Origin of the sequence: Bifidobacterium sp. 7101 (assembly GCF_000499285.1) — a bacterium.
Taxonomy (GTDB): Bacteria; Actinomycetota; Actinomycetes; order Actinomycetales; family Bifidobacteriaceae; genus Bombiscardovia; species Bombiscardovia apis_A.
Window position 1 is genome coordinate 230687 of the sequence record NZ_AWUN01000002.1, and the last position, 230686, is coordinate 461372.

Genomic DNA, 230686 nt, shown 5'->3' on the forward strand with positions numbered 1-230686 from the left:
ACCCACAAGGAGGGTATCGCTGGGAAGGCTTCACCTTGCAGGTCGTCAACGGCACCCTCTATGTCGTCGGAACCGACCGGCGCGGAACCATCTACGGAATCTACGCTCTCAGCCGGGCCATCGGCATCTCACCCCTGCACTGGTGGGGAAACGTGCCAGCACGTCACCATGAACGGATATGCCTGCCCGACGACCTGCGCGTCTTCGACTGGCCCTCAGTCAAATACCGGGGCTTCTTCATCAACGACGAGGAGGAGCTGGACGACTGGGCCCGCCTGCACACTCCGGACGGAACCATCGGACCGGCGACCTACGAAAAAGTCTTCGATCTGATCCTGCGACTGGGTGGTAACTATCTGTGGCCGGCCATGCACGTCAACGCCTTCAACTCCGATCCGCGCAACGGGAGGCTTGCCCAGAGCATGGGGGTGGTCATCGGGAGCAGCCACTGCGACATGCTCCTGCGGAGCAACCAGCATGAGTGGGACCCCTGGGTAGCCTCACAGGGCAGGCATGTGGACTATGACTATTCGCTGCCCGGACGCAACCGGAATATGATTCGGCGCTACTGGTCACAAAGCGTGGACATGAACCGGAACTACGAGGTCACCTGGACCCTGGGCATGCGAGGCATTCACGACACGGGCCTGACAACGCGTGCCATCGACGAGGATCCGAACCTGGACCAGAAGGGCCGCCTGCAAGCTCGGGTCGATCTGCTCGGTCGGATCATTCATGACCAGAGGGACATCCTGCGTCAGCACCTGGGCCGACCTCCACAGGAGGTCCCCCAGCTCTTCATTCCTTACAAGGAAGTACTGCCCCTCTACGACGCAGGCCTGGACCTGCCCGAAGACGTGACCATCATGTGGGTCAACGACAACTATGGGTATATGCGCCGCTTCCCCAATCAGGACGAACGGGCACGCAGCGGGGGCAATGGGGTCTACTACCACAGCTCCTACTGGGCGCCGCCGAGGACCAGCTACCGGTGTACTTCATCCACTCCCCTGGCTCTGATGAACGACCAGCTGGGCAAGTGCTGGGATCGGGGCATCCGCCGGGTATGGGTGGATAATCTGGGAGCCATCAAGCGCCTGGAGCTGGAGGGGTCCTACTTCCTCCACCTGGCCTGGAATGCGGACGAGGATCACCACAGTCTGTCGGCCCGGGACTTCGTGGCCGCCTGGTTCAATCAGACCTTCGACGACAATCGCGGATCTGAGGCTGCCGACCTGTGCATGAGCTACTACCGGATCAACAATCAGACCAAAATCGAACACCTGCACGAGGACTCCTTCACCCAGACAGGCTACGACGACGAGGCCGGCGGCCGCCTGGCAGCCTTACGAGAACTGGCTGAGCGCTCGCACAATCTTGGCAGGAGCATGAAACCAGAGTTTCGCGAATCCTACCGATCGTTGGTGAATCTGAAGATTGCCATGGCCTACTACGTGAACGCCCAGTTCTACCATGCGGACCGCAGCCGTCTCGAGGCCGCCCGAGGCGCCATGCCGGCCGCCGACAGGCAAATGAGAATCTCCCATCTCTTCCAGGGGATGATCCGGGCCCTGCTCCATTGGTACAACAAGGAGCTTGCCCAAGGCTGCTGGGACGGCATCCTTACTCCAAACAGGTTCCCTCCCCCTACGCTGCCTCAGTACCCGGCTTGCAGACCAGTCAAGGTACAACCGGACCAGGGGCTGATCCTAACACCACAGGGAGCAGAGGAGAGCGTTAAGATTCCCGGCAATAACGATCACGCCAGGCTGGTCTTCGACCCCTATGGCATCGACGACAAGTGGTTTGATCTGGACCTTATGGGCAGCCCTGTGCAGGAAGTGTGCGTCAGTGCCGATCAGGACTGGATCCGCCTACCAGAGAGGCGGCGGATCGTCAGGGACGAGTGGCGAATCCATGTACAGGTCGAGAACGCTTCAACCCATGCGGGTCGTCAAGGCACGCTGACCATCATCACTCGTCCCTGCAACCCGGAGGCAACAGAAAAAGCCTGGTCTACCCCGATCAGGGTCGATGTTCTGGTAGGCGAAGACCCTCGTCTCGAACGAGGATTCACCGGCTACGTTGAGGCGGATGGCCACATTAGTATGGACCCCTCACGCGGACGCGTCAGCCCCGACCTCACTGAGGCCACTACTTGGCTGGCGACCCAAGACCTGGGCCGTTTCGGTCCGGACCTGATGCAGACCAAGGGCTGGAGCGACCCGGAATCGGAAAGCGGGGCCTGTCTGAGCCTGGACTTCTGGCTGAAGACCCCCGGCCGTCATCGTCTGGAGATTCACCGGCTGCCCACCCTGAACTCACGTGGCCGAATTCGCCTGCATGTCAGCTTTGATGGCAACCGGGGCGAAATCCTGGAATCGCCCACCACTGACGAATTCCGTGGCAACTGGCAGGAAACCATCGTATACAACGCGGAACAACTGACCATGATCCTGCCCTATTTGGAGGCAGGAGCCCACCGGTTGCAGCTGATCGCCGTGGACGACTCCTTCGGCATCGATAAAGTCGTAATCAACACCGGTCTGGAACGACCCAGCCGGCTAGGACCGGCTTTCAGTACCTGGATGGCAAATGGCCGGCCCTCCGAACAGACTGATAACAGTAGTTCTCACGCAACTCTCATAGACAGGGCTCAGACCAGCAATCAGATTGCAGACCTTCAGCCAACGCCCACGGCCGAGACTTTGGACCGCCCTCTGCGGAACCTGGCCATCAAGGATTACAAAATCGATCCGGACTGCACTCCGGACGAACCTGTACCCTACTTCGATCAGGACTACTGGCTGCACGGAGGTTTGTATACTCGGCCGAAGCTGGTCTGGCCAGACGAACGCAAGAACAGTGACATCAACAAGACGCCAGAACGCATCTACCTTGAGGCCGCCGACTGCCTGAGACAGGATGAAAACGCCTGGCTGTCACAGAATGGGCCACACAATGGCAAACCTCGAAGGGGCTGTTGGGTCCCCACCGATGCCCCCACTCACAGGGGCCGGGGCCTGGCCATGCGGGCCGAGCCAAGGCAACGGCTCTGGCCCGATCCCGGTCAGGCTCCCGGCATGAACATGGCTTTCCAAATTAGCAAGCCAGGCAATTACCGGATCTGGCTCCTCGCCCAGTTCGCCTCCGACCTGGAGGACTCCTGCCATCTGATTCTGGACGGCGACCCGCTGGCCCGGACCGACCTCTTCCCCCGAGGGGGAAGACTGATGACCTTTGCCACCGAGCATGTCTGGGGATGGTCAGAGATGACCGCCGTCCAGCTGACCGACGGTCGGCACGTTCTGACCTTGGAGCCGGAACGGGCCGGCATGCGCATCGCCCGTGTCTACCTGGCCTGCGATGGATCACGGCCACCTTTGGATGAGCAGTGGCCTCGTTAGAAAGACCACAGACCGGGGGACACGCATGGGCTGGATGCCTGAGATCGACGGTCACTGCCACCTCCCATGACCCTTAGACACCCGCCTGACCAAGCCGGAGAGAAGCGAGCCGGTCCCGACCGCCACTGCAACGATGGCCAGCGGAAGAGCCACTGCTGCCCCGGTTTTGGGCAGTGTTTCCCCAAGGGCGTTCCAATCGTCACTATTGGAACGGACGGCCCGATCCGAGCACAACAGATGGCCTTCGACCATCACGCCCCGAGAATCAGGCTGCAGAGAAGACTTGCCGGTATCTTCCCGTTCAGGAAGGGACGCCTCATCTTCTACCGGACAGGGCACCAGAGGACTGCCGATCACCCTGGCCCTGTCGGTGTGCCGACCTGATATGCCCGTCACCGTAGCATGCACGTCCACTGACTGGCCAGGACGGAGCATAAGGGTTGACCAATTATCCGGATAGCGGATCCCGGTCACCCGTCCCTGACCCACGATTGTCTGATCTTCCAAATGCAGTTGCCGTGCGGGGAAGATTGCTCCAGTCCCATCGCTGGGATCACGAGGAGAATCATTGGTGATCCGGAAGACAATGGGAACATCGTCATGAGTCTGGAGGGCCTGTTCCGGCTGGTCCCGATCACCCTTGGGCATACCGCCAGCCTGATCAAACTTCTCTATGTGCAGAGCCGGTGTCATATCGGGCGTTCTGGTCCAGACCGTGTTGGAGACCAGCGTCTTGTCCTGATAGAACTCAGTGAATCGGTTCTCATGATGTTCCACGTTCTTCAGACGCCTGCACTGCAGATAGGCCCTCCAACCGACCGGGCGGTCGCCTGAAGCGCTGACCAAGGCCAGATACCGCGGTGTAGCCTCCACTTTGACAAGACCTGCAGGGTCTGCGGTCATCGTAAACAAAGGACCGCCATGGACATCTGCGGGCATGTCTGAACCAGCCATGATCTGTCCATGATGAATCAGGATGCGTCCATTCTCGTAGAGATCCTGGGTTGCGTAGACGGCCCAATGGCCAGTGAACCGATCCACCGCTGGGTCCAACCGATCCTCAATCCGCCAGGTTTTCACCTGCGGATAGGCACGTCCGGCCGGCAGCAGACTGGAGTCCAGACGGTAGAGGAAGAGTCGGTCACGGTAGATACTGCCAGCATGAGCGCTTCCTCCACCCACGGCGACCACCACATCCTTGGCGGGATTGAGCGGCTTGACCGGATTGGTGACCACGTTGGTCGCTTTGTGCAGGTCGTTGATGATCTGGGTCGCCTGGTTGCGAACCACGTGATCGGTTTTCGCACGGATGACCGTGTAGGGCAAAACCAAATCGTAGGTGCGCCCCAGCAACCCTTGGTCAATAGACGGTTCCAGGAGGGGATTATGGCCTCGGGCAGCGGCATAGGCAGCCAGATCGGCAGGCTGGGGATCCCCTTTGAGGGTCACGCCTGTAGCCGGAACATAGGTATCCACGGTTTTGGCGAAGACCAGGACTGTACCGTTTTTTACCTGAATGTTGAAAGCCTTGGTGTAATCGCGGCCATCGGAACCCAGAACCTCGATGCCCTTGGGATCGATATCCAGGTGACGAGCGTCGTAGCCATCCGTCATGCCCAACCGCCAGACCGGATAGGCGGTGTCTTTTCGGCGGGCGTCCAGACTGATCCGATAGACACCACGGTCGCCCACAAAAAGCACCTTGCCATCGATGCTGATGCCTGGATCATGCGTGCTGACATCGCTCTTTGAAGGATGGAAGTCAGCCGGCGGATTGCTCACCTGGTTGGAGGGAGTCAGCGAGTTGTTCAGCGTCAGCACCCATTGATTGTCCACACGATGATCCGTTGGGGCCTTGGGATCAACCCTGCCCTCGAAGCGCAGGCGGATTCTGGGGTTGCCCCCGGCCCGCCACTGTCTGATACGGGCGGGATCGGTAATGGTCACTCGCAGGACATGATCCTTGTCCTTCCACTGTGTGGCATATCCGGTCTTGGCGATGACATCGCCGCTCTGCAGGTCAGTCACCTCAAGAGTCTGTTTGTCGGGCAAAAACCAGCGGTCATAGACATCCGTCAGGATGATTGATTCGACTGGGTAGGCCAGATTGTCAGGCAGGCTGGGCTGGGTATCCAACTGATACTCCAGCCGCTGACCAGGAAAGACCACCTTGCCGTCAACACTGGCCTGCTCCCCGCCCTGACCGGCCTCCGAAATGACATCCTTGCGCACCGGAGGCAGATACCCGCAGATGCCTGGCTTGTTGGTCTGTACACTCTGCCTGTTGACAGTTTGGGAGCCTGAGTTGGTCAGGGCCTCGCCCTGGTTTCCATGGCCGTCTGGCGCTTTGCAGAAGGTCAGCTCCTGGTCGGGTGTTCTGCCCAGATCCTTGCGAACCTGGGCCGCGCCACCGCCGTTGGCGAATCGGACCGTGAAGGGAACCAGCATGGTGACCTGCATAGGGTCCTCCATCCCCTTGAGACCGCTCAACCATCCGCTCTTGGCCTGGGCCCGCGCGCGAGTGCCTGTCACGCTGATCTCAAAACGGTCGGTCACATCCCTGCCTTTGGTCACGATGTCTCCGACGCTGCTGCGGTGGTAGTGCCCGTCTGCATCCGCCTTGGCCTTGGACACAAAAATGCGGATAGCCCCAGCCCCATCCTGATCAACCAGATAGTCGGCAGCGCTCCAGTCGTCAGTCAAGGCGAAAACCTTAGGGGCTTCAATCAAATGGGCTTCGACAGTAGCGTTGACCACCGATCCCACCCGGTCGCCGTCCAAAAAGGCATGTCCATCAGCACCAGTCCCGTTACTCCATTGGGGGTCTATTACGCTCTTCCACGCCCCCGTGGCAGTGTCTCGTAGAATCCAGGATTTGTCCGGCCTGGGCTTCCAGGTGGGCGTACGACGCTCGGGAGTCGACTGGTCAACCTGCCGGGCAGCGCCCTTCCAGCGGATTCCTCCCTGGTCCAGGATCACCCCGGTCTCCGGCCGGTCGACAGTCACATCCAGCTGCCATGCCCAGCGGTGTTCCTCCGGCAGGGTCCCGCCCTTCCAGGTGGCTGTGGCCCGGTCACCAGGCGGCCTGGCCCCTTCGGCGGTGTTGAAAACGAATTGGTCGGTCAGGTCTTCGCCGCTGGTCTGGTCTCTGACATGCTGACCACTGACACGGTACTGCTTGCCCTGAGGGTTGAAGACATCGGTAAATGTCAGTTCGCGACCGCCACGACCGGTTCCAGTAACGATATGGGTGCGATTGGTCATTCCATCCGCGCTGGTGCCCCAATCCACTTGCTTATCGGGCGGACCCGGCGGCAGATCGGCCGGCTTGGGCTCGTAGTCGTTGAGCATGATCACCACCAGGGAGATGCCTTTTTCGTCACCTGCATACTCTTCAGCGAATTTGTCTAGATTGTCGTTGGACTGATCCCAGAAGGAGTCGCTGGTCCGATAGGTCACCCCACGGTTGCTGAAGGTGCTGTTGGCCACCTGGCTACGCCAGTTATCCATCCAAAGCTTGTGAATAGCCACGGAGATCCCGTCAAAGATACGTTGGGATCCACGGTAGCCGGCAACCACGCCCACGCCGGTCACCCGGCAGTGGCCCTGTCCGGACTGGTCGGCATGGGCCTCGTTAAAGCGCGCCTGGCAATTGCCGTTGGCCTCATCCAGAGCCTGTCGCTTGACCCGGGCCGTAGTGGCATTGCCTCCATCCACCACGCCCATCTGGGAGAACGCCCTGTCTACGCTGCCTATCTCATAGCCACCAAAAGCCCCCTGGTCATCATCCTTGTAGGCCCAACCCTGCCAGAGCCGGACCTTTTGGCCGCCGGGGGGCACTGGTCTGCCACCGGCATGACCTGATCCTCCGCCAGCCATGGCCGGGGCCGCCGGACCGGCAAGGGTCGCCAGGGCAGCCAGAGCCGCCAAGAGGCCGATCCATCTATGCTTGTTCATACTCGTCCTCACTCTTCGCCCGCCCCATGCCTTGAGTATGAGCGGCCGCTGGGCATATAGGTGCGTGAGCGGGAGACTGTGGTCGAATGTGCCGCGGGACGGTTATGCTGTGTATGAGACATACCTATGCCGTCCAGACCGAAAAGGAGACAGGACAATGGCAGAGACATTCGACGTATTGGTCGAGATCCCCCGGGGCTCCCGCAACAAGTACGAGATGGACCACGACAGCGGCCATATCAGGCTGGACCGCACCCTCTTCACCTCCATGGGCTACCCCGATGACTACGGCTACATCGACGGCACCCTGGGCGAGGACGGGGATCCCTTGGATGCCCTGGTCATGATTCCCGACTCGGTCTTCCCGGGCTGCATCGTTGAATGCCGCGCCGTAGGCCTCTACCACATGGTCGACGAGGCCGGCGGGGATGACAAGGTCCTCTGCGTGCCCGCCGACGTCCGCTTCGATGGCATCAAGGACATCGACGATGTCTCCGATTTCCACAAGCAGGAGATCAAGCACTTCTTCGAGCAGTACAAGGCTCTGGAACCGGGCAAGGAGGTCATGCCCGGCGATTACTGGACCAACGCCGAGGCCGCCGAGACCCAGATCAAGGCTGCACGCGAGCGCCTGGCCGCCCAGCACTGACCACTCAAGGCTGGTCAGCAGTCATAACCACCCCGGCAAGGGCCCAACAGACAGCCCGAACCGGGGTTTTGCATGCCTAAATCCTCCCAAATTGCGTCTGCCCGTCTACGATTACGAATTGCGGGTGCGCGCGCAAGGGCAGGAGCGGCTATGACTTTCTATACGTACCAATACCTCAAGGGCGGGCAGACCAATTGGACCATGATCAGGATCATCGTGGTCGTCGTTCTGGCCCTGGCCTTCCTCTTCTTCCTGTTTATGTACTCCCGCCATCGCTGGAACCATAAGTACAAGGATCTGTCCATCATCCTGGCCACCCTGCTCCTCTTGGCTGCAGCCATCCAGTACAGCGACTACACCAATCTGCGCACGGCCAGTCTGCAGAGCGGCCAGCTGACCACGGTCATCGACAAGTCGGCAGCCAAGCTCAAGGTCAATCCTGAGCAGATCAGCATCAACGACACCTCGCGCAACAACGACATGATCATCAAGACCCCCAAAGGCTACTACACCCTGGTATTCAACAGCTCCGGCTCAGAGTTCCTGCTGCAGCGCGCAGACCTGTACCACCCAGACATCACCGTGATCGGAGAGTGACCCATGGATATCAATTTCTACGTCAACGTGGCCCTGAAGCTGATCGTCGGGCTTCTCTTCATCACCCTGCTCATCAATGTGACCGGCAAGGGGAACCTGGCGCCCACCTCGCCCATGGACCAGCTGCAGAACTACGTCCTGGGCGGCATCATCGGCGGGGTCATCTACAGCGACAGCATCTCCATGGCCCAGTACATTGTCATCCTGCTGATATGGGCGGCGCTGATTCTCATCACCCGGTACGCCAAGACCCACATCCACGCGGTGGGCAAGTACATCGACGGCGAACCGGTCACCATCATCAAGAACGGCAAGCTGCTGGTCCAGAACTGCCTCAAGGTCAACCTGACGGCCAAGGAGGTGGACTTCAAGCTGCGCACCAAGGGCATCAATGACATCCGCGACGTCAAGCGGGGCATCGTTGAGCAGAACGGCGGCCTGACCATCATCTCCGAGGGCGACAAGGACGTGCGCTACCCGGTGGTCATGGACGGGCGGGTCAATCCCGACGTTCTTGACACCATGGGACGGGACGAGGACTGGCTCGACGAGCAGCTGGCCAAGCAGGGCATACACAAGGTCAGCGATGTGTACATGGCCCGATACCAGAATGGCGAGTTCTACGCCGTCACCTACCAGGACCAGTAGCGCGCTATAGACGCGATCTGAAGCATCCTGTCGGTAACCAAGGCTCATTGAGCAGGGTCATCCGGCTTCATGTCATGCTTGATTGTTCCAGCGCTGACAGGTAAAATCTATGTCCATATTGTTTTGGCGTAGCATGTGAACGGCATTCAACGAATTCAAAGCCGACTCCAATCGGCAGTTCCGCGCTCGACGCTCCCGAGGCGTAGGCGGGTTTGAGGAGACCTGGTCGAGGCCCATCCCAGCGGGGATGAACCCTTTCGAGGAATGCCGTGTTCTTGAGATTGTTGTTTATCGCTTTAGGTGTATCTTCTGACGCTTTTGCCGTCTCCATCAGCAAAGGACTGTCCGTGGACCGGCTGCGGGCCCGCCATCATTGGCTGGTCGGACTTTGGTTCGGCGGATTCCAGACTCTGCTGCCCCTGCTGGGCTACTTCACCGCCTCCATGCTGCAGGACTCCCTGGCCGCCGTGGATCACTGGATTATCTTCGGCATCCTTTCAGTCATCGGGGTCAACATGATCCGCGAGGGCGTCTATGGCGAGGAAGAAGGAGCGAGGGGCGAGGAGGGCTTCTCCTGGCGTCAGATGCTCCCTGCAGCCATCGCCACCAGCATCGACTCATTCGGCGTGGGCGCAGGCCTGGCCCTGCTGGGCATCAACATCTGGCTGTCCGCACTGGTCATCGGGCTGGTGACGGCGGCAGCCTCCATTCTGGGACTGCGCATCGGATACGCGGTCGGGTCCCGCTGGCGCAAGCCTGCCAGAATCGCCGGCGGCATCATTCTGATCGTCATGGGCATCCAGATCCTTTTGGATCACCTGATGAATGCCTGACTCAGAACGTCGTCTGCAAGACCATAGCGGCCAGAACCACGATGGATCCGGCCAGAAGAACCGACATCAGCGCCAGACCAACGGCTCCACGCCGATCAGCTGCCTCCTGGGCCCAACGGTAACCCGAGGTCATGAGCCCGACCAGCAGCAGCAAGGCCACAAGCACCACCAGAATCGGCATCAGGTCAGGATGCAAGCCTCTGACCAGCTCCGGCAGAAAGACCCACCCTGAGGCGGCCACAGCGGTCACCCCGCCCATGGCGGTTGCAGAAATGCCACGGATAACCATCCGCCGATCCCGACGCAGCATCTGACGAACAAACATAAATACAGCCAGAAGTGCCAGCAGGAATGCCGCAGCCGACAGCCAGGCCCAGAGGGCACCAGGCCCTTGCACGACCAGGGACGGCACCAGAGCGACCAAGGCCAGCAGACCAGACACGGCTCGGTCAGGACCGGGTCGGATGCCTCGGCCCACCAGGGGCCAAGAGACCAGCATGGCTGAGGCCAGCACCAGAACCAGAACGGCCTGCACCCATCGAGCGACCCGGGGCTCGGCCAGCAAGCCCGCCGCCACGCCCGGCAGAATCAGGGCCGCCAGGGCCAGCAACTGAGTCAGGGCGGGCGCGCGCCCATCCCGGGTTTCTTTTACGGTCTGCGCCATGGGTCCTCCTGCCTGTCCCCGTCGGGGAGCCATACGTCACATCCTAGGGCAAGGCCATCCTGTGAACTCGGAGCCCCTGTGACGGGCCGATTGTACAATGATGACGACTGTTCAACGAATCCACCCCCGCTATGGACGAACGGACAGGGAAGAAGGTACCCCCGTGACGGATCTGACCTTGATGACCTGCGCCGAGGACCCGGCATCGGTTCTGCCAGCCTTGGCCCTGCTCTCCCATCGAGTGCGCGTCCTGCCCCTGGATGCCGCCTCCCTGGTAAGAATGCCCGAGGACACCGTGCTGCTGATCGATGCCAGCGACGACCTGGCCGAAGCCAAGACCCTCTGCAGCCTGACCCGGGCCTCGGGCCTGTCCACGCCTATCATCCTGATTCTGAGCGAGGGCGGCTTCACCGTGGTCAATGCCGGCTGGGGCGTGGCCGATGTCATCATTCAGTCCGCATCACCTGCCGAGGTCGAAGCCCGGCTGCGTCTGGTCTGCCAGCGTGTGACACCGACACGCAAGCCTGATGTCCAGCCGGAAGAGGTGGAAGACCAAGTCCCCACCGGTCAGGTCCGCTCGGGCGATCTGGTTGTGGACACCGAGAGCTACACGGCCCGAATCCACGGCCGTCCCATAAACCTGGCCTACAAGGAGTTCGAGCTGCTCAAATACCTGGTCCAGCATCCCGGCAGGGTCTTCACCAGAGCCCAGCTCCTCCAGGAGGTCTGGGGTTATGACTACTACGGCGGCACCAGAACGGTGGATGTGCACGTGCGGCGTCTCAGGGCCAAGCTGGGCAGCGAGTACGAGCACCTAATCGGCACGGTCCGCAATGTTGGCTACAGGTTCGACCCACCCTCCTCGGCAAGGACGACCTCAGTGCCCAAACCGGAGCCGGAGGCCGGGACCAACCCAGACCCAGCCGAGCAACACGAGCAACAGGACAGCCAGTCAGAACAACCCCAGGATTCCAAAAAGAAGAAAACCGATCATAGTGACTGATGCATCATCAAACCGAAAGCACCCCCAGGGTAGGGAGAGCAAGGCCCGACGCCTGGCCCGCATGCACGAGGAGTACCGCATCCTCTGCCAGGTCTTTCCCGAGGCGGTCTGCGCCCTGCACTTCCGCAACCCCTTCGAACTGCTGGTGGCCACGGTCCTGAGCGCCCAGACCACCGACAAGCGGGTCAATTCGGTGACCCCCGAACTCTTCGAGCGCTACCCCGACCCCGAATCAATGGCCCAGGCGCAGCCTGCCGAACTGGAGTCCATCATCCACCCGGTGGGCTTCTACCATGCCAAGGCCCGACACCTCCTGGGGCTGTCCCTGATGCTGACCGAGGACTACGGGGGCAAGGTCCCCCAGACCATGGAGGAACTGACCAGCCTGCCCGGCGTGGGGCGCAAGACCGCCAACGTGGTCCTGGGCAATGCCTTCAACATCCCCGGATTCCCGGTGGACACCCACGTCACCCGGGTCACCGGCCGTCTGCGCTGGCGGACCGACTGGCGCAGCACCCACCCCGATCCGGTGAAGATCGAGCATGAGATCTGTGACTGCTTCCCGCCCGAGGACTGGACCAATCTGTCGCACAGGCTGATTCTGCACGGCCGGGCCACCTGCCACGCCCGCAAGCCCGACTGCCTCCACTGCCCCTTGGCTGAAACATGTCCCAGCGCCGAACTCCTGGCAGGACCAGCCTCTCGGTAGAATCAAAACCATGGCACGCGGCAGACACAAACAAATCAGATCCGGAATCATCTTTTTCCTGGTACTGGCGGTCCTGACCGCGGGCACCTACATGGCCTGGCCCCTGGTGACAGGCCAAGGAGGCTGGCGGCTGCCCTGGGCCCAGGAGGGTTCAGGCCGAATCGTGCGCATCCGGGCACGCCAGGCCCCCGTCTCCCTGGACATCCGCACCGAACCAGGACGCGCCACCGACCAGGCCCTGATGGGCAACGTCTACCAGACCCTGACCAGGCCCGACGCCAAAGGTCGGCCGACGCCCGGCCTGGCCCAGAACTGGGAGGTCTCCGCAAACGGCCTGCTCTATACCTTTCATCTGCGCAATGACGCCCGCTTCGCCGACGGACGCCGCCTGACCTCGGAGGATGCCCTCTGGTCCCTGCACCAGATCATCGACCATCAGTACCAGGGCCATCGGGACTTGGACGGACTGGCCAGGGTCACCAACCCCGATGATGCCACACTGGTGATTGGCCTGAAGAGCCCGAACGCCAGATTGCTGACCGCCCTGAGCGGTCGGGCGGGCATAGTCTACGACCGCCAGGCCCGGGTCAACTATTCCACTCGATCAGCCGGCTCAGGCCCCTACCAGGTGGATGACTGGCAGCCCGGCACCAGCCTGACCCTGACTGCCAACAAATCCTACCGAGGCCCGGACAAGGCCGCCATCAGCAAGGTGATATTCACCTATACCGGCAGTCCGCAAGAGACCGTCAAGGATCTGGACCAGGGACGCCTGGACGCCGTAGTGGACTTGGACCCTGCCACCGCCGCACAGGCCCACAAGAAGCCGACCGCCACGCCCAGTACAGACAATGTGGTCCTGGCCTTCAACAACATAGCAACCAGCCCGCTGTCAGACCAGCATATGCGTGAGGCCGTCCGCTACGCCCTGGATCGAGAAGCCATTGCCAAACTGGAGGGAGGCGGAGCCAAGGCGCTGGGCGGACCGCTCAACCAGCTGAGCCCTGGCTACGATTCTGACCTACAGGCCTTCCCCTTCGACCGTGCTCAGGCGATTCATCGGTCCTCCTACTACCGCCCTTCCTTCTTCAAGAACGGTCTGCGTCTGGTCTATCCCCGCGAATTCGGCAGCCAGGTGGGCGAGCTGATGCGCACACAGCTCAAGGCAGCAGGCATCCCCACTCAGGTCTCCATGGTGGATCAGCCCACCTTCCGTGACCAGGTGCTCAACCGCCGCGACTACGACATGGCCCTGATGGTCATGGACAACGATGAAATCGACCGCTTCGCCGACCCCGACTCCACCATGCTCTTCGACAACGTCGATGTCCAGAACTCCTGGAAGCAGGTGACGGACTGCACCGACCAAAACACCTATGCCGAGCGACTGAAGGCCTTTGCCCGACAGGTCAGCGACCTCTCCCCCAGCGACTGGCTGTATCAGCGCACGCCCCTGGTCCTCACCGCCCCCCGCCTCCAGGGCATGCCCAGCTCTCTGTTGGACCGCTACCTGCCCCTGTGGAACCTGCGCATCCAGGGGTGAAAAGGCCGGCGCCCCTTGTCACTGTTCGTCCATAAAATGCTGGTATGTCTGCTGAACACCAAGGAATCGTCAATGCCCATCTGACCCCCCTGCCCGACAGGGTGGGCGTGGATGGCCTGGAGGAAAAGTGGTGCCGCGACTGGGATGAGTCCGGCGTCTACCGCTTCCGCAACACCCGCGAGCGCTCCGGCGTCTACTCCATCGACACCCCGCCGCCCACGGTCTCCGGGCATTTGCATGTGGGGCACGTCTTCTCATACACCCATACCGACGTGATCGCCCGGTTCAAGCGGATGCAGGGCTACGACGTCTTCTACCCCATGGGCTGGGACGACAACGGCCTGCCCACTGAGCGGCGGGTCCAGAACTACTACGGGGTCCGTGTGGACACCTCGCTCAAGTACGATCCGGACTTCAAACCCCCCTTCCATGGGACCAAGGGCAAGAAGATCAGCGCCAAGGATCAGGTGCCCGTCTCCCGTCAGAACTTCATCGAACTGTGCGAGGAACTGACCGCCGAGGACGAGAAGCTCTTCGAGCAGCTCTGGCGGTCGCTGGGCCTGTCGGTGGATTGGTCGCAGACCTACCACACCATCGGCGAGCATCCCCGACGGGTGGCGCAGAAGGCTTTCCTTCGGAATCTGGCCCGGGGCGAGGCATACCAGAAGGAGGCCCCGGGACTCTGGGACGTGACCTTCCAGACCGCCGTGGCCCAGGCCGAGCTGGAGTCGCGCGAGTACGACGGCTTCTACCACAGGGTGGCCTTCCGGTTCGCGGACGGCACCCCAATATACATCGAGACCACCAGGCCTGAGCTGCTGGCGGCCTGCGGCGCCCTGATCGCCCACCCGGATGACAAGCGCTACCAGAAGTACTTCGGGCAGAAGGTCTACTCCCCCCTGTTCAAGGTCGAGGTGCCCATTCTGGCCCACCCTGCCGCAGAGATGGACAAGGGCGCCGGCATCGCCATGTGCTGCACCTTTGGCGACGTGACCGACGTGCAGTGGTGGCGGGACCTGAACCTGCCCACCAGGTCCATCATCCAGCGCAACGGACGAATCGTCATGGACGTGCCGGATTGGATCACCGATGAAGGCGGACGGCGCATCTTTGAGCAGACCGAAGGCAAGACCACCTTCTCAGCCCGCAAGATCATCGTGGACGCCCTGCGCGAGTCCGGCGACCTGGACGGCGAGCCCAAGCCCACCAAGCGCATGACCAATTTCTACGAGAAGGGCGACAAGCCCCTGGAGATCGTCACCTCCCGTCAGTGGTACCTGCGCAATGGCGGCACCGACCAGAAGCTCAACAAGGAGCTGCTGGAGCGCGGCAAGGAACTCAACTTCCACCCGGACTTCATGCGGGTGCGCTACAACAACTGGGTCGAGGGCCTGAACGGCGACTGGCTGATTTCCCGCCAGCGCTTCTTCGGTGTCCCCTTCCCTCTCTGGTACCCGGTCAAGGAGAACGGCGAGACCGACTACGCCCATCCCATCACCCCGGCCGAGGACAGGCTCCCCATCGACCCCAGCAGCGATGTGCCCGAGGGCTTCGAGGAATCCCAGCGCGACCAGCCCGGCGGCTTCACGGCCGAGAAGGACATCATGGACACCTGGGCCACCAGCTCCCTGACCCCCCAGATCGTGACCCACTGGGCCGAACCGGGCGAACAGGACCAGGCCCTCTTCAAGGCCACCTTCCCCATGGATCTGCGCCCCCAGGGCCAGGACATCATCCGCACCTGGCTCTTCAGCTCCATGGACCGCGCTCATCTGGAGAACGGTTGCCTGCCCTGGAGTGACACCACCCTGTCGGGGTGGATCCTGGATCCGGACCACAAGAAGATGAGCAAGTCCAAGGGCAATGTGGTAGTGCCGGACGAACCCATCAAGAAGTATGGCGCCGACGCTGTGCGTTATTGGGCATCCTGCGCCCGGTTGGGCCTGGATGCCACCTACGATGAGGGGCAGATGAAAATCGGCCGCCGCCTGGCCGTCAAACTCCTCAACGCCGTCAAGTTCGCTCTGGCCATCGGGCGGGAGGACGAAAACCATAAGGTCACCCAGGCAGCGGACGTCACCTGGAACCCCGCTGACGTCACCGTCACGCTGGACCGGGCGGTCCTGGCCGGCCTTGCCCAGGTGATCGACCAGGCCACCAAGGCCCTGGAATCATACGAGCACTCCAAGGCCCTGGAGGTGACCGAATCCTTCTTCTGGGACTTCTGCGACAACTACATCGAACTGGCCAAGAACCGGGCCTACGGAACTGCGGATGCCACCGGCAGAACCCCTGACGAGGCCCAGGTGCTGAGCGCCCGCACGACCCTAGGACTGGTCCTGGATGCTCTGGATCGTCTCCTGGCGCCCTTCCTGCCCTTCGCCACCGAGGAGGCTTGGCAGTGGATGCACCAGGGGGATGGATCGGTTCACCGGGCATCCTGGCCACGCCCAGAATCCTACCGGGCAGCTGCCCAGGGCCAGGATCCGGCTCTTCTGGCATGGGCAGGCACTGCTTTGGCTTCACTGCGGCGAATCAAGTCCGAGGCCAAGGTCTCCATGAAGACCCCTATCCTCTCCGCTTCCTTGAGCGTGGCGCCGGAGGGCCTGGGAGCCGTCAAGGCCGCCCTGGACGACATAGCCGAAGCGGGCAGGGTCACAGGAGATCTGAATCTGGTCGAGGAGACCACCCAGCCCGAAGCCAAGGGAGCCGGCGAGGATGAAGCGGGCATCCGAGTGACCGCCAGCCAGCTGGGCGAGCCCCCGGCCAAGAAGCCTCGTAAGTAGGCTCTACAATTCCCAATACAACCGGGACGGTTCGGCCATAGGCACCGCCCCGGTTTTCTATCCGTGTCACTGGTGACAACGGCAATCCTACAATGTCAGTCGAGCCATCGTCGCTCATGCAAAAGTGCGGCTTCCATACTTCTCCGTAACTGAAGCATGCCTCCTGCAGTGAATTTGCCCAGCAAGAGCCTGATCAGGTCACTATGAACTGTCCGAAGAGTGTAATGCTATAGTAAAAGTCATAGAGGGACTTTATTTTAGTGTGCATCGACGCAGATTTAGGGGCCACGACCTGGGGAATCGGCACGCTTGGGGAGGAAGAATCGAATGGGGAATGCTCATGGCATCCGCAGACTGGTGACGCTGACAGCCATGGTTGGATTGGCACTGATCGGAGCATCAACAGGCGCATACGCAACCACCGGCGACATGGCACCTGCATCTGCCACAGAATCGCCCTCGCCCAGTCCGGACAGCAGCGCAAGTCCATTGCTCCGGACAGGCAGCGAGGCACGGGCTGGAGCTGTTGCTCCGACTGCCTCACCATCACCGCTGGCCAGCAACAATCCTTCACCATTCAAGTCCATCCAACTGTTCAACAGCAAAAGGGCGGACAGATCGTTCAGGGACAGCTCACCGAGAGACAAGTCACCGCAGACCAGGGATTCATCCTCATATACCCTCACCTTCGAGCCCGACGGGGGCTCGCTGGTATCCGGCTCGCCTGCCCTGAGCCAGACAGTAGCCTCAGGTCATCTGGCATCCCCACCTGCTGTCAACAAATCAGGCTACCTGTTTGACGGATGGTTCCTCAAAGGCTCCAACGTCGCTTATGATTTCGGCAAGCCGGTCACCAGCACGCAGTCGCTGACGGCCCATTGGTCATCGGTCAACGATGGTCAGTGGACGACAACCGACGTCAACGGCGACGACACCGGCGGCTCTGCTATCACCCTTACGCCCCCCAAGCCAAGAGGGGTCAGATTCGCGCAGGTTAGCGCCGGCCACGACCATACACTGGCCGTAGGCTCGGACGGCCACGTCTACGCCTGGGGAGACAACAGCAAGGGCGAGCTTGGCGACGGCACCACAATCAACAAAAACACGCCGGTGCGGATCACCGAAAACGACGCCATCAAAGGCAAGACCTTCATATCCGTCAGCGCAGGGACCACTTTCTCCATGGCCTTGGCCTCCGACGGCACCGTCTACACCTGGGGCGACAACAGTCGCGGCGAACTCGGCAACGGGTCCACCACGAATTCTTCAGTACCGGTAAAGGCAAATCTTAATGCCACCATCACCGCCATCAGCGCCGGATACTGGCATGCCATGGCCCTGTCCTCGAGCGGGACGATCTACACATGGGGAGACAACCAATACGGCCAGCTCGGCAACGGGCACACGGGCGTCAACGTCAACTCTTCACCTGCAGCGGTCTCTTCATCCGGCGTCACCTTCACCACCATCAGTGCCGGATACGATTTTCAAACGGCGCTGGACAGCCAAGGACATGCCTACGCCTGGGGACGCAACCAGGGCGGCCAGCTCAGCATCGGCACCATGGACGGCACCAGCAGTGGTTCCAATGTCTACACTCCATCGCGCATTTACGGCGACTCGACCGGCAACCCAGACAGCACTGTCTACACCGACATCGATGCAGGGTACCTGCACGTCCTGGCACTGAGCAATACAGGCAAGGTGTACTACTGGGGTTATCCCCTGACCAAGGGCAATGACGCCAATGCCGACAGCGTCCACTCCTTCTATCCCAGCCTGGTAAGTTTGCCCACGGAAGCGGCGACGCCTGTTTCAGCCAGCGCCGGGGACTACTCCTCTGCGGTGGTCGACTCTGCGGGCAGCCTGTATATGTTCGGCAGCAATTCCAGCGGCCAGCTGGGCGACGGCACCACAAAGCCCAAATCAACTATGACCAAGGTGAGCCTGACAGGCGTCACGGTCACTGCATTCGATGTCTGTCGGCACAGCCTGGCCATTGGTTCGGACGGGCTCCCCTACAGCTGGGGGGAAGCGAAAAACGGCAAGCTGGGACAAGGCAGCAAGGGACCTCAAAGCGGTTCGCAGACCACGCCTGCAGCGGTCGGCCCGCCCCAGATAGACCTGGCCAAGGTGACCTTCGGCAGGACGGATGTAGCCAAGACCGACACCAACAGCCCGATTAGCCGAACTTCAGCAGGCGACGATACCTGGAGTTCAAATACCCCATGGACGGTCACTACCCCGCACCACACTTACGGAACCACCAAGATCAGGATCAACGACGGTCAATGGTCCATTGGCGGCGCCGCACAGCAGGGGCAAAGCATCGGCAACTATACATTCACACCCACTGCCCAGAAGATCACCTTTGATTCGGACGGAGGCTCATCAGCCTCGGACCAGTTCGTCACCGCAGGCAAGCAGGCTTCACCTCCCACCGTGACCAAGGCAGGTTCCCTCTTCGACGGCTGGTTCATCAAGGAGGCAGACGGCAGCTCCAATGTGGCCTACGACTTCAGCAGTCCTGTCACCGAGCCACTGAATCTGAAAGCGCATTGGTCTTCGTCAGATATGAAATGGAAGACCTCGGATGCCCTCCATGGCGACGACACCGGGGGCTCCAAAATCACCCTGACTCCTCCCAAGCCCAGAGCAGTGAGGTTTGCCCAGGCCAGCGCCGGGCGCTACCACACCCTGGCTGTGGGTTCTGACGGACACGTCTACGCCTGGGGAAATCAGGCCAGCGGCGGACTGGGGAACAGCAAAGACTCAGGCACGGCGGCCACACCAGTACGGATCACCGAAAATGATGCCATAAAAGGAAAAATCTTCATAGCCGTCAGCGCCGGCGACGCTTATTCCATGGCCCTGGCCTCGGACGGCACCGTCTATACCTGGGGCAGCAACGGCAAGGGACAACTCGGCAACGGCACTACCGATAATTCCAACGAACCAGTAAAGGCACAGACAGGCGATGCCAAAATCACCGCAATCAGCGCGGGACGGGCATACGCCATGGCCCTGGCCTCGGACGGCACGGTCTACACCTGGGGCGACAACACTCAAGGCCAGCTCGGCAACGGCAGCTCAGACAAAGACAGCCCTACCCCTACCAAGGTCACGGCGTTGTCCAACATAACAGCCATCAGCGCAGGATTTACCTCGGGTACGGCCCTGGACAGTCAAGGCCATGTCTGGACTTGGGGCGAAAACACCAAGGGGCAGCTCGGCAACGGCGCCTCTAATGGCAGTCCGACTCCGACACGTGTCCAAGACCTAGGCACCGGACAGCCTGATACCCGGTTCTATATCGCCATCAGCGCGGGCTACCAGCACGTGTTGGCACTGGATACGGATCATGACCTCTACGGATGGGGTTCCGGCACCGCCATCGGCTCCACTACAGATACCAACGTCAGCACGAGAGGATCCACCGCGATCAGTTTCGGAAACGAGCCCGTCAACATCACCGCCATCAGCGCAGGCGATGATGGATCGGAAGCCATAGACGACAGCGGAAGGATCTATACCTGGGGCAAGGAGGGTTACGGCCAGCTGGGCAACGGCGTGAACGACAATACGGCATGGCAGACCAATCCGAAAGCCATCACCCTGGCCCAATCGGTAAAGGCTTCCGCAGTGTCCACCTCCAGCCATCACCAGACGGCCATCGGGTCTGACGGATTGCTCTACACCTGGGGATACAGCTACTACAACCAACTCGGACGAACCGGAGCGACCTCAGTGCCCGGCACCACACAGTCGCCGCAGATCACCCTGATTAAGGTCATCTTCGGCACCATGGCCAGCAGCACCAAGCCGGCCACAAACCTGACCCAGACAGGCAAAGACACCTGGGATGCAAACCAGGATTGGACCTTCGTCACGCCCGCGTACCCGTACGGCCCCTCCAGTTTCACCATCACATGGACTATTGCCGACGATACCGGAGACTCGAGGCAGACACAGCAATTCGACTACACCTTCGATCGGACCAAGAAACGCATAACGCTTGACCCTGAGGGAGGTACTGGAGCCGCATGGACAAGCAAGGACATCGAGGAAGGCGAATTGGTACCCCGACAGACCGTGGCCAAGACGGGCTTCCTGTTCGACGGGTGGTTCGTCAAAGCGGCTGACGGCAGTTCAAATGTTGCCTACGACTTCGGCAAGCCGGTAACGGACCCGTTGACCCTGGTCGCGCACTGGACGCTTTCGTCGACTCAAATGACCGTCGACCCAACCGTCAGTCCGTCCACTGGCGGATACCAGGTCACCATCACTCCGCCCTCGCAGCGCGGCATCCGCTTCGCCCAGGTCAGCACAGGCAAAAACCATACCCTGGCTGTCGGCAGTGACGGCAATGCCTACGCCTGGGGAAACAACAGCACGGGACAGCTCGGTAACGGCAGCAAGGACAGCAGCAAGACGCCCATCCAAGTGAAGAAGCCATCCGGCGCAGGTACAGACTTCGCCTACATCCAGGTAAGCGCAGGATATGGATTCTCGTTGGCCCTCGGCAGTGACGGCAATGCCTACGCCTGGGGAGACAACGGCAGGGGGCAGCTCGGCAAGGGCACCGCAGGCGGCACCAACACGACGCCCGTCCAAGTGAAGAAGCCATCCGACGCAGGTACTGACTTTGCCTACACCCAGGTAAGTGCAGGAGGCTATCATTCCCTGGCCATCGGCAAGGATCATCAGGTCTACGCCTGGGGAGACAGGAGCAACGGCGGACAGGTGGGCGACGGCAACACGAGCGGGAACGCCCCTGCTCCTGTAGCTGTCAACGCAAGCGCCACCAGTCCTGGGTTCCAGGCAAGACAGGTCAGTGCGGGATATCAGCACTCTCTGATCATCGGCATAAGCGGGCAAACCTACGCCTGGGGATACGGCGACAGCGGTAGACTGGGCAACAATGCCAAATCCTCACAGGCCACTCCTGTGTCGGTATCGTCACCCGTGCAATACGAGGACGGATCGATAGGATTCTTCGCCACTCAGGTCAGCGCAGGAGGCTCGCACTCCCTGGCCATTGGCAGAGACGGCAAAGCCTACGCCTGGGGTGCGAATACCGATGGGCGACTGGGCACCGGAGACACCAATGATGCAGCAATACCAACCCTGGTGGCTGATCCTGACGGAGGCAGCGATGGATTCAAACCCACCGAGATCAGCGCCGGTGGATGGTTCTGCGCGGGAATCAACGACAAAGGGAAGATATACACCTGGGGAAACAATGGTCAAAACGCCCTGGGCAATGTCTCCATCTCAGGATCCATCAGCGCATCCCCCGTTTTGGTGAGCAAGGACGGCAGCAGCATACAGATCAGTGCAGGCGAGCGCCAAGTCCTGGCCATCGACTCCGACGGCATGGCCTACGGTTGGGGCGACAACAGCGGCAGACAGCTAGGCACCAATTTGGACAGCACTTCCGTCAAAGCAGCAACTTTGGTCTGCCCGCCGCAATTGACCATCAGCTCAGTCACCGTCGGCACGGATCCGCATACTGCATCAGTTCTTGAACTGACCCGGAGCGGCACAGCCGACGCATGGGGATCATGGAATACCTGGACCTTCTATACCCCAGCCTTCAAGGCAGGACGGACAACAGTCAATATCACCTGGAATGTGGGCCAAGGCAACTCTCAGACTGAGAGCCTTCCCTTTACCTACAGGGATATTCTGCCCCTGACCGGCAGCCAGGGTCTGCTCGTCATACTGCTTGTAGGACTTTTCGTGACGGTGACGGTCCTGGCGGCGAGGCAACATTACCTGGAAACAGCCCATCAGACTCTAGCCAGCACTCACTGATACCTCATGGCCGATGGCATAGGAGTTAACCCGTGCCGTCGGCCACAAGAGCAGGTTTTCTTGTAGCTTCGTACTTAAAAAGCTCTTTACAATGATGACCGCCAAACAGTATCCTTCCTGATCGCCATTTACCCCTTTGAGGTGACAGACGGCCAGCTAGAGCCTAATTGATATAAGCGCAGGTGCTCTGCTAAACTATTTAATGTAATGCCTGTTTTGCAGGCGGCACATTTTCAGCTCCGATCGGGGATTTCGGGCTGGTCTGTGCTTTGGAGGAGGAACTCATGGGGAAGCAACAGCTTATTCGCGGCGTTTTCACGGTATTGACCACGCTCGGCCTGTGCGCTGTTACTGGTTTGACCTGCGCTAACGCGGCTCAGGATTTTGCTCCCGCTTCCCAAGAACAAAGTTCATATGAGAATCGAGGGGGGGGGGGGGTCGGAAGTTAAATATACCTTATTATCCTAATAATATTGAAGCAGGAACTAACGATAAAACCCCCCATTCATCCTCGGCATCATCCCCTATCCCCTCACCATCTTCCTCGCCGCTGAACTCGTATTCGCCGTTTCCATCATCCCCGACTCTATCGTCTCCCTCGCCTCTGAGTATCCAATCTGCTCCAGTTCCGCAAATCGAATCCAGCTACCAAGTATCGTTCAATCCGGCAGGCGGATTGCCTACTCCGGAAACGCAAAATCTACAAAGCGGGCAAAATGCCCAACGACCTGCTGACCCCACCCGTCAGGGCTTCTCCTTCGATGGCTGGTTCAATGGCGATGTTGCCTATGACTTCAGCCAGCCTGTGACATCAAATCTAGCTCTAACAGCTCATTGGACGCCAGTCAAGGGCATCTGGAGCATGAATCCAGACCACGGGAGCACCCAGGGAGGCACCGAGGTGACCCTGACGCCTCCTCAGCCTCGAGGCATACGCTTCACCCAGATCAGCGCAGGAGCTTACCACAACCTGGCCTTGGCATCCGACGGAAGCACCTGGTCCTGGGGACTCAACGGCTCCGGACAACTGGGCAACGGCCAACACGCTACTGGAAATAAGAACATAAGCTATACGGACAATAGCGCCAGTAAGGCAACGCCTGTCAAGATCCAGTCACCAGCCAATATACGTTTTACGAAAGTCTCCGCCGGCTTCTACCACTCCCTGGCCTTGGACAACGACGGTAACGCCTGGGCCTGGGGACTGAACGGAACAGGACAGCTGGGTATCGGCGTTGATCCCGGAACAAGCACCACTAGCAATTTCAACAATACCGCAGACAAGGATCAGCCCACCAAGGTAGTCATGCCAACTGGAGTTCACTTCACCAAGATCAGCGCCGGAGGGGTAGAATCGCTGGCCCTGGACGATCATGGCAGAGTCTGGGCCTGGGGACTCAACAATGCCGGGCAACTGGGAACAGGGACGGGAGATAAGAGCAATCCGGTACAAAACAAACCTGTTCAGATACGGATTCCCGACGACTCCCGAATAACTGCCATCAGCACCGGTTGGTTCCATTCCCTGGCCTTGGACGAACAGGGCAGGGTCTGGGCCTGGGGACTGAATGGATCAGGCCAAATCGGCAACGGAAAGAATGGCACCAGCTATATGGATGGGAGCGTCAACGCCCCCACTCCCACCCTTTCGCAGTTACCGAATACAGTCGTCATAAAACAGATTAGTGCCGGAGCCTACCATTCCCTAGCAATCGACAACACAGGACAGGCTTGGGCCTGGGGATTGAATAGTTCAGGCGCACTAGGCAACGGCGCTAAGGGCAGCAAAGGAATCTGGGATGCGGAAAGCACAAGTGCGGATACAAACAAACCAGTTCAAGTTCAGGTACCAGGCGGCACCAAGTTCATGCAAATCAACGCCACCGCTTACCACACCACAGCCATTGACGAGGCAGGTCAAGCCTGGGCCTGGGGACTCAATGGCTCTGGCCAACTAGGCAACGGACAAAGCGGGAGCAACTATATCGACAATTCAGTCAGCGTCGCCAAGCCGAACAAGGTGGAGATGCCCAATAACATCCATGCCGTCCAGATATGTGCTGGATACTCACACTCTATTGCTCTTGGCAGCGATGGGCAGACATACTCATGGGGGTACAATGCCTCTGGCCAATTAGGCAATGGAAATACGATTCAAGGCGGGATCTGGGATGATACCAGCGAGGAAGAGGACACTTCCCATCCAAATCCAGTGCTCTTCCCGGAACCAGCACGTATCACCGGCGCCAAATTTGACGGGATACCCAGTACGACCATCCCATCCAGGCAAGCCAATGGGACGTGGAAGATAACATCACCTGCCCACCCCGAGGGACTGGTGAAGCTGGATGTTGACTGGAGTATGGAGGGAACCCGCCCAACCGAGCAATTCGATTATCGCTACCTCTCTGCCACCAAGCACAAGGTCACCTTCATGACCAGCGAAGATTCATCCGCACCTCCATCCCAGTGGGTTGACGATGGCGGGCAGGCTGTTCGCCCTGTTTCCGATCCCGTCCGAGCAGGCTGGTTGTTTGACGGATGGTTTTTAAATGAGGTCGCATACAATTTCGCTGATCCTGTGGTCAGAGATATGACCTTGGCCGCGCATTGGACTAAGGGGGATGGATCGTGGAGCACAGATCGCAAGCAAGGGGCAACAACTGGCGGTGACAATGTGATCTTGACACCTCCGGCTGCCCGAGGTATCAAGTTCAGCCAGGTCAGTGGTGGTGATGCCTTCTCCTTGGCCCTCGGCAGCGATGGAGCCTTGTATTCGTGGGGATCGAATGCTAAGGGCCAACTTGGGATCGGCAGTGCTGGTTCAAAAGACAATTCCGCATTAAGAGACACGCCTACCAGAGTCGCAGCACCCCAGGGGGCACGTTTCATCGCCGTCAGCGCGGGAGGTTTGCATGCTCTGGCCTTGGACAGTTCTGGACAAGCCTGGGCTTGGGGCATGGACGGTTCGGGGCAGCTAGGGGATGGCCGAAACGGCTCGGGTACCACAGATGATTCCGTCAACAGTACCGCTCCTGTAAAAGTCCAGATGCCAACGGGTGTCCGATTCACACGAATTGCCGCTGGCTACTATCACTCCCTGGCCTTGGATGAACAGGGCGGGGTCTGGGCCTGGGGACTGGATGGTGCAGGTCAGCTAGGCGATGGACATCTGGGATCGGACCGAGATGACAATACGGTCATTGCCAAGGCCCCAACTAAGGTGAAGTCACCCACCGGAGTCAAATTCACGCAAATCGCTTCTGGAGCATACCACTCACTGGCATTGGATGACACTGGCAAGGTCTGGGCCTGGGGACTCAACGGAACGGGACAGTTGGGCAATGGCGAGAATGCCGGTGCTGTTGGTCTTAACTCAAAAAGCAAGAGCCTGCCGACACGCGTTTCAATGGATGGGAACACCCGAATCACCCAGCTTGCCGCAGGAGCCTACCACTCACTGGCCTTGGACAACACAGGACAGGTCTGGGCCTGGGGACTCAATAGCTCAGGCCAGCTGGGTATGGGCACGAGCGCTTCCTCCATATGGGACTATACCAAGGCAAGCTTGAGCAAACCCACAGCGGTCAAGCTGCCTTCCGATGTCACCGCAACCCGCATTGCATCTGGCTACTATCATTCCACGCTCGAAGGCACCGACGGGAAGTGGTACACCTGGGGACTGGACGCGTCAGGCCAATTAGGCGATGGGAGAAACAGCACCTCGTGGCGGGCTAACGATGTCATTACTACCAGCCCGTCATCTCCTCAGACTCTCGCCGGACACGCATTTAACAGACTGGAAGCAGGCGGATACCACACCGTGGGGATCGGCGAAGATGGCGAGCTGTACGCTTGGGGACAGAACAGCTCCGGTCAACTCGGCAACAAAAAGCATGGCGACCCATCTGTATGGGACGACCCTTCCACCTATATGAATACCCCCGTAAAGGCTATCTTCCCTGGCGAGCCCAAAGCTGAAAGCGTCACTTTCGGACAGACCCCCAGCCCAGGCACTCCGACTGATCTTCACAATGGCACCTGGCTGGTCACCACTCCCTGGCACGCACCTGAGGAAGTCACCGTCACCATTGCGTGGAGCCTGAACGGTTCCGCGGAACCGGACGACACCACTAACACTTACAAATACATACAGTTAGGGGTTCTTCCCCTGACCGGGCAGCAAGGCATCATGACCGCCCTTCTAGTCGGACTCATACTTGCTAGCAGCGGACTGGCCGCCAGACGACATCGCATGAGCCAAAAAGTCCACGGTATCATGTGAACCTGAAGCCGTCCCACTACCATTCTTGACACGAGTAAGGAAAGTCGGGAGCACACTCAACAATCCCGACACGGGGTGGTCCCGCCAACCCCCAAGTACAACGGGACCACCCCATTACTCCACTATGAGTAATGCCAAATCCCTCCTAAGCTTCATAATTCCACAGACAGCAAGGGCAAGCTTGCCACCTTTATCCCTATCGGCCAAGAAGCTCGGGCGCTGACCATTTCGCAGAGCCGGAGGTTGTGCATTTAAATCGCCTCAGCGTGAGTTGGCCTGGCTGGCCAGCCGTTCGTGCTCCCGCTTGGCGGCATCGGCCACCAGATGCAGATAGGCCTCAGCTAGCTCAGGATCCAGCCCATAATCATCAGCCTTGTCTCGCAAGACAGCTATTTGTGCACTCTCCCGGTGCATATCCGCCGAGGCGAATCCTGCCTGGGCCTTAAGCAGACCGATGCGGTGGGTCACCCGGAACCGTTCAGCCATCATGGCGACTATGGCGGCATCAATGGTGTCCACATCTGCACGCAGCTCCTCCACCTGGCGGGCGGCCTGGGATTGTGGACCCCCGCTCTGCGCCTGGTCATCGATCACTGTTTCCATCTTTGCATCGCTCATAAAATACCAGTCTAATCAAGCGCCCTAAGCGACTATGCCGGGCTCCTCTCCATCTTGACATTGGTGTTATTGTATTGGATGGGATTATTGACTCTTGGGGAGAGTTTCGTTCGTCTACACCTGCCTATACAAGTGCCGGACGCATGGGGGAGGATGCCTTCACATGAAGATGGTACGTAGTCGTCGCGTCACACTGCTCGTCAGCCTATGCTGCGTCTTAGTCGCCTGCAGCATGCTCGGCCTGCAATTCGGTCAAGCAGCGCCGGAAGCCAATGAGACCGCAGTCGCAACTCAGGGAAATGGAGCAATTGGTACTGGAACCAATACTCCCGGACAGATTCCCTCGGTTTCCCCCGGTCCGTCATCATCACCGTCGGGCATGCCCACCCTGTCCAATGGCTCTGGTGCCGTGGCAACAGGAAAATCAGCGCCTGCCGCCAGCACATCGCCCACCTCGCCGTCCTCGCCGTCGCCCGGCGCCACTGGTTCTTCGGATCCGACCCCGACTGCCGCATCCCCGTCGAATACCACCAGCCACACAGTCACTTTCGACTACAACATGCAGTCTGCAACTCCGACAACTTCGACTGTGGCTGATGGCGCCCAGGTTGCGCGCCCTAGTCCTGACCCCACCCGCCGAGGATTCGTTCTCGAAGGATGGTTCGCAGGAAAGGTAGCCTACGACTTCTCCGCTCCTGTACACGCGGACCTGACCCTGAAAGCCAAGTGGGCCCGCGCCGACCAGACCTGGACCATGCAGCCACAGGAGGGCCCCGAATCAGGAGGTACCGGGGTGACCCTTACCCCACCCCCGCCCTCCGGTGTCCGTTTCAGCCAGGTCAGTGCAGGCATCCGGTTCTCCCTGGCTTTGGGATCGGATGGCAATGTCTACGCCTGGGGCTTTAACCGTGCTGGTCAGCTGGGCGATGGCACTATTGTCGACCGGTCAACGCCCATAAGGGTGCCCCGGCCCGAAGAAGTCCGCAATGACAAGGATTTTCGGTTTGTCAGCGTCAACGCTGGGCAATTCTTCAGCATGGCCCTGGACAACCATGGCACCCTCTGGTCCTGGGGTTACAACTATCTGAAGACCTTGGGCAACCCCAATGTGGCCGACAGTGGCATGCATAACTACTCGGAATACCCGGTCAAGGTGATGCTGCCTGAAGGGGCACCAGCTGGATTCACCTACAAGGCCGTCAACGGCAATTACACCCACATCTTGGCCATAGGATCGGATGGCAACGTCTACGCCTGGGGCACCTGCGGCGACGGAGAGAGCGGCAGAGATGACTGCACCGGCATATGCGACTACAGACCCAACCTCATCAAGGGATTCGACCAAAACCATAAAATCATAGCTGTGCAGACCGGATTGGACTACTCAACCGCTCTGGACGACGCTGGCACGGTATGGTCATGGGGAAGCAATCTTTTCCACCAGTTGGACCCATCCGCCGGTGCGGCCGTTGGCAACTATAAGCCAATCAAGATCCACGGCCTTGACAAGGTCCATGTGGTGGCCATCGCAGACGGCTTCGAGAACACCCTGGCCCTGGATGACCAGGGAAGGGTCTGGACCTGGGGAATGAACGAAACCGGCCAGATCGGCAACGGGTCAAGCGCCAGCAAGACCGACGTGTTCAAAGACCCGGTTCAGGTCAGCTTCCCGCAGGGGACCAGAATCACCGCCATCACTGGCGGCGGCAATTACCATCTCAGCCATGCCATGGCTCTGGATTCCAATGGCGATATCTGGACCTGGGGCGACAACAGCTACGGACAAATGGGCGACGGTAAGACCCCTGCAGCAGACAGCCCCCAGACCACTCCGGAACGTTTGGAGGATCCGAAGCTTGCCGGTCGACACTGGATCAGCATCGACGCTGGCGAGGAGTATAACCTGGCTATCTGCGACGACGGCCAGACCTACAGCTGGGGGAGAGACACCCAGGGTCAGCTGGGTCAGGGCACCAGCGGCGATACCGGCCATAATCGGCCCTCCGCGGTCGCCTTCCCCTGGCCGGCAAAATTGACAGGACTCCAATTCGACACCACGGATATCACCACCGGAATGAAGGCACAAAAGAACGGGACCTGGACGGCCACCACCCCACCACACGCCCCAGGGCTGGTGGATGTGACCCTGACATGGACCTTGAACGACCAAGAACAGACCCAGGTCCACCTGCCTTTCCGTTACCTGTCGGGCGGGGTGACTGTAACCTTCCAATCGGAGAGCGATTCACCAGCGCCACCCAGCCAGAGTCTGGAAGCGGGAGAGCGGGCAGTCCGCCCCAGTGCTGACCCGACCAAGGTCGGCTATCGCTTCGATGGCTGGTTCCTAGGCAAGACCGCCTACGACTTCTCCAAGCCAGTCACCAGTTCCATGACGCTCAAGGCCCACTGGAGCCCTGAGAGTCAGAACTGGACCATGACACCAGACCATGGAACCGAGATGGGCGGAACAAAGATCACCCTGACACCGCCAGCCCTGCGAGGCATTCGCTTCAGTCAGGTCAGTGCCGGTTCCCACTGGTCCCTGGCCCTGGGATCCGATGGGATGGCTTACGCCTGGGGCAAGAACAACAACGGCCAGCTGGGCAACGCGAACATTCCCAAGGGCAACGCCAGCACCATGCCGGTCCGAGTGGATATGCCCGAGAATGCGGAAACCGACTTCGTCTTCACCCAGGTCAGCGCAGGCGGTGACTATGGCCTGGCCCTAGGCTCCGATGGGAAGGTCTACGCCTGGGGCAACAACGATGTCGGCCAGCTGGGTGACTCCACCTTGGACGCCCAAAGCAGGCCCCACCTGGTACCCGGCCTGCCGGCCAAGATCCAGTCCATCAGCGCCGGCGGCGGGCATGCCCTGGCCTTGGATTCCCAGGGACGAGTCTGGTCCTGGGGCGCCAACCAATACGGTCAGCTGGGCTTGGATAACGCCGGCGGCGATGCCGTCTCACCAGACGGGCGAACCAGCCCTGCCATGGTGACCGGAATTCCGACGACCACAACGGCAATCAGCGCCGGAAGCCGGTATTCACTAGCCATGACCGTGGATGGACAAGTCTACGCCTGGGGCAGCAATGATTCCGGCCAGCTGGGCGATCCCACCCTGCCGGTCAAGGCTGACGGCGCCAACCCCACGCCGTCTGCGGTTCAAGGACTGACGGGCGAGATGAGCGCCATCAGCGCCGGAGACCATCAGGCTCTGGCCCTGGATTCCCAGGGACGCATCTGGACCTGGGGACAGGTCAAAGGTGAGAGCAAGAAAGTCCCCGCCCTATTGGCCCTTCCCGACGGACTGCCGACGGGGTTTGCCATCACGCAGATCAGCGCCGGCACCGGAGCATCCTCTGCTCTGGGTTCCGACGGGCGGATTCTGACCTGGAGCAATGCCGCAGAGAGCGCAGATCCCACATTCTTGGCCGAACCCAAGGACGTGCCTGGAGATTTCAGGTTCACTGCCGTCAGCACGGGTGACTCGAGCTCATTGGCCCTGGGCTCTGACGGTCTGGCCTACGGATGGGGCGCCGACGATGCCGGCCAGCTGGGCGATGACCAGTCCGGACCGGACCTGAACAGCAAGACACCACAGGCTGTCGTGATCAGAAGTCTGGTTAAGGCGGTCATCTTCGCCGGATTGTCTGCGGAGGGAACTCCGCAGTACCAGAATGGCACATGGTTGGCACTCACTCCACGCTACAGGCCCGGACAGGTGGACACCGTCATTCAATGGAGCCTGGTAGGCGTAGATCAAAAGGATCAAACCCTGCCTTACACCTATGACCAGTTGGCCGTACTGCCCCTGACCGGCAGCACCGGCATGGTCCTGCTGGTCTTAGCCGGCTTGCTGGCCATGGGTGCGGCCATGGCTGCCAGATTCCAGCGGCGGGAGAAGAGGATGGCAGTATGACAGAATGGCGACGATACTATGAAAAACCAGGGCCGACAGGTTTCGAATGGATCATCGTCCTAAACGGCTGTCTTGTTTCGTAGCTGCCTATGCATTGGGCCCCATCCGTTAACTGAATCGCGGATGGGGCCCAATAAACGTGTCAGGCGTCAGACCCGAGTCACTTCTGAGCCAGCATGGACTGGTTGATGGCCGCCAGGAAGTCCCGGTTGGTGGCGGTCTTCTTCAGCCTGGGCACCAGGGTCTGGTAGGCCTGCTCGGTCTCCATGCCGCCCAGGAGGCGACGCAACCGGTAAACCACGGCCAGCTCCTCGGGAGCAGTGATCAGCTCCTCGCGCCGGGTGCCGGAGGCATTGATGTCGATGGCGGGGAACATGCGCTTGTCGGCCAGATCCCTGGTCAGCCTCAGCTCCATGTTGCCGGTGCCCTTGAACTCCTCGAAGATGACCTCATCCATCTTGGACCCGGTCTCCACCAGAGCCGAAGAGATGATGGTCAGGGAGCCACCGTTCTCGATGTTGCGGGCGGCGCCGAAGAAACGCTTGGGCGGATAGAGGGCCTGTGCGTCCACACCGCCGGAGAGGATACGGCCGGAGGCGGGAGCCGAAATGTTGTAGGCACGTGCCAGGCGGGTCATGGAATCCAGAAGGACCACCACATCCTGCCCCAGCTCCACCAGGCGCTTGGCCCGTTCGATGGCCAGCTCGGCCACGGTGGTGTGATCGCTGGCGGGACGGTCGAAGGTGGAGGAAATGACCTCGCCCTGGACCGTGCGCTCCATGTCGGTGACCTCCTCGGGCCGCTCATCCACCAGGACCACCATCAGGTGCACCTCAGGATTATTGGCGGTGATGGAGTTGGCGATGGACTGCAGGGTCAGGGTCTTGCCGGCCTTGGGCGGCGAAACAATCAGACCGCGCTGACCCTTGCCGATGGGAGCGACGATGTCGATCAGACGACCGGTGATGTTCTTGGGCTGGGTCTCCATCCGCATGCGCTCCTGCGGGTAGAGAGGGGTCAGCTTGTTGAAGTGGGGCCGCCCTGCGGCATCCTCCACGCTCATGCCGTTGATGGTGTCGATGGCCTGCAGGGGGACGAACTTCTGTCGCTGGTTGCGGTGTTCGCCCTCGCGAGGGGGACGGATGGAACCGTGTACAGCATCGCCCTTGCGCAGACCGTACTTCTTGACCTGGCCCATGGAGATGTAGACGTCGTTGGGACCAGGCAGGTAGCCGGAAGTGCGCACAAAGGCGTAGGAGTCCAGCACATCCACAATGCCTGCCACGGGGACCAGATCCTCGGGCTTGAAGTTCTCCCTGGGCTCATAGTCACGATCCCGGCCGTTGCTGCGATGGTTGTTGCGGTTGCGTCGGTCATTGCGGTCGTTGCGATCACCACGGTTCCGGCGATCATAGCCGTTATGGCGGTAGTCACGCCCTTCATCGCCGCGATCCTCGTAGCTGCGCCGACGGGGCCGATCATTGCGTGAGGGCAGGGCTGCCAGAATATCGTCCAAATTGCGCACTGAACCGGAGCTGGAGCCTTCGCGCTCCTCGCCATGCTCGCGCTCGTTCCGGCCACGGTTGGTGTGGGAGCCTCGGGCTGAATCCGTGTTGCGGTGACGGCGACGGGATATGACCACATTCTCCTCGTCGGCCACGGTATGGGGGAAGCGGTTCCGGTGCTCGCTATGGCCGCTCTTATGATCGTCAATACCCAAAACATCGAAGAGGTCGCCGACAGGACGATCGTCCTTGGATTCCTCGGATTCCTTGGTATCCGTGGTCTCCTGTCCGCCTTCCGAAGAGGACTTCTCCTCCTGCTTTGTCGGCTGCTGATTGGCGGCCTGGCCCTCCTTGGCCACGGCGGCCGCAGCCTTGGGCTTACCAACGGTTACTCCCTCAGGGGCCTTGCCGCCCGAGCGTGCCGCCTCGATCGTCTCGATCAGGACAGGCTTGCGCATGCCGGAAATACCGCGCAACCCCAGCTGCCTGGCCAATTCCTTGAGTTCGGGCAGCTTCATGGAATGAATATCTTGGCTTGTTGCCACTGTTGTAATGCCTTTCCTTCGCTATACCTAATTAGGCTAGGCAAATAGCTTGAGAATAGTGCGGGGGTACCGCTCATGAAAATTCGATGCCGACTCGGCTTATCGAACTTCCATAAGCCTACAACGTGCGGCCGACCGGTGCAAGAATCGGCCTGCGTGTCCAAAAATTCATGGGTAAACCTCTAGACTGGGCATATGAATGACCGATCATCTCTGCGTGAGCAACGGCGGAGCGAATTCGTAACCACCGCCATGCGGGTCTTCGACCGGAAAGGCGCTGCAAACACCTCCCTGCGTGACGTAATCCACGCCATGAACCACGGCAAGGGCGTGGGCATGAGCGTTTTCTATTACTACTTCAAATCCAAGGACGACCTGATAGATGCCTGCGTGCGCACCTATCTGGCCTCCTACGTGGACAATGTGGTCGACATTCTGAAGGATCCCGATCTGAGCGTTCAAGAGGCGCTGGACGACATATGCCCGCATCTGATAAGGGCCATCTGGAAGATGGATGTCATCTTCGCTGATAAGGCCAACTGGTACAACTATCTGAGCACCAACAGCAATGTGATGGAGGGCTTCGTCAGACAGATCATCGACCCTTTGACCAAGGCCCTGGACCGCTGGCTGGATCGGGACGACCTGCCTCAGACCCAGCTGATCCAAACAGCCGGCACCCGCACTGTGGCCTGGCTGATGGCCGACGGGCTCTCGTCCATCGTCAGCAATGGCAGAGGGGCGGCAGGCCACCCACAGATCAGAGAGGTGGTCCGCCAACGGGTCCGCGAGAGCGTGGCCTTCTTCTCGCAGCTATTGGGCCTGCCTCTGAAGGCACCGGCCATCGCCCTGTCATAAATGACAAAGCCCCCGACCCTGCAGTCGGAGGCTTGGAAGAAAACGAAGGCCGAGGTTTGCTTACTTCTCCTCGTGGTAGGACTTCTCGGTATTGACGTTCCAAACGTTGGTCTTGTCGTTACGCCCCGATTTGATGTTGGCCACGGCCTCCATGGATGTGGCCATGGAGTGGTCCTGGTTGTTGTAGTGGTGCTGCCCGTTGCGGCCCACGCAGTAGAGGTTGCCGAAGGAGTCCAGCCATTTGACCAGCTCAGGCATCTGGGCGTAAGTGTCGAAGTAGGCCGGGTAGGCCTTGACCACACGCTCCCGATGCGAGTCCAGCACGTCGGCAGGCCCGTTGATGATGCCCATCCGGGTCAGCTCCTTGATGGCGAAGTCGGTGGTCTCCTGATCGCTCATGCTCCAGAAGTCATCGCCCTCCTTGCAGAAGTACTCCAGGCCGATCCAGACAGTGCCGTCCACATTCTTGACCATGTAGGGGCTCCAGTTGTTGAAGATCTGGATTCGGCCCATCTTGTAGCCGGGGTCCTGCACATAAATCCAGCAATCGGGAACGATGGGCGGATCGCCCAAGGTCTTGATGGAGGTGGTGTTGCGGATGCGCAGGTGGCGGACCAGCAGGCCAACGGTTACGAAGTCGCGGTAGGGCAGGCCCTGAGCCACCCTGACCATTTCCTTGTCAGTGGAGGGCTCCTCGTGGGCAATGGCCTCCACCAGGTCCTTGATGGGCATGGAGGAGATGATCTGGTCAGCCTGCAAGGTCACATCCTTGCCATCAGCGTTGCGATAGACCACACCGGTCATGTGGCCGTCTTGCTGGGTCAATCCAATCACACGGGCATCGGTGATCACATGGACCCCATGCTCCACATTGCGACGCTCCACGGTTTCCCAGAGCTGTCCTGGACCCAGCTTGGGGTACCAGAACTCCTCGATCAGGCTGGTTTCGACCTGATGGGCATCGCGCTTCTTGGGCAGCAGCTTCTGGAAGGCGTTCTTGAGCACGCCCATGATGCTGAGCCCCTTGACCCGCTGGGCGCCCCAGTCAGCGCTGATCTCGCGGGGGTGACGGCCCCAGAGCTTTTCGGTATAGCCCTCGAAGAACATGGAGTAGAGCTTGCGGCCGAACCGGTTGATGTAGAAGTTCTCCAGGTTGTCCTCAGGCAGCTTGTGGACGACGGACTTGAGATAGCTGAACCCGGCCTGCATGGTCAGCTTGAAGCCCATGGCCCTGAGAGTGTTGAGCGTCAAAGAGATGGGATAGTCGAAGAAATGGTGGTTCCAGTAAATCCTGGAGACGCGGTGACGCTTGAGCATGACCCGGTCAGTCTTCTCCGGGTCGGGACCGCCAGGCTCCAGGTCGTGGTGGCGGCCAAGTTTTTTATCGTCATAGGAGGGTGCGCCCTGCAGAGGCAGGACCTCCTTCCACCAGTCCATAATCCGGTCATCCTTGGAGAAGAACCGATGGCCGCCGATGTCCATGCGGTTGCCGTTGTGCCGGACCGTGCGGGAGATGCCGCCAAAAGCGTTGGTGGCCTCCAACACAGTGACGTCATAGCGCTCGTCGCCGCCGTCCTTGACCAGTTCCCATGCCGCTGTCAAGCCGGCGGGCCCTCCGCCGATGACAACCACGGACTGTTTGCGCTCCATGCCAACCTCCTGAAAACCGTATGAAATCATCACCACTGTACCCGGCTCGTCCCCAGTCAGATGCTGCCGAGCGACTTCCCACACGAATTCCCGCCATTGCGTGGAACAAACGTGATGATGCTCGCCCCTGGGCGATGTTTAGCCCAACGCATCGGGGATGTCGATGTCTGTCTTCTGTACTTCTTCTACATTGACATCCTTGAAAGTGACGATGCGGACGTTCTTGACGAACCGGCTGGATCGGTAGACGTCCCAGACCCAGGCATCGGTCAGCCGAACGTCAAAGTAGACATCCTGCCCGGCGGATCGGACGTTGAAATCCACCTTGTTGGCCAGGTAGAACCGCCGCTCGGTCTCGACCACATAGGTGAACAGCTTGATCACGTCCCGGTATTCGCGATACAGGGCCAGTTCGGCGTTGGTCTCGTAGTTGTCGAGATCCTCAGCACTCATCGACTACCTCCATTCGCGCGATCACGGCCATGGCCAAGCGTACGCCACCAGGCACGCTTGGATCGCTTGGTCTCGGTCGACCCATAGGCCCAATCCGACGCCGTATGCTCCTCATCAGACTGCTCGGCAGCGGATTCTGCGGAAGCAGACTCCTCCCCCGCATCCTCGGCGTTCGTCTGACCAAGGCCCACCTTCTCATCATGTCTGCTCTTGGGTCTTGCATGGCCATCGGCAGATTTCTCTGAATGTGAACCACTCTTCGGGGTCAGATTAGCCTGGTCGTCTGATGGCTGCGAATCCTGAACCACTGGAGTGGACTCCTCAGACTTGGCTTCGCTGATACCGCCATCCTCATCCGCGGCGTATCCATGTGCAACAAGGGCTTCAGCCACACCGGGATTTTCACGGATGACATGCATGCCGAAAGCATTCAAAGAACGGATGGGATCATACTCGTCGACCAGAGCATCCATGACGATCTGATCCTGATACTTGCCGTTCTCGGCATCCCAGAGGGCATCACGGGAGGTGCCTGAGATCATGAATCCAAGGGACTGATAGACGGAGATTGAGCGTGTGTTTTTCTCTGGTACAGCCACCCAGATCCGGTGCAGGCCCAGACCCGTAGGAGCAGCCGCGTACCCGTAGGTCATGATTCTAGGCATGGCATCCCGGGAGTAGCCGCGCCCGCGGAAATGTCTGCCCAGAACCACCTGGATCCTGGCCGAGCGGGACCAGCCGTCCACATCAATCAGGAAGATCATGCCAATGACCCCTTTGGTGGCATCGGCATCGGGCGAGCCGTCCTGGTCAGTGTCCGCATCAGTGACCATGGCCCAGGCCAGGGTGCGGCGGGACTCGGGATCGCCCACGCCCGAATCACGGGCAGCCAGACCCTTGGACCAGGCCACCGACCGACGCACCCAGGCGTTGACCACTGCTCGTTCGGCGTTAGGTCCCTTGCCGGTGATGCCAGTGGAATTGTAGAAGGCCTCCAGCTGGTCCATTGCCGTCAGATCGGCGATGACAGCCGGCCGCAGGTGCAACATTTCGCCCCTGATATAGGGGATCTCAATCCGATCGGGCAGCTGTCTGTTCGCCGCATCTTCGGATCCCTCGGATTGCGTTTGCGGTCGGTCATTGCCCCTGCCGCTCATAGACATCACGTCACCTCCATGATCGCCACCTTGCGATGGCAATCAATTGTAATCCCTCGCCCCTGGGAAAACCATGAGAAGCCGGGCAGGTCCGCCGGTCCGAACCCGCTGGAACCAGGCCGGCGGACCAGGTGCGGTCAGGACTTGGCGATGCGCTCCATGACGATCTTGCTGACCGCCTTGGCATCGGCCTGACCCTTGGTGGCCCGCATGACCGCTCCGATAATAGCGCCCATGGGCTTCATATTGCCGCCCTTGAGTTTGGCCACGATGTCCGGGTTATCCTTGAGGGCCTGATCGACGGCTGCGTCCAGAGCCCCGTCATCCGAAACCACCTGATAGCCGTGTTTCTTGACGACCTCGGCTGGCTTGCCCTCGCCTGCCAACACGCCGGAGACGGTCTGCTTGGCCAGCTTGTCATTGAGCTTGCCGTCAGCAATCAGCTGCTCAACATCAGCGACATCCTGAGCCGAAATGGGCAGCTCCTGCAGGCTGACCCCGCGGGCGTTGGCTTCGCGCGAGATCTCGCCCAACCACCACTTGCGGGCTCCGGCAGCCGTGGCGCCGGCCTTGACCGTATCCTCGATCAGATCCACGGCATCGGCGTTGACCGCGTCCTGCATCTGCCGGTCGGTGAAGTCCCACTCCTTCTTGAGGCGGGCGCGGCGTTCGCGCGGCATCTCAGGCATCTGGGCCTTGAGCTCCTCGATATGGTCCTTGGTCACATGGACCATGACCAGGTCAGGATCGGGGAAGTAACGGTAATCATTGGCATCGGTCTTGACTCGGCCGCCGGCAGTGGTCTGCGTGGACTCATCCCAGTGACGGGTCTCCTGCAGCACCTCCCCACCGGACTCCAGCAGGGCGGCCTGACGACGGATCTCGTAGGTCAGGGTCTTCTCGATGCCCTTGAAGGTGTTGACGTTCTTGGTCTCCGACCGGGTTCCCAGAGGGGCATCCGGCCCGGTGTGCAGGGAGACGTTGACGTCGGCACGCATGTTGCCCTGCTCCATCCGGGCGTGGGAGATGCCCAGGGCGCGGACGATGTCGCGGATGGCCCGGACATAAGCCCCGGCCACCTCGGGGGTGCGTGCCCCAGCACCCTCGATGGGCTTGGTCACGATCTCAACCAGAGGAACACCGGCACGGTTGTAGTCCACCAAGGAGTGGTCGGCGCCTTCGATACGGCCATCGGCCCCACCCACGTGGGTGTTCTTGCCGGCATCGTCCTCCACATGGGCCCGCTCGATGGGCACACGGAAAATGCTGCCGTCGTCCAGCTCCACGTCCAGATAGCCCTCGCCATTCAGAGGCTTGTCATACTGGGAGATCTGATAGTCGCGGGGCATGTCCGGGTAGAAGTAGTTCTTCCTGGCGAACTGGCTCCACTCGTTGACCTTGCAGTGCAGGGCCAGGCCAAGCTTGACCGCATAATCGATGGCGGTCTTGTTGACTACGGGCAGGCTGCCGGGCAGACCCAGTGAGACCGGGGTCAGCTGGGTGTTGGGCTCGCCGCCGAACTCGATATGGGCCGGGCAGAAGAGCTTGGTATTGGTGCACAGCTCGACGTGGACCTCCAGGCCGAACACCGGGTCGTACTTGGCCACGGCATCGGCATACTTCATTAGTTTTTCAGCCATTGTGATTCCGTTTCCTTCCGATGCCTACTTGGTCGAATCCTGAGCCAGACCATCCAGCCAGGGGGTGGACAGCTTCTTGGAGATGGGCCCGCCCCACTGCTCCTCCAGGGCCGCCTCAAGAGCTGCCGCAGGCCGGTACATGACCTCGTCGCGCATCTGAGGGGCGAAGAACTGGAAGCCGACAGGCAGCCCGTCGTCGCTGAGCCCGGCGGGAATCGACATGGCCGGAGTGCCGGCCAGGTTGGCCGGAATGGTAGCCACATCGTTCAGATACATGGCCAGCGGGTCGTCCATCTTTTCGCCAAAGCGGAAGGCCGTGGTCGGCGAAGTCGGCGATACCAGGACATCGGCCTGCTCGAAGGCCTTCTCAAAGTCGCGGATGACCAGGGTGCGGACCTTCTGAGCGGAGCCGTACCAGGCGTCATAGTAGCCGGCGGACAGGGCGTAGATGCCCAGGATGATCCTGCGCTTGACCTCGTCGCCGAACCCGGCTTCACGGGTGGCAGCCATCATGTTGGCAGCCGTCTGGGGGACGCCCTCGGGGGGCATGACCCGCAAGCCATAGCGCATGCCGTCGTAACGGGCCAGGTTTGAAGAGACCTCGGAGGGCATGATGATGTAGTAGGCGGCCAGCGCGTAGGGGAAGTGCGGGCAGGAGACCTGGACCACCTCGGCACCCATGGATTCCAGCAGCGAGACGGCCTCGTTGAAGCGGGCCTCGACGCCGGGCTGGTAGCCCTCGCCACCCAGCTCCTTGACCAGACCCACCTTGAGGCCCTTCAAATCGCGATTCTGGCCCTGACGAGCGGCCTGAGCCAGAGGGGGAACCGGCTTGGGAATGGAGGTGGAGTCTCGACGGTCATAGCCGCCGATGACCTCTTGCAATAGGGCCGCATCCAGCACAGACCGGGAAACCGGACCGATCTGATCCAGAGAGGAGGCCATGGCGATGGCCCCGAACCGGGAGACGCCGCCATAGGTGGGTTTGACGCCCACGGTGCCGGTCAGGGATCCGGGCTGACGAATGGACCCGCCGGTGTCGGTGCCCAGGGCCAGCGGGGCCTCAAAGGCGCCGACAGCCGAGGCCGAGCCGCCCCCCGAGCCACCTGGAACCCGCTCGGTGTCCCAGGGGTTGTGTGTAGTCTTGAAGGCCGAGTGCTCAGTGGAAGATCCCTGGGCGAACTCGTCCAGGTTGGTCTTTCCTAGAATGGGCATCCCTGCGGCCTTGAGCTTCTTGATGACGGTAGCGTCGTAAGGCGGCACCCATCCCTCGAGAATCTTGGAGGCGGCTGTAGTGGGAATGCCCTTGGTGACGATCATGTCCTTGATGGCAATGGGAACGCCGGCCAGTTCCGGCAACCCCTCGGCGCCTTCATGGGCCAGGTGCTGGTCGAAGGCATCGGCCTGCTCCAGGGCCTGATCGGCGCTGACCTGCAGAAACGCATCAATGCTGGGCTCGGCGGCTTCGATCACATCCAGATGAGCCTGAACCAGCTCGCGGCTGGAGACCTGCCCCGACCGCAGCTGTGCGGCCATGTCGGAGGCGGATTGCTTGACCAATTCTTCCTGTGCGCTCATCTTTTCACTCCTCACCCAGAATGCGCGGGGCCACAAACATGCCCGACTCGGTGACCGGCGCCCCCGAGAGGGCAGCCTCCTGGGTCAGCGGTTCCTCAGCCTCGTCGGGGCGCAGGTAGGCCTCCAGGGGAATGGGATTGGCAGTGGGGGGCACGTCGCCGCCGGCCACCTCCTGGACCTTGGTAATGGAATCGGCGATCACGTTGAGTTCGCCCTTGAGGCGGTCAGCCTCCTGATCGGTCAAGGCAATTCGGGCCAAATCGCCCAAGTGCTTGATCTCTTCACGTGTAAAAGTTGGCATACCACTTATCATATGGGTGCTCTATGACACGCAGAAGGCAGGGTCAACCGATGTCTGCGCGCCTAAAGACCAGGGTTCCCAGAGCACAGCTTAGGGCCGTCCAAACCATCAGGATCAGGCCCGCCTGCCACCAGGTCGGGCACCATCTGATACCTGTCTCTGCCGCCCGGTTCAGGCCAGAGAGGAAGGTGACCAGCAGGCTGGTTGGCGTCAGTCTGAAGGGGGCCTGCAGCCAGCCGACATGAGGGACCAAACCCCCCAAGAGGCCCAGAATCAGTGGCAAGATCAACGTCAGTCCCAGAAACAGGCCGACCCCGCCTGCCCTGGATCGACTCAAAGCCCCCAGACCCAGGCCCATCAAAGCGAAGAGGACCAGGATGAGCGGACCGCCCAGCAGATCAAGCAGAGCAAGCCCAGGCTTGTAAGCGGGCAGGGTCCCCAATCTGCCCGGCAGAAGCAGGGCCGCCAGGATCCAGCTGAGCAGCAGGCCTACCTGCGCCGCCAGCCAGGTCGACAAGGCCAAGGCAAGGCCCTTGGCCATCAGGACCATGCCCCGACGAGGATTGGCAGTCAGCGTGCTCTCAATGGTGGCGCCGGAAAACTCTCGAGTAAGGACCAGAACACCCAGAATGCCCGCCACAATCATGCCCGGAAACAGACCGGAAACGACGGCCGACCAGAAAACGTCACTGGATGCAGGCAACAGGTGGGCCAGAAGGTGATTGGTCTGCCAGCCCAGGCCAGCCAGGACCCGGGTCGCACAGGCCATCAGGCCGGTGCTCAACGGCTGCAGCAGCATGACGATCAGGAGCAGGACCCAAGTCGATCGCAGGGAGAGCATCTTGCGCAGCTCTCCTCGAACCGCCCCGAAAAGGGTCAACTGACCGGATGGACGACGCGAATCCAGGAAGGACAGCCCCGGGGTTCGACGTAGCCGAGTGAAAGCGGAACCATGCCGCGGAGTTGCCTTATCAGGTCCTGCGGGTATCTCTCGCCGACTCCGGCGAACTCGACGGCCGCTGTCCGCACTCATGACCGTGCATCCCTTCTACCGCGGATGATGTCCTTGTAGGCCTGTTCCAGGGAAACTTCCTCAGGCTGAAAATCATAGAGCACCACACCCTCCTGGGCCAGAATCGAGGCTGTGGAAGCCAGGGGCGCACCCTGGATGCGGAAGCGGGCAGCATCGGGCGGACAGCTCTCGTCTGGCGGCAGGCGGGTGATGCTGATTCCGGCAGCCGTGGCCAGGGCGGCTTTTAATTGGTCGGGTTGCGGCGTCACCGCATAGATGGAGTCATGGGAGTGCTCGCCAATAAACCGGGCCACTGTCGTTCTCTCCAGGATCCGCCCCTTGGCGATGATGACCAGATCGTCGGCGATTTGAGCCACCTCGTTGATCTTACGGGAGCTCAGGAGGACTGCCCTGCCCTGTGAAGCAAGACCGCGCCAAATGTCCCTCACCCGCTCGGCTCCCCCGGGATCCAGACCGTGAAGGGGATCATCCAGAACCAGGTTGTGCGGGTCGCCCAGAAGGGCTGCAGCCAAGGCCAGTCGCTGACTCATCCCCAGAGAAAGGGAACCTGTCGGCCTGTCGGCGACCGATTGCAAGCCGACCATCTCAAGCACCTGGTCCACCCGACCGTGATCAATACCACTGATCGCAGCTAGGGCCAGCAGGTGATCCCTGGCCTTGCAGGCAGGATGGGCGTTGGGTGGATTCAGTACAGCCCCCGCTGTCCGCATGGGCGATGAGAGCCGAACAAAGGGCTGGCCATCGAACAGGGCCTTGCCTGCGTCAGGGCGAACCAGGCCCAGAGCAATGCGCAGTGTGGTCGACTTGCCAGCGCCTTTAGGCCCCACAAACCCGGTCACCCGACCGTCCCTGGCCGTGAAAGAGACACGGTTCAGTACCTTGCGGGAGCCAAAGCGCTTGGTCAGCGAGTCGATGCCAATCATGGACCCGCCACCTCCGCGTGCTGGCAGATCCAGGAGTGCATGGCCACGGCAGCCGCAGCGCCGGCGTTGATGGAGCGCACCGAGCCGAACTGGGAGATGTAGACCACATCGTCGGCCAGCTCCAAGGCCTTCTCGGACAGCCCCGGCCCCTCGGCGCCGAACATAAGCAGACAGCGGCGAGGAAAGCGATAGGTTTCCATAGGGACTGCCCCGGGGACGTTATCGATAGCAATCATGCGGGGGGCGGACTGCCCCTGCCCGGCCGCCTCTTCTTGCAGGGTGGACGCCATGGTTGCTATATCGGGATCGTGGACCACGTGCTGGTAGAGCTCGGTCATCAGCGAGCCCTTGCGGTTCCATTTATGAGGACCGACTATATGGACGCGGCGGGCGGCGAAGGCGTTGGCGGTTCTGACCATGGAGCCGATATTGAAGTCGTGGGTCCAGTTCTCCACAGCCACCTCGAAATCATGACGACCCCGACGGTCCAGGTCGTCCCGAATGGCCTCGACCTTCCAATAGCGGTACCGGTCCAGAACGTTGCGCCGATCCCCCTGCTCCAGCAGTTCGCGGTCATAGCGCGGATCCGTCGGCATGGGCTGTTCAGGATGCTCTTCCTGCCAGGGGCCGACCCCTACCTGCCGGAAAACGGGCTCATCTGAGGCCATGGCCGCTCGGGTCACTGGGTCAGGCTCCCTCATGACCGCTCCGGGGAGTCGTCGGCCGCACCGACGAATTGATCCTCCTGGTAGGCGCAGATGAAAGGTAGCCTTTGCCGGGATCCGTCCACCGGATCGACCACCTGAATGCTGCCATCGGTCCGGCCACCCACCAGCGAGGCGATGGCCAGCGTCTTGGCGCCCTGACGCTGGATGATCCCACAGTCAAGATTGAGTTCGTTATTCCTGCCCAAGGTAACCAGGGACGAGGTCTGCACATAGGATTTCCGGCCCAGCCAAGCATCCAGAAGGATAACCCGTCTGCCTTCGATGGACGGGCCCTTGATGGAGGGGTAAACGAAGTCCATGACAAAGGCGTCCAGATCCTGCCCACGCGAGGCTGCGGCATGAAGCATGGCATCAGCCAGTGGCACGGCAGCGGCGGTCAGGGCCCCAACCGCATCGAAGTCGTCGACTGAATAGCCCGCATCCTCCAGGGTGTCCAGAAGAACATGCCCGGCAAGTTCGGCCCCGCGATGATGGAAGGTGACCCCGCTCAGCTCGGTGAAGGGACGCCCGCCGATCTCCTGGGTCAGGAGTTCACGCAGCTGATCGACCGGCTCAGGCAGGTCCACGTCAGATTCGCGTCCGACCAGATCAGGCGACCCAGTGGGCCTGAAGGATGAACCCTCTTGTCTCTTCGTTGCCTCGTTCATGCTTATCAGACTAGCGCCGGAGGCCCCTAAGCGGCACTCACTGCCCTTGGTCAGGCAAAACTTCCGGAGCGGTCAGCTCCCTGATATTGCCCTTGTCTGAATCGATCATGTCAACCGAATCGATGACCTTGGAGGGATCCATCTGCTGCAGCTTGCGGGCGGTGACCAGAACGCGCGACTCCAAAGAGGAGGCGAACTTGTTGTAGGCGGTCACTGTGGCAGTGATGGAACGGCCCAGTTTGTTGGCCCGATCACCCAAGACCACAAAGCGGTCATAGAGCTCGTGGGTCAATGTAAAGAGAGTGCGGGCGTCCTCGGACAGGTTCTGCTGCTGCCAGGCGTAGGCCACCGACTTGAGCACAGCCCAGAGAGTCACCGGCGAGGTCAGGGCCACCTTTTGGGCAAAGGCATCATCCATCAGGGTGGGGTCTACCTCCAGGGCAGCCTGCAGAAGGGAGTCGTTGGGGATGAAGGCCACCACGAAGTCCGGAGCCGTTTCGAAGGCGTTCCAGTACTCCTTGTCGGCCAGGGCCTTGACGTGCTCGCGCAGGGCCCGGGCATGTGCCTTGAGCAGCTCGTCCCGGCGGTGCAGTTCGTCGTCCGAAGCAGTATCGGGAATCTCGCAGGCCCGCTGGTAGTCGGAATAAGGAGCCTTGGCATCAATGGGAATGGTCTTGCCGCCGGGCAGGTGGACCACCATGTCGGGACGCAGGACGCGGCCATCCGAGGCGGTTACCACAACCTGAGTGTCGAAGTCCACATGCTCCAGGAGCCCCGCAGACTCGACAATATTCCTGAGCTGGGCCTCTCCCCAGGCGCCGCGCACCTTGTTGTTGCGCAGGGCCGAAGCCAGTGAACTGGTCTCCTTGTCAAGTCGCCCTTGCTGCTCACCCAGACTCTTCAGCTGCTGTCCCAGGGAGCCCATCTCCTGCTTGCGGCCCTCCTCGATCTGGGCCACCTTGTGCTGGAGGGCATCCAGATTCTTCTGCACGGGGGCCAGGGCCGAGAGCACCTTGCTCTCCTCCTCCATGCTCTCAGCCTGCTTGCGCCGCTTCTCCTCCTCCTGAGCCTGGGCGCGGCGGCGCTCCTGCTCGATTCTGATCTGTTCGGCCTGCTGGGCCTGGGCCAGCTGGGACTTGACAAAGGAGAGCTCGCGGTTCAGGCCGTCCACCTTGGTCCGTGCCTCGACCAGAGCCGCATCGGATCCATGGAGCCGTTCCTGGGCCTGATCCAGCTGCGCACGCAGTTCATCCACCTGGCCGTCGGACCCCATGCCGACGGCCTTCCGACCCTGGGCGCGACCCAGCACATACCCGGCCAGTCCTCCCAGGACTATACCGATCAGCAGGAGAAGCACCACCATGACCACTGATGACGTAGAATCGAACATATGTTCTAGTAAACCTCCAGCACTGGACCCGAAAAACAAGGTCGGCACGGCAGGTTGCCGGCGATAATTTGAGAATTCGTTTTTTCCGCAAGGAATCGGCCTTATGACCGGCACCGGGCCGCAATAAAGGGCAGAATAGGAAATATTAAGGGGTTGGAGCAAGACCGAAGGAGATCCGTGGGTATCGATATCTTCCTGGCGATAGCCGATCTGGTCGTGGCCTGTGCGGTCACTTGGCTGATCATCTGGTACTTCCTTATGCCGTCGGCTCATGTTAGCGACCAGGATGCAGGCACGGACTCCCCGGCCAACCACCCCTGGCGCGATCCCGAGGATTGGGGCAAATGGGGGGCCGATCTGGACTCCCGCAGCCATCGTCTGCTCAGGCCTACCATCATCAGCGCCCTGCTGACCGCGCCCGTTCTGGTTCTGGACCTGTTCGATCGCTTCGGCCCCGATCTGATTCCTTCCTGGCTGACCAGCCCCTGGGTCCAGGCTATTCTGATAACTCCAGTCATCTTCTACTGCGGCCGCGGGATACTCATGGACGGGTGGAAGGCCATGACCGAACACCGCTGCAGCCCAGATCTCCTGGCCATGCTGGCCACAAGTCTGGCCTACCTATACAGCCTGGCTACCTGCCTGGCCGGATCCCTGCTGCCTGAGGGCTCCCGATCCCCCTACTTCGATCTGGTCGGCGTGGTCATTACCCTCTTACTGCTGGCCCGGGTCATCGGCACCAAAATGGAAGCCTCCCTGGTGGCCTCTTTGAACCACCTGACAGAGATCCGGCCAGCCTCAGGCCTGGTGGCCGATTCCGAGCATCCGCAGACAGTTCCCGCCCAAATCCTTGCACGTGACCGGATCCACCCAGGCGATCTGCTCCTGGTACGCACAGGAGAACGCCCGGCCGCCGATGGGGTTGTGGAGTCAGGGTCGGCCCTGGTGGACGACAGCGAGCTGACAGGCGGTGACAGGCCCCGGCCATGCGGACCCGGTGACCGAATCCTGGCCTCCAGCAAGATCCTGGAAGGCCGATTGTCCATCCGCGTGGATGCCGCCGGTGACAACACCTATGCAGCCAGGCTCGTGAAAATCATTCCTCAGGCTCTGGTCGAGCGCTCCCCCGCCATGCGCAGGATGGACCGTATCGTCCACACAGCCATAGCCCTGATCATGATTCTGGCTGTCTGGACCTTCATGCTCTGGCTCATGCTGGGACCACAGCCTCACCTGGCCCATGCCGTAGGCAATGCCGTCTGTGTGCTTACCATCGCCTGCCCTGCCGTCGCAGCCATGACCATCCCCCTGGCCTTCCGAACCAGCCTGGAGACGGGCCTGGCCCACGGTTTGCTCTTCACCTCACCACGGGCCATGAACCACCTGGGCCGGGTACGCACCCTGATTCTGGACGACTCCTCTCTGCTGGATCCCGACGACTCGGAGGGACAGGGTGTCCACACGGAATCCCTGACCCGGGCCGCTACCCATCTACGCGCCCTTCGGGTAAGCAGCCTGATCCTGGATGGGAGCCGCCAGCCGGACGACAGGGTTGAGCGGGCGGCGCGTCAGGCGGGCGTGGATATGCTGATTACCCGGCTGACCCCCGAGCGCAAGCGCGAGTGCATGGATCGGCTCAATCACGACCTGACACGGACCAGCAAGGGCGTTCCAGCGGATCGGACCGATCAAGAAACCGCCTCCGCCGCAAAGCAGGGCCGAACCAGCCTGGTGGCTCTGGCGGCCGGGACCACAGCGGATCCCAAACTGACGGCCAAGGCTCGAGTAGACATCACTCTAGGTCCAAAACTCCAGACCCACACGGACGATGCCGCAGAGGACATCGACCTGCCGCAGGCGGACCTGATCCTGCACCAGGGCGACCTGGACGGGACCAGTAGGGCCATAGAACTGAGCCGAGCCACCACCCAGGTCATTAGGCAGAACCTGACCTGGTCCACTGTCTACAACATCATCGCCCTGGTCATTGCCACCGGAATCTGCCAACCCTTCCTGGGCTGGATGCTCAACCCCATGATCGCAGCAGTAACAGGTGCCCTGTCAACCATCCTGGCCATGCTCAACGTTCGTCGTCTGCACCGGCTGCGGCACCTGCGCCGTCGCTGGCTGCACCTTGCCCTGATCGACACGGACCAGCTTCCAACAATCGCGGCACGACGCCCCCAGATCATCGTCGACAGCCAGTGGGAGTCCATGCAAGAGGGCAAGGACCCGGCTGCTGCTATGGATTGAATCCACAAAGACAGTCTGTGGAGCGAAAAGGTTCGGCACCCGGGAATGATCCCGGGTGCCGAACCCAATTGACCTCAGTGAGACTGGATCTGACCTTGATCGTCGCCACGTGCGGCATGACGGCCACGACCTCCATCGCGTCCGGCATCACCGGCATCAGCATCAGCGTCGCCATCAGCCGTCACATCGTCGACCGTGACCGAGTCATCGACCAGGTTTTCAGTGGGCCAGGCGGTCAGCTCCAGGTGGTCGCCGCCGGTCTGATCCACCAGGACCGTGTCGCCGTCGTGGACCTTGCCAGCCAGCAACATCCTGGCAAGCTGATCGCCCACCTCGGTCTGGACCAGTCGACGCAGCGGACGAGCGCCGAAAGCCGGATCATAACCTATGTTGGCCAGCCACTCCCGAGCGGAGTCGGTGACATCCAGAGTGATGCGCCGATCGGTCAGCCGCTGGGCCACCTGCTTGACCTGGATGTCCACAATGGAACCCAGCTCGTCGCGGGTTAACGGATGGAAGATGACCAGATCGTCCAAGCGGTTGATGAACTCGGGCTTGAAGTTGGCGTGCACAGCATCCATGACGGCCTTGCGCTTGCCTTCCTCGTCAAGGTCGTCCCGGACCAGGAACTGCGAGCCCAGGTTGGAGGTCATAATCAGGATGGTGTTCTTGAAGTCCACCGTTCTGCCCTGGCCATCGGTCAACCTGCCGTCATCCAGGACCTGCAGGAGCAGGTCGAAGACCTCAGGGTTGGCCTTCTCCACCTCATCGAAGAGGACCACCGAGTAGGGCCGCCTACGCACGGCCTCGGTCAGCTGGCCGCCCTCCTCATAGCCCACATAGCCGGGGGCAGCGCCAATCAGCCGGGAGACCGAGGCCTTCTCCATGTACTCTGACATGTCGATGCGAACCATGGCTTTCTCGTCGTCGAAGAGGAAGTCTGCCAAAGCCTTGGCCAGCTCCGTCTTACCTACGCCCGTGGGGCCCAGGAACATGAAGGATCCTGTGGGCCTATCGGGGTCGGCGATGCCGGCACGCGAGCGCCGGACTGCGTCGGAGACTGCATGGATGGCCTCCTGCTGGCCAACCACCCGCTTGCCCAGGTAGTCCTCCATATGCAGGAGCTTCTCGTTCTCTCCCTCCATGAGCCGTCCCACAGGGATACCGGTCCAGTCAGAGACGATTTCGGCCACGGAATCCGCATCCACGTGGTCAGGAACCATGGGCTCCTGGGCCGGGCCCCCGGCGATGTCAGCCCCATCGGGACCAGCGTCATTGGAGGCGTTCTTGGCCTGCTCGGCCGCGTTCTCCGCCTGGGCCAGCTGCTTGCGAATGCCAGGGATTTCCCCGTAGAGAATGCGGGAGGCCTTCTCCAGGTCCCCTTCGCGGGTGGCCTTGTCGGCTTCGACCCGCTTGGCATCCAACTGGGCACGCAGGTCTCCGACCTTGTTGTGGCCAGCCTTCTCGTTCTCCCAACGGGCCTTGAGACCACCCAGCTTCTCGCTGGAGTCCGCCAGCTCGGCCTGCAGCTTGCTCAGACGATCCTTGGAGGCGGGGTCGTCAGCCTTCTTCAGCTGCATCTCCTCCATCTCCAGACGGGTGACGCGACGCTGAAGCTCGTCGATCTCCTCAGGCTGGGAGTCCAGCTCCATCCGCAGGTGGGCAGCAGCCTCGTCAACCAGGTCGATGGCCTTGTCAGGGAGCTGACGACCAGAGATGTACCGGTTGGATAGCGTTGCCGCAGCCACCAGGGCGTCATCACCGATGGTCACCTTGTGGTGGGCCTCGTAACGCTGCTTGAGACCACGCAGGATGGCCACGGTGTCCTCCACGGAGGGCTCACCCACGAAGACCTGCTGGAAGCGGCGCTCCAGAGCCGGATCCTTCTCGATGTTCTCCCGATATTCGTCCAAGGTGGTGGCGCCGATCAGGCGCAGTTCACCCCTGGCCAACATGGGCTTGAGCATGTTGCCCGCGTCCATGGATCCCTCGGCGGCACCAGCACCGACGATGGTGTGAATCTCGTCGATGAAGGTGATGACCTGACCGTTGGCGCTCTTGATCTCGTTGAGGACGGCCTTGAGTCGTTCCTCGAATTCGCCGCGGTACTTGCTGCCAGCCACCATGGAGCTCAGATCCAGGGAGATCAGCCTCTTGCCTTGCAGGGTGGTAGGTACGTCACCGGCCACGATACGCTCGGCCAGACCCTCGACCACGGCTGTCTTGCCCACGCCGGGCTCGCCGATGAGAACAGGGTTGTTCTTGGTGCGCCGCGACAGGATCTGCATGACACGACGAATCTCCTGATCCCTGCCGATGACCGGGTCCAGCTTGCCCTCCTTGGCCTGGGCGGTCAGATCGGTGGAGTACTTCTCCAGGGCCTTGTAGGTACCTTCGGCATCCGGGCTGGTCACCTTGGCGCCGCCGCGCACCTGGGGCACAGCCTTGCGCAGGGTATCGGCCTGCAGACCGTTCCGATTCAGAATATCGGCGGCCTGCGAGGGACCCTGGGCGATGGCGATGAGCAGGTGCTCGGTGGAGACGTACTCGTCCCCCATGGCCTGCATTTCCTTCTCAGCCTGGGCCAGGGCCATGCTGAGCTGACGGCTGGCATCGGGCTGTGAGGCCGTGGATCCGCTGGCCGACGGCAGAGCCACCAGGGCCTGACGGACCTCGGCGCCGACTCTTTGGCTGTCACCACCTGCGGCCTGGATCAGTCCAGGAACCACGCCGGACTGCTGACGCAGCAAGGAGTCCAACAGATGGAGCACATCCACCTGGGGGTTGCCGGCCGCCGAGGCCGACTGGATAGCATCGCCTATGGCCTGCTGAGCCATGGTGGTGAAGTTTTCGTTCATAGAGCATCCTCCAACATTCTTCAGCGGGGCCAGCCGAATCACTCAACCAGACCCCGTCACGGGTTCATCTGTCTTCTACAACAGCGAAAGGAGGACACCTATTCCCAAACTTGAGCCTAAACGACTCAAGTTTTTATATCGTTTGTTTTCCTGCTATTTGCTACTCGTCAATGATCACATTGCGCAGGTAGCCGATTCCCTCCACCTGGACAGTGGCCTCGTCACGGTTTTTCAAGGAACCCGTGGCGTTAGGGGTACCGGTCATGATGACATCGCCGGGCAGCAGTGTGGCGAAACTGGAGATGAAGGCGATCTGCTCAGGAATGGAGTGAATCAGGTTGGCGGTGGTGCCGCTTGCCTCAGGCACCTCTTCCCCGTTGAGCCTGAAGGAGATCTTCGCATCCCGATAGTCCAGGTCGGTCTCGATCCAAGGCCCGAGGGGGCAGGCAGTGTCAAAGCCCTTGCAGCGGGTCCACATTGGGTCGTTCTTCTGCAGGTCGCGCAGGGTCACATCGTTGACGCAGGTGTAGCCCAGCACATAGTCCATGGCCTCGTTGACGCTCACCTTCCGCGCCATCCTGCCCATGACAACGGCAACCTCGGGCTCGTAGTTCATGTCCTTGCTGTAAGAAGGCTTGACGATGGGGTCGTCAGGGCCGATGACCGAGGTGGAGGGCTTCATGAAGAGCATGAGCTTCTCCGGAGGCTCCGGGTCCGAGGACTGGCCCTGCTCGGCCATGTAGGCGGCGTGAGCTCGGTAGTTCTTGGCCGCCCCGTAGATCTTGGAGGGGATGACCGGAGCCAGCAGCCGCACATCCTCGTCGTCCAGGGGGTAACGCTTGCCGGTGGGCTCGACCTGCTGACCGGTCAGGGGGTAGCCGCTCAGCTCGACCAGGTAATCCTTGCCGTCCTGCTTATCAGTTTGGACGAAGGCATATCGTGGGGTGTCCTTGTAGGAAAAACGCGCGATTCTCATAGGGCACAGTCTAGCCCCAGGCCGGGCCGCTTGATAGGTTCGGGTTCCGAAACAGACAGTGGCTGGTCAGATAAAAGCCCGCGGGCCGAAGATGGCTGTGCCTACACGAACCTCGGTCGACCCCTCAGCCACTGCATACTCCATGTCTCCGGTCATTCCCATGGACAGCATGGTGCAGGTGTCGGTGCCCGGCTCCCCCGAATCCCTGATGCGGTCGCGCAGACCGCGCAAATGGGCGAATCCGCTCCTGATGATGGCCTCATCGTCCACATGTGCGCCGACGGTCATCAGACCCTTAAGCTGAATCCCCTCCATAGCTGCCAGCTCATAGGCCAGATCCAGGGCCTGGTCGGGGGCACATCCCGACTTGGCCTGCTCGCCGGACTCGTTGACCTCCAGGAGTATGCCCACAGTCCTGCCTGCAGCCAGTGCCCGCATGGCCAGCTTCCGAGCCAGCGAGGGCCCGTCGACCGACTCGACCGTGTCGACATATGGCAGGATCTTATTGATCTTGTTGGATTGGAGCTGCCCGATAAGGTGGAAGCCCAGACTGGCGCTTGATGAATCACTGTCTACAACGTCGGTGCCAAGAGCCAGTCCCCTGTCCCGACAGAGCTCCAGCAATCCCTGGGCCTTGGCGGTGACCTCCTGGGGACGGTTCTCGCCGATCCGACGCACCCCGGCATCGATGGCTGCCATAATCTCGCCCACATCGCGGGTCTTGGTGGCCGCCAGCAGGGTTACCGAGCCTTCTTTTCGACCAGCGGAGACCTCCGCTTTGGCAATCCTGTCGGCCACACGCTTGACCCCATCCGCAATCTGTCTGGCTCGTTCCTGGCTGATCTGCCGATTGCCCAGATCCTTGTGGTCCATATAGGCGACCATGACCCGCTACCTCCTTAAATTCCGGAAGCCTTGACTGAGGCCATGGTAGCCAGTGGCTCATACCTGCAAACCTACGAGCCCGGGAGAAAGCCGATGTCGGAAACGAGCTGCGAAATTCAGGATCGAAGAACCTACAGACTCGGCTTTGCTTCAGAAACGTTCAGCTCGCTCAGGTTTAGCTGCCGGTCCTTGCGGTCAGCGGCCAGAGTGTTCCATGTGAAACCATCCAGCAGTTCCCGAGCACTGGCAGGTCTGGGACGGTCCAAGATTCCCAGAAGCCAGCCACAGACCCCCAACACCTGCCTGGACGACCAGCCGTCTCTTCTCAGTAATCCCAGGTCCGGCGATCCGAAACGCTTGGACATCCTCCTGCCGTCCACACCATCAATCAGAGGCAGATGCGCATATTGAACGCGAGAAGCCTGTGGCTGAAGATGATTCCGGATCCACATCTGAATGGCCGTTGACCTCAGCAGGTCCCTTCCCCGCACGATCTGGTTGACACCCATGGCCAGGTCATCCACCGTCACCGCCAGCTGGTAGGAAACCAAACCATCCGAACGTTTGACGACCACATCGCCGACCTGCCTGGCCAAGTTGAAGGACTGCGGGCCAAAAATCAGATCGTCGAAGCGACAGATGGCATCCGGTTCGTCGGGCTGATCAGGGACTGCGATTCTCAGACTGTGCCGCTGCCCTCGAGCCATCCTTTCACTGACCACCTCAGGGGAAAGTCCTCGGCAGGTGCCGGGATAGACGATGAACCCGTCGCCTTCATTCGGCGCCGATGCCGCGCGGATGTCGGCACGGGAGCAGAAGCAGGGATAAATCAGCGGCTGCTCGCCTACCAATTGCTGCGATTCCAGCAGCTTCAATGCCTGCCTGTAGGCATCGGCGCGCTGGGACTGGTAGACCACCTCGCCATCCCAATCCAATCCCAGCCAGGCCAGGTCATCCATGATCCAATGATCAGCGTCCTTGACCACCCGTGGCGTATCTATGTCTTCGATGCGAAGCCGCAGAACCCCGCCAGGCCCTTGCGACCTGACACCCAGCCAGGCCGCCAGACATGCATAGATATTGCCCAGATGCATTCGCCCGGTTGGCGAAGGCGCCAACCTTCCTACGACCTTGGCCTGGCCGACCTGGTCCACTATCGGTTCTCCCTTGTGCATACCGACATGCTTGCATGCCACCCGGTCATCGAGGAACCATCAGGCAGTCAAACTACTACATGCCCTTGAATGGTCACGCAAGGTAAATGGTCAGAAGCTGTCGAGCAAGCGATCGATCTCCTCGAAGTGCTTGACCTCAGGGCGCCAGACCGGCTTGCCACGAACAATGACCAACTTGGGGTCAGCCAGGGTCCGCACATTCTTGGCAGGGTCCTCGTCAAGGACGATCAGATCCGCATCCTTGCCCGTGTCGACCGAGCCAGTGACATTGTCGAAGCCCAGGTTTCGGGCATTGACCTGGGTGGCGGCGTGGAAGGCCTGAGCCGGGGTGAAGTCAGCGTACCGCACCAGATAGTCGAGTTCTCGCCAAGTGCCGTACTGGGGCACAAAGGTCATGCCGGTGTCGGTCCCAACGCCGACGGCAATGCCGTTCTCATGAGCCTGCTTGGCGCTCTTGACCATGCCATCGACGACCAGCTCGGAGTTGCCACGAACTATATCGCTGATCCCCAGCTCCTGCTGGCTGATCTTGACCAGCGGCAGCCCGGCGGACAGGGTGGGATCCAGGGCAGAGAAACCACGAAGCGAGCGCGGATTGTCAAGGAAGAGTCCGATCATCTCGTCGTCAAGGGCGCTGCCATGCTCGATGGTGTCCACGCCTGCCTTGAGAGCGGCCTTGACGCCCTCGGGACTCTGAGCGTGTGCTGCGACGAGCACACCAAACTCATGGGCCTCATCACAGACGGCGGCCATTTCCTCCTCGGTCATCTGCGGGCTGCCGGCCTCGCCAAGCTTGGTGGCATCGGTGACGCCGCCGGTCGCAGCCACCTTGATGGCATTGACACCATGATCCAGGTTCTCCCTGGTTCGACGCCTGGCTTCTTCTGGAGAGGAGCAGGAGAGGGCGATGAAAGGATCGCCATGCCCTCCTGGAATCGCCAGGAGTGGGCCGGCAGCCAGCATGCGCGGACCGGTCAGTTCATCGGCATCAATCTTGTCGCGCAGACGAACCGCCTCATAACCCACATCGCCCAGGGTACGAATGGTCGTGACGCCCGAGTTCAACAGTGTAGAAACGTTACCTTTGATCCTGGCGTCCATGAGGACTCTGCCGGCAGGGCTGTGCACCACCTTCAAGCCGGCATTGACCACACGTGGCGAGAGTTCCGTACCACCAGACAATGGCTTGCCATCGGCAAAGAGATGGGTATGGGCATTGATGAGTCCAGGTGCCACGAACTTGCCCGTAGCGTTGATCCGGTGATATCCGGAAGGCACGTAGGCCAGCGGCGTCGGGCAGACCTGTTCTATCCGGCCGTCCGCGGACACCAGAACAGACATATCCTTCTGGACCGTGCCTTGTTCATCACCGGTCGCGATACTGGCATGCTCGAGCACAAACGGCTCGCGCTCTTTCCTGCCTTGAAGACGCCCCATGGTCGTACCTGCCTTCCCATCTCCGATGCACTCATTGCGAGGAATCGGGCATATATGATTAATAATATCCATGGCAGGACGAACCATTCAAGCTTGACTACCCACAAGCTCGACAACGCAATAAATAAGGTCTTGAGCCTCCAAGATGAAGCCTGGGGCCTTGTCACCAAGCTGCTGGTCAGGCAGCGAAAAGAACTTTGAAAATCGCGGCTCCGACGATGGCACCGGCGATGGGTGCCACCACCGGAATCCAAGCCTCGCCCCAGCGTGAGTCCCCCTTATTGGGCACGGGCAGAATCCAGTGCAGGAAGCGTGGCACCAGGTCTCGTGCAGGGTTCAGACCAGGGCCAGTGGGACCGCCCAGAGAGGTGACCAACCCCCAGACGATCAAGCCGACAACGATGGAGGCGGCGGCCAACCCCTTAGACCCCCATGGGCCCTGCAAACAGCAGAGGGCTCCCAGGACCAGCACCAGCGTGCCAAAGAGCTCATTGATAAAATAGTTGACCGGCGATCCCGAGGCATCAGTGGTGCAGAAGGTGCCCAAAATCGGCGCAGGCTCCTTGGTCATGCGGTAGTGCGGGAAGTAGCAGACATAGACAACCAGCTGACCCAGGGCTGCTCCAATCAACTGCGCGAGAATATAAGGCAGAACCTGACTCCAGGGGAAGATGCCGATGACGGCCTGTCCCAGAGTCATGGCCGGGTTGATGTGGGCTCCGGATACCCCGCCGAACATGAGCACTGGAAACATGACTCCGAACCCGTATCCCATGGCGATGGTGAGCCAGCCGGAATGGTGGCCCTTGGTGCCCTCCAGATCCACGTCGGCGACCGCGCCGTTGCCGAAGATCATCAATATGGCAGTGCCGACACATTCAGCGGCCAGCTTGGTCATGAGCGAATATTCCATTCGACCCTTCACCCCTCTCTCGATGCCGCCTTGTGACCAAGGCACGGGCATCATTCAATAGAAACAGGTGATGACACTAGACCGAGAAGCGCTCATGATCTCCATTGATTCAAGTAATTCTTTGAAATCCGATACGCACCAGCCCCAACCGCGTGTCACCATCAACACGACTGCACTTCAACCGGCATAAATATTCTATGCCAACTACCACTGATTATGACGCATTGAGAATCGCATGGAGTGCACTACCTCTAGGGAAAACGAGCAGAGCCCCCCAACTCAATCAGGCACACAGACTTCATAAACCGCTGGAGCCTTATCCAGGGGGGGGGGGCAGTGTCACTGATTTGTCAGTAATGATGTCTGGGGCAGGGCCGCCATGAAATCCTCAGAGGTGAGCACGTCGTGGAAGCCCCAGGCCTGGGCCAACTGCGCCAGATAGGGACGGGCCAGATGAGCCTGTTCAAGCAGATCATCATCCCTGAAGATCCGAGCGATGGGCCCATCCATGAGGATCTGTCTGTCGGCCATGACAATGCCCCGCTGGAAATGACGAGTGACGAACTCCATGTCATGACTGATGGTGATGACCGTCTTACCCATTGCCGTCACCTGCTGGATTATCCCTGCCAGCAGGTCCGTAGCGGCCCTGTCCTGACCGGCGGTAGGCTCGTCCAGAATCAGCACCTGAGGGTCCATGACCAAAGCCGAGGCTATGGTGACGAACTTGCGCTGCGAGAAGGGAAGGTCATAGGGATGGGAATCCAGGCTGTCACCCAAACCGCAGACTTCAGCAGCCCAGGCGACCCGCCCCCCGATACGGTCCCGGGCAACATGCTTTTTCACAAGCCCATAGGCTATTTCCCGGCGAATGCTGTCCTGGAAGATCTGATCATCCGGATTCTGGAAGACATAGCCGACCTTGGCTGCCACATGGGCGGCATCCTCTTGATCAGTTGCAGTCCCGTCCACCGTGACACGACCATGAGTGGGCTTGAGCAGTCCGTTCATGAGCTTGACCATAGTGGTCTTTCCGGCCCCGTTGCGGCCGATAATGGCAACAGCTTCCCCAAGCTCGCATGACAGGCTGACCTCCCGCAGAGCCTGATATCCGTTTGGATAGGTATATCCGACCCTGTCCAACTCAAGATAGGCCATCTTCAGGCCCCTTTCCGTCCGTAACGTTTTATGGCATCCTCGACCGAGAGCGGCACGGGATCATTCAACCCCAGCTTCTGGTTGCGTTCCAGGAAGAAGCGGGTGACCTCGGGCAACTGACCGCCGTGATCCAAGACCTGCGGATCGGTGAGCACACGACGCGCCGGCCCACTCATGGCAACCCGGCCATCTTCCATGAGGATGACCAGGTCACTGTAACGGGCCACCAGATCGATCTTGTGCTCAACCAGGATGACGGTCTTGCCCTGGCGCTTGAGCAGAGCGATGATGTTGAATACATCCTCGGTGCTCTGCGGATCCAGCTGAGAGGTGGGTTCATCCAAAACGACAATGGGTGGGTCCGTCACCAGCACCGCGGCAATGGCCACTCGCTGCCGTTGCCCCCCGGAAAGCTCCAGAGGATTGGCATCGGCGATGTCGTCCAGGTGAAGCAGATCAATCATGGCATCCACGCGCGCGGCCATCGCCTCCCTCTCTATGCCGAGGTTCTCCAGCGCATAGGCGATCTCCTCCCGCACATTGTCTTTGACACCGGACATCTGCGTAAAAGGGTTCTGAAAGGAGTAGCCGATGGTTTCAGTCAGTTCCGCGTCGTCATATTGCTCCACAGGCCTTCCGGCCAGCTGAACCTGACCCGTCGGCTCTCCCCGGTAAAAGCGCGGTATGAAGCCGCGGATCAGATTACAGATAGTGGTCTTCCCCGACCCATTGGCACCCAGAAGCGCACAGACCTGCCCCTGCTCCACCTGGAAGGAGACATCATGCACGGCATCCTCATGGCCCAGAGGATAACGGTATCCCACATGTTCCAGACTGATGACACTCATTTCCAGACCCTCCAGACGATGAACAGAATCAACAGCAGCAAGCAGATCACCTGAATCACCCGATCGATCGTGTGCTTGTCAAGGCGATAAAGGGAGGTCTTGGGTACAGGCGCCAGAAAGGCCCGTGACTGCAATGCCAGAGCGTGTTCCTCGGTCTGCTGAATTAGGGAGAAAATCAATGGTCCCAACATGGGCACGAAGGACTTCACCCGTGCCCAGGCGTTGCCCTCGGTCTCGATGCCGCGGGATTTCTGTGCATCCATAATGGTCCTGGAACGATTAATCACCTGAGGAACCATGCCAATGGTCGACATGATCACAAAGGTAACCTTCTTGGGCAAATGCGCTTGTTCCATGGCATAGACCATGTCCTTGGGCGTGGTCACCTGGAAGTACCACATGATGGCCGAAGCGCTGGATACGATTCTGGAAGTGATTCCCAGGCTCTTGTCCAAACCGGTAGGAGACAAGGCAATGAACGCCCAGATATGCGCGCTGTCTGGATAGCGGACAATGAAGACCTGCACCAGGAAGATCACCAGGACGACCGTGCCGACGGACGAGAGAAAGGCCTTGAAGAACCTCATGCCGTTACCGGCCATGATTGCCAGCAGCAGGAAGACCGGGAACATGGCATATTGCAGAATGTACCCAGGGGTGAAGATACCGACAATGATGGCAAGCAGCACCATGGCTGCCTTGGAGGACGGATATAGTCGGTCTATGAAACCAGTCATGATGCCGTGGCGACCTTCCTGACATAAGGGGATCCGTAATTGAACTTGATCAGGAACCTGTCGGGCAACTTGCGCAGGATCACCCAGCTGACCGAAACATCGATGGCTGTAGAGGCCACTGCGGTGAAGATGCTGGTCGAAAAAACCGACTTGATCAGGCTGGTCCCCGTCACCAGCAAGGCTGCTGTCAGCAGATCGCTACCGGCGCCAGTAACTCCGCCAAAAACAGCTATGGTGACCGGCGCCTTGACCACGGCCGCCGCAATGCTGATCACGAAGCAGGCGGCCACTGCGCCGATGATGTTCGTATACCACCGCCAGCGGGAGAGCAGCCCGGCCACAAACCCTGTAGTCATGGCGACCAAAGCATAGGGGAAGGCCACAGGATTGAGCATGCCGTTGATTACATTGCCCATGAGTCCCGTCACCAAGCCCACCCAGGGCCCGCCGAGCATTGACACAAAGAGGGTGCCTATCTGATCGATGAAGATAGGGAATTTCAGAATCGAGGACAGCTGATAACCCACCACGTTGACCGAAACGCCTACTGGTATGAGCAGGAGGGCCAGCAGCGAGAAGTCATATCGCAAACCACGTTTCATCATGGTTCCTTCCCGCGCCAAGAGATACACTCCCAGCGCTACGGGTCCATGCCAGGTTCCCCACCAGTCCAAAGGACAGCAGGGAACCAGTCATGAAATGCCGATGAATTCGCAATATTCTCGTCAGGCCTGCTGCTTGTCCTCTTTCACGTTCTTGAAGACGAAGTAGTAGGACACCATGCCTATGACAATGACCACCGCAAAGATGAAGCAGACATTGGAATAGATGAATGACTGATCTGTGTGGCCCATGGCAGGAATGATCTTCTTGGCCAGACCAGAGCCGGACATGAGCACGCCTGCAACGGCTATCATGGCCGTGTTGATCAATCGGTTGAGCAGATTGTTGACAGCCATGCACCGACCTACAACATCATTGGGCAGAGAATTCGGCAGAATCGAATTATATGCCGGGTAGATAACCGTATAGCCAACCCCGAACAGGGCAAGGGCTATCCACATGAAGATGATGTTTCCGCCCAGGCAGAATCCGAACATCAACTGCGAGAGCAGGATGATCAGGCATCCCAACTGGAAGCCTTTCTTCGAGCCAATCTTATTGGTGATGAATCCTGATGACATGCCGGAGAGAAATGCACAGATATTAGCAGGCAAGTACATCATGCCGACGGTCGCGCTGCTCACATCGTAATTGGCCTTGATGAGGAAGGGGAAGACGAAGAAGAACGACATCTGTACCCCGTAGACAATGGCACCGACCAGCGAACCCGACACCAACTTGGGTACCTTGAACAGGGTGATATCGATGATGGGGTTCTTGACCATCTTGGAGCAGATCACATAGATCACGACGGATACAAGCGCCAAGCCCCACCACATAATCGTGTTCTTGTTGATGGCCATAAGAATCAGCGCGAAAGCAATCGAAAAGATCACGATGGAAACCACATTCATACGCTCGGCAGGCTGCTTGCCGGTCTCCTTGGCCTTGTCGGGAAGATATTTGCGAACGGCAGGCAGGGCGATGAGCACTATAACAGGCACGATCATGGTCATCTGCCATGACAGGTACTTGCTGACGAATCCGCCGAACACGGCACCCAAGGCAGCTGACAGCTGATACATGGCTGTATTGAAACCAAGGTACTTGGCCTGTTTATCGGCAGACAGATACTTGCGCACGAAGACCACGAAACATCCTGGAATAACAGCAGCGCCGGCTACCTGCACCGATCTGGCGGCGATAATCAGCCAGAAAGAGAACTGGAAGGCAACCATCAGGATGGAGCCAATTCCGAACATAGCCGTTCCGACAGTGAATAGCTTTCGCGGCGATACATCGTCTGACAGCGTGGAATAGATGGCGCCACCCACACCGAATACCAGGGATGCAATGGTCGTCAGCCAGCCCACCTGAGCCGGAGAAAGGGCGAAAGTCCCGGCAATGTCGGGCGAAACGATGCCGAACATCTTATCGCTGAAAACCTGCATGAAGCAGATGAAGATCATGAAAGGCATAGCCTTGAGGATCAACGACTCCTCAAGCTCGTCGGTAGATTTCTCGTTCATTGCTCTCGATTGCCTTTCCTAGCGAAGTACCGCGTCCATATGGGCGTAGAAGTCTTTCATGAACCGCTCGCCATCTACGCTCAGCGCCACTTTGGTGGTAGGCTCTTCGGCCACCTTGTCGAGGTTCTCCACGGTATCGCCATCGGCTTCCCCAGAAGTGACGACAGTGATGTTCATCGGGATGGTAGTGACCAGATCAGGATGCATGGCTACACCAACAGCCAGAGGATCATGCAAAGCGCAGCCGGCCAGATAGGGGTGGTGAACTCGGTAGGCCTCAAGATAGAACCCCACAGCCTTACTGAGAATCTTGGCGCTTTCACTGTCATAGCCCTGCCAGACCTTCAACTCCTTTTCAGTCAGCAGAGTCTTCCTGGTGACATCCAAGCCAACCATGGTGATGGGCACTCCAGATTCGAAGCAGATCTTGGCCGCTTCTGGATCTACCATCACATTCGCCTCGGAATAAAGATTGCAGTTCCCTGGGGTTATAGCCGCACCAGCCATACTAACCATGCTGAAGCCAGGAAGTGGACCGTCAGGGAATCGCAGCAACACCTTGGCCATGTCGGTCATAGGCCCAGTGGTGATAATCTGCAGATCTTCCCCGTAACGTTTGATGCTGTCAACGATAAAGTCGACCGACTCCTCTGGAGTGGCATCGCCACTGATATCAGGAAGATCTTGATTGCCCAGTCCATCCATGCCATGAAAAGTGCCCGAATATTCGCGATCACGCTGCAACGGCTTTTCAGATCCCATGTAAACCGGAATCTGGTCGCCCTTGCCAAGACTATTCACAATGTGCTTGGTGTTGGAGTAGGTCTTGGGGACGGTAGCCATGCCATAGGAGGCACAGATGCCGATCAGGTCAAGATCCTCGTGAGACAGGGCATAGCAAAGTGCGAGGGCATCGTCCACACCCGTGTCAACGCATAGAATTGATTTCTTCCGGCTCTCCATTGATTTCCTCGTTTCCGTTCCTCTCGGAACTCCCGTCAACCGGAATCAGACAAGCTGTCACGCGACATTCTCGTCAGCATCGATTCCCGCATCAGCGGTCATCCGCCGCCCGGTCGCCGTGACCGTGAGGTTGATGGCCGGCATTACTCTCCCCCGCAATTCCACGGAAAGTCGACGCTTCATCATCATCCGGTGTACAGCGCTCACGCCATTGGTTTAACGTTTTATCGCTGTCGTATGATTACGATAAAACGTTAAATCATCGCTGTCAACAGAGGCGTGTCAATACCAGATTTGCAATATCAGGTATGGTATGTGATCTTGCTGTCAGTCACGATGCAGCGGGCCGACCGAATCCCTGGCAATGAAGATGGTAGGAATAGCTACCATGTGCCGCTCCCTGCTGTCATTGGCCTCTTGCGGCGAAGGAGTCTTCCCGTCATCGTCAGCGGCATTCTCACGGGCCCCGATCAGCTCCAGCACTTCCCGCACACCTCGGCGACCCATCTCCTGGGCCTGTTGGGATATGACCGACACCTGCGGGGTCATGAGCCGAAAGACCTCGATGTCATCAAAGGAAACCACCGAGATGTCCACGCCAATGACGAGCCGACGCTTCTGCATCAGCCCGATCATGGTGATGGCATCCGGCGAGTAGCCGAAGATGACAGCCGTGACCTGGTGGGCCATCAGCACATCCAGATCCGCCACACGCGAGTCATACTCCCCCTGGCAATCCACGACCGGGCAGTCACAATCCGGCATCATCTCGGCAGTCAGCTCACGGAAGGCGCTCTCCCGCTCATAGAGGGTGGTCGAAGCCAGCGAGGAATGCGAGACGAATCCGACGCGTCGATGACCTTTCTGAAAGAGGGCCTGCAGGGCCTGACGTATACCCTGGCTGGGGTCCGAAACGATGTAAGGCACCGAAGTCAGACCTGGCACCCGTCGATCCACGAAGACCAGGGGCAGCCCCCACCTGACTACATCCTCAATACCATGGGTGGGCACCCCCTTGGGCACAACGATGGCCCCATCGATCCGCTGGCCCATGATGTTGCGCAAAAAAGAGTCCTGTCGAGCCGAATCCTCGCCGAAAGAACCAATCAGCGTCGAAATGCCGCGGGCATAGAGCTCCTCCTCCATGGAGGCAACCATGTCGGCGAAATAGGCGTTACGCAAGTCAGGCACCAACAGCCCCACCGTCTTGACCGGATCAGAGCGCATGGCTCGGGCACGGGAGTCGGGCACGTAACCCATGGACTTGACCATACTCAGCACAAACTTTCTGGTCTTGCTTGAAAAGCGGCCTTTGCCGTGCAGGATCTGCGAAACGGTGGTGGGTGATACCCCCGCCCGCTCAGCCACATCGCGAATGGTCACATACGTCAACGCCAGCCCCCTTATGCCTGCCCAAGAGAGCAGGCTCCCTGCTCTTCTGCCATCATCAAGATACCTCACGACCATCGCCGCGTAGGTGAAGGGCGGCAGACAGGCAACGTGAGGAACACGCCAGCCGATTAATCAACAGACCTCAAAGCGTCCCGCTTCGGCAAGGCCTCATCTCAGGTCGAGAGTGCCAGAATTCCCCTGATGCAATTTAGTATACATTTTGGGGCTTGCAGGCCTTAGCGTAGATAAAGGAAAAGCCCAGCAACCATTACGATTGCTGGGCTTTGACTCTGTGCCCCCACGGGGGCTCGAACCCCGGACACGCTGATTAAGAGTCAGCTGCTCTAGCCAACTGAGCTATAGGGGCAGGGCACTTTCAAGAGCCAAGTAGATACTATACACGGTTTCGGCAGGCCCGCAACACGGCGCGTCACAGACCTGTCGAATCCATGCACAGCCCGCTCAGACGATCTTGGGCATGGGCGTGGTCAAGGATGTGGTCAGGTTCACCTGCAGGAGGCCGGCACCCGTATGGGCCTCGACCTTCTTCAAGGTGACTGTGCGCTTGTCCTGGTCGGCCCGGTCATCGTCGGTCATGGTAGCCGGCGATTTGACCGCCACCACCACCAGATCTTCGAGGGAAATGCCTGCCTTGCTGCACAGGTCGGAGGCCGCCTGGAGGCTGTCCTGGAAGCCCTCACGCTCGACGACCCGATCAGCCGGCACGCCGTAAGCGCTCTGGGCGATCCAGCGGATCCGATCCGGCACGGACATATCATGCAGGCTGGCTGTATCCGCCTGGGCGTTCGTGGGCTCCTGCAAGGCCTTGATCAGATCGTCCACCTGAGGCTTAAGGGCCTTGCCCCCGTCACGGAAGAGGTTGCCCGCGATCGGCTTGCGGAAGCCCAGGCCATCGGCGGTCTCCCGCAAGGAATCCACTTGGTCGTCCTCGCCCTCCCAGAGGTTGATCAGCGGGAAGGTGGGGATGCCCAGTCCCTCCAGACGATGCACGTGGAAGGGATAGCGCCAGCTCAGCTTGGGATCATCCCGCCAGGTGGTGGCACGTGTGACGACCACGGCGGCGGCCGGCCACTGGGCCCCATACTCGCGGGCGGCGATGTCCAGCCATTTCTGGGCGCCGGCATCGGCTCCGTAGCCCGCCTCGACGACGACCACGTCATGCCGGGCGCAGGCCATCTCCACGGACACCAGGCTGGGAATGCCGATGGAGACGTTGGCGAATGGCCCGCCATGCACGTAGACCGGGGAGCCCTCCAGGGTCTGAGTGAAAGCGGGCTTGACGGCATCGGTCAGAATGCCGGTGATCCGCCAGAGATCCACAAACTCTCCGAAGGTGACCGGGCGGCCATCCAGGGTTCCCGCGACCATGGCGGCCACGCGCCGTTCGATCTCCTCCATGCTCCGGGAGAGCACCACAATCTGCATGAGCTCACAGGTGGGCGTCAGCACGGTCCGCTCAGGCAGATCACCCTTGCCGCGGTCCACGGTGATCTGCCGCAGGGATCGCGATGGCACCTCACTGACCCGGGGAACCAGGACGGTGTCCAACCGACCCTCGTCCACAGCTTTCTCCGCAAAGGAGACCAAGAGGTTCTGGGCGGATTCGATGGCCGCCATCTCCCCGCACAGACCCCAGTCCACCAGCTCAGGATGCGTCAGGGAGGACTTGCCGCCACCAGAGGCGCCACCCTTGGATCCTGCGGCGGTAATGCCCATGCTGGGCTGACGCAGGACAGCTGCGGCATCCACTCCCCGGGCGCGCAGGGCATCGATCAGGGCGATGGTGGTGGTGGTCTTGCCCTCCCCACGCGATGCCTTCAGCGGGGTGTCTGCGGTAACCAGCAGCACCTGGCCATGCTTGCGCGGCATATCCGGATGATCCTGCAGATCCTTCAGGTAGCCGAAAGCATCGATCTTCTCAAACAGGCCATATGGCCTGACGTAATCGTCGAAGCCCGTCATGAGGCTCTCCTCCTTTATGATCCTTGTCGATCGAATGGCTCAGTTGTCGGACAGATGGTATCCGTTGCGCATGCCCATGCTGACTGTATAAAGCACCTGGCCCAGCAGGTCATCGGTCTCCTTGCGCAGGCGGTCGGCCATGTCCTGGTTTGCAGCCTCCAGGACCTGGCGGACCTCGGGGTTGTCCGTGCCCTTATCGGCGCCCTCCAGCCTGGCCACCTGTTCGTCCGCAGCGGCGATTAGACGATGGCCCTCTCCCCCAACGCTCTGCTGGTAGCGTTCGACTGCAGCTGAAGTGCCGGCGAAGGCCGAGTCGCACAGTGCAGCGATCAGCCGATCGGACCAGTAGAGGCTGTCGGTGGAGACACGATCCGTAGCGTTGGCAAGATAATCAGGCGTTCTTTCCACATTGGCATAGAAGGGAACCAGTGCATTGAAAGCGTTGGATCCATAGGACATCCACTGGATGGCCCGGCAGGATTCAGGCCGGTATGGGCGCAGCTGGATCAGGGCCAGCTGGTCGTTGCGGTTGATGCCGATGGGCCGGTAGAGCCCCTTGGTGTGCTCGTCGCCGGTCCGCCCATAAGGATCGTAGGGCGTGCCCTGATAGTGGGAACTGAGCAAGTATTTGACATCCTCCACGGTAATCAGACGCTCGGGCTGGCGGCACCAGGGGATGTTGTCGCTGGTGGGGGCATGGTCAGCGTCCGGCCCATCCCAGATCTCGTCATAGGGATTGAGGAAACGCTGCATGTACCAGGCGCGAGGCGTGTTGTATACATGGTCTGAATCGCTATGGGAGCCAAAGGCATCACGGGGGTTGAAGGGCGAGGCGGACTCCACAGCCAGGTTCAGGTGGTTGTCGACAATGAACTCCCGCAGGTCGGCCGAGCAGAGGTGGTCAGTTTGATCCCCGAAAGCGTCGTCCAGATCGAACTCATCGATGCCCAGCTGGTTGGGCATGGTCACATAGGAGTCATCGGGCACCCGCTTGGCTATCCAATGGTGGCCGCCCACGGTCTCCATCCACCAGATCTCGTCCACGTCGCTGAAAGCGATGCCGTTCATCTCATAGGTGCCGTAGCGCTCCAACAGGGAGCCCAACCGCTTGACACCCTCCCGTGCCGAGTGGATATAGGGCAGGACGATGGTGACCAGATCCTCCTCGCCGATACCTCCGGGCACCTCGGCCAGATAGCCCTCATCGCCGGGGCGGCCCTGTGCAGGGGTGAGCTCCACCAGCGGGTCTGCACCCAGAACACGCTCGTTGGTAGTGATGGTCTCGGTGGCTGACATGGCCACATTGTCGCTGTTAACGCCTGCTTCGGCCCAGAGCCCCTGATCGAGCACGGCGTTGGGCACCGAAGTGTAACGCATAGGATCCTTGGGCAGATCCATCTCCAGGTGGCTGATCACGCTGCGGTAGTGTTGGGGTTGCTGGTCGGGAGTGACCAGAACGAAACGCTTGGGACGGAACTCTCCGTTGGCTGAATCCTCATTCCGAGCGATGATGGTGGACCCGTCGTAACTGGCATTCTTGCCTATCAGAAGCGTGGTGCAGGGCATGTAAGCGTCTTCCTTTTATCTGGTCGCGGTCAACTGTCATCACCAACCCGGAGGTCGAAGGATACTTGTCCAACCGACTGCGTGTGTAGACAGGGATGACGTCCGTCTGCGCACTTGGGGCATGGCCTCACTCTAGTGCCAGACAACCCCAATATCAGTCCCAATATCAGGAGATGTGCGCTAAATCAAATCCTCATGCATCGGCGGGCAGCCAGGCCCGAGCTGCTGCGGCTACCGGCTGGGCGGAGTGGATGGCATGGGCCAGGGCATTGAGCCAGAACCCCTCTTCCAGGCCGGGCAACGCCTCTTGTGTGGCCCAGACCGACAGCACATAGTCATGAACCCGGTCTGGAGGCGTGGGGCCGTTATAACGCATAAGCACGGCGGGATCGTCGGCGATCTCCTCCTCCATGACCAGGGGCGAGGCCGCCGAGGTACGTCCTTGGGGCACGCCGGGAATCAGATTAGACAGATTTCTGGAGAAGTCCTCGGGAATGGCCAAAGCGGAGCTTCCGCCCGCATCAGGCTGCAAGGCAGTCAGAGCGTCTACGGGTAGGTTGGCCAGGGACCAGTGAATCCAGGGGAAGCCACACACAGGCACAGAGTCAGGATCCACCAACATCCAGTGCAGGTAGCGGGCCTCCTGGGGCACATCCTCGAGCCGGAAGGGGAAGGAGACCACGGGACGTCCCTTGCGGGTAAGGGACTGAGGGGCGCGCTTTGCGTACCGATCGGGAATAGTGCCGAAATCAGTGATAATCCTCATGATTCGATTCTCGCCCGCCCAGCCGACGAGGTCAAGTTCATCCTTGGCCGACAATTACGGCAATTGTGTCATACTCAGACCAGCAGAGTGCAGAAAAGGGCCTCGAAGACCAAGAGCGGGGAACCGTTGGCAGCCAGCCTCCTGCGAGCCCGGGCAATCAGCTGAATGCGATCGATGGCCCCCTGCCTGGAGAGCCTGACGGACAGATCGGCAATTGCCGCCCGATTTTCCAAATTGACCAGGCCGGCCTTTTCCTCGGCGCCGTTCTGCAGGACGCCCACATCTCGATAGACGCTGGCCAGGGTGCTTAGGTTACGGTCCAGCACATCCCGGGTCAGTCTGGTGACCCGACGGCGAACCTGATCCTTGCCGCCCAGGGCATGATAGGCCCCACGCAGCTGCCGGGGAATACGTTCTTTGTCCCTAAGCCCGTTGACCTGCCGAAACTCCCGCTCGTCCCTGGCCACCTCATCGTCCACGGTGGCGGTGGCCTGATCCCGGGCCGCATCCACCACCCGGCCAGCCAGGATCACGGCATCAGAAGCACGCCTAAGGCCCAGCAGACCCACCACAAGCTCGTCACGGTCGGCCAGGACCTGATCCCTGGTAGCGTAGAGACAGGCGATGCCTATATGCCCTTGGGCCAGGCGGGCGGCCTTGGCGGCCAGGGGCCGGTCCACCCCCACCTGATCAGTCAGGAAATCGGCCACTGCAGTGTTGGACGGCACAGCCAGGTTGAGCACTCTGGTCCGCGAACGGATGGTGGGCAGCACATCCTGGGCGCTGGGTGCGCACAGAAGCCAGATAGTATGTTCGGCCGGCTCCTCGATCTCCTTGAGCAGTACATTGGTGGTCCGCTCCAGCATCCGATCCACGTCTTCGATGATGATGACCCGCCAGCGCGAGGTTGAGGGCATCTGCTCTGAGGTCATGATCAACTCCCTGACCTCGTTGATGCCGATGGTGACCTTGTTGGTGGACAGTATGGTCACATCCGGATGGGTACCAGCCAGAACCTGCTGAGTGACGCGGGTAGGCTGGTCGCTCAATCCCTGATCCGGACTGATCAGGGCTGCCGCGAAAGCTCGGGCCAGGTTGGAGCGACCTGAACCAGGAGGGCCACAGATCAGCCAGGACTGTGCCACCTCGTCATGGCCCTGCGCCTGAGCGGCCACCGTCCGCTTGAGTAGCTCAACCGTGGGCTGCTGGCCCACAATGGCATCCCAGACACTCATCGGGTCTTCCGCAGGAGCCGGGACCGGAGCAGCCAGCGAGCGCGGGAATCCACAGGAACCGAATTGTCGTCAGCATCCCCGCCGACTGTTCCTGCCTCCATGGGCTGGTCATCCTGGTCAGCGTCAGCTTCCGGTGCCTGATCGGACGTATCCGCAACCTCGGTCCAGTCCGACTCGGCACCCTGCTCATCATCCTCATATCCTGCCGTCGATTCATCCTCGTCGGCATCGTCCTGGGGATCAGTGTCATCAGTGTCATCATCGACATCCGGGAGTTCATCGTCTACCTGAGGCAGATCCGGCTCACGCCCTTCGACCAACTTGTCCAAATCGTCCTGGATGATCTGCCAAATCTGGTCGATGGATTGGGTGGCATCGATAACCAGGAACCGGTCGGGCTCCTTCTGTGCCAGCTGCAGGAATGCCTGGCGCACATGCTGCTGAAAGTCATCGCCAGCCGACTCCAGCCGGTCGGGTTCATGATCCAGACGCGACTTGGACTGAGACGGATCCGCGTCCAGCAGGTAGGTGCGTTTGGGCAGCAAACCCTGACTGGCCCAGAGGCTCAGCCGACGAATCACATCCGCCGACAGATCACGGCCTCCGGCCTGATAGGCCACTGAGGAGTCCAGATAGCGGTCGCAGAGCACAATGTCTCCTCGCTCCAGAGCCGGACGCACCACCTGGGCCACATGCTCAGCCCGATCCGCCGCATAGAGCAAGGCCTCGGTCCTGGGGGCCAGATCGTCGGAGGCATCAACCACGTCGGTACCTCCGGTCACGGCGACCGAGGGAAAAGCGGCCAACCCGTGAAGGACGAGTTCCCGAATAGTCAACCCGACAGGGGTACCGCCTGGCTCGCGGGTAACCAGGGACCGCAGGCCACGCTCCTGCAGATAGTTGTGTGCTTGTTGGACCTGGGTGGTTTTGCCTGCACCATCCACGCCCTCGAAGGAAATGAACAAACCATCGCTCATGCCTGATGCTCCCTAGTCTTGGAAGTCTTGGTAGTTTTAGTCTTCTTCGTGGTTTTGCGTGCGCGAGTGGTCGACTTGCCAGCTGTGGATTTGCTGGACCCCGACTTGCGGGCAGTCGACTTTCGCGCGGTCGACTTGCTGGTGGTCCGGCCGCGCCGCTTAGCAGGTCCGGCCGCGCGCTTCTCCGCCAGCAGGCGGAAGGCCACCTCCGGCTCGATGGACTGGGCCGTGTACTGCTTGGGCAGGGTCCTGTTGGTCTGTCCGTCGGTGATATAGACGCCGTAGAACCCGTCTTTGATGGTGACTGGTTTGCCACTGTCAGGGTCCGTACCCAACTCACGAAGAGGGGGTTTGGCCGCGCTCCGGGAACGCCGTCCGTACTTGGGCTGGTCGAAAAGGGCCTTGGCCCCGGCCTGGTCGATAGAGAAAATCTGCCCCTCGTCGGTCAACGAACGCGTCTCGGTGCCGCCGTCGGCCTTGGTGGCCGTCAGATAGGGGCCATAACGGCCGTTGCTGGCCGTGACAGTGGCCTGGCTGGTTTCTCCCGTCTTGGCATCAGTCAGTTCGATGCTCCCAACCGTCCTAGGTAGGCTGAGCAGTTTCAGAGCATCCTCCAGGGTGACCGTATCCGGATCCATGGTCTTGAAGAGCGATGCCATCTTGGGCTTAGGAGCAGTCTGTTTGGCCGTGCGTACAGTTTTGCCGGACGGCTTTTTCTGCTCGGCCGTTTCCTCCTCAGGGCTGATCAGAGCCACATAGGGCCCGAATCTGCCCTTGCGCACCTCGACGCGACCGCCGGTCTGTGGATCCTTGCCCAGCTGACGGGGACCGCCGGCGTTGGCTGCAATCAGCTCATGGCCCGCCGCCACAGTCAGCTCGTCCGGAGCCATGGTGGGCGGCAACGAAGCACGCTTAGGGTTTCCGTCGGCATCCAGGTTAGCCGTATCTTCAAGATAGGGACCATAGCGGCCGACCCTCACCTGCAGACCATCCCCTATCTCGATGGTGTTGATCTTGCGGGCGTCGATGTCTCCCAGCTGGGCCACCTGCTCCTGCAAGCCCTGATGAGCCTGGTCAGCGTTCTGAGCGGCACCAGGGCCCGAGCCGAAGTAGAACCTAGTCAGCCAGTCCTTGCCTCGCTCCTTACCATGGGCGATCATATCCAGGCCGTTCTCCATCTGCGCCGTGAATTGGTAGTCCACGTATTTGGGGAAGTTGGTCTCCAACAATCTGACCACCGAAAAGGCCAGCCAGGATGGGATCAGGGCACGACCGCGCTCGTAAACGTATCCACGATCGATGATGGTCGAAATAATGCTGGCATAAGTGGAAGGTCTGCCGATCTCCTTGGCCTCCAGGGTCTTGACCAGGGAGGCCTCGGTGTAGCGTGCAGGCGGCTGGGTTTCATGTCCCTCAGGCTCTACGGAGGCGGCGCGAAGCACATCCCCCTTCTGGACTGGAGGCAGGGATGAATCCTCATCGCTCTGCTCAGAGCCAGAACCCACAGCCTTGAGGAAACCGGGGAACTTGATGACAGTGCCTGAAGCCTGGAAGAGGGCCGTACCCTCCCTGCCCACCTGCGCCGACAGGCGGATAGTGGCTGTGGACCCGGTGGCGTCGGCCATCTGCGAAGCCAGGGTTCGCCGCCAAATCAGGGTGTAGAGCTTGAGCTGATCAGGGGCCAGGCGGTCGGCCAGCTCCTGGGGCCTGTGGAAGGTGGAACCGGCGGGCCGGATGCACTCGTGGGCCTCCTGGGCGCCGGCGGTCTTGGTCACATACTGCTTGGACTTGGCCGAAAGATATTCGGCACCGTACTCACGCTCGACCCCCTTGCGGGCAGCTGCGATGGCTTCCTGGGAGAGGGTGACCGAATCGGTACGCATGTAGGTGATGAACCCGTTCTCATAGAGCCCCTGGGCAGCGCGCATGGTAGCCCTGGAACTCATGCCCAGCCGGTTGCCAGCCGTCTGCTGCAGGGTAGACGTGGTGAATGGGGGCTGGGGACGCCGCCGATAGGGCTTGGTCTCCATACCCGTCACCGTGAAGTCCTGATCCTTCAAAGCCTCTGCCAGGCTCCGGGCATGCTGTTCATCCAGCTGCAGGACCTGCTCCTTGGCAGCAGCCTGCGTCAGCTGACCCTTGGATGTGAAGTCCTTGGAGACCGCCAGCCGCTGCTCCCCCAGGCTGATCATGCGCGCCTGAAAACCACTCGACGACGCCGATTCCTTGGCATCCTTCTGCACCAGATGCGCGAGCAGATCCCAGTAGGAGGCCTTGACAAAGGCCATGCGCTCACGCTCGCGCTCCACAATCAGCCGAGTCGCCACAGACTGGACACGCCCGGCACTCAGCCCCGGACCCACCTTGCGCCAGAGCACCGGCGAAAGCTCGTAGCCATAGAGCCGATCCAGCACCCTGCGGGTCTCCTGGGCGTCGACCATGTGGGCATCCACGTCCCTGGTGTGCTTGAGCGAATTCTTGATGGCCTCTGGAGTGATCTCATGAAAGACCATGCGCTTTACCGGCACCTTGGGTTTAAGGGTCTGGACCAGATGCCAGGCGATGGCCTCCCCCTCACGATCCTCATCAGTGGCCAGGTAGAGCTCGTCGGCATTCTTCAGCGCCTTCTTGAGTTCGGATACCGTGTGCTTCTTTTTATCGTCCACAATGTAGTAGGGCTTGAAGCCATCGTTCACGTCTACGCCGAACTTGCCGTAGGCCTTCTTCTGGGAGGCCGGAATCTGCGACGGCTGAGCCAGGTCGCGGATATGGCCCACCGAAGCCATGACCGTGTAGCCCTTGCCCAGGTACCCGCCGATCTTCTTTGCCTTGGTTGGCGACTCAACAATGACGAGCTTATTGCCGGATGCCATGGCCTCTCCTTATATTGTGTTCTTTCGCACGCCATCTTACTCACGAGGTTCCGTCACCATGCAAATCAAGGGGCTATGTGCGCGGGTGTGGATCCCCGAGTTTGATGGTGAATAAATCAAATGCGTTCAGTACGCCAAAAATCAACCTCAGTCATTTTGGGGCGGAGCCGGAGGCCGACCGACAAGGCCCATCCTGGTCAAAGGCGAGGCCGTAATCTGCCTCATCGCCAGAACCAGTCCCAAGGTCAGTGACAGAACCGAGGCCATCATTATGACAGCCGAGCAGTGCACCCCATAGGCCGTCCACCGGGCTCCGATCTCCAGACCAGGACTGACCTGCCAGATGACATAGCAGGCGTAGAGAACCCCCAGGAACCCCGCAACCAACATCAGTGTGGAGACAATCTGGATCGAAGCCGAGGACATTCTGGTCCCAGGAACATCCATCCCGGTGCCTCGAGTGGCGGCCAGAGCAATAAGACAGAGACCAACCGGAATAAGAATGCCCATGATTACGTCTGAGGGGCGATGCCAGCCGCCCTGGACCAGGGAGCAGCCCACGGACAGGTCAAAGGCGAACCCCACCAAGGCGACCGGAGCCCTCCAAACACGCGGCACCACACAGAGCAGGGCCAGGACCACCGCCAGAGCCAGGATGGTGTGTCCGGATGGAGCCGAGTTGGCTGCGGAGGCCTGGGCATGGATCAGCACAGGGCGAGGCAGGAAGCGTTTGAGAATGCGCGCGGCCCCGTAAACCACCAGAGCATAAACCGCAACCTGGCCAAGCAGCCACCACCGGCGGCGGGCCAAAACTACCGCCAGGGCTGCAAGACCCAGCACCACGCAGATCACCACAGTCACATAAGGAATGGTGAACAGTCCCAGGTAGGCCTTGACCAGGGGCGCCTGGTCAAGGAAACCTCGGAAGTTGGTCAGGGCCATGTCGTCATAGGTCTGCCCGGGCACAGTCCAGACCGCTGCCCACCAAACCAAAGCCGACAGACCCAGGCAGACCAGGCCGGCGACCAGGCACAGGACCAGGGCTGAAATCCGGGGGCGAGACGTCAAGGGATCCCGGTCAACATGACTGCCGTCCGCTTCGGTCTGCTCATTCGGGCTCCGGTACCAGGTCTGCTGTGCTTCGCCCTGCTTGTGCTTGTTGGTCATACCTCAAGACTCTATCCAACCCCTGGGTCGACAGCCGACACCCCGTCCGACTAACGCGTTGTTTTCACGACTCCAGCCAGCTCGGGCAGAACACACATGGAAAACTCCCACGCACCCGCCAGAGGCCACTTACCCTTGCTGCATTCCTGCCCTGGGGGGATTGGGTGACATAACGCCACGTGAGAGCAAGTCACCATAATAGCAGACAGGCTCCACTTGTCCACTGAAAAGCGCCGACCCGTCCATGCCAGGTGCGTATTCGGTCGATATTACCGTCCGCTGCTTCCATGACCAGACCTGTCCGCTAGCATGTAGGCAACAGGATCGCCGTACTCCAGCGGTTGATCAGGGATCATGCCGGAACCTGGCAATAGATAATAGTCAGCCCGGCATCACAGCGACAAGGGATGGATGGCTTAAGACGAATGGCTGACATGGATGCTGATTTGGTGATTGTGGGCGCTGGCCTGTTCGGTCTGACCGTGGCCCAGCAGGCGGTCGAGCACAGCGGGGCCCGGGTACGGATCATCGACGTGCGCGACCACATCGGCGGCAATGCCTACTCCTACATGGACGAGGAGACTGGGGCCGAAATCCATAAGTATGGAGCCCACCTCTTCCACACCTCCAACCGCAAGGTCTGGGAGTACGTCAATCGCTTCACCGAATTCACCGACTACACCCACCGGGTTTACACCACCCACAAGGGCGAGGTCTACCCCCTGCCCATCAACCTGGGCACCATCAATCAGTTCTTCCACGCCCACTACACCCCCCAGCAGGCCCGGGAACTGATCCGGGAGCAAGCCGGCGAGCTGGCCGGGACCGACCCGAGCAACCTGAACGACCAGGGGATCAGCCTGATTGGCCGCCCCCTGTACGAGGCCTTCATCAAGAACTACACGGCCAAGCAGTGGCAGACCGACCCCTCCCAGCTACCCGCCTCAATCATCAAGCGGCTCCCGGTGCGGTTCAACTATGACAACCACTACTTCAAGGACACCTGGGAGGGCCTGCCCAAGGACGGCTACACCGCCTGGTTCGAGCGGATGATTGACGACCCGCGCATCCAGGTGAGCCTGAAGACCGACTTCTTCGACAACTCCCAGCCCTGGAACCGGGATGCTCTGGTGGGACAGGTCCCCGTGGTCTACACCGGCCCGGTCGACCGCTACTTCGACTACCGTCTGGGCGAGCTCAAGTGGCGGACCGTGGACTTCAAGGAGCGCCGCTACGACGAGGACGACCACTTCGGCTGCCCGGTCATGAACTTCTCCGATCCTGACGTGCCCTACACCCGCGCCATCGAGTTCAAGAACTTCAACCCCGAACGCTACGACCGGCAGAACCATGAGCGCACCGTGGTCTGGGAGGAGTACAGCCGCTTCGCCGGCAAGGGCGATGAGCCCTACTACCCCATCAACACCAGCGACGACCGGGCCCTCTACACCCAGTACAAGCAACTGGCAGCCCAGCAGCCAAAGGTAATCTTCGGCGGCCGCCTGGGCACCTACGCTTACTACGACATGCACCAGGTCATCAACTCGGCCCTGGATGCCTGGGACAAGAGGATCGCTCCCCTGGTAGGCCCCGCCAAGGACTGAAACAGAACCCGATTCCTGTCGACCCTCTAGCGGCAATCATCCCACTGGGGTGACGGGAAGAGAATGGGTTCCGCCTTTGTCCACAGGGCGATCATGTCGTCGTCGGGATTGGTCAGCGCCTGGATCTGCACCCCATCCATGGTGCAATAAACGGTTCTAATCAACCGATGGAAGGCCGACCGATCCCGATAGGGCTCAGGCAGCTTCCAACGGATTCCGTCCATAAAGTCGATCATCCGGGCATGACGATCACGGTAGTATTCGTGTGCGGGATGAGCCGGATCATGAGCCTCCACAGCCAAATGCATGAAGAGCATGACCAGGACCATACGCTCGGCGTTCTCCTTGATCAGACGACGCAGATAACCCGGCAGCGAATAGAGGGGATGCCCCTCCCGATCTCGACCAATGGCAAGCTCATCGCGCTCACCAGGCTTGGATCCAAAGGTGAAGGAACCCTGGTCGTAGTAGACCTGGATGACCAGGGAGAGCAGCTCCTCGCGCGTGCGGACGTAATGACGCAGTCCCGGCAAGGTCAGACCGACGGCATCCGCAATGGCCTGCATGGAGACACCATAGGTGCCGTAGTAGGCGATCATCTGGGCGGCGACCTGGGCTATCTGTCTGCGGCGTTCATCGGGGGCCATCCGCTGGCGGGCGCCAATCGGGCGGCCCGGAAGGCGTCCAACCTGATCTCCGCCCACCTTGCTACCGGTCTTCCTGTTCGCATCACTCATCAGAATCATCATACCGTTGGCCGACAGACCGTCCTAGGCCGTGCATAGCCCCTTTCTCTGCCCCGTTCCCATGATGGGAACCGCCCGCAAAGACCTGCCCTCTTGCTTATTTTATATTTATAAGATATAAAACAATATGGGAAGCACGGCGCTTCCCCACTGTGCACAGACGCACCGAAAGAGAGGGAGTCGGATAATGACACAAGCCGATTCAGCAGGCGGGCAGGAGCTCGGCACCGCAGCTAAAAGCCGATACTGCATAGCCTTCTTCATTTTCAATCTGTTCTGGATGATGGCCCTGTCCATCGTCGCCTCGGTCCTGCTGCCCCAACGCCTGACCGACATCGCTCCGGGGTCCAAGGTGGCCATATCCGGGGTCTTCAACGCCACCACGGCTCTGACATCCCTGGTATCCAACCTAATCGTGGGCAACCTGTCCGACAGGACCCGTTCCATCTTCGGCCGCAGAACCCCCTGGGTCGTTTCCGGCGGTGTACTGGCCGGTATCTCGCTCTTCCTCATGGGAGTCATCGCCAATGTCTGGGCCATCGGCATCTTCTACTGCCTGGCCATGGTCGGCCTGAACATGATGATCTCGCCAGTAGTCGCCTCCCTGTCCGACCGCGTTCCCGAATCACAGCGGGCCACCATGTCGGCATTCATATCGGCAGGCAACCTGGTGGGCAACTCCCTGGGCACCCTGGTCGGCGCCCGGTTTATCACCATGCAAATCCCAGGCTGGATCATGTCCGGCATAGTCATGGGCGTGGCCGGACTGGTCACAGTGGTCATCTGGCCCAAGGAGCCCTCCTCAAAGGACATGCCCGCCTTGAGCAGCAGCCTGCGCTCCATCCTGGAATCCTTCCGCCCGCCCCGCCACGCACCCGACTTCTGGATGGCCTTCGTGGGACGTTCACTGCTCCTGTTCAGTTACTACATGATCCTCAACTACCAGCTCTTCATTCTTCAGGACTACATGGGCCAGTCCGTCAAAGACTCGGCGGCCACCATGTCGACCATGTCCCTGGTGTTGATCGTGGTCTCCATGATCGCCGCCCTGGGAGCAGGCCCGATCTCCGACAGGATCGGCCGCAGGAAGATGCCCGTGGTCATCGCCAGCCTGCTTCTGGCCCTGGGCTATGCCATGCCCTGGATCATCCACAGCCCCCTGGGCATGATTCTGTTCACCGCCATCGGCGGCTTCGGCTACGGCATGTACGGGTCGGTCGACCAGGCGCTCAACGTTGACGTTCTGCCCAATGCCGAGGAGGCCGGCAAGGATCTGGGCATCCTCAACATCGCCACCACCCTGGGCCAGATGGTGGGGCCCATGGTGACCTCGCTGATCGTCTCGGTGACTAAGTCCTACCAGCTGGTCTTTCCCACCGCCATCGTCCTGGTGCTGCTGGCCTGCATCTTCATCAGCCGCATCCGCACCATCAAGTAAGGAGTCCAAACAGTGAGCATCCATATCGACCCGCGCCTGACCACCGGCACTATCAGCCCCTACTTGCACGGCCAGTTCATCGAATTCCTCGGCGAGTGCATCGATCAGGGACTATGGGTGGGCACGGATTCCTCCATTCCCAACACCGACGGCATCCGCACGGACGCCCTCAAGGCCCTGAAAGCACTGAAGCCCCCCCTGCTGCGCTGGCCCGGCGGCTGCTATGCCGACACCTACCACTGGCGTCAGGGGGTCGGGCCCCGCAACCAGCGTCCGGTGGGATACAACGAGAACTTCGGTACCTACCAACCTGACGGGCATGGTTTCGGCACCGACGAGTTCCTCCGCCTGTGCCAGGCCATTGGCACCGAACCCTGGATCAACGTGAACATGCTGAGCGGATCCGTGGCCGAGATGCGCGACTGGATGGAGTACTGCAACCGTCCATCGGGCACGGCCATGTCAGCCATGCGGGCCGCCAACGGCCACCCCTCCCCCTATGGCGTGAAGTTCTGGGGTCTGGGGAACGAGCCCTGGGCCGGCGGGGGGACGATGACCCCGTCCATGTACGCGGACCGCTATCGGATGTTCGCCTCGGCCATGCCCACCTTCGCCGAGAACGGGGATCAGCCCCCGATGATCCGGCCCATCGCCTGCGGCCCAGACGGAAACAAGCCTATGGAACGGGTGCGCTGGACCAAGGACTTCTTCCAGGCTTTGGCCCAGTACCGCCAGCCGCCCATCGCCGCCTACGACCTGCACTTCTACAACTGGAACATCGATCACCCCAACGACACTTCCACTCAGTTTGATCAGGACGGCTGGGATCGGGTGATTCAAGGCGCCCTTGAACTCGGTGAGGTCATCGACCAGCAGTGGGATCTGATGCAGGCCTGCCTGGCCACCATGCCCCACCCTGAGAGCACCATGGATTCCAGGCTGACAAGGGTCGACCTGGTCATGGGCGAATGGGGCAACTGGCATGGCGATGCCTTCACGGCTCGTCCGGCGCTCCGGCAGCAGGTGACCATGCGCGACGCGGTCACCTCGGCTCTGACGCTGGATATCCTTCAGTCCAGATGCGACAAGGTGTCCATGGCCTGCAATGCCCAGACCCTGAACGTCCTCAACTCGTTGATCCTGACCGAGGACGACGCCACAATCCTGACCCCCAACTACGACGTCTTCATGATGTACCGGTGCCACCAGGGAGCCCGGGCGGTCCAGAGCCTGCCGGAGGCCGACAACCCGTCCCTGCACGTCTTTGCCTCGGTCAAGGACGGACACATCATGGTGGATCTGGTAAACGCCGACATGGCCTCAGCCGCCGAAGCGACGCTGACCCTGCCCGAGCCTGTGCGTCCTGCGGGCATGCAAAGCCTTTCCGCACAGGATCCACATGTCTGCAATACCCGATCCGACCCGGACCAGGTCAGGGCTCGCCAGGTCGATGTCTCGGACATCCCCGAAGGACGTGAAATTACAGTCCGTCTGGACCCGGCCTCAGTGAATGTGCTTGACCTGGCCATGGTCTGAGAATCAGCAGCAGCGATCGGCGGGCTGGGCACTATGCCTGAAGTCCGCCGACTCAAATCTACGATCCAGCTATATAAACAAACCAAACATATAAACAGCATGTGGCCGATCCCCCGAAAGAGGTCGGCCACATGCTTATATCAGGCGCACGACAGCACCCGACTGGGGTGTTCTACTCAGGCGTGCCAGACGTCCTTGCCGTTCTCCTTTGCGGCCTTGACATCGGCATCCAGGGCGCTCTCGTCACCCTCCACCTTGCCGGCGATGTAATCCTCGACCAGCTGACGGGCCTCGTTGTCCTCATGCTGGACAGCGGGCGACTTCATGAAGTAGGAGCTGGGTGCCAGCACCGGGCCGGCCAGGTGGCGGTCCAGGGCGATCTTGGCGGCGCGCAGGGCATCGATGACGATGCCAGCCGAGTTGGGCGAATCCCAGACCTCCAGCTTGTACTCCAGATTCAGCGGGACGTCACCAAAGGTGGTGCCCTCCAGACGCACAAAGGCGAACTTGCGGTCATCCAGCCAGGCCACATAGTCGGAAGGGCCGATGTGGACGTTGTGGGGATCCATGTCGTGGGGAACGATGGAGGTGACTGCACGGGTCTTGGAAACCTTCTTGGACTCCAGACGAGTACGCTGCAGCATGTTCATGAAGTCCATGTTGCCGCCGACGTTCAGCTGGTAGGTGCGGTCCAGACGCACGCCGCGATCCTCGAAGAGGCGGGCCATGACCCTGTGGGTAATGGTGGCGCCCACCTGGCTCTTGATGTCATCACCCACGATGGGCAGGCCGGCATCGCGGAACTTCTGGGCCCACTCGGGGTCTGAGGCGATGAAGACAGGCAGGCAGTTGACGAAGGCGCACCCGGCCTCGATGGCGGCGGTGGCATAGGCCTTGTCGGCCTGCTCAGAGCCGACGGGCAGGTAGGAGACCAGCACATCGACCTTCTTGTCGCGCAGGACCTGGGCCACATCCACGGGCTCGGCATCCGACTCGGTGATCATCTTCTTGTAGTACTCGCCCAGTCCGTCGCCGGTCGGCCCGCGCAGGACCTCCACGCCCTTGTTGGGGACGTCGCAGAACTTGTAGGTGTTGTTTTGCGAGGCGAAGATAGCCTCGCTCAGGTCCTTGCCGACCTTGAGTGAATCCACATCGAAGGCGGTCACGAACTCCACGTCACGAATGCGGTAGCCACCGAAATTGGCGTGCATGATGCCGGGGATTTTGTCATCATCCTTGGCGTCCTTGTAATACTCGACTCCCTGTACCAGCGAGGAAGCGCAGTTGCCCACGCCCGCTATAGCTACACGGATGCTCATACAAACTCCTCTGATTTACTGAGTTATTCCAACCTAAGCATACCTTCTCCCGATGAATAGCATGGAGGAATGAGCAGTACAGAACTCCAAGGATGGCGCAAACGTACGAAAATGATGAACGTTCAGCCTTAGGTCGAACAGTTTTCAGCCCCGCCGGATAGCGTGGTTGGCATGGCCAATCAGACTCGTTCAGTCAGTTCGACCTCTCCCACACGCAGGACCCAGTCCGGAACGCGCGGCAGCAGGAATCGCGCCGACAGGCTCACCTCGCGGCATGCCGACCGGAAACCCCGGGGCGGCGGACCCCGTCGCGGACGGCCCCACAAATCGCATCGCGTACTTAAGTGGACCCTGGCCCTGCTGGGACTGGTGCTGGTCGCCGGGGCGGCGGCCTTCGCATACCTGTATCTGACCACTGAAATCATCCCGCCTGAGAAACAGGCCCTGGCACAAAAGACCACGGTCTACTATGCGGACGGCACCACCCCCATCGGAACCTACGCCAATCAGAACCGGGAGATCATCAACTGCTCGATCCTGCCCAAGTATGTGGGCAATGCGGTCGTTGCCTCGGAAAACCGCACCTTCTACAAGGACAACGGCATCGACCTCAAAGGCATCAGCCGAGCGCTCTTCAACAACGTGACCAAGGGCACCCGACAGGGCGGATCCACCATCACCCAGCAGTATGCCGAGCGCTACTATCTGGGCGAGACCACCACCTACAAGGGCAAGCTACGCGAGGCCATTCTCTCCTTGAAGATTTCCAGGACTGAGGATAAGGACACCGTCCTTTGCAACTATCTGAACACCATCTACTTCGGACGTGGCGCTTACGGGATCCAGGCCGCCGCGCAAAACTACTTCGGTAAGGACGCCAAGGACCTGACCATGCCTGAGTCGGCCATGCTGGCTGGCATTATCCCCGCCCCTGCCTCCTGGGACCCGGCGGTCAACCCCAAGCAGGCCGAGTCCCGCTTCCGCCGCGTGCTGGCCATCATGGAGGAGGACCACTACATCAGCCATCAGGACCGGGCCAGCGCCCAAATGCCGCAGACCATCAAATACATGCCGCAGAACGTCTACCAGGGACCCAACGGCTACCTGCTGCGCATGGTCCGCAACGAGCTGTCCTCCGGCAAAAAGGCCCCATTCACCGCAGACGACCTGGACACAGGAGGCTACCGGATTATCACCACCATCCAAAAGGACAAGCAGGATCTGATGTTCCAGGTGGCCAGTCCGTCCACAGGCAACAAGCATCTGCCAGCCACTCTGCAGATCGGGGGACTTTCGGTCGACCCCAAGACCGGGGCCATCATCTCCCTGTACGCCGGTGACGACTACCTGACCCACCAGCTCAACAACGTGGATCAGGCGACCTTCCAGGTCGGTTCGACCATGAAGGCTTACACGCTCCTGGGCGCCATCCAGGATGGGGTCAGCCTGAACACGGTCTTCAACGGCAATTCACCGCGTACCTTCTCCAGCGTGGGCAAGTCCGTAGCCAACGCCGGAAATGTCAGCTACGGGTACATCAACCTCTACTCGGCATTCGCCAACTCGGTCAACACGGTCTTCATGGACCTGGGCGAACACGTGACCTCACAAAAGATTGCCCAAGTAGCCCACACAGCCGGCATCACCGGGAAAATCGATGATACGACCACCTTCGACACCCTGGGTGTGGACGCTCTCTCGGTCTATGACGTGACCCAGGGTTACGCCACCCTGGCCAATGGAGGGCAACGGCCCAAGTTGCACCTGGTCGCCCAGGTCAAAGACACCAAGGATCAGGAGCTTTACACGGCTGCAATCCAGTCGGATCAGGTCTTCAACGCCGATCAGGTGGCTCTGCTGCAGAAGGCCATGACCACCACGGTCCAGCGCGGCACTGCATCCTATGCCCGTTCTCTGGGGCGACCCATCGCGGGCAAGACCGGCACGGCCAATGACCAGACCGCCATCTCCTTCATCGGATTCACCCCCTCGCTCCTGACCACCTTCGCCGTCTGGAATCAGGGGCAGGACGGCGGCGCCCTGAAGGTGCCGGATCACTATCACGACAACTTCTATGCGGTCCAGCTTTTCACCCAATATATGAAGTCGGCTCTGGGCAACAGTCCAGTGGAACGTTTCCCGGATGCCGAAGACCACGGCAAGGTCGGTGGCCCGGAAGGCAACTGGGGCACCGGATCCAGGCAGAGCAGCTCGTCCACGCGCAACCGTGAATACTCATACGCACCCAGGCAACGCTCCCAGCGCCAGAACTCCGAGCAGGAGCAGTCCGGGTCCGGCAGTGGTTCGGGCGCTGGTGCTGGAGGCGGAACGGAGAGCGAAGACAACAGCGGCAGCAGTGAGGGCGGCAACGAAGGCAGCACTCAGGGTCAGGGCAACTCCGGGGGCGAGTCATCCCAGTAGTAAACCAGCCAGCGGGTATACCTGTTCAGACAATTTGGTCCGATCCGGGCGTAACTGTGCGTCCGGATCGGGCCTAAAGGACCGGTATTGGATTTTCTGGCCTTCAGCCGCGCTGGAAACGGTTGAGCGCCGAGATGATGGCCTTGAGGGAGCTGGTGGAGATGGACGAGTCGATGCCCACACCCCAGATCACCCGGGACCTGGCCGGTTCACCCACCTGGCATTCCACGTAGGAAGCCGCCAGAGCATCCGTACCGGCGGTCATGGCGTGCTCGGCGTAATCCAGGACCGAGACGGTCTGATCCAGGGACTTGAGTGCATCCAGGAAGGCCGCAATAGGACCATTCCCATGTCCCTGAACACGACGACGCACCTCAGGATCGCCTGGAGCGAGCCCCCTATCCAGCAGGGTGGCATCGAGAACCGTGTCGGAGCCGTCCTCGCCGGAGGTGACTGCCACATTCAGCAGCTTGAAGCGTCCCCACTGATGCAGGGTCTCGTCGCGTTGATCGGCCATGGACTCGCCGCCGACAACGCTTCCGCCGGCCTCCACGGGCAGGTACTCGTCCTTGAAGAGCCGCCAGATGTCGGCATCCTTGACCTCGCGCTTGGTGCTGTCGGCATAGCTCTGGACCAGACGTTCGAACTCCACCTGGAGACGCTTGGGTAGATCCAGATGGTGGTTGGCCTTGAGCAGGTAGGCCATGCCGCCCTTGCCCGACTGGGAGTTGACCCGGATGATGGCCTCGTAGTTGCCGCCCACATCCTTGGGATCGATGGGCAGGTAGGGCACCAGCCAGAGGAAGTCATCGGGGTTGGCGTTGGCGCGTAGAGCCGCCTGCTGCCGGGCATCCAGCCCCTTCTTGATCGCATCCTGGTGGGAGCCGGAGAAGGCTGTGAAGACGAAATTGCCCACATAGGGGTGCCGCTCGGAGACGGCGATCTGATTGCAGTACTCCACCGTCCGACGAATGCCGGGCATATCGGAGAAGTCCAGCTGAGGGTCGATCCCCTGGACCAGCAGGTTCAGCCCCACCGTGCAAATGTCGACATTGCCGGTGCGCTCGCCATTGCCCAGCAGACAGCCCTCCACCCGGTCGGCCCCGGCCAGCAGACTGAGTTCGGTGGCGGCCACAGCCATACCCTCGTCGTTGTGGGGATGCAGGGAGAGCACCACCGCATCCCGGTCCTTGAGATTGGTTGATATGTACTCCACCTCGTCGGCGAAGACGTTTGGGGTGGTCATCTCCACGGTGTTGGGCAGGTTGATGATCATGGGGTGTTCCGGCGTGGGCCTGATCACGTCGATGACCGCGTTGCAGACCTCCAGGGAATACTCAGGCTCTGCCCCGGAGAAGGACTCGGGCGAATACTCATAGGAAAGATCAGTGCCCCCGGCATCGGCCTCCAGGGAGCGGCAGAGCTCGGCAGCGTCGGTGGCCAGCTTCTTGATCCCGGCCTTGTCCTTGTGGAAGACAACCTCCCGCTGCAGGACCGAAACCGAGTTGTAGAAGTGGACCACGGCCCGCTTGGCCCCACGCAGGGCCTCATAGGTTCGGCGAATCAGGTGCTCGCGGGCCTGGGTCAGGACCACGATGGTCACATCGTCAGGAATCAGCTCGCGCTCTATCAGTAGGCGAATGAAGTCATAATCGGTCTCGGAGGCCGAGGGGAAGCCCACTTCGATCTCCTTGAAGCCCATGGAGATCAGCAGATTCCAGAATCTCAGCTTGCGCTCGGAATCCATGGGGTCGACCAGGGCCTGGTTGCCGTCGCGAAGATCGACCGAGCACCAACGGGGCGCCCGCTTCAGGGTCTTGCCCGGCCAGGTGCGCTGCGGGTAGTCGAAGGGAACCTGCTTGTTGTAGGCCACATATTTGTTGTAGGGCATGGCACTGGGCTTCTGCGGCGAACCCACGAACCTGGGGGGAGGCAGCAGCAGGTCGTTGTTCCCTCCATTGGACGCCGCGGCCTGGGCCGCAAGATCAAACACGGATGCACGATCCTGATCCATCTCTCCTCCTTCTTTCGTTCGTCGGAAACCACAATGTCACCCGGCTATAGGTGTTCGGGCAGGCCGAAATCGTACCGGGGGTGCCATTATCTTACCGGAGGAGAGCCGGGACATGCGGTCCGGGTCCGCATTCCGACGCAGGGAAAAGCCGGCACATGGGGTCTGGCATAATTCGCATGGGTGTCAAGGACGCAAACACCACACTATGCAAGCACTGACAGAGTGCTCACTGCATAAGATTCAGAAGATTCAGTAGAAGGGATTCACTGGAAGAGGGAGACGCCGCGACGGCCCTCGCAGTAGGCGTTGCCCAGCCAGGTGTGACGCGAGTTGGGCCAGACCGAACCCAGACGGGGAGCGTTCTGGCTCATCCAGATGCTGGGCACGCGCCCATCAGCGCTGTGGGAACCCAGCAGGTTGAAGCCGTTCTTGACCGCAAGCCAGTCGGGATGCTGGGTGGCGATGGCCAGCCCCTCCTCCAAGGTCAGAGGGAGCCGATCGTCGGAGTCGATCAGCTTGCGGGCTACGTCCGGTTCTCGGTTGGTGTAGCAGGTGCCGGTATGTGGCTCCAGGACGATGTAGAAGGGTCCCTCGGGCGGCTCGAACCCGTTCTGCGGCAGGAAGCTGGCGATGTCGCGCGGCGGCATAGTGGTAAAGCCGGCCATGCGATTGATGCTGGTCCGGGCGATCAACGACTCAGGTGAGACCAGCTCCCTGGTGGGAATGAGCAGGATCTGCTCGCCCAACTCAGTGGACTCCAGCGCGGAAATCAGAGGCTGGGCCAAGGCTCTGAAAGCGGCGGCGCTGATGTCCGCCACATCCGGATAGCCCAGGGCCACGATCCGATCCAGTTGCCGCTGCACTTCTTGGGAAGATCTGGTCATGATCTCCAGTCTAATCGGTGCCCACAAGCGAACCGGGCATCTCAGATTCTGTCAGCGAAGTGCTTGCGGGCGATCAGCTCGGCAATCTGCACGGCGTTGAGGGCGGCTCCCTTGCGCAGGTTGTCATTGGCCACGAACATGGACAATCCCCTCTTGCCTTCCACGGCCTGGTCCTGGCGGATGCGACCCACGAAGCTGGGGTCCTTGCCGGCTGCATCCAGAGGAGTGGGTATTTCCGCCAGACTTACTCCGGGGGCCTTGGACAGCAGGTCGCGGGCCTGGTCAGGGGTGACGTCATGCTCGAACTCGGCGTTGATGCTCATGCCGTGGGCTGTGAAGACCCCTACCCGCACGCAGGTGCAGGATGCGGCGAGATCGGGCAGGTGCAGGATCTTGCGGCTCTCATTGCGCAACTTCTGCTCCTCGTCGGTCTCCCCGCTGCCGTCATCGACCAAGTCACCAATAAAGGGAACGGCGTTGAAGGCAATGGTGCGCACCACCTTGGTGGGCGGGGGGAACTCGATGGCCGATCCGTCGAAGACCAGTCGGTCAGCGCCCTGCTCCACAGCGGTTTTGGCCTCGTCGCGCAGCTGGAGGACGCCGGCGCGCCCAGCCCCCGACACGGCCTGGTAGGAGGAGACGATCAGGCGGCGCAGACCATATGTCTTGGCCAAGGGGCTCAGCACCGGCATGCAGGCCATGGTGGTGCAGTTGGGATTGGCCACGATCCGCCGGGGGATAAGATCCAGGTCCTCGGGGTTGACCTCAGACACCACCAGGGGAACTTCGGGATCCATCCGCCAATGGGAGGAGTTGTCAACCACGTAGGCTCCGGCCTCGGCGAAACGAGGAGCCCAGGTTCCTGAAGTCGAACCGCCGGCGGAGAAGATGGCCAGATCAATTCCGCTCAGGTCGGCCTGCTCTACATCCTCGACCGTGATGGTCCTGTCACGCCAGCGCAGCTGCTCTCCGGCAGACCGGGAGGAGGCCATGAATCGCAGGTCGGCCACGGGGAAGTCCCGTTCGTCCAGCATGCGGCGCATGACCATGCCTACCTGGCCGGTGGCACCCAGAACAGCTACATTGATGCCGCGGCGACCATTGTTCGCCAAAACAGCCTTATCCGTCATTGCTCTCTCCTCTCTGCTCAGCGACCCGTGCCGCCATAAACGACCGCCTCGACCTGATCGGCATCCAAGTGGAAGGCCGTATGGATGGCCCGTACCGCTTCGTCCAAGTCCTGAATGGGCACCAGGGCGGAGATGCGGATCTCGGAAGTCGAGATCATGAGCACGTTGATATGCCTGTCACTCAAGGCCCGGAAGAAGGTGGCGGTGATACCTGAGTGAGTCTTCATGCCCACCCCTACCAGAGTCACCTTGCCCACCTCGGGATTGATGTCGACCGAGCGGAACCCCAGTTGCTCGCGGGAATCATCCAGCATGGGAACCACCTGATCAGCCTGGGCGGACGGCAGGGTGAAGGAGATGTCTACGGTTCCGGTGGCCGCCCCAGCCTGGACGATCATGTCGATGTTGATGCCGCCCTCGGCAAGGATGGTGAAGAGCCGCGCGGCCACGCCAGGTCGATCGGGCACGGCCCGCAGGCTGACCTGGGTCTCGCTGCGGTCGTGGGCAACCCCTGAAATTATGGGTGACTCGGGGCCGTTCAGGTCCGGGAACAAGTCGCCCATGGATTCGCCGTTGGTCATGACCTTCCTTCCGTCATATCCCGTTGCCTGTCGGTGTGTGCAGCGGGGGGATCCGGCAACTGGCCGGTCTCCAGATTGGGAATCTTGTCGACATCGACATCATCGGGCATAATCAGCGTGCCAGGACGATGGGAAAAGGAGCTGCGCACATGGATGGGCATGCGGAAGCGCTGGGCATACTCCACGCAGCGCAGGGCCAGCACCTTGGATCCGCCGGCTGCCATCTCCAGCATTTCCTCGTATGAGATGCGAGCGATTCTTCGGGCGGTGGGCACAATGCGCGGATCGGCGGTAAAGACGCCGTCCACATCGGTATAGATCTCGCAGACATCCGCCTTGAGTGCCACAGCCAAGGCCACAGCCGAGGTGTCCGAACCGCCGCGGCCCAGGGTGGTGGCATCGCCGTCGGCGTTGACCCCCTGGAAACCTGCTACGATTCCCACTTCGCCTCGGTCCAGGGCCTTCATGACTCGCTGGGGTCGGACATGGCGGATGTGGGCTGCACCGTAGCGTGCATCAGTCATGAATCCCGCCTGCGAACCGGTGAAGGAATGGGCATGCTCACCTTGTGCATGGATGCTCATAGCCAGCAGGCTCATGGAGATGCGTTCCCCCGCCGTCATAAGCATGTCCATCTCACGGGCCGGAGGATTGGAGTCCACATCCATGGCCTGATCGATCAGATCGTCAGTGGTGTCCCCCATGGCGGAAACCACCACGGCGATGTCATTGCCTGCGCGCTTGGTATCGATGATGCGCTTGGCCACACGCTTGATGGAGTCCGAGTCCGCCACTGAAGACCCGCCATATTTCTGAACGATAAGTGCCACTGCTGTTCCATCCCGCGACGGTTAAGCCACTAGACCATCATCTGCAACATATTGATTATATGGATTATACGAACGACACCGTTTTATCAGACCCTCTCCACCAACATGCGAAACTATGACTGCGGGCCTTACAGATCGCGGCGGCCGGAAATCGCCCGACCAAGGGTGATCTCGTCAGCATATTCCAGATCACTGCCGACAGGCAGACCGCTGGCCAGCCTGGTGACCCGAAGATCCAGAGGACCCAGCAGCCGTCCCAAGTAGGTGGTGGTGGCCTCGCCTTCGATGTTGGGATCCAGGGCCAGCATGACCTCTTTGACCTGATCTGTGCCCAACCGTTTCAAGAGCTCGGGAATGCGCAGATCACCGGGCCCAACGTTGGACATAGGATCGATGGCCCCGCCCAGCACATGATATAGGCCCCGGTATTCTCCAGTACGTTCGATACTCATGACGTCCTTGGGCTCCTCGACTACACAGATGATGCTGCGGTCACGCCTCGGATCCTGACAAATGGGGCATGGACTGGTCTCGCAGACATTACCGCAGATCTCGCAAAACCGGACCTTCTCCTTGGCGGCGACGATGGCGTCGGCCAGATCCTGAGCACTGCGCCGATCGGCTCCCAGAATGTAGAAGGCGATGCGCTGCGCCCCCTTGGGACCAATGCCTGGCAGTTGAGCAAAAGCATCAATCAGCTCTTGAATGGCTCCATCATAGGTAGCAGCCATCATTCACCTCCCTGTCGCTGCGCCTGTTCCTGCCGGCGCTTTTGGACGTTGATCGGATTCTGAGGGTCGTCAGCAGCAAAATCCTCCACCTTGGTCACATCGAACATTTTGGTCAGTTCATCCTGGTTCATGGCGTTGTCCGCCCCGAGCCTGGCATCGTCCATGGAATAGACATCGTCCTCAGGATCCACAGAAGGCCCCGAGGCCTGGGAGGAGCTAGAGGCTGAACTAGCGAAGCCTGCTGGCATTCTCCTGTCATCAGATCCGGATGCATCGGCCACTGCCTGGGGGCCATCCGAACCACCGGCAGCATTGGAACCGCGTCCGTCGCTCTGCACGTCCGACGAGATTGATATGCCAGTCGCCAGGGCTCCGGCATCGGAAACCGATTCGGTCCCCGATGCCGGAGCCGAGGTTGCACCCGTAGCGCTTCCTTGACCGGGCGAATCAGCCGATTTCGAAACTGCAAGGCCTTGGTCCGAATCTTCATGGCCCTGACTGCTGGAGGACTCTGCAGAGGTTGTGGCGCTGTTCCCGGGATCGGGCACGGCCCAAGGATCCGTGTCATCACTCATGTCCGGCAGAGCTACCTTTTTGGACTCATGGTCTTTCCGGCCATTGGATACGTCGCTGCTCTCACCAGGCTGCCAGGTCTTCTGCGGTGCATGCGTTGCGGGCATAGGGTGGGCCCAGGGATCATCGTCCGGCAATACCGTAGAGGCAGTTGAGCCAAAGCCCGCAGCCGGCAGCGATTCCGGCGACGATTGGACCGGACCGCCGACCGGGTGGTGGGCGTCGTCGGAGTTCCCGTCGCCTGCAGCTTTCCCAGGGGTGGACCTTCCCTCCGATGCCGATGCTCCGGTCTCACCTTGATGACCAGTCGAAGTCGTCATCTCCCTAGGGGCATGCCCCTGCTCCGTGGCCGCATGAGGCATGACCGCCGCCCCAAGGTTCATGGTGGCCAAGCCAGCACGTGCCAAAGCCACTTCCTTCTTGACCTCTGCCCGGCGCTGAGGAGACATCCTGTTGACGGACTCTACCGTCTCGCCATTGGCAGCCGTCCCGGATGGGGCGATCATCGTGGCCTGTCCAAACTCCTGGCGAGCGCGGACCATGACGATACGCGGCACCTTGGTCTCCCCGTCAACCGACTGCGCAGCCACGGCCATGGCGAAGGCATGCTGGCTGAGTGGACGGTCGAAGGTCATAGACAGTCGCTTGCGACCAGAGGAATCTGCTTTCATGGCCACGGTAGGCACCCGGTCCCGCACCACATACTGGCGTACCTCATCAGGCAGGGCGGCCACCAGGGCATCCCAGCGCTTATCCAGCTCCGTACCGGTCGGCACCTCGTTTGTCTGCCCCTGCGTGGCCTCCTGTTGCACTGACCGAGGCGGTTCAGCAGATTGGGCGGGCCTGTCAGAATTGGGTAATCCGGCCTGTCCCGCCGGCTGTCGAGTCGATGAGGAGGGGGCTTCCTTGCGCTCAGGTCGGGTAGAGCCTGAACGGGGATGGGTGGGCCGTCGTCCTTCGCCCTCTTGCTGTCCATCAGCAGAGGATTCGGGATGGGGACCTGCCATGTTCTGCGGCCGAGCAAAGGTGGCGGGGGCCGCAGCAGACAACGAACCTGCCCTGCCTGGCTGTTCGGGGCGATCAGCCCCGCCAGCAGGACCAAGTTGGGCTGCACTGGACGACCGACTGTTCTGCTGAGACCTGTTAGCGCCAATGAACCCACTGCGGGCGGGCGCCGGGGCCGCACCAGCTGTGGAAGCTGCTGCTTCAGCCGATGCCTGCTCCATAGGCTCGCAGCCAATTGCCAGCAGCCTGGCGGCCAGCAGCTCCAAGCGCATCCTGGGTGAGGTGGCCCCGTTCATTCCCGCCAGTGCATCATTGATGATGTCAGCCATTCTGGTCAAGACCTGCAAATCCAAAGCATTCGCCTGGCGATGCAGATCGGCCACCTGGTCGTCGTCCGCATCCTCGCTAAGCACGCTTTCGGCCCGCTCTCCCGCCAATTTGAGAACCAGCAGATCGCGGACATGGGCCAGCAGATCCTCGACGAAGCGCTGGGGCTCGAACCCGCCGACGACCACTTTTTGAATGACCCCGTAGAGGCCAGCCCCGTCGTGGGCGATTAGTGCGTCCACAGCTTCGCCGATCAGTGCGGCAGGAGTGAACCCCAGCAGAGCTACAGCCGCATCATAGGTAATGGTTTGCTCGTCAGCGCCTACCATGAGCTGGTCCAGCACGGAAAGGGTGTCACGCACCGATCCGCCTCCAGCCCGCATGGCCAGCTTGAGCACACCGGGCTCGGCCTTAATGTCCTCCTTTTCGCAAATCTGCTCCAGGTATGGTCCCATGACTTCCTGGGGCACCAGACGGAAGGGGTAATGGTGGGTGCGGGAGCGGATGGTGCCGATCACCTTCTCCGGCTCTGTGGTGGCGAAGATGAACATGACGTGTTCCGGCGGCTCCTCGACGATCTTCAGCAGGGCATTGAATCCTTGCTGGGTGACCATATGAGCCTCGTCCAGAATGAAAATCTTGTAGCGGTCACGCACGGGGGCGAAGCCTGCTCGCTCCCTAAGTTCCCTAGCATCGTCAACTCCATTGTGGCTGGCAGCGTCAATCTCCACCACATCGATGGAACCAGGGCCTCCTGTGGCCAGATCCTTGCAGCTGTCGCATTCGCCGCAGGGATGGCTGGTCGGTCCTTTAGCGCAGTTGACGCAGCGGGCGAAAATCCTGGCACTGCTGGTCTTTCCGCATCCCCTGGGACCGGAGAAGAGGTAGGCATGGGTCAGCCGGTTCTCATCCAGAGCTCGGGTAAGGGGCACCGTGACCTGCTTCTGACCGATGATGCCGTCAAAAGTGTCAGGCCGATACCGCCGATAGAGTGCTAGTGCCATGGTTCAAGGCTATCCATTTCTTTAGACACGTTCGCTTTCCTTCCTAAGGCTTTCGCCCCGCTTTCTCCTCTCATCCACAGGGTTCGGGGCCTGCCCGTGCAGACTGGACCAGGCGGGGCATCATCGGAACTCCGGTGTCCACCCCCACCGAGACCCTCACATCGCCTCCATCCACCTGACAATCGGTGAGGACACCACGGTTGAGACGGGCAACCCGGGAGGCCAGAGTACAGGGCTTCGTCTGTCCTTCGTCCAGGGCAGATGCTGCGGCAAGAGCCGAAACATCGGCGCCGGTGCGTGCATGTGTCCGACAAATCATGAGATTGCCCAGCAGCGCTGCCAGAATCAAACCCAGGCTAATTAGAGCCATCAGCATGATGCCCAAAACCGTGCCGGAGCCCGGATCCGAACCCTTTATCCATGAACCGGCACGCTCGACGCGCGTCTTTCTGACGTGTCCGGGCATGACTCATTCCTCCAATATGGCCACGGCATCGCCATGGACCTGTGCAGGCAGCACGCCCATAGGGCCGGAAACCACTGGGCATGACACCCTGACTGCCGTCTGCCCCGCCGATGGACTCAACCTCACCTGGGCATGCGGCCCGGCCATCCGGTGCACCAGCTCTTGGGAATTGCCCTTGCCTTGGGTGACAATCAGGTCTCTGGCAGCAGCGTTGGCCGCATCCTGACAGACCATGCCGATCCTGATCGTCTGAGTCAACGTCAGCAGTATGAGAGCCAGAACCATGACAGCGGGAAGAACGATGGCGAACTCGGCCGTTACTGCACCGTTATCGGATCGCCACCGTCGTCTCCGATCGGACCGTCTCTCAGCCGACGGCACTGAGCGCCTTCTTCACCAGACCCATCAGCAAAGTGCGCGTGGAAGAGGATTTGACAATGGCCAGGAGCACACCAGCCAGCGTGGCGGCCACCACCATGATCACGGCGTATTCAGCAGTGATGGCACCCGATTCAGGCCTGGCCAGCACCACGCTCAGCCGCCCATGCAGGGCACGCACTCCAGAATCCATAGCCTGGCTAATACGAATATACAAATCCGTCATGAACCGGTTGGAACGCTGCCTTAGTCTTTGCAACCACCCGGATCCGGTACCTACAGCAGGCCATGTCGCAGCCGGCACCAACTGGCCTCCTGCCTGACTGTTCTGCAAATGGAAGACCGTCGCAACCTCTTGTGAATATGTCATCATTCTCATCTTTGCCTTTCCTTGTCTTCCCCGCCCCGGCGAATGGCCATTCCTCGGGGGAATCGGCATCCGGTACCTTTCACTGTGCCCGTTCCAGTCCGTTTCGGTCGACTTGTCCGATACATGTGGATAAGCGAACCTGCATCGGCGGCCTGTGGACAACCGCGCCAGCATGGACTTCATGCCTCAGGACATCCCACCCGCAAAAGCCGCAATGCACGGTATGACTCCGATCAGCACGAAAGCCGGCAGAATGCACAGCCCTGTCGGCACCAGCAGCCTGACGGTGATCGTCGCCGTGACCCGGGCCAGCACACTGCGGGCATGGCGATCCAGCTGGCGCATGGTTGTCTCGATACGTGCCAGGGGCGATGATCCCAAACGCCAAGACGGCTCCAGACAGTCAGCCAGGACCTGCATGGACTGCCCGTAATCAGGATCGCCAATCGCTCCCGACCAGGACAGATCCCATCCGTTGCCACGTCCGAGCAGGTGAGCCACACGAACCATTCGACGCCCATAAGGACCTGGCAACAGCCCGCCAACCACGCCCAGGGCCCTGGGCAGGGAGGCCCCCTGACGAACAGCGACTCCCAGCAAGGCCAGCACCAGGCTCAAGGGTGGCGTGGAGTCCTGCTTATCGGCTAATCGCTCACCTGAACTGTCGAATTCCATAAGCAGAAGGGCCATTATGGTCGACAGAGCGGCAATCAGCGGTTTCAGACCCATAGATCCTCCCGGCCCAGATCGTTCATCAGCAGATGCATCCAAACCAGACCAAGAACATAGAAGGCCGCTCCAAGGATCAGGCAGACAGTTCCCGGGCCTGGGCGACATAGGAAGGCCAGTGGTCGCGCACCCATAAACTCTCCCATGATGATTGTCAACGCTGGAAGAGTCGACAGGAGACGAATTGTGGCCTTGGGCAAGGCAAAGGCTTTTCCCCGGGCCTCATCCAGTGCCGCCCGCCGCCTCTGCATAGCTGCCACAGTCCGCAGACCATCCGAAGCCCGGCAACCCAGGATGGCGCTGAGCCCATAGCAGGCCATCAGAGCCTGGGCCATAATCGTCAGAGTCGGCCCCCGTTCCTGGGGCAGGCATCGGTGCTCCAACATGGCCATGACACGTTCCGGTGTGACCTCCCGGGTGGCGAACCGCCGCCCGGATGCCTCTTCGAAAGCCTCTACCAGACCGCCTCCATTGTCAACATAGGCAAGCAGTGAAGTGATCAGCACCGCCAAACCGGAACGGTCCGACTGTGCGGAGGGCCTGACAGACATGGCTTTCAGTCTTGCAGCTGCACCTCCCCTATGCGGAAGCAGGACCAGACAGGCAACAGTCGTCATCATCGCAGCCAGCCAGGCTGCAGTCTCGTCATTCATCATCCACCTCGACTACGGAGTGCTCGCAGAGGCACTTGTCACAATGCCCCACCGCCTGGCAAACTTCGACCAAGCCGTTCCATAAGTAGCGGCCCCTCGACCAGCCCAGGTGCAGACAGTCTCCCCAAGAAGCCGACCGTCGGCGGCCGTTGTCAGTCGGCCAATCTGTGCGATATGTCTATGGCCGCCGGAACGTTCCAGATGGATAACAACGTCAAACGCCCCTTGGGCCAGAGCCGCCAGCGCCCTCGGCTGCAACCCCGCCAGTAACCCCAGAGTCGCCAGCCTGGATGGAACGCGTTCCACATTGTCGGCATGCAGAGTCGCCATGCCACCCCGATGACCAGAATTGAAAGCCCTCAGCAAATCAGCTATCTCCTCTCCCCGGCACTCGCCCAGGATGATCCGATCAGGCCGCATGCGCAGTGTGGCCTTGACCAAATCGATCAACCCCACGCCCCCTGCCCCTTCAACGTTGGACTCTCTTACAGCCAGTGAAACCATATTTTTATGTCCGGCAATACGACCAAGCTCTCGGACTTCCTCCACGACGACCAGCCGTTGCTCCTGTGGACACATGCCAAGCAATGCCCGCAGGAGTGTGGTCTTGCCGGCACCTGTGCCACCAGTCACCAGGATGCTGGCCCGATTGACCACCAGCGCCCGAAGAATGAAGAGCCAGCTGGTGGGACACAGCCCGGCAGCAGCCAACTCCTCCAGATCGGGCGGGTGCCTGTTGGGAAGCCTGATGGAAATGGCAGCACCCTCGGGAACAAGCGGGGCAAGCACGGCGTGGACCCTGATTCCCTCCCTGCTGGAAGCGTCGGCCATGGGACGAGCATCATCCAGACGACGCCCCAGCTGCGCGCATAACTGCACAGCAAAGTCCCTCACTGCCCGCGGGCCTGTGAATCCAGGCCGAAGCAGAACCTCCTCCATGCCCGAGCCCCGGTCGATCCAAACATCACCCTGCCCGGTCACCGCGATGTCAGTCACCGCAGGATTGCTCACCAGCCCATCCAAATAGCCGAAAGTGGGAGGCTGAGCCGAATCATCATCTGGGAATGAACCTTCGAGGCTTTCCCCACCCCCCCGGCTCATCTGACAGCCTCAGACCGAGTCAATCCGCGAGAAGATATCAGCTCTTCCTTTCCTTCGCCGACGACGACCATTCCCGCGACCCGCTCCACCAGGGGTCGAAGGGCCCGGCAGTAAGCACGAGGGACTCGTTCCAGGCCACGACCATCCAAAACGGATGCCGACAGTTTCGGCTGTGGCTTGAGGACCACATCCACCGATCGACCTAGAAACTCCTCTGCCTGCTCCGGGTCGACACCATGGCCGACCCGGTGCTGGTTGGGCATCATCCCAATCAGAGCCATGGGGGGCCTGCATGAAATCAATGGACTGTCTTGGGCTTGAGCACCGGCATCCCTGCGGTCGTTCAAGGTATGGATAAGTGCCTTCGCCCGCGCAAGGCCCAGTACGGTCATGTCCACCATCAAGAGCGAAGGCAGTCCCTTCAGCGAGCGCAGATTACCCAGACCCTGACCCCGACCGGCATCGATCAGCAAGAGATCAGCAAATCCAGCCACCGCGTTGACGGCCGCATCCACATCCCACCAGTCCTGTGGCGGAGCACTCCAGGGATCGTTGCTGAGCAGCGGGATGCCATCCCAGACCGGCAGCTCTTCACGGAGAGCCTGGGGATCCACCCGGCCCAAGGGAGTGCGGATCCGTCCCAGCCGCATGCCAGGCGCCCCCTCGATACCGACCAGGACATCCATCCCTCCGCCGGCCAGGTCCAAATCCACTAGAGCACATGACAGGGCCATCTTTCGAAGCTGTTTGGCCATCAAGGCCGCCATGGTCGTCAGTCCAATGCCTCCAGAAGCCGAGAGAAAGACCAGTCCGGTCACAGCGGACCCATACTCGGCTTCTGAGCCACTCCGCCAGATGCTGGCATCTTCGCCCGCTATCCTCCCTGGTCGGTGTTCCGGGAACAATCCGGCTGAGCTAAAGGCGTGAGGAGTCCATTCGTGCTCCCGCCCTCTCATGCTGTCTTTTATCATCTTCCGGGGTTCGCCTACGCTCATTCCAGTCATGGTTACCAGTACATCCGCCCCCTGGCATCAGCACCAGTCCCCGGAGCTAATGTGGTCGAATGACCCTATGCCTCCACATCGCTTCGCTCCCTCTGTGCACAAATGCATCAATATCACGACACGCCTGAAATTGCAGCATTTTTAAGCCTATGCCCATGAAAGGCCACAGATAATCACATGGAAGCAACAGATTCCTCCAAACCTAGAGTATTCGACCTGCCGCAATGCACGCAATCGCACAAAAAGCCAAGCCGGTAACCTTCTCCGCTCAAACACGATCGGCATGCTTGCCGTCGGCCTCAAAACTGGCATAATAGCTTATACAAGGACGGTTCAAGAGCACGGAAGCCCACAAAGTGTATGGCCACTAGGACCGATACGTTGGACGGGTATATAAGACTTGACCGTTGCAACGATGATGTTGTGCAGAGATTCCATCTGGATCGACCTTGTGGGAACGGCCCCCTGCGGGGGGCCGTTCCCATTTATCCACAAGCTTTATCAACGATTGCAGAGGACGGCACCTGGGAATAAAGTGCTATGGTATGGTTCAGAAATTTGACGCACCCTCCAAGGCCTTGCTACGCAGCCAGATTGCGGAGCATATTGCCGAGACCGACGGCCAGGCACGGCATGTATCCAGGCACTCGGATCACCCGGTCTCGCCCTTGCCTGAGGACCGCTATTTCGACCGGGAGCTGAGCTGGCTCAAATTCAACAAGCGCGTGCTTGAGCTGGCCGAAGACGAGAGCGTGCCCTTGCTGGAGCGCGCCAACTTCGCCGCAATTTTCGCCAGCAACCTTGATGAGTTCTTCATGGTTCGCGTGGCGGGTCTGAAGCGTCGCGTGGACACCGGTATTGCCGTGACGGCAGCAAGCGGAATGAGCCCTCGTCAGCAGCTGAGAGCCATCTCCGAGCAGGCGCACAAGCTTCAGGACGAGCATGCCCACTATGTCATCGACCACATCCTGCCGGACCTGGCCGCCGAAAGCATCATCCTGCTGAGCTGGACACAACTGAGCAGCCAGGAGCAGGAACGGCTCACCAACTTCTTCCGCAACCAGGTCTTCCCGGTCTTGACCCCGCTGGCCGTCGACCCGGCCCACCCCTTCCCCTACATCTCAGGCAACTCCCTGAATCTGGCGGTCCTGGTGGAGAACCCGACGTCGGGCAAGACCCACTTCGCCCGCGTCAAGATTCCCGACAATCTCTCCCGTCTGGTTCCTGTTGACGATCTGACCGATGAGGAGGGCCGGGAGGAGCGCTACGGGTTCATCACCATGGAGAACCTGATCATCGCCCACCTGGAATACCTCTTCCCAGGCATGATCATCAAGGAGGCCCGCTCCTTCCGCGTCACCCGCAACGAGGATATTGACGTCGAGGAGGACGACGCCGAAAACCTGCTCAACGCCATGGAAAAGGAGCTGCTGCAGCGGCGGTTCGGACCGCCCATCCGCTTGGAGATTTCCGACTCCGCTTCTCCCTTCCTCTCTCAACTGCTGGCTAGCAAGCTCCGGGTCAACCAGGAGGAGGTCTATCGGCTGCCTGCCCCCTTGGACTGCACGGTCCTGTTCGAGCTGCAGTCCATAGACCGGGCCGACCTCAAGTTTCGCCCCTTCATACCCACCACCAACCGACAGATAGCCGAGGTGGAATCCAGCCAGGCCCAGGACATCTTTGCCGCCATCCGCGAGCACGACATCCTCCTCCACCATCCCTATGACTCCTTCTCCACCTCGGTCCAGGCCTTCCTGGAACAGGCGGCGGCCGATCCACGAGTGCTGGCCATCAAACAGACCCTCTACCGGACCTCGGGCAACTCGCCCATCATCAATGCCCTGGTGGATGCCGCACACGCCGGCAAGCAGGTTCTGGCTCTGGTCGAGATCAAGGCCCGGTTTGATGAGGAGGCCAACATCGCCTGGGCTCGTCAGCTGGAACGGGCCGGCGTCCATGTAGTCTACGGGATCGTGGGGCTCAAGACCCACTGCAAGCTCTCCCTGGTGGTCCGTCAGGAGCAGGACGGCCTGCGTCGTTACTGCCACGTGGGCACCGGCAACTACAACCCCAAGACCGCCCGCCAGTATACCGACCTGGGTCTGCTGACCTGCGACCCGGTGGTGGGACAGGACCTGACCCGACTCTTCAACCAATTGTCAGGTTATGCGCCGAAGTCCTCCTTCCACCGCCTGCTGGTAGCTCCGCGCACTGTCCGCTCCGGGCTGCTACAGCGGATTGCCCGCGAGGAAGAGACTGCTCTGAACGGCAAGCCTGCGTGGATACGAATCAAGGTCAACTCCCTGGTGGACGAAAAGATCATCGACGCCCTCTATCGGGCCAGCCAGGCCGGGGTCCGCATTGACATTGTGGAGCGCGGCATCTGCGCCCTGAAGCCAGGCGTGCCCGGTCTGAGCGAAAATATCCGAGTCCATTCCATCCTGGGGCGGTTCCTGGAGCATAGCCGCATTTTCGCCTTCGCCAACTCACAGGGCCCCCAGATCGGCGAGGGCCCCCTGGCCGGGCCGGAGGTCTGGATAGGTTCTGCTGACCTGATGCACCGCAACCTGGACCGCCGCGTGGAGGCGCTGGTCCGGATTACTGCGCCCGAGCAGGTGCAGGGACTGATCGACTATGTGGATTTGCAGATGGCTGACACCACAAGCTCCTGGCACATGCAGCCCGACGGCACCTATGTGCGTCACAGTCGAGATGATCAGGGCAGGCCTCTGGTCGACTCGCAGGAGTACCTGATCGACCGTCACTCCCGAACCCCCAGGGCCAGGCGATGATGATGCCCCTCCAGGCCGTCAGGTCCGCCGTCGAGGCGGACGATCGGGATGGTACCCGACCATGAGCAGGACGGTCGAGGCAGCTGGAGCCATCATCTACCGGTGGCGCACAAGCTTCCAGGGATGGATGAAATTCAGCGATGACGGCCGAGCAGCCCCAGGAGCCAGCCCCCGATCCGACCTTGATGACCTGGAGCTCTGCCTGGTCCATCGTCCCAAGTACGACGACTGGAGTTGGCCCAAGGGCAAGCTGGAGAACCGTGAGACCCACATGCGGGCGGCCGTGCGCGAGGTCGGCGAGGAGACAGGTTGTCTCGTCCGGCTTGGCCCATACCTGGGGGATGCCGAATATCCCCTGAACAACGAGGGTCGACGCCGGGGCGGTAAGGGCGGCAGACTCAAACATATCTGCTACTGGATGGCCACACAGACCGACCCGGACCACGCCGCCGGTCAGAGCGCACTGCTGGGCCCCATCCACCGGCCTGATTCCAGAGAAGTCGACCAGATACGCTGGGTCGGAGCCTCCGAAGCCCGAAAACTATTGACCCACCCCAGCGACAGAACCATACTGGACGCCTTCGTGGACCGGGTGGAGCAGGGCGGCATCCGGGCTCGTCAGCTGATCATCGTCCGTCACGGCAAGGCAGTGGCCCGTAAGGAGTGGACAGGCAAGGATGCGAATCGTCCTCTGACCCCCAAAGGCGCCGGCACCTCCTACGCCCTGGCTCGGGAACTGGCCTGCTTCGCGCCCGACCGCCTCCTGTCCTCCCCCTGGATCCGCTGTGTGCAGACATTGCGACCCTACGCTGACGAGGTAGGCCTGTCCATGGAGATGGTGGCCTGCCTGACGGAGTCCTCCTACCACCGCCGCCCCGAACAGGCCCACAACTGGCTGGACAGGCAGATGGCCGACCTGCTGACAGGCAACCAAACGACCATGATCTGCATGCATCGCCCGGTCCTGGGAGGTATCTTTGAAAAGCTGCGCGGGTTGTGCTCCAGCGGATCGCTGTCCAAACGGCTGCCTGACGACTCCCCCTTCATGCCCACCGGCAACGCCGTCGTCCTCAGTCTGACCGGCGACCCCAATCATCCGACCATCATCGACATACAGAAGGTGACTCCCATTGTCTACTGACAGCAACTCCAGAATCGGCTCATCCTCAATCCGCTCCTCCCGCACGGGATTCGTGGCTTCCGGCACCGGTGCATCCCGACCCTCACGCCCTGGCCAGCTGGACCCGGCCATCGCCGACCAGCTCTCCGGAGGAATGGATCCGCAGCAGATCAGCGAGATGAGCCATGTATCAGCAGCCTCCCTGCTGGACCGGGTCCACCACAGCACCGACCCCGCCATCGTCAAACGGGTGCTGACCCTGGTAGACCGTGAGGGCGTGGATATAGTGGCCGAGCTCTGGAGCGACAGTGATCCCGACTCTCTGCCAGGCATCCTTTGGCGGCTCTACATGCTTCGCAGCTGGATGCGTAAGGACGCTGATGGAATCAGTCGTCTATGGCGGCTGGGCGAGCCCACCGACACTGCTGCATCAGCCATCGCCGGCGTCGATCAGGCCCCGGAGGCCGACGACATCATCCGAACCGCCGACTCCATCCTCTCCGGAGCTTTCACCGGAGACTTCGCCATAGCTCTGGAACGGGCCGGAGCATTCTGCGATGTTATCGCCCGCGGCATCAAGACCACCATCCGGGACGCCCAGAGCCGTCAGCTGGACGGCCAGGAGGCCAAGGAGGTCGACGCGGCACAGCGCACCGTCAACTCCCTCAACCAGACGGCCCGTGACTTCATGCGGGGCGCATCGCTCTGGCGGCGGGGACGGCTGGAGTAGAATCCGCCACCCTTTCATGCCGGAAGCGTAAGCGCGCCGTGAGCACAGATCAGACCCCGACATGCCCTACAATGGGGACTGCGTCGGACCATGGCTAAGCCCCGGGCTCCGTTTGTTGCCGCTGCGAGCGGCGTTTGCGCCGACAGGCGCTTGCATGGTTCGGCGTTTTCATTTTCATTCCCAAATCAAAGGCAGCATGGCTTGCCGGTCGCTACCAGAAGCCGACCCGCTGAGCTACGCTGAGAGGTATGGAACTTCACGTACTGGAACACCCGCTGATCGAGCACAAGCTGACCGTATTGCGGGACAAAAACACCCCTTCCAACACCTTCCGCGAGCTGATCAGCGAACTGGTCATGCTTGAGGCCTACGAGGCCACACGCAATCTGGACATCGAGGACCACCCCATCGAGACCCCGGTCGCTCCCATGGTGGGCAAGAAGCTCTGCTCCCCGCGCCCCATGGTGGTTCCCATCCTGCGCGCCGGACTGGGCATGCTTGACGGCATGACCCGGCTGCTGCCCACCGCTGAGGTCGGATTCCTCGGTCTCAAGCGCGACGAGAACACCCTGGACATCATCACCTACGCCAACCGCCTGCCGGAGGACCTCTCCGGCCGTCAGTGCTTCCTGCTGGATCCCATGCTGGCCACCGGCGGCACCCTGATCGCCGCCACCAAATATCTGGCCGAGCGCGGCGCCAAGGACGTGACCTCCATCAACATTCTGGCCGCTCCCGAGGGCCTGAACCGCCTCAAGGAAGAAATGGACCCCTCCATCAACCTCAAGGTCGTGGTCTGCGCAGTCGATCAGAAACTGAACGAGCACGCCTACATCGTTCCCGGCCTGGGCGATGCCGGCGACCGTCTTTACGGCGTCATCGACTGAACCAATAAATTGACTGGGGCGCAAACCCCAAATCTGCCGAGGATCCGAACCATGCACAGTTCGGGTCCTTTTTTCAATCGCCTTCTATGGAAACCCCTGCTGATGGCGCTTGGCAGGGTGGCCATTCCCCCCCCCCCTCCGCCAAGCGCACAATCGCTGATAGCCACCCTGGTTCTCCCCTGGTCTGACCCTGAAAACACCCTGAGTGGGCCTTCGCCCGGTGTTGCAATAGGAACAGCAGCATTCAAGGGTGAGAAAGGAGCACACCATGGAGGGCAAGTCCCTTTCCCTAGGTAGATCAATCACAGGAACCGGTGCCTCAGGACCGATGGGTGGGGGCGGCTCGCAAACCGCAGGTCGGACCAGGGTACGCACTCCTGGCCTGGCCTCCCTGGTGCGATCCTTTCTGCATGAGCATCGGTCCTCCTACACGGTCATGGTCCTGGCGGTCATGGCCGCTTCGGTCCTTACCAGCGCCTGGGTCCAGGTAGCCATTGCCGCTCGGAAGGGCGACGGAATGCCGGATACACGCGCAATGAATTCCTACGATCGCGCTATGACCCTGTCCTTACAAGACGGCGCTTCACAAATATCCATAGGGTACGCCTGCATATGCGGGTTCGTCTCCATCTTCCTCGTCATCACTTCCGTGGGGTTCCTGATCGAGCGCCGCCGTCGCGAGTACGCCATGATGCGGCTCTCAGGCGCCTCTCCCAGGACCGTGAGATTCATCTCCCTACTGGAGTTCATGATTCCGGTAGGCTTGGCCGCCCTCCTGGGCAGTTTGGCGGGATGCCTGTTGGTGCCAGCATTCGCCAAGTCCCTGATCAACTCAGGCCTCGAAGCGCTGGAAATGAGCGCGCATCCACACCCCATGGGAATTATCTTCGCTTTCGCAGGGATACTCCTGGCAGGTCTTTTAGGAACCTGGTTCGCCGCCAGGAGGATTACCTCAATCTCTCCCATCGAGGCCCTGCAGGACTCGGGAAATCGGTCAGGGACCAAGTCAATCGGCCCTCTTCGCCTGATAATCGCGCTGGCTGGCCTGGCTGGAGGACTGGCCATGGTCTATCACCGCTTCAATGGCATGGATATTGAAATCCAGATTCTGGCCTCGACCGGCTGTCTGCTCGTCATCATCGGCGCCCTGGCCCCTGTCCTGGTTCCGGCCTGCGCCAACCTGATCGGCATCCCCTTCCAACTGGCCTTCCGAGGCGCCGGTCTCCTGGCGCGGCAAAGGGCGCGGAAGGAGAACCGGAGCTCCACCGCCGTAGCAGTGCCAATCATACTGATGCTGGTCATCGTAACCGGATTTATAGCCCTGGGACGGTCCAGCTGGGCGCAAGAAGCCATAAGCCGGTATAAGCCGGTCGCTGCCGAAACCATAATCAACGCAGAGAGCAACGATCCAAGAGACCTGGATCGCCAGCTTCGGTCCATTGCTGACATTGAATCCGCAGTCACCTATAGCGAGGGATCCTGGAAAACTGCCGACAAGGAAGATAATGGCGGCAATGACGAACCTTCCGTAATGGCTATGCACGTCAACAAAACAGGCAAGAACGTCAATACAATTAGCCCAATCTTCATCAAGGGCTCCGCTGCTGACCTGGGGCCGGGCAAGATCGCCGTTATTGCAAGTGGCCGCACCCAGGAGAAAAACCCTATTGGTCGCAAGCTGACCCTGATCGACAGGTACGACAAAGACCATACGCTGACCATCACCGCCGTAGTCGATATGACCCCGACAGGGCAGACGGGCGAATACCTGATGACGGATGCAGACCTGTCGCAACTGGCGCCCGACAACAGTGGATCGACCACCCTGGCCAGGACCGCCCCAGGAGTTCGGACAGGCAATCTGATCAGTCAACTCAATGCTTCATGGGACAGGAAGGGCATCAAGGCCTGCACCAAGAAGGAGTACATTCGTTCCAACATCCAAAGGTCACAGAAAGTGCAACGGGCCATACCCGAGATAGCGAACGGGGCCATCGTCCTGACGGCCATATTCCTGATCCAGGCATGTGCTATCGCAGTCAATGAGCGTCGCCAGGAGAATCGGAGAATGCGGGCTGCCGGTGTTTCACGTGGAACATTAGTCTGCTCCTCGATTTGGGAGTCAGTAATCGATGCCCTTTCGGCCATCCTTCTTTCAGCCCTGGCCATGGCGGGGGTGCTTGCCGTCATCTTCCACCAGCTGTCCGGCCAGATAGACATGAGCGTTGTGCCTCTCCCCTACGGCTACTTCCTGACCATGGCACTCTGGGCGATAGGCCTGGCCGCTGCAGCCTCCGGGCTGTATGGCTGGTTCAGCTCTCGGGCAGATACGACTCGAAGATGATCCCGTCGAAGTCCGGGCTGGCCGCCTTTTCCGCATGCTCGGAACGAACCGTCCAGGCGATGGGCGTTCCACCTAGGAACCGATAGAGACGCATGGGCAACGAATGCCCGCTGTGCCACTCGCAGGCCACGAAGTCCGGCCGCCCCAGCCAATTGAAGAGAAGGGACCCGGCCATCCAGCGCACAGCCGCGGAGCAGGTGTCCACCCGGCCATGGTAAGGGGCGACCAGTTGCCCCCTGGTGACGCCTGGGTGATGAACCCGATACCAGGCAAGGGCCAGGACATTGAATGATTCAATCACATAGGGGCCCTGGTACCTGGACAGGAGGGCATCGGTCCGACGCATAAGCTCCCGATCCAAGCCTCGATCCATCTTGATCTCGACGACCAGGGGCACCCGGCCATCCACCAGAGCGAGCACCTCGGACAGAAGAGGCACATGCTGCAATTCAGGATCGTCGAGACTCTCGTCCTCTCCCTCCGTTTCGGGACCGCCATCGTGGTCGGCAGAACCCGGAATCTCTTCCACGGACTCAAAAGCCTGGGCTGGGCTTGGGCACAGGGGAATCCTCCGCAGCTGATCGTAGGTCAGGTCCGCAACTGCTCGATTGACACCAGCCACCCGCCGCAGATCTCCATCGTGGATGACCACCACCTGGCCATCACGGCTGAGATGGACATCCAACTCAATCCCGTAGCCGGCCCTGCAGGCCGCTTCGAAGGCAGCCAGCGAATTTTCGGGCGCCACCACCCGATGGGGGTTGGCCGGAGCCGAGGCGTGCCTACCTAGGGGTTTAACAGACGCAACCTTCAGGCAATCATGAATACGGTGCAAGTAGGCGGTCTGTTCAGCGTCGGGATTGGTCGTCTCCATCCCCGAGCCAGCATCGTGCAGACCCCTATGAGCATATGGATGCAGCGACAGTCCAGCAGGCTTTCTTCGGCCCGCAACCACCGAAAGGCCAGGAGCCAGGGCCCAGCACCAGGCTCCAAAAACCCCGAATCCCAGACCCAGTGCGACCTTGCCGGCCAATCGTGCTTTGGACCCCATCATCGCCTCCAGCCATCAGCTACTTCACTACCCACGCTAGCATCGCAGGAGGCCGGACGCGCTTTGCCGGCTTGACTTCAAGCTGCTTCAAGGCCTTATCCTTGAACAAGCAGATTAGAGAGGCATGCCCCGCCTTTAACCAACTCCGTCAAGCAATCTGCCAAGAAAGAAGCACAATACCATGCAGAACGATTCATCCACTGCCGTCCCGTCCGTCAAGCTCAACAACGGCGTCCTCATGCCCATGGAGGGCTTCGGCGTCTACCAGATCGCCGACCTGGACGAGTGCCGCCGCTCGGTTCTGGATGCTCTGGAAACCGGGTACCGGGCCATCGACACGGCCCAGGCCTATGGAAACGAGCAGGCCGTCGGAGATGCCCTGGCCCAGAGCGGCCTCGACCGCGACCAGGTCTTCCTGACCACCAAGGTCTGGATCACCAACTACGGGTACGACAAGACCAAGGCCTCGATCGAGGAGTCCTTGAAGAAGCTGGGGACTGACCACCTGGACCTGGTCCTCCTTCACCAGCCCTTCAACGACTACTACGCAGCCTGGCACGCCCTTGAGGATCTCTATGACCAGGGTGTTCTGCGGGCCATCGGAGTCTCGAACTTCTACGCCGACCGCTATGTGGACCTGGTCAAGTTCAACAGAATCGTCCCGGCCGTCAACCAGCTGGAGACCCACGTCTTCCACCAACGCCCCCAGGAACGCACCTACATGGACAAGTACGGCACCCGGATCGAGTCCTGGGGACCCTTCGCCGAGGGACGCCAGGGTATGTTCACCAATCCGACCCTGACCGAAATCGGGCAAGCGCACGGCCGGACCGCAGCCCAGGTGGCCCTGCGCTTCCTGGTTCAGGACGGGGTCATCATCATCCCCAAGACCACCCACCGCGAGCGCATGCGCGAGAACCTCGACATCTGGGACTTCCAGCTAACCGACCAGGAGATGGACCGGCTGCGTGCCATGGACACCGGCAAATCCGCCTTCATGAACCACGAATCCCCTGAAACCGTGGAGGACTTCGCCGGCTGATTCAGCATCAGACAGTATCTATATCCATATAGGATGAACGGGCTCTCAGCCTAGGCTTCGCCGTTGCGTCGCCGACGCTTGAGGGCCCGGTGCTTAATCAGGATGTCCAGGACTATCCAGACCGAAAGAATGAAGGCCACTACGTATCCCAGCATGCTGACCACCGGGATACCGAAGACCACCGGCTTGATGCGGGCGAAGTAGACGATTGAAGAGCCCACATAGAGGCCGACGACAATGAGGGCCATGGTCAGCCTGTTGACCATGTCAGACAGCTGCTGCAGGGGTTCCTCGGAGCCTACAAGCTGCACATTGGCGCGCAGCTGGCCACGGGTCAGCATCTTGGTTGCGGTCTGGGACTCAGCCAGGGCACCCAAAAGCCCATGCAAAGCCAGGTCGCCCTGGATTCCAAGCTTCCGGGTCTCCTCCTTGAGGATGGATCCTGTGCCCTGGCTGTAGGCGACATGATCGGTGATGATCTGCACGATGTTGGCCTCGGGCAGGAACTCATCCAGGAGTCCTTCAAGGGTGACCAGGCAGCGCGCCACCATGGTGACCGACCCCGGCACCTTGATGCCATGCCGGGCGGCCAGCTTCATAACGGCATTGACGTATTCGGCGATGTCCAGATCGGCCAGATCCAGCTTGCCGAAACGCTGGACGACCGCATCCAGGTCGGCCAAAAGATAGGGGTAGTCCTCGGCCCTGGCCTCGCCCGTGCCGGCGAAGCGGAGCAATCCCTGGGCAAGGGCCGGTGAATCCTCGCGGCCTACTGCAAAAATCATGTCCTTCAAGGCCGATTTGGTCACCTTGTCCAGGCGGCCGACCATTCCAAGGTCTATCAGCACTATGCAGCCATCGCGGATGATGATGTTGCCGGGGTGCGGATCGGCGTGGAAGAAGCCCCGGTCCATAATCTGAGTGGCATAGTTGTCGACCAGCTTGGTGCCTATTTCCTTCAGGTCATAGCCCTGAGCCACCAGTTGGGCAGGCCGTGAGAGGGATATCCCGTCGATGTATTCCATCACCACCACATGCTTGGTGCACAGTTCGGGATAGGGCTTCGGGCAGTCGATGTAGGCGTAAGCGTCGCAGAAATCCTTGAACTCCGCCAGATTCGCGGCCTCCTGCTGGAAGTCGACCTCGGACTGGAAGGTCTCCCAGAGCTCCTCGACCACCCCGCGGATGTCAATCACCTGGGTACTGCGAACGAACCGGGAGGCCCACTTGACCATGCTGCGCAGAATGTCGATGTCCTGGGCCATGGTCTCTTGTATCCCTGGGCGCTGGACCTTGACGGCCACATCCTCACCGCTGACCAGGCGGGCACGATGCACCTGCGCCAGGGAGGCCGACCCCAGCGGAACAGGGTCTATGGAGGAGAAGATCTGGTCGAGCGGACGGCCATACTCGGTGGCCAGGGTGCTGGTCACCACGGAATACGGGATGGGATCCGCGTCGGCGCGTAGCTTGGAGAGCTCGCGGCAGAAAGCCTCCGGCAGGATCTCCGAACGCATGGAAAGAATCTGGCCCACCTTGACGAAAGTGGGCCCGAGCGCCTCGAACAATCGGCGCATGGTGACCGGGGTCAGACCATGGATGATGTCGAACCGGTTGGCAATGCGGACCATCTCGGCCAGTCGACGGACCCTGCCACGCCTGTGCCGGATCCTTACTGCCGCCCCCTGCCGCTCTCCCGTACCGACCCCGAAGAGGCCGATGGTCTGCACAGGGGCATCATGCCCGTTCATGGCACCCATACTCACCACTCACCTGCGTCCTTTATCCGCATGGCCGACCAGCGGCAGACATTCCGGCGCAGACGACCGACGCTGACAGTAATCGACCGCCTTCAGCCCTGCTGACCCGCAATGGGATCATTGGATGTGATGGGGATGGACCCGGACCGACGATTCGGCATTGGCGCCAGGGGCTCGTGGTCGGGACGGCGGGAATCAGGAGCAACATGGGTCGCAGGCCTGGGCGCGCCAGCAGCCGGGGCCGGAGCGGCTGGTGCAGGCGCGCTGTCAGCAGGAGCAGGTGCAGGAGCGGGAGGGTTCTGTCTGTTCCGCTTGAGCTCAGTGTTGAGAATCTTGCCCTGCTCGACCGTCAGTTCGCCCTTCTTGACCAGGTTGTCAATGACCTCCTGACCCTTCTCCACGCCTGTGGCCAAGGCTCCGATGCCAGCCAGAAGCACCTTGTGCAATCCGTCACCGATATGCAAATCCGACATGATATGCCTCCCAGCATTCATACGCCCTTGAAGTACCGGGCTCTTTTGACCGCCAAGAGACGAGCGGCCGTCTCTCTTTACAGTCTAGCCGGTTATCATTGACCGATCCGATTCGACACCATGGCAAGAGGGACCGCAACGCCCTGTCTCCTTGACACTGCCCCCTGACCGCTGATCAGAATCTGCGCAGGACCCGCAGGCGGAACCGCCGGCTCCCCTTCACCTGGGCCTGGAGGCTGCGATACGGCTGGCCTGATCTGCCAGGGAGTCCAGCCGCTCCAGCTCGCTCCGGCTCCTCTGATCCATGGCAGTCTTCATCTGGGCAAAGGTGCCCTGGCCGTACCGCCTTTCGGCTGCCCCCTCGATGAGGAAATCCGTAATGGCCGGGTTCTTCGGCAGCAGCGACCCATGCATGTAGGTGCCGATGACCTTCTTCCAGCGGGCCCCCTCGGTGTGGTCCTTGCCGTTGTTGCCGCGGCCATCCTCGGTCACCATGCCCAGGGGTTGGGCCCCCTCCCCCAGGTAGGTCAGGCCCGAGTGGTTCTCGTAGCCGACCACCCTGCCGAAGTCCTCTGCCTGCTCCACCAGGTTGCCGATCATCCGCTCGGGCTTGGCAATGGTATGCACGTCAAGGATGCCGACCCCCTCCAGGCGCTCATGGTCGGAGGTCTCGAAATAATGGCCGAAGAGCTGATAGAGCCCGCAGATCATCAGCATGGGCACATCCTGGTCGGCCAGATCGTGCAGAAGCCCGCCCCGCTCCCGCAGGTCGTCGATAATGCGCTCCTGGCCATGGTCCTGGCCGCCACCGCCCAGAACTATGTCGATTTGCTCCGGCCAGGCATCGCCTGGATCGTAATAGCGGACCATGGGGCGGAACCCGTACAGCTCGGCCCTGCGGGTCACGCTGAGAATGTTGCCCGAATCCCCATAGATGTTCATGTCACGGTGGTAGAGGGAGAGGACCTGCAGCGGCGGATGGTCTCCCATGGCCTTGGCCTTATCCCGTGTCTGCGGCATTCCTGCGCTCCTTTTGGTTCGCTCGCTCATGCGCCCACCCCGGCATCGTCCACGCTCGTGATCCTGCCGAGGGCGGACCGGAGCCGGAGCATCGACGTGTAAGTGCAGTAGATTCGCTTGGGTCGGCCTGGGTGCACCTCAAGAAAGGCTGTCAGCGCCCGATCCAGGTCGGTCTCGATCGCATCCGTGGGCACCTGGTCATAGGCCAGGCGCAGGGCCATGTCATAGGCCCGGATGCCGGAGACCATGGCCACGCCGGTATCCCTGAGCGAGGTGAAGTCCACATCCCAGAGCCAGCTCATGTCACGCCCGTCCGCATACTCGTCGCGGATGGCGATCATGGTGTCCTGGCCAGCAGGGTTGAAGGAGGACAGGGCCAGACGGAAGCCCATGGGGTTCTTGACCAGGACCAGCTCAACCGGCGCGCCCTGGTAGGTGATGACCTCCCCGCGGCCGAAGGCGGGCGTGACCTTGGACAGGGCATCCATGAGTGCTGCATCATCAGGCTCCCTGTCCTCCAGAACGACCCTCACCAACGCCAAGGCAGCGGCCGCATTGTAGAGGTTGTAGACGCCCTCCAGACGCAGGTCGGTCTCCAGAAGCCGCCCGTCCAGGCGGAAGGCGGCCCGGTGGTCCATGACCCTTTCCAGGGTCACCTCGGCCGGCAGCCGGTGACCGGGGCGAATCGGGCGGGAGGTGCTGGCCGCACCGGCACCATCGGCACCCCGATCCGAGGCATGCATGTCGTCATCAGTGGGGAAATAGCTCAGCAGATCGTCTGACAGACCGAAGTAGGCCACGCCGGTCTGGGCCGGCGTCTGGGCGGCCAACCTGGCGATGCGCGGATCCTCACGGTTGAGGACCACCGTGCCCGTGGTGGCCTGGGCCACCTGACCCAGCAGCCGGGCAGTAGTATCGATTTCCCCAAACCGGTCCAGCTGGTCACGCATGACATTGAGCAGGAGGGCATAGCGGGGCTTGACCTGCCGCACAAAGTGGACCGCATAGGCCTCGTCCAACTCCAGGACGGCAATATCGGCATGCAGCCGACCGGAGAGCCCCAGAGTGGAAACCAAGGCCGAGACCACGCCACGGGTGAAGTTGGACCCGGTCGGATTGGTGAAGACCTTGAGGCCCAGGGATTCCAGCATGGAGGCGACCATTCGGGTGGTGGTGGTCTTGCCGTTGGTCCCCGAGACCAGGACCACACCACGGGGCAGCCCCGACAGGGTCCTGGCCAGGAAGCCCGGGTCGATCCGCTCCACCACCTTGCCAGGCAGGGCCGAACCGCCGTGATGGGACAGACGCGAAACGAGGCGCACCGCCTTGCCGACCAGAAGGGCCAGGAGCGAGCGCCAAGACCGACGGGGACGACCGGGCTGATCGGCAGGCTGCGCCTTGGAAGTCTTGGACCGCATGATCAGACCCCTCCCTGCTGGTAGTCCTGGGGCATGTCCTTGAACTTGGACTTCTCGCCCAGGAAGGCCAGCTTGAAGGTGTCGGTGGGGCCGTTGCGGTGCTTGGCCAGAATGATGTCGGCCTCGCCCGGGCGGTCCTCCTTGTCGTAGAAGTCCGGTCGGTGGACCAGGAAGACCACGTCGGCGTCCTGCTCGATGGATCCCGACTCGCGCAGGTCGGAGAGCATGGGCTTTTTGTCATTGCGCATCTCGGGACCGCGGTTGAGCTGGCTCAGCGCCACCACCGGAACCTCCAGCTCCTTGGCCAGCAGCTTCAGGGCGCGCGAGAAGTCGGAGACCTCCTGCTGGCGGGATTCGACCCGCTTGCCCGAGGTCATCAGCTGCAGGTAGTCGATGACCACCAGTTTCAGGTCGTTGGTCTGCTTGAGCCGACGGCACTTGGCACGGATCTCCATCAGGCTCATGTTGGGCGAATCGTCCAGGAAGAGCGGGGCATCCTGGAGTCTGCTCCAGAAGGTGTTCAGGGTGTTCCAGCGCTCGGGGGTGATGTCGTCCGCCCGGCGCAGGGCCACCAGGGGGATGTCGGTCTCGGCCGAGATGATGCGCTGGGCCAGCTCGGTCTTGCTCATCTCCAGGGAGAAGACCACCGTGGTCATGTTGTTGTGGAGGGCCGCGGCACGGGCGAAGTCGATGCCCAGGGTGGACTTGCCCATGGCGGGGCGGCCTGCCACCACGATCATCTGCCCGGGCTGCAGGCCCTGGGTCACGTCGTCGATGCTCTTGAAGCCGGTGGGCACGCCCCGCTCCATGTCGCCGTTCTGCAGCTTGTCCAACTGGTCCAGGGTGTCATGGACGACCGGCCCGATGGCCTCGTAATCCTGGCGGACCCTGCCCACGCTCATCTCGTAGACCTCGGCCTGGGCCAGGTTGACGATGTCCTCGGCCTGGGAGCCCTCGGCCGAGTAGCCCAGCTGGGCGATCTTGGTGCCGGCCGCGATCACATTGCGCAGGATGGCCCGCTGGTGGACGATTTCCGCATAATAGGTGGCGTTGGCGGCTGTCGGGACCGAGGCCACCAGGGAGTGCAGATAGTCGGTGCCTCCCACCTTCTCCAGGTCGCCGGACTTGAGCAGCTCGTTGGCCACCAGAACCGCATCCACCGGCTGGGAGGCCGAGAAGAGGGTGACGATGGCCTCGTAGATGGTCTGGTGCTTGGGCTGGTAGAAGTCGGATATCTCAATCATCTGGCTGACTTCGCCGATGGCATCCTTGCTCATGAGCATGCCGCCCAGCACGGCCATCTCCGCATCGTCGTCATGCGGGGGCACCCGGTCGAAGAGCATGTCACGGCCGGTCTGGGCACGATCGGTGGGACGCTGTTCGGGATGGGTGTAGTCGGTGTAGTCGTCGGAAGCCATAGCCACGATTCTACGAAGAGGACCGTCCCTGACAGCCCTAAGATGAGGATTTCACCCAAGGCATTCACCAGGGCGCGCCGATGGAACTGGACGGGCACGGGGCCGCTCCTGCATGTGTACAGAAAAATAAGTTATCCACATTCAAGGCGTGTCCTAGAGGACATGTGCGCAACTTATCCACCTCATGGGTACAACTCTGTGCAAAACTTGGGGACAGTCTTCCACATCACCAATCCAGCTTGCGCTCAGGGCTGTTTGGTGATACTGCACCTACCGGCAGGGCGTCCACGGACTGGCTTTCAGGGGTTGTGTCTTCAGTCCAGAGCATTAGCATGGCGTCCATGCGCAGCCACAGGGACATCCCCGAAACCAAGACCGGATCAATCACGCCGGAAGAGCGGCGGGCGACCTACAGGACCATTGCTGGACTGGCCATACCCACCTTCGGCCAGCTGATCGCCTCCCCGCTCTTCGTCATGATCGACACCGCCATCGTGGGCCACATCAGCGACTCGGCCCTGGCCGGGCTCTCCATCGGATCCACCGTGGTGTTGACCACCGTGGGCCTGTGCATCTTTCTGGCCTACGGGACCACCTCCCAGGTGGCCCGGCTCATGGGTGCCGGCCGCCGCCGGGAGGGCATGCAAGCCGGCGTGGACGGCATGTGGCTGGCCTTCGTCATAGGCCTGGTCGTCTGCGCCCTGCTTCTGGCTCTGAGTCGGCCCATCTGCAGCCTGATGGGAGCTCAGGGGCCGGTCCTGCAGGCGGCACAGACCTATCTGAATGCCTTGGTCTTCGGCCTTCCGGCCATGCTTATGGTCTACGCGGCCAACGGCATCTTCCGCGGACTACAGAAGGTAAAGATCACCCTGGTGGCCGCCGTGTCGGGCGCCATCCTCAACACCGCCCTGGAGGTCCTTCTGGTCTTCGGCCTGCACATGGACATTCTGGGCTCGGGCCTGGCCACCCTGATTGCCGAGTGGGCCATGGGGCTCTTCCTGACCATCCCCGCCCTGGTATGGGCCAGTCGGGAAGGCGCCCAGCTGCGGCCCCGGCTCTCAGGCATAGCGGCCAGCATGGGCGACGGTTTCCCGCTTTTCCTACGGACACTGGCCCTACGGGTCTGCCTCTTTATGACCGTGGTGGCTGCGGCCCATCTGGGCGAGCAGGTGCTTGCGGCCTACCAAGGAGTCAACTCGGCCTGGAACTTCGGACTGAACATGCTGGATGCCGTGGGCATCGCCGGCCAGTCACTGGTAGCCACCGAGCTGGGCGCCGGACGGCGGTCACGGGCACGGGTCATGACCGACCTGTCGGCCAGGGCCGGCATGGCCATGGGAGTGCTGGTCGGACTGGTCATGATCGCCCTGGGCCTCTTCGCCGCTCCCCTGTTCAGCCCCACGCCGGCCATCAGGGCGCTGATCACCGTGGGCATGATCGTCCAGGGAGTCTTCATGCCCGTCGCCGGATGGATGTGGGCCCTGGACGGAATCCTGATCGGGGCCGGGGACTATCGCTACCTGACGGCCACCTGCTCCCTGACGGCTGTGATCTACCTGATCGGCCTGCTGGGCATGACGGCCCTGGCCATGAACTGGACACCCACCTGGCGGATAGCCATGCTCTGGGCCGTCCTCAATGTCCTCTTCATCGGCGTCAGGGCCATCTGCAACGGCTTGAGAACGCGCACCGATGTCTGGATGGGGACAATAAGCCAGGTCAAGGAAGCCTGAAAAGACATAGAAAACATAGAAAAGCAGGACCCCGACCGCTAGACCATGAAATCGGCCACAGCGGCGGGATCCTGCGAAACTGGTCAGCAGGAAGACGACCATACAGACGGCAGCAGGCGGCTGCCTCAGATGGCGTCTACGCCGGTCTCCCCGGTACGAACCCTGACCACCGAGTCCAGGGTCTGCACCCAGACCTTGCCGTCGCCCACGGTGTTGGTGGCGGCAGCCTGAACGATGGTGTCGACCAGCTCGTCAACCCGGCGATCCTCGGTCAGCACCTCCAGACGCACCTTGGGAACCAGGTCCACCTTGACAGTGCTGCCCCGGTAGACCTCCTTATGGCCGCCCTGCCGACCATAGCCCTGGGCTGACGAGACGGTCATACCGTGCACGCCGACCTCGGTCAGGGCCTGTTTAATCTGATCCAGCCGCCCGGGCTGAATGATGGCGGTAATGAGTTTCATGCTGCCTTCCTTTCTGATCAGTTCAGAATGGATCCGAAGTCGTAGGCGCTCTCACCCTGATCGCTCTGATCGACGCCGATGACCTCCTGATCCTTGCTGACCCGCCAACCAATGGTCTTCTCCAGCGCAAAGGCGATCACACCGGTTACTGCAGCTGCGTAGATGATCGCAATCAGCGCCACCAGGAACTGAACCAGCAGCTGCCGGAAATCGCCGCCGGCCAGGAAGCCCGTACCCGTACCGAAGAAGCCTATCAACAGTGTGCCCAATAAACCACCCACGCCGTGGATGCCCACCACATCAAGGGAGTCGTCGTAGGCGAAACGGAACTTGAGCCCGCAGGCCAGGCAGCAGACGAAACCAGCCAAGAGGCCGATGACCATGGCCCAGAGCGGCGAAACCACGTCGGCCGCTGGAGTGATGGCCACCAGGCCGGCGACCATGCCGGATGCTGCACCCATGGCGGTGTAATGCCCGGTGCGGACCCGCTCAGTAAAAAGCCAGCCCAGGGTGGCGCCGCTGGCGGCTATGGTCGTGGAAACCCAGGCATATCCAGCCGTGCCGTTGGCGGCGAAGGCGGAACCGGCATTGAAACCGAACCAGCCGAACCAGAGCAGGAAGGCGCCCAGCATGACCATGGGCACATTGTGGGGGCGTATGGACTCCTTGGGGAAGCCGATGCGCCTGCCGATGATGAGCACAATGACCAGGGCTGCCACTGCCGCGTTGATGTGGATGACCGTACCGCCTGCGAAATCGTGCGCCTGAGCCCCGATGGCGTTGGAGATGGGTCCATCGGCAGCCAGCAGTCCGTGATTCCAGACCATGTGGGCCATGGGCGCGTAATCCAAGGTGACCCAGAGGGCCACGAAGATCATCCAGGTGCTGATTCTGACTCGCTCTGCCAGGGCTCCCGAAATCAGCGCCACGCAGATCATGGCGAAGGCGGCCTGGAAGGCGATGTCCACCGTGTGCGGGTAGGCGGCGTTCGCGGAATCAAGCGAGGTGAAGACCCCGTCCTTGGCTGTGACCGTGTCCTTGAGCAGGAAGCCGGTGATGGGGTCGCCGAAGACGCCTCCGATGTCCTTGCCTGCAAAGGAAATCGACCATCCCCAGAAGGCCCAGATAACCCCAGTCACGGCAATGGCCAGCGTGGACATCATCATCATGTTGAGCACGGCCTTGGCTCGGACCATACCCCCATAGAAGAAAGCCACCGCCGGAGTCATCAGGAAAACCATGGATGCCGCTACCAGCATCCAGGCAGCATTTCCAGAATCCATGCCTACACCTCTCTTTTCCCCATCCGGGCGGGCAGTTCCCAATAACGAGGACTTCCCTCCGGACAGCCTACGTCAGATTCTCTTCCACTTCCCGATTCATCAAACAGGAAGAGGATGACGGTCAGGTCACCGCCGCATTACCTGCGGGTGACTATTGGATGACCACCTTATGACCAACCGACCGGCAGGACTACTCGTCTCCCAGGATGCCGTCGACAAAGGACTCGGGATCGAAAACGGCCAGATCGTCGGGCCCCTCGCCCAGTCCGACCAGCTTGACGGGCACGCCCAGCTCCCGCTGGACAGAGACGACGATACCGCCCTTGGCCGAGCCGTCCAGCTTGGTCAGGACGATGCCCGTGACCCCGATGGCCTGGGCGAAGACCTGGGCCTGGATCATCCCGTTCTGCCCGGTGGTGGCATCCAGGACCAACAGAACCTCGTCCACAGGCAGGTTCTTCTCGATCACCCGCCGGATCTTGCCCAACTGATCCATGAGGTTGGCCTTGTTCTGCAGGCGGCCGGCGGTGTCCACAATGAGGACATCTGCCTGATCGTTTTTGGCCCGTTCCGCGGCTTCGAAGGCCACCGAGGCCGGATCGGCACCGTCGCGGTCGCTGCGGACCACGGGCACGCCCACCTTGCCACCCCAGGTCTCCAGCTGGTCAGCGGCGGCGGCACGGAAGGTGTCGGCAGCACCCATGACCACCGACTTGCCATCGGCCACGAAGAGCCTGGCCAGCTTGCCCGCCGTGGTGGTCTTGCCTGTGCCGTTGACGCCCACCATGATGATGACCGACGGCCTGTTGGCCTGAGGTCGGGCAGCCGCCAGAGTCCGGTCCATATCGGGGTCGACCAGATCGATCAGGCGCTGACGAAGGCCACGACGCACTGCTGCGGGGTCCTTCTGCCCTGTGATCCGGGCATCGTCGCGCAGCTGCTTCACCAGCTGTTCACTGGCATCGGCACCCACATCCGCCATGAGCAGGGTGTCTTCCACATCCTCCCAGTCGGACTCGCTCAGATGGTCCTTGGTCAGAATGGCAAAGAGGGCCTTGCCGAAGGGGTTGGGGCTCTTGGCCAGCCTGGCCTTGAGCCTGGTCATACGGGATGCAGAGGTCTCCGGATGAGCCAGCTCCTCCTGCGCCGACGATGCCACTTGCCCGACTGAGGACGACTGACTGGACTCCCTTGAATCGACTGAGCCCGCTGAACCCGCTGAACCCGTAGAAGCGTCCGGATTGGGGGATGCGCCCGATGCAGGAGAGGCAGATTGGACACCTTGGTCAGCCGATGAAGCTGCTGGGGAGGCACCAGGTTGGCCTTCAGCTCGACCCTTTGCTGCGGCCGTCGCCGACTCCGGGGACAGAGAAGAGCGGCCATCATCAGACTCTTGCACCCTGCCTGGGCGCGTGGAATCCCCCTGGGACCGGCGCTTACGGACCGCCACCAGAATGCCGGCCACTGCCAGCACCAGGACGATCAACACCGCGATAAGAATAAGAAGCTGCTGTGTTGTCATAGGTACCAGCCTAAAGGCGAAAAGGGACACGGATGGTCATCATGAGCGGTCACTTTCCGCTCGGGTGACCCTTGTCCGTCTGCGAACCGCTCTTGACCGAAGGCATGACGTCGGAGGTGATGGGTTGAGGCTCCCGCCGCTGCCGATGCGAATGCTCAGGGCTGGATGATCGCAAGGTGACGTTCCTGGGGGCTGGAGGTCCAGAGGCCGCAGAAACCGATGGCACGGCATTCCTCCGTTGCCTCAGGCTAGCCGACGATGCAGAATCAGCGCTTGGCGGCCTGGGCAGATTTATCTCGTCCGTGGAATCGGAGGCCAGCATGCCTCGAACCTCCACCACGGAGGAGGAGTTGACATAGACCGGATAGGGATGTGCAAGGTCTTCAGCGGTTGGCGCATCCTCGCCCGAGCCAGGGGCGAACGACAGATGCCCTCCTGCAATCCGCGGCAGCTTATTCTCCCGCTCCTGCTGACGGCGGGCGGCCTTACGCACACGCTCATCCAGAGACTGGGAAAAAGCACGGTCCTGGGACTCGCCAAGCGCCAAGCGCATGACAAATACGATGAATGCCACCACCACCAGCACCCATACCAGGACAATCATCCAGACCATACCTGCCATTCTCTCAGAAGAACCCCACAGACGCGCTAAGACACGAGGAATCTATCGGTCTCTTTCACACTGGTTCATGCTGACGCGTTCTTTGGCCTTTTTACTCGGTAGACAAATCAATCCAATATCGTTCTACTGGCTGACCAGAACTGCTAGAAAGCACATTCTCCAGTTGCCCGCCTCGAGAGAGGATGGTCCGGCGGCTGGCCAGATTCGACGGGGAACAGGTGATCAGGACCCGACCCATGCCCAGAGCGGCCGCCCGTCGCAAACATTCATCCAGCATCAGCCCGGCATAGCCCCGCCGACGACAATCCGGACGAACTGAATAGCCGATGTTACCACCCGTGCGCAGAAGCGCCTGCGTAAGCTGCAACCTCAGCTGGATCATCCCCACCAGTTTGCCGCTCGGCACAAGGGCGGCGAACTGCAGGGCGGGCACAAATCCCGGCGGCAGATCATCGCCGCGCGCCTGATGAGCCACCTCAAGCAGGCCTGACCGACGAACCTCATCCAGGCTGTGGCAGTTCTCCAAAGGGCCGAGCCCAGCCGCTTCATCCTCAGTTCGAGCACGACAGGCCTGCAGATACTCCCAAATCGCTTCGGCACCCACTGCTCCCGGCCGGTCCAGCCTCACCAGACGGATTCCCATGGTCCACCTCTTCTGCCGAGTACTTGGCCACCCCTTTGTGCTTCAGCTTACCTGAGCAGCATTCAACGGAACTCGAGTTTCCAAAGAAGACAAGCGCCACAGGAACATCGCGCACATGGGTGAGTAGTCGGAACTCAATACAGCAAGAATCACAATGTTCAATAAAGGTTCTCCCAAACTTACGTTCGAAGCTCTAGCCCCAGCTTCAGCTTCATCAGGTCAACGAAAGCGTAGCTCTGGAATCTATTGTTCTTTCTGCTTTTCTCCTCGCGATGCCCGGAACAACCGGTCAAGGATCGTCAGTCAGACATTCCCGCCTGAAACCATGTAATGACAATTTGCGTGCGGTCCCGCAGGCCGGTCTTGTCAAGTATGCGACTTACGTAGCGTCTGACGGAGGTGATTTCGAGAGTGAGGCACTGGGCTATTTCCTGATTAGAGAATCCTCGAGCGATGAGCCCGGCTATCTCGTACTCCCTGGAGGTCAGTTTGTCCAGCTGCTGCCTGGCCGGCGGATTACTGAGCTTATGCCGGGCATAAGCTCTGTCGCGGTTGATGAGCTCTGCTGTGATACGGGGAGGGGGGTGAGCACTGCATTCCCATCGGCCACTGCGTGAATGGCGCGGTGCAGGTCTCTGGTAGGACATATCCTTAACTCGAGAGCTTAGACTCGTGTCCTGGCAACTGCTCTACCAACAATTCGGTTCATCGAACGTTACGAGAAGTTTTAAACAAAGTTTCAAGAAGGCTGTTGATCGTGTCTATGAAGCTTATCGGGGTGTGAACATCATCGACGCATGGAAAGCCGGCGAATGGTTCTAGAGCCGCCTTAGCAGGTCTTATCGGGTTCGGATATCCCACAGTCCGGCATAACAGGAATGAGCCTTGCCCCCAAAGCTACGCTTGCTATCCACAAAACAAACGTTCGGTGTGGAACAAAAAATAGGTAGCAAACATAGTAAATGTGCGTACGAGTCCGTCCAATTACTCACTCATGCCGGACAACCGAACCCAATAATTGCGTAGACTTGTCAGATGAATACCTGTGCTCTTGTCGTCGCTGTGAATGTGTCAACCGCTAGACAACGTTGGATGTTCTAGACAACATTCCGGTTCTTCGCATGATGAGATAGAGCTTTAAATAATATTGGAGGGAGCGCATTTTGACAGGGAACAGTATCGAGCGGAACGGCATTGAAGACTTCTCGGTTACTTTGCAGTATGGCGTAACGGCCCGCTTTTCTAGACAGGAAAATACGAGTGACTACGAAGTCAAATACGAGAACGTTCCCGTATTCCTCAGAGATTACTTGCATGACGCAACCATAGGAAGAACGCAGCTTGCAGTTCCCAAGCACAAGATGGAACAATTCAATGCACGTCTGATTGAACTGATCAATGAGATTTTCGCTCCGGAAACCACAAGAGAAGATTTAATCGAATCCGCCATTCAGGATATTAACAATGCTGTGAAAGAAGCCGGATAGCGGATTCGATAACATACGACTAGCGTTTGCAGATTACGGAGATTTCTTTCGACCAGCCTAATGCAGCCGGATCTGCGTAGTGCAATAAATCAACATCTACCCATGCTTTATACTTGTACGTTTTACCGACGGGGCAGTTGTAGTGAGCGGTTGCTCTTCGACCTTTCCCGCTACCAGGTAACGTAACAATGTTGCCCTGAGACCCACCATCAGCCCGGCATAGCCCCGCCCGCGACAATCCGGACGAACTGAATAGCCGATGTTGCCGCCCGTGCGCAGAAGCCCCGGCAGATTGTTCAATATCCCGTCTATCCAGTCACAGCGGCCAGCCACACGATGGCGGCAGCCTGCCTTAGCCCCGTGTTTGTCTTACTCGGTCCTCGTGCCCCCCTCACGGATCAGGCAGGTGTCCAAGGCCACGGGGCCACGTGACCTGGTCACACTGACCTCCAAGTGGCTTGTGGTCAGTGGACCGACCTGTGCGAAGTGCTGATACCCAATGGCCCCCACCTCTGCCACCTGGCGGAGTTCACCGTCAAGCTCGGCACTGATGACGACCTGTTCCACCCGCTGGCCGACCTCGATGTGCTCACGAAGGATGAGCCCATCCACCTGTCGGGGACGGTCGAAATCAATGGTAACGGTGGGATGCTCATCATCCGCAGCGGCCAGCCACCAGCCGGAGTCCACACCGGTGGAGAGGAGGGCCTGAGGGTCACTCCCGCAGGCGTTGGAGGAGACGGACACCTTGGCACCCTCGGTGACGGCCCCCTGCCAGAATTCACGGATCCTGCGACCCAGACCGGTCAGGGAATCCACATCGGGCTGGCTGATCTTCCCCTGGGCGTTCGACGGCACATTGAGCACAAGATTGGCGTTCCCGCCGACAGTGGTGGACCAGATGTCGAAAAGCTCGTCAGCCGTGCGCACCTTGTCGTCCTCGCTGGCATGGTGGAACCAGCCAGGCCGGATGGAGGTGTCGACCTCGGCCGGGTACCAGACCAGGGGGCCACCGTACTGTTCAAGGGCCTTGCGGCTGCCCAGGTCCTCATCTTCAGAACGCATGACCCGATCGGGGTTGGCGAGTTGGTCCAGTTCCCCCTTGCCCATCTTCCACTCTGCATGGCGGAGGAAGGCTGGAACCACGCTCCACTCGTTTTCGCGTGCCTTGCCGGCCTCGTTGCCACACCAACGGACATCAGGTCCGCAGATACTGATGACCGCTTCCGGCTGAAGGGCCCTAATCACGTTGAAATAGCGTTGCCAGTCATAGGCCTGGATCTTACCGTTGGGTCCCTCACCATTGGCCCCGTCCATCCAAACACTGAAGACGGGTCCGTAGTGGGTAAGAAGCTCTATCAGCTGGTTGACATAGTAGTCGTCATAGGCCTTGCCCTGCCCGTAAGTGGCCTCGGTCCTGTCCCAGGGAGACAGGTAGACACCGAACTTGAGGCCGTGACGGTGGGCAGCCTGGGAGACCTCGCGGACCACATCGCCCTTTCCTCCCTTCCAGGGAGAGCTGGCCACGCTGTGCTCGGTGTAGGCACTGGGCCAGAGGCAGAATCCGTCGTGATGCTTGCAGGTGAGGATCACCCCCGTCATACCAGCGGCTTTAAAGGTCTCCATCCACTGGTCGCAGTCCAGGTCCGCCGGGTTGAAGAGGGCAGGATCCTCGTGGCCCAGGCCCCATTCGCGGTCGGTCATCGTGTTCATGCCAAAGTGCATGAAGGCATACATCTCCATGCGCTGCCAATCGAGTTGACGGCGGGACGGCTTGATATTGGCGAGATAATCCAGATTCATCGGAATCCTTCCTTGGAATTCGTCTTGTCGATGGGTTGCCTGGGTCTGCGGTCTCCTGGCGGATCTTTGCACTTCTTTGTCCGAATCTGCTCATACACCAGCGGGCAACCGAGACCCAATTAATTAACTTACCTCACAATTACCGCGAAGGGAATTGACACGCATGAGACATGAGTGAGGACTGCCAGTTCGGCAGCCAGAGGGGAGGTGGAAAGTGCCATGCAGACAGACACCGACCACCCGGCCCGGGCAGGATGGTGGCCATGCCGCCGTCGGTTGAGGCGGCAGGGTCCGCCTTGCTCACCATGCAGAAGACGTCGGGGGCATACGCCCGAGCAGTCAGGGTCAATCGGTAGCCGCACTCCTCGGCCTCAATAGAGGCTTCGAGAGAGTCTTGCTGGAGGACCCGGCGACGACCCTGGCCTGATTGTAAATGACCCTAGCAAAACCTGGCCGGTCGGGGCTGAACACCAGAATCTCCTGGGCGGGGCCACAGAAGGTGACCACGGCGGCCTCCAGAACCACCTGGGCCTGCTCCCCTGCCGATCAGTGACCCGGGTGATTTGAGTGGCCAGAACGGTTCCATCCAAGCGGCGGCGCTCCACCCCCCACTGACCCTCCCAGGCCCGACGGGTATCGTTGACCATGACCAAGGCCAGCTGGTCGGTGATGACAGGCATACCAGCCCAACTGCACTCAGCCCGGTAGGCCTCTGAGACCTCGGGCTGAATGGAGGCTAGACGAGGAGCGAAGAAATCGCGCAAGGGCGAAGCAGAGGGGCTTGCGATGCCCGTCATAGTCCACCGCCGCCCAGGAGATCACCGGCCAGTCGTCATTGAGCTGCCAGACCAGGGTGCCGGCATTCACTGGCTCCAGCGAGCGCAGGTACTCCACCCCGAATCGGATAACCTATGCCTGCTGCATCTGACAGGCCCAGTGCCAGTCCACAATGTCCTCCCAGCGGTCGCTGGGAATCAGCCAGGAATGCGGCCCATCCGAACGATGGCCGTTGACCACACCGCCGTAGCTGATGTCATAGAAGTCACCCGGAGTCAGGTGGGAACGCATGCCCCGGGAGATCTTGATGTTGCCAGCGATGGCCTTCTGATGGACCAGTATTTGGGTGCCGGAGGGGTCCAAGGGGCTGTCATGGTCCAAGTCCCGTAAAGAGGAGTGAATATGGATTGGTGACGCGTAAGTATGGTGCCTGTCTTTCCTTCTCGCGCTCCGTCGGCAGAGGCTTCACTCTTTCCCCAAAGTCCGGTGATGGTCATTCAACGCGGTGTACTCCTGCACGGCACTAGCAAAGGGACGGGCCGAACATCAGGCAACGACGAGTCTGACAATCGGAAGGGTCGGCCGTCGGGGAGCCAGCCCGATGTGGTCATCCGGTGGACAGGCCGCCGCGATGCGCCGTCGGCCAAGTATGAGGTATACTGTGCCATGTTGCCCCTCTGGCTCAATGGTTAGAGCAGCGTCCTTTTAAGTCGTGGGTTGTGGGTTCGAGTCCCACGGGGGGCACTTTTTCTCCTGGTTTGCTTTTAGCGGCTCAGCGGTGGGCAGGAACTATCAGCACAAGCACGGTTCAGAGCTCTTCTCGAGGGCTGATCCCAACGAGAATGGCTCTTGGTGGGTTCATCGCCAAGAGCTATTCCACCTCAGATACTGCTGGGCAATTAGACAACAGGCAGCATGATATTGGCGAAAAGAGATGCTACAATCTTGCCACTGGCAACAGAGTTGTTGTGGCAGTATATGCCAGTATCGGCAATATAAACGATGTTCTTTGTATGGAAGAGGACCTTTTAGGGAGGTGCTCATGATGCGTATGCAAAAACTCATGAAAAATGCTGTACTTCTCGCAGTCATGCTTTCTATGACCATACTCTGCGGTTGTGGCGGCCAGAAGTCTTCTCAGAATCAAGCCCACGAAAAGAGCAGCGCAGAGAACAGTGGGGCTCTGGCCCAAGAGAAGAGCAGCGCTGAGCACGTTGAGTCTCTTGAGAGTATTTTCAAATCATATGCTTCCCGTGAGGATTTGGACGACTTCGAGCGAGAGGTGTTGAATCGTGCAGTAAAAACAGGTCATATTGATCCTGCCGACTATGAAGCTGCCCACGACAAATATCTAGAGTGCATGGCTAATGCAGGATATGATGAGCACGACACCAAAATGCCCGATGGACTTTATCAGAGTTCAGAGAACATGGACCCAAACACTGATAGTAAGCAATGGTTTAAGCAGTCCGTTACATGTTCTGACCATACGACTAAAATAATAGAAGGTCTGTTCCGCGACCAGCAAGATAATCCCGAGCGTTATAAAGATCCTGGAATTTTGGCAGCACAATGTCTGATGGATGCGGGGATTGTAGATAAAACATATACAGCGGCAAAATTCAATGAATCAGCCCAAATTCTGCAGACTCAAAGTGAAAATGATGATAATGACCATCGCACTCTTCAAGAAATTTTTGGTTTCCCTGTAGCAGGTAAGCAAGGATCCCAGGCGCGGTATTGTCTTTCTTTGGGGAATGTGGGCATTACCGTAAGTAATGGGGTCGATAATCCATGAAGAATCCTCCACATTTAAAAAAATCACGAGGCAGGCTCACTTCAGCGCTCGTATTGTTATCTGCTGTCATAGCTCTAATAGGAGCAGGTTGTGCTGCTGGAATGGTTATGGCATCACGTTTTACTCCTCGGACTTTAGCCCCGGCAGAATCGACTCATAAGGCTCCTGTCACTACGGAGAATTTTTTGGATTCTCATCCTGTGAAAGTTGGTTTTGATGTTGCGGCTGATACTCCTCTGACATGGAGTGGTTCAGGCATGGTTACCGCGACGGCCATTCATGGAAGCGGTGAAATTACCTCCGGCAGTTCCCCGTTTTCGGTCAATGATGTACCAGTTCTGGCAATCCATTCCTCTTTGCCCTTCTATCGTGATTTAGGCCCTCAAGACCAAGGAGACGATGTGGCAGCGTTGCGCGAGGAGTTGTCTCGCATGGGGTATGCAGTTCAATCGTCGAAGCCTAAGATCTTTGATAGGTTTATGCGTGCGGCTCTATTAGATGTGCAGACCAAGATGGGACTGGCGGACGAGGGATCACTAAAACTTGAGCACGTAGTGTGGTTGCCTGCGAAAAAGATTCAAGTTGGAGAGTGGAAGTTAACACCCGGAGCGCAGGCAGAACAAGAATTAGGCCTCGTAAAAGGTCATTTGAGTGCTGTACGCGTGCAAAAAATGCCCGAATCATTGACTCCAGGCAATCACGTGATAAACCTTCTTGGTAAGCGCGGTGCCATATCGCAAGAAGGATTGTGCTCGGATAAAGCGTTTCTGGATACTATTGCTGCCAGTCCAGAGTTTGCTTCAATCTCCGGCAATCATGATGCCCTTGCAGCTGGAGTTGATGGCAGCATACAACTAGAGAATCCAATAAAAGCCTTTAAAATTCCGGTAGGAGCTGTCTTCGCATACAAAGATGACCATGCATGTGTACAAACGGGTTCTGAGGCCAGAAGGATTACAATTGTGGGTTCGAACGGTGGGTTCGTTATGGTATCTTCTTCTAAGCCTTTACAATCTGTCAATCTTGGCTCAGCCATCGATACAACTTCCTGCAAGGTCGCTCAATGAGTAGCAATTCGCGGGGGGTTTTAATAGTACAGGTGAAGGATGTATCTCACCGATTCCCTGAGACTGATCTACTGTATGAACACGTAAATTTTGAGCTGGAAACGGGTCAGACTTTGGCTGTAACCGGACCTTCCGGCTCAGGCAAATCGACCTTGTTATCTCTTATAGCGTGCTGGGAAAAGCCATACAGCGGGCGAGTAGATATCCGCAAAGGTTCACGAGTTTGCTGGGTTTTCCAAAACCCTTACGGTCCTAAATACAGAACAGTTCGAGATATAGCTAGTTTCCCTTTCATTGCTCACGGCATGCCAAGGCCACAAGCAAATGAAAAGGCGGAAGAGACTCTTGCTGAGTTCGGTTTGAAAACAAGGATTGAATCTCTCTTCTGCGATCTTTCTGGTGGGGAGGCTCAACGGCTTATGCTAGTTAGGGCAATCTGTTGTGAGCCTGATTTGCTTTTGGTAGACGAACCTACTGCTCAGTTGGATATGAGGTCTGCCCACCAAGTGGCGGACAGTCTCAGACTCCTGGCTGACAGGGGTATGGCCGTTGTGATTGCAACACATGATCCGTTCGTATGGCAATCGTGTGACCGGGTACTCAACCTTGAGGAGTATGTGCCGCTTGTAGAGGAGGGCGTGCATGCGCTTGCGTGAGACCTTCAGAGAAGCTTGGCGGAATATCAACAGCGGAATGTCGCAGTTTTTATCGACTTTATTCATACTCACCTGCGTGATTGCAGCGTGCGCTGGAATCGACGGCCGCCAGGTTATGAGCATTGAACAAAAAGCACGCACATACAGGAGCTCCCTCTCTAACGTCTATGTAATTAAGGCAGAGCAGCAGATTGAACCCGCTGCTTGCCTGGCATTGCCTCAAAATACCGGAATTGAAGCCGCGGGTGGCCTGCGGAAAGCGACTCCTATACGGTTGACTTTGTCGAAGGCAAGTCCGCTTAACACTTATGAGGTATCACAAAGCTTCCTCACAGTTATTACTGGCGGGAAACAGTCCTCTGCCACGACTGGAGGTATTTGGCTTTCTCAAGCACTAGCTGATAAGTTTTTCTTACATATAGGCTCACAAGTAGATACAACTGCTGGCTCTATGAAACTTGCGGGCATCTATCAGTGGCCAGAAGACGGTAGAGACACTAGGCTTGGCTTTGCTGCACTCGTACCGGTAATCACCCCGTCTGCTTATGATGAGTGCTGGGCTTCTGTGTGGCCTCCGAAGAGTATTTCCAGGATTTTGAATCAGGCTTTGCAATATTCTGAAACTTCTAGTAACGCCCAAACCGAGCAAATAAATTACACTATGGGAGACAAGTTTGATCCGAATAGCGAGTTCACCTCACGTTTGACCCGACCTTTAATTTTCGCGCCCTTGCTTCTGTGCTTTGTCCTTGGGGTTGTCTTATGTCGTAGACGCAAGCTGGAGAATTCTGGTTATCTGCATGCTGGTGAGCCTAAATCTTCGATGGTGCTCCGGCTCATGATTGAATACGGGTTGTGCACGCTCATGGCGGTATGTTTGACTCTTTCAGTCTCAATTATTGTTTTAAAAGTTATTCGAGTTACAGATATATCAGGAGTGCTGGTGGCATCTTTGCTGCCTACGATATGCTCTACTATTCTCGGCATGACAATGGGAACTGCTGTCGGCGCCTGTAGCATAAAGGAAAAATCTCTATTTAAGCATTTCAAAGATCGCGATTAATCGTAGAGATCTTTGGAATGCGTAGATGGCGGAAGATCGGTGACCGGGACTGAGTTTATAAAAATCCAAGTATCGGTCACCGCATGCGTATTCGAGGCTTCTGCGTCCTGTTGGGGAGTCGGAGCTCGATTCTCTTAGTCGAGAGTGAGCCAGCAGCATCTTTCACCAGTCGGTACGCCGTATCACCACACAAGTGCCCCTCAGTTGACCTGGGAAGATACACCCTTTCGGCAGCGCTTAAGCTCGTTCTCAAGTGCTGTGCTCAGTGGGACTACCCGATCCTTATCTCCTTTACGGTGGACCATAAAGCTTCGACCGGTCAAATCGTCGATAATGCCCTCTGTCCTGGCCACTACTGCTTCTGTTCTTCGTAGACCAGCGTCAGCAAATAATCTCACCAGCAATCTGATCCATGGATTTGGTTTTACAAGCACCTTAGACACAGCTCCTACTGGCGCTGGCTGCTTTTCTTCTTTGTGCGCTTGGCCGCACTATGTCCATTGGATTATCAGGAAGGCCCTTCGATGCATGCGACCGGGTAAAGAATGAGCGCGATTCATTTACCCTTGATCTAAGCGTCGGGTTGCTTATATCTTCTCCTAACCAGGCCAATATCATCTCTGGGGTAATTTGTAAAGGTCGCATTTGAGTTACTCGGACAAACTGGGAAGTCACGTACCATCAGTGCCCTACAGTCCGTCCAGTGTCACCGTATACACGCATATCTACTACCACTAGTCTAGCCAGTCAATCCAAGATGCTGACGGCTGCAGGTGAGACGAAAACTCCATTGAAGCTCCTTCCGTAAGCACCCAAGATTTAAGCATAAAAGGCCGGTTAACCGGACAATATAGCAGCAGCAACAGCTACTGCCTGAATAACAATGTGATAGGGAAACCCTTAAATCCCATAAGTCGTGGGATATGGGTTCCAGTCCCACGGGAGCACTTTGGATTGCCAACTATTCAGTAGCGCCGAAAACTGTTCCTGATTACTTATTACCTGCAGACTATATGGTTGAGCTTGCCAAAGACCCTTAAACTATCAGGATGCATTCAAGTCATGCTTGTTACTACAGCAGTTTCTATCATCGACGCAGCAATTCTAAGCGTTCAAGGGGAAACTTATTAAGATCCCGCAGGCTCTGTATCTGAAAATGCCCGTCTAACTACTCTACCGACAGCCTACTCAATGGTTTGCGCTCATCATCGTTAAGAAAAGCCTGAGATATTTTGATAAACAGTTCCGTAGTATCTGTCTGTAGAGCGATCGACAGATTATAGAGAGTCCTGAGCGAAGGCATGTTCAATCCATTCTCGATATTCGCCAGTGATTTCTCCGTGATCCAATCAGCTGGCAACCCGAGATCTGAGCCAGCATCAATAAAGCCCTCCCGGGTAGGTGGATTTACATCAGTCAAACTCTTCCTAAGCTGTTTGATTATTTCACCGATCCTGACCATGACCGGCCTATCAATGGAATTGCGGGCATTATTACGATTTCTTACTGTCATAACTCTATTATAGAGGAACCATGGTACAAAAACACCACCATAGTTCTTATTGCTTTTTAAGCTTCTTAATGCTTTTATTAAATTGTCTTCGATGAACGAAGACGAAGCAACCAGTCAAACAGGCCGACTCATGAGAACAAAGGAGCATATAATGAAAATGACATTCCCCATTAAGGCATTACGGGCCGTCAAATCGCCGTCAGACCCCACTGTTACAACATATTTTGCTTGGACAAACATGAGGGACCTCCCTGCAGACATGCCCACCAAGGTTAATCCACGCGAAGTGAATATGCGCACTACAACGGCGAAAAAGCTGCTGGAAGCTGTCTCAGGGACTGATCCGTACTTCGATATCCACAACCGTGGAATGGTCCTGTTGGCCAATGAAGTCAAATTCGATGCCTCGAATTCCCTCATCACCATTGATTTCGACCACGATGAGGATAGATACGGCGTCCTTGACGGCGGCCACACCTATGAGGCCATCAAAGAAAGGAGGGATCAGATTCCCGAAGATATAGATAAGTACGTCAAACTCGAAATCTTCGTCGGAGCCGACCTAGATGTCGCAGCACTCTCGGATGCTCGAAACACCTCTGTGCAGGTCAGCGATATCGCGCTGTTCAACCTCGAAGACCGATTCGACTTCATCAAGGAAGGAATAGCCAACGAGCCGTATGGGCAGGACATCGCATACAAGGACAATGAGGACAAGCGGATCCCGATTGCTGACCTGCTTAGGCTGATGTACGCGTTCAACATCTCTCGTTTCCCAGACGATACTTCTGTGCCTGTAGCTGCATACTCGGGCAAAGCCAACGTTTTCAAGGACTATAAGAACGAATGGGACAAACACTCTTCCGGCAACCAACCCACCGCGGACAACATTTACCGCAGGCTGCTGCCTCTTGTTCCAAGCCTCGTGAATCTGTACGAGACCATCGAGCTGGAAATGGCAGAAAAGTACAGAGACTATAAGAAAATGAATGGTTCAGGAGCCAAATTCGGCAGCATTCGTGGCATCGAAAACACCAATAAGGACCGTACTGAATTTTTGCAACGGAAGAAAGACTACAACATCTCTTCCGGATTCATCATGCCGATCTACGGTGCATTCCGCGCTCTTCTCCACACCAAGGGCAACGGAGATCTCGATTGGGAATTCGACCCAATCCAAATCTGGCAGGCTATAGGTGTCACACTTGTCCAGACAGTCTTTGACACGGACACTAACCCCCAGTCCGTAGGCAAATCCAAAACTCTTTGGCAAGCAACCTACCGCATCGTAGAAAACGAAAAGAATAGGCGTCTCATTGCCAAGCTGTCACAGAAGTAACTTAACTCATGGGTATCTCACCTGTCTATACATGTCAGGTGAGATACTCATATTCAGCCTTAGTATGTAGCGCCAAAGCTGGGTACTCGCTGCGCGCTCCTTCTGCTCCCGATTGAAAAAATCCAATTGCAACACATAGGCTATATACCCTCTATATGCTAGATCTGCAACAGACTTTCAGATACCTATTTGTACTAATCACTGTATACTTTGCAGGACATACACACTATTATGCGCCTTTAAAGTGCATATCAGCTTTTCAGAGTTTTTGGTTATCAAATCAGACAAATCTTCGAACGACTAACAGGACATATCTGTGAACTATGTTCCCTCTAACATTTCATAGATATACCAGCAGAAACCAGAGCAAACCTCATTAAAGCCATCACCAGCTACTAGTCTAAGTCCACCAAGACCTTCCCTGTCCTGCGATCCTTGATGCCTGTCCCCACAGCCGGGTAGTTTGGGCCTTTACGTACTTTCTTCGCCTTAGGCCCAAGCGACAACCTCCGATCCCGAATGATCTAACCATAAACGTCTTGAAGGCTGTGGTCATACCTAGACCAAGGGCATTAGCGATACGGCCCAACTGTTATTAACCTGCATTTGACGCCAGTATCATTAACTGAGCTATTTTCGCCTGAAACCACCTAACCTCTAGAAGGCAACCAGCAATGAACATAGCGGACGCGTTACGATAGTGGCAAATTACAGCACAGTATCATTTCGCTACTCCGCACTTGATCAAACAACTAACTTCCAGACACACTGAATAAACACTGTTCTGATAGTTAACCTCCCTGACTGTCTCTTTTAGCCCATTGTTTTCTCCACCGGTTAGCATAAGCTGTTTCACCTGCTTCATAGAAAAAGGTGGCAACACTAACCCAACCTTCTGACGCGCTGCCATGCAAGCTGGAGTCAAGGGAGCCCTCGCGCGCGATGCCTTAGCAAGATTTCCACGTTACCCGGAATCATTTAAGATAAAGGATGATCGAAACCAGAATCGCTATGTCGTTCATGTTTCCAATTTTCAACAAGAAAATCCACTTCCCCATTGTTTACGAATTTAGCATGATTGTTGCTTTTGTATGCCACATCATACGCGGCAAGAAGTTTGATATCTTCTATGGAATTAGGATCGTTATCCCATAACTTTAGAGACGTCTGGATTCTTTCACAGGTAATGAAGCGTTTCAACAGCGGTGCATCCACAATGAATCCACCCCCCTGTTCTTGAATCAGCGCATAAAGCGCATAATCAACAAACTTGGTATCGTCCACTAGATCTTGAAAAGCGCTAAATGCCCTGTACCTATCATCGGTCTTAGTAAATATAAGAGGGATTGCTGAGGCATACCACTGCAGAAGCCTTCCGCTCAGAGGCGTCTGTGGATGCCTGCAATTTGTACATTTGAGCTTTTTACACAACGACATGAGACCCCGTTCCAATCCACTATCCTCAATATCCTCAGAATCTTGGCAGAATGGTAGGCTGTCGAACATTGCCACATTGTTCATGAGGCCAATGGTAGGTTTGGATTCCACTTGTTCTTGTGTATCTTTTTCTGGACTTTTTGCTCTATGGATTGCGCGACGGATCTCATAGGCCATGCAAGCGGCAACGATCATCGACACTGGAGAATTCGAGTCTGCAATCGCCTGCACAATGGCTTCGCTTCGTTCTCCGGTATAGTCTTTCTTCATGATGGCTGTTGCCACATCGTGGGATATGCAACTTGGATAAACAACGCGGTGCCTCGCTTCCAGTTCCAGGCAGAAACCGACAACTAACGCGCATCTACCTGCATCCGCCACGCTTAGGTATTTCGCCGGCTTGTCACTAAATCCCTTGCTGGAGACAATGAGCCAATGCTCATCATCCAGGTCTTCTTCACCCAGTGAGTCATCGACCAATAACTTCCTGTACTCTGCTTCATGAATGAGATTATTTCCTATAGAAAGCCGGAAGTAAGTATTGAAATGCTCCGGACGGTGTATAGCTCGCCCCACCTCATCCGGGCGCGTATATAAACTGTCCACGCAATAGGCGACAAAAGGGAACAGGGACTCAACAGCACGCAAATCCCTGTCTTTAGCGTCAGTGCCATATGTTGGCAGAGTCGACAAATGTGCTTTGACCTCAACTTTGTGATCTAACATTAAACGTCCTGTGATGGGTAAGTCGGAATCACAAAGATAGTCTTTGCTCGCCATGATCCAACGGTGCAGATCGGGATTAAACACCTCCAGACTGGTAATGCCAAGCAGATCCATCGACTCCACATCATCTCTCAGTACCTGATAGCACAGCATGAACTCATTTATCAGACGGTTGGCGTCCCTCATGGTGCGGACGAACGGCTTTACACAAGCGTCATAGATAGGCAGCGAGCTGTCACCGAACTGAGCATTTTGGACTTTCTCGTAGATTTGTTCGGCTCTCTTCTCGCCGATGATGCCTGTCAATCCATCTTCCAATCGGTCGTATACAACCTCTTGGGGAAGCTCCGGCATTCCAATTGGGACCTGGATTATTTTCTTCAGGTATTCGTCGCCCTTGCCATGGCAGCTCTTATCCAGCGACTTGGTAACGGAATCCCTGTCATACAGTAACACATACGTCATATAGGGCAGATCGCCTACAGCCTTGACAGCTCGCATCACATCCGTGACCTCGTCATCCATCAGACGGTCCAGATCATCAATAAACACGACAATTCTAGTCGCTGATTCTTCCAGTTTTTCCTTCAGATCCTTTCGTCGTTCCGAAAGTCTATCGATGTCTTGATTGTCAGGCTCCAAGGCTTCCCCAAGGTTCCCGAACGCTTTAGCAATCATCTGCACTTGAGCAGGAGCTAAACCAGAAATAGGTGCCGCTTTATTTGCCGCACGCTTGAGAACATTCGCAATGTTATGCCTCGCGGTGCCCAACTTCCCTAACAACGTCAGGGAAATCTGATTGAACAACAGAGTCACCAGGCGACCGCTACCTGAGTATATCCAAGGCTCAAATTCTACAACTATGACCTTTTCTTCTTGCTTTTTCCCTTTTCCTTTTTTAGAAGGAGTCGAGGCAAGCTGCTCAACAAGCATGTTCTTCAACGAAGTTTTGCCTGACCCCCACGGTCCCTGAATACCGACAACAAGAGATTCCGACCCCGGGAACCGGCTCAAACTTAATGCAAGGTTCCGTACGTACGTGCTACGATTATACTTATCGTCTGCAGCAGACCCGATAGGCTCATCCTGAAGAAACGAGAGATACAGATCTGAATGTTGACTCATATTCCCAGATTAATACAAACAGGAAATCCCATTGTTAATGCAATTCAGAATGTTACTGACTCAAAGAAGCAACTTTTAGACTTCCATTGAAACGGCAGAGCCTATCTGACTATTGTTTAGGCTGTACTTCCCAGAACTAAAGAAATCGCTGCCGATAAGACACCATTGGGCTGCGTCGCTGTATTAAAATCGAGCAACTAATCACAGATATAAATATTCATTGAATCAGTTATGAGATACAGATAGATGCCCTTGATAATTAATCCATAAACCATCACAAGGTAACTCCTTCTCTATTCTCAAGACGAGTCTCTTTTCAGCACCATTTGAGCATCAAAATGACAGACAGGTATCCGCCCTACAATTAAAAGGGAGTGCCTCACGATTAAGTACAACTGAATCCCATATCGCTCAAACTTCCGCATTAGCCTCCACCGGTAGGCTCTTGGCGATCCTGAACGTATAGGTTCCATTCTTCCAATCAGCGAGATTGCCGACCACGTAGACACGGCGCTTGGCTCGCGACACGGCGACGTTGAGCAGATTGGGCGACCCATTAACCCATGAACGAGAGCCTTCTCCACGCCTACCAGCTCTGCTGCCAAGAACGATGAAGACCACATCGGCTTCCCGCCCCTGGGAGGTGTGTACGGTTCCGGCCTGACTTGATGCCAGCTGGTTCGCTTCGCTGCTGCTGCAACCAGTGCATTGCCGCAAGGCATCCGCGAAGGCGTCACGCACCTGGTTGGCCACAGCCCTGAACGGAGCGATGACCAGAATATTGGTGGGGTCAATCCCTCCCTTGAAGAGCCCGCACAGACGCTTGTGGAGTTCATAGCCCTCCTGCGGCCTCCATTGCATTCTCCCGGTTTCGCCGGAATTCGGCGGCACATCGTACCAACAGGAAACCGGCAGCTCATCTCCCGCATGAGGCCCGGACGGATAGGCACAGGGCTGATGCTCCGGCCCTACACGCACCATCCTGCCGGAGTAGGCCATATCGTTGCATATGGAAAACATGGGTTCATCACAGCGCCGATGGACCACCAGGGGCATCCCCAGCCAGTGGTCATCCGTCTCGTCCAACAGACCGCAAGGCGTCTGGTAATCGACCAAGGCCTGCATGTTTTCGGACTCCAGTCCTAGGTGCTGGAGGTGATGGGTGCTCGCCAGGAGTTCCCGCATTGGCTTAGGCATGGTATCCACGGGCTGGAGCTGCATAGGGTCTCCAACCGCAACCGCATATTTCACACGTTGCAGCAGACCGGCAGCAGCCTGAGGCAGAGCTTGTCCAGCCTCATCCACAATCGCCCAGCCGAGCGCCTCCTTGCCTATCCCTGAAAACATTCTGGATATTGATGCAAAGGACGAGGATACGACCGGGATCACCAGGAAGAAAGTCTGCCAAGCCACCAACCTCCCGTCATTCGTAAAGCCATTCGACTGCATCACGGCGCAAGCCAGGGACAGATTGCACATGAACTGGTGGGCAGCACCCATGACGGCCTGCTGATGAAGAGCCAACGCCTTGATGTAGACCTCCGTCCGCGCCTTGCTCCATTCCTGGTCCATCCACGCAACATGATCATCGCCAATGTCTGGCCTGGGCCACTGAATCTGCTCGGCCTCAGCAATTTGCTGTTCAACGGTGGCAAGCTGCCCGGTCAAAGTCGCAATCTGTTTTGGCATTCCCCTAACTTCTGATCACCGACTTCCAACCCTCCATAGAAGGACTGCAACCGCTGATGGACCGTGCTTGCCTGCTCTTCGAAATGCTGCTTTGCACGACGTGCCTGCTCCAGATCAGTACGTACCTTAAGCTCGTCCTGCTGCCTTTCGCGGCTGTGGAAAAACGACCTTAGTGGATGCGCCTTCCAGTAAGACAAGTGAACCCGACAAATGCCATCAGCCTGCTCCCAAGCAGCTTGCGCATTATTGGCAGCCTGGCCAGCATCCGACATCTGCCGTCCCATCGATTGAACCTGTCCGACATACCTTGAGCGGCTTGCCTTCATGCCATGAAGTTGTTCATTGAGGGTTTTCAGCTCGGCTGACAGATCGGATCGCTGATTGCACAGGCCTGAATAAGAACGCATAAGATTGTACTGGGCAATTTTCCTGGCGCGGATGCTCTCTTCCTTCTTCAGAGCAGCATTAAAGTCGTTCCTGGCCTTTGCCCAATTGGTCCTACTGCCTCTTTCACCTGGCATGTATTTCAATGATTTATAGATAAATTCGTTTTTGAAGGGCCACAGGAATCGGTTTTTGTTGCTCATGTTCCCCAAGACCGCCGATATAAGAGCCCAGGCAGAGGAGGTATTTGAAGTGCTGCTCTCCTTATCCTGACTCTTGCGATCGGTAATTTGCCCGGCAAAGTCTCGAAAAGCGAATCCACAGGGAACCTGTTTGAATTCACTGTCAATATAGGATTCCCACTCGGTGTCTATAGCATCGGCACTGGGCAGATCCTGGCTGACGTTTTCAACAGCCTTGTTGTTACTGGAAGCAACGACAATCTCAAAACCGGTCACCGACGGATCAAGCGTCCAGTAGACATAGTCCTTGTCCTCGTCCGAGGTTGCTCTGGCCAGCCTCCGGGATGTGAAAATATCCTGAGGACGGGAGAATCCTGCCAACCGCCGAGCCCTGGCCACAATAATCTCGGCTACCACATCCTTGAGCAGGGTGGTCTTGCCTGTTCCAGGAGGGCCATTGACACCTAGAAGCGATGAGCTGCCATATCCCTCCAGGGCCGCCCGTATTTGATTGATCGCCAGTTGCTGACCTGTTGACTGGAATTGATTGGAAGCACTCGGCCATCGCCCGAACGGCATGCTGGCAGGTTCCGTGAAGTCGGCGACCAGATGCCCTTCGGGGTCCTTCTCGAGATCGAACCGTCGAGGATGACCAACCGATAGATATTGCCTGACCGGTTCAGAAAATATTTCAGGTCCATTTTGATAAAGGTCCTCAAGATCTTCGAGGAAGAAGGAGTCCATCATTTCGCCATTTACCGATTCTGAGCTGGCTTCCAGATGGCAATTGACATAATCCCTGATGAGAGGCGAGCCGTCAGCGTGAGCGAAAAGAGGAGAGCTACTCACCGCGCGGTCATCCAGTCCCATCCGATCCGCTACATGCTCAATGAGGCTTTCGATCTCATATCTGCCGACCGGACCTGCCTTGTACATCGGTCGGCCTGCTTCGTCTCCAGAGTCTTCCCCAGCCAGACGATTGAATTCGGACTTGAGTTTGCTTTCAGTATCGTCAAATACTTCGATATGCGGCCACCCAGCCGGGCAATCAGGCCAGCCTTCATGATTGAACAGACAGGAAACCGCCTTGGCATATTGAGAGAGCGTCAACGATCTTGGGGCCAGACAACCATCATCCCCTACGCAGAACTCCATAAGGGAAGCCACGGTAGAAGGACCGCCGGCGCGCCTGTTCTGCCGATGCGCTAACTCCTGCAACACCTCGTCCTGAGCAGTCTCCTCGGCTGGCGAGAGCTCTCGAACAAGCTTGGCAGCCTTCAACAGCGCATTCGTGACTACACGCTGGGAGAGCCCGACTGCTATTCGAAAACGTTCATGCTTAAGCCACCGATTTTGTCGTCCCACCGCTTCTTGCTGCTCCGAATCCTCGTCAGGTTTCACTGCCTGATGGACGGGGCGACGCGCAAATCGGCGGTCATAGTCCTTACGGTAAACAGCACAGGCTGAGCCAGGCCGATTGGCCGTTGCTGACAGCTTTTCCGCCACCTGCAGCAGGCGCGAAACCATGGAATCCGTCAGTTCAGTACCTGCCGGCAAAGAGCCGGGCTGCTTAGCCACCTCTAGCCATAACTGGTTCATCTCCCCAAGCAGACCGGTTATAGTCTGTTCGTCAAGTCCTGATCTGACCGCCTGCACGCGCAGCCAGTTCTCAGTATCTTCTGCAAACGAGAAAGGTTTGGTCAGCCGGGCGTTCATGTCTGTCTGCAACCGGTATATTTTCCTGCTCTGCAGGTCGTTATAGAGGTTTGTATAGGAACGATGCTCATTGTCAACCGGCCCGATGAGAAGATCAGCATGAATGTCATCCCAGGGAAGTCGCTCCTGTTCAGTAACGCTTACTCCGTTGCTGCCGTTGTGGGAGGAGGATAAAGCAATGAGCTGGTTATCCCTCCAATTTTGTGGCGAGAATAGTTCAACCGCGCACCAATATGACAAAACATCCATTGCATGCTGTTGCTCATCGTTCCCCATACTTGCCAGTATGCGGATAAGCGGGGACAGGTGCAGGAACAGATTCGAGCCTCAACTGAGACCATAGAAGGCAATCCCGATGCGGCAATGTCCGAACCAATCACCGCATCAGGGAGAAGCTAGGTCATGCCCGTATCCGTCTGATCGCCCAGTTGAACAGCTTGCGCAGCTCCGAGGCCACAAGGACCAGGGAGGCCAGGGCGATGCACTCCAACCAGGCCTGAGGCTGGAGGGGAACAGTGCCGAAGGCCTCGCCCAGGAAGGGCACATAGATCACCAGAAGCTGGAGCAGTATGGAGATGCCGATGGCGCCCCAGAGCCAGAGATTGCTGAAGAGCCCCTGGAAGGCCGACTTGCGGGAGGAGCGGGATGCCAAGGCGTTGAACAGCTGAGCGAAGACCAGGATGGTGAAGCCCATGGTCCGCGCCTCCCTGATCTGCGCCTCGTGACCAATCATCTGGACAGACCTGTCGGTGAAGAGGCCGCCGCTCAGGTGCATATCCATGCCGATCAGGGTGACCACAGCCATGACCAGGCCTATGTAGATGATGTCAACCCACATATCCCGGTCAATCACCCGATCATTGATGGATCGAGGCGGGCGGTCCATCAGATCGTCGGTCTGCGGATCCACGCCCATGGCCAGCGCGGGGGCCGCATCGGTCAGGAGGTTGATCCAGAGGAGCTGGGTGGCCAGCAGCGGCACGGTCACGCCCGCCATGCCGGGCTGCGATATGCCCAGAAGCCCCGCAAAGACCACGCCGCCGAAGACCGTGAAGACCTCGCCCATGTTGGAGCTGAGCAGGTAGCGCAGGAACTTGCGAATGTTGTCGAAGATGCCGCGGCCCTCTCGCACGGCCTGGACGATGGTGGCGAAATTGTCGTCCGCCAGGATCATCTTGGCCGATTCCTTGGTGACCTCGGTCCCGGTGATGCCCATGGCCACGCCGATGTCTGCGGTCTTGACAGCGGGGGCATCATTGACGCCGTCGCCGGTCATGGCCACGACCTTGCCCTGGTCCTGGAGCGATTCGACGATCTTCAGCTTGTGCTCGGGGGCCACGCGGGCGTAGACGGAGACCCTGGAGGTAGTCTCCCGAAGCCGGTCCGAGTCCATGGCATCCAGCTGCTCGCCGGTGCAGGCGGGCTGGCCAGGCTTGATGATGCCCAGGTCCCCTGCGATTCTGGCTGCGGTGAGCGGATGGTCGCCAGTGATCATGATCGTTCTGATGCCGGCCTTATGGGCCTGATCCACCGCATGGCGAACCTCGGTTCGTGGCGGATCGATGATGCCGACCATGCCCGTCCAGATCAGGTTGCTCTCCAGCTGGGCGCTTTCCTGGATCACCTTATCCGCGGACAGGCGGATTGCGGGAGCCCGCTGAGACCTCTGAGACAACCGGTCCGTCTGATCTGTCCCGACCGTGCTTGACGGTCTCTTCCCCTCGTCGGTTTCTGTCAGCGATGACAGCTCCCGGTCGGATACAGGCCGGAAGGCCTGCCCCAGGGTCCTGTAGGCATCCGCTGAGAGGCTGCTGACCTGGGCAAGTATCCTCTCCCGATCAGCGCTGGTCATAGGCCTGACCTGGCCGCTCTCGAGAATCCTGTCGCATCGGCCAAGCAGCACGTCAGGAGCGCCCTTGCAGAAGAGTCGCGATTGCCCTTCGCCGCCATCATTCGGGGCGGCCAGGACCGACATGAGCTTGCGCTCGGATGTGAAAGGAATCTCGGCCAGACGGCGGTAGCTATCAGCCTTGGCATCAGCGCCGACTTTACGGGCGGCAACAATCAGCGAAACCTCCGTGGGATCACCGACGATCTGCCAGTGACCCTGTCCGGATCCAGACTGGGCTCGGGAATTCGGTTCGGCCTCGTCCTCCTGCCAGTGAAGGTCTCCGTCGTTGGCGATGGTCCCGACCATCAGGGTCTCTGCAACCGCATTGGCCAATGACGAATCTATGGTGTCCAGCTGGTCGTCGGAACCTCCGGCCTCGATCTGCATGGTTCCCTCCGGGGCGTACCCGGTGCCAGTGAGCCGGACCTGTCCCGAGGGGACGACCACCCGCTCAACGGTCATCTCATTGCGGGTCAGCGTCCCCGTCTTATCGGAGCAGATGACCGATGCCGAGCCCAGCGTCTCAACCGAGCTGAGCTTCTTGACGATGGCATGATGCTTGGCCATGCGCTGCACACCCAGGGCAAGGACCACGGTCAGGATGGCCGTCAGCCCCTCCGGCACGGCGGCCACGGCCAGGGAGACAGCCATAAGCAGGGAATCAATCAGGTCCTGGATTGTCTGGAAGCCCTCCATCAGACCCAATGCCGCCAGAACCAGGACCGCAATCAGGCAGACGGCCAGTCCGAGAAGCTTGGAGACTCTGGCCATCTCCTTCTGCAGGGGCGTGGGCTCCTCCTGGGTGTCAGCCAGCATGCCGGCGATTTTCCCGACCTGGGTATCCATGCCGCTGGATGTGACGATCATGCGACCGGTACCCTGGGTGACTGCAGTGCCGTTGAAGACCATGTTGGTCCTGTCGCCCAGAGCCTTGGGCTGGTCAAGCCGACCGGGCCGCTTGCCCACCGGCAGCGACTCGCCGGTCAGCGACGCCTCGGCCACACGCAGGCCCGCGGCCTGGAGCAGTCTCCCGTCGGCGCCGACCGAATCACCCTCAGCCAGGACCACGACATCACCGGGCACGATCCTGCTGGTCTCCAGGCTGACCACCTGACCGCCGCGCAGAACCGAGGCACGCGGGGCCGTCATGCTCGCCAGGGCCTCCACCGCCCGCTCGGCCTTGGCCTCCTGGGCGTACCCCAGAGCAGCATTCAGGATAAGAATGATCATGATGACGATGGCATCAAAGGGCAGGGGCTCGCCGCCTCCGGCCGCCGGATGCGAACGCTCCACCACCCAGGCCACCAGCGAAATGGCCGTGGCTGCCAAAAGCAGATAAACCAAGGGGTCCTTGAACTGCTGGAGGAACTTCCGCCACGCGGGGACGGGAGGCGCTCCAGCCAGTTCGTTGGGGCCGAATTCCTCCAACCGTCGAGCCGCTTCGGCCTCGGCCAGACCCTGGTCGGGATCCACGTTCAAGGCAAGGGCAACCTGATCGACATCTGCTGTAGAAGGGTCCTTAAGGACAGGGTCATCCACCCCGCTCTTCTGCCCGGAGTCCTGCCCTGCAGCCGGGATCACGCCGGTATCTGTTGATTGTTCATGCTTGGAGTCGCTGGTCAACCCAGTCATGCCACTCTCCTGCTTATGCCACGGAGTAGTCAACGCTTCGGGGGCCTGTTGAAAGAAATCAGAGTCGGCCAAGCCAAAACGCTGCGTGGATGTTTACCAAGTTGAATTCACAATATACATAAATACAACCGAAGTCGTCAAGGTCTTTGCTCAAAGACAAAGCAACAGCAATTCCTTTACCGATACACATGAACCGAACTGAACTCGGCTTTAAATACCTCAATCCCTTATTCGCGTCATCTGTTCTCGTTCACTGTCAAGTCTATTAGTTGCATGTGCAGCAGATTGAAAAACCAAGGCAGCTTCGTGAAAACTAGCTAACTACGCAAAATAACTGACCTGCAATAAAACAGTAAAGTCAGTTTTTCATACAACGAATCCAGTAGGTTCTTCATCCTAAACAACAGCACAGTCCGTCACTATTAGCTCAATTCTTGGCTCCGCCCTACCGGCGGTAAACGGATAGACGATCCGGCCTCGATCGTAGCCACTCCTCTTTCAGTTTGCGTGCATTCAGTCCCTCGTCCTGATCTTTGACCAAACCTAGAGCAAGCATATCCTGATGGACAAGGGCGGCTCTCGGTTGCTGGCAATATTAACGATGTCGTTCCCCGGTATCTATTTTGTCGAATGACAAAGCCTAATCTCTTCCGAATAAGAACACATAGTCAGCCAAAGAACCCAATACACAATAAGGTTTGATCTCTCTGTAGCCAACTCGCGTAAACATAGTTCGTTTCCCTCTGACTATCAATTGACGGGAGTAATCGCGATCTTACAGATACAGCAACAGGAAAAGAGCTGGTTATACCCCTCAATAAGCGGCTAATTCGATCTTCGCGTCCATGCTCCCAACTCCCGCACTAAATTCCCGGTCCAGCGCCACCATGATGTCATACCTTCTGACGCTGCTGATGAATATAAGCCAAGACTGGCCTACAGTCTCGGCTTATATTCTTCCCGTGCCCTTTCAACCTTATCGGTGCTCTAGTTAGCCGCCCATATCTCGCGGATGATTAGAAACACCCGACTCAGAAGACCAAGAGCCCATAAGCGCTCACACCTACAGCTCTTTTATTTATGCTTACTCCACAAACCACACGCAGGAATTTTCTCGTAATTCCTCTTTTTGAAGCTTCTCATCGATATCGTCACTACATAGAACGATCGTCCCATCTATATTGAGACCAACTTTGCCTGGGCCGAAGTTCAGAAGACAATGCAACCCTGTCGAAAGTCTAATATGCAGGATTCTTGGATCACCGTCTTTGAGGATTTCCATAGTGGTAGTACCTTCTGCAACCACCCATTGACGTCGGAGAGCTAAAGCCTTTCGATACAATTCCAGCGCTGAATCCTGCCTACCATCTTCTCTCTGAACCGCATAGGTCGAGAACCAACTTGGTTGGGGAAGCCAGGGTCGAGCATACTTGGCTGAGCTGAATCCGTAAGCGTTTGTCTCCGAAACTGTCCAAGGGAGTGGAACCCTGCACCCATCGCGGCCCCTGACCTTATGATTTGAACGCTCCCAGCTTGGATCCTGAATGTCTTCTTCCTTGATGTCCAAATCCTCTGGCAGGCCTAATTCGTCACCTTGATAGATGTAAGCAGTTCCCGGCAATGCAAGAATGAGCATTCCAGCTGCACGGGCTCGAGCCTGACCCACTGATTGATTGATGACCGGTCGAGTACCGGCAGAAGTTACCCATTCGACCACATCGGCGCCCTTGGGCAAAGCGAGACGCGATGCCACGCGAGGTACATCGTGATTGCCCAATACCCAGCTTGGAGAGCCGCCGACCCTACGGAAACCATTCCATGTTCGTTCAATAGCATCCTGGTACTCCTGTCTATCCCAGTCACACTTAGAAAGAGAGAAATCGAACACTGATCCGAGCTCGTCAGATCTTGCATAGTCATATACCCGATCCGTGATCGGAGTCCAAGATTCCCCCACAGCCATACGGGGTGGGTTATATTCGTTGAAGACCTTACGCCATTCTCGGTAGATATCATGCACCTCGTCACGATCAAACAAAGGATCATCTCCCTTGTCCGACAAGGGCTCCTGATCAGCAGGATCAGGCCTATCACGCAAGGGTTCAGCTAAATCCTTGGCCAGGCCATGCGACACATCAATACGGAATCCGTCAACCCCATGATCGCTCCAGAAAGCCAGCGTCTTCAGAAAGTCCTTCCTGACTTCTTCGTTGTCCCAGTTGAAATCAGGCTGTTCTTTGGTGAAAAGATGCAGATAGTACCAGCCATCGCCGCACGGCTCCCAAGCGCTGCCGCCAACTCCTGAAAGCCAGTTAGAGGGGGGCTGACTTCCATCGGGGCCTTTCCCCTTCCTAAAGACAAACCTCTGACGCATAGGCGAATCAGGTCCATCCTTCAAAGCTTGCTGAAACCAGGGATGCTGATTGGAGCAATGGTTGGGAACGATATCCACAATCACCTTTATTCCCGAATCATGGGCATCGTGCACCAAAGCATCAAAATCATCCATGGTCCCTAGACGCGGATCAACGTTACGATAATCTGCCACATCATAGCCTCCGTCCACTAGAGGTGAAGGATAGAAAGGAGTCAGCCATATAGCATCAACACCTAACTTGGTTAGATAGGGCAGTCCGGACCTCACTCCTCGCAAATCCCCTATTCCATCTCCGCTAGCATCGCGGAAAGACCGGGGGTAAATCTGGTAGACAGTGGCATTCTTCCACCAGTCTGGGTCCAGCATATCGTTGATCATCCATCACTCCTTTACTGAGCCTTCGAGCATCGCCCGTATAAAATATTTTTGTAGAAATATGAAGAGGATCATGGTTGGCGCCATGATGAGCAGAGAGCCTGCGTTGAGCAGAACGACATCTGTCGAATACTGTCCAACGAAACTTTGCAGAGCCCCAGCCATTGTCCGCTTGGTCGGATCATCGATAAGTACTACAGCCAGCAGGAACTGATTCCATGTTGACAGAAAAGTTAGTATTCCCAGCGAAGATATGGCAGGAATCACCAGCGGCAGTTGGATGCTACGGAATATACGTAACTGTCCGGCCCCGTCTAGGCTGGCAGCTTCGATTAGATCACGGGGCATCTGGGCGAAGTAGGTTCGCATCCAGATGACTCCAAACGGCATATTCAATCCGATCATCGGCAGGATCATAGCCAGCCGCGTATTGAGCAATCCCATTGATTGGATTTCATAATACAGAGGAGTTACCAGAACCTCGAACGGCAGCGTCAGCCCTACAAAGAGAAGGGCGTATGCAATCCAACCACCTGCAACATGCAAAGAACCTAGTGCATACCCGCCCATAGCACTGCAGATGAGAGTTACCGGAACCACAGCCACGACCAGGATCACACTGGAAATCAGCAGAGGAGTGATGTTGGCTACTTTCCAAGCAGCAGCAAAATTCTCCCAATGCGGATGGGCGGTGAATTGAATCCCATATGGCATGGAACCTTGAGGCTGTAGTGCAGCTGAAAGCATGCTGATAAAAGGCAAGACACAAAAAATAACAGTGAGCGCCAGCGTCAGATTTCCTAGAACACGGACAGATAAGGACTGCTTCATGCTGCCTCCTCCGACTTGCCCTGAACCAGCCGCTGCAAGGGTCCAACTACAAGCAGGACCAAAATCATGAGCACCACAGCCAGAGCGGAAGCCAAACCGACTTTGTTCTGTGTAAAGGCCAGTCGGTAGACCATAACGCCGGGAACCATCGTCGAATAGCCCGGACCGCCTTGAGTAGCCATAAAGACGACATCGAAACTTGCCAGCGCCGCGACCATGGTCATGGTCAAGCAGACAGCTATCTGACCACGCAGGCCAGGCAGGGTAATATGCCATAACTGACTCCACCAGCCGGCACCGTCAATGCTTGCTGCCTCATAAAGAGATTTGCTGATACTGCCGATACCCGCTGAGAGCAGAACGATACAGAATCCCAGCTGCAACCAAAACCCAATAACTCCAACGGCGTTCAGTGCTGTACGCTGATTTCCTAGCCATGCCGTGGCATGAGAGCCAAGACCCATCGCTTTAAGCATCTGATTAACGATGCCATCCTGAGCCAGCATCCAAGTCCAAGCCACACCTGCCGCGGCTCCAGGTATTACCCTGGGAAGGAACATGCAGACCTGTGCCACAGAGCTGAAGGTTTTGCTGCGAACATCTCGAATGAGCGATGCCAAAATGATACCTAGGGCAACCGGAATCAGCGCAAAGGGAATGATCAAGTAAAACGAATGAGCAATACTGCCTCTCAGGACCGGATCGGTAAAAACACGGATGAAATTATCGAATCCAACCCATGTGCTGGCATCAACCCCATTCCAACTGTAAAAGGAGTACCAAGCAGTCTGAATGATGGGCCAAAAGACGAAAACTATATAGAAAGCGAGCCCAGGCAACAGGAAAAGCCAGCCGATGAGTGTAAGACCAGCTTTATGGCGCCTATGCCCATTTCGCTTGGCGGTGCGAACGGCATTCGAGCAATGTCGCTCCGCACCCGCCTCAGCTTTGAAAGAGGTACTCACTGCATGACCTCTTGCTTATACTCATTTTGAACGTTTTGCGTAAACTGGCTGGGTGAAATACTGCCGTCCACCAGAAGCTGGAAATTAGGCACCAGAGCACTGGCCTGAAGGCCGGCAGTGGCATTATTAATGAAATCAGTAGAGTTCCCAGATTCAAACACATTCAAGTAAGAATCGAACATGCTCTTCTGCAGATCATTTTTGGCCTTGGGCACGGTCTGTCCCTTGACCGTCTTGGGGAAGTAACCGCTGACATCAGCAATTATCTGACGGGCCTCATCGCTCTGTGTGTAATTAAGGAAGCAAGCCGCTGCATCTTTCTGGGCCGAGTTTGTCGGGATACCAAAGAAACTTCCTCCATTGGCTGCAATATTAGGCTTTTGATCCGCCGAATTGGAAGGGAATGGAACGAATTTGACATCAGCTCCCAAGGAGTCGTTCATCTGATCCAGGTTCCAATTCCCGCTGGGGAAGAACACACCCTGGCCATTGGCAAATCTATTCAGCGCTGAAGAACCGTCAACGGCATTGACATCAGAAGGCAGATACCCGTTCTTGCTCCAGCTCTGAATCCGCTCGGCAGCCTTTTTTGCTCCCTTGGTATCGAAAGTGGATCCGTCCCGCTGCAAAATCCAGTCGGTTACTGTTTTCAAAGAGTCATTGTTTACCATCATAGCCTGGAAGATGAAAGAAAGACCCCCATCTTTTCCATTAATCATCACGGGAATCTCACCGGCATCTTTAACTTTGGCCATGTCTGATTCCAAATCATCCATAGTCGTTGGCACCTTCTCGATACCAGCTTTTTTCAACAACTTGGTATTTACATACATGCCAGCGACCGAATAGGAGTTGGGAAGCGCATAGAGATTGCCCTTACCTACCTTGCCTGCTCCGTCAGCGCGGTACAGCTGGGTCTGCGACTGCGGAACCTTCCATCCGTATGCCTCAACGTAAGGTTCAAGAGAGATGACGTGCTTTCCCTTGACGGCAGAGTTGACATCAGTGACACGAGCAATATCTGGAGCATCCTTAGACGCAATAAGACGAGGACCGTTTTGGGATGTTACATTGTCCGGATCGTAATGCGCTTTAATTTTGATCTTCGGATATTTCTTTGTAAACCCTTTAATCAGCGCATCGTCTACAGTCTTTAGACCTGCACCATCCCAGAGTGTCAGACTGTAGCTCTTATCACCCAGATCGGTGCTGACAGAATCCGGTTCGTTGCTTCCCGCCTGCTTGTCTGAACCCCCAGGTCCACAGGCTACGAGCGAAACCGCTAATCCGACGGACAGCAGCATCGCTGCCCCATGTTTAAAGAACGACTGCATCTTTCCTCCTGCCGTACAGATGTTCACTTCGTCGATGAACTTGCACAACCGATATTATATTTGATATTGCTATATTTATGACATTATTTTTTCTAAATTACTCTCCATTTGTAATATCGGTTGCACACAGTATATAAACGTAACCCCGCTCCTGTCAAATTGTTCCCACCTTTTCCTATGCTGAACAAGCCTCTTCACCTTCTTTGCCGAATCAAAGTTCGGCAATGACAACGCCTTAATTCATGCTGTAAAATCGGTTGTGTTCTAAAGTAACCACAACAGAGGCATATACATGCGAGAACCGACCATTTACGACGTCGCAAAAAAGGCGGGCGTCTCCCCGTCAACAGTCTCTCGCGCACTACACGGTAAAGATAGAGTTTCAGCCGACACAAGGAGTAAGGTTTTCCAAGCCAGTGAGCAGCTTGGCTTCACGGCATCCAAGGAAGCCTCGAGACTGAGAAGCGGGAAAACCGGGCGAATTGCCCTGATTGTTGGCAACCGAATGTCAGGATGGTACAGCTCAGAATTAGCTGAAGGGGTTTATTCCGCCCTGAGCAACGAAGGCTATGATTTGCTCTTCTATCGAGTTGCGGACCGAAAGCAACGCGCTGATTTCTTCTCTTCGATGCCGATCAAACGCAATACGGATGCTGTCATCATTTCTTCCTTCGCTCTAACTGAGAATGAAGGACAGTCTCTACGTGATGTGGGAGTACCCATCGTAGGCGTCAACACTATGCACCTCAACGACCGTTATAGCATGGCATCCATAGGCGTAGATGAAATCTCCGCATTGAAGAACCTGATTCATCGCCTCTGCGTCATGGGGCACACGCGTATCGCTTTCATCCAGACGACTCCGATAAACAAGGATTTCGTTTGGGATGCCGACCAGCGGATTGAAGGATACCGTCAGGGAATACGAGCTGCTGGCATTACCCATCGAAAAGATTACGAGATTCCCGTTCCCCATAGTTCTGAAGCAGGCAGCATTGCAGTCAGCGCCATACTTGCCTTAGATCCTCAGCCAACAGCCATATGCTGCATCAGCGACGAAGTAGCAATTAGCCTGGTACATGAATTACGGCGTTACGGAGTACGTGTTCCGGATGATATTTCTGTCGTAGGCTTTGACGACCGTGAAATGGCGGCTCCGCTCGGCATTTCGACGATCAGGCACCGTCCCGACGAATATGGCAAAACGGCCGGACTGATGGCAGTACGACTGGCTCGCGGGGAGACATTAGACCAGTCAAGAATAGTTGCGCCTGCTTCTCTCATTCTACGAGACACCATCGGCCCAGCACGTCACATTAATTAACAGGTAGGACCTCCAGGCTCGTCATATGATCGTAGGCGGATCCTCTAGGAGGTCAGAGCTGTGATGATGCCCTGTTCCGCTCTCCCAATCCAGCTCGGCGACACCACTGGCATCTTCGGGTATGGCTGCTTTTATAGGATTAAAAATGAGTTGAATTCTGCTCGTTTCACCTTTCCACCTCAGAAAAAGAGGGCCTTTATCAATCAATTCGTAGGAAAATTCTCCATCAAAGGCATCTAATCGATTACGCAACTTACACAGGGCATTGAGAGCCCTGACCACGGGGCGCCGAAGAGCCTGATCGATTTCAACTACTGAATATGCATGCCGATTAATATCTCTCCCATTGCCAGTCCGCTTGAGAAGCTCCATATCATTCTCCCCTGCCAGAGCACCGACGTAGTAAACCTGAGGAACCCCTGGCAGGAAGAATTGGACAGCCCGAGCCGCTAGATAAAGATGATCATCACAACCTAAAGCTGAGTAGTAAGTTGAATTGATCTGATAAAGATCCAGATTGCTGGCAGCCGCGCCAGTAGCCGCCTGAGACTGACCCGCAGTTTTCTGATGAATAGTGCGCACTAAGGCATCCACTGCCGCATCGTTAACTAGACCCTTTAAACTTCTGTCCGTCTGATCGGAACCGATATCTATAACCCCAATGCCGTCGTGCGTATCCAGAACATTGATGGAGTTGCCGGGCCGCACACTTATCCAATGCGCTAGTGCCTGCAAATCTCCGCTATAGAGCGAATGGAGAAGAAGAGCAGGCAATGCAAAATCATAGACTCGGTCGACTTTAGAAGCTATCTCTATCTGTTTTTTGTAATAGGAATGGACCTCTATCAGAGTTTCAAGACCGCGCTTTTCCGCCTCTTGTTTGATAGATTCAATCAGACGGAATGTTTTGGGGATCATGAAACAGCTAGTTCCGGCTTGTTTGGCGCCATAACCAACAGCATCCAGTCGGATATATCGCACTCGACTTTCTGCAAGTCTGTCAAGAATCGACAGGATGTAGCTCCATCCCTGCTTGCTGTCAGTGTCAATGTCTACCTGCTGAGGTGTAAAGGTCGTCCAAACCAGTCTCGTCTTCTCTGCCCAAGAGTATTGGGAAAAGGGCAGGCCAGGACGAGGACGATATATCCCTGATAGATCTTCTTCAGATGCACCATCAGGGAAGACTGATGACATAGTCAGGAACATATCATGAAAAGGGCTGTCTTCACCGCGGCGCATAACATCCTGGAATTGCTCTGATTTCCAAGACATGTGGTTGACAATGGCATCCACCATGATTCCATGAGTACGGCTAAGCTCCCTGACATCATCCCAAGAGCCGAGACGTGGGTCTACCTTTGTATGGTCAATCGGATCAAAGCCAGCATCTGCCCCGTCATAAGGAGTAAAAAATGGCAGAATATGAACGCCACAATAAACTCCAGCAAACCTGGTCCGCAACATTTCGGTCAGTGATGCCAAAGTTCCATCGCCAAAGCGATCCACATAGGCAATAAGTTGAACCGTGTTTTCCATTATTCCTCCGAGTACAGTCAGCAACCACGCTTGATCATCATTGTAAAATCGATTTTACAAGTATCTAACAAGGCGACGACAGAGCATCGAGCTAACGACTCTGGCTAGACAGACAAGAAGCAAGATTAATTGATTAGGTTCTAACCAGAGCCTGAAGTCATCAATCAAGTTCGAACAGTCGAAAAGTTCAGCCGATCATTAACACAGTTTTAGAATCATGAATATATTGAAATTGGAAAGATCTAATATATGATCCTTCCAAGCTAGGCCATCGCCTGCCACAAACCGATTCCGCTAGCCTGCACAGAATCATGCGGGACACCTCCAGCCGCACTTCTTCTGTCCATCTTCTCATCAAATCCCAGGATTCATCCCGAATATGCCGATCCTTGCCCAGCGAGTCGAGCCACAACTCTTACCAAACAATCCGCCATCCCCATCATCATGACCAATATTGAGCATTCCTTGTACACATCCGTATTCAAGGGGGCTCAGGAAATCCACAAAGACAAAGATATGCAGCTGATCGGCACCAATGCCTATTCTGATTCAGAGCGACAGACCAGTCTGCTCAAGTTCTTTCGCTCTCTTGGTGTCTATATCGTAATAGACTGCTCCTCCGACCTGGAGTGTGCGGCCTCGGTCAAGTTACTCATAGTGCTGGTGGATCATGTCGAGCTCAGCAGCACAACCGAAACTGCCGCGCCCTGGAGGACACCTCGTTGTAGGGCAAATGTCGACCAGATATTTGCGGGGAGCCGGCTGTCAACACACTGCCTTCGCTTCTCTCCCACTCCTTCGGAAACCAGTCCATATGTGACCGCTGCATAGTATTCTGCAGACAGCGTGAGATCAGCCAACTTCCACCAGCAACGACGCTCTCCGTGCGGGAATTGTCAATCCCATTCAGGAGTCGCGTACCCGACGACATCAAAGCCGAAAGCACCGAAGACGCACGCGCGGACGGCTATCCCCAGATCCCCTTATCAGTCATCACTGCGCCCGATGTCGATATGGAGCGCGATGCTGCCACTCTTTTGATGGGCGAGTTCAGCAACTCCCGGCATGTGCACGGCTCCGTGTTGATTGAGCCGACCCTGGTAGAGCGGGATTCAAGCAGGTCAGCGTACTCGCACTGAGAAAACAATCAGAATGCTATAACCATGCTTCATCTTGACCACCCGGCAATACCTGCTCTTACGGTAATGCCATTCACGGCTTCTTTTACAAAGACATCTCGGCTGAGGCATCACTGGCCACATATCGCTGGTACTTGCTCCGGGGCTTATCGGGAAGAGTCATGGAGAGCGCGTCTTCTTCGAGCAGTGGCTCGATATACCGCCTGCGGACATAGTACTTGCCCAGCCCAAGCGCATGCGCGATATCCTCAAGTGAACGGGGTTCCTTACAAAAACCGAGAATCCTGTCGCATATTCCATTGCCCGTCTTTGCTGCTCCCGAGGCATCGGAACCACCAAGCGCATGGACTTGGACGCGTTTCGCCGAATCAGATTCTGCGGCCCCAGTCCAATGAACGTTTGCTTCCGCCGCACCAGCACGCTCCGGCACAGAGTAGAAGCGCACAGTGAAGGAAGCCTGCCGATCCTGAAACTCTACAGGCTTATATCCACACTGTTTGGCCTCCTCGCGGATAGCCGGAATCCCTGAGTGCCGATTCTCGGCAATACCCTCAATCTCCAGCAGACTGACCAGGGTAGGGTTCCTGGTCTGACTGTTGGCAAAGCCCAAGTCGTTGATGCTCTGACCGCCATATACACCACCAGGATTCCAGCATTCAAGACGATCGGCAAAGAGCGTCAATCTGACCGGCGTTCCGTTGCAGTATGGGCCATAGTCACGATGCATCAATGCGTTGGTCAGGATTTCCCTGACTGCGGTTTCGGGATACTCAGGAATATCAGTGCGCACCCCATCCCTAATCACCGTCCTGGTTCTGCTGTTGCGCCGCACAAAGGCCATGGCATCCTCAAGCATGCGGTCAATGGTCCCTTCAAAGCGCTGATTGTCAAGGAACCGCTCTCCCCCAAGACCAGTTCCGGCCTTGGTTCCCGGCACAACCACGGCGGTAATGCAGAGGTTCGGATACACCTGCTGCGGGTATTCGCCAAGGGTCATCAAACCTGCAAGAGTAGGAGATCCACGACGGCAGACACCCGATAGCTCCAGGATCTCGTCCTCATTCCTTCTGGCTAGGAGCGGGCGTTCCCGCTGTGCTCGACTAATGAAATCATGACGTTTTTCTGGGTTCAACATATCGGAATCGGCCTGAGGGTCTACCGATACATCGTCGCGCCGACCGTCCTTGAAAGTCTCGATCTCATACAGCTGCGTAGGCGTCATGCGGGCATCGGCATCCCCGATCCGGGTGTAGCTGCCTGCGCTGATGCCTGCTGTCTTACGGTAGACAGGCCTCTCGCCCATGGGTTTGCCATTGATGTAAGCCGACACCACGGTCTTGCCGTCAATCAGGCTTTCGCTATAGACCGGTCTGACCTCGGGATACATCTCTTTGCCCTGTGCCGTTACCGCCTTTTCCAGCTCCTGCGCGTCATGGACGCCGACAACCTCGAATCCAAGGCTTTCATCCAGCCCGAATACGATGATGCCACCCTCGTTTTGGTTGGAAAACGACGACAGCGAGTCATACACCTTCGGAGTCCCCTGGCTGGCGGCTTTGACTTCTATCGATTGGCCTTCGCAACCCTTGCGCTGAATCGAACGCACAACCTCCTCCAGCGACAGATCGCTTTGTTCAGCGTCATCTGATTGTTGCATACAGGCCCCTACAAATTGATAATCTCTGTGATCTTTATCATACAGATTTACTAAAGAAAGGCAAACTTTAGTAATTGATTACTAAAATAATCACTAAAAATTGATGTTTTTATAATTATCAACCCATGATTAACACTATTTCCAGATCTTTATCACTGTGCAATTCCTGACCGGACACCGAGTTTGCTGTGACCAGCATCAACTCCGTTGAATTCACTGCACTGGCAAAGATACAGTGACCACTGCGCCACCGCCATCGGTTGCATTCCCCAGGGTCAGGCGGCCTCCTGTGCTCTCGACGGTCGACCGCGCTGCAGCCAGGCCGATGCCATGGTGGCCACCGGAGCCGTGCCGACTGCTATCGGCCCGATAAAGCCATTCCGTGGCATGTACCAGAGCCCGGCTGCTGAATCCTGGACCCTGGTCACGCACGGTCACCACCAAATCGCGCCCGCCCGCCTGGCCATCCTCCAGCCTCCAGGTCAGCGTCACCAGACCATGGTCCGGCGAGTAGTCAGCCGCGTTGGCGACGATATTCATGATCGCCCTGGCAAGGTCAGCGGCATTACCTGAAACCTGTTCAGCATCGGAACCCAGGCGGTCATCCCTCTCGAGTCGCAGACCCCGAGCATTGAGGTACCCCTGGGCCTGGTTGTAGACCATATCTCTCAAGGCAACTGTCGTAACCCCGGATCGCTCTGAAGCGGTGCCCATGGAACCCTGGCTGATGGCCTGGGCATAGTCGGCCATCTCGCGGATGGCGTCCTCGATGGAGTCCAGGTAGGACTGCTGCTCCTGGCTGAGCCCGGTCTCCCCCAGCAGGTCGGCGTTGCCTCGCATGATGGTCAGCGGCGTCTTCAAGTCGTGAGCCAGAGCCGCCACCTGCCGACGCTGGGACTCCTGGGCCGTCCAGGTCTTCTCCAGCGATTCCCTCAACGTGACACGCATCCTGTCGAAGGACCCCAGCACACGGTTGATCTCCAGGACATTGCTGCTGGGCAGTGAGGCATCCAGGTCCTGCCGCCCTATATCGTCAGCCACCTGGTTGAAGACCTTGAGCTTGGACGATATGACATGGGCCGCCCGCAACCCGACCGACAAGAGGCTGAGCAGCAAAGCGATCCCGTAAGACGCGAGCAGCAGGTTCTGGGGATTGGGATAGCGGTCCCGGGTCTGCCTCGATGCCCACTGCGGCTGAATCCGATAGACCAGGACGCATGGCCTCCCATCGGCTGTGGCATAGACGACATAGGTCGCATCCGGCTTTGCACGAGTGGCAAGGGGCCGTCCCGTCTTCTTTTCCCGCTCTTCCGATGGCTTAGACGCCCTATGCTCCCGATGGTCGGCTGCCAGCTGGTCGGCCTCGCTGGCCATGCCGCCCTTCATATCGCCCCCCACGGGATGCCCTTGACTGTCATAGGTTCGGTACCAGTAGGCGGCGGGAATCAGGGATTCGTCAACAGTGGTCGTACGGCCAATGGAGCGCCCCACCTTCTCCAGATGCTGCTCGCCATAGTTGGCCCAGAAGAAGTCGCCCCTGGCCCCCAGGTTTATCCAGACCATATATATGCCGGCGAACAGCAGAGCCAGAATCAGCAGCACGTAGAGAAAGTATCTGATGATCAGCAGAACGATGGGCATTCCCTTGCGATTTGGCCGGCCCTTGCCGTTGACGCTCTGCTCCTTGGGCGACTCTGGCACACCGTCGATCAAGCCACCCATTGGTACCCCACCGACCAGATGGTCCTGATGGGGTCCACCCCCAGGGCTTTGAGCTTGCGCCGGGCATTGCTCAGATGCACCCTGACCGCAGCCGTGGCATCGCTGTCCGTATCATTGGCGGCCGGATCATCCTCTGAGGCCAGGCAGGCCTCCCATATCTGCATGGGCGCGTAGGCCCGACCGGGATGTTCTGCCAGCAGGGCGCATATGCGGTATTCCGCATCCGTCAGATTGGCGTTGTGCCCGTCCACCCTGATCTGACGCGCCTGAAGGTCCATGTCCAAGGGTCCAAAATGCAAGAGCGGGCGCCCGCGCCGACTGCCCTGGGAAAGCCTCGCCCTGACCTTGGCTCGGAGCTCGGCAATGCCGAAGGGCTTGCGTATATAGTCGTCGGCACCCAGGCCGTAGGCCAGGACCGCACTGTCCTCATCGGTCTTGGCCGTCAGGAAGATGATCGGGCAGGACACCCGTTCCCTGATGGCAGCCAGGAGGGCAAAGCCGTCCATGTGGGGCATCATGACATCGCAGAGAATCAGGTCCACCGAGGACAGGTCCATGCTTACAACTTTCCGCGACTCGTTGACCACGGTCACGGCATAGCCGTCCTTGGACAGGGCGGCCATCAGCAGGGTGGTAATCCTTGGTTCGTCGTCCACCACCAGGATGGAGGCCCGATGCCGATCGTCCCCGGGGGAACCTTCGGCGTGCACATCAGCCACGATTGGCTCCTTTTCTGCGCTTAGCGACCCGGCCCAGCAGCGTTTGAGAATGAACCTTTGCAGGCCAGGATTCTTGCAAGCTTGATTTCCTGCAGGACGATTTTCTTGCAGGACAGATTCCTTACGAACCGGATGCCCTGTGATCCAGTCTAATCGCTGACCTTGCGCCGATCCTCGAACCTGCCGATCCAGAGCAGGAGGGCCAGGCCCAAGGTCAGGGTGAGGGCCAGACAGGGAACCAGATTATCCACAGCCGTCACGCCGATTGAGGCACGCAGGCCCTCCCCTCCCGGCATGGTCAAGGCCAGGGCCTGCTCGATCCCCAGGGAGCCGAACCTGGTAGGCCAGGTGAAGGGGATCCACTGGCTGATCCCGGGCGTGCTCTCGACACCGGATAAAGTACTGCCGTATAGGCCATTGAAGAGGCCGCCAAGGGAACTGATGGATATCCCCGTGCCGAGGACCCCGATGGCGATGGTCGCATTCCGGCCGAAGCGTAGGGCAAGGGCGATGGAGAAAAGGTAGAGGCAGAGGGAACCACCGGCCATGCCCAAAGTAGCGAGCGCAACGGCCGAGATTGGTGCGCCCGATCCGCCGGCCAGAGCCATGGGCAGGCAGTATGCCAGAGCCGCCAGGGCCAGTGCCAGCAGACCCAGAAGCCAGAGCACCATGACCTTGGCTGCCAGACCCAGACGGCGGCTGGGAATCCCCAGAAGGTTGGCCATGTCGCCGGCCTCACGCTCGGTTTCGATGTTTATGGCAACGACAATGGCGGCCATCAGGGGCATGAAGGCGCCCAGGACCTGAAAGAAGGCATCGGTCTCCAGCCCGGGATCATAGGGGGCTGCAGCGAAGTAGGCACCGCAGACGAGTCCTGCCGCTAGCCCGCAGACGACATGGATGGCGATAAGCACAGATCCGTGCAAACGCACGATTTCCGAGGCTACGACACGGCCAACTGTCATCCCAGTCATGTCAGCTGGTCTCCTTTCGCGAGAACCAGATTCCCGTCAGGACGGACAGGAGCAGGAACCAGACCAGGCAGACCACCAAGGCCGTCAGACTCTGTCCGCCGAAGACAGACAGTGCAGCCTTGATCGGACTGTTGTCTTCGGTCTCCAGCGGCACGCCATCAGGCATGACCTTCATGAAAGGCACCGGCAGGTTGATCATGGCAGCGGGCGGCAGGAAGGGCCAGAGCCGTTGGTTCCCCCAGAAGGTGATCGAGGCCAGCAGGTCCGCCATGTAAGGCAGGCCGAACCCGATCAGAACGCCGAACCGGGCGGTCAGCGCCAGTCCAGTCGGTATCATCCAGGAGCAGGCCAGGACCAGCATCAGGGCGCTGACTACGAAGTCGACTAGGGAGGGACCCTCGACCCCGGAAATGGCGACTATGAGTGCCGACAGACCCAGAGCCAGCAGGGTGGCGAGGCCGACCAGCAGCAGGCAGTAGACGATCTTGGCCCACCAGATCAGAGCGGGCGCGGCGGGCAGGGCCAGAGTGGTCCTCCACCGTTGCTTGCCGTCGATGTTGGCCACGGCGACGCTTATCAGGGCGGTCATGGCCGGAAGGAGCAGGACATACCAGTAGTTGACCCAGGAGGGCAACCAGGCGTGCAGTCCGAATGCGAAGCAAGCCACGATGACAATGAGCACCAGGGGGAAAGCCAGGGCCATCCGTCTGGGTGCTGCCGACCGGCCCTTCATGATCTCCGCTGCCAGGATCCTGCCAAAGGGGATGCCGTTGCCCCTAGTCCCGAGCCTTGCCTCGGCCCGGTTGTCTGAAGCAGTCGTATTCTGCTGGATGAGTTCGCTGGCATTCCTCTCGTTCATCGTGACCTCCTGAGCACGTCCATGAACAGCCCCTCCAGGTCCTCTCCGGCGTGCAGCTCATTCTCGTAGGCCAGGCGACCGTCGGCGATGATGCCGATGTGATCCGCCAGGATTGACACCTCGGAGAGGATATGGCTGGAGACGATCACGCTCATCCCCTGCTGCGGGAAGCTGCGGATCATCCCCCTCAGCTCCTCGATGCCCAGCGGATCCAGCCCGTTCGTGGGCTCGTCCAGGATCAGCAGACGGGGTTCGGTCAGGATGGCGTTGGCTATCCCCAGACGCTGCTTCATACCCAGGGAGAACTGTCCGGCCTTCTTGGAGCCTGTATCGCTCAGTCCGGCAATGGAGAGCGCCTGGTCGATCCGCTCATCGGGGAGGCCGAAGAGGGTTGTGCGCACCTTGAGGTTCTGACGGGCCGTCAGATTGGGGTAGACGGGCGGCTGCTCGATCAGGGCGCCGATGTCGTAGAGGTCCCGGCGCGACCAGGGATGTCCATCCAGAATCATGGATCCGCCAGTGGGGTGCAGCATTCCTGTGACCATCTTCAGGGTGGTGGATTTGCCGGCCCCGTTTGGGCCCAGGAGCCCGTAGACTCCGCCCTCGGGGACATGCAGGGACACCTGGTCGACGGCCCGCTGTCCGTGGCCGAAAACCTTGGTCAGCCCCTCGGTCCGCAATATGTAACGCATGGTCAGCTCCTATTCGTTTCAGTGTGGCAGGAGCCAGACTAAAGACCGAAAATAAAGAAAGATAAAGGGAGGAACTGGGCCCTCCTGCTGCCAAGGAAGACATCGTGAAAGGCTAAGGCCTGAGAGACCTGGAACAGTCAAAATTCTGCATTTGCCGAACCTTAATATCCGACAGGATCCGTAGAGCAAGCCGGCACAGCAAGAGACCAGCAGAGCAAGGGCTTTACTAGATAGTTTCGCCGAAGGTCATGAGAGACCAATCAGACCCAACCCTCGATTTCTCCTTGTCTTCTCCTTGTTTTCGTAGTGTGCCGTCTAACACATGCAACCGAGGAAATCAACTCTTTTCTTCCCGTCGCGCCGATGCTAAATCTGGTACCTGGCTCTGGTGCACCATGCCAATTCGACAGCACGATCAAAGGAACCACATGCACATTCGACCATTCCTTTCCCTCACTCGATTCAAGCGCATTATCGCAGTCATCCTGGTGCTGGCAAGCGCCCTCTTCTTCCTTGGCGCTTGCGGATCGGGCTCGCAGGCAGACCAGTCCAGCCAGTCAAAGGCTTCGGACGGGCAAGGGTCCTTCCCGGTCAAGATCGATCACGTCTACGGCACCACCTCCATACCCTCCAAGCCCAAGCGCATCGCCACCGTCGGATGGGCCTCCCCTGACAACCTCCTGGCTCTGGGAGTCGTGCCGGTCAGCATCCAGAAGAATGCCTTCGGCAAGACCGTCGATGGCGGATACCTGACCTGGACCAAGGATGCCCTGGATACCATGCATGTGGATAAGTCAGACATGCCCAAGCTGCATGACGAATCGGACGGCATCGATGTCGAGGCCATCGCCGCGTCCAAGCCCGATCTAATCATCGGCCTGCTCTCCGGCATGACCAAGAAGCAGTATGACACCTTGAGCAAGATTGCGCCGACCATCGCCTATCAGGAGGTTGCCTGGGGCGACCCCTGGCGCAAGGTCATCACGTCGACAGCCAAGGCCATCGGAGAACCCGAAAAGGGCAAGCAGCTGATATCCGACCTGGAGGAGCGCATCTCAAAGGCCGGAGAGACCCAACCGGCCATCAAGGGCAAGACCGCGGCAGTGATGTACTTCGATGCTTCCAAGCTCTCTAAGTTCAGCGTCTACACCACCTCCGACGCCCGACCTCAGTTCCTGAACGACCTCGGTATGGAAACACCGGAGTCCATCAAGGAGGACTCCAAGGGCACCAAGAACTTCTACAAGGAGATCTCCTCCGAGCATGCCGACAGGTACAAGGATGTCGACATCATCGTTACCTACGGCACCCCGGACCTGCTTGAAGCGATGCGCAAGGACCCTCTCCTCTCCAAGATTCCCGCAGTTGAGCGCGGATCCGTCGTGGTCATCGACAGTGACGGCGAGATGGCCAATGCCCTTGACCCCTCGGCCCTGTCCATCCAGAAGACGACCGACACCTACGCCCAACTTCTGGGCGAGGCTGCCGCCAAGGTCTGATCAGGCCGCAGGTGAGGGGATGAAAGAGGGGGAGGTGGCGCATACATGCGGTCGGGAGTGACTCCGCGCCCAGGCACCCGGCGGGCAGCCACGCATCGCAACGGAAACGGACCCATGGTCCTGTCCGGGCTGATTCTGGCGGTCTGCCTGATCATGGTCTGCGCCCTGTCCCTGGTTTTCGGCTCCCGCTCCGTCAGCTCTTCCGACATCCTCCACGCCCTGTCCGCCACCTCGGATGACATCGCGGTCTCGGCCATCCGCCTGAGAATTCCCCGCACCGTCCTCGGCCTCCTGGTCGGTGCCGGGCTCGGGGTGGCTGGGACCCTGATGCAGGGCATATCACGCAATCCACTGGCGGACCCGTCGATTCTGGGTTTCAATACGGGGGCGGCCCTGGCGATCGTCTGCTCCATAGCCTTCTTCTCCCTATCGACCCCGGCCCAGTATGTCTGGGTGGGACTGCTGGGCAGTGCGACGACCGCACTGGTCGTCTGGGCCATAGGCTCCCTGGGGCCATCCGGTCCATCTCCGCTACGGCTGACCCTGGCCGGTGTCGTGATCAGTTCGGTACTGGGGTCTCTTACCTCCGCCATCCTTCTGCCGCGCGTCAATGTCATCAGCTCTTATCGCTTCTGGCAGGTGGGCGGAATCTCCGGCGCCCGGTTCGACCTCATGATGCCGGTCCTGCCTCTTCTTGCTCTCGGACTGATACTCGCCTTCTGCCTGACGCCCGGAATCAACGCCTTGGCCCTGGGGGACCAGATGGCTGAGGGACTGGGCATGCATGTCGGACGTGTCCGCAGCCTGGCCTGGCTTGCGGCAATACTCCTCTGCGCCTCCTGTACGGCACTGGCGGGTCCGATTGGCTTCGTCGGATTGGTGGTCCCCCATGTGGCACGACTGCTCATAGGACCCGACTACAGGCGAATCATGGCCCTGAGCATCCTCATCGGCCCCCTCCTGGTGGTTGGCGCCGACGTGGTGGGCAGGATAATCACCCGTCCATCCGATGTGGAGGTCGGCATCGTCACGGCACTGATTGGGGCTCCCATATTCGTAATTCTGGCCGGGCGCAGAAGAGCCGCGGAGGTATAGGCATGGATGCTTGTCTCCTGCATGATTCGGGTAAACCCGATGCCATGACCGACCTGCAACGGATACGACGGGCCCATGCCATTCGTTCGCTGATAGTCACCATCCTGCTTGTGATACTCCTGATCGCTCTCGCATTGGCCGATCTGGCCCTGGGACACCGCGTCTACTCCATGAGCGACCTGCTTGGAGCGGTTTGGGGGCAGTCAGACGAAGGAACCAGGTTCGTCATTCTCCAACTGCGCATGCCCCGGACACTGATTGGTTGTGTCGCCGGTATCGCGTTCGGCATGGCCGGGATCGGCTTCCAACACCTCCTGCGCAACATGATGGCCAGCCCGGACATCATCGGCATCACCGCCGGAGCCAACACGGCCGCCATCTTCGGCATTGTCGTATTCGGCCTGTCGGGTATGCCCCTGGCCAGTCTGGCAGTCATGGGTGGTCTCCTGACAGCCCTCCTGGTCATGGCCCTCGCCTGGCGCGGTTCGTTCGACCCGACCCGGCTGATACTGATCGGAATCGGAGTGGCCGCAGGGTTCAATGCTCTGGGTTCCTGGCTGATGGTTCGCAGCAACCAATGGGACATCCAGGCAGCAACCCGATGGTTGACGGGCAGCCTGGCCGATGCCCAGTGGTCCGATCTACCCATACTGGCAACAACAACCCTGGTCGGCGCCATGCTCTTGTTGGCACTCGACAGGAATGTCAGCACCCTGCAGCTGGGACCGGAGATGGCCGCCGGACTGGGAGTCAGGGTAAGCCGTGTCCAGTTCGAGGTGATTATCGTGGGTGTGCTGCTCCTGGCTGTCGCAACGGCGACCACCGGTCCCATCTCCTTTGTTTCGTTCCTCTCTGGCCCCATCGCCGCAGTCCTGGTTGGTCGGGGAGCATCAGCCCTTATCCAGTCGGGTCTGGTGGGAGGTTGCCTGGTTCTTGGGTCGGACATCGTCGCCCAGCATCTGCCCTCGACCCAGGTGCCGGTCGGCATCGTCACCAGCATTGTGGGCGGACCCGTCCTCATCGCGATCATGGTCCTCATGACCCGCAGACAGGAGCTCTGAACATCATGGCATCACCCCCAGCAGGCGACTCCTGGAGCAGCTCACATAGGCTGACCGCCTCGCACCTTCGCCTCACCTATAGGGGGCGTACGGTCATCGAGGACCTGAGTCTGGATATACCCCCACACACGATGGGGTCCATCATCGGACCCAACGGGTGCGGAAAATCAACCTTCCTCAAGGCCATGGCCAGGATACTGAAACCAGCCTCGGGGACCGTCATGCTGGACGGAGAGCCCATCACCAGCATGCCCACCCGCAAGGTTGCAACGATTCTGGGGCTGCTGCCGCAGAACCCGTCAGCACCCGCAGGCATCACCATCGCCGATCTGGTCGCTCGCGGCCGATACCCCCACCACCACTTCATCGAACGGTGGACGACCAAGGATGAAAAGGCGGTGGAACGGGCCCTTGCCCTGACCGGACTGACCGACATGGCGGGGTGTCCAATCGACCGCTTGTCCGGAGGCCAACGCCAGCGCGCCTGGATCGCCTTGACCCTGGCCCAGCAGACCGACATACTCCTGCTTGACGAGCCGACCACTTACCTGGACATCGCCTACCAGCTTGAGGTACTTGACCTGCTGAGCACCTTGAACAGGCAGGAGGGCGTCACGGTGGTCATGGTTCTCCACGACCTGAACATGGCCGCCAGATATTCGGATTGGATTCTGGCCATCAAGGATGGCAGGAGGGCCGCTTTGGGCGCTCCCGACGAGGTCATGACCGAGAATCTGGTCAGAGAGGTATTCGACATCGCATCCACCGTGGTGACCGATGGGACCACCGGCGCCCCTTTAATGACCCCGGCGCCCCTCCATAGTCTCGAAGCCCACTCTGGCGGGGCTTGTGATGTACACGTACACTGAGATGACCCGGCAGGACGGCACCAAACAACCCAATGATGTAAAACCTCTCGTTCCGCTCCCCACATCGCTTACCCCGACGTCCCAAACCACAAAGCCTTAGACCACAAAGTCTCAAACCGCTACAACCTGAACGACGAGAACCTGAAACAAAGGCCAACCCATAAACCTCAACCGAAAGAGAGCCAGCCATGGAACAACAAGCCACCAATCATCCTGTACCCTTGATCCCCTTCCGTGTCTCCGTAGCCAGAGCGGAAACGCTCTCGCCCCACTTCAAGCGGATCGTCTTCCAGGGACCGGATCTGAGGATTTTTGCAGACGCTGGCTACGATGAGCGAATCAAAATCCTCCTGCCCCTCCCCGACGGATCCGTGCCGCCCCCTTCTTTCTTCGAGGCGACCCCTGAGGATCCGCTCGCTTGGTACCAACAGTGGAGGACCCTGCCCGCAGAGAGCCGCAATCCCCTGCGCACCTATACGGTTCGCAAGGTCAGGCCCGAGAGCGAGCAAATAGATGTGGACTTCGTCATCCACGATCATGCCGGACCTGCAGGAGCCTTCGCAGAAGCTGCCAGACCTGGCGACCAGGCCATCATCATCGGTCCCAACGCACAGGCCGGAGGACCAATCGCAGGAATGGACTTTCACCCAGGTCAATCCAAACATCTTCTCCTAGTTGGCGATGAGACGGCAGTGCCAGCCATCGCCGCCATAATGGACAGCCTGATCCGAGACCACTGGCAGGGCGACGGGGTGGCAGTGATTGAGGTCCCGACCGAAGCGGATCGTCTTCCGCTGCCCGAGCACGCAGGAATCCGCGTAATCTGGACGACCTGCGACGAATCCGGACATGGACATGCCCTTATCGAAGCCATGCGCAATCTCCTGGAGGACCTGCCAATCCATTCGTCTATGTCGGCTACGGCCACAGCCGCTGAATCTTCCAAGGAATTCACAGAGATCGATATCGACAAAGAACTGCTCTGGGAGACTGCCGATGCCGCCCAGGCCGATGCCTCCATTCATGCCGACGACCTGTATGCCTGGATTGCCGGCGAGGCAGCCACTGTCCGCGAGCTAAGACGCATGCTGGTCAGAGACCGGGGAATGGACCGGCGCAGCGTCTCTTTCATGGGATATTGGCGCCAGGGCCGTAGCGAGACGTCCTGACCGCCCGACCCAGTGAGCGGGCGACCTGCCATGTGCGAACAACCCCCCATCTTTCTTGACCTACGAGTCAGAGAGTAATCACACGAATCCCTCTGACTATGTGAGTCTCAGGTCATGGGTTGCCGAGTCGAACCTCGCCACAGCATCTTGCAGGACCGCAGAACCGATGGAGAGAAACTACAGTCCTGCTTGCTACACGGCGGATTATCCGGAAAGGAACACGGCCCAGCCTGATGAGTCAGCCCCCGTAAGATGAACCGCAGTACTCCCGGAAGAAATTGACGATCAATTGGTGACCATACTGGCTGCCGATGCTCTCGGGGTGGAACTGAACGCCCTCCATGAGCGACCGGTCTCGCCTCAGACCCATAACATACCCGTCCAGAAGCGAGCGCGCGCTGATCTCCAGATCGGCGACTTGATCGACCGAGTACTCATCGGCAACCAAGGAATGGTATCTGGTCACGTCGAAGGTATCGGGCAGGCCCTTGAAGCAGCCCTTCCCGTCGTTTCTTATCCCACTCACCTTGCCATGCTGACGACTGGAGGCCCTGACCACCCGAGCTCCGGCATGCACCGCGATGGCCTGCATGCCCAGGCAGATGCCGAATACCGGCTTCCGCCCTGCCACCCGGTCCAAGAGCTCCAGGTAGCCGCAGTCCTCCGGGCGCCCCGGCCCAGGGCCCAGGATGACCGCGTCGAAGACCAGCGGGTCCACCCGCGCAAAGTGGTTCACCCGGACGATGGTCGTATCGGCGCCCAGCAGATCCACGTAGTTCTTGACCACATAGACGAAACTGTCGAAGGCATCAACCAGCAAGACTTTCATGGGCCAGCTCCTTTCCGGTGATGGCCAGGTAGGCCGAACTCATCTTCTTCATGGTTTCCTGCCACTCGCTCTCCGGCTGGGAGTCCTCGACAATCCCGGCCGAGGCACGCAGGTGATAGCTACCGGAGTGGTAGGAGGCTGTCCGTATGCACAATGCGGTCAGGACCAGACCGTCGAATCCGAGGAAACCCACCGCTCCGGCATACACTCCGCGCGAGCTGACCTCGGTCTCCTCAATGATTTCCACGGCACGCACCTTGGGGGTACCCGTCATAGTGCCGGCGGGGAAGGCGGCCGAGAAGACATCGTACTTGTCCAAGCCAGGCCGAATCCGTCCGACCACATCCGAGACCATGTGAATGACGTGGGAGTAGACCTCTGTAGTCATCAGCCGGTCCACCTCCAAGGATTCAGGTGTGCAGCACCTGGCTACGTCGTTGCGACCCAGGTCCACCAGCATCAGGTGCTCGGCCCGCTCCTTGGGGTCGCCGGTCAGCTGCCTGATGGCCGCCTGGCGGACCTTCTCCTCTCCGGGATTGCCGACCGTTCCGGCGATGGGTCGCAGGGTTATGTCACCATCCGGGGTCAACCCGATGAAGAGCTCAGGGCTGGCTCCGATGACATGCACCCCTTGGGGAGTCACGAAATAGTACATGTAGGGGGACGGATCCTGCAGACGCAGTCGCTGGTAGACCTGGAAGGGCGGAATGCAGGAATCCACCTGGATCTCATGCCCGAGCTGGAGCTGATAGACATCGCCCTGGGCTATGTGCTCCTTACCCTTGGCAAACCACCGATAGAAACGGTCCCGGTCGATCGTGTCATGGGCCTCGTATGGATAGTCTGGCCCGATGCCATCTTGGACAGCATCCGATTCAGGAGATTGCCCCGGCGATGCGTCGGATTGGAGCAGTCCCAGCACCTCTTCCAAGGGCGCGAATCCATGCCCATGCCCGCCGCTCTCGATTGCCGCGTTCTGGACCTGTGGACCAGATTGTGCAGAAGATTCGCGCTCGCGCAGATTTTTCCCGCCTTCTGAAATGCCGCATTTTGCAGTATCCTCTTCGACATGAATCAAGGTGACGCAATGGTCACCGGCCTTCAGATCCAAGGTGATGATTCCCCGATAAAGCGTTAGCGAGATGACCGGCAAGGCCGCGTCCCTCGGTATGCGCTCCTCCAGATCCTCGATCATGAAGATGGTGTCATACCCGAAGTAGCCGAACCAGCCCATACCGAATGGGCCTTCATGGCCGCCACTGATGGCGAAGGAGGATTCCAGCCTCCTCAGCACTGCAAAGACCTCCTGAATGTCGGGGACCGGATGATGGACAACCCCCTGCTCAATCCGGCCGAAGGGCTCGAGAATTCCTGTCAGCTGAGCACTGCCCAAAGGATCGATGGTCATGACATGGTCCGTCACGCTCAGGGTCAGCATCGGCTCGAACCCGATCGCCGAGCGATTCCGGTCCTTATCAGGGCCACTCAGAGACTCCAGGAGGAAGAGCTGATCCTCCCGGTATCTGGTGCGCAGCCGCCTGTAGATGGCCAGGGCATCGAGGTCACTGGAGAACCGGCGGGATTCCATGGTTACGTTGATGGTCATTAGGGCACTTCCTAAGTCAGATACTGCGGTTTGGAAACGGCGGTGGAACCTTACTAGATGCCGATTCACCAGGCCATGGATATGGGTTTCCCATGGCAGCATGTCCGCAGATAATAAAAGAGCAACCTCAAACACCGAGGCAGATATAGGAATCAGAAGAAGAACCGGCTAGAACATCAACGCCATCGGGCATCGACATAGAAAAAGACACCCTTGGGCAACTGAGGCTGCGGTGATGTCGTTTTCTCCATGGCCACGATGCTAGAGCACCAGGATGCAACCGCCCAACCGGCATCCATAATTCGGACATCTCTAGACCGAAAATTGTTCATCCACCAACGGCACTGCGGAAGATATGCCCATCATGCCCAGCTGAATTCTGTCCAGATCCTTATGGACAAAAACCGGGCCCAGGAATATATCCCAGACCCGGTTCTCTCAATTAGTAGCTCGGAAGATCAGTCCTCGTCCTCAGCCACGCGGGAGTGGCTGTAGATCATCTTCATGGAGCAGATGAAGAGCACCAGGCCCAGCAGGATGATGACGCCACCGATCATGAAGACATTGGCGTAGGTCGAAGCCAGGCCCTGCGCGGTGCCGGCCAGGCTGCCCGAACCCATGGATCCGTTGGCCATGAGCTGCCCGAAGAGGGCGACGCCGACAGAGCCGGTGATGGCCTGCAGGAGGTCGTTGAAGCCGAGCACACGGCCGGACTCCTCAGGAGCCACGGTCAGGGTCGCGGTGTCAACGATGGGCTGGTAGAAGAAGGAGGTGCCGAAGTAGTAGATGCAGGGCGCCACAGCCAGGGCCCAGATCTTGCCGGCGGGGATCAGGAAGGCAATGGCGATCAGGCCGCCGCCCATGCAGGCCAGAGCCAGGATGACCGAAGCCTTGCGCCCGATCTTCTGGATGATCGGCCCGGCCGCGAATCCCATGATGCCGGCCAGGATGATGGACCAGACCAGCAGGTTGGAGACCTTGGAGGAGTCGATGCCGTAGACGTTCAGACCAATGGCGTTGACGCCCGCGTTCAGGGTGTAGCTGAAGAAGTAGCCGACGAAGATGACGGTCATGGTCATGGCGAAGGCCGGGTTGGTCAGCATCTTCGGAGTGATGAAGGGGTTGCTGGCCTTGTTGACATAGACCAGGAAGGCCACCAGGGTCACGATGCAGGCAATGCCCCAGCCCCAGTTGATGTCGGTGAAGAACATGGTCACCGAAGCGGCGAACAGTCCGATCAGGGTGAAGCCGATTCCGTCGATCTTGACGCCAGCGGCATGCTGGTCGGGCAGGTTCTTGGCCAGGACGGGAATGAAGAAGACGGCCAGGATGCCCACGCCGAAGAGCCAACGCCAGTCAAGCAGGGTCATGTAGCCGGCCAGGAAGACACCCAGAGCAGCGGCGAAGCGGAAGACCGCGACGAAGACACCGTACCAAAGCACGCGCTTCTTCTTCTCCACATACTTGGAGACCAGAACCAGGAAGATGGATCCGGAAACCTGCCAGCCGGCCGACTGCACCACACGGGCGGCGATGACGATCCAGATGCTGAAGGTGCCGAAGCACCCCAGAATCGACCCCAGAACGAAGACGATCGTGCCCAGGATCATCATCTTCTTCAGGGAGACGAAATCGCCCAGGGAGCCGTAGATGACGCAGACGATTCCCAGGATGATGCCGGGCAGTGAGGTGATCAGCGGAGCCAGATTGGCCTGGTTGAGCTGCTTGCCGATGTTCACGTAGATCATGCCGAAGGCCTGCTGCTGGAGCACGCCCAGGGTGAAGATGATCAGGACCACCGGGATGGCCACGCGGGCCATCTTGTTCATTTTCGCGAACTCGGGAGTCCCCTCCTCGGGAACGGGTATGCCGTTCTTCTGCTCCTCGGAGACAGTTGACTCACTCATTTTTTCCTTAGTTTCCTTTCGGTTCTTCTCAATGCGGAAGCTACTGGCGCTGGACCCGGCCGACCCTGTCGACAAAGGCGGAGCGGAATCCATCCACATCCACGTCCACGCAGACGCTGGTGTTGGTCTTGTCACTCAGGATGCCGTCGTAATCGACCACTGTGGCACCCAGGGTGAGTGGGCTGGAGATCTCGACATCCACAAAGGCCTGGCGCATGGTGAACAGGTCGGGCTGGAGCAGGACCATGGCGGCCGAAGGGTCATACATCTTGATCCCCTCCTCAATGTGCCCGCCATCGTAGGACCGGAAGAGGGATGCGACCATGCCGCCCACTTCGCCGGTTGCGTCCAGATCGTCCAGGTCGCCGGCGACCAGATGGGCCTTGCGACCGATGTCCAGGCCGACCATGGTCACAGGCAGTCCGCTGCGGAAGACCATCTTGGCAGCCTCAGGATCGACGGAGATGTTGAACTCGCCGTAGACACCGATGTTGCCGCGCCCGGTGGAGCCTCCCATCATGACGATCCGGTCGATGTGGTCCTTGACCTCCGGGAAGGTGGCCAGCAGCAGGGCGATGTTGGTCAGAGGGCCCAGGGTCAGGATGGTGACTGGCTCATCGCTCTCCAGCAACACCCGCCGCTCCTCCAGGACCGCATTGTTCTCGGTCAGCAGGCTGGCGTCCGGCTCAGGAAAGACGAATGACCCCATCCCTGACTTGCCGTGGGCTTCGGTGGCGAACCTGTTGTCACGCATGAGCGGAGCCGCCGCGCCACGGGCCACGGGGATGCGCCTGCCCAGGAAGGTCAGCAGCTTCAGGGCATTGTTGGTGGTGTGGCCGATGCCCACATTGCCGGACACCGAGGCTATCAACCTGATGTCGAAGCTGGGCTCGTCGACCAGCATCGTAATGGCCGCAGCATCATCGATGCCAGGGTCCGTGTCGATGATCAGTGGTCTGGTCATTGCTTCACTCCTTTTGCTCTTGTCGTATCCAAACTCAAATTCCTGCCCCCGCTTTGGCCCGCCGGACTGCATCAACAAAGCCGGAAACGGTGAAAACCGGGCCCTCCAAACCGACCTGCCGGGCCACCCGGGTGATGGGCGGAGGCGTCACATAGGCCTGCTTGAGCACATCCTCCCGGGCGAAGACCTCCTCGCGGCTGCCATCCAGTAGGACCCGGCCATGCTGCATGAGCACGACTCTGGGGAAGTTGCGGGTGACGAACTTCATGTCGTGGGAAATCGTGATGCAGAGCTTGCCTTGATCCCGCAGACGGGCGATGATGGCAGCCAGCCGATCATTGCCGGCCTTGTCCTGCCCGCATGTGGGCTCGTCGAAAACCACGGCACCCGTATCCATCATCAGGACGGAGCCGATGGCGCAGAACTTCTTCTCGGTGGGGCTCAGGTCGAAAGGATGATCGTCCAGCCGGTCCGCCAGGCCCACCAACCCGGCCACCTGCTCCATACGTCGCCCTATCAGATCCTGATCGAACCCAAGCTGCCGGGGACCGAATTCGAATTCCTTGCGCACACTGTCCAGAAAGAGCTGATCGTCGGGATTCTGAAAAACGTACCCCACCTTCCCAGCCCACTGGGCCGTGTCCGCCGTCGCCAGATCGACACCGTCAATCAGGATCCGACCACTGGTCGGTCTCAGGATGCCGTTCAGATGCTTGGCCAGGGTAGTCTTGCCAGCGCCATTCTGACCGATCAGCGCCACGGGCCGGTCACCCTCGAGAGTCAGATCCACTCCGTCCAGGGCACGATGACCATGCGGATAGATGTACTCCAGATGCTCCAGGTCAATCCTCATCACAGCGTCTCCCGAATCATGCGCACCGCCTGGTCCTCGCGCACGGGCAGATCCGACAGATCAAAGCCTGCGTCCTTCAGACCCCTGCCGAGCTTGACATAATCCGGTATGTCAATCCCCCATTTCTCGACCTCAGGATCGGTGAAGACCTCCTCGGGTGCACCCAGGGCACGAACCCGACCAGCGCCCAGGACCATGACCTGATCGGCGCATCGGGCGACCCGCTCCATATCGTGATCGACCATGACTACGGTGATCCCCTTCTGGTTGAGCCGCTTGACGATGTCGAAGATCTCCTCGCTGCCAAGCGGATCCAGCTGGGCCGTGCATTCGTCCAGAACCAGGATGTCCGGCTCCATGATCAAGGTCGAGCCAAGGGCAACCCGCTGCACCTGTCCACCGGAAAGCTCCAGGGGATTCTTGTCGAGCAGATCCTCGATATGCATAAGAGCCGCCACCCGGGCCACCTTGGCATGCATGGTTTCACGTGAAACCCCATGATTGCCCAGCCCGAAGGCCAGTTCCTCGGCCACGGTCCCGGCCGTATAGGAAAGCTGATTGAAGGGATTCTGAAAGACCAGGCCCACGTGTCTGGACAGATCGGCAATAGTCGAACTGGCTACGTCCCTGCCTTCGATGCTGACACTTCCCTTGGATTTGCCTACGAAATAGTGCGGAATCAGACCGACCAGGGCGTTACAAAGGGTCGACTTGCCCGACCCATTGGCCCCGACAATGCAGAAGAAGCTGCCCTGCTCCACGCTGAAGCTCACCCGCTTCAAGGTGGTCCGATCGGCATCACGGTATCTGAAAGAGAAGTCCTCTACCCGTATGACCTCGGTCATGCCCGGCCTCCCCACTGGATGGCCAAGGTGATCAGACCTGCGCGCGAGAGGCAGCAGAGCACCAGGGCCAGCACCAGAAAAACTGTGAACAGGATGGTCATCACGGTGTCACTGCGCCGCCAGACCACCTCAAGGTAGCTGGTCTGCCGCACCCCTCGGATGCCGAATCCGCGGGTCTCCAGGGTCATTCCGCGCTCCTGTGAATCCGTCAGGGAGGAAAGCACCACCGGTCCAAGCAGGGGCAGGAAAGCCCGCGCCCGGGAAATCAAGCCGCCGCCAGTCTCCAAGCCACGTGCATGCTGGGACTGTTCGATGACCGCAATCCTGCGCTGCATCTGCGGGACCACATTCAGACTGGCCAGGATCAGGTAGCCAATCTTCGACGGAACGCCAATCTGTGTCAGAGCCGCAACCAGGCGACCCATGTAGGTGGTTTTATTGGTCAGGTAGAAGGACCCCAGGAAGACCAGAAGGGTTACTACGATTTTGGCCGCATAGAGGCTGCCTTCAAGGCCCAGTTGGGCGAATCCCAGGTCGAGAATAACCTTGGTATTCCTCGGGCTGTAGCACCCCTGAATGAACAGCAGCATGAGCGTAACGGGGATGCCGAACCCGAGCATCACGCCGGAGAAGGGCCGGAGCACCCGTCCCAGAACCGCTGCAATGAAGAGCACGACGATGATTCCCAGGCCAAGGGTAAAGTCCGGCCAGACCAAGGTCGCCAGGCCCAAGGAGCACACACCGGCGATCTTGGCCATGGGATGCATACGGGCCAGCAGGGAATCAGGAATGCCGTTCGACGCAGGACCAGGCATCAGCGTTCAGACCTTTGGGTACGACCACGGTCCAAGTCCGCCGGGTCGCCTGTCGATGTGCCACCATCAGATTCTGCTGCGCTGTCAATCTCCCCCCGCCGTACTGAACTCTCCCGACTGGGCACTCCAGCAACTTCGCGCTCTTCCTTGTCTTCATCCTCATCCAGGTCATCCAAATCGTCCAGATCATCCTGGTCCTTGCTGCCGTCCAGGGCGTACTGGCTCAGGAAGCGCTTGGGGATTCGACGCACTATCACATAAGCGATCAGAACGGTGATCCCCTTATCGATCAAATTCTCCAGCATGGATGAGGAGAGCACAGAGATGACGATGTTCTTCACAGCCACCACCAGTGCAGCTGTGAGGACCGAGGTGCCGTTGACTCCGGTGGCGCCCCCGTAGACGAACACGGTGATCAGAGAGGCGGTGACCGTGTTGACCAGGGCACAGGCCAGCCAGACCAGGACGACTCCCCATATCCGTTTGAAGAGCCCGGCCTTGACCATGTAGCCGATCACCAGACCGCACAGAACGCTGGAGAGCGCATAGGGCAGATAGACCGGGTTGGCCACCAAGGCGAGGAAAACGTTGGTCAGCAGTCCGCATAAGGCAGCCACCCAGGGACCAGACAGGCAGGCGATGACCGTGGTGCCGATCATATCCAGGAAGAGCGGCAGTTTGAGGGCGGAGCTCAGGGTACCACCGATGAGGTTGATGCCCACCGCGATGGGTATCAGCACCAAGGATTTTGTCGAGAACTGCGCTGTGATCCCTCTCCACAACGATCGCGCGCTCATAATCCGTACCGCCTTTGGTCCTTGAATGTCGATTTCTGCAGATGGCCGTCGCTCACAGCCAGATCCGCATCACCGCTTTGAGAAACCACTTTAGTAAACAACTTTCATTGACAGAGACTATCAACAGCCGCATGGGGTGTCAAATGCGAAACCTCCGACGACCATCTCTCAGGTAAGCTTGATTCGCTAGATCCAACAGGTCGACAGAGCCGTTCGCCGGAGCGTCAGAGATGAGGAGGACAGGAAACCCCATGAACATCAAGGACATTGCTCAGCTTGCTGGCGTATCCACATCGACGGTCTCCAAAATTGTGAATCACAAGGATGCCAGCATCACAGCCGCCACGCGCGACAAGGTCCTTGAACTGGTCAGGAAGTACCACTACACGCCCTATGGATCCTCAAAGCCCAACACCACCACATGGAGAATCGGGGTCCTGCTGAGCTCATCCATCTCCATGGACTCCACCTTGGACGGGATCATCCAGCAGGCTCAAAAGTCGGGGTACGGCACCCTGGTCTTCAACAGCTACGGCAATCACGACCAGGAGGAGCGCAACATTCTGGCCGCCTTGGAGCATCGGGTGGATGGCTTGGTCTGGGAGCCAATCGACCACGCAAGCCTGGCCTTGAAAAGCAGGATCAAGGCAGGAGGGATTCCCGAACTGACCATTGGACCCCTGGGAGACGACCGGACCGCGCTCATGCCCTACGAGGAGGCTGCCTACAGTCTTACTGAAGAGCTGATTAAGCGCAACCACACCAGCATCGCCTGTCTGCTCTCGCCGGGCAGACGGACCCGGAGCTTCCTGCATGGTTATCGTCGTTGCTTGTTCGACCACAACCTGCAATACCACACCGACATGGTCCTGGAAACCATCGGCGAAGACCTGACCCAAGTCCTGGAAAACCGGCAGGTCACGGGAGTCGTGGCATCCCACTACCACCATGCCTTGGAATTCCTCCAATTCGCCGAATCCATGCATTACCGCCTGCCCCAAGACCTTTCCCTGGTCTCCCTGATGAACGACACCAACGTGCACCTGCGCTACCCTGGCAGCCCGGAGATATCGTCCTACGTCATGCGTAACGCCGACTTCGGCGCCTACCTGTGCCGACGGATCATCCACGCCATTGAGCATGAATCCCATCCGAGCGAGACCTTCGATCATGTCTTCGCCCTGGACGGCGAGAAGACCGTCGGCCAGCCCCCGGATCAGCAATGTAAGAAGATCGTAGTGGTCGGCAGCATCAACGTGGACACCTACCTGACCGCCCCCAGCCTGCCCAAGGCGGGCATGACCACCACGACCAGAAACTTCGCCTCCACACCGGGGGGCAAGGCCACCAACCAGGCCGTAGGCGTGGCCAGGCTACAGCATCAGGTTTCCCTGATTGGCAATGTCGGCAGCGATCCGGCCGCTGACTACATCTACAAAACCATGAGGCAAGCCCATGTGGATGCCACTGGTGTGCACAGAGTCAGCGGGGCGGATACGGGCAAAGCCTACATCTTCGTCGACAGCAAGGGCGAGTCGATGATCTCCCTTGTGGCGGGCGCCAACGAATTTCTGACCCCGGACGACATCAGCGAGCGCGATCAGATCTTCCGGAACACCGGCTACTGCCTGATCCAGACAGAGATCCCCATGGACACCGTCATTGAGGCCTGCAGAACAGCCAAGCGCCACCAGGCCACCACCATCGTCAAACCGTCATCCTGTGACCACCTGCCTGAAGACCTACTGGCTTCAATCGACATCCTGATCCCGAATCTGAACGAGCTGAACACCCTGATACCAGGACCAGGATCCGTGGTTGATAAGGCGAAACGGTTCATCGACGGCGGGGTGGGCAAGGTCATCATCACCCTGGGCGAGCGCGGCTGCACCCTGGTCACTGCCCGCGGGCACAAGGACTTCCCAGCCCACGAAACCCGAACGATCGACGACACCGGCGCCAGCGATGCTTTCATCAGCGCCCTGGCCTCCTATCTGTGCAGCGGATCCCCCTTGGACAAAGCCGCTCATATTGCCAATCTGGCCGCCGGCTTCAGCGTCGCCCACGAAGGCGTCATCCCCTCCCTGATCAACCGCCGCCAGCTGGAGGGCCTGATCGACTGAGCGGTCCAGGCACATGCATACGGCCGGAAGGTTGTGATCGTCCACGGCCTTTTGGAGCCCATCCCCACTCTGATCACTACGAATTCCACAGCAGCTGTCCCATTCGCCGGCATGGTCCGACTTCATGTTTGCCTCAACGCTGGATTCCGACAGGGCCACATGCGTTCCTCACTATGGGCCTTTATAATTTTATAAGGCACAGAATCAGGAATGGGGGCCATTGATAGCCGCAACAGTTCCGACTTCGGCGCCAACCGCAATACTGCAGATGGTCGCACAGGAATATGTCATTCCGGGAGTTGCAGCAGGTGCGATAAAGGACTGATCTCAAAGGTGAATCAACCAGTTGAAAGGGTACCGAATCAATGCAGCATTCAACATTTACTACCGACGGCCAAGCCCTGAAGTGGACAGGCAACGGTGAATACCTTCGCATCGAGCCCTGGGGATCAGATTCCATACGCGTCCGATCCTCGCTCATGCACGAACCCGAAGATCCGGACTGGGCGCTTTTACACGATCACCACGAGCCTGCCGATGCAGTGCACATAAGCATCGATGACCAGCAGGGACAGGCCACCATAATCAACGGGTCTCTCATTGTCAAGGCGCAGGCCTCGGGCGGCATTGACACAGGTAACGGCTATACCGACAAGTGCCTGCTCAGCTTTTGGCGCACCGACGGTACGCCGCTCTTCAGCGAGATGAACGATGGCGGCTCCCTGAATTTAAGAGCGCGTTCTTTCGCTCCCATCGTGGGAGGCGACCACCAGGTCAAGGTGACATTCGTGCCTCCGGAAAACGAACGTCTGTATGGCATGGGTGAATATCAACAGAACATCATGAATCTGAAAGGCTGCACGCTCGAACTGGCCCATAGGAACTCGCAAATCTCCATACCCTTCGTCGTCTCCAGCTGCGGATACGGATTCCTATGGAACAATCCGGCTGTTGGATCCGTCAGTTTCGGGAAGAATAAGACCCAATGGTCGGCGGACAGCACTCGGCAGATTGATTATTGGATTACAGCCGGTGCCGATTATCGCTCAATTATGGCCCACTACGCAGATGCTACCGGTCATGCCCCTCAAATGCCTGAATGGGGTCTTGGATTTTGGCAGAGTAAGCTTCGCTATTGGAACCAGGATCAACTGCTGGAGGTTGCCAGAGAGTTCAAAAAGCGCAACATCCCTCTGGACCTCATTGTCATCGACTTCTTCCATTGGCCTCACATGGGTGATTTCAGATTCGAAGACGAATTCTGGCCAGATCCCGTCAGCATGAGCAACGAATTGCACAAGATGGGAATCCGACTCATGGTGTCAGTCTGGCCGCAGATAGCACTGACTTCTGAAAACTATCCAGAGATGAAAGCCAAGAATCTGCTGGTACGAGCAGACCACGGCGAAGACATCGGCATGATGTTCGAGGAACCCAGCCAATTCTTTGATGCCACCAACCCTCGAGCCCGCCAATATGTATGGGAGAAATGCCGTGAGCACTACGCCGATGTCGGCGTCGATGCCTTCTGGCTGGATGAGGCCGAACCAGAGTATGGCACTTACGATTTCGGCAATTACCGCTATTGGGCTGGTCCTGCTCAGCAAACAGCCAATCTGTATCCGCGGGAATACAACAAGGGATTCTACGAGGGACAGCTGGCATACGGACGCCAGGGGCAAATCGTCAACCTCACCAGATGCGCATGGGCCGGATCCCAACAATACGGGGCTCTTGTATGGTCGGGCGATGTGGCATCCACCTTCGAGGCGTTCAGAGCACAAATCACCTGTGCTATCCATATGGGAATGGCCGGCATTCCTTGGTTCACCACCGACCTTGGCGGCTTCCACGGTGGCGATATCGACGATCCCACATTCCGTGAACTGCTGTTGCGGTGGGCGCAATTCTCCTGCTTCTCGCCCGTCATGCGCAACCATGGTGCGCGTAGCCAGCATCACCCCGACGGAAGCACCGAGACCGCTGTCACTACAGCGCGAGGCGAACGGCGGTTACCGTCCGGGGCGAGCAATGAACCGTGGAGCTATGGAAAGTCCGTCGAAGACATCTATATCAAGTTCATCAAGATCCGAGAGCATCTTCGCCCTTATCTGCGTGAGCTATTCGCTCAAGCGCATGAGGATGGGCAGCCGCTCATCAGGGGGCTGTTCTACGAATTCCCCCATGACGACGCTGCCTCCGACATCGCCGACGAGTATATGCTCGGACCTGATTTGCTGGTAGCTCCAGTGACAGAGGAAGGAGCCAGATCTCGACAGGTCTACCTGCCTGGGGACGCGACTACGCAGTGGCAGGATCTTCGCGACGGGGAGATGCACGACGGGGGTAAGACGATCACCGCAAAAGCCCCGCTGGATACCCTGCCGGTATTCGCCAGGGACGGCAGAAACCACGAGCTGCTGGGCATACTCTGATATATCCGTCATTCGCATCGGGTCAGGACCGCTCGTCCTGACCCGACTTCTTAGTCAATCAAGACATGACCCATCCCATTCCCAGTTTCGTTGAACCTCCAAGCAGAGCGATGTAGGCTTCTGAAAATTCAAACTACGAAGTTGGTTGCTCTTTTTATCTCACTCCATCTTCGAGTGCACCACAGCCTAGAGTAGATGTAAGGAAGCATCGCAACATAAGGGCACCAAAGGAGCGGCCAGCATGAGACCAATGTCGGACTATGCCAAGGACCTGCAGCACTCGGGCATGGTCGCCCGCGATCTGGACGAGACCATCGACTTCTACACCGACAAACTCGGGTTCGAGCTGGTCGGCATCTACCCCAACGGAGAGAATCGCTGCGCCTTTCTGCGTCTGGGACATCTGACCATCGAAACCTGGGAGGGCGAGCCTGCGCCCATGCGCACCGGGGCCATCAACCACTGGGCATTGGACGCGCCGGACATCGATGCTGCTTACGAGCATGCCCTGGAGATGGGGTTGAACATCAGAGAGGACTCCATCCAGTCCATTCCCACCTTCTGGCAGCACGGAATCCGCTACTTCAACGTCATTGGTCCCAACCAGGAGACCATCGAGTTCTGCCAGATTCTCTGAATGCCATCCGCCAGGCTGCGAGAAGACAGGACGAGACGTGCGAATTGCGTATGCAGCGACTGCATAATACGTTGCTCGGGCAAAGCCGCTCCATACGCGCCAATCCCATGTGAGTAATGAGACATATTTATCTGCAACCGTCAAGGAACTGAATTCACTCGAATTGTCTTGGAAAATCGCCGTTTTTGACACAAAACCCCTCTCTATTCGACCCGTGTCTCTCCACTAAAATGAGCATTGCGTCCAATGCGGGGCGCCCGAAAATGAAAGAAGTTTCTCATGACGAACATTGAGAATGTCACGGTGGCCGGCGGCGGGGTGCTGGGCAGCCAGATCGCCTTCCAATCAGCATTCAAGGGCAAGAAAGTCACTGTCTACGACATCAACGATGAGGCCATTGCAGCGGCGGAGCAGCGGATCAAGAACCGTCGCGACCTCTACAAGCGGGACATCAACGCCACCGACGAGCAGTTCGATGCTGGTCTGAATAACCTGAGCTACAGCGCAGACCTGGCTGAAGCCGTCAAGAACGCCGATCTGGTCATCGAAGCCGTCCCCGAGAAGCCCTCCATCAAACACAACTTCTACCAGAGCCTGGCCAAGGTAGCTCCCGAGAAGACCATCTTCGCCAGCAACTCCTCCACATACGTGCCCAGCGCCTATGCTGCAGACACCGGTCGTCCGGCCAAGTTCCTCTGCCTCCACTTCGCCAATCACGTATGGCGCATGAATACCGCCGAGGTTATGGGTTCCGACCAGACCGACCCCGACATCTTCAACGAGATTGTGGACTATGCCAAGGAAATCGGCATGGTCCCCATCCCTCTCCATAAAGAGCAGCCCGGATACATCCTGAACAGCCTGCTGGTTCCCTTCCTGGAGGATGCCGGCTACCTCTGGGGCAACGATATAGCAGACCCTGAAACCATCGACAAGACTTGGATGATCGGCACTGGCTCGCCAGTTGGCCCCTTCGGCGCCTATGACGCGGTCGGCCTGCGGACCATCTACAACATCATCGAGGAGCAGAAAGGCGACGACCCCGGCTTCAAGCCCTTCCTGGAGAAGGTCCGGAAGATGCTCGACGAGGGGAAGACCGGCAGTGATGCAGGCCACGGATTCTACGACTATCCGAACCCGCGTTACAAGGATAAGGACTTCCTCAAGGCCTGATCGTCTGTCTACCACATCTGTGGGCCAGGCCCGTCCAAGACCTGGCTCTACTATGGAAGAGCGTATCCAAGGATGGATACCACGAATGAAAGAGGTTTCTATGACGAACATTCATAATGTCACGGTTGCCGGCGGTGGGGTGCTTGGTAGCCAGATCGCCTATCAGTCAGCCTTCAAAGGCAAGAAAGTAACGATCTACGACATCAACGACCAAGCTGTTGCGGCTGCAGAGGAGCGCGTCAAGAACCTGCGCGATTCCTACAAGCACGACATCAACGCAACTGATGAGCAGTTCGATGCCGGACTGAACAACATGTCCTTTACCGCCGACATGGCCGAGGCTGTCAAGAACGCTGACCTGGTCATCGAAGCCGTTCCCGAGAAGCCCTCCATCAAACATGACTTCTACCAGAGCCTGGCCAAGCTGGCGCCCGAGGACACCATCTTCACCAGCAACTCCTCCACCTACGTGCCCAGCACCTTCGCACCCGACACGGGCAGGCCGGACAAGTTCCTGAACATGCACTTCGCCAACCAGGTCTGGCTGAACAATACCGCAGAGATCATGGGCTCCGAGCAGACCGACCCCAAGGTCTTCAACGAGATCGTGGACTATGCCAAGGAAATCGGCATGGTTCCCATCGTCCTGAAGAAGGAGCAGCCAGGATACGTCCTGAACACCCTTCTCATCCCCCTGCTCAACGCCGCTGCCCACCTCTGGGGCCACGACATTGCAGACCCGGAGACCGTGGATAAGACCTGGATGATCGGCACTGGCGCCCCCATGGGACCCTTCGCTATCTTTGACGTTGTGGGGCTGCGGACCGCCTTCAACATCACCAAGGAGCAGCAGGGCGACAACCCTGACTTCAAGCCCTTCATGGATAAGATCCAGAAGATGATGGACGAGGGCAAGACCGGCAAGGACTCCGGACAAGGCTTCTACACCTATCCGAACCCCGCCTTTGCTGATCCTAACTTCCTGAAGGCCTGACAAGGTACGGCAGGAATACAGCTATCTAGACGGTCGGCCAGAGAAAAGGCGATTGGTCACTGAACTGTAGTCCGACGAAAATTGAATGACCCCAGCGAACTCCTTTCACGGAATCCGCTGGGGTCACTTATTAGAAATCTCCGGACCGCCATACAACATGTCGCACGGTCAGATCCTGGTTTCAGATGACAGTGTTGGTCACGATGTCGCGGTAAACCCCGGCACTCTTCTTGGGAGTGCGATCGAAGGTACCATGCTCACGGTCCACTGAGCAAAGGCCAAAGTGGACGTCAAAGGCACTGATCCACTCATAGTTGTCCAGAAGTGACCAGTGGAAGTAGCCGAGGACCGGAACACCCTCACGGACGAGTTCAACCAGGGGCGGTATGGACGCTTTGAGGAAGCGGCACCGCAGCTCATCATCCTGCGTGGAGACACCATGCTCAGTGACAACAACAGGCAAGCCCGTCAGATGATGGATGTAATTGACGGCATTGACCAGCGACTCCGGGTGGAGGGCAGTACCGGTCTCGTTAACCTCCTCGCCCGGCTGAGCCGGGATAGGGCCATCGTCGCCGAATATCTCACGCTCATAGTTCTGGACGCCGACGAAATCATCTCCCTGGACGGCCTCGACCCAGGGACCATAGCAGGACCGACGCTTGGCCAAGGCCAACTTCTTACCCTCCTCAGTCCTATAGCTTTCGTCAATTACAGCCAGGGAGAGGCCCACTGGCAATTCGGGACGGACCGAGCGTACAGCCTGCACGGCAGCACGATGGGCGCGTATGAAGCCGAACTCCAACTGGGTCACCTCTTCAGGAATGACCACATTGCCTGAACGGTACCGTTTCACACCGGCCTTCTTAGTGGCCGCGTTAATGCATGCGCGCTGAAGATCCACCGCCTCCTTGGGCAAGCTCCCGTTGTCCAGGATCCTGGGCAAATCAGGCTCATTGAATGTGACGGCCAAGGCCACCCGGTCTCCAATCCGATCCAGGACACGAACGCACTCATCAGCGAACATGTCAGGAGCGTCATGATTGAGCCATCCTCCCTTGGCCGCGAACCAGCTAGGAATCGTGAAGTGGCAGAGGGTGATTGCGGGAGCAATCCCACGCTCCAGGCACCCGTCCACCATACGATCATAATGATCCAGGGCATCCTGGTCGACATTGCCCTCCTCGGGCTCAATCCGCGCCCACTCGACTGAGAAGCGGTAGGAGTTGAGTCCCATCCCCTTAATCAGATCCAGGTCGTCGGCCCATCGTTCCCAACTCTTGCAGGCCTCCCCAGCTGGCTCCTTGAATACCGAGGGAGAAACGCTCTCCAGGAAGGTGGTATCGGCAGCGGTGTCACCTCCGTCCACCTGATGGCCGGCCGTAGAGGCCCCCCACAGAAAATGATCAGGCAGGATTGCTGTCATGGTAATTACTCCTTTTTGTTTGTGTGCAAATCTTGTTTTTCCAAATCAGCCAGAAAGTCCCTGCAGACTTGGTTTATCTCGTCTGCTCCTGGAACGTACCCCTGCTGGGAGGCGACGTCGGGCAACCAGTCAAGGTCCGCATCCAGCCAAGGTTTAGCAGCTTTGGTAAAGGCCACATCCGCCTGATCACCTGTATAAACCGGCGATCCGGATACCGTCAGAGCTTTGGTCAACTGGTCCATGGATGCGGTCGAATCAATCAAGTCGCGGATGGTTCGTATCGGACCCGATGGCTCGCAGACCTGGTCCAATGGAATGTCCCAGGCATACCGACCATGCCGGTAAGTTTGCTTCCTCACTCCAGGCAGGGCTACACAGGCCTGGATGCCAACAGGAACCTCCAGCTCCAGATGGAATGTTCGGCCCCGAATCGCCCAATTCAATCGAATAAGCCCGTAGGGTGTCTCCTGACTGATATCGACATGATCGATAGCGAGGTCGACGACTGGAGATACGCAGACCCTCCTCCAACCCGGTTCTTGCATCTGCAGACCGGCCAGGCCCTCCAACATCCAGTCGACGATGGCACCCAGAGCGTAATGGTTGAACGAAGTCATCCCCCCAGGGTTGATTGAACCGTCAGGCAGCATGGAATCCCACCGCTCCCAAATGGTGGTGGCTCCCATAGCGACCGGATAGAGCCAGCTGGGGCATCGGTCCTGCAGAAGGAGACGCACAGCCAGATGTGGATGCCCACTCTTAACCAGGGCCGGACATACCAGGGGCGTGCCGAGGAAGCCGGTGGAGATACGGAAACCGCTCACCCGAACGATGTCAGCCAGACGATCACCTGCACCCTGACGCTGATCTGGAGTCTCCAGGAGGTCCCAAACCAGGGCCATGGCGTAGACCGAGGCGCAGTCAGAGATAATTGCACCGTTGGCAGTCACGTATTCTTCGCAGAAGGCACGAGCCACCTCGTCGGCCAACCGACTGTAGTGATCAGCTCGGTCCTCTTCTCCCAGGGCCTGGTGCGCCCGAGCCACCAGACGGGCCGAATGCGCAAAGTAGGCAGTGGCCACTACATCCGGGTCGGCTTTGGAACCCCCGGGATTGTCCGGCGGCGCATCCGGATCCAACCAGTCACCAAACTGGAAGCCCCCACGCCAGAGACGGGAGGCCCCACAATGGACTTCAACACCGTCTACGAACCGGTCCATCATAGGCAGGAAGCGAAACAATACCGCCTTGTTCCCTGTAGCCCGATAGATCGCCCAAGGGACAAGTACAGCCGCATCCCCCCAGCCACAAGTCAGTTTGGGTCCATCCAAAACGTCTGGCACTACTACAGGGATACCCCCATCGGGAGCCTGGCTGTCAGCCATATCCTCCAACCAGGATGACAGAAATCCTCCTGCCTGGAAGAGTGCGAGCGCCGTCGGAGCGAACATAGCGATATCGCCAGTCCAGCCCAGACGCTCATCACGCTGGGGGCAATCAGTCGGAAGCGCAATGAAGTTGTCCATAGTGGACCAGCGGGCGTTCTGGAAAAGCCGATCCAGCTCGGCTCGTGATGACTTGAAAGTTGCCAGAGGCTTCATCTCGGCTGAGACCAGGCAGGCTTCCAGATCCCGAGCTTGGAAATCCTCCACACCCTCCACCTCAACATAACGAAAACCATGCTGAGTGAAGAGGGGCTCCAGATCTTCCTCGCCTCCGGAGAGGATGAAGCGATCAGTGGCCTTCGCATTGCGAAGAGGACGAGTGCCTAATTCGCCTTTTTCGAGAACTTCGGCATGACGGAGGACCACTTCCTGCCCAGGCTGCCCGTGCCTGATGTGCATGCGGACCCAGCCAGACACGTTCTGGCCGAAATCCACAATTTTCCCTCCGGACGGGGTTGTGATGATCTCCAGGCCAGGTAAGCGATCCAGAATCCGCGCGGGCGGCGCCTCCTGTGGTCTGATCCGTGCTGTCGGCATCGGCAAGGCCCGAACCGGGTAGGCCTGTCCCCCCTGATTGAGCAGTGGAATGCGCATATCCCGGGTTTGCCCGTCATAGAGGTCATTCGCCAGAATAGGCGAAGACCTCCATGTCCAATCCTGGTCAGTAGCAAGCCTGTGCTCCCCATCCTGGTCCCGCCAGAATAGATTGGCCAGGAGCCAAAGATTCTTCCCATAGACTTCGGTTCGGCAGGTCCAGGTGAGTTGACCGCGATACCACCCGTTGCCCAAGATGACTGCCAGCTCGTGTCGGCCCGGAGTAAGCACCTGTGTCAAATCGTAGGTCAGAGCATTCATCCGTTTTCTGTAATCAGTCCAACCGGGCGTCAACTCATCGGAACCAATACGGCATCCATCCAGGTAGGGTATGAAAATCCCTCCCGCTGTCAAATCCAGACGACCCAGATCACACCCCTGGCCCACGGTAAAAGACCGCACCATGATAGGTGCTGGATCTTCCCGCCCAACACCCGGATCAGGCTCAATCGGTGAACCCGACCAGTCCTCATTTCTGAGCAGTCCGGTCTCCACCAGAGTCGGGTCGGACCAAGGGGACCAAATACCGTCTTCTCCTGCAACCCGAACCCGGGCACGGGCGCACTGACGCGACTTCAAAGGGGTACCCGGCCAAGGCAGGCAAATCTGATCCGCTCCTTCAAAGTCGTGAATCCGAGGTGGCTGCCCGCCCTGGGCGATCTCAACCTGGGCTCGATGCTGCTCCCAGCCGCGAGGAGCCGAAAGAATCCTCCACGAAAGAGAGGGTCTCTGATCCTCATATCCTATGACCCGATCAGCCACAGGGTGCTGCCCGAAACCAACCTTGCCAACTGTCACTGCTGTCATGGTCATGCACTCTTCCCCTTCCTACTTGACTCCCCTGATAAGAGGCATTATGACTACGCTGCAGAGACTGAGCACTGCACCAATGAACCAAAGCAGCGGGTAATTGTTCCCACCGGCGCTGTTGATGACGATAGGGGCGACTGCTGGCACCAGAACATTGGCCCCGTTCAAAGCCAGCCCGAAGACGCCCATATCCTTGCCGGCATCCTTGCTCTCAGGCAGGACGGCAGCGCAAAGGGCCAGATCCACAGTCAGATACATGGCCTGCCCTACGCTGAAGAACTCCCAAGCAATCAGGAACTGGGTGAAGTTATGGGATGTCCCGCCCAAGCAGAGGGCACCAGCCATTATGATGGCAGCCAGAATGACAAAGGGCTTCTTCCGACCAAGGCGATCGGTCAGAAATCCGGAACATGAGAAGAAAATAACCGATATCGGGGCCGAGCACAGCGTAAGCAGGCCGGCCTTGCTCCCCACTTGGTTGAGGGGGATATGCAGACCGGAGATCAGGTAGTAGACGAAGTAGGTCTGCATTGAAGCCATGGCCAGACCGACAAGGAAACGCGCCAACCAGGTCCATCCGAAGTTGGGATGCTTGCGGGGGTTGACGAAGAAACCACCAAAGAGTTTTTTCAGGCTGAGCGAGGGTACCTGGCTGCGGTCCTTGACCGGGTCACGATATAGGAGGAGCAGGGGGATTGAGGTGAGCAGGCCCAGCAATATGGGCACTGTCATAAGCAGAAGACCATTGCCCACCAAGGCACCCGTGAGGTAGGTGCCTGCCGAAAAGGAAAGGGCCCCAAAGAGTCCCATCAGCCCCATGACTGTTCCTCGCCTATTCTCAGGCACTCCCTCCACGGCAATGACCGAGTAAGCATTGAACCCGGCCTGCATGAAAACAACAGCAATCACGTAGGCAACCCCCATGATCCAGACATTGGTGGACAGGCCTACGACTGCAGCTGCCGCGAGGCAGACCAGGAGGCAACCTACAATCCAAGGACGGCGGCGACCGAATCTGCTTGTCGTCCTGTCTGAGAGACCTCCGACCAAGGGAATAAAGAAGAGCATGAGCAGGGAACCTACCGAAGTGATACGGCTGTAGACCGTATCTTTCTGGTCCGGCATGACTGAAGCTACTCGTAGAGAGAGCGCCGTGCCCAGACTCATGCACATGATGTAGAGACCAACTGCGGCAATCAGGACCAGAGCAATAGTCTTACGCGGGTTGGGATACTCAGAAGGCAGATACCCCGGATCATGATCCGGCCGACTGGCTGATTCACTCATGTCAAGTCCTCCTTTGGACCGTACAATTCATTTACTTCTTCCCCGGGTGCATGCCCTCCGGAATATGCATCCAGATCCAGTCACCGCTGCTACTCCGCATCGTTGCTTCCTGGCCGCCAGCTCCCTAGATCAGATCCAACCCGGGTACACATCCGTTTTTATTCGTCCTGTCAAGGGAGCATGAAGTCGATTCCCACCCAGTGGAAAAGGCATAGTTTGACCCAATTGGCCTACTTATGGTTGCCTGTAAAGAATATGGGAGCAGATTAGAGCTATGGCAGCAACTCACGATTCCAGCAGAGCTACACGCAGTGGCGTGCTTGACCGTGCCTTCGCCATATTGAGTTGTTTCACCTCCGACCAGCCCTCGCTGACGCTGACCCAGATCATGCATCGGACTGGACTGCCTGCCAGCACTACCAGCAGATTATTAAAGGAGCTCACCTCTCATCAGGCTCTGAGCAGGGACCGGTCAGGCTCCTATTCCATCGGCCCCTTGCTAATGGAGATCGCCCAATACGCCCAGCCTATGCTCTACATACGCGAGGCAGCCTCTCCGGTTCTAGACAAGCTGTCAAGAATGACCGAGGAGCACATCCAGCTGGGGGCCCTGGACGGCCAGGAGATGGTGGTCCTGGACAGGCGAGAGGGAAGACATCGGATTCCGGTCTACTATCATATCGGTGACCGCCTGCCCGTGGTCCCCACCGCCGTGGGCAGGGTCCTCCTGGCCTATGCCGATCCTGGTACAATCGACGAGATCCTGGATGAGGAACAATTCACTTGGCCCACATGGCAGACACCACGGCCTTCATCCAAAACGGTCCGCCGCGACCTGGAGAAAATACGTCAGCATCAAGTGGCTCTTCTGAGAACGCCCAAGGCGTCGGTCCACTCAGTGGCCGCCCCCATCTTCGGCCATACCGGAGCTGTCATAGCGGCCATAAGCATCGTAGTGGGCTCCGACGAGCAACGTCTGGAGCAGTATGTACCTCTTATCAAGGCCGGGGCCAGGGCCATCACCAATCGGATCAGCGGGCCAAAGCCCTCGCGCATCCTCCCACCCTGGGATGGAGAATGACCGATCCAGGCAACCGCCAGATATCATCACTCCGACCCAAGGTATAAAAGTCGATAAGTCAGCATCTCATCGTTTCTCCTTATCGTTCGGTGCTATACCTCACAACCGTTCTCGGATTCACCGCAAAGGGTGAACTGAGAGAAAAATGGCCTTGTGGTAAAGTGTACATTTATGACGTTTTTGTAAAGTGCGCGAGAGGAGACCGCTGCGGCAGAAGATAGACCTCGGAGTAGTACAACGGCCCCATGGCCGGAGAAGGAATAATGGTAGAAGACGAAACAAATTCGACCAAGCATGACGGTCTCAGCGAGAAACAAACCCAGAAACAACTGAAGAAGCAGCAGGCCGCCGCAAAACGCAAGGCCCGCAAGCAGAATCCCAGACCGCATAGGGGCTGGAGCGAGCGCCTGCATCTGACCGACATCAACGTGGTGGACAGGTCCACCCTCAAGCGGGCCATCGCCGGCACCGTGGTCGGCAATTTCATGGAATGGTACGACGTGGGGGTCTACGGCTACCTGGCGGTGACCATCGGCCGCGTCTTCCTGTCCGACGCTTCCGATGCCGTGCAACGACTCTTCTCCTTGGGTGTCTTCGCTGTCACCTTCGTCGCCCGGCCACTGGGCGGAGTGGTCCTGGGCCAGCTGGGCGACAAGATCGGCCGCCAGCGCATTCTGGCCTTCACCCTGCTGAGCATGTCTGCAGCCACCCTGCTGATCGGCCTTCTGCCCAGCTATGCGGCCGTCGGTCCCCTGGCACCCATTCTGCTCATCCTGCTCAAGCTGATCCAAGGCTTCTCCACAGGCGGCGAGTACGCAGGTGCCTCGACCATGGTCACCGAATACTCACCAGACCGGCATCGCGGCTTCTTCGCCTCCCTGCTGGATGTGGGATCCTACCTGGGCTACGCCTTCGGAGCAGCCTTGGTCTCCCTGCTTGAGTTCTCCATCTCCCCGGAGGCCATGCTGGCCTGGGGCTGGCGCATCCCCTTCATCATCGCCCTGCCGCTGGCAGCCATCGCGGTCTACTTCCGGGCCAAGGTCCAGGACACCCCCGCCTTCCGTCAGGCCCAGGACGCCAGTGATGAGAAGACCAAGAGCCAGCACAAGAGCCTGCTGGACCTGATCCGCGGCTACTGGCGGGAACTGCTCATGGCCTTCATTCTGGTGGCTGCAGCCAACACCCTGAGCTACACACTGACCGCCTACATGCCCACATACCTGTCGGGCACCCTGCACTACAACACGGCCCAGGCCAACCTGCTCTCCCTGCCGGTCCTGCTTATGGTGGCCTGCTGTATCCCCATCACCGGAGCCCTTTCCGACCGCTTCGGCCGCAAGAAGGTCTTGTTCATGGGAGCGCTCACCGGGCTGTGCCTGTCCCTGCCGGCCTTCCGACTGCTGGAGCGCGAAACCACGGGCGCAGTCTTCGGCGGACTGGTTCTGCTGGCCATCCCGGTCATCTTCTTCGTGGCCAACCTGGCATCCACCCTGCCGGCCCTCTTCCCCACTGCCTCCCGTTACGGCGGTATGGGACTGTCGTACAACCTGGCCGTAGCAGTCTTCGGCGGGACCGCGCCCGTCATTATGGAAGGATTGGTAACGGCGACCGGTAAATCCCTGGCACCCGCCTACTGGATCATGTTCACCTCGACCTGCGGTCTTATTACCGTGCTCTTCCTTGCGGAGACCGCCCGGCGCCCCATGCCCGGCACCCTGCCCACCGTGCTCAACCGGCAGGAGGCACGCGACCTGGTGGCCACCCAGGACCGCAACCCCGACCTGGACGTGAAGACCATCATCAAGGATGCCGAAGAGAGCGGTGTGCGCAAGACACCGAAAAAGCTGGCTACCGAAATTATGAAAAAACTGGGCGGCAACAAATCGACTAAAGGAACCAGATAGAAGGACGCGAAAGCCTCTCTATCCAGATACAAAATAGATTGTCGGCTCCGGAGACAACCCTGGAGCCGACAATCTATTAGCCTCAATAAGCTCAAGAACGCAACAGTATCTCAGTCAAAGCTGATTGAACCGACCGTGGCACTGCTGATGAAGGCGTCCCCTGTTCGCCGCCCTGGAATCCAGCTTGCAAGGTATCCAAACCCGCAAGCGCATCCACTCCTTGCCTGGACACCATATCCGCCAGCCGATCTTTAACTTCAAAAGAGATTTGAGCTCTCTTTAAGACTTCGCCTGAGTCATTCATCACCGGGTTGCCGGCCAGTTCAGCCCGGTCAGGTAGTATTTCAACCTTGGAGCCCACTGGTACCTTACCCAGGTCAAGCCAGATGGTCAGTGTGGATTCGTCATAATTTGTTGCGACTTTCCTTTCGCTCCCATCAATCCGCACCTTGCAATCCGTAGGTGCCCAACCGCGCAAAGCTACTTTCCAATGCCTTTGGGATGGTAGGGCTTCAACGCATCCATTAACAGCATCTATTGTGACTACGCCACCGGAAGACCAATCAAGGCGGATGCCAGTCCTTACAGCGCCTGCCTCCCGCTCAGCTTCGTCAAGATTAGGAGAAACAGGAAAGCGTCCAGCATCCTCGATCAAGGTGAAGCAACCATCTGCACCAGGGAAAACCATCAGGATCATCTGTTCGGGGTTGCCAGAAAGAGGATGACAATCTGCTGATAGTCCATTCCTGGTTTCCGCCATAAGATTGCAACACTCGACAGGATAGCCGTCAGTAGAGGAAGCGCTCTCTCCGACCGGGGCTTCATAAGCAGGCCCCAGAGGAATAATTCCTCCGGCTTTTGCCAAGACTGGTAACCTGTCGATTGTCCGCCACAGGCTCAACCTGCGACCTTGCGGATCTCCGGCTTGGTAATGACGGCCGTCCATGCAATCAAACCAGTCCCCAGAAGGCAGCCAGGTTAGGCTCTCCCCCATCCTGGTAATGGCGTCGGCAGGCTGCAAGATCGGAGCAACCAAGATCTGGCTGCCAAACCAATATTCGCCAGGGAACGCATAAGCATCCTCACATTCTGGATCTTCCCAGTAAAGAGGCTGGACCAAGGGGAGCCCTTCATATGCTGCCCGCCAGTTCATTGTATAGAGATAGGGTATTAGCGCCTGTCGTAAGCGCAAGGCATTCTCCATAGCGCCTCGGTAGGGCTGAGGATATTCCCAGGGCTCCTTCCCCTCGAAAGGCGAAGCTGATGAGTGCAGACGGTTGATGGGGCTAAAGGTACCCAACTGATACCATCTGGCCTCCAACTCGTCATCACGATACCCTTTCATGTGACCGCCAATATCATGACTCCACCAGCCAAAACCGATGTTGCTGGCAGTCGCAGTGAAGTAAGGCTGGAACTTCATCGAATTCCAAGTGACAATGGTGTCACCAGAAAATCCTATCGGGTACCGATGTGACCCGGGGCCGGCATACCTGGAAAGAATCAGAGGCCAATGACCGGAACGTGCACTGTCCAAGTAGTGGAAGTGATTAAGCATCCACAAGGGGTCCAGCCCCGGCACCCGAGTCACACCCCCCTGCTGCCAGTCCAGCCACCAAAAATCAACTCCCTGGGACTCCAGCTGATGATGCATTTTCAGGTAAGCCCTGAGGAAGCGGATATTCGTGAGATCAAACATAATTGGATCTCCCTTGTCTGCATCCACCCCCAATGTCCGTGCCATATCAGCATATGGCTTCTCAAATGCTCTAATCCCATCTCTGGGATGAACATTGAGAGAAACACGCAAATCCCGCTTATGAAGAGAACGGAGGAAACCCTCAGGGTCCGGAATCAGCTGTCGGTTCCAGGTATACCCAGTCCATCCGGATCCGTACTTGGGATCAACCGAATCCGTCAAATGCCAATCCATGTCCATAACTGCGACGGTGAATGGTAACCGAGATGCTCGAAAACGATCCATAAGACCTAGATACTCCGCTGAAGTATAGGGGTGGAAACGGCTCCACCAGTTTCCAAGAGCCCACCGGGGAAGAAGCGGGACAGGTCCGGTTAACCGGTAAAAATCCGCCAGAGCCTCTCGATAACGATGCCCATAGGCAAACAGATAGATATCTATCTCCTTGTTTCCCCTGGGGATGATCCAATGACCATACGGGTCTTTTTCCTCCCCAACCTGGTCAGTGCGAACAATGAGGTTCGAAGATGAATCATCCAGAATGGCCCACCCATCACGGGAAATGACACCATCTCCTAACGCGATTGATCCATCAGCCTCGTCAAGAGTTCTCGCTGTCCCATGCAGATTATGCAGAGAATCATCACCGAAATGCCAGGTATTGAACTGATTGGAAACCCCTTTCACCATGGCACTGAGCCCCTCCTTGGCAAAGGGGTTGTAATCGTATTCCAGCCTTAGTGCTGGCGTATCAATGACAAGCTGTTCATCTCCTTTTATTACACGTGCATGAATTTGGTCCGGATCGGTGAAGTCTCTGTTGATTACGGCTTGAGTGGCCTGGTCTTCAAAGACCCCGTTCGCAGACCACTCCAGCCTGATCAGGGAATCGCTCAGGATCCCTATCCTCCAACGATCCCCACAGATGGTCCACCTTGCATTCATGGTTGGCCTAAGCCTGTTATTAAAGGCAGAGAAGCCTCGATATGAGTCATCTTTCCCCCGCATAGAATAATTCCTTTCTCTGTTTTGTCATATCCAGACCCGCATCAAGAAAGCCTCCATGGAAAGAACCAGAAAACTGTCCCATTTCGGAGATCATCTTGACCATTGCTTACTTGCCGCTCCCGCTGGCTACACCAGCTATGAATTGCTTCTGGAAAACCACATACACCACCAGCACCGGGATAATAGCGATAGAGGTTGCAGCGAACAAGCCACCGTAATCGGTCCCGTATCGCCCACTGAACATCTTCAAACCCACGGAGAGCAGCTGTTTCTTCTCATCGGTAATCATCAGGAATGGCCAGAGGTAATCCTCCCAATTCCACAGGAAGGTAAATATCGCCAAGGCGGATATGGAGTTCCTGCTCATGGGCAGAATAATGCGGTGGAAGATTACTGCATCCCCGGCACCATCCAATTTGGCCGCTTCCACGATCTCATCCGGTATTCCTCCAATCGACTGGCGGAAAAGAAAGACGCCGAAAGCGTTGACGAGGCCTGGTGCCAGCAGAGCCTTGTAGGTATCCAGCCAACCAAACTTGGTCATCATCTCGTATTGAGGAATGATGGTGACTGCCCACGGTACCATCATGGTGCTAAGCACAATACCGAATATCAAATTGCGCCCTCTGAACCTCATCTTCGAAAACACATATCCCAAGGCTGCGCTTGTGTATATGATCACGACGGTTTTGAACGATGATACGAACAAAGAATTCAGAAAGAGACGGAGAAAATCGAACTTCTCCTGTATGCCCCGGTAATTGCTCAGAGTTGTAGGTTTGGGGAAGATACCGCCTGACACTTTCACGATCTCGCTGTTAGGCGCAAATGACGAAATGAACATCCAGACAAAGGGAATGATTGTGATCATAGCAAGGATGAAAAGCATCCCAGTCAGGATCCAGGACCACATTTTCCTTGCTCTCATGATTCCTCCATATTCATATCACCCGAGGCCTTGAACATCAGAATCGTGAGTATTCCTGTCATGAGGAAGAGAAGAACACTCATAGCCGAAGCCGTGCCGAACTTGTATTTCTGGAAGGCCTCATCAAAGATGAGATAGCTGATTGTGTATGTCTGCGTTCCAGGTCCACCGCCAGTCATGATCATGATCTGCACATAAGCCTGAAGATAACTGATCAGGGAAGTGATGACGATAAAGAGAGTCATCGGCTTAAGCAGCGGAAGCGTGATCTTCCAGAAAGTCTGCCAGGCATTGGCTCCGTCGATAGCAGCGGCTTCGTAAACACTTCTCGGCAAACTCATCAGTGCTCCCAGATAGAGCACGACTGCGTACCCGAAATCCTTCCATATTGTCATGATGATCACAGCCGGCAAGGCCCAGTTAGGATCCTTGAGCCAGTTGATATCCAGCCCAAGAACCCGGTCGATCATGCCGAACTGCGGGTCAAACATCCAAACCCATACAAAGGCCACCGCCACCATGGGAGTGATGGTCGGCATATAGAAGAGACCCCGTAGCGTATCCTTGGCCTTGACCAACTTCGAACTGAGCAAGAGCGCCAAGCCCAAACCGAGAACGATACGAAACACGACCGATACCAGGCAAAAGACGGCCGTGTTCCCTATGGACTTCCAAAACAGACCGTCGGAAAGCACCAGACGGAAATTATCAAAACCGACCCATTTATAGGTCCCTATCAGTGGATTCCACTCATGCATGCTACCCGCGAATGCCTTGAATATCGGGTAGATCATGAATACGCTGAAATATACGACCAGGGCTGCAAGAGATACGTTCCTCATCGTGAACACACGACCGAGGCCCTTACCAGTCTGGATGGTCTTGCTGCCTGTGTGGCCTGTTTTCGTCACTGCCTTCATAGCTGTGCCTTCCGACGTCCATCCATGGTCTATCGCCTTGCCTCCTTATAGAAGGCATAGGCAGGCTCAAGTGATTTGAATCCGGTGCCTTTGATGTCTTTCTCCATCAAAGCCTGGGTCGAGTCCAGGGCGCTATCAATCGATTTATGGTTCTGGAAAACGTCCTGGAAAGACTTCTTGGCGCTCGATTCCATAGTTGAAGGCGTGGGTCCGGGCCAAATCAAACGGTCGATCCTCGGCTTGATAGCAGCCATGATCGGCATGGAAAGAATCTCTGGATCATTCTGCAGGGATTTCTTAGCCGGGAACGAATTGAAGGCCTTTGCATCATCCTTGATGAACTTGTCATTGGCGAGGATGTATTTGAGGAAGTCCTGTGCCGCCTCTTGCTGTTCTTTGGACTGGTTCTTGTTGACGCCAGGGGTTGATTCTCCGTTGTAACGATCGTAGGCAAAAGGCGTCTGCTCAGAGAAGGTCGGGGTTGCGAAGACACCGTAATCGATGTCCGGATACTTCAGCTTCAGTGTGCCGGCAAAGCCTCCCCACTGGTAGACCATGGCCGTCTGTCCGTTACCGAAACTCTGCCCCATATCTACACCGAACGCTGTTGAAGCCACTTTATATTTGTCATACAGGTCCTTGATGAACTGCATGTTCTCTTTGGTCGTTTCATTTTTATAGTTGGGTTTCGTCCCTGAGGAATCAAACATGAGCTCGCCTTTTTGATAATTGAGCCCTTGCCAAAGACCGGGATAGCCCGCGCTTGCTTCGTCCCCATTGAGGTTAAAACCAGATTGCACCATCTTGGAACCATCCCATTTGGTGAGCTTCTGGGCGACTGTAACCAACTGATCCCAAGTCTTCGGAATGTCGGAATCCGTTAAATTGGCTTCTTTCCAAAGCTTCTTGTTGTAATAGATGTTCCCCGTATTGATGACCGTATCGATGTAATAAGCCTTGCCATTCTCAAGGTGGGCGGGGACCCCGATGTAATCGGCTTCAAGCTGGTCTGCTGGTATGTCAATCGGGGCCATATAGGGCTTCAAGAGAGCATCTTGTGAATTATGGACAGCAAATAGAGCAGGTCCATTCTTGCCTTTCAAGGCTAGTGGAACCTTCGTCCAGTAATCGGCCCAAGCAACATTCACAATTTTAAAGGTGACATTGGGGTGAATCTTTTGATAATCACGGGTCATAGCACTGATAGGGTCCTGTTCCTTGTCGACCCAAGACCAGTACTCGAGCTGAATAGGCTTGCCTTTATTCACAAGATGATTCGGGTCGTACTTGACATTCACTCCAAGAGTTTTCAATCCCTTGTCGGCTTTAGTGTCCGTCTGGCCCTCCCCTTGGCCTCCATCGGCACCACATGCTGATAAAGCTATTATGCTAACGGTCGCAACAAATGTAGCCAATACGCGTCTTATTCGCATTGCTTTTCCTACCTCCTTGTAAGATACTCACTTGCGAAACCTATTGTATATCAAAGAAATAGGCTCTATGCTCAACAAGGCAGAATGCGATATCAATTAATGCGACCCTTAGCATTATTTGGCTATTTTCCTCTATTAATTACTGCTCATTGCAGCCAATACACGGCGTGTCGGTCTAATCCATCTGCCAGCGAGGATAAAGTGGGCGATTGTTATACTTACAGAGTTGAGAGTTGGTTGCATTTCTCCGCATTGAGGTGGCAAGTGTCCAAAGCCAGCGTTTACGACGTTGCTCGCGAAGCAGGGGTGTCGATTTCGACAGTATCGAGATCTTTCACCAGTCCGGAAAAGGTGTCTGCGAAAACACGGGCGAAGGTAATGAAGGCCGCTGAGGCCATGAATTTTACCGTTACGCACACGGCAGCCAGCCTTAAAACAGGCCGGACATTCCGCGCGGCACTGCTGGTTGGGAATGAACGCCTGGATTGGTTTGGCTCCTTGGTGCGCGAAGGACTGGACTCTATCCTTCACCCGGCTGGTTACGACACCTCCATCTATCCCATCGGCGACTCGGAAGAGCAGGAGCGCTTCTTTGCCGAACTGCCTATCAGGAGAAACGTCGATCTGGTTTTCGTCTCCTCCTTCGACATCACTTCCAAGGAAACCAACCGTCTAAGCAGTATCAATGTACCGATTATCGGCATCAACGTCGAATCGAGCCATGATCTGGACGCCTCTGTGAAGATCGATGATGCAAAGGGCATCCAGCTGGCGGTCAATCATCTACTTACGCTGGGGCATAGGAACATCGCATATATGCACATCTCGCCCAAGTCACCCCTGCATTTCAGCTCTTTGAACCGTTTGCAAGGATTCCTCGCGGCCTGCGAGCAGTGGCCGGAACCAGTGAAAACCGAATTGATAAAGCTGCAACCTGGACAAGACGTGTTCAGCTCCTTTATCTCTCAGATCCAAAGCATGGAAAACCGTCCAACTGCTCTCTGCTGCCAGGATGATTCAGTCGCTATCCCGCTTCTTTTCAAGCTCAACCGTTTTAGGCTCACTGTCCCAGGCAACCTTTCCCTGATTGGCTTCGACGACAGCACCTACGCAGATAAAATCGGGCTGACAACAATTCACCAGGATCCTTTCGACCTAGGTGCCAAGGCTGGTTCGCTTGCATTGGAATTTCTAAAGAAAACCCCACCGAAAAATCCATACATAACCTTGGATACCCAGATCATGATTCGCAACACGACCGCACCGATTGAAGATACCCACCCCTTGGGCAAGTGGGCCTGCAATTCATGATTTCACAGCGTCGTAAGTGCAACGAACATATTTCATCAAAACACCAAAGGCATGAGGCTCGTAGGCAGGTCACCATACATTCATCAGACCGGATCATGCAACCAAAATCAGTTTAAAGCAATGCTGGGGCAGATACCGGGTGGTTCACCAAATCCCGCTCGATCCAGGCCATGACCAGCCTGGCCAGGGCATCAACCTCTGCATCGGTCAGAACCTGCCCGCGGGGAATATGGTGCCAGCGCTCGATGCACCCCCGACAGCAGGTGGCCGTGGCGTGCTGGGCCGTGAAGACCGGATGCCCACGGTAGGGGGTCTGCTTGCCGTCCTTGAACGGATGGGCAGGCCCCACACGCTTGGCCAGCATCTCATGGGCGTGGCGGTCGATGGTATCCCTGCCCTTGGCGCGGGCATAGGCGCGATCCTTGGCCGACAGGGAGAAGCTGGCCCGGAAGCGCGAATGTCCCAATCTGGCAAGAGTGTCCTGGATCCAGGTCTCATCCGCCCCGACCGACACTGATCCACTGCTGGTCATACCTACTCGCCTCCATGCTCAGCCTTACCAAAGAGTCTGTACCCAGGCAAGGTTTCCCATGCGGAATAATTCACCGAACATGACACCAATGGGGACCAGTGTCAGGGGTAGGGTGAAGACAGTACTTGTATCCACTAACTACCAGACCCGCCATGTTCGGTCATGTCCGGGTCACACAAGGGGGCTTCATGGCCAAAAGCAAGATGACTGTAGCCGAGATGATCGGGCTCTTCCTCACCCCTGACGCGCCTGTGCAGGTGACCGCCTTCGACGGGTCGGTCTTCGGACAGGACCAAGCGCCACTGCATCTGGAAGTCAAGAATTCCCGTGCCATGTACTACATCACGGAAAATCCTAACGACCTGGGCCTGGCCCGCGCCTATCTGCAGGGCGATCTGGATTCTCCCGAGCTGCTGCCAGGCAACCCCTACCAGGTTCTCAAGGAACTGATGGGCCTCAAGCACTTCGTCAAGCACCCCAGCAAGATGGAGCTGGCCCGGGCGGCTGGAGCTGTCTTCTCGCACGGAGTGCGCGTGCCCGAGCCGCCGGCCATCGAGGGGCCTTCGCTGGCCAAACGACTGACCGAGGGCATCCGCCCCCACACCCGCCGGGGCGACGCGGCCACAGTCAGCTACCACTACGACCAGTCCAACGACTTCTACCGGCTCTTCCTAGGGTCCTCCATGACCTACACCTGCGCCGTCTTCGAGAAGGCCGACGGCAGCCTGGAGGATGCTCAGTGGCATAAGCTCAACATGGTCCTGGACAAGATGCACCTGAACAAGGGTGACCGTCTGCTGGACGTGGGCTGCGGCTGGGGCTCCATGGAGATCGCGGCCGCCCGCCGCGGCATCCACGTCATCGGCGTGACCTTGGCTGAGGAGCAGGTCGAGTGGGCCCAGAACTGGATTCGCCAGGAGGGCCTGCAGGATCTGGCCGAGGTCAGGCTGATGGACTACCGCGACGTACCCGAGTCCGGATTCGACGGAATCTGTTCCATCGGCATGATGGAGCACGTGGGCTACAAGCAGTACCCCTCCTACTTCAAGGAGATGATGGACAAGCTGCGTCCGGGCGGCATCCTGCTCAACCACCAAATCACCCGCACCAACTCCCACGACCACAAGCGGGCCGGCGGATTCATCGACCGCTACATCTTCCCCGACGGCGAGCTGGCCAGCCCGGCCGAGATCGAACTGGCCATCCAGGACACCGGCTTCGAGGTCATCACCCAGGAGAACCTGCGTCAGCACTATGCGCTGACCCTCAAGCACTGGACCGAGAACCTCCAGGAGCATTGGGATCAGGCCAAGCCCATGGTGGGCGAGCCCAAGGCGCGGCTCTGGGGCCTGTACATGGCCGGCGCGCGGCTCAACTTCGAGCTCGACAACATTCAGATACACCAGTTCCAGTGCATCAAGCCCGATCCCGAGACCGGCACGGACACCTATCCGCTGCGGCCCTGGTGGGACCGGTAGTATAAAGGCCTGAAAAGGGGCGAGGTTGAATCCTCGCCCCTTTTTGTTTCCACCGCCCGTGCAGCCCGCGACTTGTACAATCCGCCCAGAACTCAGGATGACCTGTCCGCCGAAGCCTCCAGCCGTGCCAGGTCCAGGGCTTTGTTGAAGGCATCCGAAGTCCAGCTGGCTCCAGCCACCTTGTCCACCTTGAGATCCTTGAGCGGGCGCCCCTGGACCACTCCAGGCACAGCCCGAGCGAAGCGTTCCATGTGACCGCGCGAGATGGGCGAATCCGAATGCCCCTGGACCTGGACCCGGGTCACCTGACCTCCCGACAGGTCCAGATCCACATCGATGCTGTCAGCCCCGTCATGGCCGTACTTGCCTGTCAGGGCGTAAGTGCCATCGTGATAGTTGCCAGTGTCAGCCGGAGCGGTCGGTAGCCCATCACGGGAGACAGCCGTGGGCGTACCCTCGCCCGCAGAGCCGGCTCCCGACTCTGGAGCAGAGCTGGATTCGGCGCCCGATCCGGCGAACTCGTCATCCATGGGCTTGGCCTGTTGGCTTCCGCAACCGCCCAGGAGGGAGCCGACCGCCACCAGAGTGGCCAAGGTTGCCGAAGCTGTGGCCAGCCCACGAGACTTACTTTTGGCCATCTCAGCGCCCTCCTTCTGATTCACCGGCCGATCCCGGCAGAGACCCACCTGTCTTGGCTATCTTAGTGGGGTCATGGAAGCCTACAGGAATATCCTGGTCCCCGGTGTCGCCAGAAGCCCCGCTGAAGGCCGGCCGGCCTCCGGCTGCCAGGTAGGCCCGCTTGGCCTCCTCATCATTCCACTGCTCGCCGGCCAGCACCCCGTGGTTGAGCATGATCTCCCGCTGGGCGCATGAGGCCACCAGGGCATCGTGGGTGACCACAATCAGGGAGGTCCCCTGGTCATGCAATTGTCGGAAGAGGTCCAGCACAATCCGCTCATTGGCCTCGTCCAGGTTGCCAGTTGGTTCATCAGCCAGGATCAGCTTGGGTTCGTTGATCAGTGCCCGGGCCACACAGACCCGCTGCTGCTCACCGCCCGAAAGCTGGCTGGGCAGGTGGCGGGCCCGATCTGCCAGACCCACCCGATCCAAGGCCTTCATGGCCTGGTCCTCATCCACCACCGAGTGGTAGTACTGGGCCACCATGACGTTCTCCAGAGCGGTCAGATGCGGGACCAAGTAGAACTTCTGGAAGACCAGGCCGATCACGTTCTTGCGCACGTCGGCCAGCTGGGACTGGCTCAGATCCTCCAGCGGCCGCCCCTGCAGACGGACCGAACCCCGGCTGGGGGTGTCCATGCAGCCCAGAATGTTCATCAACGTGGTCTTGCCCGAACCGGAGGACCCCACCACAGCCAGCCACTGACCCTGCGGGACGCTCAGATTCAGGTCGTCCAGAGCATGCAGATCGCCATAGATCTTGGAAACATGGTCCAGATCCAGCAGCATGTCGCCGCCGGACTGGGACTCGCTCGCCTTTGCCTGCGTCATTGTCATTCCTCCCTCAAAACCAGGGCCGGGTCGATACGCGAAGCCCGGAGGACCGGCCGGATGGATGCGATCATGGATATGGCCACACTCAGCAGGACCGTACCCAGAGCCAGCCACCAGTTGAAGCCCAGCGGTCGCTGGAAAACGGACAGACAGAGCAGCCGGGCGAAGCCATAGCCCAGGGCCGTACCAATCAGGCCTCCAGCCAATCCATAGCAGGCCGACTCCGCCAGAAACTCCATGGCTATTCCCCGCGAGGAAGCACCCAGGGCCTTGCGCAGGCCGATCTCGCTGCGCCGCTGGGAGACGATGGAGGCCATGGTGGTCCCCACGCCCACGAAGGTCAGGACCAACACCACCACCGAAACCAGCCAGAAGAGCGACTGGAGCATGGCGATGGTATGGCTGTCACCCGCTGTGATCCTCGTGACCGGCCGTGCCTTGACACCCATGGAGGTCATGTCGTTGATGCTGGCAGCGATGGTCTTCAGCTCCGAGGTCATGGTGTTGACCGAGTATTCGATGACATCGGTGCCCCGCTTGGCTCCGGTCAGAAGCTCCAGGTCAGCCAGGTCTGCGTAGATGATCCGATCCTCGGGACCACCGGTATCGACGATGCCCCCCACACGAAAGTCTCGCCCCTGACCGCCGGCCTTGCCCGTGCCGGTGACCTGGCTGGCCGGGTAGCCGATGGTTATCTGCTTGCCAGTGGTAAGCCCCAGTGAATCTGCCAGATCCCGCCCCACCATAACTGAACCCGACTGCGGCCAGGATCCCTCCACGCTCCAGTGGCGGTTGAGCTGACGCACCTGGTCTGGGTGGATGCCGGCCATCTCGCGGGCCCCGGCATTGACCTGCACCGTTTCATATCGATAGGTGGCGTACCGGGCCGGGGCCTTGGCGGTCACCATGTGGGTAGTGTGGTCCACCATGCCCTGTTCGATGCCGGACCCGGACCTATTGCCTCCCTGGATGGGCGAGACGACCAGGTTGGCCCCGTAGGAACGCATCTCCTGGTTGATCTGTCTAGGGGCCTCGATGCAGACCGCTGCCAGGCAGAAGAGGGTAGCTGCGCCCACCAGGGATGCCACCACGGCCATCAGTGCACGTCCCCGACGACGGAAGACGGCCCCGAAGAGCATGGTCAGGAACATGCGGGTATTGGTCATATGGCTCTTATGGCGATCAGCGGCCATGAAGCACCTCCGCCGGCCGAAGCCGCAGAATCGATCTGATGGACGAGATGGACGCCAGCAACACTGTAATGGCCAGCAGCACGAAGACCAGCACGAAGACCATGGGTCGCATGGTGATGCCCGAGCCGAAGACCACCCTGCCTACGATCTGAGCCACTCCAGAGCCCAACAGAGCACCGACCAGAGCCCCAGCCAGGGCGATCAGGGCCGTCTCAGCCAGCACCAATCGGGACACAGCCCCGTCGGTGGCGCCCAAGGCCTTGAGCAGAGCGAACTCCGAGGACCGCTCGCTTATGGAGGACGCCATCAGGTTGGCCACAGCTATGGCCGCCGCCAGCAGGCTGAGCACGGTCATCAGGATCATGACCGCCTGGGTCTTCTGCAGAACGTCGCCCTGCAGGGCTGCCACCTGTCTGACCTGCTTGGCCATGGACCCGGGGATGGCCTCCTCGATCTGGTAGGCGATGGAGGACGGATAGGCCGTGCAATACCAGGTTTCCCACTCATCCTGGGAGAGGGCAGCGGGGTTTCGCGCGGCCTTGCGGGCCAGGTCGTTCTCGGGCGTGGTCAGGGCCTTGACTTCCACCTGGTCGATCTGATCGGTCAGGCCGGACATCTCCTGCAACGCCCTGGTGGGCAGGTAGAGGGAGGAGGCATCAGAATCACCGGAGTCGAAGATGCCCACAATGGTGACGGTCTGCTGTTTACCATCCAGACCCACCTTGACCTGGTCGCCAACCTGACGGCCGCCCAGTCGTGCAGCCAGCTCTTTGCCCATCATGGCCTCGGTCCTGCCGCCGGATCCAGCTTCGTCCTTGGGCCAGCGACCTTGAACCTTCCACCAGGGCCGAAGACCTTTGAGACCTGCGGTGCTGCTCTCGCCACTGTCGACCCTGACGGTCCGGCCGAACCAGGTGCCCACCAGGGGGGCGCCGACCTGATCCACGGTGCCACGCAAATCCAGGCGGGGGGCAAAGTCGGTGATGTTGTAGGCCCAGAAGATGGTCTTGATCTTGGGCACCTGGGACTCCTTGAGGAAGGCGGTCGGCGTTGACCCGTCGGCTGAAGGGTCACCCTCCTGGTCGCCGTAAAGGTCGGAGACCACGGCATCCGCCTTGGCCTGGACGGTGATGTTGGATCCGTAGGTGGACAGTTCCGCGTTGAGCTTGTCGCCCACGTCGAAGACCACCCCCAGCATGGCCGTAGCCACGCAGGCAGACAGGCAGACTGTGACAGCGATGAGCATTCTTCGCCCGAACTGGCGGCTGAATGACCGCAGCATCATTCGCATGAAGAACATACCAACCGCTCCTTCCCTTTTTCAGCTCTTGAAGTGCGATGACAGAGCGTCCAGGTCGGCAGTACTGATCAGTATGGCGCCTCGGCCGGTCTTGTATGGCAGAGGGACGGGATTGCAGCCGCCCTTGAACCCGATGGTGGCCAAGTTAATGGCTACGTCGCACTTCTTGCAGATGATCTTGCCGTCCTTTTCGTAATAGCCCGCATCCCCGCAGTTCTCGCAGGCATCCAGCCCGACTCCGTAGGCCGCGCCATTCTTGCGGATGATGATAAAGCGCATCTCGGTGCCGTCCTTGGCCCGATAGCTGAATCGATGCAGATGGCCATCCTCCACCTGGGAGAAACGAATGGTAGCCGTATCGGAGGTCAAGGAATACCGCTCCGGAGGCGAGAGCACGGGGACCTTGTGGGCCTGGGCCGTTCCCACTGTCAGGGCCAGGGTGACGCCGATCATGGCAACCAGGCTCCAGACAGCCGATGCCAGGGCCCTTCTGCGGAAGGCCCGGTGGCTACGGTCATCGGCTGTGGAGGCTCCGGTCACCGGCATGCGCCAGCCTGCAACCAAGCAGGCCAAGACTGGGATGATGAAGACCAGCACCTGGGCAAGGACCAGGGTCAGATCGGCGTTGTATCCCAGGGCCATGACCCGGAAGGCCCAGCCGTGCAGAAGAACCAGGCCGGTGGTCTGCATCAGGGCCACCAGGGCTACGCCGTGCCGAATCAGCAGCAGGACCACCATGAGCAGGGCGGCCAGACGGAAGGCTATCCGGGGGCAGGAGGTATGCATGGTCCTCAGAATGGCAGCCACTATCACAGCGGCAGCCAGACCAAGCAGGAAGCCCAGGGCCCTCAGAAGCATGGCCGAGGTCATCACCGGCTCCCCCGGCTCCACAAAGGCCGTAAGCTGCAGGATGACATCGGGCAGGGCACGGAAGGTGGTCAGGGCTATGGCCAGGGCCGCCAAACCGTTGGCCAGATCCATGGCCCAGGGGCGGCGATGCCAGTCCGAAACCAGCCGGTCGGCGGCCAGCACCACCACGATGGCCGCCAGATCGGTCAGAACGCAGGCTACCAGGGTCGGGTAGTTGACCATGGTCCGGCGGTTGATGATCACGGTGGCGCGCAGGAGGGCAAAGACCAGCGCCCCCAGCACGCCGACCCCCAGGCCAATCAGCCGCCAGGAAGAAGAACGGGGCCGATCGCGACCCTCGCCAACCCCCAAAAGCACACTGAAAACCATGACCAGGAGGGCCGGGGCCAACGTCCCCGGCAAGACCGTGACAAATTGCTCAAGCATGGTGCATAGCAGCTTACCACTGGTGGGGCGTGTAGTCCCAGTCCCAGCTGACCACGATGGGCTCGGTCCAGAAGTGTCCCTTCACGCCGGTCTCCGGGTCGACGTGCAACATCCAGCCCTTCTTCTCAGGAGAGTCGATGGAATAGGTCAGCTTGTAGGAGCCGGCCTTCTCCATCTTGATGTTGGCTCCGTAATGCGGGCCATCCGAGGCGTTCATCTGCATGAAGGTGCCGGACTGCTTGTCGTTGGGATCATCCTTGTTCTGGATGGTGTAGTTGACGGTCAGATCCGGAACGAACTCACCCTTGGCATAGCCCAGGTTGTTGTTGGGCAGGGCGTGGATATCGGCCTCCAGGTGCAGGCTGGCATCCGCTGCCTTCAGCCCCATGGATGCGGGCTCCATATCAATGGGCTGGAAGAAGACCGTGCCGATGTTCAAGGGACCCTTCTGCTGATCGTCGGGCGGGATGGGGATCTCTTCAAACCCGGCTCCCTTACCTGCCGAGGATTGGGAGGCACCGGAAGCCTCAGGCGCTGGGGCCTCACGGGTGCCTGACCCGCTGGAGCCGCACCCCGCCAGGGCCAAAGTGCCCGAGAGCACCAGCGCGACCAAGGCGGTCAATTGTCTCTTCTTCATGATTGTCCTTCGCTCTTTGGTGTTTGCATGGATGCCGTGACCTGGGAGGGCACAGCCCCTTCGGCGACCTGATCGGCTTCCGCCTGATGGACGGCTGCCGACGGGGACCCGCCGGAGTCCTGATTCGACCGCGATCGCTCCTGCTTGTGCAGGCGGCGGGTCGACACAATTGCCAGCACGACCACGACCAGAGCCGCCAGAATCTGGGCGCCGATGGTCTGCGTGTAGGGATACAGCCCGATCCAGTCGCTGGTGGGCACACCGGGCAGATAGGTGGCCGGCACCAGGTCGCCCTCGATCAGGGCATGGACGCCACCTCCGGCGAAGATGACCACCATGACCGCCATGAGCAGGCTAGTGATGATGAAGAAGGGCCGGATGGGAATCTTGACCGAGGTGAAGCGGATGAGCACAAAAACAATGACCAGGACCACGGCGGCAGCCGCAAAACCGGCCCAGATCTCCCGTGAGCCACCAGGGGCCATGGCAAAGATGGCCTGGTAGAACATGACCGTCTCAGCACCCTCTCTGAAGACCGCCAGGAAGGAGAGCAGGGCCAGGGAGATCACACTGCCCTTGGAGATGGCCGCCACCGTCCGGCTTCGGATGTAGTGGTTCCAGGATTCCACAGAGGACTTGGACAGCATCCAGTTGCTGGTGTAGAGCAACATGAGCATAGCCACCAAGGCCACCACACCCTCCAGGATCTCCTGCTGGGGACCATTCCCGTTGAAGAGCAGGGTGAAGAGCAGGGCCACCAGACCGCTGGCCACCAGACCCGCTGCAATGCCCCAGTAGATGTGCCGGACCTTGTCTTTATGGCCGGACTTGACCAGGTAGGCGATGATGGCCGCCACCACCAGGATGGCCTCCAGTCCCTCCCTCAGCAGGACTACGAAGGCCTGGCCGAAGGCGGAGGTCAGGAAGGACGTCCACCCATTGACCTGGTCCGCGGCGCCTCCGTCCAGAATTGCTGCGTCCTCGACCAGCATGCTCTTCAGGTCGTTCACCAGGGTCTTGGCCGGCTTGCCCGCCACCATGGCCATCCGGGTCTCCTTGAACTGGTACTCGACCTGGGAGACCCTGTTGCCGCTGATGGCGTTCATGACGTTCTTCTCGAAGCCCAGCTTTTCGTAATACTGGTAATAGGCCTTGTTGACCAGGTCGGATCCCGCCTGGCCCTGTCCCTTGGATGCTTGCGCGAGTGCCTGATCCAGGATGGGCGTCATCTCGTGGGCCACCTGGGTCCAGGTCCGGTCGCCCTTGCCCTTGTTCCGATGCTTCTTGGCCGCGTCCAGCCTTTGACGGTCCGCCTTAATCTGCTCCTGCTGAGCCTTGGCGTAGGCACGGGGATTGGCCAGCCCTTGGGTGGCATCCAGCTGGGTGGCCGCAGCGGCCAGATCAGCCTTGAGTTTTTCGCTGCCTTGGGTCAGGGTCTGCCCGGCATCCGGGGCGTAGGCCTGATTCTGCAGGGCCTGGAACTGCCCGTCCAGTGCGTTGCGCCTGTCCTGCCCCAGGGTCGACTCCACGACCGAGACAAATCCGGAACCCACGTAGCCCACGTTGTAGGCTCCCATGAATTCCGATGCCGCCCCGGCGCGATCCCCCCTGGCATAGTCCTCACACCCTCGATCCAGCTGATGGGATACGGAACCAGCCACCTGGGTCCAGCTGTCATAATCCGTGGCTCCGCTCGCCGCCATAGCCGACTGCGGAGTCTGCAGGACCAGGAATATCAGGGCCAAGAGCAGGCATGAGAGCAGGGAGCCAGCGGTCCTGGCCACTCGTGTCCTGCCGACCTGTGCAACCATGGGCGATGATCTCCTTCGTCAGTCCCTCGTAATCGAACCTGCGGGAAACGAAGGCCGATTTGACAACTACCGGAAATCAATCTAGCCCAAGCGCAAGTGGAAAAACAGACTTGTTTATAGCGTTTTGAGGCCATATAATGCGCCGACGCTCACAGATGGTCAGTCGGTCGACAGCAGTTCACCCTTATGCTTCCACAGGCAGATACCCCCGAATACCAGCAGCCAGACCAATCCCAGTATGGCCGGATACCGGGTGTCGGGAGCCAGGAAGAGCGATAGGTAGATCAGGACGAAGAAGGCAATGGCAACGGTTCCGGTCACCCGGTAGGCAGGCATGATGAATCCATCGGGCATGAAATCCTTGCTGGTCCTGTAGCGACGGTGAGCAAGCAGGGTCAGGATGTAGATGAAGATGATGACTGCGCTGGAGCAGGAGGTGAACAGAACGAAGGTGTCCTCGAAGCCAGGCAGCAGATGCAGCACCGGAGATAAGAGGATCAACACCCCGGACAGGACGATGGCCCGGGCGGGCACCTTGCCGCGGCGCGAAATCGTATGCAGGCTGCGCATCACTGGAGAGCGGCCGGCGGCGGCCAGCTGGAAGAGATTGCGGCCGGCGGAGTAGATCAGGGAGTTCAGCGAGGAACTGGCTGCCGTGATGACCACGAAGAAGACCAGAGCGGCCGCCCAGTCCACCCCGGCGTAACGGAAGACCATGACGAAGGGCGAGGTGAAGCTGCCGTCGGCGTTGGGGCGGAAGGAGCGCCAGGGCACGATCAGCATGATGGCGACCAGAGCGCCCACGTAGAAGATCAGTACCCTCAGGATGATCTGGTTGATGGCCCTAGGCAGGACCTTGCGGGGATTCTGGGTCTCGGAGACAGTGACCCCCACAAACTCGATCATCTCGTAGGCGAAGAAGACCATCTGGAAGCTCATGAAGAAGGCCATCCACCCGTTGGGCGCCAGACTCAGGCCGGTGGTGATGTTGTCCAGACCCGCATGACCGGCCGGGCTGATCCGGTCCTGTCCCGGCATGTGGACGGCCGGATAGTGGAAGCCCGTGATGACCATGACCACGGCCGTGGCAATCATGGCCAGGATCAGGGTGATCTTGATCATGGAGAACCAAAACTCGGTCTCCCCGAAAACCCGCACGGCAATCAGGTTGATGCACACCATGGCCGCCAGGAAGCAGAGCTCGATCAGACCCCGCCAGGCGCTCAGATCAATGCCGAAAGTGCCGAAGAAGGTGACGAAGTAGGTGCCCACAGCAGTCAGCTCGGACATGCCGATCAGGATGAGCACAATCCAGTAGGACCAGCCGGCGAAGGACCCCCATCCCTGGCCCAGGTAGCGGCTGATGAAGGCGATGAAGGTGTGCTGGACGGGGCTGCGATACATGAGCTCGCCAATGGCCCGCATGAGCAGGTACATGATCACGCCGACGCCGATGTAGACCAGGATGATGGAGGGCCCGGTCAGGGCTATGGACTTGCCCGACCCCAGGAAGAGCCCGGTGCCGATGGTGCCGCCGATGGCGATGAACTGTACATGCCGGTTGCTCAGACCGCGTTCCATGCCGTCGCCTGCCGAGGCGCTGTCACCTTGATTCTGCTGTGCCAAAGGGCCATTGCCCGTACGGTTCATGCGACTGCACCTCCTTGTCTTCACAACCCATTAATCATCGCCGTCCAGGAAGGGACATCCCATCGAGGCCGGTAGGTCAGCAATACCACAGAGGTGCCGATAACCGGGAGCGGACGGGAGGCACCGACGCCCATGGTAGGGCCTGGCGGTCACCATTCGGTGAATTGACTGTCTCATATGGCGGACGCCTTTATTCCACAATGCAAAGGGATGGTCATTCTGCTCGGGTCGGCTCCTATAGGGTTGGCCCTGTCAGCCGGCAACATTCAGCTGGCAACTACCACCACCTAAGGAATGACATCCCCATGGATCAACCCAAGGAGTCGCAGGGCAAGGACCTGCGCAAAACCCTGAAGAACAGGCACATCCAGCTCATCTCGCTGGGCGGCGCCATCGGAACGGGACTCTTCTACGGGTCCGGGGAATCCATCTCATTGGCTGGGCCGGCCATCATCATCGCCTATCTGATAGGCGGTCTGGCCATCTTCATGATCGTCAGGGCCATGAGCGAAATGAGCGTGGAAGACCCCAAGTCCGGCGCCTTCAGCTACTACGCCACCCGCTACTGGTCCAAGCGGGCAGGTTTCGTTTCAGGGTGGAACTACTGGATGAACTATGTGCTGGTATCCATGGTCGAACTGTCCGTGGTGGGCACCTTCGTCAACTTCTGGTTCCCGGCAATCCCCGCCTGGGTCTCCGCAGCCTTCTTCCTGGTGGTCATCACGGCCGCCAATCTGATGGGAGTCAGCAAGTTCGGCGAGTTCGAGTTCTGGTTCGCCATCATCAAGATCGCAGCCATCGTCGCCATGATCATCGGCGGACTGGCCGTCGTGGTCATGGCACTGCCCACAGCCAACGGACTGCGGGCCTCCTTTGCCAACTGGTTCACCGTGGGCGGCGGATTCCTGCCCAACGGACTCATGCGTCGCGGGGCCAATGGCCAGTGGACCGGTCTGCTCATGTCGCTGGCGGTGGTCATGTTCAGCTTCGGCGGCACGGAACTCATCGGCATCACCGCCGGAGAGGCCTCCGATCCCCGTCGGACCATCCCCAAGGCCACCAACGCCATCATCTGGAGAATCCTGGTCTTCTACATCCTGACGCTTGGGGTGATCATGGCCGTGGTCCCCTGGAATGCCATCGGCAAGCCCAACGCCCAGGGCATGGTCGTCAGCCCCTTCGTCCAGATCTTCGACTCGGTGGGAGTCCACGCAGCCGCAGGCATCCTCAACTTCGTCTGCCTGACAGCGGTCATGAGCGTCTACAATTCTGCCCTCTACTCCAACTCCCGCATGCTCTTCTCCCTGGCCCGGCAGGGCAATGCCCCCAAGTACCTGGGGAAGCTTTCCAAGGGAGGGGTGCCCTACGCAGGAGTGCTGACCTCGGCCTGCATCATCGCCCTGGCCGTGGTCGTGGTCTTCCTCTGGCCGCAGTTCGCCTTCAACTACCTGATGAGCATCGCCACAATCTCGGCAATCATCAACTGGTCCATGATCATGGTGACCGAGATGCTCTTCCGGCGTGCTGTTGCCCGCGGCGAGGGACCCGGCGACCTGGCGGGCAAGACCGGCGAAAGCGCTCTGAACGCCCTGCACTTCAAGCTGCCCTTTGCCCGGGTGACCCCCTGGGCGGTCCTGGCCTTCCTGGCCATGATCGTGGTGCTCATGTGCTTCTCGTCCAGCTACCGGGTGGCCGTCATCGCCGGGCCCATCTGGCTGATCGTCCTCCTGGTGGCCTACCAGCTGACCCAGCGGCGAGCGCGGCAGTAGATATAAACGGGAGAGTTCAGCGTTCCTCCTCCTTTTTGCGGTCCGCGACCAGCGCTTCCAGCAGTCGCCGGTCGCGGTCGGCGATCATGGCCTGGCTCTCGGCACCCTGCCAGGAATAGAACCCCTGGCCGCTCTTGGCACCCAGCTGCCCTGCTTGAACCTTGGCCTTCAAGATCGGGTCCTCGCCGGGACGGTTGTCCAAATCGTCGTAGAGGTACTTGGAGATATTGTCGAAGACATCCAATCCTCCCAGATCAGCGCTGGCAATGGGTCCAAGGATGCTCCACCGCCGACCCAGGCTGTAGGTGACAATCTCGTCGACGGCCTGCGGAGTGGCGATGCCGCGTTCCACGATATTCAGGCACTCCCGAATGACAGCCGCCTGGATACGGTTGCCTACGAATCCGAGTGATTCCGTGGACAGCGCCACAGCATGCTTGCCGATGCGGTTCATGAGCTCGACCGCGGTATCCACTACTCCCTGATCAGTGTCCGCAGCAGGCACCACCTCGACCAGGGGCATGAGCTGGGCGGGATTCCAGAAGTGGGCTACCAGGAATCGCTGGGGATGTTGCAGTACCGAGGCGATCTCAGTGGGCCCTAATCCCGAGGTATTGGTAGCCAGAATGGCCTGCTCGCCAACTATGGTCTCCACCTGCTGCCAAACCTGGTGCTTGACATCCATGTCTTCCAAGACGGATTCGATGACAAAATCGGCATCAGCCAGAATGCCGTAATCAGTGTCCTCCTGAATCCGATCCAGCACGCTCTCCCTCTGATCCCGGGGAATCAGCCCGGCACCGATAAAGGTATCCAGATCATGCTCAATCAGTCCTCTCCCACGGTCCGGGGCCTGCCGACTGGAGTCCACCAGCCGGACCGGATACCCGCGCATGGCGAACTGGAGCGCCGTGGCATGCCCCATGGTGCCCGCCCCGATATTGCCGATTACCTTGATGTCGTCGACCTTCATCAGTCACTGCCTTCTTTCCTAACGAATTCACGCCCATCCTACGCGGTCAATCGGCGCAGCCGGGACTTCCAGTAGAGCCATACATTGCAAGATTTTCCTATCGATCATTGGAGACGACGGAAGCCGTTCGGACCTTGTCTGAGAATCCCTCTATGCTGGCCCGTAATTGCAAAACCACTGAAGAGGTCGCCGAACCTATCAGTAACCGGGAACAGACAGTGCGGTGTCGCCCATTCCCGGCGAAAGGAGGTCCGGCCGAAACGGTGCGGATCCGCCCATCCGTCCCGTTGGGCCCGGGTCGAACAGGTCCGGGACTGTCGCAACCCCATGTTGCGGAGCGCTATGTGCAGTGTCACGGACAGGCAATACGTCTGAATTCCGCCTGAGCGGAACCGGCCGGAACCATCGTCATAGGGCTCTCAGGTCAGTTCGAGGAGAAGAGCAGTCATGGCGACCAGGCAGGGCGGAAAGGCCAGTCCCTCCGCATCCACCGACCGGGTCCAACGCAACCTCAAGACCCGCCACGTCACCATGATCGCCCTGGGCGGCTGCATCGGCACCGGCCTGTTCATGACCTCCGGTTCCACCATCGCCAAGGCCGGACCGGGAGGCGCGCTGGTGGCCTACGCGGCCATGGGCCTCATGGTCTACTTCCTGATGACCAGCCTGGGCGAGCTGGCCACCCACCTGCCCACTTCCGGCTCCTTTGCCGCCTACAACGCCCGCTATGTGGATCCGGCCCTGGGCTTCGCCATGGGTTGGAACTACTGGCTGAACTGGGCCATCACCGTGGCTGTGGACATCTCCACCGCAGCCCTGTTGATCCAGTACTGGCTGCCACACACTCCCGGCTGGGTCTGGAGCCTGCTGGTCCTGGTGACTATCTTTCTGATCAACGCCCTGACCGTGTCGACCTTTGGCGAGACCGAGTTCTGGCTCTCCCTGATCAAGGTGGTTACGGTGATCGTCTTCCTGGTCATCGGTCTGGCCATGATCTGTGGAATCATGTTCCGCCCAGCCGTGGGCCTGGGCAATTTCACCTACAAGGACGCCCCCTTCGTGGGAGGATTCCCCGCCATCCTCAACGTCTTTCTGATTGCAGGCTTCTCCTTTCAAGGCACCGAGCTGATCGGAGTCACGGCCGGCGAATCCAAGGACCCGGCCCGGGCCGTTCCCAAGGCCATCAACGACGTCTTCTGGCGGATCCTGCTCTTCTATATCCTGTCCATCTTCGTCATCGCCGCGCTGATCCCCTACACCAGCCCCAATCTGCTCAGCTCCGCCCAGGGAGACATCGCCATGTCGCCCTTCACCCTGGTCTTCCAGCGGGTAGGCCTGGCCTCGGCAGCCAGCGTCATGAACGCCATCATCCTGACCTCGGTCCTATCGTCCGCCAACTCGGGGGTCTACGCCTCAACCCGGATGCTCTACGCCCTTGCCAAGGACCATTACGCCCCGGCCTTCTTCGGGCACACCACCCGACACGGCATCCCCATGGCCTCGCTGGTCGCCACTCTGGTGGTCTCCCTGGCCACCTTCGCCGCCAGCATCTTCGGCCAGCGTATCTACATGTGGCTGGTGGCCGCCTCGGGACTGACCGGATTCATCGTCTGGATCGGCATCGCCCTCAGCCACTATCGCTTCCGCCGCGCCTGGGTGGTCCAGGGCCACCGGGTTGAGGAGCTGCGCTACCACGCCAAGCTCTTCCCCTTGGGGCCTATTCTGGCTCTGATCCTATGCATCATCGTCATCGGCGGGCAAAACCTCGAAGCCTTCGTCAACTGGAACTGGCAGGAGATTGGCGTCACCTACATCAGTGTGCCCCTGGTGCTTGCGCTCTACCTGGGCTACAAGATCCGTTACCATACCCGGATCGTGCCCCTGGAGACGATGGATTTGAGCGGAGATCCGGAATCGCTATGAAAGATTTGCCAGCTAACATGACACATTGTGACCACGGGAGCCGAAAGGCCATACCAATGGCATAGACTCCCTAAGCGTTCGAGGACCGGCTCAAGGACCCGGCCATATGGACCTATTCCGGCATCCAGCCGGCATATCAGGAATCGCAATTTCAGTACGACCCCGGACTCCCCGGTGCGTCGCCCAGCCAAAAGGAGGAGGATCATGACGCAGAACACCAACAATGCAGCGTCGAACACCAATCAATCCGACCGGGCCGGGCAAGAGCACCATGGCTACGGCAGCGTCAAGCGTAACCTCAAGACCCGCCACATCTCCATGATCGCCCTGGGCGGCTGCATCGGCACCGGCCTGTTCATGACCTCCGGCTCCACCATCTCCACAGCCGGCCCCGGCGGCGGACTCCTGGCCTACATAGCCATGGGCGTCATGGTCTACTTCCTAATGACCAGCCTGGGCGAGCTGGCCACCCACCTGCCGGTGTCGGGATCCTTCGCCGCCTACAGCGCCCGCTATGTGGATCCGGCCCTGGGCTTCGCCATGGGCTGGGACTACTGGCTGAACTGGACCATCTCGGGTGCCGTGGACATCTCCACCGCCGCTCTGCTGATCCAGTACTGGCTGCCCCACACCCCAGGATGGATCTGGAGCCTGCTGGTCCTGGTCATCGTCTTCCTGATCAACGCCCTGACGGTCTCCGCATTCGGCGAGACGGAATTCTGGCTCTCCCTGATCAAGGTGGCCACCATCATCGTCTTCCTGGTTATCGGCATGGCCATGATCTGCGGAATCATGTTCCAACCGGCGGTCGGCCTGAAGAACTTCACCTACAAGGACGCCCCCTTCGTGGGAGGGTTCCCGGCCATCATGAGCGTCTTTCTGATCGCCGGCTACTCCTTCCAAGGCACCGAAGTGGTGGGCGTGACCGCCGGCGAGTCCGAGAACCCCGGCAAGGCGGTCCCCAAGGCCATCAACGACGTCTTCTGGCGGATCCTGCTCTTCTATGTGCTCTCCATCTTCGTCATCGCCGCCCTGATCCCCTACACCAGCCCCAACCTCCTGGGAGCCTCTGACGGGAACATCGCCATGTCGCCCTTCACCCTGGTCTTCCAGCGGGCCGGCCTGGCCTCGGCAGCCAGCGTCATGAACGCAGTGGTGCTGACATCCATCCTCTCGGCCGTCAACACCGGGGCCTACGCCTCCAGCCGCATGCTCTACGGATTGGCCAAGGACCACTATGCCCCGGCCATCTTCGCCAAGACCACCAAGAGGGGCATCCCCCTGGCGGCCCTGGTGGCCACGGTCTGCATGTCCCTGGCCACCTTCGCCTCCAGCATCTTCGGCCAGTCCTTCTACATGTGGCTGGTGACCGCCACAGGACTGACCGGGTTCATCGCCTGGATCGGCATCGCCCTGGGCCACTTCCGCTTCCGGAGGGCCTTCAAGCTCCAGGGGCACGACCTGAGCGAGCTCAAGTACCACTCCAAGCTCTATCCGTTCGGCCCGGTCCTGGCCATGGTGCTCTGCGTCATCGTCATTGCCGGACAGGACATCCCCTCCCTGCTCAGCCTGAACTGGTCGCACATGGCCATGACCTACTTCAGCGTGGTCCTGGTCCTGGTCCTCTATCTGGGCTTCAAGTTCGTCAACCACACCAAGATCGTGCGCCTCAAGGATATGGACGTGTCCGGCGCCGAATCCGCCCACTGAGGCAGCAGGGTTCAGAGGGCACGGCACCTTGTAAGTAGTTCAACGTCCTTATATAACCAATGGTGCCCCGCAGATGGTCGTTCCATTCGCGGGGCACCGCCGTATATCCTCCAGCAGTGAATATTACGCACATCCATATGACCGATCCGGTCAGCGAACAATCTGAGCGCGCAACTGAAACATGAGTGTCCGGTCACGATAACAAAATGGCCGTTCCCTCATCGGCTTTGCATCCGGATAAGGGGACGGCCATTTGCTGAATGGTCAGTCGGACTAGGCAGGGTCCTCCCGACAGAACCTAGATGTCACTGCACCTGGGAACGAGCGATCTTGCCGGTGAAGGACTGGGCCTCGTCAGCATCCTTGACGTCCTTGTTCCAAGAGAACATGGCGCGCAGCTTGGGGCCGACCTCCTCGATCTTCTCGTGGGAGTACTTCTCCTGGAGCTCCTTGAACTTGGGGGCGCCGGCATCCTGATCGTCAATGAACTCCTTGGCGAAGGAGCCGTCCTGAATGCGCTGCAGCTGGTGACGCATCCTGTCCTTGGTGGACTCGTCCACCACGGTGGAGGTGAAATCACCGTACTGAGCGGTGTCGGAGCAGGACCAGCGAGCCTTGTTCAGGCCGCCCTCGTTCATCAGGTCGACCAGCATCTTGAGCTCGTGGCAGACCTCGAAGTAGGCGATTTCGGGCTGGTAGCCAGCCTCGGTCAGCACTTCGAAGCCAGCCTCGACCAGGTGGTTGACGCCGCCCATGAGCACATCCTGCTCGCCGAAGAGGTCAGTCTCGGTCTCTTCCTTGAAGGTGGTCTTGATGGCGCCGGCGCGCAGGGCGCCCAGAGCCTTGGCGTAGGCCAGAGTGATGTCCCAGGCGTCGCCGCGGGGATCCTGCTCCACGGCCACAACCACGGGCACACCACGGCCAGCGACGTACTCACGACGGACAATATGGCCCGGGCCCTTGGGGGCCACCATGAAGACCGGATGGTCGGCGCTGGGCTTGATGTAGCCGTAATGGATGTTGAACCCGTGGGCGAAGGCGACTGCCGCACCCTCCTTGATGTTGGGCTCGATGTCATCCCGCCAGATGTTGCGCTGGTACTGGTCGGGGGCCAGAATCATGACGATGTCAGCCTCTTTGGTGGCCTCGGGCACGGTCTTGACCTCCAGGCCCTGCTCCTTGGCGAAGGGCACCGACTTGGAGTTGGCACGCAGGCCGACCACAACGTCCACACCGGAATCACGCAGGTTCAGCGCATGAGCATGTCCCTGGGAACCGTAGCCGATGATGGCCACCTTCTTGCCATCCAGAACCGAAAGGTCCCCATCCTTCTCATACCAGATCTGTGCTGCCATTATCTACACTCCTTTATGTGCGGTCCAACCGGACCGGCTCTTCCAGGCCGGGGAACGCTAAATACTGTGAATTCCTGTCGTTGTTCCAGGCGGACGATGCTCTTTCGACCGGGGCGACGGATTTTGTCCTTGACCCCGATCCGTACCCTGTGGATACGGTATGCCTCCAACCATACTCGTGATATGGCCAGATGGACTGTCCGCAATTCGTTGTTCGGACACCGGCACGATTCAAAGAACCGGCCAGCGGGATGCCTCCAGGGCTTACTTGGTGAAGTCCACATCCTTGGTTTCGTGGCAGGTCAGCACTGCCACCAGGCAGCAGACCGCCATAACGGCCAGGTAGAGCCCGACCGAACGCACTCCCCAGTGGGAGGAGAGCCAGGTGGCGATGGTAGGCACGAAGGCCGCGCCCACGATGGCCGCCAAGTTGTAGCCGATGCCGGAACCCGAGTAGCGCACGTTGGCGTCAAAGAGCTCTGGCAGGAAGGCGCCGATAGGCCCGAAGGCGATGCCCATCAGGGCGAACCCGACGCAGAGGAAGACCATGACCTGGAAGGTGTTGTGATGGGCCATGAGCAGGTAGGGGAAGACCAGGCTGAAGACCACCAGCATGACGGAGCTGCCGATCAGCACCCGGCGACGGCCGATGCGGTCCGCATAGACGCAGGCCAGCACGATGAAGAGGGCGAAGACCAGGATGGAGACCATAAGCATGAGCAGGTACTCCTGGTTGGTGAAGCCCAGTCCACCGCCGCCCTGGGACTTGGGCTTGGTGCCGTAAGCCAGCGACCAGGTGGCCAAGGTGTAGAAGAGGGTGTAGGTGACCGCGACCAGGAAAGTGGCCTGGAGCACCTGGCGCCAGCTCTTGCGGAAGACCTCCAGAAGCGGGGTCTTGACGACCTTCTGCTGATCCAGGGCCATCTGGAAAATGGGGGTCTCCTGCATGGAGACGCGCACAGCCAGCCCCACGACCACCAGGATGGCGGAGAGCAGGAAGGGCACACGCCAGCCCCAGCTCAGCATCTGCTCGGGTGTGCAGAACATCTCCAGCAGGAAGTAGGTCCCGTTGGCCAGGAAGAAGCCGATTGGGGCACCCAGCTCAGGGAAGGAGCCGTAAAGGGCCCTCTTGCCTTCCGGGGCGTTCTCGGTGGCCACCAGGGCCGCGCCGGACCACTCGCCACCCAGGCCGATACCTTGCACGAACCGGCACAGGCAGAGGACCACTACGGCCCAGAGCCCCCAGGTGGCATAAGTGGGCAGGACGCCGATCAGAACCGTGGAGCAGCCCATGGTCAGCAGGGAGACCACCAACGTGGTCTTGCGCCCCTGACGGTCCCCGAAGTGTCCGAAGATCAAGGATCCCAAGGGCCGCGCGATGAAAGCGATGGCGAAGGTCAGCAGGGAGGCCAGGAGGGCCACGGTCGGATCGGTCTTAGGGAAGAACAGCTTGGGGAAATAGTTGGCCGAAGCCGTCCCGTAAGCGTAGAAATCGTAGAACTCGATGGCCGTGCCGACCATGGAGGCCCCGATGACCGTGCGAACCGAGCTGCGGGTCACACGGGTGCTGCCGGACGCGGTGGCTGTCGAGGCCGGGGAAGCAACACTGACGTCGTTTGCCGTCACTTCATCTCATCTCCTTATAGAAAAACCCCGCTGTTGGCAGGGTCTGATGCGATGAAGCCTATGCGTCCAGCCCCGCCTTCCGACGGGGTCGAACAATGAAGATTGTCGAGTCAGTCCGCCGGTGAGGACGGGCTAATAATTCGTGCGGACACGGTGCCGAATCGGCGGGTGTCTGTCAAGCTGGTCATCACGGCGAACCTCCCTTCATCATTCTCGAATCGGATGCGTTTTCCGCGCATCTGTATTGGTGCTGACCATAGGCCTGGCACCGGCTTGTTCAACGAGACAGGTCCACTATGTGGACGGATAGATGTTGGGGTCGGTGAAGAACCGGCCCGGAAATTCGTTGGAAATCACGGCCTGACGGTCGGCATACATGAGGGCGCAGGAGAAGGAGAATCCGGCGGCCAGCACATCCGGCGGCACCAGGAAGAGTGCGGTGGCCAGACCGTCAGCCAGGCCCGTGGGGTGTTCATTGTTCCTCTCGTCAATCACTACCCAGGAGGCCAGCACGCGGTCGACCGGACGACCGTCGATGGCATCCAGGATGTGGTGAAGTGCCGTCAACCCCGCTGCTGCGGCATCCTCGGAGCGGTCGGTCCAATGGCGACGGCTGGGTGCCGAGGCGCACAAGGATCCATGGGACAGCTCAACCTGGCCCACACCTGCAGACAGATCACCGGGATCCTCCATGGCGATGGAGATCGGAGGAGAGGTCCGCATACGCATGTCGCCACCGGCATCGATCAGATACTCTTCCACCCGAGGTTCGAGCAAATCGGCAATGAGGTCTACCAGATAGCCCTTGCCGACCGCCCCGAAATCAAGGCTGACCGGACCGGTAGTCACAAGGACAGCACCCTGACGCCTGAGGTCATCGCCCCAGGTCGGTCGCCCATGGATCCGCCCCAGATGACCGGCAGCATCGGCCTGCAGCCGGAAGGTGGGCTGCCTGCCGTAGCCCAGACGGGTCAGGTCCTCGCCCACCATGGGGTCCAAGGCCCCGTCGGTGACGGAGTACAGCCTGTCATATAGGTCAAAGAGCCCTTGACAGTAGTCCGGAAAGACGAACCTGCCCCCATGAATAGCCTGGGCCATCTGCGCAGGTATGGCATCCTGCCTGAACCGCGACAGAGCACGTTCGTAATCCTCGATCAGATCGGCAATGGCGCCGTGAAGCCAGTCTCCCAAAGGCCGATTCGTGGAGATAATGATTCCCGTACCCACCGCCCCGGGGAAGGCGGTCAGGCAGGGCAGACCCATGGAGATTCCTCAGTCGATCAGCGAGTGGATCTGCACGATCTGATCGCGGCCCGGGCCCGAACCCACAGCCGAGATGCGGCAGCCGGACAGGTCCTCCAGGCGGTGGATGTAGTCCTTGGCCTTGGTCGGGAACTCCTCGAAGCTCTTGGCGCCGGAGATGTCCTCGCGCCAGCCCGGCAGCTCCTCGTATACCGGCTGGGCGGATTGGAACTCAGCCTGGTCCACGGGCATCTGATCCACCCTGACGCGGGAGCCGTCGGACCGGGTGATGTCGTAGCCCACGCAGACCGGGATGGTCTCCAGGCCGGAAAGGACATCCAGCTTGGTCAGCACGATGTCGGTCAAGCCGTTGATCTGCACTGCATAGCGGCTGACCAGCGCGTCGAACCAACCGCAGCGACGGGAGCGGCCGGTGGTCACCCCGTACTCGTGTCCCTGACGGCGCAGCCATTCGCCCTGCTCATTGTCCAGTTCCGTGGGGAAAGGTCCCTCGCCCACGCGGGTCACATAGGCCTTGGCCACGCCGACCACCCGGTCGATCTTGGTCGGGCCCACGCCGGTGCCGGTGCAGGCTCCCCCGGCGGTGCAGTTGGATGAGGTGACGAAGGGGTAGGTACCGTGGTCCACGTCCAGCATGGTGGCCTGTCCGCCTTCGAAAAGCACGTTCTTGCCCTGTTCCAGGGCCTGGTTGAGCATCAGCGAGGTGTTGGCCACATAGGGCTTGAGCCGTTCGGCGTATCCCGCCAGCTCTTCAACGGTGGCCTCCACCTCGATGGCCCGGCGGTTGTAGAGCTTGACCAACATCTGATTCTTCTGGTGCAGGCTGGCCTCCACCTTGTCACGCAGGTGGTCGACATTGAACAGGTCGTGCACACGAATGCCCACACGGTTGATCTTGTCGGCGTAGGCGGGGCCGATCCCGCGGCCGGTCGTGCCGATCTTATGCTTGCCCAGGAAGCGCTCGGTCACCTTATCCAGCGTCCGGTGGTAGGGGGCGATGATGTGCGCAGACTCGCTGATCCTCAGCCGGCTGCAATCCACGCCGCGGGACTGGAGCCCATCGATCTCCTCGAAGAGGGCGGCCGGGTCGACCACGACACCGTTGCCGATGACCGGGGTGATGGCCGGGTGAATGATCCCCGAGGGCAGAAGATGGAGGGCGTACTCCTGATCACCCACGACCACGGTATGGCCGGCATTGTTGCCCCCGTTGAACCTGGCGACGTAGTCCATGTGCTCGCCGATCAGATCCGTTGCCTTGCCCTTGCCCTCGTCGCCCCACTGGGCCCCGACGATCACGATTCCAGGCATACGATGCTCCTTATCCACTGGCCGCCATCCAAGGAAACAACGGCAGACCATCCATAGATGAGCCTAACCCTACGTATGGAGCGGAAGACCGACCGACCCAGGCACCAACCCTGGCGTCAGAAGGCCCGAACAGGTTCAGCAGTCGACCGCAGCTTCCCCGTCATCATGTACCTCTCAAGACAGGAAGTTGCCAATCACCTCATGGCTCTTCCCGCACTACCCAGCTGCTGGCAGGCCTGGACTACACGCGCCGCCATCCCGTCCTCGGCCTGGCGTCCCCAGGAACGGGGGTCGTACTCGCTCTTTTCGCCGACCTCCCCGTCCACCTTGAGGACCTTGTCGTAGTTGGCGAACATGTGCCCGGCCACGGCCCTGGTGAAGGCGTACTGGGTGTCGGTGTCCACATTCATCTTGACCACGCCATGAGAGACGGCCGAGGCAATCTCCCCCGGCTGCGAGCCAGAGCCCCCGTGGAAGACCAGGAGGAAGGGCTTGTCGGCAGGGGCGCCCGGGGCGGGGAAGCTGCCGACCTCCCCATCGGATATGGCTCTGGCGGTCCTGGCCTGGATCTGCCCCAGCAGGTCGGGCCGCAACTTGACCACACCGGGCTTGTAGGCCCCATGCACGTTGCCGAAGGTGAAGGCCACCATGTAGCGGCCGCGCTCGCCCAGACCCAGGGCATCGACCACCCTGGGGCCGTCCTCGGGCGAGGAATAGAGCCGCTGGTCGATGGCAGCCGAATGACCATCCTCCTCGCCGCCTACTGTGCCCACCTCAATCTCGAGAATGGTGTGGGCGGCCTGGGACAGTTCCAACAGCTCCGCCGCCGTGGCCAGATTCTCCCGCAGGGGCAGGCCGGAACCGTCCCACATGTGCGACTGGAAGAGCGGGTCCTGACCGCGGGCCACCTGGTTCTTCTCGACGGCCAGCAGGGGCCGAACCCATTCGTCCAGGTATTGCGGGGCGCAGTGGTCCGTATGCAGGGCCACGGTGATGCTTGGATAGCGGGCAATCACCTCGTGGGCGAACTTGGCAAAGGCGATGGAACCAGCCACCCGGTCGGCCAGGCGCTGTCCGGACAGGTAGGCGGCACCTCCCACTGAGACCTGGATGATCCCGTCGGACTGGGCCTCGTCCAGCCCCTGCAGGGCCGCGTTCAGGGTCTGGGTGCTGGTCACATTGATGGCGGGATAGGCGTAGGACCCCCGTCTGGCCGCATCGAGCATCGCCACATACTGTTCAGGAGTCGCTAAAGTCATACCCTCATTATCGTCCGTTGCAAGGAAAAGCGGCCGACCACCCGTAGCTGCAGACATCACCGATGGATTTGCGGGTCTCTGCCCTGATGGCGAACACCCCCCGACGCGCTTTGACAAGCCTCCAAGCCGCAGGTAGTTTAGCTCCGTACAGTTTGATGAAACGTTACATCAAACAGGTTGTTTGTTTCACGGCAGTAACGAATCAGCCTAGGGAAGGCACGACATAGGTAAGCAGAAGGTTGGGGCTGCCCATCCTTCTGGGAAGGAGACCAACGTGTCAGCAAACAAGGGAACCGTCCGCAAGATCATCCTGGATCTGGACACTGGCATCGATGACACGCTGGCTCTGTCCTACGTTCTGGGCTCCCCGGATGCCGAACTGATCGGAATCACCGGCACCTACGGCAACGTGGTGCGCGACCAAGGTGTCGACAACGATCTGCGGCTGCTGGCCATGTATGGCAGAGAGGACATCCCGGTCTTCAAGGGAATCGATCACCCCAGCACGGCCGACTCCTTCAGCGTTCCGCCGGACTCCGAGATCTTCCACGGGGCCAACGGCACCGGCAACGTCGAAATCCCCGCACAGACCGACCGGCAGGCCAGCCAGCAGAGCTCGGTGGACTTCATCATCGACGCGGTCCGTCGTTACCCCAAGGGTGAGCTGGTCGTAGTGCCCACCGGCGCCCTGACCACCATCGCCGCCGCCCTGGAAAAGGCCCCCGACATCGTCGACCGCATCAGCATCGTCATGATGGGCGGCACGCTGACCCAGCCTGGCAACGTTGGACCCTTCGCAGAGGCCAACATCAACCAGGATCCCGAGGCAGCCAACCGGGTCTTCGCCACCACCGCAGACATCACCATGGTTGGCCTGGATGTGACCACCCAGGCTCTGATGAGCCGCGAGGACACCGAGGCCCTGCGCGCCACAGGCACCAGCGCCGGCCGCTTCCTGGCAGACATGACCGATTACTACATCGACATCAGCGAAAAGGAGAGCGGGGTCTACCTGGGAGGCTGCAACCTGCACGATCCCCTGGCCGCAGCCGTGGCCATCGACCCCAGCCTGGTCACCACCTTCGCCACCAATCTGATGGTCGAGACCGAGGGACCGCAGCGGGCCCGTACCATCGGCGACCCCAGCAGGCTTCTGGACACGGTCAAGAACACCAAGGTGGCCCTGTCGGTCGACACCGAGCGGTTCACCCGGCGCTTCATGGACAGGCTTCTGACCCTGGTGCGCAAGACCGAGAGCGAACGATAGAAGGACGGCAGTCATGAGCGAAACCATCACTACAACGGCTACCGAAGCAACCGTGGACGAAAACCGCCGCAGCACCAAGCGGGCCCTGCCGGCCCTGCTGGCCATCTTCCTGCTGGGCACACTGATGATCCAGGCCTTCAACCTGGTCTTCCAGAACGTGGGTGACTCCCTGGGGATGTCCGCCAACGCCTCGCTGATCAGCACCCTGCCCGGCATCGTCCTGGGCGTGGTCTGCATGCTCTACGGCACCCTCTGCGACTACATCTCCCCAAGGAAGATGACCCTGTTCGGCGTGGGCGCCCTGATCGTCGGCAGCCTCCTGGGCTTCTTCGGCGCTTCGAACTTCTGGGCCGTGGTCCTGGCCCGCATGATCCAGACCGCGGGCGGTCAGGTGGCCGGCTCGGTCTTCCTGGTCATGGCCATGAAGTACCTGAGCGACAAGGAACGCGCCTTCTACCTGGGCATCTTCAACGCCGTCTACTACGCATCCTCGGCTGTGGGCATCTTCGCCGGCGGACTGATCACCTCCATCGACTGGCGCTACCTCTTCCTGGTGCCCCTGGTCTCCATCCTGCTCATCCCCCCGGTGCTCAAGTACACGCCTGACACCGGCATCAAGGGCGAGCGCATCGACGTCTTCGGCATCGCCCTGTTCGCGCTGATCGCCGGGTTCGTGGCCGTCTACTTCTCCTTCCCGGCCACCTGGATGCTTGGGGTGCTGGCCGTCCTGATCCTGATCTTCGCCGGCTACGTCTGGAAGGGCGCCAACCCCTTCCTGAGCCGCGGGTTCGTGACCAACGGCGCCTACATGGCTGTCCTGCTGGCCCTCTTCGTCTTCTACTTCTTCAATTTCGCCTGCGTGCCCATCTACAACGTGATCGGCGACCGCATCTACGGAATCTCCCTGAGCCAGGTCTCCCTCTGCCTGACCATCGTCTACATCGTGGCCACTCTGGTGGGCTGCCTGTCCGGAGTCATCATGAACGCCATGGGACGCCTGCCCATGCTGATCCTGTCCGCCCTGCTCATGATCGCCGGAGCCGCCGGTTCGGCCCTGATGCTCACCTCGGGTTTCTGGGTCCTGACCGCGCTGGCCTCGGTCTTCATCGCCGGCATCACCATGTCCTACACGCCCCTCTACGACTCCTTCTCGGCCACTCTGCCTGTGGACCAGAACGGACGCGGCATCGGCATCGGGGATCTGATGATGAACACCTCGGCCTCTATTGGCATGGCTGTCTACAGCGGACTCATGGCCAATCCCCAATTCGGGTCGCATGCACTGGCGGGCGTCAAGACCGGCATCCAGGCCCAGGTGGCCAACATGTTCTGGGTCATGGCGGCGGCCGCTCTGCTGGCCCTGATCATCGTGGCCATCTTCCACAAGGCCATGTCAGCCAAGGCTCCCCAGGAGTAAGGCTGGTGTGACCTACACATACTTGGTCGGATAGCCGCACTGCTTGGTCCACTCTTCCTGGCCTCGGGAATGAGTCGGGCCCAGCACCGGCACCCGGCCGCTCGAACCGGGGAGGGAGCGGAGTTCGGACTGCTTTTGGCAATGTGATAGTCCCCCTCTTCCCTCAGCCGCCGAAGGCAAGAAGATCGCCGTCCCTCCCCCCGGTGGAGAACCCCCGTCATAGCCATAACTGACGGGGGTTCTTCCATATTTTCAATGCTCGTCTTCAATTCTGTGCCTATGATTTGGGCCGCGCATCGGAGCACGATCTATGCCAGAATGTGGCTGCACGGAACTGTCAATTCCATCTCGGAGATCTGCCGGCCTTGAGTCCTGAATACGAGGGGGGGGGGGTAGAAGCTCAAGGAACAAAGGTTCGGACCGGACCAACACTGGGCGACTCATGGATTTGCAAACACTCATTGATTTGCCAACGCCCGACCGTACTGTAATAGACCTTAACGAACTCAATCGAGCCATTGGACATACGGTTTCACGTGAAACGTCGGCGCACTGATACTTCCCCCAAAATGAAGAGAACCCGGCGGTGCGTGAACACCGCCGGGCGAGAGAGAAGAAAGGGAAATCAGTTGTCGGACGGAGGTCAACCGCCCGTTCGGTTTTTGAGCCGATATCTATAGTAAAGAGCAGGTACCTTATGGTGACGATAGTGTTATCTGAAAATTCTCTGTGAATCCAGCAGGATCAGGAAGCGGGCATAGGGCCGGTTAGACTGGATTTCGGATGGTTTCCCGCCCGAGGAGAGACCCTCGACCAACGAATCCAAAGGAGATACCTAGGCATGTTGCTCAGCGACCATGACATCCTGGATGCCCACCAGGCAGGACACCTGAATCTGGACCCGTGGACGCCCGCCATGGTCCAGCCCTCCAGCGTGGACGTACGCCTGGACCGCTACTTCCGGGTCTTCAACAACCATCAGTACACATACGTGGATCCGGCGGAGGACCAGGGTGCGCTGACCGAGCAATTCGAGGTGCCCAAGGACGAACCCTGGATTCTGCACCCAGGCGAGTTCGTTCTGGGATCCACCTGGGAGTATGTCAAGCTGGACTCCACTCTGGCCGCCCGGTTGGAGGGCAAAAGCTCCCTGGGCCGCCTGGGCATTCTGACCCACTCCACCGCCGGGTTCGTCGATCCGGGTTTTGAAGGTCACATCACCCTGGAGCTGTCCAACGTGAGCACCCTGCCGGTCAAACTTTGGCCTGGCATGAAGATCGGCCAGATGTGCTTCTTCCAGCTCTCCTCGCCCGCTCAATACCCTTACGGGTCCAAGCACAACGGCTCCCACTACCAAGGCCAGCGCGGTCCAACCCCCTCCCGCTCCTACGTCAACTTCTACAAGGCTGACGTCTCAGACTGATCAGACCCAGGCCTGGCCCACAAGGCTTGGCACCTGCATGCCTGCGCCTGCATATTCGCCGACCACCTCGAAATACTCCAAGCAAGAAGGCTACCTTCAACCGCCATACCCAAAGCCAGCTTTGGCCCCTCCTGCTGGGTTCCGGATTGGCAATAAATGGCAACGCCTCAATACGATGTACTCTGCCTGTTGACCGGCCATGATGGCCGGCCATGAACTGACATCAGTAGCAGGCAGCGAGGCGAGGCGGCGTGAAACTCAATCTCAACGGCATCTGGGACTTCCACCCCGACGATGGAGACCGGGGATATCCCGTCATGGTGCCCACCTGGTGGGACAGCCTGCCGGAGACCACCGGTTATCCGGCCTCCTGGAGCCGGAATCTGCACCATGGTGTCTACCTCAGGGAATTCTTCCTGGGTGCCCTTGACCCGAATGAGGACATGATCCTGCATCTGGATGCCCTGGCCACCCTGGGCAAGGTGTCGATCAACACAATCCCGGTGGGGCCGTCATCCACCAAGGGTTATCTGATGACGCTGCTCCCCTATGATCTGGACGTCACCAAGGCGGTTCATGCCGGACGCAACCAAATAAGGATTGAAATCTGGAGTGTCAAATCCCTTCCCGCCGATGCCCTGACCTCTGCAGAAGGACCCGATCGGCTGCTCTTCCCCTTCGGCACTGAGAACCTGGTTGGACGGCTGGGGCTGGGCGGCGACGTCTGGCTCAACAGCAGGCCCAAGATCCGCATCGAAGACCTGCAAATCATCCCCGATCTGGGCGGCGACGCCGACCCTTCCAACGACCGGCTGGAGCTCAATGCAACGCTGATCAACACCAGCGAGCGCCCATGCGATCTGCGGTTCAGGGCCAAGGTACGCCCCTGGAAACCTTCAATGCGCAGGGGCCGGACCGTCTTGGCCTTCAACCCGGTGTCCTGCTCCCTGAGTCCCCGCTCCTCCAAGGTCGTCCACCTGCAGACGGCCTGGCCGGACGCCCGCTACTGGTCCCGTGCCGATCCCTTTCTCTATGTCATGCAGGCTCTCCTCGACGTCGGCGGCCATGTGGTCGACCGTTCCCAGGAGCGATTCGGCTTCCGGCAATTCCAGCGCCAAGGAGATCGGTACCTGCTCAACGGCATCCCCATCCGGTTGCGCGGCGACTCCCTCTGCCTACTCAACCAGGGCAGCCGCGACCTGATCAACGAGGCCGGCGATGCCTATGGGCTGATCCTTGACGACAACCAATCCGGCCGGGACATGACCAAGGCCTGGGTTGACGCCTATCGACATGCCAACTTCAACATCCTGCGCAACCACATCCGCTCAGTCCCCTCGCAAACCCTGGCCGACCGCGCCGACGAGACCGGCATGCTCCTTGAGGAGGAGACGGCCTTCTGGAATCCAGGCTCTCCAGCCAACGTGCAACTGAATCCGCCCTTCCACATGAGCTACGGCCCTGAAGCCATTGGCCACTATGCCGAGTGGACGCGGCGGTGGGTGCGGGCCTACCGGAACCACCCCAGCATCGTCCTCTGGTCCACCACCAACGAGGCATGGAACCCCAAGGATGGCGACCTGCTCATCCCAGCCCTGCAAGCGGCCGTGCATGAGCAGGACGGCACCCGACCAGTGGTCAATGACGGCTTCAATGCCCCCATTACCGACGAGGATTCCCGCCACTACTACGGCGGGTATCCCTCTGGTATGACCTCGGCCCCAGACATCTATGCCCTCTATGACATCAAATCGCCCCTGCCCCTGGCCGCCGGCGAGGAATTCTCGGTCTCCACTGCGGGGATCCCCCGCTACGATGGGCAGGGACGGATTGTCGACATCTACCACGGCCGTCTCAACGGCGATCCGGACACCATCTCCCGGGCTGACTTCGGCCGGGAGGTCGGACGAGTGACCAGGGGCATACGGACCACGCGAGTGGTCGACTGGAAGCCTTTCTGCATTTCCGCCTTCATCTACGATAACATCGAGGCCTGCCTTGAACCGGACCGGCGCAGAATCCGCAGGGGGCTTAACCCTAAAAGGCTGCTGCGCCCCCAGTTCGATCCCTGGCGCGCTGAGGACGAACCCTGGCAGGAGGGGCCGGCCTTTGGATATATAGCTGCCTCCTTCGCAGATGTCGCAGCCTACGACAAGGAATTCGACCGCGAACCGCGCCTGGGACAACCCCACAGGATCTACCCGCGCGCAGTGACCAGCCAGCGCACAATCATCGTCCACAATGACGAGGAACGTGGGGGAACCGACCTTGAGCTGGTCTGGCAAGTGGCCTGGCAGCGTGGCCCAGAGGGCAGACGGGTAGTTGTCGAGCGAGGTCGCCGACGGGTGCAGGTCCCATACGCCTCCTGGCGGACCGTACCTGTGACCATCACTGTGCCCAGGGATCGGGCCAGCCAGGGGGCCCGACTCCTTCTGGTCCTGTGCGTGCGCAAGCAGGGTAGGCAGGTCTTCCGGGAGGAGAACTTCCTGGGGTGGATCGACCATGCCGCTCCGCCACGGCTGGGGACCGCACACCCCCGCATCGACCTGGGCCGGGTGGAATGGGTATCAAGAGAGGTTAAACACTGCATCCATCTGCGTCAGGAGGGCAGCGCAATGAGCGAGCGCTGGAGCGCCCAGATCCTGGAGGATGCCGAGGGCGCCTTCAGCCTGGAAAGCATGAACGGGAACCTGCGCCACGAGCAGGATATCTACTACACCGTCAATCCCTCCGGCCTGGAACCCGGACATCTCTATCGAGCCCGCGTGCGCTTTCGTGGAGAGCTGCAGGAGACGGCCACGGTAACGGTCACCTTCACCGCCGGGCGGCGGCCTCCCCGACAGGCCCGGGCCAATCTTGCCGCAGGGGCCCGGGTCCAGGTCTCCTCCCAAGCTGATCTGCCAGGGTGGACAAGGGCCGCCTTGGTCGACGGCCGTCTCGGAGCCGCCTACGACCGATTCGGCTGGTCCAGCTCCGTCGGCAACCGGAACCGCCCGGAGTGGATTCTCCTGGAGATGCGGCAGGCTGCCACCCTATCCCAGGTGGTCCTAGCGCCCCGGGGTCGCAATCCGTCCGGAGATGCCAGCCAGCAGTCAGGCACCGGTTCCTTCGGCGTGGTGGAGTACGCAACCGGCAGCAGGTCGACCGACCCCAACCAGGGTCAGGGCTTTCCGCTGGACTTCTCCATCAGCCTTTCATCGAACGGTCGCAGCTGGACCAAGGTCTGCAGCCGCCACAACTATCCGCTGCCGGCGGACGGTAGACCACAGGCCTTCGACTTCGCCCCAATGAGCAATATCAGGTTTATCAAAATCGAGGCAACCCGGCTGCGAGCCAACCCTTATCAGGGAGGACGGTACGCCTTGCAGCTGAGCCAGATCATGGCCTTCTCTCGCCATCGTCTGCCGGCCATACCTGCAGCTCCCCAAAGTATCGACGCCCAGCCTCATGGACACCGCCTGCGCCTGGCTTGGCAGCACGGACCGATCCGACACCAGGCCGACGCGCCCCGCACAGCCCAGGTCCTTCTGCGTGACCGAAAAGGCCGGGCTATGACCTTCTACCTAGACCGGCCTCAGGGACGGGCCGACCTGGACGGGATCCCCTTCGGCACCTGGCGGATGATCCTGCAGGAGTGCAACTCCACGGGCATCGGCGAACCAGCGGACCTGCTTGAGCTGCGTATGGGACCCCCCAAAGCCGAAAGGACCGATCCGACGCTGCCCAGGCCCAGCGACCCCCAGGTCAGCATTGACCCGGCAGACATGACCGTCCGTCTGACTGTTGACCATGTCCCACGCGGGTTTTCAGGGTGCGAACTGACCCTGAAACCGTCTGACAATCATGAGCCCAAGCCGACCGTCTGGCTGCCCTCCGACCAACAGACCCATAGTTTCCGGCAGGTTCCACCAGGCATCTACCGGGTCATGGCAGCCTTCACCACCGAGGATGGCCGGGTCTCACCCACCTCTTCCCAAGGCGATCCCTTAATCCTCGGGCATGCGCCCGGGCGTCCGGCCAAACCCGGGCTGACCTCTTCCGGTAAAACCATGCAGGCATCCTGGTCTCCCCCGAACGATGGAGGCATCCCTCTACAGGGCTATCTGGTCACCATGCGCGAAATGGGAAGTGGGCAGAATACGAGACTGCGATTGGCTGCAAAACAGACCACCCTGACCCTCGATGATCTGACACCCGGCAAGTACACGGTCAGCGTCAGCGCCATCAATGCGGCAGGAGCCGGACCGGAATCCCCCGCCTCCCTTCCCTGCCTCATCACCGAGGGCGACCATGAACGCTGAGTCCCTGCCCAGGTCCGCCATTCTGGGCTACGGACTGGGCGACGCCGCCAACAACGTCGGCTGGCAGATGACCAACCTCTTCCTGACTACCTACTACCTCTACTTGGGCATGGACCCCATGCTGGTGGCCGACATCTTCCTAGGAGCCCACCTCTTCCAAGCCCTGGTCTACCTGGTCGCCGGAAGAATCACCGACGGCCGCGCCAAAGATCGGGAGGGTGGTCTGCGACGGCTGGTGGTCGTCTTCGGCCTGCCGATGATGATCTCCGTCACCTTGATGTGCACCATTCCGGCGAGCGCCCCCATGCCGGTGCGCATCGGCTGGGCCATCGCCACCTATCTGCTTTATCAGCTCCTTGGAGCCTTGGGCGGCGTGCCCTACGGGGCCTTGCTGGGAGCTATGACACAGGACCCCGATGACCGCCAACGCCTGGCGGCCTCCCGCACCTTCGGCGGAGCGGCGGCAGGGGTAATCCTGACTTTTACCCTGGCTCCGCGGGTCAACGACATGGACCCCTCCCGCCTCTTTCTTCCGGTGGTCGCCGCCTGCTGTCTGCTGGGCTCCCTGGGCTATCTGATCATGGCCCGGACCACCAGGGAGCGCTACCTGCCTCCAGCAGCCCCTCGCACCTCCCTGAAAGAGGATCTGCGGCTCCTGGCCGACAATCGGCCCCTGCTGGTGGTCTGTCTGGCCACCCTGTTCATGACCAACCCGGTGGCTTCGCTGGCCCCAATCGTCGCCAAGGAGGTCCTGACCGTCGGCAACCCTGGGCAGACCGGACGAATCACCTTCGCCCTGACCCTGGTGGGCGTCCTTGCAGGGGTGGTTGTAGCCCCCTGCTCGCCCTGGCTGGTGCAACGTCTGGGCAAGCGAGGCACCTGGACCTTGGGCGGGCTGATGGTCATCGGATCCTCGCTGGCCTTCATCCTGGTCCGGTCCGCCTGGCCTGCAGTCGCCTGCATAGCCTTGAACGGCATCGGAGTGCAGGTCATCACCCCCTGCATCTGGGCCATGCAGGCGGATTCGGTCCAGTACGAGCAGTGGCGGACCGGCAACGGAAACACTGCCGGAGCCTCCATGGCCGCTCTCAGCATCACCCGCCAGGTCGGAGCGGCAATCAATGGATGGGCGGGGCCGGCCATCCTGTCTTTCCTGGGTTACAGGCCAGGCATGAATGTTGCCCAGGATCCGGCCCTGGGCACCAACATGCGGCTGGCTGTGGGCCTGGTACCGGCTGCCATGTTCACCATCTCGGTCCTGCTGATCCGCTGCTATCCACTGACCGAGGAGGTCTTCGGACGTATCAGCGCCGACCTGCAGGCAGGCCGTCTACAATGCCAGTGCAGCCATATCAGGCAAGGAACGGAGCATCAGGCTTGTCCAGGAAATCCCCGGAGCCCGCACAGGGGCGGGAAGGGCACCGACGCGTGCGCATGATCGACGTGGCCGCAAGGGCCGGAGTATCCCCTTCCACGGTCTCCCGCGCACTCAACAATCCCGGTCGGCTGAACTCGCAGACCGCCGACCATATCCGCTCCCTGGCCCGATCCATGGGATACCCCCTACCCGACCGTCCTCCCAGTAGGGATGCGACCGGTCCAGTCATGATCACCTTTCTGGTCCAGGACACCTCCAACGGAATCTCCTCCCAGATCCTTGCCGGCGCTCAGGAGGCACTTCCTGAACAAGGTGCAGTCGGCATCATCGAAGCCGGAACCGAGCTGGGGCGCACAGAAGACCTGTTGGAAAGCCTGGTCGGCCATACCCGTGGAATCATCCTGGCCACCGATCAGGTCCGGGCGTCAACGGCCCGGCGCCTGGGACGACGCCTGCCTCTTGTAGTCCTCAACCGCCCCATAGAAGGCCTTCCCTCTGTCCTGCCCGATGCCTCCACCGGCCTGGCCCAAGCCCTGGAACTGCTACGGCGGCAAGGAAGACGGTCTGTAGTGTACATAGCCAGCCGTGTGGGGGCCTGGTCCGACCGATCCCGCTGGGAGAGCCTGCAAGCACTCAGCCGGACTATGGGGCTGGAATGCCGACGAATTGGTCCGGTGAATCCTACTGTCCAAG

The 230686-nt window shown here is 59.1% G+C and carries 166 protein-coding genes, 2 tRNA genes, 1 other RNA gene, 4 pseudogenes and 1 riboswitch (2 of these 174 cut by a window edge); of the genes and pseudogenes, 57 read left to right on the top strand and 116 right to left on the bottom strand.

The annotated features are described in order from the left end of the window. Positions 1 to 3407, top strand: partial view of a glycosyl hydrolase 115 family protein gene (locus tag P272_RS0103615; RefSeq protein WP_029678187.1) — the 3' portion only. It extends 298 nt beyond the left edge of the window; the window shows 3407 of its 3705 coding nt (coding positions 299–3705); its start codon lies off the left edge, out of view; its stop codon occupies positions 3405 to 3407. Between the two features lie 51 nt (positions 3408 to 3458). On the opposite strand, the gene P272_RS0103620 is transcribed toward P272_RS0103615, so the two are convergent. Further along, positions 3459 to 7364, bottom strand: coding sequence for an LPXTG cell wall anchor domain-containing protein (locus P272_RS0103620; protein WP_044097732.1), 3906 nt, complete (start codon positions 7362 to 7364; stop codon positions 3459 to 3461). Positions 7365 to 7521: 157 nt separating this feature from the next. Here P272_RS0103620 and P272_RS0103625 point away from each other — a divergent pair, with 157 nt between their 5' ends. The 4 genes from P272_RS0103625 to P272_RS0103640 all read left to right on the top strand — a co-directional run bounded on the left by P272_RS0103625 (position 7522) and on the right by P272_RS0103640 (position 10091). Then, positions 7522 to 8013, top strand: a complete 492-nt coding sequence (locus tag P272_RS0103625) for an inorganic diphosphatase (RefSeq protein ID WP_029678189.1) — start codon at positions 7522 to 7524, stop codon at positions 8011 to 8013. Between the two features lie 150 nt (positions 8014 to 8163). Further along, entirely contained in the window at positions 8164 to 8610 is a 447-nt protein-coding gene (locus P272_RS0103630) for a DUF3290 family protein (RefSeq protein WP_015022498.1), read from the top strand. Positions 8611 to 8613: 3 nt separating this feature from the next. Then, on the top strand, positions 8614 to 9258 hold the full coding sequence (locus tag P272_RS0103635) for a DUF421 domain-containing protein (protein ID WP_029678190.1): 645 nt from the start codon (positions 8614 to 8616) through the stop codon (positions 9256 to 9258). Positions 9259 to 9527: 269 nt separating this feature from the next. After that, on the top strand, positions 9528 to 10091 hold the full coding sequence (locus P272_RS0103640; protein WP_029678191.1) for a manganese efflux pump MntP: 564 nt from the start codon (positions 9528 to 9530) through the stop codon (positions 10089 to 10091). A 1-nt stretch (position 10092) separates the two neighbouring features. On the opposite strand, the gene P272_RS0103645 is transcribed toward P272_RS0103640, so the two are convergent. Continuing rightward, positions 10093 to 10755, bottom strand: coding sequence for a hypothetical protein (locus P272_RS0103645; RefSeq protein WP_029678192.1), 663 nt, complete (start codon positions 10753 to 10755; stop codon positions 10093 to 10095). 163 nt (positions 10756 to 10918) lie between these two features. Between P272_RS0103645 and P272_RS0103650 the strand changes: the two genes are divergently transcribed. The 7 genes and pseudogenes from P272_RS0103650 (at position 10919) to P272_RS08865 (ending at position 26898) form a co-directional block, all read left to right on the top strand. After that, a complete protein-coding gene (locus P272_RS0103650) occupies positions 10919 to 11758 on the top strand; it encodes a winged helix-turn-helix transcriptional regulator (protein ID WP_044097733.1) in 840 nt (279 codons plus the stop codon). Between the two features lie 61 nt (positions 11759 to 11819). Further along, entirely contained in the window at positions 11820 to 12467 is a 648-nt protein-coding gene (gene nth / locus P272_RS0103655) for an endonuclease III (protein WP_029678194.1), read from the top strand. A 10-nt stretch (positions 12468 to 12477) separates the two neighbouring features. Then, positions 12478 to 14010 carry an ABC transporter substrate-binding protein gene (locus tag P272_RS0103660; RefSeq protein ID WP_029678196.1) on the top strand — a complete coding sequence of 511 codons (1533 nt, stop codon included), beginning with the start codon at positions 12478 to 12480 and terminating at the stop codon, positions 14008 to 14010. A gap of 44 nt (positions 14011 to 14054) precedes the next feature. Next, positions 14055 to 16796, top strand: a complete 2742-nt coding sequence (gene valS / locus P272_RS0103665; RefSeq protein WP_029678198.1) for a valine--tRNA ligase — start codon at positions 14055 to 14057, stop codon at positions 16794 to 16796. Positions 16797 to 17123: 327 nt separating this feature from the next. Continuing rightward, a complete protein-coding gene (locus tag P272_RS0103670) occupies positions 17124 to 22613 on the top strand; it encodes an RCC1 domain-containing protein (protein ID WP_029678199.1) in 5490 nt (1829 codons plus the stop codon). A gap of 634 nt (positions 22614 to 23247) precedes the next feature. Further along, positions 23248 to 23448 (top strand): annotated as a pseudogene (locus P272_RS09620) (InlB B-repeat-containing protein); the annotation flags it as partial. A 27-nt stretch (positions 23449 to 23475) separates the two neighbouring features. Continuing rightward, positions 23476 to 26898, top strand: coding sequence for an RCC1 domain-containing protein (locus tag P272_RS08865; protein ID WP_052323173.1), 3423 nt, complete (start codon positions 23476 to 23478; stop codon positions 26896 to 26898). A 261-nt stretch (positions 26899 to 27159) separates the two neighbouring features. Here P272_RS08865 and P272_RS0103680 read toward each other — a convergent pair whose 3' ends face one another. Next, on the bottom strand, positions 27160 to 27516 hold the full coding sequence (locus tag P272_RS0103680; protein WP_029678201.1) for a chorismate mutase: 357 nt from the start codon (positions 27514 to 27516) through the stop codon (positions 27160 to 27162). A gap of 291 nt (positions 27517 to 27807) precedes the next feature. Then, the gene (locus P272_RS09425; RefSeq protein WP_172636702.1) at positions 27808 to 28056 is read right to left on the bottom strand and encodes a hypothetical protein; all 249 of its coding nucleotides are present in this window, start codon (positions 28054 to 28056) and stop codon (positions 27808 to 27810) included. 19 nt (positions 28057 to 28075) lie between these two features. On the opposite strand from P272_RS09425, the gene P272_RS0103685 reads away from it, so the two are divergent. Next, the gene (locus P272_RS0103685; protein ID WP_172636703.1) at positions 28076 to 31435 is read left to right on the top strand and encodes an RCC1 domain-containing protein; all 3360 of its coding nucleotides are present in this window, start codon (positions 28076 to 28078) and stop codon (positions 31433 to 31435) included. A gap of 160 nt (positions 31436 to 31595) precedes the next feature. On the opposite strand, the gene rho is transcribed toward P272_RS0103685, so the two are convergent. After that, positions 31596 to 33485: a transcription termination factor Rho gene (gene rho / locus P272_RS0103690; RefSeq protein ID WP_029678203.1), complete on the bottom strand. Its 1890-nt coding sequence runs from the start codon at positions 33483 to 33485 to the stop codon at positions 31596 to 31598. Positions 33486 to 33680: 195 nt separating this feature from the next. Here rho and P272_RS08870 point away from each other — a divergent pair, with 195 nt between their 5' ends. After that, on the top strand, positions 33681 to 34343 hold the full coding sequence (locus P272_RS08870; protein WP_029678204.1) for a TetR/AcrR family transcriptional regulator: 663 nt from the start codon (positions 33681 to 33683) through the stop codon (positions 34341 to 34343). 60 nt (positions 34344 to 34403) lie between these two features. On the opposite strand, the gene P272_RS0103700 is transcribed toward P272_RS08870, so the two are convergent. The 11 genes from P272_RS0103700 to rmuC form a co-directional block, all read right to left on the bottom strand. Further along, positions 34404 to 35993: an NAD(P)/FAD-dependent oxidoreductase gene (locus P272_RS0103700; protein WP_029678205.1), complete on the bottom strand. Its 1590-nt coding sequence runs from the start codon at positions 35991 to 35993 to the stop codon at positions 34404 to 34406. 138 nt (positions 35994 to 36131) lie between these two features. Beyond that, positions 36132 to 36446: a DUF2469 domain-containing protein gene (locus P272_RS0103705; protein WP_029678206.1), complete on the bottom strand. Its 315-nt coding sequence runs from the start codon at positions 36444 to 36446 to the stop codon at positions 36132 to 36134. Next, entirely contained in the window at positions 36443 to 37609 is a 1167-nt protein-coding gene (locus P272_RS0103710) for a GNAT family N-acetyltransferase (RefSeq protein ID WP_029678207.1), read from the bottom strand. The genes P272_RS0103705 and P272_RS0103710 overlap by 4 nt, the downstream gene beginning before the upstream one ends. Before the next feature lie 131 nt (positions 37610 to 37740). Further along, positions 37741 to 39243 carry an Asp-tRNA(Asn)/Glu-tRNA(Gln) amidotransferase subunit GatB gene (gene gatB, locus P272_RS0103715; RefSeq protein WP_029678208.1) on the bottom strand — a complete coding sequence of 501 codons (1503 nt, stop codon included), beginning with the start codon at positions 39241 to 39243 and terminating at the stop codon, positions 37741 to 37743. 24 nt (positions 39244 to 39267) lie between these two features. Further along, on the bottom strand, positions 39268 to 40821 hold the full coding sequence (gene gatA, locus P272_RS0103720) for an Asp-tRNA(Asn)/Glu-tRNA(Gln) amidotransferase subunit GatA (RefSeq protein WP_029678209.1): 1554 nt from the start codon (positions 40819 to 40821) through the stop codon (positions 39268 to 39270). Positions 40822 to 40825: 4 nt separating this feature from the next. Beyond that, positions 40826 to 41122 (bottom strand): Asp-tRNA(Asn)/Glu-tRNA(Gln) amidotransferase subunit GatC, encoded by a 297-nt coding sequence (gene gatC / locus P272_RS0103725; protein ID WP_029678210.1) that lies wholly within the window; start codon positions 41120 to 41122, stop codon positions 40826 to 40828. 43 nt (positions 41123 to 41165) lie between these two features. After that, a complete protein-coding gene (locus P272_RS0103730; protein WP_081709033.1) occupies positions 41166 to 42155 on the bottom strand; it encodes an ABC transporter permease subunit in 990 nt (329 codons plus the stop codon). Beyond that, a complete protein-coding gene (locus P272_RS0103735; RefSeq protein WP_029678212.1) occupies positions 42152 to 43078 on the bottom strand; it encodes an ATP-binding cassette domain-containing protein in 927 nt (308 codons plus the stop codon). Before P272_RS0103735 ends, P272_RS0103730 begins: the two co-directional genes overlap by 4 nt. Further along, complete coding sequence (locus P272_RS0103740; protein ID WP_029678213.1) at positions 43075 to 43779, bottom strand: TrmH family RNA methyltransferase; 705 nt, start codon at positions 43777 to 43779, stop codon at positions 43075 to 43077. Before P272_RS0103740 ends, P272_RS0103735 begins: the two co-directional genes overlap by 4 nt. Further along, the gene (locus P272_RS0103745) at positions 43776 to 44453 is read right to left on the bottom strand and encodes an orotate phosphoribosyltransferase (RefSeq protein WP_044097735.1); all 678 of its coding nucleotides are present in this window, start codon (positions 44451 to 44453) and stop codon (positions 43776 to 43778) included. The genes P272_RS0103740 and P272_RS0103745 overlap by 4 nt, the downstream gene beginning before the upstream one ends. Before the next feature lie 37 nt (positions 44454 to 44490). Beyond that, entirely contained in the window at positions 44491 to 45843 is a 1353-nt protein-coding gene (gene rmuC / locus P272_RS0103750) for a DNA recombination protein RmuC (RefSeq protein WP_029678215.1), read from the bottom strand. Positions 45844 to 46020: 177 nt separating this feature from the next. Here rmuC and P272_RS0103755 point away from each other — a divergent pair, with 177 nt between their 5' ends. Beyond that, complete coding sequence (locus tag P272_RS0103755) at positions 46021 to 48096, top strand: P-type ATPase (RefSeq protein ID WP_029678216.1); 2076 nt, start codon at positions 46021 to 46023, stop codon at positions 48094 to 48096. A gap of 74 nt (positions 48097 to 48170) precedes the next feature. Here the strand turns inward: P272_RS0103755 and clpB are convergent, their stop codons facing one another. The 23 genes and pseudogenes from clpB to ffs form a co-directional block, all read right to left on the bottom strand. Then, the gene (gene clpB / locus P272_RS0103760) at positions 48171 to 50954 is read right to left on the bottom strand and encodes an ATP-dependent chaperone ClpB (protein ID WP_029678217.1); all 2784 of its coding nucleotides are present in this window, start codon (positions 50952 to 50954) and stop codon (positions 48171 to 48173) included. 160 nt (positions 50955 to 51114) lie between these two features. After that, complete coding sequence (locus P272_RS0103765) at positions 51115 to 51930, bottom strand: fumarylacetoacetate hydrolase family protein (RefSeq protein ID WP_029678218.1); 816 nt, start codon at positions 51928 to 51930, stop codon at positions 51115 to 51117. Between the two features lie 66 nt (positions 51931 to 51996). Further along, entirely contained in the window at positions 51997 to 52815 is an 819-nt protein-coding gene (locus tag P272_RS0103770) for a YggS family pyridoxal phosphate-dependent enzyme (RefSeq protein ID WP_029678219.1), read from the bottom strand. A gap of 131 nt (positions 52816 to 52946) precedes the next feature. Next, positions 52947 to 53990: a glutamyl-Q tRNA(Asp) synthetase gene (locus P272_RS0103775; RefSeq protein ID WP_044097736.1), complete on the bottom strand. Its 1044-nt coding sequence runs from the start codon at positions 53988 to 53990 to the stop codon at positions 52947 to 52949. A gap of 90 nt (positions 53991 to 54080) precedes the next feature. Continuing rightward, a complete protein-coding gene (locus P272_RS0103780) occupies positions 54081 to 55427 on the bottom strand; it encodes a metal-dependent hydrolase family protein (RefSeq protein WP_029678222.1) in 1347 nt (448 codons plus the stop codon). Positions 55428 to 55605: 178 nt separating this feature from the next. Continuing rightward, a complete protein-coding gene (locus tag P272_RS0103790) occupies positions 55606 to 56340 on the bottom strand; it encodes an MIP/aquaporin family protein (RefSeq protein WP_029678223.1) in 735 nt (244 codons plus the stop codon). Positions 56341 to 56679: 339 nt separating this feature from the next. Further along, complete coding sequence (locus P272_RS0103795) at positions 56680 to 57498, bottom strand: energy-coupling factor ABC transporter ATP-binding protein (RefSeq protein ID WP_029678224.1); 819 nt, start codon at positions 57496 to 57498, stop codon at positions 56680 to 56682. Between the two features lie 2 nt (positions 57499 to 57500). Next, entirely contained in the window at positions 57501 to 58346 is an 846-nt protein-coding gene (locus P272_RS0103800) for an energy-coupling factor ABC transporter ATP-binding protein (RefSeq protein ID WP_029678225.1), read from the bottom strand. Next, positions 58343 to 59083, bottom strand: a complete 741-nt coding sequence (locus P272_RS0103805) for an energy-coupling factor transporter transmembrane component T (protein ID WP_029678226.1) — start codon at positions 59081 to 59083, stop codon at positions 58343 to 58345. The genes P272_RS0103800 and P272_RS0103805 overlap by 4 nt, the downstream gene beginning before the upstream one ends. After that, on the bottom strand, positions 59080 to 59685 hold the full coding sequence (locus P272_RS0103810) for a histidine kinase (protein WP_029678228.1): 606 nt from the start codon (positions 59683 to 59685) through the stop codon (positions 59080 to 59082). The genes P272_RS0103805 and P272_RS0103810 overlap by 4 nt, the downstream gene beginning before the upstream one ends. A 123-nt stretch (positions 59686 to 59808) precedes the next feature. Next, on the bottom strand, positions 59809 to 61215 hold the full coding sequence (locus P272_RS0103815) for an MFS transporter (protein ID WP_029678229.1): 1407 nt from the start codon (positions 61213 to 61215) through the stop codon (positions 59809 to 59811). Positions 61216 to 61233: 18 nt separating this feature from the next. Further along, complete coding sequence (locus tag P272_RS0103820; protein ID WP_029678230.1) at positions 61234 to 62178, bottom strand: nucleoside hydrolase; 945 nt, start codon at positions 62176 to 62178, stop codon at positions 61234 to 61236. A 57-nt stretch (positions 62179 to 62235) separates the two neighbouring features. Beyond that, positions 62236 to 62385, bottom strand: coding sequence for a hypothetical protein (locus P272_RS09260; protein WP_155804975.1), 150 nt, complete (start codon positions 62383 to 62385; stop codon positions 62236 to 62238). A 120-nt stretch (positions 62386 to 62505) separates the two neighbouring features. Continuing rightward, complete coding sequence (locus P272_RS0103830; RefSeq protein WP_253269668.1) at positions 62506 to 63561, bottom strand: LacI family DNA-binding transcriptional regulator; 1056 nt, start codon at positions 63559 to 63561, stop codon at positions 62506 to 62508. Positions 63562 to 63863: 302 nt separating this feature from the next. Then, positions 63864 to 63937 (bottom strand) — tRNA-Lys (locus P272_RS0103835). A 95-nt stretch (positions 63938 to 64032) separates the two neighbouring features. Next, the gene (locus P272_RS0103840) at positions 64033 to 65553 is read right to left on the bottom strand and encodes a formate--tetrahydrofolate ligase (protein WP_029678232.1); all 1521 of its coding nucleotides are present in this window, start codon (positions 65551 to 65553) and stop codon (positions 64033 to 64035) included. A gap of 39 nt (positions 65554 to 65592) precedes the next feature. Next, on the bottom strand, positions 65593 to 67119 hold the full coding sequence (locus tag P272_RS0103845; protein ID WP_029678233.1) for a C69 family dipeptidase: 1527 nt from the start codon (positions 67117 to 67119) through the stop codon (positions 65593 to 65595). A 193-nt stretch (positions 67120 to 67312) separates the two neighbouring features. Next, on the bottom strand, positions 67313 to 67885 hold the full coding sequence (locus tag P272_RS0103850; protein WP_029678234.1) for a YbhB/YbcL family Raf kinase inhibitor-like protein: 573 nt from the start codon (positions 67883 to 67885) through the stop codon (positions 67313 to 67315). Between the two features lie 74 nt (positions 67886 to 67959). Next, positions 67960 to 69120 (bottom strand): DNA polymerase III subunit delta', encoded by a 1161-nt coding sequence (locus P272_RS0103855; RefSeq protein WP_029678235.1) that lies wholly within the window; start codon positions 69118 to 69120, stop codon positions 67960 to 67962. A gap of 323 nt (positions 69121 to 69443) precedes the next feature. Next, positions 69444 to 70097: pseudogene (gene tmk, locus P272_RS0103860) on the bottom strand (dTMP kinase); the annotation flags it as partial. Further along, positions 70094 to 72970 carry a type I DNA topoisomerase gene (topA, locus tag P272_RS0103865; protein ID WP_029678237.1) on the bottom strand — a complete coding sequence of 959 codons (2877 nt, stop codon included), beginning with the start codon at positions 72968 to 72970 and terminating at the stop codon, positions 70094 to 70096. The gene topA and the pseudogene tmk, both read right to left, overlap by 4 nt. A 147-nt stretch (positions 72971 to 73117) precedes the next feature. Next, a complete protein-coding gene (locus P272_RS0103870; RefSeq protein ID WP_029678238.1) occupies positions 73118 to 74137 on the bottom strand; it encodes a phosphatase PAP2 family protein in 1020 nt (339 codons plus the stop codon). Positions 74138 to 74235: 98 nt separating this feature from the next. Beyond that, an RNA gene (gene ffs / locus P272_RS09085) (signal recognition particle sRNA small type) lies at positions 74236 to 74326 on the bottom strand. Between the two features lie 236 nt (positions 74327 to 74562). On the opposite strand from ffs, the gene glf reads away from it, so the two are divergent. After that, positions 74563 to 75741 carry a UDP-galactopyranose mutase gene (glf, locus tag P272_RS0103875; protein WP_029678239.1) on the top strand — a complete coding sequence of 393 codons (1179 nt, stop codon included), beginning with the start codon at positions 74563 to 74565 and terminating at the stop codon, positions 75739 to 75741. A 26-nt stretch (positions 75742 to 75767) separates the two neighbouring features. On the opposite strand, the gene P272_RS0103880 is transcribed toward glf, so the two are convergent. After that, positions 75768 to 76478 (bottom strand): TetR/AcrR family transcriptional regulator, encoded by a 711-nt coding sequence (locus P272_RS0103880; protein ID WP_155804977.1) that lies wholly within the window; start codon positions 76476 to 76478, stop codon positions 75768 to 75770. Positions 76479 to 76674: 196 nt separating this feature from the next. Here P272_RS0103880 and P272_RS0103885 point away from each other — a divergent pair, with 196 nt between their 5' ends. Then, positions 76675 to 77925 carry an MFS transporter gene (locus tag P272_RS0103885; protein ID WP_029678241.1) on the top strand — a complete coding sequence of 417 codons (1251 nt, stop codon included), beginning with the start codon at positions 76675 to 76677 and terminating at the stop codon, positions 77923 to 77925. 12 nt (positions 77926 to 77937) lie between these two features. Further along, positions 77938 to 79461 (top strand): alpha-N-arabinofuranosidase, encoded by a 1524-nt coding sequence (locus tag P272_RS0103890; RefSeq protein WP_029678242.1) that lies wholly within the window; start codon positions 77938 to 77940, stop codon positions 79459 to 79461. A 176-nt stretch (positions 79462 to 79637) separates the two neighbouring features. Here P272_RS0103890 and P272_RS0103895 read toward each other — a convergent pair whose 3' ends face one another. Next, positions 79638 to 80780, bottom strand: coding sequence for an inositol-3-phosphate synthase (locus tag P272_RS0103895; protein ID WP_029678243.1), 1143 nt, complete (start codon positions 80778 to 80780; stop codon positions 79638 to 79640). A 171-nt stretch (positions 80781 to 80951) separates the two neighbouring features. Between P272_RS0103895 and P272_RS0103900 the strand changes: the two genes are divergently transcribed. Further along, entirely contained in the window at positions 80952 to 83201 is a 2250-nt protein-coding gene (locus P272_RS0103900; RefSeq protein WP_029678244.1) for a transglycosylase domain-containing protein, read from the top strand. 103 nt (positions 83202 to 83304) lie between these two features. Here the strand turns inward: P272_RS0103900 and leuA are convergent, their stop codons facing one another. The 14 genes from leuA to P272_RS0103970 form a co-directional block, all read right to left on the bottom strand. Beyond that, positions 83305 to 85215 carry a 2-isopropylmalate synthase gene (gene leuA, locus P272_RS0103905; protein WP_029678245.1) on the bottom strand — a complete coding sequence of 637 codons (1911 nt, stop codon included), beginning with the start codon at positions 85213 to 85215 and terminating at the stop codon, positions 83305 to 83307. Positions 85216 to 85478: 263 nt separating this feature from the next. Next, entirely contained in the window at positions 85479 to 86099 is a 621-nt protein-coding gene (locus P272_RS0103910; protein ID WP_024626962.1) for a DUF5701 family protein, read from the bottom strand. Positions 86100 to 86140: 41 nt separating this feature from the next. Further along, positions 86141 to 87229: an aspartate-semialdehyde dehydrogenase gene (locus P272_RS0103915; protein WP_044097737.1), complete on the bottom strand. Its 1089-nt coding sequence runs from the start codon at positions 87227 to 87229 to the stop codon at positions 86141 to 86143. 17 nt (positions 87230 to 87246) lie between these two features. Continuing rightward, positions 87247 to 87810: an ACT domain-containing protein gene (locus tag P272_RS0103920; protein WP_029678247.1), complete on the bottom strand. Its 564-nt coding sequence runs from the start codon at positions 87808 to 87810 to the stop codon at positions 87247 to 87249. Further along, positions 87807 to 88640 carry an aspartate kinase gene (locus tag P272_RS0103925; protein WP_081709035.1) on the bottom strand — a complete coding sequence of 278 codons (834 nt, stop codon included), beginning with the start codon at positions 88638 to 88640 and terminating at the stop codon, positions 87807 to 87809. The genes P272_RS0103920 and P272_RS0103925 overlap by 4 nt, the downstream gene beginning before the upstream one ends. A gap of 128 nt (positions 88641 to 88768) precedes the next feature. Then, positions 88769 to 89371 (bottom strand): recombination mediator RecR, encoded by a 603-nt coding sequence (gene recR, locus P272_RS0103930; RefSeq protein ID WP_015022549.1) that lies wholly within the window; start codon positions 89369 to 89371, stop codon positions 88769 to 88771. Next, positions 89371 to 92280 carry a DNA polymerase III subunit gamma and tau gene (locus P272_RS0103935; protein WP_029678249.1) on the bottom strand — a complete coding sequence of 970 codons (2910 nt, stop codon included), beginning with the start codon at positions 92278 to 92280 and terminating at the stop codon, positions 89371 to 89373. Before P272_RS0103935 ends, recR begins: the two co-directional genes overlap by 1 nt. A gap of 70 nt (positions 92281 to 92350) precedes the next feature. Then, on the bottom strand, positions 92351 to 92746 hold the full coding sequence (locus P272_RS0103940; RefSeq protein WP_044097738.1) for an Rv3654c family TadE-like protein: 396 nt from the start codon (positions 92744 to 92746) through the stop codon (positions 92351 to 92353). Between the two features lie 3 nt (positions 92747 to 92749). Next, positions 92750 to 93127 carry a TadE/TadG family type IV pilus assembly protein gene (locus tag P272_RS0103945; protein WP_044097739.1) on the bottom strand — a complete coding sequence of 126 codons (378 nt, stop codon included), beginning with the start codon at positions 93125 to 93127 and terminating at the stop codon, positions 92750 to 92752. After that, on the bottom strand, positions 93114 to 93317 hold the full coding sequence (locus P272_RS09265; RefSeq protein WP_253269662.1) for a DUF4244 domain-containing protein: 204 nt from the start codon (positions 93315 to 93317) through the stop codon (positions 93114 to 93116). Before P272_RS09265 ends, P272_RS0103945 begins: the two co-directional genes overlap by 14 nt. 363 nt (positions 93318 to 93680) lie before the next feature. Next, positions 93681 to 94223, bottom strand: a complete 543-nt coding sequence (locus P272_RS0103955) for a type II secretion system F family protein (protein WP_052323176.1) — start codon at positions 94221 to 94223, stop codon at positions 93681 to 93683. Beyond that, entirely contained in the window at positions 94214 to 94876 is a 663-nt protein-coding gene (locus P272_RS0103960; RefSeq protein WP_052323177.1) for a hypothetical protein, read from the bottom strand. Before P272_RS0103960 ends, P272_RS0103955 begins: the two co-directional genes overlap by 10 nt. A 12-nt stretch (positions 94877 to 94888) precedes the next feature. Further along, positions 94889 to 95977: a CpaF family protein gene (locus tag P272_RS0103965; RefSeq protein WP_044097740.1), complete on the bottom strand. Its 1089-nt coding sequence runs from the start codon at positions 95975 to 95977 to the stop codon at positions 94889 to 94891. Continuing rightward, the gene (locus tag P272_RS0103970; RefSeq protein ID WP_155804981.1) at positions 95974 to 96732 is read right to left on the bottom strand and encodes a hypothetical protein; all 759 of its coding nucleotides are present in this window, start codon (positions 96730 to 96732) and stop codon (positions 95974 to 95976) included. Before P272_RS0103970 ends, P272_RS0103965 begins: the two co-directional genes overlap by 4 nt. Before the next feature lie 794 nt (positions 96733 to 97526). On the opposite strand from P272_RS0103970, the gene P272_RS0103975 reads away from it, so the two are divergent. The 5 genes from P272_RS0103975 to P272_RS0103995 all read left to right on the top strand — a co-directional run bounded on the left by P272_RS0103975 (position 97527) and on the right by P272_RS0103995 (position 104854). After that, a complete protein-coding gene (locus tag P272_RS0103975) occupies positions 97527 to 99773 on the top strand; it encodes an RNA degradosome polyphosphate kinase (RefSeq protein WP_029678257.1) in 2247 nt (748 codons plus the stop codon). Positions 99774 to 99834: 61 nt separating this feature from the next. Continuing rightward, on the top strand, positions 99835 to 100914 hold the full coding sequence (locus P272_RS0103980; RefSeq protein WP_029678258.1) for an NUDIX hydrolase: 1080 nt from the start codon (positions 99835 to 99837) through the stop codon (positions 100912 to 100914). Between the two features lie 13 nt (positions 100915 to 100927). Then, entirely contained in the window at positions 100928 to 101623 is a 696-nt protein-coding gene (locus tag P272_RS0103985) for a hypothetical protein (protein ID WP_044097783.1), read from the top strand. A gap of 248 nt (positions 101624 to 101871) precedes the next feature. Beyond that, positions 101872 to 102510 carry a uracil phosphoribosyltransferase gene (gene upp, locus P272_RS0103990; RefSeq protein ID WP_015022561.1) on the top strand — a complete coding sequence of 213 codons (639 nt, stop codon included), beginning with the start codon at positions 101872 to 101874 and terminating at the stop codon, positions 102508 to 102510. A 250-nt stretch (positions 102511 to 102760) separates the two neighbouring features. Then, entirely contained in the window at positions 102761 to 104854 is a 2094-nt protein-coding gene (locus P272_RS0103995) for an ABC transporter permease (protein WP_172636704.1), read from the top strand. Here the strand turns inward: P272_RS0103995 and P272_RS0104000 are convergent. Beyond that, positions 104823 to 105905 carry a glycerophosphodiester phosphodiesterase family protein gene (locus P272_RS0104000; RefSeq protein ID WP_052323178.1) on the bottom strand — a complete coding sequence of 361 codons (1083 nt, stop codon included), beginning with the start codon at positions 105903 to 105905 and terminating at the stop codon, positions 104823 to 104825. The two genes, P272_RS0103995 and P272_RS0104000, sit on opposite strands and share 32 nt — an antisense overlap. Positions 105906 to 106086: 181 nt before the next feature. Here P272_RS0104000 and P272_RS0104005 point away from each other — a divergent pair, with 181 nt between their 5' ends. Next, positions 106087 to 106947: an aldo/keto reductase gene (locus P272_RS0104005; protein WP_029678264.1), complete on the top strand. Its 861-nt coding sequence runs from the start codon at positions 106087 to 106089 to the stop codon at positions 106945 to 106947. Between the two features lie 50 nt (positions 106948 to 106997). On the opposite strand, the gene P272_RS0104010 is transcribed toward P272_RS0104005, so the two are convergent. The 5 genes and pseudogenes from P272_RS0104010 to dnaB form a co-directional block, all read right to left on the bottom strand. Continuing rightward, positions 106998 to 108707, bottom strand: coding sequence for an ABC1 kinase family protein (locus tag P272_RS0104010; protein ID WP_029678265.1), 1710 nt, complete (start codon positions 108705 to 108707; stop codon positions 106998 to 107000). Between the two features lie 305 nt (positions 108708 to 109012). Continuing rightward, positions 109013 to 109180, bottom strand: a pseudogene (locus P272_RS09670) (phasin family protein); the annotation flags it as partial. Between the two features lie 219 nt (positions 109181 to 109399). Further along, positions 109400 to 110200: a type 1 glutamine amidotransferase gene (locus P272_RS0104020; protein WP_155804983.1), complete on the bottom strand. Its 801-nt coding sequence runs from the start codon at positions 110198 to 110200 to the stop codon at positions 109400 to 109402. A gap of 26 nt (positions 110201 to 110226) precedes the next feature. Beyond that, positions 110227 to 111618, bottom strand: a complete 1392-nt coding sequence (locus P272_RS0104025; protein ID WP_029678267.1) for a Mur ligase family protein — start codon at positions 111616 to 111618, stop codon at positions 110227 to 110229. Between the two features lie 2 nt (positions 111619 to 111620). After that, complete coding sequence (dnaB, locus tag P272_RS0104030; protein WP_033510868.1) at positions 111621 to 112961, bottom strand: replicative DNA helicase; 1341 nt, start codon at positions 112959 to 112961, stop codon at positions 111621 to 111623. A gap of 416 nt (positions 112962 to 113377) precedes the next feature. Between dnaB and P272_RS0104035 the strand changes: the two genes are divergently transcribed. Next, the gene (locus P272_RS0104035) at positions 113378 to 114769 is read left to right on the top strand and encodes an MATE family efflux transporter (RefSeq protein ID WP_253269663.1); all 1392 of its coding nucleotides are present in this window, start codon (positions 113378 to 113380) and stop codon (positions 114767 to 114769) included. Positions 114770 to 114894: 125 nt separating this feature from the next. On the opposite strand, the gene P272_RS0104040 is transcribed toward P272_RS0104035, so the two are convergent. The 6 genes from P272_RS0104040 to P272_RS09625 all read right to left on the bottom strand — a co-directional run bounded on the left by P272_RS0104040 (position 114895) and on the right by P272_RS09625 (position 119950). After that, on the bottom strand, positions 114895 to 115233 hold the full coding sequence (locus P272_RS0104040) for a P-II family nitrogen regulator (RefSeq protein ID WP_029678271.1): 339 nt from the start codon (positions 115231 to 115233) through the stop codon (positions 114895 to 114897). A gap of 17 nt (positions 115234 to 115250) precedes the next feature. Next, positions 115251 to 116516, bottom strand: coding sequence for an ammonium transporter (locus P272_RS0104045; protein ID WP_029678272.1), 1266 nt, complete (start codon positions 116514 to 116516; stop codon positions 115251 to 115253). Between the two features lie 190 nt (positions 116517 to 116706). Next, the gene (gene ftsY / locus P272_RS0104050) at positions 116707 to 118038 is read right to left on the bottom strand and encodes a signal recognition particle-docking protein FtsY (RefSeq protein WP_029678273.1); all 1332 of its coding nucleotides are present in this window, start codon (positions 118036 to 118038) and stop codon (positions 116707 to 116709) included. A 49-nt stretch (positions 118039 to 118087) separates the two neighbouring features. Further along, positions 118088 to 118651 carry a hypothetical protein gene (locus P272_RS0104055; RefSeq protein WP_029678274.1) on the bottom strand — a complete coding sequence of 188 codons (564 nt, stop codon included), beginning with the start codon at positions 118649 to 118651 and terminating at the stop codon, positions 118088 to 118090. A gap of 100 nt (positions 118652 to 118751) precedes the next feature. Beyond that, positions 118752 to 119303: a GNAT family N-acetyltransferase gene (locus tag P272_RS0104060; RefSeq protein WP_029678275.1), complete on the bottom strand. Its 552-nt coding sequence runs from the start codon at positions 119301 to 119303 to the stop codon at positions 118752 to 118754. Between the two features lie 299 nt (positions 119304 to 119602). Further along, the gene (locus tag P272_RS09625) at positions 119603 to 119950 is read right to left on the bottom strand and encodes a response regulator transcription factor (RefSeq protein WP_052323179.1); all 348 of its coding nucleotides are present in this window, start codon (positions 119948 to 119950) and stop codon (positions 119603 to 119605) included. Positions 119951 to 120466: 516 nt separating this feature from the next. Here P272_RS09625 and P272_RS0104070 point away from each other — a divergent pair. Continuing rightward, entirely contained in the window at positions 120467 to 120790 is a 324-nt protein-coding gene (locus P272_RS0104070; RefSeq protein ID WP_029678276.1) for a hypothetical protein, read from the top strand. A 369-nt stretch (positions 120791 to 121159) separates the two neighbouring features. Here the strand turns inward: P272_RS0104070 and P272_RS0104075 are convergent, their stop codons facing one another. The 3 genes from P272_RS0104075 to P272_RS0104085 form a co-directional block, all read right to left on the bottom strand. After that, entirely contained in the window at positions 121160 to 122593 is a 1434-nt protein-coding gene (locus P272_RS0104075) for an alpha-L-fucosidase (RefSeq protein ID WP_029678277.1), read from the bottom strand. Between the two features lie 371 nt (positions 122594 to 122964). Continuing rightward, positions 122965 to 123390, bottom strand: coding sequence for a hypothetical protein (locus tag P272_RS09430; RefSeq protein WP_172636705.1), 426 nt, complete (start codon positions 123388 to 123390; stop codon positions 122965 to 122967). A 112-nt stretch (positions 123391 to 123502) separates the two neighbouring features. Continuing rightward, the gene (locus P272_RS0104085) at positions 123503 to 123751 is read right to left on the bottom strand and encodes a hypothetical protein (protein WP_155804985.1); all 249 of its coding nucleotides are present in this window, start codon (positions 123749 to 123751) and stop codon (positions 123503 to 123505) included. Between the two features lie 290 nt (positions 123752 to 124041). Between P272_RS0104085 and P272_RS0104090 the strand changes: the two genes are divergently transcribed. From P272_RS0104090 to P272_RS0104110, 5 genes are all read left to right on the top strand, one after another. Next, a tRNA-Lys gene (locus P272_RS0104090) sits at positions 124042 to 124114 on the top strand. 298 nt (positions 124115 to 124412) lie between these two features. After that, the gene (locus P272_RS08875; protein ID WP_052323180.1) at positions 124413 to 125168 is read left to right on the top strand and encodes a hypothetical protein; all 756 of its coding nucleotides are present in this window, start codon (positions 124413 to 124415) and stop codon (positions 125166 to 125168) included. Continuing rightward, positions 125165 to 126235 (top strand): peptidoglycan-binding domain-containing protein, encoded by a 1071-nt coding sequence (locus tag P272_RS09270; protein WP_155804987.1) that lies wholly within the window; start codon positions 125165 to 125167, stop codon positions 126233 to 126235. Before P272_RS08875 ends, P272_RS09270 begins: the two co-directional genes overlap by 4 nt. Continuing rightward, complete coding sequence (locus P272_RS0104105; protein ID WP_029678282.1) at positions 126232 to 126891, top strand: ABC transporter ATP-binding protein; 660 nt, start codon at positions 126232 to 126234, stop codon at positions 126889 to 126891. The genes P272_RS09270 and P272_RS0104105 overlap by 4 nt, the downstream gene beginning before the upstream one ends. Next, positions 126878 to 127954, top strand: coding sequence for a hypothetical protein (locus P272_RS0104110; RefSeq protein WP_029678283.1), 1077 nt, complete (start codon positions 126878 to 126880; stop codon positions 127952 to 127954). Before P272_RS0104105 ends, P272_RS0104110 begins: the two co-directional genes overlap by 14 nt. Before the next feature lie 1168 nt (positions 127955 to 129122). On the opposite strand, the gene P272_RS08635 is transcribed toward P272_RS0104110, so the two are convergent. Then, entirely contained in the window at positions 129123 to 129467 is a 345-nt protein-coding gene (locus tag P272_RS08635; protein ID WP_044097743.1) for a helix-turn-helix domain-containing protein, read from the bottom strand. A 151-nt stretch (positions 129468 to 129618) separates the two neighbouring features. Here P272_RS08635 and P272_RS0104120 point away from each other — a divergent pair, with 151 nt between their 5' ends. After that, positions 129619 to 130806, top strand: a complete 1188-nt coding sequence (locus P272_RS0104120) for an AIPR family protein (RefSeq protein WP_155804989.1) — start codon at positions 129619 to 129621, stop codon at positions 130804 to 130806. Between the two features lie 978 nt (positions 130807 to 131784). Here the strand turns inward: P272_RS0104120 and P272_RS0104125 are convergent. From P272_RS0104125 to P272_RS0104160, 8 genes are all read right to left on the bottom strand, one after another. After that, a complete protein-coding gene (locus P272_RS0104125) occupies positions 131785 to 134094 on the bottom strand; it encodes a KAP family P-loop NTPase fold protein (protein ID WP_081709037.1) in 2310 nt (769 codons plus the stop codon). A gap of 411 nt (positions 134095 to 134505) precedes the next feature. Beyond that, positions 134506 to 135762 carry a DEAD/DEAH box helicase gene (locus P272_RS0104130; RefSeq protein ID WP_172636706.1) on the bottom strand — a complete coding sequence of 419 codons (1257 nt, stop codon included), beginning with the start codon at positions 135760 to 135762 and terminating at the stop codon, positions 134506 to 134508. After that, positions 135759 to 138341 (bottom strand): hypothetical protein, encoded by a 2583-nt coding sequence (locus P272_RS0104135; RefSeq protein WP_155804991.1) that lies wholly within the window; start codon positions 138339 to 138341, stop codon positions 135759 to 135761. The genes P272_RS0104130 and P272_RS0104135 overlap by 4 nt, the downstream gene beginning before the upstream one ends. A gap of 124 nt (positions 138342 to 138465) precedes the next feature. Continuing rightward, positions 138466 to 141588: a cation-translocating P-type ATPase gene (locus P272_RS0104140; RefSeq protein WP_044097744.1), complete on the bottom strand. Its 3123-nt coding sequence runs from the start codon at positions 141586 to 141588 to the stop codon at positions 138466 to 138468. 1084 nt (positions 141589 to 142672) lie between these two features. After that, positions 142673 to 144343, bottom strand: a complete 1671-nt coding sequence (locus tag P272_RS0104145) for a glycoside hydrolase family 13 protein (RefSeq protein ID WP_044097745.1) — start codon at positions 144341 to 144343, stop codon at positions 142673 to 142675. 3 nt (positions 144344 to 144346) lie between these two features. Then, positions 144347 to 145171, bottom strand: coding sequence for a carbohydrate ABC transporter permease (locus tag P272_RS0104150; protein ID WP_029678292.1), 825 nt, complete (start codon positions 145169 to 145171; stop codon positions 144347 to 144349). Further along, on the bottom strand, positions 145168 to 146028 hold the full coding sequence (locus P272_RS0104155) for a carbohydrate ABC transporter permease (protein WP_029678293.1): 861 nt from the start codon (positions 146026 to 146028) through the stop codon (positions 145168 to 145170). Before P272_RS0104155 ends, P272_RS0104150 begins: the two co-directional genes overlap by 4 nt. A 104-nt stretch (positions 146029 to 146132) precedes the next feature. Next, entirely contained in the window at positions 146133 to 147470 is a 1338-nt protein-coding gene (locus P272_RS0104160; RefSeq protein WP_029678294.1) for an ABC transporter substrate-binding protein, read from the bottom strand. Positions 147471 to 147762: 292 nt separating this feature from the next. On the opposite strand from P272_RS0104160, the gene P272_RS0104165 reads away from it, so the two are divergent. Continuing rightward, entirely contained in the window at positions 147763 to 148794 is a 1032-nt protein-coding gene (locus P272_RS0104165) for a LacI family DNA-binding transcriptional regulator (protein ID WP_029678295.1), read from the top strand. 21 nt (positions 148795 to 148815) lie between these two features. Here the strand turns inward: P272_RS0104165 and gtfA are convergent, their stop codons facing one another. The 7 genes from gtfA to P272_RS0104210 form a co-directional block, all read right to left on the bottom strand. Then, positions 148816 to 150330 (bottom strand): sucrose phosphorylase, encoded by a 1515-nt coding sequence (gene gtfA, locus P272_RS0104170; protein WP_029678296.1) that lies wholly within the window; start codon positions 150328 to 150330, stop codon positions 148816 to 148818. Between the two features lie 1224 nt (positions 150331 to 151554). Beyond that, the gene (locus P272_RS09095; RefSeq protein WP_081709038.1) at positions 151555 to 153126 is read right to left on the bottom strand and encodes an ATP-binding protein; all 1572 of its coding nucleotides are present in this window, start codon (positions 153124 to 153126) and stop codon (positions 151555 to 151557) included. Positions 153127 to 153339: 213 nt separating this feature from the next. Next, positions 153340 to 154848: a HAMP domain-containing sensor histidine kinase gene (locus tag P272_RS08885; protein WP_052323182.1), complete on the bottom strand. Its 1509-nt coding sequence runs from the start codon at positions 154846 to 154848 to the stop codon at positions 153340 to 153342. After that, entirely contained in the window at positions 154836 to 155567 is a 732-nt protein-coding gene (locus P272_RS0104195; RefSeq protein ID WP_052323183.1) for a response regulator transcription factor, read from the bottom strand. Before P272_RS0104195 ends, P272_RS08885 begins: the two co-directional genes overlap by 13 nt. Positions 155568 to 155716: 149 nt before the next feature. Beyond that, positions 155717 to 156541, bottom strand: coding sequence for an ABC transporter permease (locus tag P272_RS08640; RefSeq protein ID WP_044097746.1), 825 nt, complete (start codon positions 156539 to 156541; stop codon positions 155717 to 155719). Between the two features lies 1 nt (position 156542). Then, positions 156543 to 157400, bottom strand: coding sequence for a hypothetical protein (locus P272_RS0104205; protein ID WP_029678303.1), 858 nt, complete (start codon positions 157398 to 157400; stop codon positions 156543 to 156545). Beyond that, a complete protein-coding gene (locus P272_RS0104210) occupies positions 157397 to 158092 on the bottom strand; it encodes a lantibiotic protection ABC transporter ATP-binding protein (RefSeq protein ID WP_029678304.1) in 696 nt (231 codons plus the stop codon). The genes P272_RS0104205 and P272_RS0104210 overlap by 4 nt, the downstream gene beginning before the upstream one ends. A gap of 428 nt (positions 158093 to 158520) precedes the next feature. On the opposite strand from P272_RS0104210, the gene P272_RS0104215 reads away from it, so the two are divergent. From P272_RS0104215 to P272_RS0104235, 5 genes are all read left to right on the top strand, one after another. Next, positions 158521 to 159591: an iron-siderophore ABC transporter substrate-binding protein gene (locus P272_RS0104215; RefSeq protein WP_052323184.1), complete on the top strand. Its 1071-nt coding sequence runs from the start codon at positions 158521 to 158523 to the stop codon at positions 159589 to 159591. Positions 159592 to 159636: 45 nt separating this feature from the next. After that, positions 159637 to 160686 carry a FecCD family ABC transporter permease gene (locus P272_RS0104220; RefSeq protein ID WP_029678306.1) on the top strand — a complete coding sequence of 350 codons (1050 nt, stop codon included), beginning with the start codon at positions 159637 to 159639 and terminating at the stop codon, positions 160684 to 160686. 2 nt (positions 160687 to 160688) lie between these two features. Further along, positions 160689 to 161747, top strand: a complete 1059-nt coding sequence (locus P272_RS0104225) for a FecCD family ABC transporter permease (protein WP_052323185.1) — start codon at positions 160689 to 160691, stop codon at positions 161745 to 161747. 5 nt (positions 161748 to 161752) lie between these two features. Continuing rightward, the gene (locus tag P272_RS0104230; protein WP_044097747.1) at positions 161753 to 162616 is read left to right on the top strand and encodes an ABC transporter ATP-binding protein; all 864 of its coding nucleotides are present in this window, start codon (positions 161753 to 161755) and stop codon (positions 162614 to 162616) included. Positions 162617 to 162804: 188 nt separating this feature from the next. Further along, entirely contained in the window at positions 162805 to 163785 is a 981-nt protein-coding gene (locus P272_RS0104235; protein ID WP_029678309.1) for a siderophore-interacting protein, read from the top strand. A 238-nt stretch (positions 163786 to 164023) separates the two neighbouring features. Here P272_RS0104235 and P272_RS0104240 read toward each other — a convergent pair whose 3' ends face one another. From P272_RS0104240 to P272_RS0104275, 8 genes and pseudogenes are all read right to left on the bottom strand, one after another. Continuing rightward, complete coding sequence (locus tag P272_RS0104240; protein ID WP_044097748.1) at positions 164024 to 164614, bottom strand: anthranilate synthase component II; 591 nt, start codon at positions 164612 to 164614, stop codon at positions 164024 to 164026. After that, a complete protein-coding gene (locus P272_RS0104245) occupies positions 164595 to 166220 on the bottom strand; it encodes an anthranilate synthase component I family protein (RefSeq protein ID WP_044097749.1) in 1626 nt (541 codons plus the stop codon). The genes P272_RS0104240 and P272_RS0104245 overlap by 20 nt, the downstream gene beginning before the upstream one ends. Positions 166221 to 166678: 458 nt before the next feature. Further along, entirely contained in the window at positions 166679 to 168127 is a 1449-nt protein-coding gene (locus tag P272_RS0104250; RefSeq protein WP_015022602.1) for an MFS transporter, read from the bottom strand. Between the two features lie 40 nt (positions 168128 to 168167). Then, entirely contained in the window at positions 168168 to 169091 is a 924-nt protein-coding gene (locus P272_RS0104255) for a nucleoside hydrolase (RefSeq protein ID WP_029678312.1), read from the bottom strand. Positions 169092 to 169125: 34 nt separating this feature from the next. After that, entirely contained in the window at positions 169126 to 169944 is an 819-nt protein-coding gene (locus tag P272_RS0104260) for an energy-coupling factor ABC transporter ATP-binding protein (protein WP_029678314.1), read from the bottom strand. Further along, positions 169944 to 170789, bottom strand: a complete 846-nt coding sequence (locus tag P272_RS0104265; RefSeq protein WP_029678315.1) for an energy-coupling factor ABC transporter ATP-binding protein — start codon at positions 170787 to 170789, stop codon at positions 169944 to 169946. Before P272_RS0104265 ends, P272_RS0104260 begins: the two co-directional genes overlap by 1 nt. Then, entirely contained in the window at positions 170786 to 171604 is an 819-nt protein-coding gene (locus tag P272_RS0104270; protein ID WP_029678316.1) for an energy-coupling factor transporter transmembrane component T, read from the bottom strand. The genes P272_RS0104265 and P272_RS0104270 overlap by 4 nt, the downstream gene beginning before the upstream one ends. Positions 171605 to 171756: 152 nt before the next feature. Continuing rightward, positions 171757 to 172401: pseudogene (locus P272_RS0104275) on the bottom strand (ECF transporter S component); the annotation flags it as partial. A gap of 251 nt (positions 172402 to 172652) precedes the next feature. Between P272_RS0104275 and P272_RS0104280 the strand changes: the two are divergent. The 5 genes from P272_RS0104280 (at position 172653) to P272_RS0104300 (ending at position 179763) form a co-directional block, all read left to right on the top strand. Beyond that, positions 172653 to 174524, top strand: coding sequence for a PfkB family carbohydrate kinase (locus P272_RS0104280; protein WP_029678318.1), 1872 nt, complete (start codon positions 172653 to 172655; stop codon positions 174522 to 174524). 365 nt (positions 174525 to 174889) lie between these two features. Then, the gene (locus P272_RS0104285) at positions 174890 to 176959 is read left to right on the top strand and encodes a glycoside hydrolase family 31 protein (RefSeq protein WP_029678319.1); all 2070 of its coding nucleotides are present in this window, start codon (positions 174890 to 174892) and stop codon (positions 176957 to 176959) included. Between the two features lie 241 nt (positions 176960 to 177200). Continuing rightward, complete coding sequence (locus P272_RS0104290) at positions 177201 to 177596, top strand: VOC family protein (protein ID WP_029678320.1); 396 nt, start codon at positions 177201 to 177203, stop codon at positions 177594 to 177596. A 279-nt stretch (positions 177597 to 177875) separates the two neighbouring features. After that, entirely contained in the window at positions 177876 to 178769 is an 894-nt protein-coding gene (locus P272_RS0104295; protein ID WP_029678321.1) for a 3-hydroxyacyl-CoA dehydrogenase, read from the top strand. 100 nt (positions 178770 to 178869) lie between these two features. Next, positions 178870 to 179763, top strand: coding sequence for a 3-hydroxyacyl-CoA dehydrogenase (locus P272_RS0104300; protein WP_029678322.1), 894 nt, complete (start codon positions 178870 to 178872; stop codon positions 179761 to 179763). Positions 179764 to 179944: 181 nt separating this feature from the next. Here the strand turns inward: P272_RS0104300 and P272_RS0104305 are convergent, their stop codons facing one another. Genes P272_RS0104305 through P272_RS0104315 form a run of 3 tightly spaced genes read right to left on the bottom strand, consistent with a single transcriptional unit; the run spans position 179945 to position 185325 of the window. Further along, positions 179945 to 181189, bottom strand: coding sequence for a glycoside hydrolase family 1 protein (locus P272_RS0104305; protein WP_044097750.1), 1245 nt, complete (start codon positions 181187 to 181189; stop codon positions 179945 to 179947). 5 nt (positions 181190 to 181194) lie between these two features. Continuing rightward, positions 181195 to 184041 carry an alpha-L-rhamnosidase gene (locus P272_RS0104310; RefSeq protein WP_052323186.1) on the bottom strand — a complete coding sequence of 949 codons (2847 nt, stop codon included), beginning with the start codon at positions 184039 to 184041 and terminating at the stop codon, positions 181195 to 181197. A 15-nt stretch (positions 184042 to 184056) separates the two neighbouring features. Next, complete coding sequence (locus P272_RS0104315) at positions 184057 to 185325, bottom strand: MFS transporter (RefSeq protein WP_029678325.1); 1269 nt, start codon at positions 185323 to 185325, stop codon at positions 184057 to 184059. Between the two features lie 274 nt (positions 185326 to 185599). On the opposite strand from P272_RS0104315, the gene P272_RS0104320 reads away from it, so the two are divergent. Together P272_RS0104320 and P272_RS0104325 are read left to right on the top strand one after the other, a co-directional pair. Further along, positions 185600 to 186406, top strand: coding sequence for an IclR family transcriptional regulator (locus P272_RS0104320; protein ID WP_044097751.1), 807 nt, complete (start codon positions 185600 to 185602; stop codon positions 186404 to 186406). 263 nt (positions 186407 to 186669) lie between these two features. Next, positions 186670 to 188310: an MFS transporter gene (locus tag P272_RS0104325; protein ID WP_044097752.1), complete on the top strand. Its 1641-nt coding sequence runs from the start codon at positions 186670 to 186672 to the stop codon at positions 188308 to 188310. Positions 188311 to 188401: 91 nt separating this feature from the next. Here the strand turns inward: P272_RS0104325 and P272_RS0104330 are convergent, their stop codons facing one another. The 4 genes from P272_RS0104330 to P272_RS0104345 all read right to left on the bottom strand — a co-directional run bounded on the left by P272_RS0104330 (position 188402) and on the right by P272_RS0104345 (position 194298). Continuing rightward, complete coding sequence (locus P272_RS0104330) at positions 188402 to 191017, bottom strand: glycoside hydrolase family 31 protein (RefSeq protein WP_052323187.1); 2616 nt, start codon at positions 191015 to 191017, stop codon at positions 188402 to 188404. A gap of 106 nt (positions 191018 to 191123) precedes the next feature. After that, entirely contained in the window at positions 191124 to 191945 is an 822-nt protein-coding gene (locus P272_RS0104335; protein WP_029678329.1) for a carbohydrate ABC transporter permease, read from the bottom strand. Next, complete coding sequence (locus P272_RS0104340) at positions 191942 to 192865, bottom strand: carbohydrate ABC transporter permease (protein WP_044097753.1); 924 nt, start codon at positions 192863 to 192865, stop codon at positions 191942 to 191944. The genes P272_RS0104335 and P272_RS0104340 overlap by 4 nt, the downstream gene beginning before the upstream one ends. Before the next feature lie 29 nt (positions 192866 to 192894). Continuing rightward, a complete protein-coding gene (locus P272_RS0104345; protein WP_029678331.1) occupies positions 192895 to 194298 on the bottom strand; it encodes an extracellular solute-binding protein in 1404 nt (467 codons plus the stop codon). Between the two features lie 264 nt (positions 194299 to 194562). Between P272_RS0104345 and P272_RS0104350 the strand changes: the two genes are divergently transcribed. Further along, complete coding sequence (locus P272_RS0104350; RefSeq protein ID WP_044097754.1) at positions 194563 to 195609, top strand: LacI family DNA-binding transcriptional regulator; 1047 nt, start codon at positions 194563 to 194565, stop codon at positions 195607 to 195609. 112 nt (positions 195610 to 195721) lie between these two features. Here P272_RS0104350 and P272_RS0104355 read toward each other — a convergent pair whose 3' ends face one another. Beyond that, entirely contained in the window at positions 195722 to 196141 is a 420-nt protein-coding gene (locus P272_RS0104355; RefSeq protein WP_029678333.1) for a DUF4186 domain-containing protein, read from the bottom strand. Between the two features lie 188 nt (positions 196142 to 196329). Between P272_RS0104355 and P272_RS0104360 the strand changes: the two genes are divergently transcribed. Continuing rightward, positions 196330 to 197619, top strand: coding sequence for a class I SAM-dependent methyltransferase (locus P272_RS0104360; protein WP_029678334.1), 1290 nt, complete (start codon positions 196330 to 196332; stop codon positions 197617 to 197619). A gap of 92 nt (positions 197620 to 197711) precedes the next feature. Here P272_RS0104360 and P272_RS0104365 read toward each other — a convergent pair whose 3' ends face one another. The 8 genes from P272_RS0104365 to P272_RS0104400 form a co-directional block, all read right to left on the bottom strand. Further along, complete coding sequence (locus P272_RS0104365) at positions 197712 to 198257, bottom strand: FMN-binding protein (protein WP_029678335.1); 546 nt, start codon at positions 198255 to 198257, stop codon at positions 197712 to 197714. 1 nt (position 198258) lies between these two features. Continuing rightward, positions 198259 to 199086: an ABC transporter ATP-binding protein gene (locus P272_RS0104370; protein WP_044097789.1), complete on the bottom strand. Its 828-nt coding sequence runs from the start codon at positions 199084 to 199086 to the stop codon at positions 198259 to 198261. A gap of 44 nt (positions 199087 to 199130) precedes the next feature. After that, positions 199131 to 200297, bottom strand: a complete 1167-nt coding sequence (locus P272_RS0104375) for an ABC transporter permease (protein WP_029678337.1) — start codon at positions 200295 to 200297, stop codon at positions 199131 to 199133. A gap of 16 nt (positions 200298 to 200313) precedes the next feature. After that, positions 200314 to 201624 (bottom strand): ABC transporter permease, encoded by a 1311-nt coding sequence (locus P272_RS0104380; protein WP_029678338.1) that lies wholly within the window; start codon positions 201622 to 201624, stop codon positions 200314 to 200316. Positions 201625 to 201645: 21 nt separating this feature from the next. Beyond that, entirely contained in the window at positions 201646 to 202920 is a 1275-nt protein-coding gene (locus tag P272_RS0104385) for a DUF2318 domain-containing protein (protein ID WP_029678339.1), read from the bottom strand. Between the two features lie 13 nt (positions 202921 to 202933). After that, a complete protein-coding gene (locus P272_RS0104390) occupies positions 202934 to 203557 on the bottom strand; it encodes an iron transporter (protein WP_029678340.1) in 624 nt (207 codons plus the stop codon). After that, positions 203554 to 205368 carry an FTR1 family iron permease gene (locus tag P272_RS0104395; protein ID WP_029678341.1) on the bottom strand — a complete coding sequence of 605 codons (1815 nt, stop codon included), beginning with the start codon at positions 205366 to 205368 and terminating at the stop codon, positions 203554 to 203556. Before P272_RS0104395 ends, P272_RS0104390 begins: the two co-directional genes overlap by 4 nt. 159 nt (positions 205369 to 205527) lie before the next feature. Then, positions 205528 to 207018, bottom strand: a complete 1491-nt coding sequence (locus tag P272_RS0104400) for an amino acid permease (protein ID WP_029678342.1) — start codon at positions 207016 to 207018, stop codon at positions 205528 to 205530. Between the two features lie 305 nt (positions 207019 to 207323). Here P272_RS0104400 and P272_RS0104410 point away from each other — a divergent pair, with 305 nt between their 5' ends. After that, positions 207324 to 208787 carry an amino acid permease gene (locus P272_RS0104410; RefSeq protein WP_029678343.1) on the top strand — a complete coding sequence of 488 codons (1464 nt, stop codon included), beginning with the start codon at positions 207324 to 207326 and terminating at the stop codon, positions 208785 to 208787. Between the two features lie 16 nt (positions 208788 to 208803). On the opposite strand, the gene P272_RS0104415 is transcribed toward P272_RS0104410, so the two are convergent. Then, on the bottom strand, positions 208804 to 209760 hold the full coding sequence (locus P272_RS0104415) for a 3-hydroxyacyl-CoA dehydrogenase family protein (protein ID WP_029678344.1): 957 nt from the start codon (positions 209758 to 209760) through the stop codon (positions 208804 to 208806). A 172-nt stretch (positions 209761 to 209932) separates the two neighbouring features. Then, positions 209933 to 210111: riboswitch (Lysine riboswitch) on the top strand. Between the two features lie 180 nt (positions 210112 to 210291). Here P272_RS0104415 and P272_RS0104420 point away from each other — a divergent pair. Together P272_RS0104420 and P272_RS0104425 are read left to right on the top strand one after the other, a co-directional pair. After that, on the top strand, positions 210292 to 211683 hold the full coding sequence (locus tag P272_RS0104420) for an amino acid permease (protein WP_441293857.1): 1392 nt from the start codon (positions 210292 to 210294) through the stop codon (positions 211681 to 211683). 204 nt (positions 211684 to 211887) lie between these two features. Beyond that, on the top strand, positions 211888 to 213393 hold the full coding sequence (locus tag P272_RS0104425; protein ID WP_029678346.1) for an amino acid permease: 1506 nt from the start codon (positions 211888 to 211890) through the stop codon (positions 213391 to 213393). Positions 213394 to 213698: 305 nt separating this feature from the next. On the opposite strand, the gene ilvC is transcribed toward P272_RS0104425, so the two are convergent. The 5 genes from ilvC to fbaA all read right to left on the bottom strand — a co-directional run bounded on the left by ilvC (position 213699) and on the right by fbaA (position 220207). Next, the gene (gene ilvC / locus P272_RS0104430) at positions 213699 to 214748 is read right to left on the bottom strand and encodes a ketol-acid reductoisomerase (protein ID WP_015022635.1); all 1050 of its coding nucleotides are present in this window, start codon (positions 214746 to 214748) and stop codon (positions 213699 to 213701) included. Between the two features lie 264 nt (positions 214749 to 215012). Further along, complete coding sequence (locus tag P272_RS0104435; RefSeq protein WP_195760154.1) at positions 215013 to 216269, bottom strand: MFS transporter; 1257 nt, start codon at positions 216267 to 216269, stop codon at positions 215013 to 215015. Positions 216270 to 216668: 399 nt separating this feature from the next. Next, entirely contained in the window at positions 216669 to 217637 is a 969-nt protein-coding gene (locus tag P272_RS0104440; protein WP_029678348.1) for an FAD:protein FMN transferase, read from the bottom strand. Positions 217638 to 217646: 9 nt separating this feature from the next. Beyond that, on the bottom strand, positions 217647 to 218948 hold the full coding sequence (locus tag P272_RS0104445; RefSeq protein ID WP_029678349.1) for an adenylosuccinate synthase: 1302 nt from the start codon (positions 218946 to 218948) through the stop codon (positions 217647 to 217649). Between the two features lie 194 nt (positions 218949 to 219142). Beyond that, positions 219143 to 220207, bottom strand: a complete 1065-nt coding sequence (fbaA, locus tag P272_RS0104450) for a class II fructose-bisphosphate aldolase (protein ID WP_029678350.1) — start codon at positions 220205 to 220207, stop codon at positions 219143 to 219145. A 274-nt stretch (positions 220208 to 220481) separates the two neighbouring features. Here fbaA and P272_RS0104455 point away from each other — a divergent pair, with 274 nt between their 5' ends. From P272_RS0104455 to P272_RS0104485, 6 genes are all read left to right on the top strand, one after another. Continuing rightward, a complete protein-coding gene (locus P272_RS0104455) occupies positions 220482 to 221474 on the top strand; it encodes a nucleoside hydrolase (RefSeq protein ID WP_029678351.1) in 993 nt (330 codons plus the stop codon). Positions 221475 to 221487: 13 nt separating this feature from the next. Continuing rightward, positions 221488 to 222891, top strand: coding sequence for an MFS transporter (locus P272_RS0104460; protein ID WP_044097755.1), 1404 nt, complete (start codon positions 221488 to 221490; stop codon positions 222889 to 222891). A gap of 841 nt (positions 222892 to 223732) precedes the next feature. Continuing rightward, positions 223733 to 224314: a dCTP deaminase gene (dcd, locus tag P272_RS0104465; protein WP_024627087.1), complete on the top strand. Its 582-nt coding sequence runs from the start codon at positions 223733 to 223735 to the stop codon at positions 224312 to 224314. A 251-nt stretch (positions 224315 to 224565) separates the two neighbouring features. Continuing rightward, positions 224566 to 228615 (top strand): fibronectin type III domain-containing protein, encoded by a 4050-nt coding sequence (locus tag P272_RS08645; protein ID WP_044097756.1) that lies wholly within the window; start codon positions 224566 to 224568, stop codon positions 228613 to 228615. Beyond that, the gene (locus tag P272_RS0104480; RefSeq protein WP_029678353.1) at positions 228605 to 230053 is read left to right on the top strand and encodes an MFS transporter; all 1449 of its coding nucleotides are present in this window, start codon (positions 228605 to 228607) and stop codon (positions 230051 to 230053) included. The genes P272_RS08645 and P272_RS0104480 overlap by 11 nt, the downstream gene beginning before the upstream one ends. Then, positions 230050 to 230686 carry the 5' portion of a LacI family DNA-binding transcriptional regulator gene (locus tag P272_RS0104485; protein WP_029678354.1) on the top strand. It continues 413 nt past the right edge of the window, so the window shows 637 of its 1050 coding nt (coding positions 1–637); it begins with the start codon at positions 230050 to 230052; the stop codon falls past the right edge of the window. Before P272_RS0104480 ends, P272_RS0104485 begins: the two co-directional genes overlap by 4 nt.

Coding starts and splice junctions, on each gene's coding strand:
- P272_RS0103620 (WP_044097732.1), bottom strand. CDS start 7,364: ATGAACAAGCATAGATGGATCGGCCTCTTGGCGGCTCTGGCTGCCCTG.
- P272_RS0103625 (WP_029678189.1), top strand. CDS start 7,522: ATGGCAGAGACATTCGACGTATTGGTCGAGATCCCCCGGGGCTCCCGC.
- P272_RS0103630 (WP_015022498.1), top strand. CDS start 8,164: ATGACTTTCTATACGTACCAATACCTCAAGGGCGGGCAGACCAATTGG.
- P272_RS0103635 (WP_029678190.1), top strand. CDS start 8,614: ATGGATATCAATTTCTACGTCAACGTGGCCCTGAAGCTGATCGTCGGG.
- P272_RS0103645 (WP_029678192.1), bottom strand. CDS start 10,755: ATGGCGCAGACCGTAAAAGAAACCCGGGATGGGCGCGCGCCCGCCCTG.
- nth (WP_029678194.1), top strand. CDS start 11,820: ATGCACGAGGAGTACCGCATCCTCTGCCAGGTCTTTCCCGAGGCGGTC.
- P272_RS0103660 (WP_029678196.1), top strand. CDS start 12,478: ATGGCACGCGGCAGACACAAACAAATCAGATCCGGAATCATCTTTTTC.
- valS (WP_029678198.1), top strand. CDS start 14,055: ATGTCTGCTGAACACCAAGGAATCGTCAATGCCCATCTGACCCCCCTG.
- P272_RS0103670 (WP_029678199.1), top strand. CDS start 17,124: ATGGGGAATGCTCATGGCATCCGCAGACTGGTGACGCTGACAGCCATG.
- P272_RS08865 (WP_052323173.1), top strand. CDS start 23,476: ATGAATCCAGACCACGGGAGCACCCAGGGAGGCACCGAGGTGACCCTG.
- P272_RS0103680 (WP_029678201.1), bottom strand. CDS start 27,516: ATGAGCGATGCAAAGATGGAAACAGTGATCGATGACCAGGCGCAGAGC.
- P272_RS0103685 (WP_172636703.1), top strand. CDS start 28,076: ATGCAGTCTGCAACTCCGACAACTTCGACTGTGGCTGATGGCGCCCAG.
- P272_RS08870 (WP_029678204.1), top strand. CDS start 33,681: ATGAATGACCGATCATCTCTGCGTGAGCAACGGCGGAGCGAATTCGTA.
- P272_RS0103700 (WP_029678205.1), bottom strand. CDS start 35,993: ATGGAGCGCAAACAGTCCGTGGTTGTCATCGGCGGAGGGCCCGCCGGC.
- P272_RS0103705 (WP_029678206.1), bottom strand. CDS start 36,446: ATGAGTGCTGAGGATCTCGACAACTACGAGACCAACGCCGAACTGGCC.
- P272_RS0103710 (WP_029678207.1), bottom strand. CDS start 37,609: ATGTCTATGAGCGGCAGGGGCAATGACCGACCGCAAACGCAATCCGAG.
- gatB (WP_029678208.1), bottom strand. CDS start 39,243: ATGGCTGAAAAACTAATGAAGTATGCCGATGCCGTGGCCAAGTACGAC.
- gatA (WP_029678209.1), bottom strand. CDS start 40,821: ATGAGCGCACAGGAAGAATTGGTCAAGCAATCCGCCTCCGACATGGCC.
- gatC (WP_029678210.1), bottom strand. CDS start 41,122: ATGCCAACTTTTACACGTGAAGAGATCAAGCACTTGGGCGATTTGGCC.
- P272_RS0103730 (WP_081709033.1), bottom strand. CDS start 42,155: ATGAGTGCGGACAGCGGCCGTCGAGTTCGCCGGAGTCGGCGAGAGATA.
- P272_RS0103735 (WP_029678212.1), bottom strand. CDS start 43,078: ATGATTGGCATCGACTCGCTGACCAAGCGCTTTGGCTCCCGCAAGGTA.
- P272_RS0103740 (WP_029678213.1), bottom strand. CDS start 43,779: ATGAGGGAGCCTGACCCAGTGACCCGAGCGGCCATGGCCTCAGATGAG.
- P272_RS0103745 (WP_044097735.1), bottom strand. CDS start 44,453: ATGAACGAGGCAACGAAGAGACAAGAGGGTTCATCCTTCAGGCCCACT.
- rmuC (WP_029678215.1), bottom strand. CDS start 45,843: ATGTTCGATTCTACGTCATCAGTGGTCATGGTGGTGCTTCTCCTGCTG.
- clpB (WP_029678217.1), bottom strand. CDS start 50,954: ATGAACGAAAACTTCACCACCATGGCTCAGCAGGCCATAGGCGATGCT.
- P272_RS0103765 (WP_029678218.1), bottom strand. CDS start 51,930: ATGAGAATCGCGCGTTTTTCCTACAAGGACACCCCACGATATGCCTTC.
- P272_RS0103770 (WP_029678219.1), bottom strand. CDS start 52,815: ATGGTCGCCTATATGGACCACAAGGATCTGGGCAATCGGCAGATCAGC.
- P272_RS0103775 (WP_044097736.1), bottom strand. CDS start 53,990: ATGCACAAGGGAGAACCGATAGTGGACCAGGTCGGCCAGGCCAAGGTC.
- P272_RS0103780 (WP_029678222.1), bottom strand. CDS start 55,427: ATGGGGCGTCTTCAAGGCAGGAAAGAGCGCGAGCCGTTTGTGCTCGAG.
- P272_RS0103790 (WP_029678223.1), bottom strand. CDS start 56,340: ATGGAATATTCGCTCATGACCAAGCTGGCCGCTGAATGTGTCGGCACT.
- P272_RS0103795 (WP_029678224.1), bottom strand. CDS start 57,498: ATGGCCTATCTTGAGTTGGACAGGGTCGGATATACCTATCCAAACGGA.
- P272_RS0103800 (WP_029678225.1), bottom strand. CDS start 58,346: ATGAGTGTCATCAGTCTGGAACATGTGGGATACCGTTATCCTCTGGGC.
- P272_RS0103805 (WP_029678226.1), bottom strand. CDS start 59,083: ATGACTGGTTTCATAGACCGACTATATCCGTCCTCCAAGGCAGCCATG.
- P272_RS0103810 (WP_029678228.1), bottom strand. CDS start 59,685: ATGAAACGTGGTTTGCGATATGACTTCTCGCTGCTGGCCCTCCTGCTC.
- P272_RS0103815 (WP_029678229.1), bottom strand. CDS start 61,215: ATGAACGAGAAATCTACCGACGAGCTTGAGGAGTCGTTGATCCTCAAG.
- P272_RS0103820 (WP_029678230.1), bottom strand. CDS start 62,178: ATGGAGAGCCGGAAGAAATCAATTCTATGCGTTGACACGGGTGTGGAC.
- P272_RS0103840 (WP_029678232.1), bottom strand. CDS start 65,553: ATGACGGGCTTCGACGATTACGTCAGGCCATATGGCCTGTTTGAGAAG.
- P272_RS0103845 (WP_029678233.1), bottom strand. CDS start 67,119: ATGCCCTGCACCACGCTTCTGATAGGCAAGAATGCCAGTTACGACGGG.
- P272_RS0103850 (WP_029678234.1), bottom strand. CDS start 67,885: ATGAGGATTATCACTGATTTCGGCACTATTCCCGATCGGTACGCAAAG.
- P272_RS0103855 (WP_029678235.1), bottom strand. CDS start 69,120: ATGAGTGTCTGGGATGCCATTGTGGGCCAGCAGCCCACGGTTGAGCTA.
- topA (WP_029678237.1), bottom strand. CDS start 72,970: ATGGCATCCGGCAATAAGCTCGTCATTGTTGAGTCGCCAACCAAGGCA.
- P272_RS0103870 (WP_029678238.1), bottom strand. CDS start 74,137: ATGACCAACAAGCACAAGCAGGGCGAAGCACAGCAGACCTGGTACCGG.
- glf (WP_029678239.1), top strand. CDS start 74,563: ATGGCTGACATGGATGCTGATTTGGTGATTGTGGGCGCTGGCCTGTTC.
- P272_RS0103880 (WP_155804977.1), bottom strand. CDS start 76,478: ATGAGTGATGCGAACAGGAAGACCGGTAGCAAGGTGGGCGGAGATCAG.
- P272_RS0103885 (WP_029678241.1), top strand. CDS start 76,675: ATGACACAAGCCGATTCAGCAGGCGGGCAGGAGCTCGGCACCGCAGCT.
- P272_RS0103895 (WP_029678243.1), bottom strand. CDS start 80,780: ATGAGCATCCGTGTAGCTATAGCGGGCGTGGGCAACTGCGCTTCCTCG.
- P272_RS0103900 (WP_029678244.1), top strand. CDS start 80,952: ATGGCCAATCAGACTCGTTCAGTCAGTTCGACCTCTCCCACACGCAGG.
- leuA (WP_029678245.1), bottom strand. CDS start 85,215: ATGGATCAGGATCGTGCATCCGTGTTTGATCTTGCGGCCCAGGCCGCG.
- P272_RS0103910 (WP_024626962.1), bottom strand. CDS start 86,099: ATGACCAGATCTTCCCAAGAAGTGCAGCGGCAACTGGATCGGATCGTG.
- P272_RS0103915 (WP_044097737.1), bottom strand. CDS start 87,229: ATGACGGATAAGGCTGTTTTGGCGAACAATGGTCGCCGCGGCATCAAT.
- P272_RS0103920 (WP_029678247.1), bottom strand. CDS start 87,810: ATGACCAACGGCGAATCCATGGGCGACTTGTTCCCGGACCTGAACGGC.
- recR (WP_015022549.1), bottom strand. CDS start 89,371: ATGGCTGCTACCTATGATGGAGCCATTCAAGAGCTGATTGATGCTTTT.
- P272_RS0103935 (WP_029678249.1), bottom strand. CDS start 92,280: ATGGCACTAGCACTCTATCGGCGGTATCGGCCTGACACTTTTGACGGC.
- P272_RS0103940 (WP_044097738.1), bottom strand. CDS start 92,746: ATGCCCGGACACGTCAGAAAGACGCGCGTCGAGCGTGCCGGTTCATGG.
- P272_RS09265 (WP_253269662.1), bottom strand. CDS start 93,317: ATGGATTCTGGAGTGCGTGCCCTGCATGGGCGGCTGAGCGTGGTGCTG.
- P272_RS0103955 (WP_052323176.1), bottom strand. CDS start 94,223: ATGGGTCTGAAACCGCTGATTGCCGCTCTGTCGACCATAATGGCCCTT.
- P272_RS0103960 (WP_052323177.1), bottom strand. CDS start 94,876: ATGAATGACGAGACTGCAGCCTGGCTGGCTGCGATGATGACGACTGTT.
- P272_RS0103965 (WP_044097740.1), bottom strand. CDS start 95,977: ATGAGCCGGGGGGGTGGGGAAAGCCTCGAAGGTTCATTCCCAGATGAT.
- P272_RS0103970 (WP_155804981.1), bottom strand. CDS start 96,732: ATGGCCAAACAGCTTCGAAAGATGGCCCTGTCATGTGCTCTAGTGGAT.
- P272_RS0103975 (WP_029678257.1), top strand. CDS start 97,527: ATGGTTCAGAAATTTGACGCACCCTCCAAGGCCTTGCTACGCAGCCAG.
- P272_RS0103980 (WP_029678258.1), top strand. CDS start 99,835: ATGAGCAGGACGGTCGAGGCAGCTGGAGCCATCATCTACCGGTGGCGC.
- upp (WP_015022561.1), top strand. CDS start 101,872: ATGGAACTTCACGTACTGGAACACCCGCTGATCGAGCACAAGCTGACC.
- P272_RS0104000 (WP_052323178.1), bottom strand. CDS start 105,905: ATGGGGTCCAAAGCACGATTGGCCGGCAAGGTCGCACTGGGTCTGGGA.
- P272_RS0104005 (WP_029678264.1), top strand. CDS start 106,087: ATGCAGAACGATTCATCCACTGCCGTCCCGTCCGTCAAGCTCAACAAC.
- P272_RS0104010 (WP_029678265.1), bottom strand. CDS start 108,707: ATGGGTGCCATGAACGGGCATGATGCCCCTGTGCAGACCATCGGCCTC.
- P272_RS0104020 (WP_155804983.1), bottom strand. CDS start 110,200: ATGCCGCAGACACGGGATAAGGCCAAGGCCATGGGAGACCATCCGCCG.
- P272_RS0104025 (WP_029678267.1), bottom strand. CDS start 111,618: ATGCGGTCCAAGACTTCCAAGGCGCAGCCTGCCGATCAGCCCGGTCGT.
- dnaB (WP_033510868.1), bottom strand. CDS start 112,961: ATGCTCTTCGACCGGGTGCCCCCGCATGACGACGATGCGGAGATGGCC.
- P272_RS0104035 (WP_253269663.1), top strand. CDS start 113,378: ATGCGCAGCCACAGGGACATCCCCGAAACCAAGACCGGATCAATCACG.
- P272_RS0104040 (WP_029678271.1), bottom strand. CDS start 115,233: ATGAAACTCATTACCGCCATCATTCAGCCCGGGCGGCTGGATCAGATT.
- P272_RS0104045 (WP_029678272.1), bottom strand. CDS start 116,516: ATGGATTCTGGAAATGCTGCCTGGATGCTGGTAGCGGCATCCATGGTT.
- ftsY (WP_029678273.1), bottom strand. CDS start 118,038: ATGACAACACAGCAGCTTCTTATTCTTATCGCGGTGTTGATCGTCCTG.
- P272_RS0104055 (WP_029678274.1), bottom strand. CDS start 118,651: ATGGTCTGGATGATTGTCCTGGTATGGGTGCTGGTGGTGGTGGCATTC.
- P272_RS0104060 (WP_029678275.1), bottom strand. CDS start 119,303: ATGGGAATCCGTCTGGTGAGGCTGGACCGGCCGGGAGCAGTGGGTGCC.
- P272_RS09625 (WP_052323179.1), bottom strand. CDS start 119,950: ATGTCCTACCAGAGACCTGCACCGCGCCATTCACGCAGTGGCCGATGG.
- P272_RS0104075 (WP_029678277.1), bottom strand. CDS start 122,593: ATGAATCTGGATTATCTCGCCAATATCAAGCCGTCCCGCCGTCAACTC.
- P272_RS09430 (WP_172636705.1), bottom strand. CDS start 123,390: ATGACGGGCATCGCAAGCCCCTCTGCTTCGCCCTTGCGCGATTTCTTC.
- P272_RS08875 (WP_052323180.1), top strand. CDS start 124,413: ATGATGCGTATGCAAAAACTCATGAAAAATGCTGTACTTCTCGCAGTC.
- P272_RS09270 (WP_155804987.1), top strand. CDS start 125,165: ATGAAGAATCCTCCACATTTAAAAAAATCACGAGGCAGGCTCACTTCA.
- P272_RS0104105 (WP_029678282.1), top strand. CDS start 126,232: ATGAGTAGCAATTCGCGGGGGGTTTTAATAGTACAGGTGAAGGATGTA.
- P272_RS0104110 (WP_029678283.1), top strand. CDS start 126,878: ATGCGCTTGCGTGAGACCTTCAGAGAAGCTTGGCGGAATATCAACAGC.
- P272_RS08635 (WP_044097743.1), bottom strand. CDS start 129,467: ATGACAGTAAGAAATCGTAATAATGCCCGCAATTCCATTGATAGGCCG.
- P272_RS0104120 (WP_155804989.1), top strand. CDS start 129,619: ATGAAAATGACATTCCCCATTAAGGCATTACGGGCCGTCAAATCGCCG.
- P272_RS0104125 (WP_081709037.1), bottom strand. CDS start 134,094: ATGAGTCAACATTCAGATCTGTATCTCTCGTTTCTTCAGGATGAGCCT.
- P272_RS0104135 (WP_155804991.1), bottom strand. CDS start 138,341: ATGGGGAACGATGAGCAACAGCATGCAATGGATGTTTTGTCATATTGG.
- P272_RS0104140 (WP_044097744.1), bottom strand. CDS start 141,588: ATGACTGGGTTGACCAGCGACTCCAAGCATGAACAATCAACAGATACC.
- P272_RS0104145 (WP_044097745.1), bottom strand. CDS start 144,343: ATGATCAACGATATGCTGGACCCAGACTGGTGGAAGAATGCCACTGTC.
- P272_RS0104150 (WP_029678292.1), bottom strand. CDS start 145,171: ATGAAGCAGTCCTTATCTGTCCGTGTTCTAGGAAATCTGACGCTGGCG.
- P272_RS0104160 (WP_029678294.1), bottom strand. CDS start 147,470: ATGCAGTCGTTCTTTAAACATGGGGCAGCGATGCTGCTGTCCGTCGGA.
- P272_RS0104165 (WP_029678295.1), top strand. CDS start 147,763: ATGCGAGAACCGACCATTTACGACGTCGCAAAAAAGGCGGGCGTCTCC.
- gtfA (WP_029678296.1), bottom strand. CDS start 150,330: ATGGAAAACACGGTTCAACTTATTGCCTATGTGGATCGCTTTGGCGAT.
- P272_RS09095 (WP_081709038.1), bottom strand. CDS start 153,126: ATGCAACAATCAGATGACGCTGAACAAAGCGATCTGTCGCTGGAGGAG.
- P272_RS08885 (WP_052323182.1), bottom strand. CDS start 154,848: ATGGGTGGCTTGATCGACGGTGTGCCAGAGTCGCCCAAGGAGCAGAGC.
- P272_RS08640 (WP_044097746.1), bottom strand. CDS start 156,541: ATGACTGGGATGACAGTTGGCCGTGTCGTAGCCTCGGAAATCGTGCGT.
- P272_RS0104205 (WP_029678303.1), bottom strand. CDS start 157,400: ATGAACGAGAGGAATGCCAGCGAACTCATCCAGCAGAATACGACTGCT.
- P272_RS0104210 (WP_029678304.1), bottom strand. CDS start 158,092: ATGCGTTACATATTGCGGACCGAGGGGCTGACCAAGGTTTTCGGCCAC.
- P272_RS0104215 (WP_052323184.1), top strand. CDS start 158,521: ATGCACATTCGACCATTCCTTTCCCTCACTCGATTCAAGCGCATTATC.
- P272_RS0104220 (WP_029678306.1), top strand. CDS start 159,637: ATGCGGTCGGGAGTGACTCCGCGCCCAGGCACCCGGCGGGCAGCCACG.
- P272_RS0104225 (WP_052323185.1), top strand. CDS start 160,689: ATGGATGCTTGTCTCCTGCATGATTCGGGTAAACCCGATGCCATGACC.
- P272_RS0104230 (WP_044097747.1), top strand. CDS start 161,753: ATGGCATCACCCCCAGCAGGCGACTCCTGGAGCAGCTCACATAGGCTG.
- P272_RS0104235 (WP_029678309.1), top strand. CDS start 162,805: ATGGAACAACAAGCCACCAATCATCCTGTACCCTTGATCCCCTTCCGT.
- P272_RS0104240 (WP_044097748.1), bottom strand. CDS start 164,614: ATGAAAGTCTTGCTGGTTGATGCCTTCGACAGTTTCGTCTATGTGGTC.
- P272_RS0104245 (WP_044097749.1), bottom strand. CDS start 166,220: ATGACCATCAACGTAACCATGGAATCCCGCCGGTTCTCCAGTGACCTC.
- P272_RS0104250 (WP_015022602.1), bottom strand. CDS start 168,127: ATGAGTGAGTCAACTGTCTCCGAGGAGCAGAAGAACGGCATACCCGTT.
- P272_RS0104255 (WP_029678312.1), bottom strand. CDS start 169,091: ATGACCAGACCACTGATCATCGACACGGACCCTGGCATCGATGATGCT.
- P272_RS0104260 (WP_029678314.1), bottom strand. CDS start 169,944: ATGAGGATTGACCTGGAGCATCTGGAGTACATCTATCCGCATGGTCAT.
- P272_RS0104265 (WP_029678315.1), bottom strand. CDS start 170,789: ATGACCGAGGTCATACGGGTAGAGGACTTCTCTTTCAGATACCGTGAT.
- P272_RS0104270 (WP_029678316.1), bottom strand. CDS start 171,604: ATGCCTGGTCCTGCGTCGAACGGCATTCCTGATTCCCTGCTGGCCCGT.
- P272_RS0104280 (WP_029678318.1), top strand. CDS start 172,653: ATGAACATCAAGGACATTGCTCAGCTTGCTGGCGTATCCACATCGACG.
- P272_RS0104285 (WP_029678319.1), top strand. CDS start 174,890: ATGCAGCATTCAACATTTACTACCGACGGCCAAGCCCTGAAGTGGACA.
- P272_RS0104290 (WP_029678320.1), top strand. CDS start 177,201: ATGAGACCAATGTCGGACTATGCCAAGGACCTGCAGCACTCGGGCATG.
- P272_RS0104295 (WP_029678321.1), top strand. CDS start 177,876: ATGACGAACATTGAGAATGTCACGGTGGCCGGCGGCGGGGTGCTGGGC.
- P272_RS0104300 (WP_029678322.1), top strand. CDS start 178,870: ATGACGAACATTCATAATGTCACGGTTGCCGGCGGTGGGGTGCTTGGT.
- P272_RS0104305 (WP_044097750.1), bottom strand. CDS start 181,189: ATGACAGCAATCCTGCCTGATCATTTTCTGTGGGGGGCCTCTACGGCC.
- P272_RS0104310 (WP_052323186.1), bottom strand. CDS start 184,041: ATGACCATGACAGCAGTGACAGTTGGCAAGGTTGGTTTCGGGCAGCAC.
- P272_RS0104315 (WP_029678325.1), bottom strand. CDS start 185,325: ATGAGTGAATCAGCCAGTCGGCCGGATCATGATCCGGGGTATCTGCCT.
- P272_RS0104320 (WP_044097751.1), top strand. CDS start 185,600: ATGGCAGCAACTCACGATTCCAGCAGAGCTACACGCAGTGGCGTGCTT.
- P272_RS0104325 (WP_044097752.1), top strand. CDS start 186,670: ATGGTAGAAGACGAAACAAATTCGACCAAGCATGACGGTCTCAGCGAG.
- P272_RS0104330 (WP_052323187.1), bottom strand. CDS start 191,017: ATGCGGGGGAAAGATGACTCATATCGAGGCTTCTCTGCCTTTAATAAC.
- P272_RS0104335 (WP_029678329.1), bottom strand. CDS start 191,945: ATGAGAGCAAGGAAAATGTGGTCCTGGATCCTGACTGGGATGCTTTTC.
- P272_RS0104340 (WP_044097753.1), bottom strand. CDS start 192,865: ATGAAGGCAGTGACGAAAACAGGCCACACAGGCAGCAAGACCATCCAG.
- P272_RS0104345 (WP_029678331.1), bottom strand. CDS start 194,298: ATGCGAATAAGACGCGTATTGGCTACATTTGTTGCGACCGTTAGCATA.
- P272_RS0104355 (WP_029678333.1), bottom strand. CDS start 196,141: ATGACCAGCAGTGGATCAGTGTCGGTCGGGGCGGATGAGACCTGGATC.
- P272_RS0104360 (WP_029678334.1), top strand. CDS start 196,330: ATGGCCAAAAGCAAGATGACTGTAGCCGAGATGATCGGGCTCTTCCTC.
- P272_RS0104365 (WP_029678335.1), bottom strand. CDS start 198,257: ATGGCCAAAAGTAAGTCTCGTGGGCTGGCCACAGCTTCGGCAACCTTG.
- P272_RS0104370 (WP_044097789.1), bottom strand. CDS start 199,086: ATGCTGCTGGATCTGGACCATGTTTCCAAGATCTATGGCGATCTGCAT.
- P272_RS0104375 (WP_029678337.1), bottom strand. CDS start 200,297: ATGACCAATACCCGCATGTTCCTGACCATGCTCTTCGGGGCCGTCTTC.
- P272_RS0104380 (WP_029678338.1), bottom strand. CDS start 201,624: ATGTTCTTCATGCGAATGATGCTGCGGTCATTCAGCCGCCAGTTCGGG.
- P272_RS0104385 (WP_029678339.1), bottom strand. CDS start 202,920: ATGCTTGAGCAATTTGTCACGGTCTTGCCGGGGACGTTGGCCCCGGCC.
- P272_RS0104390 (WP_029678340.1), bottom strand. CDS start 203,557: ATGAAGAAGAGACAATTGACCGCCTTGGTCGCGCTGGTGCTCTCGGGC.
- P272_RS0104395 (WP_029678341.1), bottom strand. CDS start 205,368: ATGGTTGCACAGGTCGGCAGGACACGAGTGGCCAGGACCGCTGGCTCC.
- P272_RS0104400 (WP_029678342.1), bottom strand. CDS start 207,018: ATGAACCGTACGGGCAATGGCCCTTTGGCACAGCAGAATCAAGGTGAC.
- P272_RS0104410 (WP_029678343.1), top strand. CDS start 207,324: ATGGATCAACCCAAGGAGTCGCAGGGCAAGGACCTGCGCAAAACCCTG.
- P272_RS0104415 (WP_029678344.1), bottom strand. CDS start 209,760: ATGAAGGTCGACGACATCAAGGTAATCGGCAATATCGGGGCGGGCACC.
- P272_RS0104420 (WP_441293857.1), top strand. CDS start 210,292: ATGATCGCCCTGGGCGGCTGCATCGGCACCGGCCTGTTCATGACCTCC.
- P272_RS0104425 (WP_029678346.1), top strand. CDS start 211,888: ATGACGCAGAACACCAACAATGCAGCGTCGAACACCAATCAATCCGAC.
- ilvC (WP_015022635.1), bottom strand. CDS start 214,748: ATGGCAGCACAGATCTGGTATGAGAAGGATGGGGACCTTTCGGTTCTG.
- P272_RS0104435 (WP_195760154.1), bottom strand. CDS start 216,269: ATGGTCGGCACGGCCATCGAGTTCTACGATTTCTACGCTTACGGGACG.
- P272_RS0104440 (WP_029678348.1), bottom strand. CDS start 217,637: ATGGGTCTGCCCTGCCTGACCGCCTTCCCCGGGGCGGTGGGTACGGGA.
- P272_RS0104445 (WP_029678349.1), bottom strand. CDS start 218,948: ATGCCTGGAATCGTGATCGTCGGGGCCCAGTGGGGCGACGAGGGCAAG.
- fbaA (WP_029678350.1), bottom strand. CDS start 220,207: ATGACTTTAGCGACTCCTGAACAGTATGTGGCGATGCTCGATGCGGCC.
- P272_RS0104460 (WP_044097755.1), top strand. CDS start 221,488: ATGAGCGAAACCATCACTACAACGGCTACCGAAGCAACCGTGGACGAA.
- dcd (WP_024627087.1), top strand. CDS start 223,733: ATGTTGCTCAGCGACCATGACATCCTGGATGCCCACCAGGCAGGACAC.
- P272_RS0104480 (WP_029678353.1), top strand. CDS start 228,605: ATGAACGCTGAGTCCCTGCCCAGGTCCGCCATTCTGGGCTACGGACTG.